Origin of the sequence: Bacillus sp. FSL R9-9834, assembly GCF_038006905.1 — a bacterium.
Classification (GTDB): Bacteria; Bacillota; Bacilli; order Bacillales; family Bacillaceae_G; genus Bacillus_A; species Bacillus_A pacificus.
Map to the genome: position 1 here is coordinate 1,266,545 of NZ_JBBOWD010000001.1, position 230,686 is coordinate 1,497,230.

The following is a 230,686-nucleotide window of genomic DNA, read 5'->3' on the forward strand; positions in this document are numbered from 1 at the left end:
ACGGCTAGAATGATAAGTAAAATATACGTTTTTTTCATACAAAACACCTCCAAAATAGCTTTTTTATAGCTTATTCAAAAATGAAAACGTTTAGAATGTGACAAAAGTGTGAAATTCGACAAAAGGGGTTGTCATCTGACGTCGAATCTTGTAATATAATAAGCGTGAACGAATTCACATACAAACATATACCCCTTTGTTTGAACGTGAAAATTTCTCCCATCCCCTTTAATATTTTTATAAGCCGTAAAGAAAAAGACCTGGTGTTTACACCAGGTCTTTTTCTTTTGCTATCCATTTCCAATAACGCTCACATTTTACGTCAATCATTTGTACTTTTCGTTTCAGTTGTAATTTTTTTAGTTCACGTTCAATTTCTTGCTTCGAGCAGTCATATATAAATGCTACTTCTTTTGAAGAGATAAATTGTGTCGCTTCCAGTAATACTTCTAAAGGTGGTAATGGCTCTGGCTCGATTTCACATTTTACAAGTTCTTTCAATAATTGTACGTAGACGTCGTAGGAATACGTTCCAGCGATTTTAATACCTTCTTCATCTGAATTTGCATGAAAGAATACGAGAGAAGGTATTTCTGTAATATGCATTTCATTTGTGAATTTTAAGTCACATTGGAAAGCCTTTTTTGCGCTAGCGGAATATAGGTCTTTTTTAAATTCTTCTACATCAATATTGCTATCTTTTGCGCATGCAAGTAATAATTCGCAGTCAGGATTTGATACATTTTCAAGGAAAATGTATTCTTGGAGTTTTCGCAAAAACTTCGAACCTGCTTTTCGGCCCTGCAACTCCGCTGCTTTAATTGCCATCGAAACTAAATATGGTGTTGACGATGCTTCTTGCATATGTACCTTTCCATCACATGAAAAACCTTGTAAACTTGTTGTCTTTTCCCACACAAATCGAATATTAGCAGGTTTATTCCATTTGTGTGAGGAAGCGTTCGTTCCGTCCACTTTTCCTGTTACGATATGACGAATAGAGAAGTATTTCCCGTACTCAAGCCATAGTTTAATAATAAAGGGCTCAATTTCCCAGCAATCTTTACAAAGTGGATCAATAAATAAATATGCTTCTACAGACTTATGCTCACATGCGGAAGGAGATGGCATATTGATATGCTTTGCTTCCTGTTTATCCATTATATTTCACCTGTTTCGTTTGGAGTATTAACCATATGCTGAGCAGTTAATGCTAAACGTTCAAAAACGAACTCTCTTATATGACCGTGCACTCCTGTGTCATCCATTGCTTGCTCCATGCACGATAGCCAAGCCTTTGCTCGTTTTGGAGTAATCTCAAACGGGAGATGGCGTGCTCTTAACATAGGATGACCATGTTCTTCAGTGTACAAATTAGGACCACCTAAATATTGTGTTAAAAATTGTTTCTGCTTCCTAGCTGTTTCTGTTAAATCATCCGGGAAGATGGGAGATAGGTCAGGGTGTTTACTGACATAGGAATAAAATGTGTCTACTAATATTGCAATGCATTGTTCACCGCCAATTGCTTCAAATGGTGTCATCGGTTGCTTGCTCATCCTTTTAAACTCCTTTTTCCATGAAATGTATATCTATTGTAGCAATGGAATGTTAGGGAGGGCAAATAAACAGCCTTCATAACGTTCTTTGCTTATTCTACAGATGTAAAAGAATCTTTTCTTTTTCAAAAAGTGAGATGTATCCACTAGTAGAACGTATTCACTAGTGGAATTTTCACTTTAGCGTGCTTTGTTTTGTTTGGCAAGGAAAAAGCGTTTTACTTTATTATTTGTATGACGGATTGGTATGTCGTGTTGCTTTAACAAATGAATAAATGAAGCTTTGCCTGCTTCTTCATCTTGCACTTCAAATTCAATTTCATAATCATCGTGATTGTAATAGAAACTATGATCAAAGACAAGCGTTCCGCCTTCAAATAGTGTTTCGGCTCTTTCAGTTGTTAAACTACCCATATAAGTTAAAGCAGAAACAGGGATTTGTAATTTGTGTAGTTGATCCGTTACAGCCCCTGGAATGATTACGTTTGTCGCCATCATCATTCTTGCTTCTTCTTCTGTTACGACTTGATGTGTTTCTAATAAACCAACCTCTGCAGGTTGTTTCAATGTTAATGTATAAGTTGCTCCTTTATGACGAATACGAAGTGCAGAGCCAGCTTCTTTTAATGAGAAGCTCGGTGTTTCAAAGTAGTGATTCACCTGTTTCGTAAATCCTTCAATAGAGAATGATTTACATAATGTATTGAATTCTTCTTCTGTAACAATATTTTTAAATTCAATTTCAATTTCTTGTGTCATTGTATGCGCGCTCCTTTTGAAAAATAATTCTTTACACATTATCGCTTTTTCACAAATTTGGTTCAATGTTTTATTTGTTTGCGTCCATGTTATGATACAATAATACTGTTAAGTAAGACAGGAAGTTGAGATGGAGGAGTTAGAGCATGCAAAATAAAATCCAAGTTAAGAGCGTAGAAAAGAGAGAGAATGCTCTTATTTTTTGTGCGGAAAATAGTGAAATAGAGGTAAAGGAGTTAAGTGCGCGTAATCACGTACTTGTAGACTCAGATAATTTATCATTTTTATATATCTTAGAAAACGAATCATCTTTCATTTATGTAAGCATTCCGCATACATGCTGGGAAGCAATGCATGAAGCGATGAATAACGACGTGGTTATGTTCGTTCGCGTGAATGACATTGAAATGGAATTAGAAGGTTTAAAAGAAGAAGTAGAATATTTAGTTGAAAATATTGAAGGTAATGCAAATTACGGAGAAGAACTAGTAACTGCTGTAGAAAAAGTATTTCTATAAGCAAATGGATTGATTTTGGTGGTGGTTGAAATGAATCGAAATTGGGAAGAATTTTTAGCACCTTACCACCAAGCGGTGGCAGAGCTGAAAGTGAAACTAAAAGGAATGCGTACTCAATTTGCAATGTTAACAGAGCATTCTCCAATTGAGTTTGTAACAGGAAGGGTAAAGTCGGTTGCAAGTATTATTGATAAAGCGGAGAAGAGAAATGTACCGTTAGACAGGCTAAGAGAAGATATGCAAGACATCGCGGGCCTTCGAATGATGTGTCAATTTGTTGATGAGATTAAGCCTGTTGTAGAATATCTTAGAAAACGAAATGACTTTGAAATCGTGGAAGAACGTGATTACGTCACGCAGAAGAAAGATAGCGGTTATCGTTCTTATCATGTTGTCATTAGTTACCCCGTTCAAACGATTCAAGGTGAACAAAAAGTATTGGTAGAAATCCAAATACGTACGCTAGCAATGAACTTTTGGGCAACAATTGAGCATTCTTTAAATTATAAATATAGTGGGCGTTTTCCTGAAGATATTAAAATACGCTTGCAACGTGCAGCGGAAGCAGCATTTTTATTAGATGAAGAAATGTCTTCTATCCGTCTTGAAATTCAAGAAGCGCAGAAAGCTTTTTCAAGAAAGCAAGAAACGAAAGATTCCGAATCATAAACTAAAGGGTGTTGGGCGATGAAATTTACAATTATGTCAAAGGGAGATCAATCATCAGATGCACTGGCAAGCACGATGAAAGAATACTTGCTAGATTTTGGATTTATAATGGATGAACAGGAACCCGATATTGTAATTTCTGTTGGGGGAGATGGAACGCTTTTATATGCGTTTCATCGTTATTATAATCGATTGGATGAAACAGCATTTGTTGGTGTACATACAGGGCATTTAGGTTTCTATGCAGATTGGTTACCGACAGAAGTAGAGAAATTAGTAATTGCAATTGCTAAAACACCATTCCAAGTGGTGGAATATCCGCTTTTAGAAGTGATTATTCGCTATGTGAATGGGAGTAAAGAGTCACAGTATTTAGCGATGAATGAAGCGACTGTGAAAAGTGCAGAAGGTACATTAGTAACAGAAGTGGAAATACGCGGAGAGTACTTTGAAACGTTCCGCGGGGATGGCCTTTGTATTTCTACTCCTTCGGGAAGTACTGCGTATAATAAGGCGCTTGGCGGAGCAATTATTCACCCTTCTATTGAAGCGATTCAAATTGCGGAAATGGCATCTATTAATAACCGTGTGTTTCGTACGGTAGGTTCGCCGCTCGTATTGCCGAAACATCATACATGCGTGCTGAAGCCGACTGCAGGAATGAACTTACAAATTACGGTGGACCATTTAACGATGGTTCATCAAGATGTGAAATCAATTCAGTATCGCGTGGCAAACGAGAAAGTACGATTTGTTCGTTTCCGACCATTTCCGTTCTGGAAACGAGTTCGTGACTCGTTTGTTGCAGATAAATAGAAAGGGTTTATATATTTGAACAGATTTACATTGAAATGGGATATAGACTCGGCTGAGGAAGGAACTTTGGTTAGAGAATTTTTAAAAACAAAAGGGATCTCCAAAGCCGCATTAACGGATATAAAGTTTCACGGCGGAGCTATTGAAGTAAATGGTCAACATGCGAGCGTTCGCCATCAGTTGCAAGCTGGTGAAGAATTACGTGTCTTTTTTCCAGTGGAGGAAAGAAGTGAAGGGATGATTGCAGAAGATATCCCTTTATGTATTGTATACGAAGATGATGCAGTTCTTGTCATAAACAAAGAGGCGAACATGTCAACGATTCCGTCTAGAGAACATCCGGCTGGAAGTGTTGCAAATGCACTTTTATCTCATTATGATAAGCAATATCTTGCAAGTACGGTGCACATCGTAACGAGGTTAGATCGTGATACTTCAGGGCTTATGCTTATTGCAAAAAATCGTTTCGTACATCATCTTTTATCGAAACAGCATCAACAAAAAGCTGTGAAAAGAACGTATGAAGCGATCGTTCACGGTGAGATGGTAGAAAGAGAAGGAACGATTGACGCACCGATTGGACGAAAATCGGATAGCATTATTGAGCGAACCGTTTGTGAGGATGGGCAAAGAGCCGTTACTCATTTTAGAGTGATCGATAGCGCCAATCATAAGACGCACGTATCACTTGAGCTCGATACAGGGAGAACGCATCAAATTCGTGTACATATGGCGCACATAGGACATCCGCTACTTGGCGATAATTTATATGGTGGAAAAAGAGATGAAATGAAGCGACAAGCGCTTCACAGTACATCCTTGACGTTTTATCATCCTATTTTAGAGAAAGAAATGTCTTTCGCTACACCGATTCCAAGCGATATGCAAGCGGTATTAAGACATACTTAAAAAGGGAACAAAATTCTTATGTAACGAAGAATTTTGTTCCCTTTTTTCTTAGCGGAATAATATTAAAATTTGGTTTTCACCCGTGCGCTTTATAACGAAAAAGCCACTTTCAGATTTTGTAGCAATGCCATCATTATTTGGACGACAATATCCATGCGTTTCGCAAGTGCCGTCATCACGTACTAACATTTGTCCAATTAATCCAACAGGAAGCCACTCGTTACGGTCTTTTCTTGCTATATATTTGCAAGCTGGATCCCATTCTGTATTTAAAAGAGGTTGTATGTCTTGCGATTCCGTACGTACATATTGACGTTTTCCGAAGCTATCTGTTTTATAGCGTTTTTGCCAACTTAAAGCACCGCTATTTCCTATAAGAGCGGGGGTGGCGCTAGATATTCCTAAGATGAATGAATCGTTTGAAGTAGCGATTCGAATTTTTTCTTCGTTACTAAATGTAACGAAATAACCTACATCAATAAAAGTATTGTCTACTGTTTCAAACATTTGTGCAAAATCTGTTCCGCTTGCATTGTAAGAAGCGCCATCAATGTACATTTCTCCATTATGAGCAAGCCACTTTGCACCGATATTATGATCGGTTTCATTTGTGCCGTTTGCAATAAACCAAGAATAAGATTCATCTGCTGTACCGAATCGTCCCATAATATGGCTACCTGCAAAATGAGCTGTTGATGTATGATTACCTTCCGCATGAGAAGAAAATCCGTTAGCGATAGTCGCGGTTCCTTCTGCATGAGCTGCTTCGCCTAAAGCGATTGTATGTTTACCTTCTGCATGAGAATAGGAGCCACATGCTGTCGTTTCACTTCCTTCACTATGGGAACTATGTCCAGTTGCTTTCGTTTTTGATCCTTCTGCATGTGAGAAAGAACCTTTTGCATGTGTCAGAAGTCCTTCTGCATGTGAAGCTGTACCCTCTGCATGAGAGTGAAGACCCTCTGCATATGCATACCGCCCATCTTTTTTTACTTTTGTATTTTCAGATGTAGGGGTCTGAATGATAATCGTTTTTTCTGTTTGTATATCACTTGATGGTACTAATGCTTCTTTAATTTTTTTCACTTGATTTATAATAGCAGCTGGAATTTCTGCTTCCGCTTTTTTATTTATTGCTACAGGGCTGTTTTCTTCTGTATTCTTCTCTACTTGCTCAGAAGGCACAATCTGTTCAATATGAGTAGAGAGAGGTTTATTTTTTTGCTGCATCTTTGCTTTTCTATTATCAATTATGCGGCTCATTACAGCATTCTGTAATGAGACATATTTTGGTCTATCTTTGTTTTTTGTGGAAGCCTCTTGTTCTTCCAGTTCTTCTACAGCTGCAGCTCGAATGCTGCACCAGTTGTTAATTCCGTACATGGGCAGATAAAAAGGCGGGCATTTTCTTTTTTGTTTAGAAGATTTTTTCTTCATTCTGTCACCTCCTGCGACAGTATATGCCGTGTCATTAAAAAAAGATGCACTTTATTGCATCTTTTTTTAATGACTTTACCCAGTTTTTATATGAGAGACGCCTAAATGATACGGTAATCCTTACATATGGGTTATGAAATTGGGCGGAATTTCTCAGGGACAAAAGGCAGGGAGGAAGGAACGGAAACAGTCTCCATTTCAGGATAACGTAGTCCAGTTAGTTTGCCACCAAATACAGCACCAGTGTCAATATTGACTGTATGATTTACAAAGCGAGGTTCTTTTACGGGTGTATGTCCATATACAACCCAAGCTGTTCCTTTATACTCCTTCGCCCAGTCGCGACGGACAGGAGAGCCGTCAGCATGTTTTTCTCCTGTAATATCGCCGTATAATACAAAGGTTTGTACTTTTTTATCTTGTCTTCCTATGTAATCTTGCCGAATGCCGGCGTGACACACAATTAACCTTTTTTCATCCAGTACATGATATAAAGGGGATTGCTCGTAAAGTGTGATGAATTTTTCTTTTATCATGTTTTGTTGATGAGAAGGCAGTGCTTCATATTCGGCAACAGTTGTTTCGAGTCCATGAGCGATTGTCACATTACGTCCAAGGAAAAATCGGTATAGCTTATTGCAGTGATTTCCCGGAGCGTAATACGCTACTTTTTTATTTATGACAAGTTCCCATACAATTTCAATCATACGTAATGAATGAGGACCGCGATCTGTGATATCGCCAACAAAAGCAAGCTTGCGTTGATCAGGGTGAATCGGCAAGTCACTATTCCAGTTATATCCGAGTTTTTTCGTTAAATCTTGAAACTCTTGGAAGCATCCATGAATATCCCCTATAATGTCATATTTCATATGTAAACCTCCATCATATTTTTCATTAGTATATCTAAAAAAGGATAGAGATAAAAATATACCGTTTTTGTGCTTCAGTTGAACATAAAGATTTTCGTTCTTGAGCGGACGTTCAAAACAAATCCAATCGCTATCATGTATGTGAGTAAGGAGCTTCCTCCGTAGCTCATAAGGGGTAGTGTGATGCCTGTAATAGGTAGTAATCCGATTGTCATCCCGATATTTTGAAATACTTGAAAAGTAAACATTCCGATTGTACCAGCGCAGATGTAACTACCGAAAGGGTCATTACTTTCTATAGCGATATGAATCATGCGGAAAATAAGTAGGAAAAAAAGTGCAATAATGACGCTTGCGCCTAAAAATCCGAATTGCTCAGCGACATTCGTGAAAATAAAATCTGTATGTGGTTCTGGAAAGTATACTTGTCCATTTTCCCAACCTTTTCCTTGCATTTCTCCTGATCCGGTAGCTAAGAAAGCTTGTCTTAATTGATAGCCTTGCGCATCATATTTGTATGGCGCTAACCAGCCGTAGAAGCGATTTAATTGATATTCTTGTAAAATGTGTGCTTTAAAGAATTTTGTATGAGTGAAAAAAATATACGTTAATGTAAAGCCAGCTACAAAGATACCGGAAACTAACCCGAAAATAAAACGCCAACGTATACCAGAAACTAATATCATTGCTGCGAGCATAGCTGAAATTACCATCGTGTTTCCTAAATCAGGTTCCTTTGCAATCAGTAGTAGTGGCGGCAAACTTGTTGCGCATATTTTTCCGAGTAATAGAAAATCGTCGTGTATTGTTCGGTAAAAATATTTCTCATTATGATTAGCTATAATTCGTCCGATGACAATAATTAAAAACAATTTCATAATTTCGGAAGGCTGGAAATTTCCGATGCCTGGGAGCCTGTACCAAGCAGTCGCACCTTTAATTGTAACGGCACCTGGTACTTGAAATTCTAGTCCAATAAGTAGTACCAATGCAAAGCTATATAAATACCAAGCAATTTTTTGATAACGATCGAAATCGATAATCATAATCATACCAATGGCTATGAATCCAATGAAGTACCACTGGATTTGCTTTAATACAAAATTTACATGTTGTAAAAATGGTGGTAAAGAGGCTTGTGCACTTGCAATTGCAAAACAACTAACAATCCCAATGGCAAATAAAATGAATAGCAATACGTAGTCTATTTGATATTGAGAATTTGAATCTTTCAATGTGTGTATTCCTTTCTATCGCCTAGTAAGTATATGGATCATGTCATGATAAAAATAATATACAAGCAGACTATGCATACATTTATTCCACTATTTGTGGGAAGTCATACATCACACGGAAGGAGTAGTGCCTACCGTGTGATGGACTATATGGCACGGAGTTCTTTTGTAATGATATTTAAACAATGGGAGAGACGGGCATGTGTATCGGAAGTTGGAATGAGATCTGGGAATAATCGGTAAAAATTCGTGGCATCATCGTGCCATTCGCAAGCTTTTAACAGACTCGATTTATAATGGGTGCTATCTTGTAAGAAACCATATTTTTTGGAGGTTAAAACGAGATGTGAAAAATCTTCACAGCCTTCAAGGAATTTGTGATGTACTTGCTGTCCCGTATGAAGGCGGAATGAACTTAAGGGCTCCGTTATATACATCGCATCACCTCTTGACAGTAAACTGATCCAAGAGGCCATATCAACGCTACAACCATATTTTCTACCATTTAAAGTGCCGAAAGGTTCTGCTAATAGATGTTTTCGAAAGAGTACAGTCGTAGGTTCACCAATAATGTTTTGTCCCAATATAAGCATATGGTTTCCAAAATCTTTCCCGTTTAGTAGAGTATCTTCATCATATAACCTTTTCATGGAGGGATGTTGTTCAATTATTTCTCCATCATCATTAATCCAAGTACGATAAGATGTAATAAGTGCGAGATTTTGATCTAAGTCTTTTTGGAAATAAAACATCATTTTTTCAATTTTACCACTATAAAATATATCATCATCCATTAAGAAATTTATGTACTCTCCATTTGACTGTTTTAAGAGCATAAGTGCGTTATGAAATTGCCCTAGAGTAGTGGTATTTCGAATGTATGTTATATTTTTATGCTTATGTAAATAATGTCGGTATATTAATTTTTCTGTTTCATTATTTGTACTATCGTCTCCTACAATGATTTCAATATTGGAATACGTTTGTGCTAATGCACTTTCTAGAGCAATTTTAAAATAATGTGGTCGATTATAGGTAGGAATAAGGATGGAAACGAGCGGCAGATTTTTTATATTATTCATATACAACTACCTTTCAGAATTTTTTTGTGTAAGAATAATATCTTGATAACTTGTATGCTCAGTTCTGCCACACCATGAGCCATAATGGGGAGGAGTCTGCATTTCTAGTCCATACTTATTTAATAGGGTAAGAATATCTTTCTCAAGATAGGCAACTGCGAAATTCGGAATTTCTTTATTTAGAACATAACAATTGTCAATTTGATGATAAAAACCTAACGTACTTAGACCTGCATTTAAATAATAGGAAGATTCAGGGTTAATTAAAAAGAAAGTGATGAAACATCTCCCATCCTTTTTCAAAACTCGAGAAATTTCACTTAAGTAATGTTCCAATTCTTTCGGAAGGAGGTGGGTAAATATAGACGTTAAAAAAATAAAATCAAATGATTCATCTTCATATGGAAACTTGTATTGGGAAGCATCTTCTTTTCCATCAGGATTATAGAATTGATTATATATATCGACATGTTCAAAATGGAAATTGTTACGGCGTGTTGAAATGTTATTTTTGCACCATGTAATTCCCTTAGTGAATAAGTCAAATCCATAATAAGTACCATCATCGTTTAAATAATCCATTAATGGAACCGCCATCCGGCCGATACCGCAACCTATATCTAACACTGTTTCATTTGGTTTTACATTGCCAATTTCAATAAAATACTGCATAAACTCTTTTCCAACTTCTTCAAAGTCACCACCTACATATTGAACGAGTTCTGGAGGTGGAATTAATGTGGATTTTTTCTCGTTTTCGTTCATACATTCACTCCGTCCTTATAGTAAAGTAGGGGATTTCTATTGTGTATAAGTTCATCAGTTATAGTGAGGGGAACTTTACACGAGTGGTTCTTATGAATAAGTAGTATAAAGTTCCTCTCAAAAAAATAAACTTGTATTCTATTCTTTCCGCCAATAAATACCGAAATCATCAATTTTAGTAATAGGAGCTTGTAAGTTTCTTTCATTTCTGAAATCTGTTACAGCTTCTGCGCATGTTACTAATCCGTAGTCATCAATAATAATAAAGCCACCTGTTGACACTTTATCGTATAAGTTTACAAGACTATCCATCGTTGATTCATACATATCACCATCAAGACGAGCAATTGCAATTTTTTCTACCGGTGCTGAAGGCAATGTATCTTTAAACCAACCCTTTAAAAATTTTACCTGATCATTTAATAAATCATATTTTCTAAAGTTCTCTTGCACTGTTTCTAAAGAAACCCGTAAGTAATCGAATGTGTGCAAGTAATCACCGTAATCTTTTGGGTATTGTTCTAAGTTAGGTGCTGGTAGACCTTCAAACGAATCGGCAACCCACACGGTACGATCCGTAATGTTATTTGCTTGTAAAAAACCATTCATAAAAATGCATGATCCTCCGCGCCATACACCAGTTTCAATAAAATCACCTTCTATATTTTCACGGACAACAGTTTCCATAGCCGCATGTAATTGATTCATACGTTTTCGGCCAATCATACTATGTGCTGCTCTTGGCCAATCTTTTCCGCCTTGCCGCTCACTTTTTGAAACGTTAGGGTCAACGATTTTTAAATTGTGATTTTCTACGTACTGTTTAAGAAATAAAGGAAGCGGAACAGTAACTGGTTCATATGATAGCTCTTTAGATATATGTAACGAAGCAGGTAAATATGGTTCGTATTCTAACCATATTTCAAATAAAATTGTTTTCTTTAATAATTCAAGATAAAGCTGAACAGCTGATTTATTTTCCATATAAGTGCCTCCTGCGGAATGTCATACAACATTATGACTATGTAGAAAAGAGAGATTTAATGATTGAATTTACAAATGAAAAAGCAGTAAGACTAATACCAGTCTTACTGCTAAGTACAAAATTAAGCGATTTTCTCAATAATAATTGATGCACTTGTACCAAGAGCTAGTGATAATCCAATTCCTGTAACAACTGCTTCAACGAGTGATGGTGTTGTCGTAATTTGTGTAATGGCTTGGATAACGATAGGAGCTCCAAGTGAAATTAAGCTTGTGCCTCCACCTGGTACAGTAACGCCATTAACTTGAATTGCAAGACTTCCTAATAAACTTACTGCCGCTGTATAAGCAATAACCGTAATTTTATAAAAACCAGTTTCACTAATTACGAAAGTATCAGGATCCATTTGAGAAATTGCTGTACCAAACTGAGATCCAACAGTATTAAATGGTACTGGATCATTAACGCCAAGAGCTAAAGAAACTGTGGCTGAGTTAAAGGCATACAATCCTGCTGGCAGTCCTAACCCAGAAGGTCCAGTCGGCCCAGTCGCACCAGTCGCACCAGTTGGTCCAGTAGCGCTAGTAGCGCCAGTCGCACCAGTCGGTCCAGTCGGCCCAGTTGGCCCAGTCGGTCCGGTCGCACCAGTCGCACCAGTCGCGCCGGTAGCACTAGTCGCACCAGTCGGCCCAGTCGCACCAGTCGGCCCAGTCGGCCCAGTCGGTCCAGTCGGCCCAGTTGGCCCAGTTGGTGCAGTCGGCCCAGTCGGTCCAGTTGGTCCAGTCGGTCCAGTTGGTGCAGTCGGCCCGGTTGGTGCAGTTGGTCCAGTTGGCCCAGTTGGTCCAGTCGGTCCAGTCGGAAGGGTAAACGGCGGTATCGGTGGTAATGTTGGTCCTACAAGATTAGGGTCAAATGCACTAGCTGATAAAGATTCATCGGGATTTAATCCATCTGAATAATTATTATTTGACATAAATTCACCTCCATAAAGCGTTCATTATATAGTAGATGCAAAACCGGAAGAAAATGACACGGACATTTGAATTATTGAAAAGAAATCTTAAACTGCTTGTGCAAGTTAAAAAAGTGGAAAGTTTATTGTATGTATAACATATGATTGATTTGGAAGAGGGTGATTATGTTGACCAAGCAAGGAATTACAATTAGTTTATGTATGATTGTTCGAGATGAGGAAGATACAATCGGTCGATGTTTAGACGCAGTAGAAAAAATTGTTGATGAAATTATTATAGTGGATACAGGTTCCATTGATCGAACGAAAGAAATTGTAGCTCAATATACCTCTAACATATATGACTTTCCGTGGATTAATGATTTTGCGGCAGCTAGAAATTTTTCTTTTTCGAAAGCAACGCAAGAATATATATTATGGCTAGATGCTGATGATGTGTTATTAGAAGATGCGCAAGAGGCATTGAACCTATTAAAAAGAGAATTAGATCCTAATGTGGATGCCGTTTCGATGCCGTATCATCTTGTAATGGATTCTAACGGGAAACCTTTATATTGTACAAAAAGATATCGACTTGTAAAGCGTGAAAAACAGTTTCAATGGTTTGGAAAGGTGCATGAGTATTTAGCTATTTTTGGTGAGATTTTTAATAGTAATGTTGCGATCACGCATAAAAAAGAGAAGAAAGTAACGAATCGTAATTTGAAAATTTTTCAAGATGCTGTAGCAGCTGGGGAAGAATTGAGTCCGAGAGATTTGTTTTATTATGCGAATGAATCTATGGATAATCAAAAATATGATGATGCAGTTTTACTATATGAAACATTTCTTAATCAAGAAGAGGGTTGGTATGAAGAGAAAATTTATGCATGTGGTAAATTAGGAGATTGCTATGCAAAGCTTGGATCATGGGAAAAGGCGATTGAATCTTGCGTGAAGTCGTTTCGATATGATGTTCCTAGAGGAGAGAATTGTACAAGAATAGGATATATATATATGGAACAACAAAAGTATAACGAAGCGATATTTTGGTTTAAACTTGCAACGGAAGTACCAATGGCGACGGAGAGTCCGTTTCATAGTCCAGCGAGCTACACATGGCTTCCTTATTTACAAATGTGTATTTGTTATAGCAAGTTAGGTGAGCAAGATAAAGCTTATTATTACAATGAATTAGCAGCTTCTTATGTTCCGAATAATGCTGCAATTGAATATAACCGCAAATATTTTCGGAGTGTTTTTGATAAACAATATAAATCGTTATAGGTTGCTTTTTTTAGAAATGGCTTATTGGTATTCTAACTCTAATAGATTGGCTATATAGTAAAGTATTGGTTACATCTATAGACGTTAGACGAGATTTATATTTCAAATTCAATTTGCATAAGGAGTGTGTAAAATGAATTCCCCAAAAAATTCTTTATATGAAGAAAAGTCTGGGCATTATTATAATGCAGTGAATCCGAATGTATTAAAACATATAAAAAAGGAATGGAAAGAAGTTCTTGATATCGGTTGTTCGAGTGGTGCACTTGGAGCTGCCATAAAAGAAAATGGCACACGTGTATCTGGAATTGAAGCATTCCCAGAGGCAGCAGAACAAGCAAAAGAAAAACTAGATCATGTTGTTTTAGGCGATATAGAAACAATGGATATGCCGTATGAGGAGGAGCAATTTGATTGCGTTATATTTGGTGACGTATTAGAGCATTTATTTGATCCGTGGGCGGTAATAGAAAAAGTAAAACCGTATATAAAGCAAAATGGTGTGATTTTGGCTAGTATACCGAATGTTTCACACATTTCAGTATTAGCTCCCTTACTTGCTGGAAATTGGACGTATACAGAATATGGTTTATTAGATAAAACACATATTCGTTTCTTTACATTTAATGAAATGCTACGAATGTTTTTAAAAGCAGGTTATTCAATTAGTAAAGTAGATCGTGTATATGTTGATCATAAAATGTATGAACCGCTTATTGAGGAATTATATGGTATTTGTAAAAAATATCGTCTTGGAAGTGGCTTCATGGCTGAGACGGTTGTATTTCAATACATTATTGAAGCAGAAAAATCACAATTATGAGTGCAGCAGATAAAACAATATTATTTGTTACGTGTATAAATGATCGGAAAATGTATGCACAATGTGCGCGACATATATTACAATTGCCAGTTCCTCCAGGATACACGATACAGTTTATGCCGATTCGGAATGCGAAAAGTATGACGAGCGGATATAATCAAGCAATTTCGCATCCGGCAAAATATAAAGTGTATATACATCAAGATGTTTTCATTGTAAATGTAGGGTTTTTATATGGATTACTTCAATTGTTTCAAGAACATGAACATCTTGGGATGATTGGTATGGTTGGAGCACAATATGTTCCTCCAAATGGAATATGGAATGTAGGCAGAGGAGTTGTTGGAAAAGTCATTGGTTATATGAATGATTTATTTTATATGGCAAGTCAAGAAAAGCCGTATCATGACTCAAAAACATTTATGCCTGTAGAATGTATTGACGGCTTATTAATGGCAACACAATACGATATTCCATGGCGGGAAGACTTGTTTGATGGGTTTGACTATTATGATGTGTCTCAATCGTTTGAATTTAGAAAAGCGGGCTATACAGTTGGGGTTCCTGTACAGCGTGATGCGTGGTGCATTCACTATCATATCGATGTGGATATGACCAACTATGAAAAGTATAGAAAGATATTTGTAGAGCACTATATGTCAGATGTAAATCAAGACGAATAGAGGGGCTACAAAATGAAAGATCATACAATATTAGTCGTTGTTTGTATAAATAATGAAGAGCTATTTGAACAATGCGAAAGACAAATAAGAAACCTTTTTGTTCCCCCGGGTTATGTCGTACAAATTTTTCCGATACGAGATGCGAAAAGTATGGCGAGTGCATATAACCGAGCACTTTCATATCCCGCGAAGTATAAGGTTTATATACATCAAGATACTTATCTTATTAATCGAGAGATGCTTTATACACTCATTTCTCTTTTTAAAGATAACGAAAAACTAGGTTTAATTGGAGTAGCTGGTGCTCAGTTTTTACCGAGCAACGGGATATGGTGGGAAGGAAAAAATTTAGTAGGGAAAGTGATTGAGTACAGGAGACAGAATTATCAATTATTAAATTTAGATCAAGTTTTTTATGGGAATCAACCATTTTTGTCAGTTCAGGCAATTGATGGTTTATTGATGGCCACGCAATATGATATTCCGTGGCGTGAAGACTTATTTCAAGGATTCCACTTTTATGATGTGTCGCAGTCTTTAGAGTTTCAAAAGGCAGGTTATTTAATTGGTATCCCTAATCAAGCAAATGTATGGTGTATTCACTACAACGGGGATGAGTTTGATGCGGATACATATGAGAAGGAGCGGAAAGTGTTTGTAGAACATTACAAAGATATATTATCTCCATCATAAGGGAGAGATGCAGGGTGAAAGGAATTATTTTAGCAGGTGGAACTGGGTCGAGATTATATCCAATAACGAAAGTAACGAATAAACATTTGCTTCCTGTTGGACGTTATCCAATGATTTATCATGCGGTATATAAGCTAAAACAGTGCGAGATTACAGATATTATGATTATTACAGGTAAAGAGCATATGGGAGATGTTGTTAGTTTTTTAGGAAGTGGTCAAGAGTTTGGCGTGTCTTTTACGTATCGTGTACAAGATAAGGCTGGCGGAATTGCGCAAGCATTAGGGCTTTGTGAAGATTTCGTCGGGAAAGATCGTATGGTAGTTATATTAGGAGATAATATCTTTTCTGATGATATTCGTCCGTATGTTGAAGAGTTTGCAAATCAAAAAGAGGGTGCGAAAGTACTGCTGCAATCTGTAGATGATCCGGAGAGATTTGGCGTAGCACATATTCAAAACGACAAAATAATTGAAATTGAAGAAAAGCCGAAAGAGCCGAAAAGTTCCTATGCAGTCACAGGAATTTATTTGTATGATTCGAAAGTCTTTTCTTATATAAAAGAATTAAAACCTTCCGCAAGGGGAGAACTTGAAATTACAGATATTAATAATTGGTATTTAAAACGAGGGGTACTTACTTATAATGAAATGAGCGGTTGGTGGACTGATGCAGGAACTCACATTTCTCTTCAAAGGGCGAATACGTTAGCGCGGGATATAAACTTTGGTAAACAGTTTAACGGAGAATAGGTGAGAATATGAAAGTTATAGAAACAAACTTTACTGACGCAAAATTGTTAGAACCGAGGTTATTTGGAGATGGGCGTGGCTTTTTTACTGAAAGTTATAATAAGAAGGTGCTAGAAACATTAGGGATTACGTATTCATTTGTACAGGATAATGTTTCATATTCGGCGGAAGCGGGAACGATTCGGGGATTACACTTTCAAAAAAATCCGAAAGCACAAACGAAACTTATTCAAGTTATGCAAGGAGCAATCTATGACGTTATCGTCGATTTGCGAAAAGATTCCCCAACATTTAGGCAGTGGAGAGGATATATTTTAAGTGCAGATAATCATCGGCAATTATTAGTACCAAAAGGATTTGTGCACGGTTTTTGTACACTTGTTCCGCATACGATTGTTATGTATAAAGTAGATGAGTATTATAGTGCTGATCATGATTCAGGGGTACTTTGGAGTGATAAAGAATTAGCAATTCCATGGCCGGTAACAAGTCCTATTTTGTCTGACAAAGATCGAATATTACCATCACTTCAGGAATGTGAAGATAGTTTTTGAGTAGGAGAGTTGTTTATGAATATATTAGTAACAGGTGGAGCAGGATTTATTGGAAGTAATTTTGTACATTATATGTTACAAAGCTATGAAACATATAAAATTATTAATTTCGATGCATTAACATATAGTGGAAACCTAAATAATGTAAAGTCTATTCAAGATCATCCGAATTACTATTTTGTAAAAGGGGAAATTCAAAATGGAGAGCTACTGGAGCATGTTATTCAGGAACGTGATGTGCAAGTCATTGTCAATTTCGCAGCTGAATCACATGTGGACCGTAGTATTGAAAATCCGATCCCTTTTTATGATACAAATGTAATTGGGACAGTCACTTTATTAGAATTAGTAAAAAAATATCCGCATATTAAACTCGTGCAAGTATCAACGGATGAGGTGTATGGCTCTTTAGGAAAAACAGGGCGATTTACCGAGGAAACCCCGTTAGCTCCAAATAGTCCATATTCTTCAAGCAAAGCGAGCGCCGATATGATAGCTTTATCTTATTATAAAACATATCAATTACCAGTTATCGTAACACGTTGTTCCAATAACTATGGGCCGTATCAATATCCTGAAAAATTAATTCCGTTAATGGTTACGAATGCGCTCGAAGGAAAAAAATTACCGTTATATGGCGATGGATTAAATGTAAGAGATTGGCTACATGTAACGGATCATTGTCGTGCGATTGACGTTGTTTTGCATAAGGGATGTATAGGAGAAGTATATAATATAGGTGGAAATAATGAAAAAACAAATATAGATGTTGTGGAACAAATTATTACTCTCTTAGGAAAAACGGAAAAGGATATTGAATATGTGACAGATCGTTTAGGACACGACCGCCGTTATGCGATTGATGCAGAGAAAATGAAGAATGAATTTGATTGGGAACCGAAGTATACGTTTGAGCAAGGGTTACAAGAAACGGTGCAATGGTATGAGAAGAATGAGGAATGGTGGAAACCATTAAAAAAGTAAGGGGCATATAAATGAGAGAACGGATTATCATAACAGGAGCAAATGGTCAATTGGGAAAGCAACTACAAGAAGAGTTAAATCCTGAAGAATATGACATATATCCATTTGATAAAAAGTTACTAGATATCACAAATATATCCAAAGTGCAGCAAGTAGTACAAGAAATAAGGCCACATATCATTATTCATTGTGCAGCGTATACGAAGGTTGATCAAGCTGAGAAAGAACGAGATCTTGCTTATAGAATAAATGCAATAGGGGCTCGAAATGTAGCAGTTGCCTCACAATTAGTGGGGGCGAAGTTAGTTTATATTAGTACAGATTATGTATTTCAAGGTGATAGACCGGAAGGGTACGATGAATTTCATAATCCGGCGCCGATAAATATATACGGGGCTTCTAAATATGCGGGAGAGCAGTTCGTCAAAGAGTTACATAATAAATACTTTATCGTTCGTACATCGTGGTTATATGGTAAGTATGGAAATAACTTTGTGAAAACGATGATGCGATTAGGGAAAGAAAGGGAAGAAGTATCTGTTGTAGCGGATCAAATCGGTTCTCCTACGTATGTGGCGGATTTAAATGTAATGATTAATAAGCTCATTCATACTTCTGTATACGGTACGTATCACGTATCGAATAGAGGATCATGTTCTTGGTTTGAATTTGCAAAGAAAATATTTTCGTATGCAAATATGAAAGTGGATGTATTACCGGTTTCAACTGAAGAATTTGGAGCGGCGGCAGCGAGACCAAAATATTCTATTTTCCAACATAACATGCTACGATTAAATGGTTTTTTACAAATGCCTTCTTGGGAAGAAGGATTAGAGCGTTTTTTTATAGAAACAAAAAGTCATTAACAATTTTAAGTTAATGACTTTTTTTGTTTGCCTTTAAGAGGTTTTATGTTACTATAATTATAGTATCAGGTACTAATAACAAGTATAAGTATTTCTGGGAGGATATATCATGGAACTATTACAAGGGAAAACATTTGTTGTTATGGGCGTTGCGAACCAAAGAAGTATTGCATGGGGAATTGCTCGCTCTTTGCATAATGCAGGTGCAAAATTAATCTTCACATATGCAGGAGAACGTTTAGAGAGAAACGTTCGTGAATTAGCGGATACATTAGAAGGACAAGAATCACTTGTATTACCTTGTGATGTAACAAATGATGAAGAGCTTACCGCTTGTTTTGAAACAATCAAGCAAGAAGTTGGTACAATTCACGGTGTTGCCCACTGTATTGCTTTTGCAAATCGTGACGACTTAAAAGGTGAATTTGTAGATACTTCTCGCGACGGATTTTTACTTGCACAAAATATTAGTGCATTCTCCTTAACAGCTGTAGCAAGAGAAGCGAAGAAAGTAATGACAGAAGGCGGAAATATTTTAACGTTAACATATCTTGGCGGCGAGCGCGTTGTGAAAAACTATAACGTTATGGGCGTTGCAAAAGCTTCATTAGAAGCGAGCGTGAAATATTTAGCGAACGATTTAGGTCAACATGGCATTCGCGTTAACGCTATTTCTGCAGGTCCAATTCGTACGTTATCTGCAAAAGGTGTAGGCGACTTTAACTCAATCTTAAGAGAAATTGAGGAGCGCGCACCACTTCGTCGTACAACAACTCCAGAAGAAGTTGGGGATACAGCAGTATTCTTATTCAGTGATTTAGCACGCGGCGTAACAGGAGAAAACATTCACGTTGATTCAGGGTATCATATCTTAGGATAATTATAATATGAACTGTTAAAGGACAATCTCTACATGTTGAGATTGTCCTTTTTATTTGTTCTTGGAAAGAACGATTTTTAACGAAAGTTCTTACCATGTGATGAATATAACTATAATAGTACACAATTTATTCAGCTACGTATGGAAGTGGGAGGGACGAGTGTGAAGAATAAAAATAAAAGTTCAACAGTTGGAAAACCGTTGTTATATATTGCGCAAGTAAGTTTGGAACTTGCTGCACCGAAAATAAAAAGAATTATTTTAACAAACTTTGAAAATGAGGATCAAAAAGAGGAAAGTAATAGAAACGAAAATGTTGTAAGTAGTGCGGTGGAAGAGGTAATAGAAGAACAAGAAGAGCAACAAGTAGAAGAGAAAATAGAAGAAGAGGAACAAGAACAGAAAGAACCAGTGAGAACTGTCCCGTATAATAAATCATTTAAGGATATGAATAATGAAGAGAAAATTCATTTTTTATTAAATCGCCCTCATTACATTCCGAAAGTAAGGTGCAGAATAAAAACAGCTACAGTCTCATATGTTGGATCAATCATATCGTATCGTAATGGAATTGTAGCGATTATGCCGCCAAATAGTGTGCGAGATATTAAGTTGTCTATAGATGATATCCAGTCGATTAGTATGGCCGGCTTTTAAATATGTAAAGGTGGTAGAAATCTTCTACCACCCCAATAGTTTTTTAGTTTACTTCACTTATTAGATAGAAACGTCGCGTAAGCATTGGATAGCACAGAAACAGCTTAAATCAACAGTAATGCAAGTAGATGTCGATACTAATCTTGCATTTGGTACAGCTAAAAACGTACAAATCGGATCATCACCAGGTGGTACAGGAGAACCGTCACCTAATACAACAGTTAATACACGTAGTACAGCACAGCTATCATCATCTACACTTTCCACACGGAAAATTGGAGATTGGCAGCTAGAAAGGCTTGCAGATGGTGCAAATGCTTCAAATGGTGTTCCAGCTTTTGTGTATAAAATAAAAGGGCGTGTATTTGCTACTGATGCAGTGTTGTGAGCACCTAAAAATGGGATTTCACAACCAGACCCACACGTTGTAGTAGAACAATCTTGTAAGTTCATTGATGAATTTTACAACGTCAACTACACAATGAGAAGAGCTATGGTGTTTATTTTCGTTACAACTCATTAATGTCACTCCTTATCTTCTTGTTTGTATTTACATTAATAAGATATTGGAGTCGAGGAGATTTGGTCACAATCTCAAGACCTTTTTTTTTAAATAGGCGAAAGAAGATAAGGGAAGGTGGAATCATGCTGTTTACAAGTTGGCTTTTATTTTTTATTTTCGCGTTAGCGGCATTTAGGCTCACCCGTTTAATTGTTTATGATAAAATTACAGCTTTTTTGCGAAGACCGTTTATTGACGAATTAGAGATTACGGAGCCGGATGGAAGTGTATCAACTTTTACAAAAGTAAAAGGTAAAGGATTAAGAAAGTGGATTGGCGAATTATTAAGCTGTTATTGGTGTACAGGTGTATGGGTTAGTGCTTTTTTATTAGTGTTATATAATTGGATCCCTATCGTTGCAGAACCGTTACTTGCGTTATTAGCTATTGCAGGAGCAGCAGCAATCATTGAAACGATTACAGGATACTTTATGGGAGAATAATATATTTTCATAATACGAGAAAAAGCGGAGTTTAAAAGAATGAGGGAACGGAAATAAAGAGTTGTTCATATAGTAAATAGACAGAATTGACAGTAGAGGAGATGTTTGCTGTGAGCAATAATCCAAGGCAAAATTCATATGACCTGCAGCAATGGTATAACATACAGCAACAGCACCATGCACAACAACAGGCATATCAAGAACAATTGCAACAACAAGGATTTGTGAAGAAAAAAGGATGCAATTGTGGGAAAAAGAAGAATACAATAAAACACTATGAAGAATGAAACACTCATGCTACTGTGAGTGTTTTTTATTATACATATAAAAAGCGGTATTTCAATGAAGAAATACCGCTTTTTACTAACCAATTTGTGAAACTGTTAATGCTGCAGCACGGATGTCTACAGTTCCAATTAACTCAACTGGTACAATTTGAATTAAGTCACCAGGGTTTAAGTTAATAAGAATAACACCACTGGATACGTCTACTTCACCAGTACCAATAACGTTAGAACGAACCGCTGTACCTGATCCAGGAATAATGTTAGCCGGTGTACCTAATGATAAGAAGAAACGACCAGCTTCTGGTGCGGTAGGAACGTTATCAAGACTAATTGTTAATGTATAACTGATTTGATAAATACCAGCTACTTGAATTCGAATGCCATCTCCGACACTTACTGTATTATTTATTACAGGGACAGGAATATTTGGGTTTGGACTGACGCTAGGTAAAAGTAATGGTGTGAATAATGAAGCAAACTGAGGTGCAGAAGCATTGAAAGCAAAACCGAATGCTGGTAGTGTACTAGCTGGTTTCGCCTCACAATCGATTTTCGTAAATTCGCAATCAGAAGAGAACATGTTTTTCACTCCTTTATCTGTTTCTACTTTCAGTTAATGAAAGGGACAGGTTCTATGTTCTAGACAAGTTCCCAATTTTATGAAAAATACATAATAATACCTTTTAAGCATGGATTGGGTGGCAGAAAACTCTGCCACCCAATCCATGCTTAACTCATTATTTAGTTTTAAATCGTAACATCACGTAAGCATTGAATAGCGCAGAAGCAACTTAAATCAACAGTAAGACAAGTGTTGGTCGATATTAATCTTGCATTTGGTACAGCCAAAAACGTACAGATTGGATCGTCACCAGGTGGCACAGGAGAAGTATCACCTAATACTACAGTTAATACACGCAATACAGCGCAATCATCATCATCTATACTCTCGACACGGAAAATTGGAGATTGGCAGCTAGAAAGGCTTGCAGATGGCGCGAATGCTTCAAATGGTGTTCCGGCTTTTGTGTATAAAATAAAAGGACGTGTATTTGCTACTGATGCGCTATTATGTGCTCCTAAAAAGGGTACTTCACAACCAGATCCGCATGTTGTCGTTGCACATTCTTGTAGTTCATGTATAAAACGAACGACATTAGATACACAGTTGAAATCAAAATCATGTTGATGATCTTCGTTACAATTGCAGCTCATTATGTTCACTCCTTCTCGTGAGTTCTGACATACACTATTACAATATGAGTGGGATATGGTTGATATTACGTTAATTCTTATGATAAAAAGAGGGAATTTATATAGGAGGGATGTACATATTGCAATATAAAAAAAGACATCCTTATTTCGTGGATGTCTTTTCAGGTAAATCTTTTCGCACAGTATACAAAAAGCGAGATATATCTAATTTTTTTCCTCTAAAAAATTGCGGAGAGGAAATGTACAATTCTTCTTTCGCACGTGTAATTGCGACATAAAGTAGTCGGCGTTCTTCTTCTAAAGCTTCAGAAGTCTCTGTAACACGATCATTTGCATCTTTTAAAGAAGAAGTATGGGGCAGAATACCATCGCTCGCTCCGAGTAAAAAGACACATGGAAATTCAAGGCCTTTTGCGTTATGAATAGACATAAGTGAAACAGCATCTTTTTGTGGCATTGTTTTTAATGCTTCCATTTCTTTTTGACCTTGAATGGCTTCATCAATAAATTGTAAATAAGCTGGAATATCAGTGAAGCGATTTGCCGACTCCATTAATTCTTCTAACATTTCTTCTTGTATATCTTTATGCATCGTAAAGGAAGAACGATCGTTACTTTGTAAGTACTCTAAATACTTTCCTTTACCATGAATAATTTCTTTTAATGCTTTTTTCGGTTCTAATTCTTTTATAAATTTAATAAAATCGATACGCTCATTTACCTTTTTCACTTGAAAAGGTTTTAAGTTCGGATTTAATAATAAGAAATGAAGAAGAGAAGGGAAACGACCTTCGCCATATTTCCATTGTTCACGTTCAATAAATGAAATACAATCATCACGCCCGATATACATCGTTGGCAATATGTTTGAAAGTGATTCTAATCGAAACGGTTCAATTACGAGTCGTAAATGATCCAATACAGGCTTAATTAACGAATGTTCATAAAATGACTGACTCGCACCGTGCTTAATAAACGGGATTTTATGAATGGTAAGCTGATCCAGTAACGAACGGCTTACAGAATGTGTGCGATACAGCAAACAAAAATCTTTATAATTTCGTTCACCACTATCTACTTTTTCTTGAATGAGCTGCAAAATTTGATTTGCTTCATCAAGAGTTGTAGCCGGTCTTGCATAAAAAGGTTGTACACCTTCTTCACGAACAGAATATAGCTCTTTATCAAACCGTTCTTGATTTAGTTTGATAACTTCATTTCCAAGTCCGACAATAAAAGGATTGGATCGATAATTCGTATTAAGGGCGATAATCGTAGTGTTATCAAATTCTTTTGGAAAAGATAAAATAATTTGGTGACTTGCCCCTCGCCAACCGTATATAGCTTGATCGTCATCACCTGCGATAAATAAATTATTTCTTGGAGAAGCTAACAATTTTACAATTTCATATTGAGCATACGATGTATCTTGGAACTCATCTACTTCAATATAGTGGAAACGTTGTTGTAATTGGGTAAGCAAAGGAGCGTTATTTTCTAACATATAATATGTTTCTAATAAGATGTCATCGAAATCGATATAATTATATCGTTGTTTCACTTCTTCAAAACGCTCGTATACTTCTTTAAATTCTTGTTCAACGGGTGTTTTTGCTTTTACATCTTTCGGACGATTTAATTTGTTTTTCTCAAGTGAAATCATCGCGAGCATCGTTTCAGCATCATAATCGTCTTTTAAACGCAATTCTTTTAAAATTTTCTTTATCATAATTTGTTTATGTTTTTCGTTTGCTAAAATTTGCTGATTATATCCTTGACTACGAAGTAATTTTAAAAAGACAGAGTGGAACGTACCAGCAACAACATAGCTACTTGCGGCATGATTCATGCCTGGTAAATTCGCTACACGATTTCGAATTTCTTCAGCCGCTTTTTGTGTAAATGTAAGCAATAAAATATTTCGCGGATGAACTTGTTTTACATTTACTAAATAGCCGACGCGAGTCGTTAAAACAGATGTTTTCCCGCTTCCGGCACCAGCCAGTGTAAGAACAGGGCCTTCTGTCGTTCGTACGGCTTCTAATTGTTTTTCGTTTAAAAATACATTTTGCTGTTCGAGAGCGCGAAAATACGCTGCATCTGCATCTTCTTCCATAATTAAATGGGTAGATGTTTTTGGAATATGATATGTTGCACGTGGAATATCAGCGTGCGTTAATGATTTTTGTGAAAATTTTTCTTGTGTCATATATTCACCTTCAAAACTATAGCATCAACATTTAACTTTAGCGGAAGAAAAAGAAAATAGCAATGTAAAAAACAGGAGGGGATACCTCCTGTTTTCAAATTACAATTCTTTTATCATAACGATGTGAGGAATATTTGCTTCCATAAATACATCAGAATTCGTTACATATCCAAGTTTCTTATAGAAATCTTCGGCATGTGTTTGAGCATGCAGCTTCAATTTTGGTAGCGAGTTTTCCTTCGCATATGCTTCAAGTGCATCCATAACAATTTTTCCAATGCCTTTTTTACGATGGGAAGCTAGTACGCAAATGCGTTCCATTTTTCCTATTCCATCAATGGTGCGAAAACGTCCAGCACCAACGGGAACATCATTATCATATATAACAACGTGTATGGAAGTTTCTTCAAACTCATCATACTCTTCTTCGGCAGAAACTTGCTGTTCCTTCACAAATACTTGCTTACGTACAGAGAATGCATCTCTTAGTTGTTCGTCCGTTTGTACGATCTGTGCATGCAAATTAGTTGTTCCCCTTTCCTAGGCGGAATGTTTCGTGTACAGTCCATGTTCCGTTTTCTAATTGATATAGAAGGTGGAAGCGGTCAATTGGTTGTTCGTAATAGAAATCTTTCATACGTAATCGACCTAGTACATCAGCATGCTCTGCATCTGATAAGCCTTGTCCAATTGTTAAATGAGGTACAAAAGCGTATTCGCGTTCTTGTGTAAAGAATCCGCTATGCATTTCCTCATTTAAGAAAGTAAGTTCAGGTGTTTTTTCTACTTTAAAATAAATAACATTATTAACAGGTGCGAATGAACCAACTTTTCCAACATGAAGGGTGAAAGGGTTCGTTTTACTTGCGATTGTATGTAACTCGTTTACAATCGATTCTAATTGTTCATCTTGCGTCTCAAAGGGTGTTTTCAATGTAATATGTGGCGGAACTAATGCGTAGTGCGGATCATAACGTTTACGCAATCCGTTCGCTTTATCTTGAATCATTTTAGATGGAAAAATTACAATGCCTAATTTCATGTTCCAATTCCTCCCTTTGTAAGTCTAGTTAGATTTTGAGAAAATACCTCTCTTACTCTATTATATCAAATTATTCTGAATACTGCTCTCTATTATTTCATTGATAGCATATGAGAGAAAGCTTTCGGTAAATCAGTTTGCCAATATTTCCACGTATGATTACCTTCAAATTCCTCGTAATGTGTAATGAAATTTCTATCTGTCAGAAGCGTATTAAGCTCACGGTTCGGCCCTACGAAATCAGATACTTGTCCATCCGTGCGCTTTACAGCTGTTTCTTCTGTTCCAATGACGTGATAAAGTTCTAGCGCCTCCGGATTTTTGAATTCTTTTGCTAAATTCATCACTGTTTCATCCACAAATGGTGATTGCATAACAACTTTACCGAATGTATGCGGATACATAAGTGCGGTCATAAAGGAAACTGTTCCGCCAAGAGAATCACCAATTAGCACACGACCTTTTCCCATTTGGTACGTTGGATAATTTTCATCGATATATGGTGCAAGTTCATGAGCAAGGAAACGAATATACGCAGCGTTTTTTACTTCGTTTGGGAAATATTTTTCTTTACGATCGTGTACATTTTTATATGGAATACCGACAATAATTGTACGGTCAATTTCTTCAGTTTCACGAAGGCGCTCAATTACACGGTGTGCTTTACCAAGCTGAAAATAATCTCTTCCATCTTGTGCAATGACCACTGTATGTTTGTGCAGCGGTGTGTAATTTACCGGTAAGTAAACGAGAAGTGTAACATCTTCTTGAAGTGATGCACTATAAAATGAAATCTCTTCAATTCTCCCAATTGTTTGATTCATGTAGATCCCCCTAAATAAAAATTTACTGTAATGATTGTAAGAGCGACGCTTGTAGTGAAAAAGAAAGAAATATTCACTAATAGGTGCTTTCGTTTCTATTTTACCATAATGGTACGAAGAATCTAAAAAATTAGTATTTAAGTTAGGGAAGAAAACGGATATAATGAAGTGGGATTTTTGACAGGGGAGAGGGGAGACAGAATTTGAAACAAGAAAGGTCAATCGCGCTACCATTAGCTATTTCCATTATAGCCATTTCATTCGCAGCAGTTTTTGTAAAGATGTCCTCGGCACCATCTTCCATATTAAGTATGTATCGATTATGGATTATCGTACTTCTTATGCTGCCTATTGTTTGGAAAAAACGGGAAGAGTTTAGTAAGATTCAAATAAAAGATTGGGGATTTTTAATCGGATCTGGTTTCTTTTTAGCACTTCATTTTCTTTTATGGTTTGAATCTTTAAAGCATACAACAGTTGCGAGTTCGACGATTATATTAGCACTTCAGCCGATCGTATCTTTAGTTGGAGGTTTTTTCTTATTTAAAGAAAGAACAACATACTCAGCCATTGCGACAATGGCAATTGCGATATTAGGTGTAGTGTGTATTGGTTGGGGAGATTTAGGACTAAGTGAACAAGCAATTTATGGCGATATATTATCTTTTTTAAGTGTAATAGCAGTTGTCGGTTATTTATTTATCGGCCAAACGACAGTAAAGAAAGTATCACACTGGATTTACAGCTTTACAGTCTTTGCATTCGCCGGTATTTTTATGGGGATTTATAATATAGCATTGCAAGTGCCTTTTACAGGTTATACAAAGTGGGATTGGACCATTTTTCTTTTACTTGCGGTCGTGCCGACAGTGTCACACGTCATTAATAACTGGTTATTAAACTACGTAAATGCAACAACAATTTCAATGAGTATTTTAGGTGAACCAGTTGGAGCATCAATACTAGCTTTCTTCTTACTTGGGGAAAGATTAAATGCTATGCAAATAATCGGTAGCATACTCGTATTGTTTGGTGTATCTGTTTTCTTATTGCAGCAACAAAAACGAACAGCAAAAAATGTCGTAAACGAGCCTGTTTATACACAGGAATTATAATGTTAAGAGAGAAAAGAGAAGTTGTGATACTTCTCTTTTTGTTTTATAGAAATACGGGCGTAGAAGGGGGAGGGAAATGGAAGAGATATTAAAGAAGTATATGCAGAGCCTTACAACACTAAGTGAAGAAGAGCAGCACATGATTCTCAGTGAATTACAAATTGAAGAATATAAAAAAGGAACAGTGCTTCTAAGGCAAGGAGATGTTTCGTTAAAATGTTATTTTGTATTAAAAGGATGCGTTAGACAACATAGTATAGATGAAGTAGGAAAAGAAGTTACATCAAATTTTTATACAGAAGAACAAACAATCGCAAATTTTAATCATCATAAACAAGATAAATCATCCCCGCATACGTTAACGTGTTTAGAAGACTGTCTAGTTGTAGTTGGCGACCTGCATAGTGAAAAGGACATGTATAAGAAATATTCACAATTAGAAGAAATGACACGCCAAATGATTGAATACAATTTCGGTGAGGTACAAGAAGAACTTTCATTATTTATTGCATCGACACCAGAAGAGCGCTACAAATCATTATTACAAAAACGACCGCATTTAATCAATCGTGTTCCTCAATATCAATTGGCAAGTTATCTAGGTATTACGCCAGAATCATTAAGCAGAATTAAGAAACGACTCAAACAGTAGCGTTTTTTCCACCTTTAATCAATAGCCATATACTAAATCCGAGTTCACCTGCGATCATCGGTAGTTGAAAGACAACATTAAGAATGGAGATCATCGCATCATATTGTGAAAACATTGTATTCATGACGTGAATTACGATATAACCGATAGAAGCCAAGAATAGTAGTATACTAATACATTTCGGTATATGTTTACATAGAAAAGTTACATAACCTAAAACAAAAAGATGTAAGCCGAAAATGATTAACCCTACAGACCAAGTGTACTCGAATGAACTGAGAAACAACATCGTATATGTTTCTGAATTTGCGATTGTGCTTTTTGAAAGTAGCAATACTAATATTAGATTGAATATAGCGATCCCAAGTATCGATGTATACATAAGACGAAGCAAGGATGCTAGTAATGAGAGGCTAGTATGAATCGGCTTTAGAAAGAAATAAAGAGCCCATGCGGTGATAATATCCGTAATGAAAATGATAATCCATCCGAAAATTTCTGCTTTGAAAAGTGAACTTGAAGTTTGAATATTATGGAGTGTCGTGCTCGCATTACTTGGTACAAAGAGATTTCCATGAACAAAACCGTAAGAAAAAAATGCAGTGAATGCCATGATAAGAAGAGAAGTGCCTGCAAATAAGGCAAATTTTCGCTCAGTCATAATCCGTCCTCCTATTCTAATGTTGTTTTCATTGTAACAGGGAAGAGGAGGGGATTCATTGACTTAAATCAAGAGAGGGGACGTTTAGTGGAATTTCTATCAAAAAAAGATGTATGGTTATATCCGATTTTTTTCGTTGTCATTGGAGCGTGTTTTGCTCCAATATTTGCAGGAAGAGAATATTTTCTTTTGTTTTTCACAATTCCATTAGCTATCTTATTGATGTGGAGTTGGTTTTCAACAAAATATATTGTTGGAGAAGAAACAATTACTATTAGATCCGGTTTCGTGAAAAAGCGCATATTGATACGAGATATAAAACAAATTTCAAATACGAAAAATCCAGTAGCAGCCTATGCATTGTCACTTGATCGACTTGAAATTGTTTACGATACACATCAAACAGAAATTATTTCTCCTAAAGATAAAGAGCAATTTATCAATCTTGTTACAAGTAAAAATCTACACATTGAAATAAAGTAAAAGAGTGGCTTCATAGCCACTCTTTTACTTTGGGTTTGTCATATAAGGTTGTACATGAATGATACATAGGTCCCTGAATTTTCCTTCAGCAGTTGTAACAATTACGACTGCTCTACCTGCACTTTTTCCAGTAATCGTTACTGTATCACCTTTTGGATACAGTGTGATAACATCAGCATTCATATTTGTCCAAATAAGTTCTTGATTCGTTGCTTGCACTGGCAAAACAGAAGCTGATAACTCAGTGCTTTGTCCCGTTCTTACTTTTAACTTATTTTTTTCCATATGAACACCAATGACTGAAATAACAGAAGGAGCAATTGAAATTTTGGGTGGATTAGGTTGTATGTTCAAACAAGACGCAGAAGTATTTGTGATAGGTGAAAATTTTCGTGTTTGTTGTTGCTGGAAAGCTGCTAACATGTTGGAGTCCCCTTTCTGTATAAGTGCTGATAGTACTACTATAAAGGAGTAGTGTTACGTTTAATTTAATGAAACATAAAGAAATTGTTAAATTCGAGCAGAAGATTGTCGAACTTTGAGAAAAAGAAAACTCTGCTGATACGATAACAGCAGAGCTTTTTCTTTATAGATTATGACTATGTTGCTTTTCAAAAGTCTCAAAGTGCTCTTCAACATCTTTTGAAGATTGTGTTAGTAAACTAACAATTACGATTACTAGTAAACTAATAGTAAAACCAGGAATCATTTCATATAAGAATTCTTTTAAGAATTTGAATTGCGTCCAAATAATAACAGTAGCGGCACCAGAAATCATACCAGCAAGTGCGCCCCACTTCGTCATACGTTTCCAATATAAGCTTAATAAAATAGCAGGTCCGAATGAAGAGCCAAATCCAGCCCAAGCGTATCCAACAAGAGCTAAAATCGTATCATTTTGTTTAAACGCTAATGCACACCCAACTAGTGCAATAACAAGAACAGCCATACGGCCGACAAATACAAGCTCTTTATCAGAAGCAGAACGTTTAAAGAAAGTACGATATAAATCTTCTGTTATAGCACTAGAAGTAACGAGTAATTGAGATGAAATTGTACTCATAATCGCTGCTAAAATAGCTGCTAATAAAAATCCAGTAATAAGTGGATGGAATAAAATTTTTCCGAGTTCAAGGAAAATTGTTTCTGGGTTAGATAATGTTAACTCTTGTTGTGAGTAGTAAGCAATACCGATAAGGCCAGTAAACATAGCTCCGACAACAGAGAAAATCATCCAGCTCATACCAATTCTTCGTGCGCTTTTAATTTCTTTTACAGAGGAAATCGCCATAAAGCGTACGATAATATGAGGTTGTCCAACATAACCAAGGCCCCATGCAAATAAAGAAATAATTCCTAAAGTAGAGGCACCTTTAAAAATATCTAAACGTGTTGGATCTACAGAACGAATTGTATCAAATGCAGGTCCCAGTCCGTTCGAATTCATAATTGTTACGATAGGAACAAGAATAAGAGCAACTACCATAATGATTCCTTGCACGAAGTCTGTCCAACTCACTGCTAAGAAACCACCAAATAATGTGTAAGCGACAACAACACCAGCTACAATGAATAATCCAACGTGGTAGTTCATACCAAATGAATTTTCAAATAATACAGCGCCTGAAACTAATCCTGAAGCTACATAAAAAGTAAAGAAAATCATAATAACAAGTCCGGATACTAAGCGTAGCGTGTGAGATTTGTCTTGGAAGCGGTGTTCCAAAAATTCTGGGATAGTAATAGAGTTGTTTGCAATTTCTGAGTAGGTACGTAAGCGAGGAGCGACATATAGCCAGTTTGCGTATGCGCCTAGTGTCAGGCCGATCGCAATCCAACTACTACTTAATCCAACGCTAAACATTGCACCGGGTAATCCCATTAAAAGCCAACCACTCATATCGGATGCTCCAGCGCTTAATGCTGTTACTGCGGGGCCTAGTGTACGCCCGCCAAGCATATAATCTGTTAAGTTGGACGTTCGTTTATAAGCGAAATAGCCAATTACTAACATCCCGAGCATGTAGATAGAGATTGAAGTTAAAGTTAACATCTGCGTACTCATGTAGTTCCCCTTCCTTTTGTCATGTCTTTTGATGCGTTATGCATATTTATAATCTATCATGATTATTCTGAAAAATCCATATAGAAATATGAATTTTCAGAAATGTAAGCGTTTTTTGATGTTATTTTACTTTTTTAATATATAATATTCATACAAAAAACCTTATTTTTAATAGAGTATTTATTATATTTACATAAAAAGCGGTTGTTTTGTCAATATAATATTGAAAGGAAAGAAAAATAAAATTTTTGAAAAAGTATTGACTTGTGAAAAAAGTCAGGTCTATAATGAGTGCAACTTAAAAAAATGCAAGCGTTGATGAAGAAGAGTACACATGATGAACATGTCAGAGAGCTGATGGTTGGTGCGAATCAGTATGGAATTGATGTGGAATGGGCTTCGGAGCTTCCAAACCGAAACGAAAGAAGTAGGCTTTGGCGACATGATCTCATCGATACAAGAGACACGTATTGTTTTTGATACGGTAAAGTGCGTTACATTCGTAACGAATTAAGGTGGCACCACGGGAGTACCCGTCCTTTCTATAGGATGAGTACTCCCTTTTTGTGTATAAAAAATTAAATAAATGAAATCGTTTAAGTAAGAAGAGTACGTATATTGGAGACGTTACAGAGAGCCGGGGATAGGTGGGAGCCCGGTGCGGTGTCATATACGGAATGGGCTTACGAGAGGTATGCTGAACAATTATTTTCAGTAGGCAACCCGGGTTCCGCCGTTACAAGGATAAGGTATAAATTTTGTACCTGAACAAAGCGGGATGCTTTTGCATCCAACACGAGGTGGTACCGCGGTATATTTATCGTCCTCTACATATTTTCGATATGTAGAGGGCTTTTTTATTTTTCAGGGCGAGGTGAAGGACATGATGACGAAAGAAGAATTTATAAAACAAAAAAGAGAGAGAAAGACATTTTTAGTAATCACTGAAGAAGAAGGAGATAGCATTACGCCAATTTCTTTATATAGACGTATGAAAGGGAAGAAGAAATTCTTATTAGAAAGTTCACAGCTTCATCAAGATAAAGGACGTTATTCTTACTTGGGATGTAATCCTTATGGAGAAGTGAAAAGCGTTGGTACGGAAGTGGAACGAACGATTTTCGGTCAAACAGAAAAGGTGCAAGGTAATGTACTACAAGTGTTAGAAGAAGTAATTGCACCATCACAAGTAGACAGTCCATTTCCATTTTGCGGAGGAGCAGTTGGTTATATTGGATATGATGTCATTCGGCAGTATGAAAACATTGGAGCGGATTTACACGACCCATTAAATATTCCAGAAGTACACCTTTTACTATATCGTGAGTTTATCGTTTACGATCATTTACGCCAAAAGTTGTCGTTTGTATATGTATGCAGGGAAGATGATTCAGCAGATTACGAAGAAGTATATGAAAGGTTGCAAATATACAAAGAGGAAGTGCTACAGGGAGAAGAAGCTGAAGTAACTGAAATAAGATCAACATTATCATTCACTTCTTCTATAACGGAAAAAGAATTTTGCGCGATGGTAGAAACGGCGAAAGAACACATTCGAGCAGGGGACATATTTCAAGTTGTATTATCTCAGCGTTTGCAAAGTGAATGTATTGGAGATCCATTTGCGTTATATCGAAAACTTCGAATTGCCAATCCATCACCATATATGTTCTATATCGATTTTCAAGATTATGTTGTACTCGGTTCTTCGCCAGAAAGTTTACTATCAGTAAGGGAGGATAAAGTGATGACGAATCCAATTGCTGGTACGAGACCAAGAGGGAAAACGAAGAGGGAAGATGAGGAAATCGCAAAAGAACTGTTAGGCAATGAGAAAGAGCGAGCAGAGCATATGATGCTTGTAGATCTTGGGCGAAACGATATTGGTAGAGTGAGCGAAATCGGCTCGGTTACGATAGATAAATATATGAAAGTAGAAAAATACTCTCACGTTATGCACATTGTATCTGAAGTTTACGGAACATTGCGAAAACAAATGGGCGGATTTGATGCGTTAGCGTATTGCTTACCAGCAGGTACGGTTTCTGGGGCTCCAAAAATAAGAGCGATGGAAATTATAAATGAGCTAGAGAACGAAAAAAGAAATGTATACGCCGGTGCAGTTGGATACGTTAGTTTTTCAGGAAATCTTGATATGGCGCTCGCCATTCGAACGATGGTCGTAAAGGATGAAAAAGCATACGTTCAGGCAGGAGCGGGTATCGTCTACGATTCAGACCCAGTTGCTGAATATGAAGAAACGTTAAATAAAGCGAGAGCGCTTTTGGAGGTAATGAAATGATTGTACTGATTGATAATTACGATTCATTCACATATAACTTGTATCAACTGTTAGGTGAATACGAAGAAGATATTGTTGTCGTAAGAAATGATCAAATAACGATAGAACAATTAGAAGAAATGAAGCCGAAAGGAATTGTACTTTCACCAGGACCAGGAAAACCAGAGGATGCTGGCATTTGTATTCAAGTGATTCGTCATTTTTATAAGAACGTTCCCATATTAGGGATTTGTCTTGGCCACCAAGCGATCATAGCTGCATTTGGAGGAGACATTGTTAGAGCAGAACGTATTAAACACGGAAAAACATCGCGTGTGAAGCATAACGGAACGTCAATCTTTTCATACGCTACACAGCCGCTAACGGCAATGCGCTATCATTCCCTTGTTGCAGAGCAAACGAGCTTGCCAGAGTGTTTTGACATATTAGCGACAGCGATGGACGACGGAGAAATAATGGCAGTCCGTCACAATTATTATCCGCTCTTCGGATTACAGTTTCATCCGGAGTCAGTCGCAACAGAAGAAGGTGGAAAGTTAATACGTGCCTTTTTAACAGAAGTAAAAGAGGAGGAAAGAGTATGAATAACTATCTTCGTAAATTAGTGGAGGGTCAACATTTAACAGAAGAGGAAATGTATAAAGCAGGACTACTTTTATTAAGTGAAAACATATTAGAAAGTGAAATTGCAGCTTTCTTAGTCTTACTGAAAGCGAAAGGTGAAACTGCAGAAGAAATATACGGTCTCGTTCGAGCTCTTCGCGAAAAGGCATTGCCGTTTTCGAACCATATACAAGGAGCAATGGACAATTGCGGGACGGGTGGTGACGGTGCTCAAACATTTAATATTAGCACAACGTCAGCATTTGTACTGGCAGGAGCTGGCGTAAAGGTTGCAAAACATGGTAATCGTGCTGTTTCTAGTAAAACAGGAAGTGCAGATTTATTAGAAGAACTCGGTGTAAATATTAGCAGTACGCCAAACGAAATTGATTATTTATTAGAGCATGTGGGCATTGCATTCTTATTTGCACCAGCGATGCATCCAGCACTAAGACGCATTATGAAAATAAGAAAAGAGTTAAACGTGCCGACAATCTTTAATTTAATTGGTCCTTTAACAAATCCAGTGAATTTAGAAACACAATTTGTCGGTATTTATAAACGAGATATGTTATTACCAGTTGCACAAGTATTACAAAAGTTAGGCCGGAAACAAGCGCTTGTCGTAAATGGAAGTGGTTTTTTAGATGAAGCGTCATTACAAGGGGAAAATCATGTAGTCCTTTTAAAAGATAATGAAATAGTAGAAATGAGTATTGATCCAGAAAAGTATGGTTTTTCAAGAGTGAAAAATGAAGAAATTAGAGGGGGGAATTCAAAAGAAAATGCAAAGATTACAGTCGGCGTATTGAGCGGAGAAAAGAGTGTTTATCGCGATACAGTTTTATTAAATGCAGGTCTAGCTCTTTTCGCAAATGGAAAAACGGAAACGATTGAAGAAGGAATTAAACTCGCGACACATAGCATTGACTCTGGAAAAGCATTAGCCAAATTAAACTTATTAATTGCAGCAAGCAACGAAAAATTAGAAAGGGTGAACTAAAGTGGGGACGATTTTAGATAAAATTGTAGAACAGAAGAAAAAGGAAGTTGCGGAGTTATATGAAATATATACACCAGTAAAAACAAAAAGAAAGACACATTCACTTGTAGAAGCGTTACAGCAGTTTACTGTCATTGCAGAAGTAAAGCGAGCATCACCATCAAAAGGAGATATCAATTTACACGTTGACGTACGAAAACAAGTGGGAACATATGAAGACTGCGGGGCAGGAGCAGTATCTGTTTTAACAGATGGTCAATTTTTTAAAGGATCGTTTCACGATTTACAAACAGCACGAGAAGAAAGTAACATTCCGCTTTTATGTAAAGACTTCATAATTGATAAGATTCAAATTGATAGAGCGTATGAAGCGGGAGCAGATATTATTTTACTAATTGTAGCAGCGTTAACGAAAGAGAAGTTAAAAGAGTTGTATAGCTATGTGTTAGCAAAAGGATTGGAAGCGATTGTTGAAGTTCATGATGAGCGGGAATTAGAAACTGCGATTCAATTAAATCCGCACGTTATCGGTATTAACAACCGTAATTTAAAAACGTTTGAAGTGGATTTAGGCCAAACGGAAAAGCTTGGAAAAAGATTGAATGAGGAGCAATTACTTTGGATTAGCGAAAGCGGGATTCATTCAAAAGAGGATATTATTCGTGTTAAAAAAGCAGGAGCAAAAGGTGTATTAGTTGGAGAGGCACTTATGACATCATCTTCTATTCGTACCTTTTTTGAAGATTGTAAGGTGAATATATGAAAGTGAAAATTTGCGGCATCACTGATATGGAAACAGCAAAACGTGCTTGCGAATACGGAGCAGATGCACTCGGATTTGTTTTTGCAGAAAGTAAGCGGAAAATCACTCCAAAGAGAGCGGAAGAAATCATTCAGGAGCTTCCAGCCAACGTATTAAAGGTCGGTGTTTTCGTAAATGAATCAGTAGAAGTGATCCAGAAAATTGCAGATGAGTGCGGGTTAACACATGTACAACTACATGGAGAGGAAGATAATTATCAAATAAGAAGATTGAACATTCCGTCTATAAAGTCGCTAGGAGTAACTTCAGAGAGTGATATGAAAAACGCTCAAGGGTATGAAACGGATTATATATTATTTGATAGCCCGAAAGAAAAGTTTCATGGAGGAAATGGAAAGACATTTTCATGGGAACTACTTGGGCATATGCCAAAAGAATTGCGAAAAAAAACGATATTAGCTGGTGGATTAAACGCTCTTAATATAGAAGAAGCAATTCGAACTGTTCGGCCATATATGGTCGATGTGAGCAGCGGAGTAGAGATAGAAGGGAAGAAAGATGTAGAGAAAATAAAACAATTTATTATAAAAGCGAAGGAGTGTTCCAAATGAACTACGCATATCCAGATGAAAAAGGACATTACGGTATATACGGAGGACGATACGTTCCAGAAACGTTAATGCAATCTGTACTAGAACTAGAAGAAGCATATAAAGAAGCGATGCAAGATGAAGCATTTCAAAAGGAATTAAATCATTATTTAAAAACGTATGTCGGAAGAGAGACACCGCTATATTATGCTGAAAATATGACGAAGTATTGCGGTGGTGCAAAGATTTATTTAAAACGTGAAGATTTGAACCATACAGGAGCTCATAAAATTAATAATACAATCGGTCAGGCACTACTTGCAGTGCGAATGGGCAAGAAAAAAGTTGTCGCTGAAACAGGAGCTGGACAACACGGAGTTGCAACAGCTACTGTATGTGCTCTACTCGGATTAGAATGCGTCATTTTTATGGGAGAAGAAGATGTAAGACGTCAAAAATTAAATGTGTTCCGAATGGAATTACTCGGAGCGAAAGTAGAAAGTGTAGCGGCAGGTAGCGGTACATTAAAAGATGCGGTAAACGAGGCGCTTCGTTACTGGGTTTCACACGTGCATGATACGCACTACATTATGGGATCTGTTCTCGGACCACATCCATTCCCGCAAATTGTCCGTGATTTCCAAAGTGTAATTGGAAATGAAACGAAAAAACAATATGAGGCGTTAGAAGGAAAGTTACCAGAAGCAGTCGTTGCGTGTATTGGCGGTGGTAGTAATGCGATGGGTATGTTTTATCCGTTCGTACACGATGAAGAAGTTGCTCTTTACGGCGTAGAAGCAGCTGGAAAAGGAGTTCATACAGAAAAGCATGCAGCTACTTTAACGAAAGGAAGCGTTGGCGTTCTCCACGGATCGATGATGTATCTTCTGCAAAATGAAGAAGGACAAATTCAAGAAGCTCACTCTATTTCGGCGGGACTTGATTACCCTGGTGTTGGGCCAGAACATAGCTTGCTAAAAGATATTGGTCGCGTTTCTTATCATTCCATTACTGATGATGAAGCGTTAGAAGCATTTCAATTATTAACGAAAAAAGAAGGGATTATCCCGGCGTTAGAAAGCTCGCATGCTGTCGCATACGCATTAAAAGTAGCGCCGCAAATGAAGAAAGACGAGGGGCTTGTCATTTGTTTATCTGGCCGCGGTGATAAAGATGTAGAGAGTATAAAACGTTATATGGAAGAGGTGTAAAAAATGGGAGTCGAAAAAATTAAAGCAGCATTTGAAAATGGCAAGAAAGCATTTATTCCGTACGTAATGGGCGGAGATGGTGGCCTTGAAAAATTAAAAGAAAGAATTCGTTTTCTTGATGAAGCAGGAGCAAGTATCGTTGAAATTGGCATCCCGTTTTCAGATCCAGTCGCAGATGGTCCAACGATTCAAAGAGCAGGGAAACGAGCGCTAGATGGCGGTGTAACATTAAAGGGCATTTTTCAAGCGTTAGCAGAAGTAAGAAAAGAAGTACAAATTCCGTTTGTACTCATGACATATTTAAATCCAGTACTCGCATTCGGAAAAGAACGATTCATTGAGAGATGCTTAGAGGTAGGTGTGGACGGTATTATCGTTCCAGATTTACCGTATGAAGAACAAAATATTATTGCTCCATTACTGCAAGAGGTGAACATTGCGCTAATCCCACTCGTTACCGTTACGAGCCCAATTGAGCGAATCGAGAAAATTACGAGTGAATCAGAAGGGTTCGTCTACGCTGTTACAGTAGCAGGCGTAACAGGAGTACGTCAAAACTTTAAAGATGAGATTCATAGTTACTTAGAAAAAGTAAAATCACATACGCATTTACCGGTAGTGGCAGGGTTCGGTATTTCAACAAAGGAACATGTAGAAGAAATGATTACAATATGTGACGGAGTTGTCGTTGGAAGTAAAATTATTGAACTGTTAGAAAATGAAAAACGAGAAGAAATATGTGAATTAATACAGGCAACAAAACAAAAAGAAGAGGCATAAGTCTCTTCTTTTTGTTTTACGTAATAAATGTTAAAATATACAGAAAATACATATAATTTAGAGGGTGAGAAAGCATGCTAAGACGTAAACTACTATATCTTCTTTTAACTGTACCATTATACGCTTGGCTCATTAGCATGACAAAAATAGAGTTGATGGCTTTATTTTTAGGATATGTATTCATCTTTTCCAACTTAAATCGTATTCAAGAGCAATCTATTTTAGAAATATGTATATTTTCGATTAGTATAGAACTATTTAGTATCGTTTCGATTGTATTATTAAACGAATTATTTCGCTGGATCCATTCATTTGAATTCATGAAATTTGGAAATGTTGTATTGCAAGTAATATGTGTTTATATTGTGTTTGTTGTGTTAGACAAAATAATGAGGCAGCAGAACGTTTTTCAGGATAAAAGAAAATGGGGGTGAATGAAAAAGGTGCCGTTTGGCTCCTTTTTTATATCTGTTGTAAAAACAATTGAAAAAAATAATATCTGTTATATAATAGTTTAAAATTGTATTTTAAACGAAATGAGATGATAACATGGCCATATTGTTGGCACTTATCCCAATTATGATGATTTTCATTTGTTTATTTTTATTTCAACAAACGTCATTACGGTCCTCTTTAATTGCTTACGTTGTATCTGTTGGAATCGTTTTACTTTCGCCAACATTTCAACTAGGGATAAGTGAAACTGTGCACGCAACGATTAAAGGTTGGTTAATTTGTTTTATTGTCGGATACGTTTTATTTTTCGGTATTTTTTTATTTCATCTCATGAACAAAATGGGGTACATCGACCAAGTAGCATGTTTTCTAGAAGAAGTTACGCATGATCGTTTATTACAAATGCTTCTTATGTGTTTTGGTATTTGTCCACTAATTGAATCAGTAAGTGGATTCGGAATCGGTTTTATGGTTGCAGCACCTATTTTTCTTTCATTAGGCTATAAACCGTTTCAAGCTGTACTGCTCTCGTTTATCGGCTTACTAGCTAGTTCATGGGGGGCAATGGCAACTGGTACGATTATCGGTTCGCAGCTTATTAATATGCCTCTTACAACACTCGGTACAAATACAGCGCTATTAAGCATCCCAATGTTTGCTTATTTCGTCATTCTTTCTTTACATGTTGTTGGCGGCTGGCAGGCCGTTATTGAAAAGTGGAAGGAAGGATTCGGTTTCTTTCTATTATTTTCTCTCGGAATCTATCTTTCTAACGCATACGTAAGCGTGGAACTAGCAGGTATATTAAGTTCTATCGTTACCATTACATTTGGATTTCTTATCATTAAATTAAAGGGCAAAAACGAACAAAATCTAATAATAGAACATGCTGCGGCAACGGAGAGAGAAGTATCTATTGTAAAAATTATTAGCCCTTATATATTCTTAACCGTTTGTATTTTACTTTCTCGCCTTGTACCAGCATTGCATGATGTATTTAGATCATATGCCGTCCTTGATTTAAAATCATACTCTTACAAATTAGAAATGCTGTATTCACCAGGATTTTGGCTCGGTATGACTTGTTTATTTACTATTATTTTCTTCCGGATACCATTTCATATTATTAAACAATCACTCTCGCAAACGATAAAACAATGGATTCCATTTGCGATTACGACGACAATGTTTATCGCCATTTCAGAACTAATGGGTGCATCTGGCATGCATGCATTACTGGCAAAAACAGCTGGTGACACATTTGGAACCTTTTTCGTTTTCGTTGCTCCGTTCATCGGTGGAATCGGTGGCTTTTTAACAGGTAGTAATGCAGGATCAAATGCGATGTTCATAAAACTACAAATGCAAACGGCGCAAAACGTAGCACTCCCGTGGCAATACGTCACAACATTGCAAAACACCGCATCATCAGTAGCGACGATAGCTTGCCCGTCACGGATTACACTAGGTGCGTATTTATGTAACATTCCGTATCGTGAAAATGAACTATTAAAGAAGACGACATTAATGATTTTTGGTGCGGTGTTACTTGTAGTGGTAGAGGTTATTGTTTGGTATATGTTGAGAAATTAAAAATCCTCCTAACATAGGAGGATTTTTTTTATGATTGGATAATGTTTTAAATATGAAAAGCTTCTACTAAATGAATAGGAGATGAAATGTATGCCCTTAAAAAATTATGGTGTGTTAAAAGGTACCGTTATACAATCTAAGATCGGAAAAGGGAAAACTCCTCATTATCAAGTTCATTTACAAGGTGAAGCAGAAGTAGATTATCGTATTGCAATTAACGTAAAGTCGCAAAGCTACCCGTCAGAAGTTTTATATTTTGCGAGCGACAATATTCGGTCAGAGGCAATTCATATTTTACCGACATTACCATTTGGTTTTACAGAAATAAAAAACAATGAACCGAAAGTAGCTTTAGACTACGTAAGAGGTAATTTATTCGATTCGAAACAAATGATTCCTTTACCTGCTGAAAAAGCAGGAGTGGATAATGATTTAAATGAAAAAATAGAACGTTATATAAAACGAGCAATAGAAGAAAAAGCAATTATTTACGCGTTTGGTGAAAGATGGGGACCAGAAGAAAATACACCCGATTCTTACTTTCATTTCGAACCAGGAAACGGGATACATGATATTCACATGAATCAAGGAAATGTAGAGAAATGGCAAGGTGATAATGGTATATGGCAAGACGGAGGAATACTCATTCATTTTGAAAAGGAAGAAAAATGGATTGGTATCTTTCTTGCCTTCCAATCGCAGTCATGGTGTACCGATGAAGAGGGACATGCTCGTGTTCCGGTTGAACATTGTGATTATAAAGGAAATAATTGATAAGAAGAGGGCGTTCACAACGAACGCCCTTCTCTTATTTTATAAAACCCAAAACTAACAAGTGTAGAAATACAAGAGAACAGCAATGCTACACTAGAAAATGCAATGAGATACATATTATACTTCATCATTTTTCCAATAAGCTGGTTACTGTCGTACTGAAACAATCCTGCTATTATATTGAATAAAAATAATAAGATAAACATGACGATAACACCGTCTATTGATCCTTTAATATCTGGTTTACTTAAAGCGATATGTGCAGAAATACAAATGGCAATAAATAAAAATAGCCAAAAGGAAGGATTCAATACATTACTTATTGTAAATAAGCTTTTCAATAATACAAACGTCGACAAGAGCATATTTTGAACCATTTCTACATTAATAGAAGTAGAAGCGATTGTTTTTTCGAGAGTTGTATTAAATAAGAAATATGAATTTGGTACGAAATAGCGCATTAAAAGGATGAGTGCAGTAATACCGGAAATAATAGGGCCAATTCCAATGAAAAAGTTCCCAATTCGTTGATATACACTTTTTTGATTGTATTGATGTTGTACGTAGCCTAAAGCGCCCTGACTTGTATCTGTTGGGAAAAACTGCGTTGCTACAATTTTATGACGAAATAGTACGCACATAATGGCATGTCCAAGTTCGTGAATAGGAACACCAATCCACGCCGTTAAAAGGAATCCTTTTCTTCCGAATGCTCTCGACCAATACATGCGTGTGAGAGATTCTAAATAGCCTAATAGAAATCCAATTACAATAATAACGCCAATTAAGGAAAATAATTGGATTACGCTTGTAAGGAGTATTTGAAAAATTGAGTTTACCAATTCCATTGTCAGTCATCCAATCTGTTAAAAATATTATTTATTCTGTTTCATAATAGCATTTTTTTTCAAGATTGCTAGCATATATATTTTCATTTGAAAGAAGGATTTCATAATCTTTTTCTTGTAGTCATGTTTTATGTACAAAGTCATATATTGAATTTGTAACACCCTATATGGTATCTGCTCAAGGGAGGGAATGAGAGAATGAAATGTCCGGCGTGTCAGATGGAAAATACAGCAGAGGCAAAATTTTGCGGGAATTGTGGACATTCGTTGACGGAGGAAGTAGTAGCAAGTGGTGCACAGGAAGAAGATGAGCACCAAGCACGCGTAGCACCAGCAAAGGAAACTCGACCAAATGAAACAGTAGAGCAAGCAAAGCGGTTTGCAAGTGGCTATTTTCAGTTTTTTAAGCACGCATTACAAGCACCGACAGCTATTATGAAAAGTGGCAAGGTTGAAGTACGAAATGGAATTGTAAGTCTTGTACTTATTTGTATTTTAGGAGCGTGTATTTTTTATAGAATAATGAGCGCAGCGGCGAATGTTACAAGGACATTTGCACCGGATGTATCTACGCCTTCTTTCTTTGGAGAGTCTATAAAGGTCTTTTTATTTTTACTCATTTTAACTTTATTTGTCGGGTTTATTATTTTTGTTAGTGGGAAGATGATGAAATCATCTTTTTCGTTTTTGGAAGTATTCGGTATATGGGGAACGATAGTGACTCCGGCTATTGCTATATTAGTACTTTCTTTTCTTTTTAGCTTCTTATTAATCTTCTTTTTACCAATATTATTAGGAGTGGCTACAACTTATATGGGGATTAGTGTAATTGTAGCTATAGTAAAACTAGATAACGGTGGATTAGATCTTATTTATACGCTTCTAATAGCAAATGTTTTAAACGGAATTGCAACATTTATTGTGTTTTGGTCTTATATTCAAACGATAATTCAAACCTTTACACAGGGATTAACTGGCCTCTAAAGAAAAGGTGGTTGAATGGATGAATGTATGTACAAAGTGTGGGACTCAGCTTGAAGACGGTGTGCAATTTTGTCAAAGTTGCGGTCAGAAGAGGGAGAGTCTTGCAGTAAAGAAGAAAATGAGCAGCGGTACAAAGGTTGGCATTACGCTCTTAACATTACTTGCTGTAGTGATTGTTGGACTGTATTTGTACGGATCATCGTATTATAAGCAGGCGGCACAAATAGACCGGATGATTACGATTTTACAGGAGAAGGACGGGGAGAAGTTAGCTGAAATCGTCACGGCAGATGATCCGTCAGTTGTTGTAACGCGAGAGAGTCTAATGCCACTCTTTTCGTATGTAAAAGAAAATCCATCTTACGTGAATGAATTGAAAGAACATTTGAGGATAGATAAAAAACAAGGGAACGGACTCGAAAGAACAGACTTTTCGTTAACGAAAGACGGAAAGTATTTCTTTTTATTTGATCGGTATAAATTGAAAGCAAAGACGTATTATACGACGTTGCTTTCAAATGAAAAAGGTACATCTTTAAAAATGAACGGAAAAGAAATAGATAAAACAGATGACAAAAAATTTGAGAAGCAATATGGACCGTTTCTTCCGGGAACTCAAGTGTTTCAAGCAGAATATAAAAATGACTATGTGAAACTATCACGTGAAGAAAAGGTTGTACTTATGAAACAAGGTCAAAATAACGTAACGATAGATTTAACGTTGCAAGGACAATATATTACGGTTCAAACGAACGCGCCTGGTGCAACGTTGTATGTGAATCAAAAACCAGTTACAGCGCTGGCTGGAGAAGAAATTATGTGGGGACCGGTAGCAACTGATGGAAGTGCGACGATTTATTTAGAACGAAATGGAGAAAATGGAAGGGAAACGACGAAGGTAGAAACCGTAACGGCACTTCCTTCTTATAATCTACCATTCCAAAAGAAAAGTACAGAAAAAACAGTTGTTTATAATGTTACTCCGCCAGCTACCACTCCGTATGTATATAATGGTTTCATTTTTCCAGATAGTGATATTCGAAAATTAAAGAGTACGGACTTAGCATATTTATCGAAAGAACAATTGAAAATAGCGAGAAACGAAATATATGCAAGACATGGACATATGTTTCAAACGAAAGATATGCAAGCATATTTTTCAAAACAGTCTTGGTATAGAGAAAATCCATATTTTACAGGAAAGCTAACGGATATTGAATCTTATAATGTTGAACTAATCAAATCAAGAGAATAGAATACGTGAAAAAAGGTACAGTGCATAGCTGTACCTTTTTATGGTTATTTAGCTGGACCAGGATCTCTTGAGAAAAAGATATGAAAGAGGAATGTGACTTTGCTTGCTCCTCCGGATGTACTTGCTTGCACATCAGATAACGCGCTAGATGTTAAAGCAGCTTCAGAGCGAGGAGGAACGATTATTTTTAGAGCACCATCTGATTCTGAGGATATAGTAACTGTTATTGTATCCTCAGAAAAATTTAAAATTTTAACAGTACCAACTGGGAAGATGGACTTATTAGCGTGTGATGCGGAAGAGAAGCGAGAGGATTTCCAAATAGTTTGTGAGAAAGTGTCATTGTCAGATAACCAAGCGCGAGCGCTGTATAAAGTTGTACTAATGGTAAACTCTTGTTCAAGTGGGAGGGCGGGTTTTGGTTCTCTTGGTTCTTCTGGGAGCTGGACGAGAAGGCCGGCGCACATGTACGTTTCACCTACTTTCAATAGTTACTGTTATAGCATATTAAACATGTTATTTATAAGACACGACGGCTACCTATTCAGGCATAGGTTTGTGCACAAAATTTGAAGATGAAATTCTCTTTCTTTACAATGGAAGTAGGTGTTATTTCTATAAAATATGGAAAACGTAAAGAGTATGTAAAAAAGAAGGAGTGGTAAAGTGAACTATGTCATTATTGGCGGAGATGCAGCTGGTATGAGTGCAGCTATGCAAATTGTTAGAAACGATGAAAATGCAAATGTTGTGACGTTAGAAAAAGGTGAAATTTATTCGTACGCGCAGTGTGGATTACCGTATGTCATTAGTGGTGCTATCGCTTCAACGGAAAAGTTAATCGCGCGTAATGTAAAGACGTTTCGTGATAAATACGGAATTGATGCGAAAGTACGACATGAAGTAACGAAAGTAGATACGGAAAAGAAAATAGTATACGCAGAGCATACGAAGACGAAAGATGTTTTTGAATTTTCGTATGACCGTTTATTAATTGCGACCGGAGTACGTCCTGTTATGCCAGAATGGGAAGGCCGAGATTTACAAGGTGTTCACCTTTTAAAAACAATTCCGGATGCTGAGTGCATATTAAAAACGCTAGAAACGAATAAAGTTGAAGATGTAACCATTATTGGTGGCGGTGCAATTGGGCTGGAAATGGCAGAAACATTCGTCGAACTAGGTAAGAAAGTAAGAATGATTGAGAGAAATGATCATATCGGTACAATTTACGATGCAGATATGGCAGAATATATACATAAAGAAGCAGATAAACATCATATTGAAATTTTAACGAATGAAAATGTAAAAGCGTTTAAAGGGAATGAACGAGTAGAAGCGATTGAAACGGATAAAGGAACGTATAAAGCAGATCTTGTTTTAGTATCTGTCGGAGTGAAACCAAATACTGATTTTCTTGAAGGAACAAATATACGTACAAATCATAAAGGGGCAATCGAGGTAAATGCATATATGCAAACGAATGTGCAAGACGTATATGCAGCTGGTGATTGCGCCACGCATTATCACGTTATAAAAGAAATTCATGACCATATTCCAATCGGAACAACTGCAAATAAACAAGGGCGACTTGCTGGACTAAATATGCTGGATAAACGAAGAGCCTTTAAAGGAACGTTAGGTACAGGTATTATTAAATTTATGGATTTGACGCTTGCAAGAACAGGCTTAAATGAAAAAGAAGCAAAAGGACTACATATCCCGTATAAAACAGTCAAAGTAGATTCGACCAATATGGCGGGCTATTATCCAAATGCGAAACCACTTTACTTAAAATTACTATATCGTTCTGACACGAAACAATTATTAGGTGGACAAGTAATTGGAGAAGAAGGTGTAGATAAACGTATTGATGTAATCGCGATGGCACTTTTCAATAAAATGAGCATTCACGATTTAGAAGATGTCGACTTAAGTTACGCACCACCATATAACAGCGTTTGGGATCCAATTCAGCAAGCGGCAAGACGAGCGGAATAGCACTTTTTTAGTGCTATTTTTTTCGTTAAAGGGTAATCATCATTTTTGTCGAATGAAGAGGGTTGGGAAATAGTTACATATGGGGAAGGGGATTATTAAAAATGTTTGTAACACTTCAAACCGTTCAAGAATCAGAAAAAGAAATATTACGTAATTTGTATGCACTATATCTTCATGACCTTTCTACATTCACTTCTAATATAACGATTGGGGCAAATGGATTTTTTGAATACGAAGATTTACATATGTTTTGGGTAAATGATGGAATCACTCCGTATTTTATTAAAAGTGATAATGAGATTGTAGGATTTTTATTACTACTGGAACGTCCATTTTTGAAGAAGGAAAACGATTTTGGTATAAATGACATTTTCATATTGAATCAGTACAAAGGAAAAGGAATCGGTAAACAAGTTATTGAGAGTTTGCTAAAAGAGAAACGAGGACAATATTTCGTTATCGAACTTGTGAAAAATGTACCAGCTGTTTCTTTTTGGAAGAAAGTATATAGGGAGCTAAACATTGAATTTGATGAGAAAATACAGTTAATCGATGATGAAGAATGTCTCGTTCAAACGTTTGAAATATAATGAAATGGATTCTTTTAGTATATTACTTTGAAATTTAACTTTATTTTGAATATATCTTTCACCCTTGAAAACATAGTATGTATCGCTTATATTGTCATATAGTATTTACTTTAAAACAAAGCAATGAACGAACCAGGGGGCACAGTATGGCAATTAATATGAAAACAATCGAAGAATGGATTGCTGAATCAAACACAAGACATGAAGAAGACTTTGGACACGTTATTGAAGAGATGAAAGAAGTATGCGTCGGACTTGATAATGCGACATTAATTTATACGAAAAATGTATTTTGTTTCGGTAAGAAAGTAGAAGTCTTTTTCTTCTTCCAAGACCATGTCGTGATCGGACAAGAAAAAGACGAATATGTTGAAATTGAAAAATTAAAGTATGATGCTATTACACATAGTAACTTAAAAACAAACGATAAAAATACAACGCTAGAATTAAAGTTTGCTAACGGACAATCTATCAATTTAGATAGTTTAAATGATAACTACGGTACGAAAAACTGGTTATTTGCGAGACAAATAAAGAGCATTTTCAAATTAATCTAGTAAAAAAAGCAGACCTCAAAGGGCCTGCTTTTTTTACGTGGTTCCTATTACACAAAGGCATCCTTTTTCTTCATAGCACTTCACACTTTTAAATCCTGTTTTATAAAATAAGTTTATTAATTCTTCAGTCGTTTTATATTTCTCCATATGATATTGAATTTTGAAAGTTTCAGCTACTAATAAAAAGGATCCGTTCGGCTGTAGGACGCGAAATACTTCTTTTATATCTTGTTCCACATCAGGCCAGAAGTAGTGTGTTTGAAAAGCGGTAATGAGGTTGAAGAAGTTTGTATTGTAAGGAATAGAGGAGACACTTGCTTGATGAATGATTACTTTCCCTGTTTTTACGTCCTGTATATTGGCTTTTTTTGAGTTTTCAACAGCTTGTTCCGAATAGTCAATTCCGTATATTTTCCCAAACGGAATTCGTTTTGAAAGAGTATGTATTGTTTTACCACCGCCACAACCAATATCTAAAGTAATTGCATCTTCACGTATATGTATTTTTTGTAAAGACCAATTTGTTAGTCTCGTATGTGCGGCATTCATAATACAAAGCATGGAAGAACCAATTGCCCCGCGCGGATTTTTTGCTTGCTGGATTAATCGTTGTAAAATGCTCAAGTTAAACTCTCCTTTTATATAAGAATATATACTTATTTCGCGTTTTATAAATTAAGTCCTTTAAAAAAGCACGCCGATAGCCGGCGTGCTTCTAATTACGCAAATCCCCTTTTAACCAATTCCGCGCCCGATAAGCTCCAACAGGAATTTGAATAAGTGACGTTTCATTCCCAGCCTCTATCCCGTACAACTGATCACATGAATTTGTATCAAAACTAAGTAAAGGATGCCCAGCCATCCCCATTGCGGTCGCGGCGAAAACGAGTTTATGAACGAGTATACCCGCTTCCATTTGGTGAATACGGTATCCTCTGTAGCCTAATGCATTTGTATAGTAATCTTTCTTTCCGACTACATGTAGGCAAAGCGGTACTTGAAAAAGGTTTACATTATCCATCGTCATACTAGATTGTAGGGGATAACGAAGGTCTCCATATTGAAGTGGCTGTATGGAATGCGTTTTACTATTATAAGAATAAGCGCCGTTTTCTATATCTTTTACGTTATAAAAACATCCATATAAGGAAACGCGCGCATTTTCATTTACATACTGACCATCAAGGTCGTTGTAGTAAGGGAAGGAGAGGCTCGCTTCTTGTAGTAAAGTAGCGAGCTCGGCTGTATCCCATTTCGTTAAAATAAAGTCAGCATCAGGGGAATACCGTTTTCTGCAAAGTTGTAAGAAATCATAAGATAAACGCTCTACTTTCGGCAGTTGTACAGCGTGCGCATGATGTTGAAAGTGCTCTTCATGAGCTAGTGTTTGGAACTGTGCTGTCGATTCGATCATAGAAGCTTCATTTATTTTTGTTATCATCGGATACTCATTTACATGCTTTGAGCGAACGAAATGTTCATGTGCTAAAGGTGGAATTTGTTGTAATAGCTCATGAGAAGTAACTGTTTTAATTTCACGGTAATCATTGTGAAACCAATTCGTTTGCGGTTCTGTACTGAAAGGAAGGACAGCATACACGCTTTCTTCGCCTTCTGACAGTCCGAGTAAATGGTTGATTGCCCGGTCTAGAAACTGAAAGTATACGCCATTTGTGTAACCGAATTGTTTGGCACATTCAAGTAATTGTCCGATGAGAACGCCACTATCTAATCCTTGAAGTCGATACGAAAAGTTATTGTATTTGAAATAGTTTTTCCAAAACATAGTGGATACGAATGCAGCACCAAAACAAGATTGTAAGTTACAACGATTGCCAAGTGCTTCTGTAAGATAAGAATCGAAATTTCCTTCGCGTAGTAAGATAAGTCGGTGGTGCGCGGCATCATAATGGTAAATGCCGTCTGGGTAATCGTCAATCTTTAAATATATATACAATTCATTTGGATATAAAGCGCCGCCGGAAGGGATAGATCTTCGGAATAAAATTTTCTCGCTATTTAGCTGACATAACTGGGTTAAACCAAATGAGCACCAAAGATAATGACTAATCTCATCTAAAGTAGGTGTAGTAGAAGAGTTAGGTAAAGATAATGGAATTTCTAAAGAGAGAGGGATAATAGGTAAGTTTCGATATAATTTATAAGGAAGCGGTGCATCTTCCCAGTCTATTTCATGATTTGGCATAATTTCATCGATAGAGAAATGGAGATGATGTAAAAAAGTATCTAGTTGCATGAAATCCCCTCCTTTACTATGGAAACGGGTGCGGATGTGGATTTAATTGTTCAGTCGTTAAAGGTTCGTCTGTATATCCAAGTGTCATCGGTACGGTATACACTCGATCTAGCCCTGTAAGTCGAGTGAGGTGGTGACCGAACGTCATCGGTAGCATGCCTGGGATAATGACTTTTACACAATGTAATCCGTTTTTTTCTATAAGAGGTACTGTTTGATTTACAACGATTACGTCAAGTCCAGATTGCTCTAGACGGTTTAAAAGTTGATGAAGATCGGATGTTAAATCTAGATCAACTGATTGTAATACATTCATTTCTTGGAACGATTGCACCGGAGCATCGTCACGTAAAAGGAAGTGAAGACGTTCTTCTGCTTTTTTTAATCCGTACAACATACTATGGTCTCCCATTTGGCTAACGAGATAAGGGTCTTGTAAGCAGTTTTCGTAGTGCTCTCTTTTTTGTTCGAGCTCATCGTCTGTTATGAGTAACATGCCTGCTATTTCGTGAATGGCACTCTTTAAAGCACGGACGGGATCCAAATGAGAGCCTCCAGCACAAACAACGTTCATTCCATGTTCACGCGTATTTTTCGCAATTACCCATAAGCTCGGGATACCGTGTTCCATCGTTGCGTTAAAAGCATGCAATTCATAACCGGTAATCGTGTACAGCCGCTGAATCATTAATTGTAATTCTGTATCATTTGCTGAACTAAGATCAAGGCGGGGAAGAGGTAATTCAGCATACCAAGTGAGCAAAAAGGCGTCACGCTCTACAACTTCTAAAATGCCGTGAAAAATTGCTTCTTCTAAGCTACCACCAATGGCACAGCCATTTGATGTTTCATATACGTAAGCATCTCGATGACCGAGGCTATAATAAGCGATTGATTCAGGAACTAAAATCGTCCGGTTTTGTGACAATGAATATCCCCATACCCAGTTTTGTTCATAGTCAGGATCAAACGGTTTAAATGGAAAACCATCACGATTATAATGTTCATTTGTATGTACACCGAGCGTAAGGGGATTTAGTGCATAATCCTCTAAATCATGAAAACTACCATGCACATTTGTCTTTTTTCCTCGAGGTGACATACCACAATATCGTTCTAAACCTTCTAAAATGGCAGTTGCTTCACTTATTGCAAATGAAAGAGTTCGGCCTGCAACCCCTTCATTTCCAAACATTAATGGCATGTTTATAATAACGTCAGCAAATGGTAGTAAAGAATGTTGCATTTTTCCGTTCAACATACCGACGCGGTAATCTAAATAATCTCTCGTTAAAAATGTGTTTAGTTCATGAATGGAACGACAGCGATATGTTGCATCATTTGTTTTTAAGCTCGGTTGTAATGAAATCGCTGCTGCATCTGCCGTGTCATCAGGTAAATTGCTACATACAGGGCAGAGCGGATCTGGAAGAAAAGAATGCCGCGTACATTGCAGTGTTTGTAAGTTTAGTAAAATGAGTTCATTTTCTAAAGAAGAATGAGTATGAGTTAATATTTTCTCTGTTTCTGCGCAAATAAGATGGCACATTTGCAGAATGCCATTTTGGGTGGCACGTACATCACGTCTTGTTACGTTTTCTTCTTTTACCGCATATTTTCGTTGTAGCTCCCACATTTCTTTTTGATCAAATCCAGCGATAAAGCGTCGTCCATCGGCACAATGAGTACACCCCGCTGCAAGAGGATGAATATAAGGACCGATAACCCCTTCACCAAATGAAGTAAAACCACGTAGCCATGGAATATGATTTGACCGGAAAGTTAGCTCAGCGTCATGATGAATCGTAGAAGGAGAGCCGTCGTGTAATACGAGAGCGAGGTCGATATTTTCAGGGATTTCGTCTGCAATTGTGTGTTGGCGAATGATGGAATATTGTTTGCATAATTGATCATGTACATAGTCTGCAAGAAGGCCATCTCCTATAAGCAATATATTTTGAGTCATAGACTATCCTCCTTTGCAATTAATACCCCGTACACACCATCTAAGTTTTCTTTCAAAAATGATTCAATCGCTAAATCAAACACGAATGGATAAAAATGATGTTCTTCTAAATGTTGCAAGGCAAGCTGTAATGATTGCACACCTGGAATTTCTTTTTCCGCTTGTATTTCCACTCTAAAAGAATCCGTGTCATATAAAATAATAGATGATTCAGGCAAAATATTAGTTCTGTAAGGAGTCTCTTCATTTTGAATATGAAGAAGCGATAGTTGTAGTGCGTTTCGTAACGCTAACGTCATATTAATATTAGATGCACCATACCATCGATCATGTATACCAACCCAAACGACTGGAAAACTGAGAATATCTTCACCCATTGCGATTTTAGGTGTTTCATGAATTGTAGCGAGGGCATCGTAATAAAATCTACAATGTTTATCATGAATTTCGGTTAAGTCGACCGTCGTAATTTCTTCTAGCATATGTGATTGTCGTTCATACAATTTGTGATTTAAATGTTGTTGTAATGCCCGGTATACACCCTCTGTCATCGTTTCTCCAGCGCCAATACCAATATCGTTATGTTCAGGGATAAGGCGGTGTATAATTTCTGCTACATAGGTTTCAATTCCTGTTAAACCAGCTTCTCGGCGCGCTTCGTTATGAGTCAAACCAGCGCAAGTCATAAGAGGCAGGAGGGAAGTTGGACCATCTGATAGCGGTGTAGCTACTTGAATATTGCATTGTGATAATGGTAATTGATATAAATCTTGTTCATCCCATACATGGAATATACCAGCTTCTTTAGAAGTTAATGAATCGAAAAAACGGAATAATTCAGTTGAAGTATGTTGGCTAGACCGATGCTCAAGTTGTTCAGAAAGGTCTTCTATCGTATCAATTGTAAAACTTTCATCAGTTGCGAGAGGGTGTTTTATAAAAGGATGCCATGCTCCTTCGAGTGTTTCATAATTTAATAAAAAGAATTGTGGATCCTTTTCTCGATGTGAATCATCAGCAACGTGCTTAAATAATTCAAAAACGATTATATTTGCTAGCATTGCAGATGTAATAGGGGAGAAGGCGGCTGATGAATTTTCATTTTGTAAAGTCGTTTCATGTAGCCGATGCCATGCGGATTCCCAGCATTCTTCACGATTAGCCATTACGACAGGGCCAGCTATACCAAGTGTTGATAAACAGACGGCTGGTATAAAGTTCTTTCCTACTTCCTTGCAAATCGTGTGAGCTGCTCTTAGGCCATCAATATCTCCATTTTGAGAAACGTACAAAATCCAGTCGAAAGGCTCGAACACTTCATGCAGAGGACGATCAATTGTCGTATCTATTTCTTGAACAAGTACAGTATCATCCACTTCATGTGCAATTTCTATTAGCTCATGAATGCGGTCGTAATTCGTTTCTTCATAATCTGTCACAAGGTAATGAAAGGTAGGTAATCCGGATTCTAATAAAGAAGAAACTAAGGAAGTAAGCATATCTCCAGAACCAATTATAAGGACATTCGCTTTGCGGTACGTTTCGAATTTTAATGCGCCTGAATGAGAATCTGCTTCTAGAAATTCAATTTGCGAAGCGTATCTATCAAGTAATGCGCTGTTTAATTCGTGAGGTGCGTCTTGACTTACATCACGGACAAAGCCATTTGTATATAAAATCTCTCCAATTTCAAGTACACGATTTTGATAGGGAAGAGGGAGACCATCCGTTATTTCTGCTAAAGAGTAATCACCGTTAAACATTGGCATTAATTTTTCAATCCAGTTGTAAATTCCATCACCGTCCATACGAAATGAACTGGCATTATTTCGAAAATAGACACCCCCGTTTGAGTCGGGGAGGAAGAAAGTATCCTTATTTGCTTTCAATTTTGCATGAATTGGAAGGTTACTCATTTTAATCCTCCTTACGTTTTAGGCATACATTATTAGCTTATGTTATGAAATTTGTCCCGTATGAACGTAATAAAAAAAGCTGTAGAATAATTCATTCTACAGCCTTTATATATTAGATTATTAATCTATCATGCCTTTCGAGAGGACTCCGTAAGTGAAGGTGGTGAGGTGAATCGAAAGAAATATTTTATTTTCAAGAAAAGGGAGTGAACGTACGTTCTGTTTTTGCTATAATATCCTTAACAAGGAGGTGAATAAAATGACAAAGGAAAATCCATCAAACTATAAAACTCTTCAAATCTGGATTAAAAAAGGGCATCGTATGTATTCTTATTTTCAAGAATGTTGTCATAACGCTAAGAATATGTACAACACTACAAACTTTTATATACGCCAGGTGTACACTGGATTAACACAAGAAAAAGAGTTGCAGCCTTTGCAAAAAGAAGTTCTGGATCATATTCATAAAAATATTGGTAAGATGAATGACACACAACTTCTTGCCTATCAGAAGAAATTGGAAAAAGAGAAAGTAAAGCCTAAAGAAGAACAGAAAGAGATTACATGTAATTTGTTTTCAGAACCTAATTTTGAAAAACCTTATGTAGATTACAACTTTCTAGATGCACTATTTAAGGCTATGATTCAAAAGGATTATCGAGCTTTGCCTACGCAATGTAGCCAGTCAATCATGAAAGGTTTGTTCCAAAATTGGAAATCTTTTTTTGCTAGTTTAAAAGACTATAAAAAGAATCCAAACAAATATGCTGGAATGCCTAGGATTCCAAAGTATATTCGTTCTTCTGAAAAAGAGATTCTGTATACAAACCAAGATTGCATCATTAAAAACGGTAGATTTTTAAAGTTTCCAAAGACGAAATTGCAATTAAATATTGGGAAACTAGGTTTCACTGAAGGTAAACTGAAACAAGTTCGTGTGATTCCAAAATACAATGAATATGTAGTGGAATTGGTAATGGATGTTCCTTCTGAACAACAAATTATGGAAGAGAATGCTCGTTATATGGGTATTGATTTAGGGATTGATAACCTTGCAACCATCGTAACAAACACAGGTATGAAACCTGTCCTTGTTAAGGGCAAACATGTCAAAAGCATAAATCAATATTACAACAAAATGAAGGGTCATTTTACAAGCATTCTTAGAAATGGAAAACAAACGAATGAAGGACCTTTTACTTCTAAAAGGATAGAAAAACTTCATCAAAAACGTTACTTGAAAATAAAAGACGTCTTCCATAAAGTGAGTCACCACATCGTAAAACTAGCTCAAGAAGAAGAAGTTTGTAAAATCGTTATTGGCCAAAACAAAAGTTGGAAACAAGAAACGAATATGGGAAAAAGAAATAACCAATCGTTTTGTCATATCCCGCATAATTTACTGATTCAAATAATTACATACAAAGCAAATGCTGTAGGCATTCAAGTTGTTGTAACTGAAGAATCATATACATCGAAAGCAAGTTTTCTGGATAACGACTTCATTCCAACGTATGGAGAAAATGACCAAAATACAACTTTTTCAGGAAAACGAATAAAGCGCGGCATATATCGTTCAGCAAATAAAACTTTAATTAATGCAGATGTAAATGCTGCGGCTAACATTTTACGAAAAGTAATCCCAAATGCATGGACAAATGGGATAGAGGGGTTAGGCGTGAAACAGCTCGCTAATGTGTTAACTCCCCTGACGTTAATCGTCCGTTAGGTCGAAACGTTAGAAAAACCCCCACTTCAAGCTTTGCTAAGTGGGGGAGTGTTCATCAACCTTCTAATAATAATGATTTTGGATCTTCAAGCATATCTTTAACAGCAACAAGGAAGCTAACTGCTTCTTTACCATCAACGATACGGTGATCGTAAGATAAAGCGATGTACATCATTGGACGGTTTTCCATACGTTCTGCATCAATAGCAACAGGACGTACTTGGATTTTGTGCATTCCTAAAATACCAACTTGTGGACTGTTTAGGATCGGTGTTGACATTAGAGAACCGAACACACCACCGTTTGTAATTGTGAATGTACCACCTTGTAGTTCTTTTAATGAAAGTTTGTTGTCACGTGCTTTTTTACCTAATTCACGAATTTCGCTTTCGATTTCAGCGAAGTTTAATTGGTTCGCATCGCGTACAACTGGAACAACTAATCCATCTGGAGCTGCTACTGCAATACCGATATCATAGAATTTTTTAATGATAAGCTCGTCACCTTGAATTTCAGCATTTAATAATGGGAATTGTTTTAATGCTGCAACAACTGCTTTTGTGAAGAATGACATGAAACCAAGACGTACATCATGTTTTTTCTCAAAAGCGTCTTTACGCTCTTTACGTAATTCCATGATTGCAGTCATATCAACTTCGTTAAATGTTGTTAACATTGCAGATGTTTGTTGAACTTCTACAAGGCGTTTTGCAATTGTTTGACGGCGGCGGGACATTTTCACGCGCTCAACTGGTTTTTCAAATTCAGTTTTTGCAACTGGAGCAGGAGCTGGACTTTTTGGAGCAGCTGGTGCTTCTTTTGGTGCTGCAGCATGAGCTTGTACATCGTGTGGTCTCACACGTCCAAGTGGATCTGTGCTACGTACGTCGTTTAAGTCGATTCCTAATTCACGAGCCATTTTTCTAGCAGCTGGTGATGCGATAGGACGGTTTGTATTTGGTAAACCTTGTAAAGCTGCAGTTTGTTCAGCACTTGGTGCCGCAGCTTTTGGTGCTTCAGTTGTTTCTTGTTTCGGTTGCTCAGCAGCCGGTGCAGGCGTACTTACTGCAACTGGTGCTCCGTTTGCATCTAAAATTGCGATAGTTGCGCCAACTTCAACTGTATCCCCAGGTTCGCCTAGTAACTTCGATACAATACCTGAATCTTCTGCAATGATTTCTACATTGACTTTATCAGTTTCAAGCTCAACAACGCTGCCACCTTTCTCAACTTTGTCGCCTACGTTGATAAGCCATTGTGAGATAGTTCCTTCAGTAATAGATTCTGCAAGCTCAGGTACTTTAATTTCGATCATTTTAAATGTCCTCCCCTTATTTGCCTAACGGTGTGTTTTTTCTTCTTTTGTCTTCGGTAATCTCCATTTGTTAGCTCGCCTTGGGCAGATATTCTGCCCAGGGCGGGCTAGAAACCTTCATTGTTACTTTTTAGTTGCTGTAAACTTCAATTTCTTGTTTATCTTGACGGAAGTTATACTTCACATCTAAAGCGTGTGCAACAATTAGTTCTTGCTCAGCTTTGTGAGCGAATGGATCGCCGCCAGATGGGCTAGAGCGATCTGGGCGTCCGATGTAACCTGTTTTCACTTTATCTCCAGCTAGTTCGAACAGAATTGGAGCCATGTAATGCCATGCGCCCATATTACGAGGTTCTTCTTGAACCCAAATAATTTCTTCTAAGTTTTTAAAGCGTTTAATAATAGATTGAACTTTCTCAGCAGGGAATGGGTACAGTTGCTCAATACGAACGATATGAACTTCATCTAAGTTGTACTCGTGTTTACCAGACTCAATTTCTGCAGCTAAGTCAATCGCCATTTTACCTGTACTTAAAACAAGACGTTTTACTTTGTTTGGTTTTGTACCAAGGTTTTCTTGTTCTAAAGCAGGTTGGAAACGTCCTTCGCTTAACTGATTAGCAGTTGAAAGCGTAAGTGGGTGACGTAATAAACTCTTCGGCGTCATCAATACTAATGGTCGAACAGCTTCTGTTCCTAAGATAGATGCTTGACGACGTAAAATATGGAAGTATTGTGCCGCACTCGTTAAGTTTGCAACTGTCCAGTTGTTCTCAGCAGCTAACTGTAAAAATCGCTCTGGACGTGCACTAGAGTGCTCTGGCCCTTGACCTTCATAACCGTGTGGTAATAGAAGAACTAAACCAGATTTTTGACCCCATTTTGCTCTTCCAGCTGAAACATATTGATCAAATAATGCTTGCGCAGTATTTGAGAAGTCACCATATTGCGCTTCCCACATAACAAGCGTTTCTGGAGCGAATACGTTATAACCATACTCGTAACCAACAACAGCAGCTTCTGATAACGGACTGTTATGAACAGAGAATGAAGCGTTGATGTTTGGTAAGCGATGTAATGGTGAATATGTTTCATTTGTATCCGTATCGTGTAATACGATGTGACGATGCGCGAATGTACCACGTTGTGAATCTTGACCAGTTAAACGAATTGGCGTACCTTCTTGTAAAATAGAAGCGAATGCTAATGACTCAGCAAGTGCCCATTCAATTTTACCGTTCTCTTCAAGAGCGTCTTTACGGCGCTCAAGAATTTTCTTCACTTTCGGATATACGTTAAAGCCTTCTGGCCAAGATAGTAGACCTTCATTAATTGCACGAAGTGAATCAAGCTCAACACCAGTATCAATTGACTGAATGCCCTTTGCAACAACATCAGGCACTTTAACGTGAATTGTTGCATCGCTCGTATCAGCTGGCGGTACTTGTGCATAGTCAGATTTTAATTGCTCTTGCGTAAACTGTGTAATTGTTTCAATTTCATCTGCATTTAGAACACCAGCAGCTTGTAATTGATCTGCATAAATTGCTCTTACAGTTGGGTGATTTTTAATCTTTTTGTACACTTGTGGTTGTGTAACTGCTGGGTCATCCATTTCGTTATGACCGTAGCGGCGGTAACCAATTAAATCGATTAAGAAATCTTTTTTGAACAACATGCGATATTGAATTGCAAGATTAGCAGCAGCAAGACAAGCTTCTGGATCATCAGCATTGACGTGAACAATCGGGATATCGAAACCTTTTGCAAGGTCACTTGAATATTTCGTAGAACGAGAATCATAGCTATCAGTCGTAAAACCAACTGCATTGTTTGCAATAACATGAATTGTTCCGCCTGTTTGATACGCGTTCAATCTGCTTAAGTTGAGTGTCTCAGATACAATACCTTGACCAGGGAATGCAGCATCACCGTGAACTAAAATTACGAATGATTTTGAAGTATCTTGTTCTGGAAGACCAGATTTTTTACGATTTTCTTGAGCCGCACGTGCGAAACCTTCTACAACAGGATTAACGAACTCAAGGTGACTTGGGTTATTTGCTAATGTAACGCGAGTGCTAACTTCCTCGTTACTAACGACTTGTTCTCTACCTAAATGGTATTTTACGTCGCCAGTCCAGCCAGAATTTGCTACTGCGCCTTCTATTTTTGCATGTTTGAACTCGGCAAACATGTGACTATATGGTTTTTCTAATACGTGTGCAAGTACGCTTAGACGACCGCGGTGAGCCATACCGATCATGACATCTTCTACGCCGTTTTTAGCACCTTCTAGCACAATTTCATCTAGAACAGGTACAAGCATATCAACGCCCTCGATAGAGAAACGCTTTTGCCCAACGAATGTTTTATGCAAGAATTGCTCGAAACCTTCAACAGCTGTTAAACGTTTTAAAAGAGCAGTTCGTTTTTTATTTGATAGTGGTTGACGCAATGAATTTGATTCCACCATTTGATGCAACCACGCGCGTTCTTCACTATCTTGTATATGAGAAAATTCATAAGCTAAAGTTTGTGTATACACTTCTTTTAATCTATGAATTACATCAAGTGCAGTGTGAATACCTTCTGGTGCATCTTGCCATACTGTTTTTGCTGGAATCGCTTTCAAATCAGCATCGCTCAGTTCGTTCATTGCTTTCTCAAGAAGAGATTGTCCATTTGCAGCATCTTCCATCGGATTGATGTGAGCCAACGTATGCCCGAAAGAACGAATCTGTTCAACAAGTTGAACGACTTTAAGAATTTTTTCAATGTTACCTGTGTTTTGAGGAGAAAAATGTGTTGCTGTGTTGTCCCCTGTTACGACATCATCTTGAAACGAAGGAGCTCCAAAAATTTCAAAAAGCTCTTGTAATTCCGGATCAACAGAACCTGCTCCAGTTACGTAAAGATCATACTGTTCAATAACATAACCAAGGTTCGGACCGTGGAACTTGGCCCAAGGGTTTGTCGTTGTATTCTTCCTCGTCATTTGTTTAAACCTCCCAATGCATATAATCCTTTTTCCATACAAAAAGGTGCATTTTGCTCTTTTCAATAATTGATGAACCAATAATCAATGTAAATGTTTTTCTTTACTCTTATGTTATTACAATAATTTACATAATACCAAACACTATTACTTATCTGTTTTGTAAAAAAACATTCACAATAACTTATCACCCAAGTTAATCTTTCATGTTATAAAGTAATTTTACAGAAAAATAGGGTGGATATATTTGGTATACCTATACAAATAACTAAAATTGTTGCATGTAAATATAAGTATAATAGTTAGAATGTTTCGATAAAAATAAGTTCGAATTATGTATATTGAAATAATAAGCGCTTTCATTGATATTATACAACAATATAACGGAATATAGTATAAAAAATAAAAAATTATGAATTTATCGTAAACTTTATTTAGATAGTGTTAAATATTGAAAGGAAAGTGAAGGATTTCTACAAAAAAAGTTGCTAAACATAAAAAATGCTTCATAAACAGTTAGTTTCTATAAATATGACGAAAAACAGCGTAAAACCAATAACGTATTTCGTGGAATAAAGGGATAAATGAAATATTTTAAAAGGATAAAACAAATATGGAGATATTAAATTTTTAAAAAAGAGAGGTGGAGATATAGTAACAGTTATTTACATTGTTCCATGTTTCATTACAAAATAGACGTGCTGAAATTGAAAAAGTTTCTTCTATATAAATAGCGTGAATAATAATTAAAATGAATGTAAAGGAAACTTGACGTAAAGTTTCCTTTACGTATATACTTGGTATAAGGGAGGAGGGAGAAATTTCCTTGGAAAATAAAATGGTCGAATACCGAAAAAAATTTGGACTATCTCAAGAAAAATTGGCTGAGAAACTTGGCGTTTCCAGACAAACCATCATTTCAATTGAAAAAGGAAAATACGATCCGTCACTTCCGTTAGCATTTGAAATCGCGAAAACATTTCAGACGACGATAGAACATGTATTTATTTATGAAGGAAAAGAAGGGGAGGAATAAAGATGAACTATTCACAAAAGTACTTCGTAATTATGGGGATTATCTTTCTATTTATGAGTGGATTTATGACCCTAACAGGAATAATGACGCATTCTGCACCACCAACTCCAACTTATACAGTGCTTGCGATGATGATCATGTGCTTTTGCTTAAGCTACTTACATCCGCAATTTAAAGAAAAAGACGAGCGGATGAAATTAATTCGTTATAAAGGCATGTTCTTCAGCTTTTTTGCATTAACAGCGTATTATCTTCTTTTCTCTATTGGCTTAAACTTAAATGTTATTACACTATCTGCAGTTGAACTACTGAACATACTTATGGCACTCACGATGAGTACCGTCTTTATCTCGTTTGTTGTTTTGGCAAAAAGATATTAAGATGGAAGAGAGAAAGGAAGATTAACATATGCAAATGATGTATGCTTTTGGCATTGGGCTTGTATTATTTTTAGCCGTATTCTTATTTATTCGGAAAGACGTGCAAGGTGGGACGTTAACGAAACGAGGCTTTTATAAAATGATCGGCTGTTTAGTTGTTATGTTTATAGCGATTATCGTCATGATCGTTTTAATAAATCGGTCACTATAGAATATAAAAATGGAACCTTACAGCAGTAAGGTTTTTCTCTTTTTTTGTAAAATCCGAAAATTCCTACTAAATCCATTTACTGTATATAATGGATATTATATAATTTAATAAAATGATAGATAGGGAGAAGAGTATATGAATAAAAAAACTATCTTCTTTTTATTAACATGCCTACTACTTATAGCTAGTATTACTTATATAATATGTAACAAACGAGAACAAGTGCCACCTATGTTAGTATGGGAGGGGCAAGAATACTACATAACAAATGAACCGGCTAAAGCAGAAGAAGTGGGGCAAAGGCTAGGAGAAATAACAAAGAAAATTGAAACAAGTGAAAAACCTATTAAAAATAGTGAATCCAACATATTAAGCGAAAAAACAGAAGTATTCACAATGATAGAAGAAGAGGGGAATCCTCACTCACCCTTAATCATAAAGGAGCTTTATAGTGACGAGTATAGAGTAGTAAGACCGATGTTAAAGGTACTATAAAATAAAAAGGAGATCTATATGCAAACAGTAACTTCATATCCATGGTCATTAAGAAAAATGTTTGTTTTTTTCCTTTGCTTCATCCTTCCACCAATCGGCGCTATTTATATTTTGAGGAATAGAGAAGCACTACAAAAGAGAGACTTCATTTTATATGTATTATTTGCTGCTATTAATATATCGCTTTGGTTATCGCTTATGATTTTTGATCGGAGTATGTGGATGGTAGCGGGGCATTATTTGTTTGGCGGAATTGTTATTATTGTTTCGAATATGAATAAGAGATAGGCCAGCAATCTTAAAGGTGTTGGTTTTTATTTTGGTATTTATATTGAATCTTTTTGAAATAGGGTTGCTAAATTCTATACCATAATTCATAAAGTGAGTGTATCGGTGAGAATAAGGGCTAATTAATTGAAGTGAATAAAATGAAAATTGGAGAAACATTCAGAAGCTGATGAGGTGTTTTATAATTCAAATATGTAGTAGCAAAAAATTAGCATTTAAATAAGGTGGAGTGTATGAGAAAATATTATAATTTAGATGAAATACATAAGTCTATAAATAACAAAAAATTCAAATGTGATGTGCTATTCATGTTTCAAAATGAAGGGTTAGACAATACAATTGATTACATAAAAGTATCGGGAATTTGTTTGAATAAGTACGGAAAAAATAAGTATAGGAAATATCTAGAAGAGATATTGGATGAATTGAAAGGACTATTAAGTGATTCTGAGATTGAAAAGATATTAAACTTAGAAAATGAAATCAAGTTATTTCAAGAGTTGATTGACAAAAATATTCAGTCAATGAATGATGTGATGAACTATTCTTTTTTTCAGAGTAAACATTTACTTGCCAATCTACTTGTTATGGGGCAAAGAATGGCCAATAGCGTAATATCCCAGAGTTCGGTCTTTACTTCAGGCGTATATGAAATAGGGATAGAGGCTTATTCGAAGGTATTATGGTATGTTCTTTTTAAAAAGAAATCGAGGATAACCAGTAATTTTGATTACTATGAAAGTATAGATAATCATATGGAGACAATACTTGCTAATGCTGCTATCGATTTTCAACTTGGTAATTTGATAGACGATTGGCAATTTGCTGGCACGAAGATTTTTAGAGATAAGAAAAAAATAAAAATTAGAATATCAGATGATAAAATGAAAGTTGATATTGCAAAAAACAGATACTTAACCACATTAGAAGCTAAGATGTCCAGGCAAGCCATAGAAAGTTACTCAAAAGGGTTTTCTACAACAAGAGCGCTTTTAAAAGATCTATACTTGAACTATGATAATGATCTTGAATTTATTAAACATTTTTTAAACATAGAAAATCCTACACAAATTGTGGATAATACTATCGGGATAAGTTTAGAAGATTTATGTCAGACTTATTTTAGTTTAAAAGAACTAGCATTCCAGCATAAAGTGTCTTTTGAGAGAAACATGGAATTAAGAAATGACTCATTTGAACGTAATATAAAAGTGTGTCATTATAATGAAATCTATAATCTTTTAGATTCAAAAGGAATATCTAGGGGGAAAATTAGTGAATTAATTAGATTAATTACGTTCTCTAAGGAATCTGAGAGCATTTTTGAAACTCCTCTTATTCAAATAGATGAAAATAGATATGCTATAATTCCTCAAATAACGTTTACATTAAATATAACTAGCTCAATAATGAGACTAATGTCTAAAAAGTCTATCTTAAGTGAAAAGGGTTATGGTTATGAAAAAAATTGAGGAATCTAGTAGAGAAAAATACTAATTTAAGATTTCTTACTAACATTAAGGATACTGATGATAAATACGAACTTGATGGAGTATTTCATATGGGAAAAACCTTGTATCTGTGTGAAATAAAAAATTTCTCCCATATAATTAATTCGTATGAATACTATAAACTGAGATTTAAAATTGATGAAGCACTCAATCAAATGGAACGTATTTCTGATTTTTATACACAAGCAGACAATCTCTTGGATTTGTGTAAATATTTAAACTTGAATGTAAGTGACATAGACCAAATTAAGAGAATCATTGTAATTTCGCCTTTTTTAGGTGAAACAATCAATAGAAACGAAATTAACGTTACTGAAGGTATTCTAATGAGGAACTTTTTTAAACAAGTTTACCCTAAAGTGTTCGAAACTTCTGGAAATCAGTTGAGATCATATTCGACTATAAAAGAGTTTGTGGTATACGAGGAGAATGGACTAACAGATAAGAATTTTAATTTACTCATGGAAGAAAACCCTTACATAAAAACTGAAAGGAAACGATTTAAAAAGGGGTTTAAAACATATAAACCATGGAATATGAGTATACAGTTTAATGAATTAAAACAGCCAAATATAAGTTTTAAAAAAAGAGGTAATTTATAGAGGGATGGTTCGAGTATTACAGTTGGAAATGCTTCAATCAAATTATATTGATAAGCTAGCTGATAAATTATCAATCAGAACAGATAAATTAAAAAGGTATTAGATTAATCGCACTTTTCATACTTATTTGAAGGTGGAACAGATTTAATTGAGCTTTATTAAGAATTATTTATCTTGAAACAAAGTAATGTATATAATAATTCATATTTATTGTTAAATTTTCGCTAAATCGTGCTTTTTTAATCTAGAAATAAAAACAACTTCTATTATATTGGCTTTATAAATAATAAATAGACTGTAATAGCTGCAAAGAAAAGTGTGCTTTTGTATACAGGTGAAGATGGATTTATTATAATTACAGTATTTGTATATCGATATTGCTCTGTTTTATCTATTCAATTTTTATTTATAATGAAGAAATGCCGAAAAGTAAGCGCAACAGAACCCCCCTTGACTATCAAGGGGGCATATGATCCCGACTGGCCTCGAACCAGCGACCTCCACCCTGTCAAGGTGGCGCTCTCCCTGCTGAGCTACGGGATCTTCAAAAATGCGTATGTAATAGAATCTTTACTCATTATGTTAAAGCAATTATATATAATTAACTGAAATTTTACAATATTTTTATGGTAATCTTTTTAACAGGAAGAATTTGGAGTCAATTTAGTAGTGTATTAAGGAATATGTAGGTAGAGAATGTAATGAAAAGTGGGTTCAAATAGAGCGGTTATATTATTTTTTTCGATACCAATCTAAAGGACCTTCATCACTCAAATCAACAAGAAAAGGGAATAAGAAGTGTAAAGGTAAGCTTAAAAGTTCTGGCATAGCGTTTATGGTTTTCTTTGATAAATATTGCCTTCCAAAACAATAGGGACAATCTTTTTCAAATGTCAAGAGTATCGACCATACATCTTTTACTTTCCACTTCGTTTTACAATACGTACAACGCGCCATGGAGTTCCTCCTCATTATAAGTTTTCTTCTAGTATATTCCATTCTATTGTACGAAAGTCATTTGTATTTGGTGTGATAAAATGTAAGTTGTTTTATTTTTATGTGAGTTTATTTAGTTATTTATGATCCTTTACATATCGTTTGCTATTTTTGCAGGATGATAGATTTTCAGTTTCAATATGCAAACTGGCCAATATATCCTTTTTACAATTTACTTAAAATCATGTATAACAGAGATACAAGATTATTTTATAATTATTCAGAAGTAGAGGGAGAATTATCGTAATGGTAAGGAAAACGTTCAAGATGCGCGTATCTAAAAATAGAACGATTTCAATTAATGGCTCAATTCTTGATGTGGATGTTACACATGATGAGTTTTTGCAAGAGTTTGTTGAGTGGGTCGATTCTAAAGGTTGGTCGTTTATGGGGATGACAGATGAGATTACACCTGAGGAAGCTAGTCAAAATTTAATAGATTCATTAATTGATGAGAAGGATAAGAAAGAATAATTCTTTCTTATTTTTTATTGTATATTTATGTTATTTATCGTAAAAGTATGATATAGTAAAAAACAGTGAATATTCTTCCAATTTAATACAAATTACATATAGATTGGTATATTCAGTTTTTAAGCTGTGAGAGTATAGTGAAAAGGGAGAGTCATATGGTAAATTTTAAGAAAATTTTGGCTTTTATTACCGTTATTTGTTTATTTTTTTTGACACCTATGACGTTACGTGCTGAGACGAATGTTGGAGTGAATCCAGAACAAGTGGCACCACCACCTAAGGAAGGGCCAAATGTTTTTAGTCAGTTTGCAACTACGATTGATGCGAAAACTGGAGATATTTTGTATGATAAAAACGCACATCATCGTGCATTTCCGGCTAGTATGACGAAAGTGTTAACGGCGATTTTACTTATGGAGCATACGAAGCCAGAGGATCAATTTACGTTTTCACAATTAGCATTAGATCAAGAGAAGAGTAATTATCAAATTGAGTTTCAACCTGGTGAGACGATTAATAGAAATACTGCACTTATGATTTTAATGGTGCTAAGTGCGAATGATGTGTCATATGCAATCGCAGAGCGTATTGGCGGAAGTGTTGAGAATTTCGCTAATATGATGAATGAGAGAGCGAAGCAATTAGGGGCTACCGATAGTCATTTTGTAACACCAAATGGATTGCATGATCCGAACCATTATACTACACCATATGATATGGCTATGATTACGAGAGGTGTGCAAAAGTACCCTGAGATTTTGCAAGCGATGAATACGAAAAGGACGACAGTTACGACATCTAGGCAGACGGTGTCTATTTTTAATAAATCTACTTATTTTGAAAATCCATTTAGTATTGGCGGTAAGACAGGTTTTACAAATGAAGCGCGCAATACGCTCGTTCTATTAAATGAGAAGGATGGAAATCGTATTATAAATGTAGTAATGGCTTCTCAAAGACCTGAAATTTATGAAGATTTAAAGCAGATGGCGGACTATTCTTTTGGTCAATTTGTGAAGCAAACTGTACTAGATAAACATAGTTGGCATCAAAAGACAACGTATTTAAATAAAGATATTGATAGCGAGCTTGAAAAAAGTGCAGAAGTGATGCTTAAGAAAGATGAAGGAAAAAATGTGAGGACGATTTTCCGTGCGGCTTCATTAGATAAAGATTCTTTGTATCATAAAGGAATTCATCGTGGTGAGGTAGTTGGGGCAGTTGATATTACGAAGAATAATCAAACAATTGCGACGGTTAATGTTCTTTCTAAAGAAGATGTTACTTTTGCAATGCCCAAAAAAGATACGATCGAGCCTGAAGTAAACGAATCAAACGTGAAAATAATAAGCATTGGGATAGGTGCTGCCATATTATTTGGAGCCATTTTATTTGTAGTGTTACGCCGAAATACAAAAGGAATGAAATCAGAAGAAAAATAAATTACTAGTTTAAAGGGCTGTGAAGAGAATTTGTCACAGTCCTTTTTATATTAGAAATAACTAATAATTGTAAATTTTCTTATTGCATTTCCATTTCGTTCGTTATATTATTTACTTGTGTTCTTGTTAAAGAACAAAGGTGAATATTGCATACTTCAAATAATATAAAACAACGGAGAGGGAGAGAAACAATGAAATTAATTTGGAAGGTGATTAGCAACGTTATCTCATTTGTTTTATTTGCATTAATGGTTTGCTTAGCTTTTGTAGTTATTTCTTCAAAAGCTAGCGGTGGGGATCCAACGGTGATGGGATATCAATTTAAATCAGTGTTATCAGGATCGATGGAACCAACATTTTTAACAGGGTCAATCATTGCGATAGAACCGACAAAAGATGGCTCTAAATATCAAAAAGGTGATGTTATTACTTTTAAAGAGAAAGATGAAAAAATTATCACTCACCGTATTATCGGTGTGAAAGATACAAATGGAAAAGTAATGTATGAAACAAAAGGGGATAACAACAATGGCCCTGATTTAGAACCAGTACTTGCGGATAATGTCATTGGGAAATATGCAGATATTACAGTTCCTTATGCAGGGTATGCATTAAATTATGCGAATTCAAAAGCTGGAGCTGCTTTACTTCTTATTATTCCAGGAATCTTTTTACTAGGCTATTCAGCGATTACTATTTTTAGTGCAATTCGTAGCATTGATGGAGAAAAGAAAGAGAAAAAAGTAGAACAATCCGTCTAGTTATTTTGGTTATAGTTTCCTATTAGGAAATTAACAAATATATATTAAGGGGATATGGACATGACTTTAAAGAAAAAATTAGGGATGGGTATCGCATCAGCAGTATTAGGGGCTGCATTAGTTGGCGGAGGAACGTTTGCATTTTTCAGTGATAAAGAAGTGTCAAACAATACATTTGCGGCGGGTACGCTGGATTTAGCATTAAATCCATCAACAGTTGTTAATGTATCCAATTTAAAACCTGGTGATACAGTTGAAAAAGAATTTAAATTAGAAAATAAAGGGACATTAGATATTAAAAAAGTACTACTAAAAACAGATTATACAGTAGAAGATGTGAAGAAAGATAATAAAGATGATTTTGGTAAGCATATTAAAGTAACATTCTTAAAAAATGTAGACAAGCATGAAACAATCGTAAAGGAAACAACGCTAGATAAATTGAAGGGTGACACACTTACTGCGGTAAATAACGATTTAGCTGCTTGGTTCTGGGATGAAAAAGGTATTTCTGCAGGTAAATCTGATAAATTCAAAGTGAAATTTGAGTTTGTTGATAATAAAAAAGATCAAAATGAATTCCAAGGTGATAAATTAAATCTAACTTGGACGTTTGAGGCACAGCAAACAGAAGGTGAAACAAAATAATAATAAAAAAGGGCTATCAAATAGATAGCCCTTTTTCTATTTTTCTAGTATATAGCTATCATTTTGTATCGTTCTTTATTATAATAAAGATATTGTTCTGTATAAAGAACGTAATGTTCGATGGGAGAGATTAAGATGCTGAAAAGACCGCGTAATTTAAAAAAGATGCTTATATTGCCGTGTATGTGCTCTATTACGTTTTATTTAGGATCTCAAATTATGACGCATACAGAAGCGGCATTCATTCATGAAACGAAAGTGGAAGCCGCTCTTTCTACAGCGATTATATTTCCAAAAACAGTTGATACGTTAAAAGAGGAAGCTGAGCAACATAAACAGTCTATTGAGCATGAGTATGGAGAAATGAAGGAGAAGTTGGTAGTAACTTCTATCGAAGAAATAGAACAGGCAATTGTTGTATGGCAACAAGGACGTGAGAAAATTGCTTCTGAGGAGGAAGCTTTACAGAATGTATATACTGCGATAGAAGCTCCTTATAATCAAATACAAGAAGAATTAAAAGTGAATAAAAGTGAATCGATTCAACAAGTAGCCCTATATGTGAATGAAGGTTTTCGCAGTATAAAAGAGAAAAGAGATTATATTGTGAAAGAAGTTAGTTTGCAAGCTATTGATGAACAAATTCAGGCTCTTGATAAACAATTAAAAGATGCAATAGATACAGAGAAAAAAGCGGAAGAGCAGAAAAAAGTAGAAGAACAGAAAAAAATAGAGGATCAGAAAAAGGAAGAAGAACAGAAAGAAGAAGAAGAACAGAAAAAAGTAGAAGAACAGAAAAAAGCAGAAGAACAGAAAGAAGTAGAAGAACAGAAACAAGTAGAAACAGCTAAAAAACCTGAACAAGGAGCTCATGAGAAGGATACGGCCATTGATCATAATGAGAAAAAATCAGAATAAACTGACGAATGTTATGAAAAAGAATGATGTATATGGGTGTGAGGGAGTACTTGCCCTCGCACTTATTGTGTTTCTTAAAATATAAACGTAATAATTCAGAAAAAACAAATAAATATTGAGAAATAAAAATAATTGAAAATACTAATAAATATTTGTTGTATTTATAGAGTTCTGTTCGTTATAATGAACTTAGGATTTCTAAAAGAGAACGAACATTAGCTAAGCTAATATAGTTTTCTTTATATCTCTTATTGAAAAATAAGAGACAAAAATATAAAAAAACAGCTAGGGGGAATTGATTGTGAGTCTGAAAAAGAAATTAGGTATGGGAGTTGCATCAGCAGCACTGGGGTTATCTTTAATTGGTGGAGGAACGTTTGCATTCTTTAGCGATAAAGAAGTATCAAATAATACATTTGCAGCTGGGACGTTAGATCTTACATTAAACCCTAAAACGCTTGTGGATATTAAAGATTTAAAACCAGGGGATTCTGTTAAGAAGGAGTTCTTATTAAAGAACGATGGTTCTTTAACAATTAAAGACGTTAAATTAGCGACAAAGTATACTGTGAATGATGTAAAAAAAGATAATGCTGGTGAAGATCTTGGTAAGCATATTAAAGTGAAATTCCTTTGGAACTGGGATAAACAAAGTGAGTCTGTATATGAAACAACTCTAGCAGATTTACAAAATACGGATCCAGATGTTATAGCTAAAGACGTCTTTGCTCCTGAATGGGCTGAGAATGGTGGTTTATTACCACAAACAGAAGACTATTTATGGGTACAATTTGAATTTGAAGATAACGGGAAAGATCAAAATATTTTCCAAGGTGATTCATTGAATTTAGAATGGACATTCAATGCTAGCCAAGAAGAAGGCACTGAAAAATAATAAAAAAAGCGGGGCCCCCCCGCTTTTTTTATTATACAATTCGTCATAAAGAAAAAAGAAGTGCCGGTTGTAAGCACTTCTTTCTATTTATTATTTTTGATCGTGCTTCCATTTTGTAAATTCAAGAAATTCACGAAATTGTTCTTTGGAGACACCGGAGCTCATCGCATCTTTAACGAGTTGTGTCCATTCGGAGTCTAAGTGATTTTCCCTTGTTGTTTCATCATGAAGTAAAGTATCAACTGGAATTTGTAGAACTGCTGCGATCTTTTCAAGAAACTGAATGGAAGGGTTTTTTTGTAAATTTCGTTCTATAGAACTAATGTAAGATTTAGCAACACCAGCTTTTTCGGCAAGTTCAGTTAATGAAATACCTTTTTGTAAGCGAAGGCGTTTTATACGTTCTCCAATCATATTTGCGCACCTTTCTATCAATATGTCGTCGTCTTATGATGTCATTATTATAACATAAACTTCGCTAAAAAGAACAAACCTATTGAGCCTGACTAGATGGTTTCATACGTTGGAAAAAATGTTCGATATCTTGTAGTGCAATGCCAGCGTCTAGAGCTTCAAGTATTAAATCAATCCATTCTTGATCCAATGCGTCAGTCTTATCTTTGTACAAATGTAATTCCTCCCTAATTATCGGTCATAACTGCTGCTACAGAATACGTGATAATGCAATCGGATTTTGTATTTATGTAGTGAATTATCAAATATTTTGTAGATAAAACAAAGATAAAATCCCCATTAAATTCCCTCTATGGCGATTATAAAGTTTCTGACAAATATTTTCAATATTTTCAGAAAACATTGTTGAATTGTGATATACTCGTATGCTAACTATGAAATTTTTACAAATATATTAAAAACATTACATAATATGACTAAATATTGAAAAAATATTGAATTTTTAATAAAATTCAATTTGTAATACATATTATTTATTAGGGGAGGAAATAAGGGATGAGCAAGAAACCGTTCAAAGTTTTATCATCAATCGCTTTGACAGCTGTATTAGGCCTTTCGTTCGGAGCTGGTACTCAATCTGTATACGCTGAAACGCCTGTGAATAAGACAGCAACGAGCCCAGTTGATGATCATTTAATTCCGGAAGAACGTTTAGCAAATGCACTAAAAAAACGTGGGGTAATTGATTCGAAGGCTTCAGAGACTGAAACAAAGAAAGCTGTCGAAAAATACGTAGAGAACAAAAAAGGTGAAAATCCTGGGAAAGAAGTAACAAATGGGGACCCACTTACGAAAGAAGCATCTGACTTTTTAAAGAAAGTGAAAGATGCGAAAGCAGATACGAAAGAAAAGTTAGATAAACCTGCAACAGGAACACCTACTGCGACAGGCCCAGTTAAAGGCGGCTTAAATGGTAAAGTACCAACATCTCCGGCAAAGCAAAAAGCGTATAACGGTGATGTGCGTAAAGATAAAGTACTCGTTTTACTTGTAGAGTACGCTGACTTTAAACATAACAATATCGATAAAGAACCTGGTTATATGTATTCTAACGATTTTAACAAAGAACATTATGAAAAAATGTTATTCGGTGATGAGCCATTCACATTAGATGATGGAAGTAAAATCGAAACATTTAAACAATATTATGAAGAGCAATCTGGCGGTAGTTACACAGTGGATGGAACGGTTACAAAATGGTTAACAGTTCCTGGTAAAGCTGCTGATTACGGTGCAGATGCTGCAAGCGGCGGTCATGATAATAAAGGACCAAAAGGACCACGTGATTTAGTAAAAGATGCATTAAAAGCAGCTGTAGATAGCGGTATTGATTTATCTGAGTTCGACCAATTCGATCAATACGATGTAAATGGTGATGGTAATCAAAATCAACCGGATGGTTTAATCGATCACTTAATGATTATCCATGCAGGTGTTGGACAAGAAGCTGGCGGCGGTAAATTAGGTGACGATGCAATTTGGTCACATCGCTGGACAGTTGGACCAAAACCATTCCCAATTGAAGGCACACAAGCGAAAGTTCCATATTGGGGCGGAAAAATGGCAGCATTCGACTATACAATTGAACCAGAAGATGGCGCAGTTGGTGTATTCGCACATGAATACGGTCATGATTTAGGTCTTCCAGATGAATATGATACACAGTATAGTGGTCAAGGTGAGCCAATTGAAGCTTGGTCTATTATGAGTGGTGGAAGCTGGGCTGGTAAGATTGCTGGAACAACGCCAACGAGTTTCTCGCCACAAAATAAAGAATTTTTCCAAAAAACAATCGGTGGTAACTGGGCAAATATCGTAGAAGTAGATTACGAGAAATTAAATAAAGGTATCGGTCTAGCGACGTATTTAGATCAAAGTGTAACGAAGTCAGATCGTCCAGGTATGATTCGTGTTAACCTACCGGATAAAGATGTTAAAACAATTGAACCAGCATTTGGTAAGAAGTATTATTACAGCACAAAAGGTGACGATCTTCATACAAAGATGGAAACACCGCTGTTTGATTTAACGAATGCAACGACTGCGAAATTTGATTTCAAATCGTTATATGAAATTGAAGCAGAGTATGACTTCCTTGAAGTACATGCTGTAACAGAAGATGGTAAACAAACGTTAATTGAAAGACTTGGGGAGAAAGCTAATAGTGGAAATGCAGATTCGACAAATGGAAAATGGATTGACAAATCATATGACTTAAGCCAATTCAAAGGTAAGAAAGTAAAATTAACATTTGATTACATTACTGATGGTGGTTTAGCATTAAATGGATTTGCTCTTGATAATGCTTCATTAACAGTAGATGGTAAAGTAGTATTCTCTGATGATGCAGAAGGTACACCACAATTTAAATTAGATGGCTTTGTTGTATCTAATGGAACTGAGAAGAAAAAACATAACTATTATGTAGAGTGGAGAAATTATGCTGGTGCAGATAATGCATTGAAATTTGCACGCGGTCCAGTATTTAACACTGGTATGGTCGTATGGTATGCGGACTCTGCTTACACAGATAACTGGGTTGGTGTACATCCAGGACACGGTTTCCTTGGCGTAGTTGACTCTCACCCAGAAGCAATTGTAGGAACTTTAAATGGTAAACCGACAGTTAAGAGTAGTACACGATTCCAAATCGCTGATGCAGCGTTCTCATTTGATAAAACGCCAGCTTGGAAAGTTGTATCTCCAACGCGTGGAACATTTACGTATGATGGCTTAGCAGGCGTACCGAAGTTTGATGATTCTAAAACGTATATTAATCAACAGATTCCAGATGCAGGACGTATTTTACCGAAGCTTGGTTTGAAATTTGAAGTAGTAGGACAAGCTGATGATAATTCTGCAGGTGCTGTTCGTTTATATCGTTAATACAGTAAAACTACCGAAAGATTTTTCTTTCGGTAGTTTTTTTGTGAGCAATGAATTTTATATACAAAAAGAAATTATATATAATGTAACTTTACGAATAGAAATTTATTGTATATGAAGTCTATATAAATAATGAAAGAATTGGATAAAAATAGTGGGAGAAGGTGAATGAATGAGTATTTCTTCTATTGTAAATAAACAAAAGGCATATTTTTATAATGGCTATACGAGAAGTGTAGAAGTGAGAAAGAATAATTTGAAGAAGCTTTATGAAGGCGTTCAGCGTTTTGAACAAGAAATATTTCAGGCGTTAAAATTAGATTTAAATAAGTCAGTTCATGAGTCATTTACAACGGAAGTGGGATATGTATTAAAAGAAATCTCTTTTCAATTGAAGCATATTTCATCGTGGAGTAAACCGAAGCGTGTTCGAACAGCGCTCACTCATTTTGGATCAAAGGGGAAAGTAGTGCCTGAACCGTATGGTGTGACACTTATTATTGCACCGTGGAACTATCCGTTTCAATTAGCAATTGCACCGCTTGTAGGAGCGCTAGCAGCCGGAAATACAATCGTTTTAAAACCGTCGGAGTTAACGCCAAACGTTTCCAAAGTGATTACGAGGATGTTAGAAGAATTATTCCAAGAAGAGCTTGTAGCGGTAGTAGAAGGCGGCGTTGAAGAGAGTACAGCTTTGCTGAAGGAACCATTTGATTATATTTTCTTCACAGGTAGTGTGGGCGTTGGGAAAGTTGTCATGGAAGCAGCAGCAAAACAGTTGACGCCGCTTACGTTAGAACTTGGCGGGAAAAGTCCATGTATTGTACATAAAGATGCAAAAATAGATGTAACAGCAAGAAGGATTGTGTGGGGAAAGTTTTTAAATGCAGGGCAAACGTGTGTAGCGCCTGATTATATGTATGTGCATGCTTCAGTGAAAGAACAGTTAATTGAAGCGTTGCGACATGAAATTGAGAAGCAGTACGGAAAAGAGCCGCTGCACAATGATAATTATGTACGAATTGTGAGTGAACGTCATTTTGAACGTTTATGTACGTTTTTGAAAGATGGTAAAACTGTAATTGGCGGGAACTATAAAAAAGAAACTTTACATATAGAACCAACAGTGTTAACTAATGTTACATGGGAAAGTGCTGTTATGGAAGACGAAATTTTTGGTCCGATTTTACCAATTATAGAATACGACAACATAGAAGATGTAATTGACACGATTCAGCAACACCCGAAGCCGTTAGCGTTATATGTATTCTCTGAAGATAAAGGAGTGCAAAAGAAAGTAACGAGTAATATTTCGTATGGCGGAGGCTGTATTAATGATGTCGTCTATCATCTTGCAACGCCATATTTACCTTTTGGGGGCGTCGGAAGTAGTGGATTAGGGAGTTATCATGGGGAAGAAAGTTTTCGGACTTTTTCACATTATAAAAGCATTTTAGCCCAATCTACGGCATTCGATATGAAAATTCGTTACTCTTCTACAAAAAGTGCTTTAAAATTCATACGAAAGTTGTTAAAATGATGATGGTGTTTATCAGTAGGCGTAGCCGTATGATAATAGCCCCTTCGGAATGGAAGGGGTTTTTCTGTTCGACATTATGTATCATGCGAAAATGAATCAAACATACTACATAAAGAATAGAAGTGAACGCTTGCTAAATAACCATTTTTGTTTGGATCGAAACAAAAAATAGTCTATAGAACATAAATATTTATTCATGAATATAAAAATTTAAATTTGAGGTAGATAGGACGGGAAAATGAAAAAGATTATTAAAGTTGAAGCAGTAGAAAAACATTTTGGAAATCAAGTGATTATCCCACCGCTTTCTTTAGATATTAAAGAAGGGGAATTTTTAACTATTTTAGGGCCGAGTGGTTGCGGGAAAACGACGTTACTTCGTATGATCGCAGGATTTGAAACGCCAACTAAAGGGAATCTTTTATTAGATGATGAAAAGATTAACGATTTGCCACCATATAAGCGTCATATGAACCTAGTGTTCCAACATTATGCGCTATTCCCACATATGAATGTGGAGAAAAATATTTGTTTCGGTATGAAAATGCAGAAAGTACCGGCAGCAGAGCAGAAAGAGCGTGCTGAAGAGGCAATGCGTTTAACGCAGTTACTTGAGTTCCGTAATCGTAAACCTGCAAAGCTTTCTGGTGGACAGCAGCAGCGTGTAGCAATTGCGAGAGCGATTGTAAATAACCCGCGTGTATTATTACTAGACGAGCCACTTGGGGCGTTAGACTTTAAGTTAAGAAAAGACTTGCAACGTGAATTAAAAAACTTACAACGTAATTTAGGAATTACGTTCATATACGTAACGCACGATCAAGAAGAAGCGATGAGCATGAGTGATCGTATCGTTGTTATGAATAAAGGCCATATTGAACAAATCGGAACGCCGAAAGAAATTTATAATAAGCCGAAAACGTTGTTCGTTGCGACATTTATCGGTGAAAATAATATTGTGAAAAACGGGGAAGGCTATGTAGCAATTCGCCCTGAAAATGTAAAAGTGCGTTCGGTTGAAGAGCCAATTTTAAAAGAATACCACCTTGGCCATATTGAAGACATTGAGTTTGTTGGAAATATGGAAAAGCTTTATGTACGTGATGAGAAAACATCAGAATTACTAATGGCATATCAAACTGCTGAAGAAGCAGCACAGTGGAGCATTGGAGATAATGTATACGTAGGCTGGGAGCAAGAGGACGAGGTGACCTTAAATTGAAAAAAGGGAAATTACTCGCACTACCTACAGTCGCATGGCTGTTAATCTTCTTCCTAATTCCCCTTCTGTTTGTATTGGCATTTGCCTTCATGCAGCGCGGAGCATATGGGACAGTGGAAATGCAATTTACATTAGAGAACATAGCACGTGTATTTGACCCATTATATATGGGGACGTTATGGGAAACAGTGAAAATTGCGGTTATTACCACAGTAATATGTTTACTGATCGGTTATCCATTTGCATATACAATTACAATTGTTGATCGCAAATATCGTTCGATTCTTTTATTATTGGCAACGATCCCGTTTTGGATTAACTTCCTTGTTCGTTCTTACGCATGGATTGTTATTTTACGTTCACAAGGTCTTGTAAACACATTGCTATTGAAGCTAGGTATTATTAGTGAACCTTTAAATTTACTATATAATACACCTTCTGTCATACTCGGAATGGTATATTCTTTATTACCATTTATGATTTTACCAGTGTATGCAGCGATTGAGCAGCTTGATAAGCGTAAGCTAGAAGCAGCTTATGATTTAGGGGCAACACCAGTAAAGGCATTTTGGAATGTTACAGTACCAATGACGATGTCAGGGATTGCTACCGGTTCTATTTTAGTGTTTGTTTCTTCTATCGGAATGTTTGTTGTATCAGACGTTATGGGTGGATCGAAAGTAGCATTAATCGGAAACGTAATTCAAAATCAATTCTTAGGAGCGCGTGATTGGCCGTTTGGATCTGCGTTATCTATGATTGTTGTTCTATTCTCTGTTCTGTTAATTTACTTATATTATCGTGCAACGAAAGTATATAAATATGATGGGAACGGAGGGGAATAGGCAAAGATGAAGAAGTTTTTAGTTTCTTATTCTTGGTTAATTTTATTGTTCTTGTATTTTCCAATGATGGTTTTAATGGTGTATTCCTTCAATGATTCTCGCATTAATGCGGAATGGGAAGGATTCACATTCCATTGGTATACAGATTTATTTCAAAAACAAGATGTTATTGATGCGTTTGTAAATAGTATGACGATTGCGGTCGTAACGACGATTGTAACGACAGTTCTTGGTGTGATTTTCGCAATTGCATTACATCGTTATAAATATCGTTATGAAGGTGCGATTAACGGTCTTGTATATTTACCAATTTTAATCCCTGATATTTTAATGGGATTATCTTTACTTATTTTATTTAGTCAATTAGGTATGGAGCTTGGTAAAACAACAATTATTATTGCACACATTACATTTAGTATTTCATTTGTTGTCGTTATTTTAGCAGCACGCCTTTCTGGTATGGGACGTGATTTAGAAGAGGCTGCGAATGATTTAGGAGCAACGCCGTGGCAAACGTTTCGTTATGTAACGTTTCCAGCAATTGCACCAGGAGTTATTTCTGCCGCATTATTAACATTCACATTATCAATTGATGATTTTGTAATTAGTTTCTTCGTATCAGGACCAGGATCAACAACATTGCCATTATACATTTACAGTATGGTTAAGCGCGGAGTATCACCAGAAATTAATGCACTTTCTACAATTCTAATTGTGGCTATCGTAGGATTAATGGTTCTATCTGAAATCTTCCGTAACAAAGGTGCAGATGGTGAAGAAAACTCTGGAGGACACCTTCCTTTATAATACGAACGATATAGAAAGTACGAGGAGGTAATAAAATCGATGAAATTAATGAAAAGATTAGCAGGCGCAGCAATTAGCTTTAGCCTTGTTGCTGGTGTACTTGCTGGTTGTGGTGAAAAAAAAGAAGAGTTAAACATTTATAGCTGGGCTGACAATTTTGATGAGCAAGTGTTAAGAGATTTTGAAAAGAAATATAACGTGAAAATTAACTATGATAAGTATGCAAGTAATGAAGAAATGCTTGCGAAATTACAAGCAGGTGGCGCGAAGTATGATTTAATTCAGCCGTCTGATTACATGGTTAAAACAATGGCGAAAATGGATTTATTAGCGCCGTTAGATAAAAAGAATATCCCAAATATCGAAAACATGATTTCTAATTTCAAAACACCTGCATTTGATCCAGAGAATAAATATTCTTTAGTATATACTTGGGGCGTAACAGGTATTGCATACAATAAAAAGTATGTGAAGGAAGCACCTACAAGCTGGGCTGACTTATGGAATGAGAAATATAAAGGGCATGTAACTTTATTAAATGATTCTCGTGAAGTGTTAGGAATGGGTCTTAAGAAGCATGGATTTTCAAACAGCACGAAAGACGATGCACAGTTAAAGACAGCAGCAACTGATTTACAGAAGCTACTTCCAAACTTATTAGCATTTGATACAGATAATATTAAACAAAAATTCATTACAGAAGATGCTTGGATCGGAACAGTTTGGTCTGGGGATGCAGCATTTATCGCAAAAGATAATAAAGATGTAGAGTACGTTGTGCCAAAAGAAGGCGGCACAATTTGGGCTGATACGTTAGCAATTCCAAAAGGTGCGAAAAACAAAGAGCTTGCAGAGAAGTTTATGAACTACTTATTAGATGAAAAAGTAAGTGTGAAAAACTACGAGTCAATTGGATACAGTAATCCAAATGAAAAAGCTCACCCTCTTCATAGTAAAGAATATCGTGAAAACCACATGATCTTCTTAACGAAAGAAGAATTAGATCGTACTGAATGGCTTGTTGATGTAGATGATAAGCTAAAAGACTACGATCGTTACTGGACAGAGTTAAAAACAAAAGGTAAATAAGTGAGAAAATGCGGTTTCTAAAGTAGAAATCGCATTTTTTCATAGTAGGAGGAAATCGTTTGAAGAAGAAGTTGCATCAATATGAGGTAATGTGTATCGGTTTATTATTTGCTGTATTTGGCATTGTTGCTTGGAGAGTACATGCTGGTGGTGTTACAGTGATGGATACATATGTCAGAGGGTTAGTAAAGGGATTACAAACTGAAAGTTCGCTTACATTTTTCTCACACTATACAAAATTAGGGTCTGCTATTGGGATCGTAACTACGCTCGTTATAAGTTTACTTGTTTTTTGGAGAAAACGTTACTATGCTACGATGATCGTATATCCAGTGGGCATCTTAATAACCCATCTTGTGAATAAAGGGATAAAAGAAATTATGAAAAGGGATCGTCCGTCGCTAAATGAAGCGTTGGATGCACTTGGATATAGCTTCCCTAGTGGACATGCGATGTTATCTATTATGACATTCGGATTTCTTGCTTATATCATTGCGGCAAATTTGAAGAGTGTAACAGGGAAATATATGATAACCATTTTGATGGGAATAATCATTGTATCGATTGGATTAAGTAGAGTCATTTTAAATGTACATTATCCAACTGATATTTTAGCAGGCTACTGCGTAGGTGGTATTTTATTAATTATGGCGATTTATTACCATCGTTTACTTACTGAGAGGTTTGGTCTTAATAAAGAAAGATAGAAAAACGTCTAGAAAAACTATTATTATAGTTTTTCTAGACGTTTTTTGTTTGTATGAAGATGTGATACAGTATAAGTGACAATTGAATGATGTAAAGTAGGTGGAAATGTGTGAAAACAAATGTACATAAAGTAGATAAGTGGGGAAAATTAGGAGCTTTTTTGTATCAGTTCCGTTATACAGTAATAGTAGCATTACTATTGGTTGCGATAGCACTCGGTATATTTGCACCAAAGCTACCAGGCGTATTAGGTGGTGATGGCTTCCAAACGGAAGGGGACTACCAGAAAACGAAAGAAATTTTAGATGAAGATTTTAAGAAGTCTCAAGATACACTTCTACTCGTTTTTGAAAAAAATAAGGGCGTTTCACATGAGGAATTTCAAAAGCAAGTAGAGGGGATTGTAAAAAACGTACAAGAGAAAGAGACATATGAATCTTTCCATCATCCAGTGCAAAATAAAGAAATGTTACAAGATGATATCGGCTATGCGACAATTTTATTTTCCGGGAAAACAAATAAAGAACGAATGGAAAAGACATTACAATTTGCTGATAAAATCGAAAAGAAAAGTAATGCAGCATTAAAAGTAACACCTACAGGGTTTCCGAAAATTAACAAAGAGATTAATGAAAGAACGCAAAATGATTTAAAAGTAGCAGAGATGATTGGGTTACCAATTGCATTTCTCGTATTACTATTTTCATTCGGTAGCCTTTTGGCATCTATTTTACCAATCGTAAATGGGGCACTTAGTGTTATTAGTACGATGGGCATACTATATTTTATAGGTAGCGATAAGGAACTATCTATCTTTGTGTTAAATGTTGCACCGATGATTGGACTTGCATTATCTATTGATTTTGCACTATTATTTGTAAATCGCTTTCGAGAGGAAGTTGCAAAGCGAACGGTAAAAGAAGCAATAGCAATTACATATCAGACAGCAGGGCGGGCAATCGTATTTTCAGGATTATGTGTATTCGTTGGCCTATCCGGCTTGTTTTTCTTTAAAATCGATTATATTCAGTCTGTCGCAATTAGTGGAATGATTGTTGTGATTATGAGTATTTTATTCTCGCTCACACTTCTTCCAGCGTTATTATCGTTAATCGGTAAACGAATATTAAAAAAGAATCAAGTAGCACATACACCGGCAAAGGCGTGGCGTACATTTGCACAATTTGTAATGAAACATCCAATTGTGATGATTATTGTTGTTACAACATTTATTGTGATTTGCTTATTACCATTACGTACAGCTAATTTGCAGTTCCCTGATGTGGAGGCTTTACCTAAACAAAGTGATACAAGAATTGCATATGAGAAGTACGAAGAGGCATTTAATGAAACTGCAAAAACACATGCCGATGTTACGTTAGTCGTAGAGACGAAAAAAGATATGAAAGAAAAGGAAAGTTTACAAAAGGTAGAAGAAGTCGTTCAAAAGTTAAAAGATGATAAGAAAGTATATGAAGTAAGAAGTTTATACGACAGTTTAAATGGAATGAAATCAGATCAAGTTGCTGGGATGTTACAGTCGCCAGAAGCTGCTAAAATAGCTCCGGTATTTGAAGTGTATACGAAAGGAAATAAGACAACAATCGAAGTCTTTTTAGATACAAAACCACGTACTGAAACTGCTAAACAGTGGGTTCGTGATTTTAAACAAAATTATAAAGAAACGAACGTTACATATTATCTAGGCGGAATGACGACGTTCCAACAAGAGTTAGAAGATGAAATTAAAGATAAAGTTGCAATTGGTATGTCTGTTATATTTGGATCGACTTTTGTTATATTATTATTTGCATTTCGATCTATACTCATTCCAATTAAGGCGATTATTATGAATATACTTAGTTTAAGCGCAACAATTGGAATTGTTGTTTGGTTATTCGAAGGTGGTCATTTTGGTTTAGAAGCAAGTCCAGTTCTATTTGTTTTACCAATCTTCATTTTCGGCCTCGTCTTTGGGCTTAGCATGGATTATGAAGTATTTCTTATTTCGCGTATCCATGAACTGTATGAAGAAACAGGGGATAACGATCAAGCGACGTTAGAAGGACTTATTTCAACAAGTAGAATTATTACATCAGCTGCATTAATTATGATTGTTGTAACTGGTGCTTTCGCCTTTACTGATATTTTACCAGTACGGCAAATGGGTCTTGGCGTTGCATTAGCGATATTTCTTGATGCAACAATTATTCGTCTTATGCTCGTACCAAGTTTAATGAAATTGTTTGGAGACTGGAACTGGTGGTTACCATTTCGAAAGAAAAGAGAAAAATCATTATAAAAAATACTCATCTATAAGATGAGTATTTTTTTATGAATAGCAAGACCTACATTTTGCAAATAGTATGTGATAAGAACATTACATATAAGTAGGTGAAGGCAATGTTTCGTTATTTTAAGTTTAAGCTAAATGATACAGTACAGTTTGCAGAAAATGATGGGCATTTGTATCGCATTGTCGGTTATCGGTTAGAAAAAGGGTTTTATCCAAAAGATGAATGGACTCATATCATTTATGAATTGCTTAGAGATTTTGATGGGTATACGATGGATGCGGAAGAAGAGGAACTTGTAAAGGTCATTCAAGTAGAGGATGAGTATTACAAAATACAAGAAGTATCGGGATATCGTTATCCAGTAAAAATGAAGCAAAAACAACAAGTGATGAAAACAGAAAAGATGGATGACTTATTAGATACGTATAACGATTATAAGAGATTGGCGGATTTCTTTAAAGATTTATCGTATGAACAAAAAGCGGAAGAAGTGTTGCAGGAAATGAGAAGGCGTAGAGCGTGAGGGGCAGTCTATTATAAGACTGTCCTCTATTTTTGACGGTGCATCAAAGTGTATTTTCCGTTACAATGAGAGAATCAATAGAAATAAGGTGATACAGTATGGAAACGAAGAAGAAGGGCGAATGGTGCGAAATTACTGTGCCAGCGAAATGGAATGGTATAAGCATTGAGTCGTTATTAAAAATAGAATGGGAAATACCGAAAAAGTTGTTACATCAGCTTCGTATGGAAAAAGGTGTTACTGTTAACGGAGAACAGAGAAGATGGAATGAGCTTTTAAAAGAGGACGAAAAGTTACAAGTTCATATGTTTATGGAGGAAGAATACGGTGTAGAGCCTGAATATGGTGAATTAGATGTAGTATATGAAGACGATCATGTACTCATTGTCAATAAGCCTGAGAAGATGGATACGCACCCTGCTGAAAAAGGCGGGATGGGAACACTTGCAAATCTTGTTGCCTTTCATTTTCAAATGCAAGGTTTAGAGACGAAGGTTCGTCATATTCATCGGTTAGATAAAGATACGACAGGTGGTGTCGTGTTTGCTAAACATAGAATTGCTGGTGCAATTATGGATCGTTTATTAATGGAACGAAAAATTAAAAGAACATATGCGGCTCTTGTAGAAGGGAAAGTGAAAAAGAAGCAAGGAACAATTGACGCGGCTATCGGAAGAGATCGCCATCATGCGACGAGACGACGTGTTTCTCCAAAGGGGGATCAAGCAATCACATATTATAAAGTAGAGAAGTATTTTAAAAAACAAAATGTTACGCTCGTAACGTTACAATTAGAAACTGGTAGAACCCATCAAATTCGTGTTCATATGAGCTATAATGGTAATCCGTTAGTTGGGGATATTTTATATGGTGGAGGAACGAAATATATGTCTAGGCAAGCGTTACATGCGATGAAGATAAACTTTTTACACCCAATTACGAAAGAAGAGATTGAAGTTGATGCACCATTTCCTACAAAATTAAATGACACAATGAAAGAATTTCAAAGAGTGAATGCGTAAAGTGTAAGTTTAAATTTGAGAAAAGTAGATTTTTGCAGGAATTTCTCTAAAAGAAGCGAAGCCGTTAAGAGAAAAGAGAGGTGAGAATCACTTGATCAAATATAAATATATACTAGGAATATTTTTGGCTTGTCTTTTAGTGACTCTATGTCTCTATCCATATTTACCAGAGCATTTGGCGGTACATTGGGATGTAAATGGTCGGCCAAACGAGTTTATGAGTAAACAAGTTGTTATAGCACTTATTCCTTGTCTTATTATTTTCTTACATGGATTGATGTATATTATTTCACATAATATATATAAGTTTAATGAAGACGAGCATGTCATTATAAGTGGATTTCTAAAGACGATTACTTTATTTATGTTGTTTATCCATATGCTCATTCTCTTTATTAATTTTGGAAGCGTGATATCCTTTCAAACAGGACTAACAATAGGGATTAGTATGTTTCTTTTTATGCTTAGTAAGGCGTTTAAAAAAGTTCAGAGTATGGAAAAAGACTCAATCAAATTAACAAAGATCCGTTTAGTGAGTAGACGGATTTTTCAAGTGATGGCATGTAGTATATTGTTTTCATTGTTTTTGAACTTGAAATGGGGATTTTATGTGTTACTTAGTGTAATAAGTGGTGGATCTATTTTGTTTATGTTCTATGCTTTATACTCATACATAATAGAAAGTTATGAAACGTAAAAAAGAGTCTTCTCATTATGAGAAGACTCTTTTAATCTATTTACTTCGTAATAAATTGTTGTGTCCAGTAGTTGCCGCTTTCTACATAGCCAACACCGATGTGAGTGAAGCCGTTATTTAAGATGTTTGCACGGTGTCCAGCACTGTTCATCCAAGCTTGTACTACTTCTTCAGGTGTACGTTGGCCTTGGGCGATGTTTTCACCTGCAGATGTATAAGAAATGCCAAACTTCTTCATCATGTCAAACGGAGACCCGTATGTAGGGCTGTTATGGTCAAAGTAGTTATTTTTTTGCATATCTTCAGATTTAATGCGTGCTACTTTGCTTAATTCAGTGTCGATTTTTAAAGCTGGTAAACCTTGTTTTGCACGCTCAGCGTTTGTTAATTCAACGACACGTTGTTCGAACTCACTTAAAGATTTTGCTTCTTCAGCAGGCTTTGGCTCAGCTGGTTTTTGTTCAGCCGGTTTTTGCGTATTGTTGTTTTCAGCAGGCTTTTGAGCTTCTGGTTTTTGAACTTCTTCAGCAGGCTTTTGCTCAACTGGTTTTTGTTCAGCTGGTTTTTGAGTTTCTGGCTTAGCTGTTGGTTGCTCAGTTACAACATTTTCAGTAGGTTGTTGACCAGGAATAATGCAATTTGGTTGGAAATTTCCTTGTTGCCATTGTGCTAATGACTCAACGCCCATAGATTGTAAGAATGCTTGTAATTCTTGTTGGCTCATTTGCTTCATCATTACTTTAGAATGCTGAATATTTTGAACCTTTATGTTAGATTGTTGTACTGTTGCAGCTTGTGCATCTAAAGAAGATACTCCTAAAGTAAGTGCTGTTGCAGCAGCTACAGATAATAGAACACGTTTTTTCATGATGTTTGCCCCCATATTGTGTATTTTTTATTTATTTTTTTGCCAGCCATCTAACTGACAAATTCATCGTAGCACACAATTTACGAGAAAAAAGATGGAAAAAAATTCATAGACTTAAAATTTACCTAATTTATCCTAAGAAGGGAAAGGGGGAAAAATAAGAGAAACATAGAGTATAAAAGGAATTTTCAACATTTTTATACGTGGTTATAAGAGGGGGTTTTTGGATAAATGTACCTATATTGAAAATGAAGAATCCTATTGTATCAATGGTTTGAGCGTTTTTTTGAGGAATATACTGGATTGATTTTTACAAAACTGTAATGTTTCTGTTGTTCTTTTTTATAATAAAGTAACATATTTTTAATGTTGTAGCGGACAAAAAAGCGGCTATCTCTTTACATAGACGAAGGAGATAGCCGTTTTCCTATTATTACGTATGTTACGAGTTATTACGAGTTGGTTTCAATTGCTTCTAATAATAAATCAACAATGTGAATTCCTCTCATTTTATGAGAAAGACCTTCTCGTTCAATGCCTAATTTCATTTGTAATAAACAACCTGGATTTGCAGTAACAATGGTTGCTGCTTCTGTTTCATGCACACGGTCCATTTTGTAATCTAGAAATTCCATAGATAGTTCTGAATGAACAATGTTATAAATACCAGCAGAACCACAGCAGCGATCCGCATCTTTCATTTCACGGTATATTGCGCCTTGAATTGCTTCTAGTAACATACGAGGTTCTGAAGATGTTCGCATAACATTGCGTAAGTGACAAGAGTCTTGATACGTAATAACTTGCGGCGTGACTCGTAAGTCATTACGTTTATGGAAATCTAGTTCTACTAGAATAGCAGTAATATCTTTAATTTTAGAAACGAACTGCTTTGCACGTTCAGCCCACTGTGGATCATCTTTTAACAGGTAATCGTAGTCTACGAGGTAAGCTCCGCAACCACCAGCATTCGTAATAATATAGTCGATGTTTAAATCTTCGAATGCTTTTATATTGCGTTTTGCTAATTCTTTTGCTCCATTTTTCTCACCAGCATGCCCATGTAATGCCCCACAGCAACTTTGTGTTTTCGGAATAACGATATCACAACCAGCTAACTGAAGCAGTTTCATCGTTGCGTTATTTGTTTCTAAAAACATTGTATCCATTAAACAACCTGTGAAGAATGCAACTTGTTTCTTCTTCGTACTTTCAGCATGTAAAAATTCAGGACGATCTTTCATTGCTTTCATTTTAGGGACCTTAGGCAAAACGAGATCCATTGTTGCAAGTGTTTCAGGGAATAACTTCATAATCCCTGTTTTATGTGTTAGCGTTTGTAAACCAGAACGCTGATAAAAACCAATTAGTCCGGTTAATGTTCTCATTCGATTTTGATGCGGGAATAGTCCTTCAAAAACGACTTTACGAATGGCTTTCACTGGCACTGAGAATTTTTTATTTTGATTTATAATATCACGGGCTTCTTCTAATAAATGGCCATAATTCACACCAGATGGACAAACAGGTTCACAAGCACGGCAGCCGAGGCAAACATTTAATGTGTTTTCAACATCTTCATCTGGCTCAATTAAACCATCAACGACCGCTTTCATTAATGCGATACGTCCTCTTGGTGAATGTGATTCTTTATATCCAGATTGGATGTAAGTAGGGCAAGTTGGTAAGCAGAAACCACATCGCATACAGTTTAGTAGTTCATCTTCACTTAATCGTTCTTTAAATTCTTTTTGAATGTTTTCTTTATTTAATGTTGTCATCGCTCAACCACCACTCTTTTGCGAGTGTCCTTCGCGAACATCTTTCCTGGATTCATAATGTTATTTGGATCGAAGGCGTGTTTAATTCCTTGCATAGCAGCAATACCTTCTTTACCTAATTTCATTTCTAAATACGGAGCTTTCATTGCACCAACACCATGTTCACCAGTGATCGTGCCACCAAGTTCGATTGCTTTCGCAAATATTTCAGCAAAAGCTTGTTCAGCTCGGTGCATTTCTTCTTCGTTACGAGCATCTGTCATACAAGTTGGGTGTAGGTTACCATCGCCAGCATGTCCCAACGTACAAATAGGAATATTATATTTTTTAGCAATGGCATTAATGGCCTCAACCATTGGAGCAATCTGTGATCGTGGTACCGTTGCATCTTCTAATATTGTAGTAGGCTTTAATCTTGCCAGTGCTGACAGTGCACTACGGCGAGCTGTACGAAGCGCATCGGCTTCCGCTTCATCTTTTGCAACGCGAACATCAACTGCATTCATAGAACGACAAACGTTAGCCATTTTTTCAATATCTCGATTCACAACTTCAGGCGGGCCGTCTTGTTCAATTAATAAAATTGCTTTTACATCAGTTGGTAAACCGATTTGTGCGAACTCTTCTACTACTTCAATGGTCGGCTGATCTAAAAATTCAAGTGTCGCTGGAATGATTTTATTTGCAATAATAGAAGAAACAGCACGTGCAGCTTCGTTAATATCTTCATATAGTGCTAGCATCGTTTTCTTCGTTTCAGGCATAGGAACAAGTTTTAATATCGCTTCAGTCACGACGCCAAGTGTTCCTTCAGAACCGATAAATAAACGAGTTAAATCGTAACCAGCTACATCTTTTGCCAATTTACCACCAGTACGAATCACATCACCATTTGGTAAGACAAGTTCAAGACCCATCACATAATCACGTGTTACGCCATATTTTAATCCACGTAATCCACCCGAGTTTTCATTAATGTTACCGCCAATTGTAGAAATTTTCATTGAGCTTGGATCTGGTGGATAAAATAAACCTTTTTCTTCCACCGCTTTAATAATATCAAGGGTAATGACACCAGCTTGTACAGTAATTGTTAAATTTTCTTCATCAATTTCTAAAATGTTATTCATATGGCGGAAGATAAGGACGATACCGCCTTCAAGTGGACATGTCCCTGCACAAAGGTTTGTTCCAGAACCACGAACATATACAGGAATATGATGAGTGTTACATACTTTTAACACTTCAGCTACTTCATTTGTATTACGAGGAGCAATGACTGCATCAGGCATTGCTTGGAAGTTTGGAGTGGCATCATAACTATACGTTAAACGCCCCATATTGGATGTATCCACATTATCTTCGCCAACAATGGATACGAATGAATCAATAATTTGTTTTTCTAACATTGGAAATCCCCCTCAAACTGTTAACGTAATTAGTCATCATAAAAAACGTTGTCACAGTGCTTTCGTTATAATGATAAAAAAGTTGGAGGATTCTTTCTATGTATAATCATCTAAAGATTAATCTATTTTATCATTCTTTTTTGTATGATTATCTAATAAGAGGAGCGAGAAGTATAAAATGTTTAAGTCTTTGAATTGTTTCGGATCAAGTCCTGTATACTCCTCAATTTTTTTTAGTCTGTAATGCAATGTGTTAATGTGGATATGTAATTGCTCCGCTGTTTGTTTATAGGATTGGTTATAATCAATAAATAAACGTAAAGTGTGCATAAGTTCAGGCGATGATAGTAAGTTTTCGATGGTGCGCTTTAGAAACTGTTCCCGCGTTTCAGCAGAAATATCTTGTAAGCACATTTCTAAACGTAAATCTTCATTAAATACAATGTTTTTCGTTTCGAGTGATACGGAAAGAGCTTGTAATGCTTGTTCGTATGATAAGTTCATATTGCTTGGCGTAACGGATTGTCCAATCCCGATATATAAAGGAACAGAAAACAAAGTTTCACAGTCTTGTTTTAATCGTTTTAAAAATTGATATGTTTGCTCTTTGGAGTTTGTGGCTGTAAATAAAATGAATCGATCATTTCCCCAGCGAATAAATAAATGCTCCTTTGTTAATAGATTGCGTACATGTTGCCAAACCTTACGCTGAAGCATCGTGTCATTTCGATCGATAGAGAACAAAATAAGTTGTTTTTTCTTATATAAATCAATACCAAGTGTTTTGGCACGATCGAGAAAGCTTGGAGACCAGTCTGTATTTTGAAGCCAATCAAAGACAAATGCCTCATAAGAACGGTGTTCAAGTTCTAGTTGTTCTAAAAAGTAGTTTTCATGGATGAGTAGTTCGGTCATTTTACGTAATATTTCTCCGTATTGTGAAATATTTTCAGGTTCGCCTGTAATTCCAATGACACCAATTACTTCGTCATGGAATAGTAAAGGGAGATTCATACCTGCCTTTACGCCTTGCAAACGTCGTTCATCCTCTTTTGTAATAATGACAGTTTTCTTTTGTTTTGCGCAGCGGAGTGCGCCCTCATGAAATTGGCCGATTCTTTCTATATCTGTACTTGCGATAATAACGCCTTGTATATTAATGATAATAATATTTTCTTTAATTAGCCTGCGTACTTCTCGTACAATTTTATTCGCTAAATCAGGAAAAAGCATAATTGGCACACCTCAAATTCTATTTGTTGTACATTATATATGTAAATGAAGTAGGAAAGGGAAATTTCACACTTTCCACACATTTATTTGTTATTTTACAATTATAACGAAATCATCCGAAGATGGAGGGGATCTTTTGAGAAAGTATGTTTTTCTTCTCTGTTTTTTATTTCTATTAGTAGGGTGTCAAGGAAGTTCCTATACATCGATTGCTAAAGATAAAAGTGTTATTATAACAACGAATATAAAAGAAGGTAGTATTAGTTTTGTCGATAAACATACTAAAAAGTTAATTACGACATGGGAACTTAACGAACCAATGGCAGGGATTGCACTACTTCCAAATGGTGAGGACATACTTGTATATGGTAAGCAGTTAGAGTACATGTATGTATATTCACTAGCAGAAGGAAGGCAAGTGGGAAAATATAAAACAGGAAAAGGCATTGTAAATGTAGTCGTATCAGAAGATAAAAAGCAATTATTTGCTGCCGATCAAAATGCCCAAAAGGTAAGGTTCTTTACGATTAATGGAAAAGAGACAGGGAATGTTTCGACAGGAAAAGGACCAATAACGATGGTAGAGTACCATAACCAGTTATCTGTATTAAACTTTTATGATACGAAGCTAACGACAATTGATACAAAGAAAAAAGAAGTAATACAATCCTTTATGATTCCACCAGCTTCAACGGGAGCAACAATTAGTCCAGATGGGAAAGAAATATGGATTGGCGGACATGGTGATGGAAATCAGGTAAATGAGAAAGTATTAGTGTATTCTTTGCAGAGCGGAGAAATGGTACGTTCTTTACACGCTCCGTTTATGCCTGTGAATATTACGAAGGATAATAAGTATGTATATGCATTAAGTCACGGTTCGAATACGCTTAGAAAGTTTGATGTTAGCACGTATAAAGAGGTGGCTTCTGTAGAAGTAGGATCAAACCCATTTGCATTTTTGAAGAGCGGAGCAGAAGGATACGTAGCAAGCTATGATAGTGATGAAGTGTGCGTCATGGATATGAAGAATTTGAAAATAAAACAAACAATTAAAGTCGGAAAAGGACCGTTTCAACTCATGGAGAGAGAAGGGAAGGACAATGAGTAAATATAGGGTGCTAGTTGTAGATGATGAAAGTGATATGAGGCAACTTGTTGGAATGTACTTAGATAATTTCGGATACGAGTGGGGAGAAGCTGAAAATGGAAAAGAAGCTCTAAAAAAATTAGAGACAAATCATTATGATTTCGTTGTACTAGATATTATGATGCCAGAGATGGATGGACTTTCAGTTTGTAAAGAAATTAGAAAAACGTCAGATGTACCAATAATATTTTTAACAGCAAAAGGTGAAGAGTGGAATAGGGTGAACGGCTTACGTATGGGAGCAGATGATTATATTGTAAAGCCATTTAGTCCTGGTGAATTAATTGCTCGTATGGAAGCTGTATTAAGGCGTTATACAAAGCAAGAGCAACAAGAGGAATTTCAGTTTGGACCGATCCTTATTAATGAAAAAAGTAGGAAAATTGAGGTGGATGGTGAGCCAATTTCTCTTACAGTAAAAGAGTTTGATTTACTCTATTTTCTTTGCCAACATACGGGACAAGTATTTAGCCGAGAACAATTGCTAGAAAAGGTATGGGGATATGATTATGCCGGAAGTACAAGAACCGTAGATACGCACGTGAAAACGATGCGTTTGAAGCTTGGAGAAAGTGGAAACTACATTCAAACTGTTTGGGGTGTAGGCTATAAATTTGAGGTGTAACGTATGTTTACGATGGTACAGAAGCTTTGGCTGACAGTAGTATGTGCAGTATTTGTAACAGTTTCTTTTCTTTATTTTGTATCTTTATACTCGTACGAAAAACTATACGTTGATAATTTAAAAGATTCATTAGTAATGGAAGGGAAGCGTCTTGCTGCGCAATATGATAAGCGCGAAGGAATATCAATTTTTGAAGAGAAAGTAAGAGCATTTGATCAAATATCTAGTTCAGATGTTCTTTTCGTATCGAACCCACGTGATTTAAGCGCATGTTTACCATTTGATGTGCACCATCATTCTCTTATAAGTGAAGGGGACAGGCAAGCATTATTAGATGGAAAAACTGTGACAAAGATAGGATACGAGGAACATTTTGACCGTAATATTATGGGGGTTGTCATCCCTGTTTTAGAAAATAAAAAATTAGTTGGTATTGTATATTCTTATATTCCTTTAAAAAGTATAAAAGACTTAATATATGATATGGGTCTTATTTTAGCACCGTTAGCACTTGCTATAACTTTACTGACAATATGGATTGGTAGAAAAATTATTATTGCTATTACGAAACCACTTTCGCAAATGGAGCGAGTTGCCAATCATTTGGCTACGGGAGATTTCTCAGAACGAATTACAATTTCTTCTGAAGATGAAATTGGGCGATTAGGAAAAGCATTTAATAAAATGGCAAATTCTTTGGAGACAGAAGATGTAAAGCGTAAGGAGTTTTTAGCTAACGTTTCGCATGAACTAAGAACACCGCTTAGTTATATAAAAGGGTATAGCGAGGCTATTTTAGATGGTGTAGCGAAGGGACCACAGCAGGAAAAAGTAACACAGCTTATTCATAAAGAAGCAGATCGTATGCAGCGTCTCGTTCATGATTTATTAGATTTAGCACAACTAGAAGGGGAACATTTTCCGTTAAAGAAACAACCTATCGTTTTTTCACAACTAATTGAAGATGTGTTAGATACGTATGAGATTAAGTTTATAGAAAAGAAAATTCGTATTTCAACAAATTTAAATCCAGAAATCATTGTAATGATTGATGAGGATCGTATGCAACAAGTGCTTCATAACGTGTTAGATAATGCGATACGGTATACGAATCAAAACGGGGATATTATGATAACGCTCAGGCAGATAGATGATTACTGTGAATTGAACATAAAAGATACGGGAATCGGTATTGATACAGAGCATTTAGAAAACCTTGGCGAGCGTTTTTACCGAGTTGATAAAGCGAGAAGTCGTCAACATGGTGGAACAGGTTTAGGCCTGGCAATTGTAAGACAAATTGTTCATATACATGATGGACAGTGGCGGATTGAAAGTGAAAAAGGGGACGGTACGACGGTTAGTATTAAATTGAAAGTACAGGATGAGGAGAGCATGTTCTAATTTTTAGGGCATGCTCTTTATATGGAAGACAATAATTATACGTAAGATATAAATTAATATGTAATAAATATCGGAATTTTGACGATTTTATGAACAAAACATTTGTACTTCTTACTAATTCGTTCTAAAATAGTTATGATGCAAAGTTCTTATAAATCGTTTCAATTGTTGTTTGGAAGATACTGAGGTGATTTAACTGGAGTACAAATCTATTAAACCGAAAAAGATTTACGAAGAAGTATCTGAAGCTATTTTAACAATGATTAAAAATGGTACGTTAAAACCTGGTGACAAACTACTTCCTGTACATCAATTAGCTGAGCAGTTTCAAGTTGGTAGATCTGCTGTTCGTGAAGCGCTAAGTGCGCTAAGAGCAATGGGCTTAATTGAGATGAAACAAGGAGAAGGTACATATGTGAAGAACTTCGATTCTTCTTCATTAACAAAATCATTAAACAATAGATTATTGATGAAGAAAGAAGATATTTTGAATTTATTAGAAGTACGAAAGGTGCTTGAAGTGGGGGCAGTTCGAGCAGCTGCGGCAAAACGTACGGAAGATAATTTGCAAAATATGAAGCATTGGTTAGATGAAATGGCAAAGAGCGTTGGAGATGAAAAAGCTGGTGAAAAAGCAGATTTTCAGTTCCATATGGGAATTGCAGAGTCTTCGCATAACAACATTTTGCTTGAACTTATGAATCATGTTTCAGAGATGATTGCTGAAACGATTGGTGAATCAAGACGCATTATTTTATATGGTGAACAAACAACATCAGAACGACTTATAGAAGAGCATCAAGTTATATATGATGCAGTGTTAAAGCAAGATGTAGAATTAGCGCAGCAAGCAATGCTAGATCATTTAACAAATGTAGAACATATTGTCACAGGTAGAAACGATATAAATTCTTAATTTAATCTTTTAAAAATCTAATTTTCTGATAAAATAGAGAGAGATTAAGTAAGCGTTTTCTTTAGAAGAGGGAGAGGATAGGCCATGGTTGAGCCTATTTCTTCTCTCCTTAGTCATCTGATGACCATATGTTTGTTGGTGGAGTTGTAAAAAGGGGGAGTAATAATTATGAAAGTTACTTTATTTGTTACTTGTTTAGTCGATATGTTTGAAACAAATGTCGGCAAAGCAACAGTTGAGGTGTTGGAGCGTTTAGGTTGTGAAATTGAATTTCCAGAAGCACAAGTTTGTTGCGGCCAGCCAGCTTATAATAGCGGCCATGTAGAAGCGGCAAAAGAAGCGATGAAACATATGATTGAAACTTTTGAAGATGCAGAATATATCGTTACGCCATCTGGTTCTTGTGCGACAATGTTTCATGAGTATCCGCATGTTTTTAAAGATGATCCGAAGTGGGCTAAACGTGCACAAAAAGTTGCTGATAAAACATATGAATTTACACAATTTATTGTAGACGTTTTAAAGGTTACTGATGTTGGTGCAAGTTTACCAGGGATTGCTACTATTCATAAATCATGTCATATGACACGTATGCTTGGAGTAACAGAGGCACCAGGAATTTTATTATCTAATGTAAAAGGGTTAACAGTGAGAGAGTTACCAAATGTGCAAAATTGTTGCGGGTTTGGGGGAACGTTTTCAGTGAAGATGACTCCAATTTCTGAGCAAATGGTAGATGAAAAGGTAGATAGTGCAATGGAAACAGGCGCTGATTATTTAATCGGTGCAGATTGTGGGTGTTTGTTAAACATTGGCGGACGTATTGAGCGTTTAGGAAAAGAAATAAAAGTCATGCATATTGCTGAGGTACTGAATAGTCGCTCATGAAGGGGGAACATAAGCTATGTCTATGAAAATCAGTGAGAAAAAATTTAATGATCGCGTTGGCGATGGAATTCAAGATTCGTTTATGCGCGGAGCAGTATCTTCTGCACAAACACGCTTATATACGAATCGTTTAAAAGCAGCAGATGAATTAGGAAACTGGGAAGAATGGCGTGAACTCGGTGAAGAAATTCGTCAACATACGTTAGAAAATCTTGATTATTACTTAATGCAGTTAAGTGAAAATGTATCAAAAAGAGGCGGACATGTGTACTTTGCGAAAACGAAAGAGGAAGCAGCAAAGTATATTCAAGACGTTGCAAAAAAGAAGCAGGCAAAAAAGGTAGTAAAATCAAAGTCAATGGTAACAGAAGAAATTAGTATGAACCATGCGCTTGAAGAAATCGGTTGTGAAGTGTTAGAAAGTGATCTAGGAGAGTATATTTTGCAAGTAGATAACGATCCACCTTCACATATTATTGCGCCTGCTCTTCATAAAAATAGAACGCAAATTCGTGATGTATTTAAAGAAAAGCTTGGCTATGAAAATTCTGATGATCCATACGAAATGACAAAGTTTGTTCGTAAACAACTTCGTGAAAAATTTATGGATGCAGAAATTGGTGTGACAGGTTGTAACTTCGCTGTTGCAAATACTGGCTCTCTTTGTTTAGTAACAAATGAAGGTAATGCTGACCTTGTTATGTCGATTCCAAAAACACAAATTGCGGTTATGGGTATGGAACGTATGGTTCCGACAATGGAAGAATTAGATGTTTTAGTTGGTTTACTATGTCGTAGTGCAGTAGGTCAAAAGTTAACAAGTTATGTAACGGTAGCGGGACCAATTCAAGAAGAGGAAGTAGATGGCCCAGAAGAATTCCACTTAGTTGTGGTTGATAATGGTCGTTCTCAAATTCTTGGATCTGAATTCCGTCAAGTGTTGCAATGTATTCGTTGTGCTGCTTGTGTGAACGTATGCCCTGTATATCGACATGTTGGTGGACATTCATATGGCTCTATATACTCAGGACCAATTGGGGCGGTATTAACACCACTTTTAGGTGGATATGATGATTACAAAGAGCTTCCTTATGCTTCTAGTTTATGCGGAGCGTGTACAGAAGCTTGTCCAGTAAAAATTCCATTGCATGATTTATTATTAAAACATCGTCAAGTTATCGTTGAGCAAGAAGGGCGTGCTCCACTTGCAGAAAAATTAGCAATGAAAATGTTTAGTATGGGTGCATCTTCAGCAGCTTTATATAAAATGGGATCAAAGATGGCGCCAGCAGCAATGAGTCCATTTACATCTGGTAACCGTGTATCAAAAGGTGTTGGGCCACTTAAAAACTGGACAGATATTCGTGAATTCCCGGCTCCAAGTAAAGAACGATTCCGTGATTGGTATAAAGATCATAAGAAAGGCGGGGACAAATAATGACAGGATTAATTCAAAACCGTGAGTCCTTTCTAGAGAATATTGCAAAAGAACTTGGACGCGCGCGTAAAACGGATGGTGTAAAACGTCCAGTATGGAAAAATAATGTGAATAAAGAAACGTTAAAAAATTATTCACAAGAAGAATTGTTAGAAGTATTTAAAAATCAATGTACAAACATTCATACAACTGTTGTGGAAACGACAAACGACCGTTTACGTGAAGATATTCAAAAAGTAATCGTTGAAAACGGCGGGGGACCTATTATGTTATCGGCAGATGAACGTTTTGATTCTTATGGATTGACTTCTTTATTTAAAGAAGAACTTCCAAAGCAAAATGTTGAAGTGAACGTATGGGATTCTGAGAAAAAAGAAGAGAATATGCGTATCGCGGAAAGAGCGAATATTGGAATTGTATTTAGTGATTATACTTTAGCTGAATCTGGTACGATCGTTGTACAAAGTCATAAAGGCCAAGGTCGTTCTTTACACTTTTTACCGACTGTATACTTTGCTATTATTCCACGTGAAACACTTGTACCTCGTATTACACAAGCAGTTGAGGATATGAACAAGCGTGTAGAAAATGGCGAGACAGTGGCATCTTGTATTAACTTTATTACAGGACCTAGTAACTCGGCAGATATAGAAATGAATCTTGTTGTCGGAGTACATGGACCATTAAAAGCAGTATATTTCATCGTATAAAATAGGGGAAAGCAGGCCAGAAAATGGCCTGCTTTTTTAATAGAATAGAGATAATATGAAGTAGAAGTTCTCTCCTTTTTTTGCTATGTTCTTCTGGAAAGGAGAGGAAGGGATGTTCACTTATGTATATGCATTGTTAGCGGGGATGGTGTTTGGTTCTTTTTTTATGGTAATTGCGATGAGAGTTCCGCTAGGGGAGTCTATCATAACCCCGCGTTCATATTGTCATTATTGTAAGTATGTGCTAAAGCCAAAAGAATTGATTCCAATCATTTCTTTTTGTATGCAAAGAGGGCGTTGTACGAATTGTAAGAGGAAAATTTCAATTTTGTACGTAGTATTTGAACTTATAACTGGAATGATATGTCTTCTAACTGTATATATGATTGGGGTGGAACGAGAGCTTATTATCGTTTTATCACTTTTTTCGTTACTTCTTATTATTTCAGTTACAGATTACATATATATGTTAATTCCAAATCGTATTTTAGCTTGGTTTGCTTGTTTACTCATTTTAGAATGTGTTTTTATACCGTTAGTTACTTGGATAGATAGTATAGTTGGTAGTTGCGTTATATTCATTTTGTTATACTGCATGCAAAAGATATATCCAGAAGGGCTTGGGGGAGGGGATATAAAATTACTTTCGTTACTTGGATTTATAGTGGGACTGAAAGGGATTTTTATCGTTTTATTTTTAGCATCTTGTTTTAGTCTTTGTTTCTTTGGAGCTGGTCTCGTATTAAAACGTATGAAAATGAGGACTCAAATACCGTTTGGTCCTTTTATTAGTCTTGGGGCAATATGTTACATGTTGGTCACGTATGCAAAATAGAGAGGGGATAGAAAATGAATGTATATATGGATGATCAAAGAAGTTGTCCGTACGGTTACGTGCTCGCAACTACAGTAGAATGTGCTTTGCAAATGGTACGAGATTATGAGGTGAATGTTCTTTCCCTTGATTTCAATATGGGATGGGGAGAAAAAAGTGGATTAGATTTTGTAGAGACTTTTTGTAAAGAGGGTCTATATGTAAATGAAATACACTTTCATACGAATGATGTTATCGGTATGCATAAGATGAAACAGAGAATGAATAAGGGAAAGGAAGAGGGAGAGATTAACCCTAATCTTGTTGTTAAATATGTGGGGAGCTAAAAACTCCAAAGTAAAACTTTGGAGTTTTTAATGTTTCATATGTGCTTGCAACGGAATGATTTCTTCTTGTTGAGCTGCTCCTAATTCAGTTTCTTCTTGTTTCACGTCAGGTACTTTCTTTGTTAAGTAATGGTATACCATACCGACAAATATAGACCCGCCAATAATGTTACCAATTGTAACTGGAATTAAGTTATGAATAGCACCTGCAAAAGAAATTGTCTCCGGATGCGGTGAAACTAAAGATAAAGCAAACAGCGATAAGTTTGCGATGCTATGCTCGTAACCAGATAAGAAGAATGTGAAAACGAGCATCATCATCATCATAATTTTTGCTGGATCACCTTTAACTTGAGAAGGTAAGAAACAAGCAAGACATACAAGCCAGTTACATAAAATTGCTTTAAAGAATAGTTGCATTGTAGGTGTATTCATTTTTCCCTCAACGACTTTATTCATGAAATGACCGTGATCAATTGTTTCGAAAATTCCAGTGGCATAAAATAGTAAGGCAAAGAATAAAGCGCCAGCTAAATTGCCTGCATAACAAGTAACCCAGTTACGAAGTGTATCAGATATTGTTGTTTCTTTTCTTAATGTTGCTACAGTGAAGTACATTGTGTTTCCAGTAAACAATTCAGCACCACCATATATAATAAGTACGAGGGCAATTCCGAAAAACATAGAAGCAGCTAAATAAGTTGCTGGTGAATCTGCAATGTGAAAAAAGTTACCTAATTTAAAACATAGTACAATAATAAAACCGATATAAATACCCGCAAGTGCGGCACGAATGAAATATTGCATCGGGTTTGTATCTAACATTTGTTTTTTGCTCTTAGCCAGTTTGACAACATAATCTAATCCTTGTTCTAGCATGAGTAATACGCTCCTTTAGTACATCATCTATAAAGTGAAACTTTAATCAGTGGGGGTTTTCTTCATCTCCCACTGATTATCAGCCCTCACCAATCGGGCTTTTATGGGCAGTTGATCCCCACCTAACTTCTTTGTTTTCGCTGAATTTTGAGGTGGGGGTCTTACTGCCCATTAAAGCGGGATAAATACTCCTTATATGAATAAAGTACATCGATTCTGTCTTAGTTTCAATAAGTTTGTGCAATGTTTCACAAAAAGGACATACATATATTAAGAAAACGTTTACAAAAAATAGTATAATAGAATTTTTTCTGGACATTGAGTGGGGGAAGGGTAAAAAGAAAAAGCGCTGTAATTACAGCGCTTTTTCGTCTAAATTCTTTTCTACTTTTGTTTCTACTTCTTTTGAGAAGAACCAACCACCAGCTGCGATTCCAACTAATACAATCCAGAATGTAAGCTTCCATGGTGTAGATTCTGGGAATGAATGCGGAATTACATTTAATGCAGGATGTGCTAACGTATAAACTGCTAGTTTCACACCAACCCAACCTACAATTAAGAATGCCGCAGTTTCAAGTCCTGGTTTACGTTTTAAAATTTGTACGAAAGCAGTTGCTGCAAATCGCATAATGATTAATCCGATAAGTCCACCTACAAAGATAACAACGAATTGCCCAGTATCAAGACTACCAATTGTACCTAATCCTGTTTTTGGTAAAGTCATTGCTAATGCAACAGCAGCTAAAATAGAATCAACTGCGAAGGCGATATCTGCAACTTCAACTTTAAATACAGTCCACCAAAAGTTCTCTTGTTTTTTCTTTGCTTCTTTTTCTTCTGTTTCTTCATCTGTATTCTTTTTAACATACGTTTTAAATAAGTGATTACCAGCGATAAACATAAGGTAAATGGCACCGATTGCTTGCACTTGCCATACGTCCACTAGGAACGAAATCATAAATAACGATCCGAAACGGAAAACAAATGCCCCTGCTAATCCATAAAATAGTGCTTTCTTTCTTTTTTCTTCTGGTAAATGTTTTACCATAATTGCAAGAACAAGAGCGTTGTCAGCCGCTAAAATCCCCTCTAGTGCAATTAGGATGAGTAATACCCAACCATACTCCAATAATAATGATACATCCATGTACATTCTCCTCTCATTTCTATAAGTACTAAATAAGTGAAGAATTCCCCACTATTTAGTTTCCCCATACTCCTGCCTATTAACTTTAGAAGAATTTGGAAATGGATGCAAAAAAGACCTCTGCCGTTAATAGGCAAAGGTCTTGCTAGACATATGTAATGAAAATGCCAACAAAGCCGGAAGAACTAAGTTCTACGTAATGACGACTTTGTTTCCAAGAAATATTCTTGGACGCTACTCCCCTTTGGAGATATGCTATTGTACTCTCATTATATGGATAATTTATACGGTTGTCAACCTGTTAAAATGTCTTCATTCGGATATTTTATTTTCCGGTTCTTTTTACGTGCAAATGAAAAAGCTAATGTTAAAGGCCCCATCTTCCCAAAAAACATCATAAAGATAATAATAGCTTTTCCAATCATCGTTAAGTGTGGTGTGAAATTCATACTGAGACCGACAGTCCCAAATGCTGAAAATACTTCGAAAGCACTCATCAATAGAGGAACTCGCTCAGTAATGCTTAAAATTAAAATAGCAAAAAAAATAAATGAAATAGAAATAATAGCGATGGTCAATGATTTGACAATGAGAGTATCTTTAATGGATTTTTTAAACACGACAATATCGTCTTGTTCTTGTAAAAATTTAAATACCCCAAAAAACATGATTAAAAAGGTTGTTAATTTAATCCCACCGCCAGTTGAAGCACTACCGGCTCCGATAAACATTAGAAGCATCATTAATAAAAGGGAAGGCTTTGATAATGCGGAAATATCAACTGTATTAAACCCGGCAGTACGCGTTGAAATAGCTTGGAAATAAGCAGCCATGCCTTCTTCAAATGGGGTAAAGCCTCTCATAGAAAGAGAATTGTGAAACTCGAATATAAAAATAAAAACAGTCGCAATAATATTGATGATTAGAGTAGAAGAGAGCATAAGTTTTGAGTGTAATGTAAGGTTTTTAAAATTTTTCTTTCTTTTTATATCTACGATTACTGTAAAACCAATCCCACCTAAAATAATGAGGGAGGAAATGACGAGATTGACAAGAATGCTGTGAGAGTGGGACATTAAATTATCGCTCCAAACAGAAAAACCTGCATTGTTAAAAGCAGAGATGGAATGAAAAAAGCTATAATAGATCCCTTTAGCAATCCCATATTTCGGTACCCATTCAAAAGAAAGAATGAAAGCAGCGATACATTCGACTGTAAAAGAGAATAAAAATAATGCTTTGGCAAGACGAATGACACCGCCTATATTCGTTTGATTTAATGCTTGTTGTAGTAAAATTCGGTTTTGAAGGCCAATTTTTCTGCCAAGCATAATCGCAATTAAAACAGCAAAGCTCATAATGCCAAGTCCGCCCACTTGTATAAGTGTTAAAATGACACATTGGCCAAATAAGGTAAATACTTTCCCAGTGTCCACAACACCAAGCCCTGTAACCGTACAAGCAGAAACGGTTGTAAATAAAGCATCGAGCCATGAAATAGACGTCGTTGTAGCAATTGGCAATTTTAATAAGCATGTACCGATAATTGATAACATAATAAAAGACAAAGTAAGAACACGGGGAGGACTCATGTGAATGTTAATCCGTTTCATGTTACATATCGTTCCTTTCAGTTTGCTTTTACTAGTATGTGAAAAAGCACCATTATGTATGTTAAAAATAGAAAGAGGCAGAGAATATCTGCCTCTAAGCCATATGTTATATTGTTATCCACGTAATTGTTGTTGAGCTAAAGAAACAAGACGTTTTGTTACTTCACCGCCAACTGATCCGTTAGAACGTGATGCAGTATTAGACCCTAAGCTTACGCCGAATTCTTGTGCAATTTCATATTTAAATTGATCAAGTGCTTGTTCAGCACCTGGAACTAGTAATTTGTTTGTTTTTGCCATGATGATACACATCCTTATGAGTAATCCAGTTCAGCTAAGTATGTATCTGAACTGGTACCGTTATTTTATGTGGAACCGGCGTGCTCATACGCGGAAGTAATCGGTGTGATTAGAAGTTATTGGATAGAAAAAAGAGTAGCAATTTTTGCTACTCTTTTTTTAGTATTGTCGCTGTACCTTCCACGACAATATCATCCGATTGATTATATATATTTGTTTGTAACGTAATGATTTTTTTATCGTCACGTTTTTTGATGACCTCTGCCACAACGCGAAGTGTATCGCCGATTTTGACAGGAGCGCGGAATGAAACGTTTTGAGATAAATAAATCGTATTTTTACCCGGGAGTTTCGTTCCAAGGATGGTAGAAATAAAACTTGAAACGAGCATACCATGAGCAATACGTTCTTTAAACATTGTCGTTTTTGCAAAAGAATCTAAAATATGAATAGGATTCACATCTCCAGTCAATTTTGCAAAATTGATAACGTCCTCATCCGTAATCGTTTTTGTAAGTGATGCTTGATCACCGACTTGAATCTCATCATAACGAAGCTCCGGGACGGTTTGTGCTTCTTGAAATGGATTCATTTTGTCCTCCTTCTTTTCCATATCGAAAAATGCTAGCCATCTTGATGTAGTAGGAGGAAGAAAGAGTTTTGTTTGTGCTGCAGTTAGCTCCCACATTTTTCTTACTTGATGGAAGTAAATAGATTTTTTGAGTTTTCCTCGAACTTTTTTGCGAGTTCCAACTGTTTTGTCTTGAAATCTTCCAAAAAACCTTCTAACTGTTTTTGAGCCTCTTCACGTTGTAATTGTTGTTGTTCAATAAATTGCTTCGTTGTTTCTTCAAATTGACCGCTTGTTTGAGTAAGGATAGACAAAGATGTTTTTGTAGGAGAAACAGTTAGCTGTTGCATATGAGCAGAAAGTTCTTTCCACTTGTCTTGCCACTCATTAATTTGATCATTTAAGGAGTTTCCTGTTAATTGCTTCACGTAATCTGTATATTGATTATTGAATTGAGTAGTGAATTGTTGCAGTTCTTTTTCCAGTTCATCTACTCCTGATGTTAATTTATGCAAAGCGTCTTGTTGTTGTTTTAATGTTTCTAAAGTAAGTTGCTCTAATTGTTTCCCAGCTGAAGAGAAAAGGGAAAGAGATTGAGACCAGTTTTTCCAAAATGCATCGACCAATTCGTATGGTTTAGTTTCCATTGTTTGACCCCCAAATGTTTTTTTGCATATTGTGAACGCAGATTACTCTGCTGTACCACCAGGTGAAGATGAAGAATCCTTTTCATCCTTTTCTGGAGAAGTGGCAAATGGAAAGAATGCGTTCGTATATAACGTGAAAAACGTTCGCAGCATATTTTGGTAATGCTCAAAAGAAGTTGCACATGTTGCTAAATATTTCTCTCCATATTCAGTTAAAGAATAAATTCTTTTTGCTGGCCCTCCTTCGCTTGTATCCCAAGTAGAAGAAATAAGGTTTTCTTTTTCTAATTTGCGTAGTGTTCTATAGACATTACCTTGGTCAACAGAAGAAAAGCCGATATCCATTAGCATTTGAATAAGTTTGTAACCATGAAGACTCCAGTCTTTTAGACATAGAAGTAAGAAGGGAACTAAGAAGTTTTTTGGCATGGAGTTTGGTTGTTTTGTTTGGTTGTTCTCCAAACTTTCGCGTTGTTCTGGTTCATTATGTAGCATGATTGTGCATCACCTCATGAATCAGTTAGATGGAATTTTTTGCTTATAAGTGCAATTTACACCTATCTGTTTTTAAAGTCAATACATTTGTTAGAAAATAGAAAAAAATAAAATATAGACTTGAAGTTTTATTCAGAATATTAGAAAATAATGAATAGGTTGAATTGTTTCAAAAACGAAAAAGGGAGTGTAGGTAAAGTGATTGATCAAAAATTCGATCCACTACAAGCATGGAAAAATGCTTATGAACAAACCGAAACATTTTGGGGAAAAGCGCTCAATGAAACAATTAAAACAGAAGAATATTCTGCTTGGATGGGCAGCGTTCTAGATTTGAATTTGTTTTATCAAAAAGCATTAAATGATACGACAAAAAATTATTTAGAGCAGGTGAATGTGCCTACGAAAGAGGATATCGCTAGAGTGGCTACGCTTGTTATTAACTTAGAAAATAAAGTGGATAACATTGAGGAGTTTCTAGAAGATAAGGTAGAGTCAGTAGGACAAGCTCCTACATTAAAGCGCGATGTTACGAAAGTAAAACAAGATATTCGCACATTAGAAACGAAAGTTGATCAAATTTTAGAATTGCTAGAAAAGCAAAATGCAGTACTAGCAAAACTACAAGAACCTGTAAAAGAAGAAGTAAAACCTACGAATAAGCCAGAAAATAAAAAGTGATAATAGCGCTTGTTTATAACATATGAAAGAGAAAGGGAGAATCTCTTTTCTATGTATAAACAGCGAAACATAATTATATAGGGACTCCATAGTATGAGTACCAAAATGATTCATAATAGTCGTTCACAAATTCATTTAAGGGGGAAAAGAAATGGTTCAATTAAATGGCAAAGTAGCAATCGTAACAGGTGGGGCAAAAGGGATTGGAAAAGCGATCACAGTAGCGTTAGCACAAGAGGGCGCAAAAGTTGTTATTAACTATAACAGCAGTAAAGAAGCAGCTGAAAACTTAGTAAATGAACTAGGAAAAGAAGGACATGACGTTTATGCAGTTCAAGCAGATGTTTCTAAAGTAGAAGACGCAAACCGACTTGTGGAAGAAGCAGTGAATCATTTTGGTAAAGTTGATATTCTTGTTAATAATGCTGGTATTACAAGAGATCGTACATTCAAAAAGTTAAATCGTGAAGATTGGGAACGCGTAATTGACGTGAACTTAAGCAGTGTGTTTAATACGACAAGCGCGGTACTTCCATACATAACGGAAGCGGAAGAAGGTAGAATTATTAGCATTTCTTCTATTATTGGTCAAGCGGGTGGATTTGGACAAACAAACTACTCAGCAGCGAAAGCAGGTATGCTAGGATTTACAAAATCATTAGCATTAGAGCTTGCAAAAACAAATGTAACTGTAAACGCTATTTGCCCAGGATTTATTGATACTGAAATGGTAGCAGAAGTGCCAGAAGAAGTACGTCAAAAAATCGTCGCTAAAATCCCGAAAAAACGTTTTGGTCAAGCTGATGAAATTGCAAAAGGTGTAGTATACCTATGCCGTGACGGTGCTTATATCACAGGTCAGCAATTAAACATTAACGGCGGATTATATATGTAATGAAGTAAGAAAAAAGTGCATATCCATAGCAGGAATGCACTTCTTTTTTTAGAAGGAAATTGACCAAAAAGGAGATAGAAAAATGACTACATTCGCAACAGAATGGGAAAAGCAATTAGAGCTATACCCAGAAGAGTACCGAAAAGCATATCGCCGAGTGAAAAGGGCGAGTGAAATTTTATTACGTGAACCAGAGCCACAAGTAGGATTAACGCCGAAAGAGGTTATTTGGACGAAGAATAAGACGAAGCTTTATCGCTACATTCCAAAACAAGAAAAAACACAAAGAGTTCCAATTCTATTAATATATGCTCTTATTAATAAACCATATATTATGGATTTAACTCCTGGAAATAGTTTAGTGGAATATCTAGTGGACCGTGGTTTTGATGTGTATATGCTTGATTGGGGCACATTTGGTTTAGAAGATAGTCATTTGAAATTTGATGATTTTGTGTTTGATTATATTGCAAAAGCAGTGAAAAAAGTAATGCGAACTGCAAAATCGGACGAGATTTCTTTACTTGGTTATTGCATGGGGGGAACGCTAACTTCTATTTATGCGGCACTTCATCCGCACATGCCAATTCGTAACCTAATCTTTATGACAAGTCCTTTTGATTTCTCTGAAACAGGATTATATGGTCCTTTATTAGATGAGAAATACTTCAATCTAGATAAAGCGGTTGATACATTTGGAAATATTCCGCCAGAAATGATTGATTTCGGAAACAAAATGTTAAAACCAATTACGAACTTTGTTGGTCCATATGTTGCTTTAGTAGATCGTTCAGAGAATGAGCGCTTCGTTGAAAGCTGGAGGTTAGTTCAAAAGTGGGTTGGCGATGGCATTCCGTTCCCAGGTGAATCATACAGACAGTGGATTCGTGATTTTTATCAAAACAATAAATTGGTTAAAGGTGAACTCGTTATTCGCGGACAAAAGGTAGACCTTGCAAATATTAAGGCGAATGTCTTAAATATTTCAGGGAAACGTGATCATATCGCCCTGCCGTGCCAAGTAGAAGCGTTGCTAGATCATATTTCTAGCACAGATAAACAATATGTATGTTTACCAACGGGACATATGTCGATTGTTTACGGTGGAACAGCGGTAAAACAAACGTATCCGACGATTGGAGATTGGCTTGACGAGCGCTCTAAGTAAAAATAAAAAGATCCAACTAGCATATGTTAGTTGGATTTTTTTATGTAAAATAACAAAACATAGGAAGGAGAAATTTATATTTTAGGAGTATAATTATGAAGCTTATGATTGGTAAGTTGTTTTGGGATACAGGAGCTTCTATGCCTTGTTATCCATCGTTAGAAAATGATATGATATGTGATGTGCTTGTAGTTGGAAGTGGCGAAGCAGGTGCTCAAATAGCGTATTCGTTAGCGAAAATGGGAATGCGTGTTACACTTATTGAAAAAAATATGATTTCATGTGGCAGCACAGCTGCTAATACAGGGTTATTACAATTTCTTCATGATAAATCGTTAACCTCACTTATCCATACATTTGGCGAAGAAAAAGGGGTGCGAGCATATAAGCTTTGTTACGAAGCGTTACGAACAATGGAGAAAGTTGTACCGACTCTCGATATTGATCCCCAGTTTATTCCGCGAAGTAGTTTATATTATGCAAGTAAAAGTGAAGATGTCTCATTTTTACAAGAAGAATACAAAATGTTACAGAATTATGAGTTTCCAGTTGAGTATTTTACAGCATCTGATATTAAGGAACGGTATCCTTTTACAAGACAAGCGGCATTATATACACATGGTGATGCTGAGGTAAATCCGTATTTATTAGCGCATAGCCTTTTGCATAAAGCAAATCAAATGGGTGCTACTATATATGAACATACAGAGGCCATACATATAAAAAAACGTCAAAATGATTTAATTTGTTATACGAAAACAGGAAATCAAATTGTAGCAAAGAATATTATTATGGCGACGGGTTATGAAGCACTTTTCGGAAAGAAAGAAAAAAATACAACAGTGGAAACATCATATGCAGTTGTGACAAATAAGGTAGATTCATTTGAAGGCTGGCATGAGCAATCATTAATTTGGGAAACAGCAAGGCCTTACTTATATTTTAGGACGTATGAAAATCGTATTATTGTAGGTGGATTGGATGAAGCAATGAAAATTCAAACAATCGGTGATACGAAATTATTGCATAAGCGTGATGTCCTTATTAACATTATAAAAGAGATGTTCCCGCAGTATAAAGATATACAGGCGGAGTACTATTGGGCGGCAGCATTTGGCGGTAGTCATGATGGTCTCCCTATTTTAAAAGAAGATAATAAGATACATAATTTATTTTATGCATTGCCATATGGAGGTAATGGAACTGTGTATGGAATGGTATTTGCTAAAATATTTGAGCAGTTATTTACAAATAAAGAAAGTGAAGATTTTTCTTTATTTAATCGATAGAAAAAAGGTAGCGAAGTGATGGAATGAGAGATATAAAAAAGTTTTTACAAAAATTGCGTCCTGTACAACTCATTGTTTTGTTTTATTTATTAGCAGTAGTTGTATCGGTAATATTACTTAGTTTACCGTTTGTTACAAAGGCTGATGTGAAATGGACATTTATCGATGCCCTCTTTACATCTGTTAGTGCGGTAAGTGTTACGGGACTGTCTGTTGTTACGATTTCAGATACATTTACTACGGCAGGAATTATTATTTTAGCCCTTATTTTACAATTGGGCGGCTTAGGAATTATGGCGCTAGGTACATTCGTTTGGATTATAACAGGAAAAAAGATTGGTTTGCAGAGAAGAAGACTGATTATGGCAGACCATAACCAAGGGAATTTATCAGGTCTTGTAGAATTGATGCGTTCTATTTTAATTGTAATTATTTCAATAGAGCTTATTGGAGCAATATTATTAGGTACAAGATTCTTACTTTACTTTCCAACTTGGCAAGAAGCTTATTTTCACGGTTTTTTTGCAGCTGTTAGTGCAACTACGAACGGCGGATTTGATTTAACAGGACAATCGCTAATTCCGTATAAAAAAGATTACATTGTTCAAATGATTCATATGTTACTTATTATTTTAGGAGCAATCGGCTTCCCTGTATTAATGGAAGTGAAACAATTCCTTAGTAAAAGGAGACAGCAACTATTTCGTTTTTCGTTATTTACAAAATTGACGACAACAACATTTTTTGCGCTCGTGGTCGTTGGAACGATTATGATTTTTTTACTAGAACGAAATCATTTTTTAGCAGGAAAGTCATGGCATGAAACAGTTTTCTATACACTATTCCAATCTGTGACGACGCGAAGCGGTGGACTTGCTACAATGGATATACTTGAATTGTCACAACCGACGCTTTTATTTATGAGTATATTAATGTTTATAGGAGCATCTCCAAGTTCGGTTGGGGGCGGGATACGTACAACAACATTTGCTGTTAGTATATTGTCACTATACACTTTTGCAAGAGGCGGGAGAACGGTTAGAGTCTTCAAACGTCAGCTACATGAAGAGGATGTGCTGAAAGCATCTGTCGTTATGACAATGGGGATTTTATTATGTGCCACAGCACTATTTATTTTATCTATTACGGAAAATGTACCGCTTATGAGTTTAATTGTTGAAGTCTGTTCTGCTTTCGGGACGACAGGCCTATCGACAGGTATTACGCCAGATTTAACAACTGTTGGTAAACTTGTACTCATTGTACTTATGTTTATCGGGCGTGTCGGTATTTTAACATTTATACTAGCTAGTGGTGGAAGAGAACAGCCACCTCGCTATAAATACCCGAAAGAGAGAATTATTATTGGATAGTATGAAACCATTCTACCTATGTTAGGTAGAATGGTTTTTTAGTCGTTAATGCCAAATTGCGGATGCATAAAAGTATCCTTCTTATTATCTCCTTCTTTTTTTAGTAACTCTTGATTTTCTTCTGAAATCCACCCAATATCATTTGTAGGATGGATCCATTCTTCTCCAGCCATAATGGCAGGGTCTACATCATCACTCCAATTGTGAAGTGGACTGTTCTCGGAATCATATTTACTATCCCCGATTACGACGTCATATTGATTTATGAAAGGTTGTTGCATCTTCTTTCCTGTTCCTTTAAAAGATGGGAAATTCATTTGATGCGGGAGCGTTTCATCTAAAATGGGTGACTGGATTTTATCTTTCTTCTTCAAAATAAGAGCTCCTTTTTATTATGATTTCTTCATATGTAGTATTTCCATCTAGCAGTTCTTATGTACTTGTTAACACTTGCCAGTAATAATTATTTTAGCTTGCTTCAAACTAGAGTAGAAAGTGAATTTTTGAGAGCAGGTGAATGTATTGGTAAAAAGAAAAGTGAAACAAAATGCGGCAATCAACAATAATAAAACTCCGAAAGAAAGCTTACCAGATGCAGAATTTGCATTAGAGTATGAAGGAGAAAATAGCGCGAAGTATGCAAATCGTAATTCAAAAAAAGGTAAACAAAAGTGAGGCGTTTTTTACAAACGCCTCACTTTTTTGTGGGATTATAAAGGTTTTTTTAATTATTTGTAAATTTAGTGTTCATTATTAGCAGAAAAATGCGAAAAAACATAGAAGTAGCAACGTATTACACAAAAACAAACAACAAACAAAAGATTAATGTTGGTTTAATACTGCTTTTACACTAGTTGTTTATATTTGAGTTGTACATAAGATTTGTAAAAGGAGAGAGAGACAGTGAAAAAAACAATCTTTAAAGCTGTAGCAACTGGAATGGTATTTTCGTTATTAATGGGGTGTGGTGCAAAGAAAGAAGAAAGTGCTGGGGCAAAAGTAAAAGATGATAAATTATCTGGATCATTAACTGTTTACACAGCAATTGAAGAAGAACTTGTACCAATTTATCTTGATTCTTTTAAAAAGAAATATCCAGATGTGAAGCTGAATATTGTTCGTGATTCAACTGGAGTTATTACAGCGAAATTGCTAGCTGAAGGAAAAAATACACAAGCAGATGTTGTATGGGGAACTGCAGCTTCAAGTCTATTAGCTTTAGATAAAAAAGATATGTTAAAAGGATACTCTCCAAAAGGAGCGGATCGCGTTTTACCGCAATTTAAAGATGATAAACAACCAGAAAAATGGGTAGGAAACACTGCATTTATGACGGGGATTGCTATAAATAAAGAAGAATTAAAGAAGAAAAATTTACCGATGCCAGAATCATACGAAGACTTAACGAAACCAGAGTATAAAGGAACGCTTGTTATGCCACATCCAGCATCTTCTGGAACAGGATTTTTAACAGTTTCTGCATGGTTACAAATTATGGGTGAAGATAAAGGCTGGGATTACATGAAGAAACTTCATGATAATATGGCAACTTATACTCATTCAGGTTCAAAACCAGCGAAATTAGCGGGTGCGGGTGAATATCCAGTTGGTGTATCGATGGTTTATAGTGCTTTGAAAGAGAAACAAAAAGGTGCACCAGTTGAAGTTGTATTGCCAAAAGAAGGATTAGGTTGGGAAGTAGAAGCGAACGCACTTATTAAAAAAGATAATGCAAAAAATGAAAAATTAGCGCAAGCATTTTTAGATTGGGCAATTACTGATGATGTAATGAAGTTATACTTCGAGAAAAATGGATTTGCGACAATTAAAAATGATTATAAACTTCCAGACGGATTCCCTAAAGATGTGACGGAAAAGTTATACAAAAAGAACGACTTTAAGTGGGCAGCAGAAAATCGTGACAAAATTTTAGAAAAATGGGAAAAAGAGTTTGGCCAAAAAGCAGAACCGAAAAAGTAAGTGAGTGGGAGAGAGAAAAAATGAGCGAATATTTATCAATTCAACACATTCAAAAACAGTTTGATGCATTTACAGCGTTAAAAGATATTTCTTTTACTGTGAAAAAAAATGAGTTTGTATGTTTATTAGGCCCAAGTGGTTGTGGGAAAACAACATTGCTTCGAATTTTAGCAGGGCTAGAAGAGGCGACAACAGGTAGTATAGCTGTGAATGGAAAAGATATTACAGCATTACCTCCTGGAAAGAGGAATTTCGGAATGGTGTTTCAATCCTATGCGTTATTTCCGAATTTAACAGCACTTGAAAACATTGAATACGGCTTAAAGACAAAAAAGTATGGAAAAGCAGAAGTAAAAGAGAAGGCGCTATCGGCGTTAGAACTAGTTGATTTACTGAATGTAAAAGATAAATATCCTGCTCAAATGTCTGGTGGACAACAGCAGCGAGTAGCACTTGCACGTGCACTCGCTCTGTCTCCGGATATTTTGTTACTCGATGAGCCGTTATCTGCTTTAGATGCAAAAGTACGTGAAAAGTTACGTAGAGAAATGCGTGATTTGCAAGAAAAAGTAGGAGTGACAACTATTATGGTCACGCATGATCAAGAAGAGGCATTAACGATGGCTGATAAAATTGTTGTAATGAATCATGCGGAAATTATGCAGATTGGCACACCAGAGGAGATTTACCAAAGGCCAGCCAATCCATTTGTGGCAGATTTTATTGGTTCTATTAATTTCTTTTCGAAAAATAACGAAGAACATGCAATTCGTCCGGAACATGTAACAGTCGTACAAAATAATGGTATGAAAACAATTGTAGAAAGCATGGAGTTTCGCGGATCTGTATACCGGACAGAAGTGCGCGTTATAGATGAGGAAACGCATCTATATAATGAGAAAATCGTTGTAGATATATTGGCATCAGAAGTAGAAAAAACAGCTATTAGGAAAGGAAAGCCGATTCAAATCTCTTTCTCAGAAAATCATATGTTGTCATATGGAAAGAAGGTTGTTGTATAGATGGAGATGTTAGAAAATTTAAAGGTAGAAAGTACGAAAAAAAAGATTAAGAGACGTATCGGTAAAGAAGAATGGATACAAAGACTATTAATTATTGGTATGATTCTTGCCTTTTTGATTATGCTTGTATTGCCACTATTACAATTGTTTACACAAGCGTTTTATGATAAAGATGGAGCTTTCATTGGTGTTGCGAATTTCAGTAAATATTTCACAACCCCAACATTAGTTCAATCATTACAAAATACGATATGGATTTCGGGCGTGACAACAATTATTGCAGTGGCACTTGCTTTCGCTTACGCCTATGCAATCGCTCGTACGAATGTATTTGGAAAGCGTGTATTTCAATATGTCGCGTTGTTACCATTATTCGCACCAACGATGATGCATGGTATCGCACTTACATATTTATTTGGTAATCAAGGATTAGTAACGAAAGGGATGTTTGGTTTATTTGAAGGCATACAAATCCCTTTATATGGACCAGTAGGAATTGTAATGGCTGAAGTCATGTATACATTTCCGCAAGCATTTCTTATATTATTAATTGCTTTCCAAGGTTCTGATTATCGTTTATACGAAGCTTCTAATATGTTGGGAGCGAGTAAAACAAAGCAATTTCTCACTGTTACTTTACCTAGTGTAAAGTATGGATTAATTAGTGCGATGTTTGTTGTGTTTACACTTAGTTTTACTGATTTTGGTGCACCAAAAATTGTTGGTGGGCAATATAATGTACTTGCTACTGATGTATACAAACAAGTAATTGGACAACAAAATATGCCGATGGGTGCAACTGTCGGAATGATTTTATTAATCCCAGCTATATTTGCGTTTGCAGTTGATCGTATTACGCAAAGAAAGCAGGCAAATTTCTTATCTTCAAAAGCAGTGCCATATAGAATAACGGCTAATAAGAAAAGAGATGTAGCCTCGTTCATATATTGTAGTGTGATTACATTTATGATTATTCTTTTATTTGTGGCAGTTGGTATTGCGGCAAGTGTGAAAGTATGGCCATATAATATGAGTTTTACATTTGAACATTTTAATTTTTCGAGTTTAACAGGAGATGGACTTGAAGCATTTAAAAATAGTGTAATTGTATCAGCGGTAACAGCAGTTATTGGGGCAATTTTAACATTTATGTTCGCATATGCGATTGAAAAAATAAATCAGCTAAAGTTTTTCCGAAAAACAGGCTATTTTTTCTCAATTGTACCTTTAGCAATCCCAGGTCTAGTACTTGGATTGGGATACGTCTTTTTCTTTAGTCAACCAACGATTCAAATACTTGGATTATCAGTAACGAATCCGTTTCATTCTTTATATGGAACAATCGCTGTGTTAGTACTAGTCAATATCATTCATTTTTATTCTGTAACATTCGTTACGGCAACGACTGCTTTAAAGAAATTAGACCGAGAGTTTGAGCTTGTTTCGCAGTCGATGGGCATTCCGTTTTATAAAACATTCTTTAGAGTAACGGTACCAATGTGCTTACCAGCAATTTTAGAAATGGTCATGTACTATTTTGTAAATTCGATGGTAACTGTGTCAGCGGTTGTATTCTTATACGCAGCTGATTTTAAACTAGCGGCCGTATCAATCGTAAATATGGATGATGCAGGAAATGTAGCGCCAGCAGCTGCAATGAGTGTACTTATTGTTGTTACAAATATTGTAGTAAGAGTTGTATATGAATGGGGAACGAAAGCACTTCGTAACCGAACTTCACAATGGCAAAAAAGATAAAGTGAAACTTTAATCAGTGGGGGGGTTCCTCCCCCACTGATTATTAGTTGAACCAATCGGGCGTTTACGGGCAGTTGATCTCCCACTTAACTTTTTTGCTCCAGCCGAATTTTGAGGGGGAAATCTTACTGCCCGTTAACGCGGGATAAATAAGAAGGGTGATGGATTGTATGAAAATAGAAGCAGTTATTTTTGATTGGGCAGGTACGACAGTTGATTACGGATGTTTTGCACCACTGGAAGTATTTATGGAGATTTTCCATAAACGCGGTGTGGTAATTACAGCAGAAGAAGCTCGTAAACCAATGGGATTATTAAAAATTGATCATGTAAGGGCGCTAACAGAAATGCCTCGTATTGCGAGTGAGTGGAATCGCGTTTTTGGACAATTACCAACAGAAACAGACATTCAGGAGATGTATGAAGAATTTGAAGAGATTCTCTTCACTATTTTACCGCGCTATGCGTCGCCAATTCATGGAGTAAAGGAAGTGATTGCTTCTTTGCGTGAAAGAGGAATTAAAATTGGTTCAACGACTGGTTATACGAGAGAGATGATGGACATTGTAGCAAAAGAAGCAGCGCTACAAGGATATAAACCTGATTTTCTTGTAACACCAGATGATGTTCCTGCTGGGCGTCCATATCCGTGGATGTGCTATAAAAATGCGATGGAACTTGGTGTATACCCGATGAATCATATGATAAAAATTGGAGACACGGTATCAGATATGAAAGAGGGAAGAAATGCTGGTATGTGGACAGTTGGTGTAATTCTTGGTAGTAGCGAACTCGGCTTAAGTGAAGAGGAAGTGGAGAATATGGATCCAGTAGAGCTTCGTGAAAAAATAGAAGTAGTTCGTAATCGCTTTGTTGAAAATGGAGCGCACTTTACGATTGAAACGATGCAAGAACTTGAAACCGTAATGGAACATATTGAGAAACAACAACTTATTATTTCATAAAAGGGGAAGAGGATCATGACTGAAAATCACTACTTATTATTAACGCCAGGACCATTAACGACAACAAAAACAGTAAAAGAAGTTATGCTATACGATTGGTGTACGTGGGATGTTGAATATAACACGATGGTGCAAGATGTAAGAGCTAAACTTGTATCGTTAGCAACGAAGGAAGAAGAGAAATATACGACTGTTCTTATGCAAGGAAGCGGTACGTTTTCAGTTGAAGCAGTAATTGGTTCTGTTATTCCTAAAAATGGAAAGTTGCTTGTTTGTACAAATGGTGCGTACGGTAAGCGAATTGTACAAATGGCAGAGATGTTACATATAGATGTGGTGGTAAGTCAAACAGAAGAGTGGGAGCCTACTAATGTTGTAGAAGTAGAAAAGATATTACAACAAGATAAAGAGATTACACATATTGCAATTGTCCATTGTGAAACAACGACAGGTATTATTAATCCAATTGTAGACGTATGTAATTTAGGGAAGCAATACGGAAAAGTAACACTAGTTGATGCAATGAGTAGTTTTGGTGGTATTGAAATAGATATCGCTGAGTTGCAAATTGACTTTCTAATTAGTAGTGCGAATAAATGTATTCAAGGGGTTCCAGGGTTCGGATTTGTTATTGCAAAGCGCGATGAATTGTTGAAATGTAAAGGGCAGGCACGTTCATTATCTTTAGATTTATACGATCAATGGGAAATGATGGAAAATCAAAATGGAAAATGGCGTTTTACATCACCTACACATGTTGTACACGCTTTTTATCAAGCACTACTTGAATTAGAAAAAGAGGGCGGAGTAAAAGCACGTTACAATCGATATGATAACAATCAAAAACTATTAGTGAATCGAATGAGAGAAATCGGATTTAAGCCACTAGTAGATGAAAAATATCAATCGCCTATTATTACATCTTTCATTTATCCAGAAGAATGGTTTGATTTTGAGCAATTATACAATGAATTAAAGCGTGATGGATTTGTTATATATCCAGGTAAAATTTCAAAAGTAGATACATTCCGCATTGGAAATATCGGTGATGTACATGAGGCAGATATTAATCGCTTAGTTGATAGTATCGCTAAAGGAGTTGTTATAGGTTGAAAGTATTTTGCTTAGGTGGAGCAGGTAAAATTTGTCGTGAAGCAATTTTAGATTTAGTGCAATTTTCATCTTTTGAGACGATTACAGTAGCAGATTTTAACGAAGAAGAGGGGCTTAAAGTAGTAGAATGGCTCAACGATCCTCGCGTTGATTTTGTGAAAGTAGATGTAACGAATCATGAGGATACGGTTGCAAAAATGAAGGGCTATGACATTGTAATGGATGGTACAACAATTAAGTTAAATGGATTATCTACTCGATGTATTGCAGAAGCAGGTTGTCACGGTGTGAATTTAAATGGATTTGGTGAAGAAAATGATTCGCATTCTATATTTGTTCAAAACGGAAAAACATGTTTACCTGGGTTTGGTATGACGCCAGGTGTAACGCAAATGATGGCGATGTATGCGGCAAATCAGTTACATACTGTAGAGTCAGTTCGTGTAAGTCATGGTTCGTATCGTCCCATTGCTTTTTCTGCATCCATTACAGAAACAACGACATATGAATATGATCCACATTTGCCATCGCGTACAGTGTATGAAGATGGTGAGTTTAAGCAAGTGCCTCCGTTTGCGCGTCCAAGAGAAATTGAATTACCGGCGCCTTATGGTAAGACAACGCAGTATATCATACCGCATTCTGAAACGATTACATTAGCAAAAGCATTAGAAAATAAAGGCGTTAAACTAATAGAGACGAGAGGAACTTGGCCAAAGCAAAATATGCAGCTCGTACGTGCATTGTATGATTACGGTATATTGCGTAATGATCAAGTTGAAATAAATGGAAAAGAAATCGGCATAATGGATTGTATTGCGAAGTATTTATTGCAATCGAAAGAAGGACAAGAAACAGAGATTTACGGTTATGCACTTCATGTAGAAGTAATAGGTATGAAAAATAATGAGAAACAAAGACGTGTATTATATCATACACACCCGTTATCTGATGGATCTGTTGTAGGATGGGAAAAATTAAGAGCTTATACGAGAAACGTCGGTATTCCATTTGGGATTGCTACAGAGCTAATCGCAAAAGGGAATGTAAATAAAGTTGGTGTTGTGACACCCGAGGAAGCTTTTGTCAAACCACAAATTATTTTTGATGAACTAAAAAAGCGTGGTATTCATATTCACGAGGAAGTTTTCGTTGAAAAGGAAAGTTATAACTTTGTATAAGTAAGGCAGTGTATGAGGTAGAAATCAATGGGGTGAGGTTATGTCTGTAGTAGGTGAAGAAAGAAAGCGAACCATTCTTGAGAAGGTAGAGTTTAAAGGGAAGGTAAAAGTTTCAGAATTAGCGAGAGAGTTTGCTGTATCAACAGAGACGATTCGTCGTTATTTAGAAGAATTGGATCGTGAAAAGAAGTTGAAGAAAGTGTATGGTGGAGCCGTCCAACTTCCGGGAGCTGGAATAGAGGCACCAATGTTAGAACGAGAGATGCTACATATAGAAGAGAAGAAGCGAATTGGGTATAAAGCAGCAACATTTGTAGAAGATGGAGATGTTATTGCGATTGATGACGGAAGTACACCACTTCAAATGGTACCATATCTTGTACATCGCAAAAATTTAACGATTGTAACAAGTTCATTTCCAGTAGCGACACAATTAATTTCTTCTATTAATAAAAAGATGTTTCACGGTGAAGTTTTATTTATTGGTGGAAAAGTTTCTCCAAAACATTCACGCGTATCAGGATCTATTTCGCAGCAAGTTATCCAGCAATTTCATTTTCATAAAGCATTTGTTTCGATTGATGGATTATTACCTGGTTTTGGAGTTTCTAGTTTTGAATTAGAAAAGGCGAAACTGTCAGAAGCGATGATGAAATTAGCAGAGAAAACATATATTTTATGTGATCATACAAAGGTAGGCGTAAAAGGAAATTACCGAATAGCAGCGTTTTCGCGCATTCAACATGTAATTTGTGATAAGAAAATGCCCTATAGTTTTGAAGAGGAAGTTAAAAGGCATAATATTCAATGGACAATTTGTTAAATACGTAGAACTCCCACCTGATTGTGAGGTGGGAGTTCTACTGCCTGCAAATAGCGGGATAAAAGTTTTGTATTTATGCAAAAAAAGTGGACACATTTTCTCATCTCTTTCATATAATTTACCAATACAAAAAAAGTTGGTCGAAGGAAAGAAGGGGAAGTATGTCAGAACGGATATATAATAAACTTGTCTTGTATGCAAATATTTTGCAAAAAATTGGTGTCATCAATGAGAAGGAAAAAAATGAAATTCTTCATACGATAGGTAAAAAAGCTCTTTGAATAAAGGGCTTTTATATTTTTTACCTTTAAAAATATAAATTTAATGTAATATTCTCGTTGACATCGATAATGATATTCATTATCATTTATTTATGAGTAATTGATAATGTTTATCAATTATAAAGATTATATATGATAGGGGATATTATTTTGAAAAAAAATTATATGAAGGCGCTAGTAGTAGCGACAACATTAGCAATTCCATTTGCTGCATACTCTACTCCAGCGTTAGCAGCAATAAAAATTGAAGCAAACCAATCGGTAGCGGCAGCTAGTGAACGTACATACGATACTGAGATTAAAATATATAAGGATCAAAAAGATGAGCCATCTATGGTTTCTCAATATATAAAAGATCCTAAAGTAACGATTGCGGACGGGAAAAAAATTGTAACTGTAACAATGCAAGATAGCGATTATTTTCAATACCTTAGAATAGAGGATAAAAACCAACCTGGCGTATTTCATGATGTAAAAGTTTTGTCAGAAGATAAGAGGAAGAATGGAACGAAAGTGGTTCAATTTGAAATTGGCGAGTTTGAGAAGAAGCACAATATGCAAATGCATATACTTATTCCGGCTATTGGATATGATCACAAATATCAAGTTCAATTTGAAATTAAAGATCCAACTGTAGGTGACAAAGAAACAGAGAAACCAGATGATAACTCTAATTCCGGCAATACGGAGACGGATCATCCAGTTGATAATCAAAATATGATAACAGATAATAAATTAAGAGAGCTTGTTAATAAAAAGGTATTTAATAGAAAAGATTTAAATACACCAATCACGAAAGAAGAGTTATTACAAGTAAAGGACTTGTTTTTAAATACGAATGAGATACTGGATTATAGTGCATTAAAATATATGCCAAATTTAAAATCTTTAACAGTTGCGAATGCGAAGATAAAAGATCCATCATTCTTTACGAGCTTAAAACAATTGAAACATTTAGCTTTACGTGGTAATGAATTTTCAGATGTAACACCAATTGTTAAGATGGATAATTTAGATTCTCTTGATTTAAGTAATAATAAAATTACGAACGTTGCACCACTAATTGAAATGAAAAATGTAAAAAGTTTATATTTATCAGGCAACCAAATAGAAGATGTAACAGCATTAGCGAAAATGGAACAACTAGATTACTTGAATTTAGCAAATAATAAAATTACGAATGTTGCGCCATTAAGCGCGTTGAAAAATGTAACATACTTAACTTTAGCAGGTAATCAAATTGAAGATATTAAACCGTTATATTCATTACCTTTAAAAGACTTAGTATTAACACGTAATAAAGTAAAAGACTTATCCGGTATTGAGCAAATGAAGCAATTAGAAGAATTGTGGATCGGGAAAAATGAAATAAAAGATGTTACTCCTCTAAGTAAGATGACACAGTTAAAACAATTACACTTACCTAACAATGAGTTAAAGGATATTACTCCATTATCAAGTCTAGTAAACTTACAAAAGCTTGATTTAGAAGCGAATTATATTTCAGACTTAACACCAGCTAGCAATTTGAAAAAGTTAGTATTCTTAAGTTTTGTTGCAAATGAAATTCGTGATGTTCGACCAGTTATAGAACTAAGTAAAACAGCCTATATCAATGTTCAAAATCAAAAAGTATTTTTAGAGGAAACAGAAGTAAATAAAGAAGTAAAAGTACCTATATACGAGAAAGATGGTAAAATCTCTACAAAAATTCGTTTAAAGAGCGAAGGTGGTACGTATAGTAATGATGCAGTTAAGTGGAGTACACCAGGTGAGAAAGTATATGAATTTGGTGTAAAAGATCCATTTGCGGATACAGGAATCTTCTTCACAGGATCTGTGATTCAAAATGTGGTAGAAAGTAAAGAAGATAACACTTCTAAAGAAGACAATAATTCTAAAGAAGATGAAAAAGTAGGAGTAGTAGAATTTAAAGATGTACCAAAAGGACATTGGTCAGAGGAAGCAATTCATTATTTAGCGAAAGAAAATATTTTCAAGGGATATGGAAATGGACAATTTGGATTTGGGGATCGTATTACTCGTGGACAAGTTGCGTCTTTAGTACAAAGGTATTTGAAATTAGAAAATAAAATAGAGCAGAAAGAGAGATTTACAGATACGAAAGGACATATGTTTGAGCAAGATATTGCTACAGTTGCGCAAGCTGGAATTATGCAAGGAGATGGTACTGGGGAGTTTCGTCCAGATGGAGTATTAACTCGATACGAAATGTCTGTAGTATTATATAAAGTATTTCAGCTAAAAGAAGATGAAAATAATAAAGTGAACTTTAATGATGTACCAACTGGTCATTGGGCAGAAGAATATGTGAAAGCGTTAGCGGACAATAACATATCAAAAGGTGATGGAAAAGGAAACTTTTTAGGTGATGATTTTGTAACACGTGAACAATATGCACAGTTCTTATATAACGCAATAATGAAATAAAAGATGAGAAAATACGTTATTCTTTGATTGAAAAAGAATAACGTATTTTTTATGTATAAAATGAAATAGTCAATATACAGGAGTATAGACATATGAATAGCCCTTTTTAAAGAAGAGACGTGAAACTATATTGACAAAAAGGCGTTCTCATGTGATAATTCAATTAAATTTTTAGAATAATCAAAAAATACTCCTTTTACATAGAAAGGATTCGAACATTATATGAATATTACGCCGGGGGTGACGAAATGTTATTTTTTCTAAAGAAATGGAATGAATTAAAAGATGTGAAATCTGAACTAGCACTTCGTGATTGGTTTTATGGTACAAAAATTAGCTTATCACTTTGTACGTCAAAAGAGCCGTTAACTTTTTTAGTAAACGTTGAAGGAAGAGATAAAGGGTTATTTTCAGAAGAAGATTTTATTGTTGTAAACTGTATGTGTGAACCAGTATTTGAAAATGAAGAAAAACCAGCTGCGGAATCATTTATGCATGCAGATATTTATAAAAAAAGTAGTGCAGAATGTATTTTACAAGTACAGACTGTAGATAGTCATTTAATATCAGAGTTGTATGGAGAAAAAGGGGAAGTAACATTCGATAAACGTAGCGTGGAACGTGTTTTTGGAAAAGAAGGTATAACAGAAATGACAATTCCCATTGTAGAAGATGAGAAAAAATTCGCTGATTTATTAGAAAATAATGTTCCGAATTTTAGTGAAGGTGGAGGAGTAGTTCTCGTTCATAATTATGGCATGATTGTGTGGGGAAAAACTCCAGAATACGCGAAAAAATGGTTGGAGGGTATAGAATATTTAATGAACTACCATGTAAAATTGTTAATGATAAAAGGCGCAAAGAGTTCTGTTATATGAAATGTTTGTGATTTCGTTACAAATCCACAAACGAATGAAAGCGTTTTAAAAATAATTTTACTCATAAAATATAGGTCTCCTTATTATATATAGATTACATGTTGACATGTAAGGAGGAACATATTTTGCGAGTTAAATATCATTTTCTGCCAAAACAGCAAGTAACATTTTGCAAAATGAACGATTCAGGTAAGAAGGCTCTGCAAATTATGAATGAAACGGGATTTCGAGCAATCCCTGTATTAGCAGAAGATGAAAAGAAATTCATGGGGATTATTTATAAAGTGGATCTTTTAGAAAAGAAGTGTAATGGTGGATTAGAGGAATTAAGTACGGAACATATGCTAGAAGATTCCGCTGCATTTATTTTTGAAAAGGACTCTTTTTTCAGAGCATTTTATGTTATTCGTCGTTTGCCGTTTTTAGCGGTACTAAATGATTATAATGAATTTGTTGGCATCTTAACTCATTCCAATATATTTGATGTTATTGAGGATTCATTTGGTATGCGGACGGGTGGTTATATATTAACGATTGCAACACAAGATTGTAAGGGAACGATTAAAGAACTTGGGACATTGTTGAAAGCATTTCATATCGGTGGACTATTTACGCTAGATAACGGCGATCAATATATTCGCCGCGTTATTGTCAATATAACAGATGAGTTAAATGAAAAAAGATTAAAGCAATTAATCGAAAAAATAGAGAAAAAAGGATTCAGGGTGAGTCATGTAGATTATATTTAAGATGAAAAGGAAAGGGAGCAATTTGCTATATGCAGATTGCTCTCTTTTTTAGTTTGAGTCATGAATCTTATTTTGAAACAGGAGGCGGAGATAATGCTAAATCGGATAAAAAAATAAAATCTGCATGTTCACGAATTTTAGGAATAGAGGTTTCTATAACACGTGATGTAATTTCACCTGGAGGCCCAACATGTCCGATAGCTACCATAATCGGTTTTTCTTGAAGTTTTTTAATGAGTAATTGGGCTTGTTTTGAAATATGTGCCGCTGTGTACACGTCATCAAAAAATAATTGATTTTCAATAATTGGCACTCCTAATTCTTTCCCGATTTTTGGGACGACACTCTTAGGATTTGTTTTGCTATCTAAATAAAATAAACCGTGTTTTTTACAAGCTGCAAGTATAAGTCGTACAATTCTTTCGTCTGCAGTCACTTTTGATCCCATATGATTATTCATCCCAATTGCATGTGGCACTTCTTGAATCGCTTGTTCGAGTCGATTATTTATTTCTTCGTCGCTTAAATCAGTTGTAATTGCTTTTGGTCCAAGCCATTCTTTTTTACCTTTAATTGGTTCCATTGGCATATGTATAATAACTTCGTGTCCTTTCTTATGAGCCGCTATCGCATCTTCCTTTGTGGAAGGAAGAAAAGGCATAACAGCAACAGTTAGTGGAATAGGAAGTGATAACATTTTATCAGTTCCTTTCATATTATTGCCGAAGTCATCAATGACAATAGCTACTTTATTTGTATGAGCCTTGGTCTCAACAGGAAACAAGAAAGATGGTAAAAACATAGTCAAAATAAGCAATGCAATCGTATATTTGCGCATATAACTATTTCCTTTCTATATTATCAATCACCATTATGGTTTGCGTTTTTATATAAATTAAACAAAAAATGTCGAAGAAAAGTATATGGAAAATAGGGAATCCGCTATTTAATTGGTGTTTGTAAAAAAAGAAGATGAAAAAATTGTCTATTATTGCGAATGTATTTACAAAGATAGAATAATTTGTAATAATTCTCAAAGTGAGGGTAAAGATTTGTAAATTACAGGGAGAAAATGTTAAATTTTCTGATTCTTCAAATTCAAATATGATAAGCAGTTAAAAGTTCAATGGAGAAGTGAAGTAGAGAGCATGGAAGTATAATAAGGGGGATATGAATGTTTACTGTAAAAAGGAAGTACACATTAGAAAAGCTTTCACGTGATATTCATATGAAACGTGAAGAGATGATTCAATTAGGTTTAACGAGTGGGTTAAATAGTACGGAGACGATTTAAGTGAGTCAAGAATTGGACAAGCTTATTTTACAGTACCAGTGTTATAAAGAAAAACAAACACCAAAATGGTTATCAATTATAAAGGTACCTATTTTTCAAATTGGGTATGAAGGGAAATCAAGTAATTTTTGGCGAATGCTTGTGGCTGGTTTTATGAAATAAGTATAATTACCCTTTAGGGATAAGGATAATTATACTATGTGTAACGGAATTTCGATATGAACTGTCGTTCCTTCGTTTTCTATACTGTTAATAAAAATATGCCCGTTGTACATCTCTATAATTCGTTTACATATGACAAGTCCAAGACCTGTTCCAGTATCTTTATTAGTAAAGAACGGATGAAAGAGGTGTTTTTGAATATGTTTTGGAATCCCTTTTCCAGTATCTATAATTTGCAATTGTGCGTGTGTTTCATTGTTTGTTACGAAAATAGTTAGTGTATCGCCAGAAGTCATAGCTTCAATTGCATTTTTTGTAATGTTTAAAACCACTTGTTTCATATGGTCTTTTGAGCACCGGATATGAACAGGACGGTCTGGCAAATGTAAATGGAATACAATATTATGTAGATTCGCCTCAGATTGAATAATTAATGCTACCTCATTTAGAATGGTTCTCACATCATATGTTTGTTCGATGATTGCAGTTGGCTTTCCAAGAATAAGAAATTCACTTACAATTTCATTAATTCGTTCTATTTCTTGTTCGATGATGGAAAAATAGAACTGATCTTGTTCATCTTTATATTTCTCTTTTAATAGAGCGACGAGCCCTTTAATTCCGGTAAGTGGATTACGGATTTCGTGGGCTGTACTAGCTGCAAAAGTTCCAACTAATTCAATTTTTTGTAGTTCATTTTGTTGTCTTTCCAGTTTTGTTTGTCGTTTTAACAACATATATTGAGCGAGTAAAAATAAAATTGACATTAAAAATAAAGTAGCTATACATTCTATGGCAACCCACTGGTTTAAAGTTTTTTGATGAATAGGTAACGGAGAAACAGAGACCTTCCAATCTAATCTTTGGAGTGGAGTAGTAAGCATATTAGAATGAGCATCACTTGTTTCGTTATTATCATCGTTTAGAAAAACTACATTATACTTATCAGTTACTTCAAAATGGTATTGTGGCTTAATGGCATTTAAAGATGATGAAATGTAGTCAAAGCGTAAACTTGCTAACAATAAGCCTGAGAGCTCCTTCTGTTTATTGAAAATGGGGGAAGCAATCATAATAGCTTGATGGCCAAGAACACGATCTGTAATGACGGATGATACAGTTGTTTTCTTAGTTTGTAATGCGTTTTGAATATATTTACGATCTGAGACATCAACAGGTGGTCGGTCACCTTCCGATGCGATTGTAATGATACCTTCTGGTGTAGCGTAATATAGACCAGAAAAATGTGCATCGTTTCCATCCGTATCATGTACAATTTCTTTCATTCCATTAATATTTCCAGTCTCGGTTCCTACGACCTTTGCGAGCATTTCTAGGGCAGAAATTGCTTCGCCAAGGTGGTGATCTAAATAGTCTCTATATAAAAAGAGAACCGTATGGGCAACTTGTTTATTTTCTTGTTTCATTTTATACGAATGATATGAATAAAATGTAGCACCAATCCCTATTGTTGGTAGGATAACAAGCAATATATATATAACTATGCTGTGGAATTTGAATTTCAAATTTGGTACTCCTTCTTTTTTATTATCATTATATATAAACTATGTTAAAATTGTCATGTTTTTATTCAAGAATCATTCATAATATATTTGGGGAGAGGTAATGAATGAGTGAATACTCATTCGGAATTTATATGAAGTACTATTTTGTTCTTTTTATTACTGAGAATTTAAGTGAAGGGTTGAAAGTTGTATGACATCAAATAATGAACGAGAAGATATTTCTCAATCTTTAAAAGTATTTATTGCATTATCTCGTGTACATCGTTCTGTTATGGATACTACAAATAAGTCTATACAAAGTAACGGTTTAAATCCAACTGAGTTTGCTGTATTAGAACTGCTATATCATAAAGGCGGTCAACCACTTCAGCAAATTGGTGAGCGTATTTTAATAGCTAGTGGCAGCATTACATATGTTGTAGATAAGTTAGAGAAAAAGGGACTAGTAAAAAGAATTCCGTGTCCGAATGACAGACGTGTTATTTATGCACAATTAACTGAATCTGGAGAGAACTTTATTGCTTCTATTTTTCCAGGGCATGAGCAAGTTATTCATCAGTCTTTTGAAATGTTAACGAAAGAGGAAAAGGACGAATTACTTGATCTATTAAAAAAGATTGGAAAGTATGAAAAGTAATAATATGTTCCAAAGGAGCTTTGGATAAAGAAATCCAAAGCTTTTTTGTTTACATGTAATGATGGCAGTATATGCCATATTTTGTTGAAGAATAAGAGGAGATTTGGAAGTAAGCATTGAATTATAGTAAGGATGCATATAATGGAGAGGAGGCTCGTTCATGTCATTTAAAGACTATGAATATAAAAGGCCAAATATTGAAGAATTAAAAGAGAAGTTTACAGCTGCTTTAGAGAAGTTTGATAACGCAAAAACTGTAGAGGAACAAAAACAAGTCATTCATGCAATTAACGAAATTCGTAACGATTTTGGTACAATGGGGAATCTTTGTTACATTCGTCATTCTGTTGATACAACAGATGCTTTTTATAAGGAAGAGCAAGATTTCTTTGATGAATTCTCTCCAGTTGTACAAGGATATGGTACAAAGTATTATAATGCGTTAATTCATTCTCCATTCCGTGAAGAATTAGAAGCGTATTATGGGAAGCAATTATTTGCTCTTGCGGAGTGTGATTTAAAAACATATTCTGATGAAGTCGTGAAGGATTTACAATTAGAGAATAAATTGTCTTCACAATATACACAGTTATTAGCATCTGCAAAAATTGATTTTGCAGGAGAAGAAAGAACGTTATCACAGCTTATTCCATTTATGCAAGGGAAAGAGAGAAGTGAACGTAAAGCAGCAAGTGAGGCGTATTACGGATTTTTAGCTGAGAATGAAGAAGAGTTAGATCGTATTTATGACGAGCTTGTTAAAGTGAGAACGAAAATCGCCAAATCTTTAGGTTTCAAAAACTTTGTTGAACTTGGATATGCAAGAATGTACCGTACAGATTATAATGCGGAAATGGTAGCGAATTATCGTCAGCAAGTGCTAGATTATATCGTTCCCGTTACAACGGAATTAAGAAAACGTCAACAAGCGCGTATCGGTGTAGAGAAGTTAGCGTACTACGACGAAAACTTTGAATTTCCAACAGGTAACCCAACTCCAAAAGGAGATGCGGATTGGATTGTTAATCATGGAAAAACGATGTATAAAGAGTTATCGGCTGAAACAGATGAATTTTTCAATTTCATGTTAGATAATGATTTATTAGATTTAGTTGCGAAAAAAGGAAAAGCTGGCGGTGGATATTGTACATATATTGAGAATTATAAAGCGCCGTTTATCTTCTCGAATTTTAACGGAACGTCTGGTGATATTGACGTATTAACACATGAAGCAGGCCATGCTTTTCAAGTATATGAAAGTCGTAAATTTGAAATTCCAGAATATAATTGGCCAACATATGAAGCGTGTGAAATTCACTCTATGAGTATGGAATTCTTCACATGGCCATGGATGAAGTTATTCTTTGAAGAAGATGCAGATAAATATTATTTCTCTCACTTAAGTTCAGCACTTCTGTTTTTACCGTATGGTGTATCTGTTGATGAATATCAACATTATGTATATGAAAATCCTGAAGCATCACCAGAAGAGCGCAAGACAGCATGGCGTAATATAGAGAAAAAGTATTTACCGCATCGTGATTATGAAGATAATGATTATTTAGAGCGCGGTGGATTCTGGCAACGTCAAGGGCATATTTATAGCTCCCCGTTCTACTACATTGACTACACGTTAGCACAAATTTGCGCACTGCAATTTTGGAAACGTGCAAGAGATAATAGACAAGAGGCGTGGGAAGATTATGTGAATCTGTGCCAACAAGGTGGAAGTAAATCATTCTTGGAACTAGTAGAAGTTGCAAATTTAACATCACCATTTGCTGAAGGCTGTGTGAAAAGTGTTATTACAGAAATTGAAGCATGGCTACAAGCAATTGACGACACAAAATTGTAAAAAACATGCGCTTTTTTTCACATGTTTAACATCGACATAACGAGAAAATGATGAGATAATAAAAGAAAATTCAGAATACTAAAGAGGTGTTTCTAATAAGGAGCACCTCTTTTCACCAACAAAAGGGGGGAAAGAAGTATGCTTCAATCTAATATGGATGTGAGTTTAGAAAGTTTGGTGAACTCATTACAGTCTACCCGAAGCACGCTATTATCAGAAATTGAAATGTTAAATGATACAGAAGTGAATGTAAAGCCACGTCGTGATAAATGGAGTATTATTCAAATTTTGCATCACTTGCATTTAGTTGAACAATCTGTCACGTCTGCCCTTGCATATGCTTTACAAAAAAATGAAAGAAACACGACTCCATTTAAAGACCTCCAACTTACGCTGGATCGCACACATAAACGAGAAGCTCCTCAGCAAATGAAACCAACAGAAACGCTAATGAAAAAACAGCAAGGAATTCAATTACTAGAACATTCACGACAAGAACTATTACACACGCTTCATAGTGTTTTAGATGAAAAAGATCTATTTGAAAATGGATTAAAGCATCCTGTTTTTAATGATTTGAATTTGTATCAGTGGGTTCAATTTCTTGATTTGCATGAACAAAGACATCTTACGCAGTTAAAAGAGGCGAAACACGCAATTTTACAGCGATAATTAGAAGGAAGTGGGAGACCACTTCTTTTTCGTATGTGCATAGTTTTTCTTCTTATTTTGGAATACTACAGAGAGAAAGATAAGAAGGAGTTGAAAAGTATGTCCAAGAAAAAGAAAGAAGAAGAGCGCGCATGGAAAGCACGTAAAGAAAATCAAAAACCACATGGCAAAGTGAAAGCTTTTGCTGAATTAGTTGAAGGAACAGAAAAAACGTGATGAGTATTTCATCACGTTTTTTGTATGAGTGGAAAAGTTAATAAGAAAGTTGTACCTGTACCTTTTTCACTTATAATATCAATTTTTCCGTTCATAGCTTGCACAACACTGAATACGACCATCATTCCAAGACCAGTGCCTTTTTCTTTTGTTGAGTAGAAAGGGGATCCAAGGCGTTTTACTTGTTCTTGATCCATACCAATTCCTGTATCTTTTATATACAATTGTATATGTTTATGTTCTGGAACTAAAGTAAGTACGAGATCACCGCCTGTAGGCATAGCCTCAATACAGTTTTTGAAAATATTTAATAAACATTGGTTCAGTTTTTGTTTTTCACCAGCAATAAAGAAAGATGTACTTTGTTTGATGTAGTGGATACGAACATTTGTTAAATTAGCAAGAGGTGTGATTAAAGATAAGGCATGCAATAATTCTTCCTCTACTTGTAATTGTTGTTCTTTTTCAATACTTGGTTTCGCAAAAGTTAAGCAGTCTGTAAGAACATGATTTGCTTGTTCGATTCCGTTGATGGCTATGTCGATATATAATTTTCGCTCTTGCTCAGTGCATGTATCTGACTGCAAAAGTTGTAAAAATCCTTTTGTTGAAGTTAATGGATTGCGAATCTCATGAGAGATAGACGCTGCCATTTCGCCGATTAAATGGAATTTTTCAGCATTCATAAGTTCGTTTTGAAGACGAACTTGCATTTGTAGTATATGTAGCAAATATAAGATAAGAATTGTTCCAATTATTGTACATATTTCGTACACGATAATATGTGGTATGTAATCTGCGCTATTTGTAACCTCTGAAAGGAAAGATGGTATCCAGCCCAAGCCAAATATGAGACTGTAAAAGATAGCGAGTGCTATTTTTATACGATTAGAACTGCGGTTAAATAGTTTGTATGTTAACAGTAGAACGATAAACAGTAGAACCGAGGCGATAAGGGATGGAAAGACACCAATTCCGCCTAATAAAAAGCGATATATGTTTAATACAGCTAAGATGGAAGCACCGGCAATAGGACCTCCTGTTAATGTACCGACAATTAATACGATATGACGCATATCAAATTGAAATCCATAATTTGTTTTTGCTCCGAAAGTAATACATAGTATGGTAGCGAGGCAACATAATGTAATAAATATAGTTGAATTTAATTTAGGAGAACGTTTCCCTTTTTGATTCCAAAATAAATGGTATACGAGCATTGTAACAAGGATGAATAATATATTTAAAAAGAGATAAATAATAAAGGGTTTCAGTGGGATGCCTCCTCTCTTCTCACATTAGATTAATCATACTATAAAATGCAAGAAATGAAATGCGAAATAGCGGAAAAATCAGAAATTTTTTCTGGTAGTATACAATATGTTACAATAAGCTTTGTCAATGAAAGAAGGAATTCCGTGTAATGCACGGGAGAGGTTCGCGAACTCCCTCTATAAAAAACTATGGAAACAACAATATCATTAGGTATTGTTTTGTTTTTTTATTGTGACAGTTCAAGAACGTTCTTTCTTCTTATTCGTAGTAGAGAAGGAGAATGAGTGAAATGAAAAAAGAAAAGGCAGTTGTTGTTTTTAGTGGAGGACAAGATAGTACGACATGTTTATTTTGGGCAATAGAGCAGTTTGCAGAAGTAGAGGCTGTAACGTTTAATTACAATCAACGTCATAAGCTAGAAATCGATTGTGCAGCGGAAATTGCAAAAGAGCTAGGAATTAAACATACGGTACTAGATATGAGTCTATTAAATCAACTTGCTCCAAACGCGTTAACGAGAACGGATATGGAGATTACACATGAAGAAGGGGAATTACCATCGACGTTTGTAGATGGACGAAATTTACTATTCTTATCATTTGCTGCTGTATTAGCAAAACAAGTTGGAGCACGTCATATTGTAACGGGTGTATGTGAAACTGATTTTAGTGGTTATCCAGATTGCCGTGACGTGTTTGTGAAATCGTTAAACGTTACTTTAAATTTATCCATGGATTATCCGTTTGTGATTCATACACCACTTATGTGGATTGATAAAGCGGAAACATGGAAATTATCAGATGAACTTGGAGCATTCGAGTTTGTTCGAGAAAAAACATTAACATGTTATAACGGAATCATTGGTGATGGTTGCGGTGAATGTCCAGCATGTCAACTTCGTAAAGCAGGATTAGATACGTACCTACAAGAACGCGAAGGGGCGAGTAACTAATGGATAATTTCTTTGGATTTCGCATCGTAGAAAATTTGCAAAAAATGGACAAGGATATTCAGCGTAAACAACTTAAATATCATAATAAAAGAGTAATGGTCAGCAAGGAATTTACATTTGATGCAGCACACCATTTACACTGTTATGAAGGGAAATGTAAAAACTTACATGGTCACACATATAAAGTTGTATTTGGGATTAGTGGATATGTAAATGAAATCGGTCTTGCAATTGACTTTGGAGATATAAAAGAAATTTGGAAGAATGAAATAGAAATTTATTTAGACCATCGTTATTTAAACGAAACGTTACCAGCGATGAATACAACTGCTGAAAATATGGTCGTTTGGATTTATGAAAAGATGGCAGAAGTGTTAACAAAAGATAATCGTGTGAATGAATATAAAGGAGCTCGTGTTGAATTTGTTCGTCTATTTGAGACTCCGACTAGTTATGCAGAAGTAAGACGGGAGTGGATGCTCGATGAGTAAAATCCCTGTCTTAGAAATATTTGGTCCGACTATTCAAGGTGAAGGAATGGTTGTAGGACAAAAGACGATGTTTATCCGTACAGCTGGCTGTGATTATAGCTGCGCTTGGTGTGATTCTGCTTTTACGTGGGATGGATCGGCTAAAGATCAAATTAGACAGATGACAGCGGAAGACGTTTGGAATGAGCTTGTAGAAATTGGCGGCGAAAATTTTTCTCATGTTACGATTTCAGGTGGAAATCCGGCATTGCTGAAAAATATTGAGTTTCTTCTTTCTATATTAAAAGAGAATGGAATGCGAACAGCAATCGAAACGCAAGGGAGTAAATGGCAAGATTGGTTACTTGAAATTGATGAGATAACGATTTCTCCAAAACCACCAAGTTCGACAATGAAAACTGATTTTCAGAAGTTAGATGCTATGATTCAGAAACTAGCAGGAAAAGATATTAGTTTAAAGGTAGTAGTATTTGACGATTATGATTTCGAGTATGCAGTTAAGATGCACGAACGTTATCCACATGTACCATTTTTCTTACAAGTAGGAAATGATGATACAAAAACTGTGGATGATGCGATGTTGATTAAAAAGCTATTAGATAAGTATGAGTGGTTAATTGAAAAAGCAGTTAATCGTAAAGAAATGAATAATGCAAAAGTATTGCCGCAGCTTCATGCGTTAGTATGGGGAAATAAACGCGGAGTATAATGAGAAGGGATGTTTAAAATGGCAGGAAGATTAGATGAAGATTTAAAAGATGTAACATTGTTAGGAAATCAAAATACAAAATATTTATTTGAATATAGCCCAGAAATTTTAGAGGTATTTGATAATAATCATCCAAACCGTGATTACTTTGTTAAATTCAATTGCCCTGAATTTACAAGCTTATGTCCGAAAACAGGCCAACCGGATTTTGCAACAATTTATATTAGCTACATTCCAGAACAAAGAATGGTAGAGAGTAAATCTTTAAAACTATATTTATTTAGTTTCCGCAATCATGGTGACTTCCACGAAGATTGTATGAACGTTATTATGAATGACTTAATTAAATTAATGGATCCACGTTACATCGAGGTATGGGGTAAATTCACACCACGTGGAGGGATTTCCATTGATCCTTACTGCAACTACGGTCGCCCAGGAACGAAGTATGAACAAATGGCTGACTACCGCATGATGAACCATGATTTATATCCAGAAACAATTGATAATCGTTAATATATAATAGAAAGAAAGGATCTGTATAACATACAGATCCTTTCTTTCTATTATATTATGCATTTTGATTAATGACAGTATAGTTTTTATGACTAACAACTGTAAGAGGTTCCATATCTAGTTCTCTAAAATTCTCCATAATTGTTATATCTACAATAACGGAGTTTTGATTTACTTTTTGAACACGGCCTTGCATTCCACCTTTAAATTCAATGATATCTCCAGTTTCTGCGATCTGCATAAGCAACTCTCCTTGTTACAGTTTTCCCAAAAAAGAATAATTTTGGTTTTTTTATTTCTTCCTATTTTGAACCATATTGTCCATTTTGTAAATGTTTCCAAAGTAAAAATTCGAAAAACATTCACTTTTTGTAAGAAAATATGCAAGAATGTCATGTTATTAGAAAAAAAGAAGGGTTTAAATGCAGACATCTTTATATAGGGGTATAATAAAAATATACAATAACCTACTAAAGTGGGAGAAATTAGAGGCGGTAAAATGATGTTTGAATTTGTGGGGAGTGTTATAGCATTAATTTTATTTGTATTTTCTTATATACATTTAAAAAAGATCCGTCATCATGAAACGACTACATATTTTGATGGGATGGATGGGATACATGCTGGGGTCACAAATGAGAGTGGCGTGGATATGTAAAGGTGTATAACTTTCTTTTTTTGCGTGGTATGATATGTAAAAATAGTACATAATAGAGTTCGTAAGTGATGAATGGAGAGTGGAAAGAATGAAGATTTCTTTTATTCGTCATGGTCGCTTAGACCGTACTATAGAACCAATGACGGTTACATTCTTTCGTGAATGGATGAAAGGATATGACTTACATACTATAACAGAAAAAGCACCTATACCAACGGAAACAAGGGAAGCGGTTGAAGCGGCAAAATTGATTGTAACGAGTGATCAAAGGTGTGCTGTACAGTCAGCAGCTGAATTAACGGATTCTTTATCTTTTATCCAAAATTCTCTTTTTAGGGAAGCTGAAATTCCGACGAGTTTTTATGCTCCAAAATGGTTGAAGTGTAAACCTAACGTATGGATGTTTATCGGACGAACAGTATGGATACTTGGTTACCATAAAGATGTGGAATCTTATAAGGAAGTAAGAGAGAGGGCAAGACAAGCGGCTTACTTATTACATCGTTATGCTCTCGTACATGGAAGTATTGCTCTTGTAGGTCATAATTATATGAATGTAATGATTGGTGCCGAACTGAGAGCGATGGGATGGTCTGGTTCTCCTATTTTGCACAGAGAGCCATGGGGATGTACAACATATACGTTTCATGAGGCGATGAATGGAAATGTATTGAATACGAATTTAACATAAAAGCACACGATTTATATAAATCGTGTGCTTTTTTTAAGATATAGAAATTTTGATGTTTAATGGCTTTATGAGATGTGCATAAGGTTCGCCTACAAGCATGACGATTTGATCTTTTTTATAACCTAGTTTTTCGTATAATGAATAGGCGCGTTTGTTTTCTAAATTAACAAGTAATGCGATTTTTTCATACTCCTTTTCAGTTGCATGTATTTCAGCAGCTTCAATTAATTTAGAACCAATTCCTTTTCCGCCATATGCACTTGAAACGGATAAAGTATCAATGTAATATTCATCAAGCTCGGCTTCTTTTTCTAACGTAATCGATTCATCTTTATGTAATTCTCTTAAGTGACGTACAATTGGTGCATCAAGCTTTGTTGCTTCACTACCGTGATAAGCGACAATAACTCCAACTGCACCCCCGTCTTGCTCATATACAAAACAGTTTTCATAGCTCAGTCGATTTCTCTCTTTTGAGAACCATGTTTCAAGTCCTAGTAATACTTCTGTCTCAACTGTGCTACCTGTGATTTTTTCAGCAATTTCGTGCAGAGCGTTATACAATAAAGGTGCTACCAGTTTCGCATCTGTCTTTTTTGCTTTCCGAATCATAGTATCCCTCCTAGTTCTATTTATATATTGTAGCATAGTGGTATGGAACTTTGCATAATGGAATGATGAAATGATTGATATAGAGAAGTAGCTATGTTAGTATATGATATTTAGTGGACATCTACTAACGATATCTTTTTTGAAAAATAATGAAAATGAAATGAAGGTATAGCATCTGGATAATTTTACAGTTGTTGACCTATAGAATATAAGATAAAATAAAATATTGCATAGAGGTGAAATACATGGATAAAGAATTAGCAAATACAATTTTGGATCAGCTGAAAAATGGTGAAATAAAGGAGTATGTTGTTACGAAAGATGTATTTTATACGTTCAGAGAAGTTTTAGTAAATCGAGAAGACTTTAAACATTTCATTGGTAACGCACAGCGCGGCGGACAGGTCATTTATACATATTCAGAAACGCCACGTTCGTAACTAAAAGAATATAGGGAGGAGACTTATGGGCGATTTTAAACAAGGCATATTACCGCATTGGGATTATATGTGGAAAGATAGAGCCGGAAATCGATTTATGGGGATGGTCATATATCCAGAGAAACGAAAGTGTTCGGCAAAAATGCTTCAGAAAATAAAAAGAGCATATGAAGAGGCTGTAGAAATTAAAGTAACTGTACAAGTTCAACATACATATCAGTACGTTGAAGGAATGATTGTGTACTTTGATGAAGAAGCTCCTGTATGTACAATGATTGATAAAGATGAAAATCCACATCATATATTTGTAAAAGATATTTTGCGTATTGAGCACTCTGAATAATCTTTTCATAAATAAGTTGAATTTCCATAATGATAATCTTTTTCTATAATAGTTATCTTTTAGTATGTAACGCGAACTGAAAGTATATGTATAATATTGAATAAAGCAAAGTTGATAAATGTAATCGTTTTTTAGAACAGATTATCGTTTCATGTCTGTTCTTTTTTGCGTGATGCTGGAGAAATATATTCCTCCAGCATTTGCCGTTTTATGACAAAATATATTGTTAACTTTTTTAAAAATAAGGTTAAATTCGTTGACAACTTTTTTGAAAAGCACTTTATTGACATGAGTTTTAGAATGTTGTTTCATAGTCATTGTATTGAAAAAAATCGACGGTCTTGTCGAAAAGTAAAAGTTAAAAAAAGAAAGAATTTATACATATATCTTGTGTCTTATTTTGAAACGTAATACAATATATAGAGAAATCAAGAAACAACATACAGAGAGTATAGATTGAAAAGGGAGGGTCGGAAATGTTAGTTGCATATGATTCTATGACAGGAAACGTGAAGCGTTTCATCCACAAATTAAATATGCCGGCCGTTCAAATTGGTGAAGATCTAGTAATAGATGAAGACTTTATTTTAATTACGTATACAACAGGTTTTGGCAATGTACCAGAACGTGTTTTAGAATTTTTAGAGCGCAATAATGAAAAATTAAAAGGCGTATCTGCAAGCGGCAATCGTAACTGGGGAGACATGTTCGGTGCAAGTGCTGACAAAATTTCTGCTAAATATGAAGTGCCTATTGTATCAAAATTTGAGTTATCAGGAACAAATAACGATGTAGAATATTTTAAGGAAAGGGTGCGGGAGATTGCGACACATTGAACTGAATAATGAAATCACGCAAATGCAGGACGGTTTTTATCAGCTTCATAAAGATAAAGAGGCATTAGAAGTCTTTATGGAAGAAGCTAGAGAGAATACCGTTCATTTTAATAGCGTGGCAGAGCGAATGGAGTATATGAAAGAACATGATTACTATTACAACGTTCTGGACGAGTATAACTTGGAGGAAGTAGAAGAGGTATATAACATCGCTTATGGTGAAAACTTCGAGTTCCAATCTTATATGGCAGCATCTAAGTTTTATAAAGATTATGCGTTAAAAACAAATGATCAAAAACAATACTTAGAAAGCTATGAAGATCGTGTAGCAATTGTGTCATTATACTTAGGACGCGGTGATGTTGCGAAGGCAAAACAATTCGCAAGCATGATTGTCAAACAAAACTACCAACCAGCGACACCAACCTTTTTAAATGCGGGAAGAAGCAGAAGAGGAGAAATGGTGTCTTGTTTCTTGTTAGAGATGGATGATAGCTTAAATTCAATCGGCTTTAACATTAATACTGCAATGCAATTATCAAAAATCGGCGGTGGAGTAGCTTTAAACTTATCTAAGCTACGCGCACGCGGTGAGCAAATTAAAGGTATCGACAACGCTGCAAGTGGTGTAGTACCTGTTATGAAGTTACTTGAAGATTCGTTTTCATATGCGAATCAGCTTGGCCAACGAAAAGGTGCCGGAGCTGTATATTTAAACATTTTCCATTGGGATATTATTGAATTCTTGGATTAATTGGTAGTCCCTCTATACAGTAATGTGTATGAGAAAACCTTGTGAACCTAACCAATAGGGTGTCGCATTAGCGGCTAACGGTATCAGTTGAATAAGGGGTAAAAGAAAAAGAACCCGCGAAGAAGCTGACTAAGAGAGCCTACGGTCCATGTACGTGGATAGCAGGTAATACCGTGCCAAGCTTGGAAGAAATGCTATTTGGGTGAAGTGGAATCTTATATTCACCGGAGGCGAGATTCCATGAATTGTGGAATTTATTTGATAATTAATAAGGAAAATAGGAAGTTTTATATTGGTAGTTCTAATAACTTTCCTAATTATCAATACTTTCAAGAAGGTGTAGAGACTATCGAACGCACGTCATTAGACGAAAGCTAGTAGAGTAGGCTGGAAATAGGTACCAGTCGAAGTGCAAGGCAACCAGTTGCAGGTTGATGATATAGTCCAACCTTCATAGAAATATGAAGACGAGTTGACCAAAAAAATAAATGCCGATGAGAAGAGCCGTATTCAGTCTCTATCAATCGGAATTATCGTTCCAAGCAAGTTCTTTGAGCTTGCTGAGAAAAACGAACCTTTCCATGTTTTCGCGCCTTATACAGTGTATAAAGAATACGGAAAGCATTTAGATGATATTGATATCGATGAAATGTACGATGAATTAATGAGCAATCCGAAAGTGAAGAAGAAGCCGCTAGATATTAGTGCACGTGATATGCTTATTAAAATTGCTATGATTCAGCTTGAGTCTGGTTATCCGTACTTAATGTTTAAATCAAATGCAAATAACCAACATCCATTGAAGGATATTGGAACTGTGAAGATGTCCAACTTGTGTTAAATATGTAGCACCTTCTAGTAGAAATGCTAGTCGAAAACTCCGTTAAACGGGGAAAGCCTCAAATTTGAGGTAACCTACCGTGCTAAATCTTATCTTAGAATGAAAATATAAAAGTTCAGAATGTATCTTATTATTTTGTATAGCAGAGTTATGGGACAACATAAAGTAATAAGAGACTTTCTGAAAGATATTAAGATAAGTAAAAGCCTAACGACTATCCCTTATGGGAGTAGAGCGCAAGCGATTGGCGTTCGAAAAGCGGAGCACCTAATCAGGTAATGCTGTAGGTGATGATATAGTCTGTCCTGTATGGTGACATACAGCAGTTGCATGAGCAACGGACTGAGGAATAGCGAACTCGGTTGAACATTCGAGACAGAAATCTTCCAGCTTCAAGAAACTTCTGAAATAAATGATTATGGTACAGATGACATTATCCGTCGTGATATTAACTGTAACTTAGGATCGTTAAATATCGTAAATGTAATGGAAAATAAAGAAATTCGTGAAGCAGTTCATGCGGGAATGGAAGCTTTAACAGCTGTTTCTGATATGACAATCATTCCGAATGCACCAACTGTGAAAAAAGCAAATGATGAGCTTCATTCAGTAGGGCTTGGCGCAATGAACTTGCACGGATATTTAGCAAAAAATAAAATCGCTTATGAAAGTGCAGAAGCGAAAGAGTTCGCTCGTACATTCTTTATGATGTTAAATTACTACTCTATTGAGAAAAGTATGGAAATCGCTAAAGAAAAAGGCGAAACATTTAAAGACTTTGATAAGTCTGATTATGCAAGCGGCACATACTTTGAAAAGTATGAAACGACAGATTATAGCCCAGTAACTGAAAAAGTTCAGCAATTATTTGAAGGAATTCATATTCCGACAAAAGAAGATTGGACAAGTTTAAAAGAGCAAGTGCAGAAGAATGGTTTATACAACTCATATCGTCTTGCCATCGCTCCTACGCAATCGATCAGTTACGTTCAAAATGCAACTTCAAGCGTAATGCCGATTGTAAGTCAAATCGAATCAAGAACGTATGCGAATGCGACAACATATTATCCAATGCCGTATTTATCAAAAGATACGTTCTGGTACTATAAATCTTCTTACGATATGAATCAGTTTAAGTTAATTGATTTAATCGCAGAAATTCAAGAACATATTGACCAAGGAATTAGTACAATTCTTTACGTTAATAGTGATATTTCAACACGTGAATTAGCGCGTTACTACATCTATGCACATAAAAAAGGCTTAAAGAGTCTGTATTATACGAGAACACGTAAATTAAGCGTGGAAGAGTGCGTGGCTTGTACCGTTTAATGGCATATTGCCATACTAAATGAATAACCCAACAGTATGAGCAGGGTTATGAACCCTGCTCATACTTGGTTTGTTCTACTAAACGGTTAGCTTTTCATTATTAGATGGAAATTTAACCGTTCAGTAGAACAATAATAGATATAGGGGTGATTCAATGCGCGCTGTTAACTGGAATAAAAAAGAAGACGATTTCAGTTTAATGTTTTGGAAGCAAAACATCGCTCAGTTTTGGACAGAAGAAGAAATTGCGGTTTCGTCTGACAAAAATACTTGGGTGCAATTATCGAAAGAAGAGCAAATTGCTTATAAGCGTGTATTAGGTGGTTTAACACTTTTAGATACGAAACAAGGTGGCGAAGGTATGCCTCTTGTACTTGTTCATCTTGAAAATTTACAAGCAAAAAGTGTATTAGCTTTCATGGGTGCTATGGAAGAAGTACATGCGAAGAGTTACAGTCATATTTTCACAACGTTAGCTACTGAAGAAGAAATCGATGATATTTTCGAATGGGTAGACAACCATCCGTTACTTGAGAAAAAGGCTGGTATTATTACAAGTTACTATCGTCGTTTATTAAAGCCTGAAGTAACGAAAAAAGAGTTATATATGGCAATGGTAGCAAGTGTATTCTTAGAAAGTTACCTATTCTATAGTGGATTCTTCTATCCACTTTACTTAGCTGGTCAAGGAAAACTAACAGCAAGTGGTGAGATTATTAACCTTATTATCCGTTAACTAATAGCGGCTTTTGGTAGAGATACCAATTGAAAAACCCTTTTAATTGCTGGGAACCCCTATTGTAAATTTATCTGTTTTATTATTGATGAATATATACATTCAGGTTATTCTCTAACTATCAATAGATGGAAAGGAGAATAGCTGATAGGGCAATCAGCAGCGAAGCCTTTATCTAGCGATAACATGTACGGAAGTATTAGACACCGAAAACTGTATAAACAGTGGTGGGTGCGATACGTAGATAAAGGAACGTTCAACGACTATCCCAATGGCGGTGAAATTCCGCAATAGGAGTAGGGCCAAGCGGTGGGTGAGAATCCCTTAAATCGAAATGGAGGGCTACCTGAGAAGGTAGATGATATAGTCTCTTCTTGCAGGAAACTGTAAGCTGTGTAAACGGCATAGGAGTAGCGAATCTATGTGAAGGTAAAGGATGAGTCAATTCACGGCGTATTCGTCGGTATTTTAGCACAACAAATCTTCGCGGAACTTTCTGCAGAAGATCAACAAGAAGTGCAAAAAGAAACACAAGAGTTATTAATGGAACTATATGAAATTGAAATGGCATACACAGAAGAAATTTACACTTCTATCGGTCTTGTAGAGGATGTAAATCGTTTCGTTCGTTACAATGCGAATAAAGGACTTATGAACTTAGGACTTGAGCCGAAGTTTGAGGAAGAAGAAATTAACCCAATCGTTTTAAATGGTTTACGTACAGATACGAAAAACCATGATTTCTTCTCTGTAAAAGGAAATGGTTACGTAAAAGCAACGAACGTCGAAAAGTTATCTGACGATGACTTCGTGTTTAATTTTTAATATATGATCATAAAGAAAAGCTGTCTTATTCATTGATAAGACAGCTTTTCTTTATGGTTTTGTTTACATAACACTATTATTTTCGTATAACGATTTCTGTTGAAAAATTCTATCCGTTAGCTGGATAGAATTTTTTGTAAGTAAATGGGTATTTACAATCCTTTTGTATCAGTGTATTATTTAACTAGTACACCGATACAAAAGGAGGGAAGAAATGAAAATAGAGTTTTCTCCAAATATACCAATTTACATTCAGGTAATGGAATACATAAAAAAAGAAATCGTAACAGGACATTTGTTGCCTGGTGATAAAATTCCCTCTGTGCGTGAATTAGCGAGTGAATTACAAGTAAATCCAAATACGATCCAGCGTACATTTCAAGAGCTCGAACGAGATGGGGTTGTTGTAACACGTAGAGGAATGGGAAGATATGTAACGAATGAAGGGGAGAAAATTATGGAGCTGCGAAAAGAGATGGCGAAAGAATTACTTCATTCTTTTATAGATGGAATGGACAATTTAGGGTTTTCAGAAGAAGAAATTCTTACAATCCTTCGTTCTTCATTACATGAGAAAAGGGAGGAGAGCGAATGACAGAGCTATTAAAAATAGAAAACTTATGGAAGAGGTACGGATTGAAAGCTGTGATTCGTGAATTGAACATAGAGATTACCGAAGGAAAAATCGTAGGGCTTGTTGGAGATAACGGGAGCGGGAAAACAACATTATTAAAAATGATTGCAGGTCTGCAGCACACTTCTGAAGGTAGCATTACAATCGCTGGTAAAAAGGTGGGATTAGAAACGAAAGAGATCGTTTCGTTTATGTCTGATAAGCCAGTATTTGATGATTGGATGACAGTAAAAGATTCTATATTTTTCTATCGTGATTTTTATAAGGACTTTGATATGCAAAAAGCGGTAGATACGATTGCGGAGTTTAAAATACCGTTAGAAGAAAAAGTTACAGCTTTATCAAAAGGGATGGTTGAAAAGCTACAAATTATTTTAACGTTTTCTCGGAAAGCGAAGTTATACGTACTAGATGAACCACTGGGCGGAATTGATCTCGTTTCTAGGGAACACGTACTGGAACTTATTTTACAGTTTTATCGCGAAGATTGTACGATACTAATTTCGACGCACTTAATAAATGAAGTTGAAAATATTTTTGATGAAGTAATCTTTTTAAAAGATGGGGAAATTGTATTGTATGAAAATGTAGAAGAATTACGTTTTCAAAGAGGGAAAGCGGTCACAGATGTGTTTAAGGAGGTGTTTAGTAGATGAAGCCGAGCTTAATATATATGTACAATATAAATAAAAAACAAATAATTATTTCTTTGTTATCATTTATATTCGTTGTCGCTGTAGCTTTCGTAAGTTTGGGAAATTATATTAAACAAGAATCAGGAGAAGTAAGACAAACAATTATAGTTGCTTTCGTTATTCTAGTATATATAACTTTTTTAGCAATGATAGTTATTCAGGCGGTGTCTGCATTTGGAAAAATGACTGAAAGCACATTATTTCGGTTAACATCGATATCCGGTAAAAAGATTGTTTTAGCAATATTGTTATACGCTGTAATTTATTTACTTATTTTTGAATTAATAGGCTCTATTTTTTTATATGGTATTTCTATGAAAATAATAAAAGGTACAGAGCTCTATGAAGTATTATTTACTCAAAGTGTATTCAATCCACTAAAGCACCTCTTTAGTACTATGTTATATGTATTTAATTTATCTAGCATATTGCTAGTATTACTTTTTTCAGTAGCAAGCGTTAAAGTGTTTTCTTTGAAAAAGAAGAAGTTAAAATATCCAATGGTATTTTTCTTATTTTTACTAGTAACAAAATTATTAGGTACTATATATGGAATGTTGGGCGGTCTTGCACCTGCTGCACCTCTAATAAAAAAATTAGTATATATAGATGAATCATCAGGAGCGGATGTGTTTCTCTATCCGGAAAAACTTATGAATTTATATAGCCTTAGTTTTTCTATAGGAATATTTATTCTACTTGTTTATATAACAGGTCGCATAATCGATAAAAAACTAGAAGTCTAAAGGAGGAATCAGCATTGGGAAACGTAGTAGTAAAGTTAGAGAATGTTCGAAAAAGGATTGGTGGAACGGAAATTATTCGTGGTTTATCATTTGAAGTTTTTGAAGGGGAAGTATACGGGTTCCTTGGACCAAACGGTAGCGGTAAGACAACAACGATTCGTATGATGACAGGTCTTATTTCAATGACAGAGGGCGATATTACAATTTGTGGTCATAGTATTCGCACGGAGCGTGAAAAGGCGCTAGAGCAAATTGGAGCGATTGTAGAAAATCCTGAACTATATGATTATATGACAGGAATGCAAAACTTGAAGCATTTTGCGAACATGGCAATTACACCAATTAGTAAAGAGCGCATTGCTGAAATTGTAAAACTGGTTGAATTAGAGCATGCAATTCATAAAAAGGTGAAAACATATTCACTTGGTATGAAACAACGTTTAGGAATTGCACAGGCATTACTGCATCAGCCGAAAATTTTAATTTTAGATGAGCCGACAAATGGATTAGATCCAGCTGGTATTCGCCAAATTCGTGATTATTTACAACGTTTAGCGAAAGAAGAGAATATTGCTGTAATCGTATCAAGTCACTTATTAAGTGAAATTGAACTTATGTGTGATCGCGTCGTTATTATTAAGCAAGGTGCGTTTGTACAAGAATACAACTTACATGAACAAGCAAAACATGATGAGACAGTAGTTGTAGCGTTTGAAGTAGATGAAGTTCAGAAAGCAAATGAAATCATTACAGGTAAGGCGCAAGGAAATGTCATTGTCGTATCTGTAAAGAAAGAAGAAATTCCACAACTTGTAAAGAAACTTGTGAATGAAGATGTGCTTGTATACGGAGTTACCGTTCAAAATAAAACGTTAGAGGATGAGTTCTTAGCGATTACAGGGGGAGTGAAAGCGTAATGTTTAAATTAATTCAAAATGAATTTTTAAAGTTGCATGCGAAAAAAGGTATGTATATTTTAATTGGTGTTATTGCAGTATTGGAAATTTTGGGAGTTTTAGCGATGCTGAAATGGGGAGATGGAACTGAATTTAAAGGATCATATTTAGATTTTGCAAGTTCAGAGATTGGTTTAATTACTTTGTTTGCAACGATTTTTGGCATTACGATTGCTTCTCGTATTATTACGGATGAATTCCAAAAAGGTACAATTAAGCAGTTATTAATTCGTCCAAGAAAACGAATGACAGTTTTATTCTCTAAATATATTACAGTGTTACTTACTATAGTATTTATCATATTTGCTAACACAATTATTTCAATGATTATTGGCGGAATTGCAATGGATGGTAGTAAAACAGAATTAACGATAGGAATCGTAATGAAATCTACTTTATATCAAGTACTTTCACCGTTCTTCTTTGCGACGCTTGCATTTTTCTTAGCAAACGTATTTAGAAAGTCTGTCTTACCGTTAATTATTACGATGTTCCTCTTCTTTTTACAAGGACCAATTAATATGGTACTGATGATGTTTGCAAAAGGTGTAGCGAAGTTTGTAGTATTCTCCCATTTGGATTTAAGAGCTTACGACAGTAATAAATTAATTAGTGGCGGAGCAGAACCTACATTTACAGAATTTACGTTTACAACTTCATTATTACTTGTAGCTGCATACTTTGTTGTATTACTTGTAGCATCAAGTGCATTATTCCAAAAGCGTGACGTATTATAATAAAAGAAATCCCCGCTTGTAAAAACGGGGATTTTTATTACATAACTTGCTCAGGTAGTGCAACTTGAAGAGCAGTAATATAGTATTTTAAGAGATATGTTGTTTGAAAGTAATTGAGAAAAATAGGAAGAGTTTCAACTATATTCATATTATAATGTAGTTATCCGACCATTTACTTTTACTATCTTTGGAGGTGTTCTATATGCATTATGCATTTTCACGTATAAGGCTACGTAGCTTTTTTGGATGGATGATTATAGGGTTGTTCCTTACGATGATCCCATTAGGTCTATCAAATGTTTCTGAGAATACGATGGAGGTTATTTCACAAATAACTGTGTTTTTTTTATTTCCATTATTTTGGTTATACGTAAAAACCAATAAAAATAATGTTGTATTTAATAGTTTTTTTGATAAGCCAGGACGTTTACCGTGGGGATTAATTGTGTTAGCAACGATAATGGGAATGATTTTTTCCGTTGGTATATCTCATATTCAATTTTATATATTAGCACATACGTTACCGAATTTCTTAGTTACTATGTTAGAAGACGGAACTGTTATTAATACGAGTAACATATATATGACGATATTTACTTTCATTTCAGCATGTGTATTAGCACCTCTTATGGAAGAGGTTATTTTTAGGGGCTTCTTTTTACAGCGAATGGCTTATAAATGGGGGATTAAAAAAGCTGTCATTATATCTTCCATTATTTTTGGCTTAGGACATTTTGATGTTATTGGTGCGTTCATGTTTGGTGTTGTTATGTGTCTTTTATACATAAAGACACAAAATATATGGACGAATATCGCTGTACACGCTCTAAATAATTTCATTGCAACAAGTATGCAATTTGTTGGCGGAGAAGAGAGTAGCGCAATTTCAATTCCTGAATTACAAGCGCAAAGTAATTTATGGATCGGTATCGGTCTTACAGTTGTTGGATTACTTTGGTTAATTCCTTACGTTTGGAAACAGTGGCGTACAGTAAAAGAAGTGGGTGTGCCACCAGTGCGCTTCATAAATGAGGAAAAAGTAGTGAGTGCATCACAAGAAAACGAAGTGTATAGTCAAGTGATTGTAACAGATAGATTGATGGCTGTAGAGCTACCAGATGAGGCTGTAAATAAGCTCGGGTTAGAAGAAAATGATAATGTAACAGTATCTGTAGAAGACGATAAAATCGTTATAAAGAAAGCGCATGATAGATAATTAAAAAGTAGCTCCTTGTGAGCTACTTTTTAATTTGTAATAATTTCCACACGGAAATTATTACCGTTCTTTACATATTTAATATCTGTAACAGTGCGGACTGTTTTTAAAATCTCAACTTTTTCACCAATTCGAGGGATAGTCGGAACATTATCCCAAATGCCAAGCAAGTCATCTAATTGTGCCGTTTTTTCATAAAACCAGATTTTCAATGTAAAGCCCCTTTCTCGAACTTTATGTATTTTAATACATAATATATTATTTTTATTCTTAATGTAAGGGGTTTTTATATATTTTATGAATAAAAATTAATTAATCTTCTGGGAAGATATGTTCAATATCAGGAGTAAGAGATACTTCTGATAATACGATATGAGAAACAGTCGTTGCATATGAAGAAACATCATTGATAAATTCTTCAAGTTCAACGAGTGAAGGAACAGAAATTTTTACAATGTAGCATAAGCTTCCTGTTACGCGGTAACAAAAACTTGCAGATGGATAGGACTGAATAAACTGTTGCATACGTGTTGTATCACCGTTTTTTAAAGTGATTTCTAAAATACAGTCTAAAACAAGTCCTGCTTTTTTATAATCGATATCGATTGTGTATTTTTGGATAACGCCTTCACTTTCGAGTTTACGAACACGTTCTGCAGTAGACGGAGCAGATAAGTTTACTCGTTTCGCCAATTCACGCATGGAAAGGCGACTATCATTATATAATTCATTTAAAATTTTTCGATCAACACGGTCTAGTTGCATTTGTAAATATACCTCCAGTGAAATGATAATTTTTGTAAAGGAAAAATATAAATTAAGATTCATATGAAATGTAAAGAGAACTTTATTTATTTTACAATAAAACTGAAGGGAATAGGAGGGAAAATAATGGAGAGAATTTTATTATCAAATGTAGGAGATACAAAGTTTCAAAAGCTATTAGGGCATAATCCAGAAATATTACATTCGTGGAGTACATTAGAAAATACACTGTACAATAAAGGAACTCTTTCAGCAGAGTTAAAGGAGCAAGTGAGAAGAACATTAGCGTACGGGAATGAATGCCCGTACTGTATGGCAAAGGGAAGACCTGATGATATGCAAAAGGTAGAAGAAATTGGTGTAGCAGTTACTTTTGCGCATACATTTATTCATGACAAAAAGGCAATAGATGATACTATGTTTCATGTATTGAAACAATATTGGACGGAAAAAGAAATTGTAGAGCTTTGCGCTTATATTTGTTTTATTACTGCGTCACAACAACTTGGTTTTCTGTTTCAATTACAGCCGAAAGAAGGAGAAAATGATGATGAATCAAATAGCACTTATCATAATTGATATAAAATTATTTTAAGAAAATAATTGCGAATTATGTAGAAAAAAATAAGAATATTTCGTATAATCTAAGTACAATCATTTTGAAAATAGGGGTGGCATCATATGGAGCAAATTCCGGTAAAGAGAATAGAAAAAGTACTTGTTGTAGCAGGGGATGATAAACAAAAGCAAAAGGAATTTTATGAATTGCTCTTATCTACTGAGTTTTATGTTGCTGGCTCACTAGAAGCAGAGGAAGGGGCAACAGAAGGAATTCTTCGCTTGCGTCATTTCCAAGGAGAGGGTAGATGGATCGTTCCGTTCTTTACACAAATGGAATTTGTAAAAGACGTGTTGCCAGAAGGAACACCCCTTATTACGATACGTGGGAAAGAATTATTTAGTAGCATTGAGAAAGATGCCACAGCAGTATTAAATGTCGGTACGGATATAAGTAAAACATTTATTCCAGAAGAAATTGCAGATATCGCATCTGGACGAATTTTTAACTATTATAAATAAAAGGAAAAGCATAATCGCTTTTCCTTTTTAATTTGAACACGGGGTCGCTACGCCAGAAGAAATAGAGAGTGTTTTATTATGTGTACTTATTGTCGCTGTAGCTCCAAGAGGAATCCCAATGTTTGGGCTTATATGTCCAATCGGTAAACCGAATAGGACAGGTATAGCATATGGAGTAAAATATTCATATAGTATTGTTTGCAATGATTGAGATGGTTTAGAAGGAGTGCAGTCATGACAACTTGTAAAAATAACGCCACTACATTTATTAAACTTTCCAGATAAAAGTAGCTGATTTAACATACGGTCAATGCGATATGGTTCTTCCCCAATGTCTTCAAGCAATAAAAGTTTATTGGCTGTATTTATCTCGTAGGAGGAGCCAATGATACTCGTTAACACCGCTAAATTGCCTCCAACTAACTGACCTGTAATTGTACGGGAAGGGCTAGGTACGATACATTCTGATGCAGATAAAATGGTTGAATACGGATGAAAGAGTTGATTGAAAGAAGATAAAGAAAGAGAATCTACACCTTTCCCTAATTCTTCAATCATTGGGCCATGAAATGTCACAAGCTTTGCATAACGTGAAAAAGCAGTATGTAAAGCTGTAATATCGCTATATCCCCAAAAGATTTTAGGGTTTTGCCGAATGATTTCATATTGAATGTGGGGGAGGAGACGAGCACTTCCGTAACCACCTCGTGCACAGAAAACGGCTTTTACTTCATGGTTTGAAAATGCTTCATGTATATCATCGAGCCGAACTTGATCACTTCCAGCTAAATATCCATATTTCTCATAAACACTTTTCCCGATTACTACAGACAACCCCATTTCTTGTAGTACAGTTACACCTTTTAATACATTTTCAATTGTTGGTGGGCCGGATGGTGCAATAATCATTACTGTATCACCTTGTTGTAATGCATTTGGATATATCATTTTTTTCACCCTCCTTCACTTTCAATATATTCGCTTCATAGGAAGTTCAACCCTTGTAAAAGAAGGGGAAAGTTTGTCAAATAAAGAAGATATAAAGGGAATAGGAGGAGAGATGATGTTTACAAGCCGAGTTATAGATACATTACAAATTAAGTATCCCATCATTCAAGCAGGTATGGCGGGTGCGATTACGACGCCAGAACTCGTTGCAGCTGTGAGTAATAGCGGAGGATTAGGAACGCTTGGAGCAGGCTATATGAGCCCAGAACAAATTCGTGAAGCGATTTATAAAATACGGGAACGAACAGATAAGCCTTTCGGTGTTAATTTACTATTAACGAAAGAGATACAAATAGAAGAAGAGAAGATAAACTTGGCCAAGGGATTACTTAGCGGAGTGAATAGAGGATTGGGTATAGAGGAAGAAGAACAGTTAAAGCTTCCAAAAAGTTATAAAGAACAATTACAAGTGTTAGTAGAAGAAAATGTGCCAGTCGTTAGCTTTGCATTTCAAATGTTAGAAAAAGAAGAAATAAATGACTTGAAAAGAAGAGGAATAAAAGTCATCGGAACAGCTACCCATGTGGCAGAGGCGAAAGTACTTGCTGAATTAGGAGTAGACATTATTGTCGGTCAAGGTAGTGAGGCAGGGGGCCATAGAGGAACGTTTATCGGGAAAGAACAGGACGCTATGATTGGGACGTTCGCATTAATTCCGCAGTTAGTAGCAGCAGTTCCGCATATCCCGATTGTTGCAGCAGGTGGTGTAATGAACGGGCAAGGGCTTGTTGCAGCATTTACACTGGGAGCAGAAGCTGTTCAAATGGGATCAGCCTTTTTAACGAGTGAAGAGAGTATTACGCATGACGTGTATAAAAAAGCGGTTTTACGTAGTACAGATACGAGTACAACTGTGACTCGTGCGTTTTCCGGGAAATATGCACGAGGTATTCGTAATGAATTTATAGAGAAGCATGAAGGGAAAGAAGAAGACCTTCCGATGTATCCGGTGCAAAATGTATTAACCTCTAAAATACGCCAACAAGCAGCAAAGCAAAATAATGGAGAATATATGTCACTTTGGGCAGGACAAGCGTCATCATTAGCACGAATAGAATCAGCTCAGCATGTAGTGGAGAGAGTGATGAAAGAAGCAGATAACGTAATTGAACAATTGCAAAATATATATAGAAAAAGACCACTTGAATAATTCAAGCGGTCTTTTCTTTAGTTTGCTTTATAAAATTGTTGGATGGCTTCATCAATATAAACCCAGCCTTTCCAACCTAAGTGCATGTGATCTTTTAAGAAGTATTTATCATACTCATGATTTGAGAAGTCGGCAATTGGATAGCCAGCTTTCTCAATTTGCTCATGAACTTTCTTATAGTACAATTCTCGGCGTTCTTTCGGGAAGCCAGCGTAATCGTACCAAGGACCTTTTACAGGAACAGAAATGAAGAGTGGTTTTGCACCAGATTGTTTTAATAAATCAAGTGCAATTTGTAAATCTTCATATTCTGGCGATTGATCATAAGCATCATTTTTTAAGTAGCCTTCACGTTGCTTTAATTTCTTCTTGATTTTGCTGTTGAAGTAACCATCTTCAATACCGTAATTGTTAGATCCAGATTCTGCTGCACCTGTTTGATCTGCATGTTTACGAGCCTCTTCCCAGCTCATTTGTTTTAATGACGGGTCAAGTTTTTCTTTATGCGGTTTAATATTAAACATAGCTGTAAATAAATCTTTACGATCTAAAATGTTACGATAAATATAAGCGAAAGGTTTAGCAGCAAGTGCTTTTATTTTATGCTTTGTATCATCGTAAACGATACCTTCAAGCGAAATTTTAAGTAAAGTTTCTTTCTTAACGATCTCAAAGTTTAATAAACGCTTTGCAATTTGCTTTTTCATTTCAGGTTTTACATCATCGTTGAAAATGAAGTGGTAACCTTGTTGCTTTGAAAAGTTAGGTGCAAAGTGTGTTTCATCAATACCTTGTGGCACAAACCATTGCGGAGAAAGAACGAATACCATTTTCTTATCCTTCAATTGATCCATCGTAGATGCAAAGTTTAATACATGTACAAGGTCTTGTGTTCCGCCACGTCCAAGTAGGAATGGTGTGAATCCTTCAGGCTTTACTTTGAAATAATTTGATGGATGGTAAGCATCCATACGTGCGAATTCCGATGAACCATACATCGGAAGGTATTTCGAGTCTGCTAACATCTTTTGCTGTAAAATCATACTTTGAATCTTTTCTTCTTTTAAAGAAGTGGCAGCTTGTTCTACTTTTTCATCACTTAAAAGTGGAAGTAGGAAGCGCGTTGGAATAAGTAAGAATACAGCAAAAAGGGCCAATGCTAAAAGCATCGGACCAAATTTTGCTTTGTTCATCGGATTTCTTCCAACTTCTTAATAACCATGTTTGGAGTAGCCCACTCGTCACGGTCAAAATCAGAAATAGAAACTTCAATATCTAAACGCTCTTGGAATTCAACTAATAAAGATACTACAGCGAAAGAATCAAGAATACCTTCTTCAAATAATTGAACATCTAAGTTTTCTTTCACAATATCGTTTTCACATACTTCTTCTAAAATATCTAATACTTGCTCTTTGAATTCTGCCATTTTTAAAATCTCCTTTATATCCGAAATATATTATATGTGCAACTTCTTATTAGTATAAGAAGGGTGCATTAAAAGTATCTGTTAAGGTGTCCAGAGAAAATGAGGAAACCGAAACATACAACGTGGAACGTAATTACAATCGCAAGGACGTGTGTAAATTTATTGTTTGGCCAAAACTTATGCTTCTTGTTTTTTCGTTCGAAAATATCGAATAAAATAAACAGTGCGGCATGATAGAGACCATAAATAATGTATTGATACACATGCTCACCAGTAATATGCCAAATTCCCATAATGAAGAAGTTTAAAAATGCCCCGATATACGAAATAGTGTAACGGTTCTTAATTAACTTTTTCTTCGTTGCAAAAAAGACGAAACGCATGTAAATAAAATCACGGAACCAGAATGATAAACTCATGTGCCAGCGGTTCCAGAAGTCTTTAATATTACGACTAATGAACGGTTTATTAAAGTTTTCTGGCGTTTTAATACCCATCATATAACTCACACCAATTACAAATGAGCTATAACCAGCAAAGTCGAAGAATAAATATAAGCTATAGCTATACATGTAAATCATATTGGATAGGATTGTATCTTGCTGTGCAAATGCCGGATCCATAAAATATTGCTTTATTAAGTAAGCGATAATAAATTTATACAAGAAACCTTGGAAAATACGGTTTAATCCAGTATATAGTAAATTTTGATATTCTTCTGCACTAGGTGGCTTTTGAATATCTTTTTGGAATCTACGGTAACGATCGATAGGTCCCGTTGAAATAGCTGGGAAGAATAAAACGAATTCCCAAAAATTAAAGAAGGATAGTTCTTTAATTAAACCATCACGAACTTCAAATACCATTTGTACTGCCCTAAATGTTACATAAGACATACCTAAAAATACAATAAACTTTAGGTCAGGTGCAAATGGTGCGATTTTTGCCAAAATAAGTGGCAAAATTGATAAAATAACAGCTATACAAAACGTGAATGTACTATTATTTTGTTTTCTTAAAAGTAAATAGCCTTTAATTAGGGCATATTGCCAAATAATAAATGCGGCTAACATAATCGCTTGCTTCGGTTTATCCGAGAAGATAATAGCAAGCATGACTAATGTTAAAACGGCATTATATTTACGCAACATTTTACCTTTTAATCCAGCTATGATAGTAGGTATTAATAAAATGCCCACTATAGCGAAAAAATAAAATGATCCATATGCGGTCATGCTGTAACCTCACTCAATAATTTTTTGCGATCTACCTTTCCATTTGGTGTCATTGGAATAGAAGATTGATACATGAATTTACGTGGAATCATGTAGTTTGGTAATCGCTCATTGAGTTCTTTTTTGATTGCAGATGTTAATTTGAATTCTTTTTCAAATGAATGTTCTCCAGGAACAACAACCGCTAATAAATAATCGTATTTCTCACCTTTTTTAATTGGAACGATAACTGCTCCTTCTACGTAAGAACACGCACGAAGGTGATGCTCAATTTCTTCTAATTCCATTCGATAACCATGCAGCTTAATTTGGAAATCAAGACGACCATTATAGAATAGAAGACCATTTTCAACATAGCCAGCATCGCCTGTTTTATAGGCGCGCTCACCGTCAATCATAGTAAATGCTTTTTCTGTTAATTCAGGGCTTCCTAAATATCCAACGCTTACGCTTGGACCGACAATTACGATTTCACCTTTTTCACCATCAGGTGCAATCGTTCCATCTTCTTTCATAATAAGAAGGCGGCAGTCTGATTTACAGTAGCCAACTGGAAGTGATTTGTATTGATCAAGCACTTCTTCTGTAACGTGAATACCTGTTACAGCGACAGTAGCTTCTGTTGGACCGTACGTATTCATAATTGTTGCTTTTGGGAAACGCTCAATTAATTTTCTAGCTACTTCATTTGGTAACACTTCACCGCAGAATAAGAATGTTTTCATGTTCGGTAGCATACTCTCAGAGAAAGATGCTTCCATTAAACACATTTCTGCGAAAGATGGTGTGGAAGTCCATACTTGTATATCCGATTGCTCTAAAGAAGCAAACAAGTCTTTTGGACGTGCAATCATATCTTTATCGATTGCCCAAAGTGTACCACCTGTTACTAATGATGGGTAAATATCCATGACAGATAAATCGAATGAGAAAGGTGCTTGGTTTAAGAATACTTGCCCCGTTTGTAAGTTGAAATCTTCTACAGCCCATTTTGTAAAACTTACAAGGCAGTTATAAGTAATCTGAACCCCTTTCGGATTACCTGTGCTTCCTGATGTGTAAATAATGTAGAAGTTCTCATCACCTTTTACCGCATGTTCAGGATTTGGAGTGTTCCCTTTATGAGTAAAGAAAATATCTTTTAAGTTGTCCTCACTTACAATGCGAACTGGTAAATCAGTTACAGTTACTTCAGTTCCTGATAAAAGTAGTTTCGCACCAGAATTTTCAGCGATACGTTGTACACGATCAGCTGGGATAGATAAATCTACAGGAATATAAGCATGTCCAGCTTTTACACATCCTAAAAAGTTAATAATCATTTCAGGTTGCATATGGCCATACACCATAATTGGTGAACGATCATCTGGATACTCAGAAGAAATCCAATGTGCTAACGCATCAGAATCTTCCTTTAATTGTTTGTACGTAATTTTCGCATCTCGCCAAACAAAAGCAGTTTGATCAGGCGTTTCAATAGCCCACTTTTCAATTTGTTCTAATAACTTCATAACGTTCCCACCCTAGAATTCATTGTAAATAAATGTACTTGTGTTTGTATCATGGAATCCATACAACCAAAGTAATGCAAATAAAATTGCAAGGTAATAAACCGTCTTTGCAACCCATTGTGTGAGTGGTCGAGACCATATCTCTTTTAATCTTTCCATGTCTTTCCCTCTCTTAATGAAATAATATCTCTTTGTAGGTATCATGTCCTACATTATTGTGAAAAAAACAAAATTCCACATTTTAGGTAAAAATAAGTCAAAAGGCTCTTTTCTGATATTAGCACTAAATACTAAAAAAGAAAATCCCTAACTTAGCAATTATATTACATTCAGCATCAATTTGTAATGGATTTGATATGTAAATAGGAAGTGGATTGTGTGAATACATAAAAGTGGACTAGAAGAATACGTAAAATATAGTATTTGTGCTTATGAGTCATTCGAGACGAAGTAAACTTTTACATTTTTAGCCCTTTTAAAAAGGAGGAAATTATCATGGATAGAGTGTGGAAGAATCTAATTTCGGAAGAAAATATCGTGAAATGGAGAAGGTATTTCCATAAGTATCCAGAATTATCGTTTCATGAAAAAGAAACTTCGCAATTTATATATGATACAGTATGCTCATTTTCTTCTTTTGAAGTAACGAGACCGACGAAGTATAGTGTACTAGCAATTAAAAGAGGAACCGAACAAGGGAAAGTGATTGCGATTCGAGCTGATATAGATGCGTTGCCAATTCAAGAGGAGACAAGTAAATCTTATACGTCTGTGAATAAAGGTGTAATGCATGCATGTGGGCATGATGCTCACGCGGCTATTTTGTTGGGTACAGCAGAAGTGCTATCAAATATAAAGGGAAATTTTGCAGGTGAGATTCGTCTATTCTTTCAGCATGCAGAAGAGGTGTATCCTGGCGGGGGACAAGAAATGGTTGAAGCAGGCGTAATGAATGGTGTTGATTATGTAATAGGTTTACATGTTATGTCAGGACTTGAGAGCGGGAAGATAGGCATTGCGTATGGGCCGATGATGGCTGCACCAGACGTATTTACAGTTGAAATTCAAGGGAAAGGAGGGCACGCGGCGAGGCCAGAAGAAACGATAGATCCTATTGCTATCGGAGCACAGATTATTACAAATTTACAACATATTGTATCAAGAAATACAAGTGCTTTTATGCAAAGAGTCGTTTCGGTTACGCAGTTTCATGGGGGGATGGCTGATAATATTATTCCTAGTGCAGCAACTTTAATGGGAACTGTTCGTTCATTTAATCAAGCATTAAGGATAGAAGCCGAAGAGAAAATTGAGAAAATCGTGAAAGGAATTACAGAAGCACATGGAGGGGCGTATACATATTCGTATCGATATGGATATGATCCGGTTATTAATGATGAATATATTACGAAAGTAGTAGAAGAAAGTGCACTACATTTGTTTGGAAATGAGCGTGTTGTAAAGCTTGAACCTTCTATGGGAGGAGAAGATTTTTCGGCATATTTAAGAAAAGCACCTGGTTGTTTTATTAAATTAGGGACTGGTAATAAAAAGATAGATACTTGCTACCCGCATCATCATCCAAAATTTGATGTAGATGAATCAGCTCTCATTTATGGAGTGGAATTATTTTTAGAGACAACAATGAGATTATTGAAATCATAGAAAAGTATAAAGTGAAACTTTAATCAGTGGGGGTTTTACTGCCCATTAAAGTGGGATAAAAAAAAGGCAACTGCGCTCTATCGCAGTTGCTTTTATTTCTTTCCGTCAGAGAGGGCTGAGAAAGAACTATGCTCATTTATAGTATATGAATAGCTAACGGACAAGCTTGTACATTTTAATCATTTTTTTTAAAAAAGTTGTTGACAGTGATAATCAATGTCAATTAATCTAAAAGTAGTTGAAATTGATAATTATTATCAATAGGATGGATGCGACATGTTAATGAGAAAAAAATTTCACCTTCTACGGAGGGGATTAAAAGATAAAAATAAAGAAGTTGATCAGCATATGGAATGGCAACGAAATGTAATTCGTTCTGAATATGTAGATGAGAAGAAGAGCATTCAAACAGAACAAGAGATACAAAGTAAAGGGAGAGGTTCAGTTGAGTAAGTTAGTAATGATTTTTGCAAGTATGAGTGGAAATACAGAGGAAATGGCTGATCATATTGCCGGCGTGATTCGTGAAACTGAAAATGCAATTGAAGTGATTGATATTATGGATTCACCAGAAGCTTCTATGTTAGAACAGTATGATGGAATTATTTTAGGTGCATACACTTGGGGAGATGGTGACCTTCCTGATGATTTCTTAGATTTTTATGACGCAATGGATTCTATTGATTTAACTGGGAAAAAAGCGGCAGTATTCGGATCATGTGATTCGGCTTATCCAAAATATGGCGTGGCAGTTGACATTTTAATAGAAAAGCTAAAAGAACGCGGGGCAGAAGTTGTGTTAGAAGGATTAAAAGTAGAATTAACGCCAGAAGATGAAGATGTAGAGAAATGTTTACAGTTTGGAGCTGAATTTGTAAAACACCTTTCTTAATGGCAGAAGGGAGATGAAGAGCAAGTGCATGAGAAAATCGCAATTAAAACGATGACAGATTATCATTTGTATGATTTTATGCGTTGTCCGCATAAATTTTATTTTCGTCATATAAAAAGAAGAGAACCTTCTTCGTTTGAATGGCAACAAATCGCACAAATGATTGTGAATCGAATTATTAACGAATATTACACACTACCGGCAGGCCAACAAACGAAAATTGTACTTTTAATATTAATAGAAAAGTATTGGAAAAAAGTAAGGATTAATATGTTTGCTTCGAAGATGGAGTATTACATTGTGTTAGCGAAGCTAACGGATCACTTATTACAGTTTGTTGAAAGAGATGATAGTCAGACACCGCCGTTATTTTTATATGAAAAATTTCAAACATATATGGAAGAGTTAGGTGTCCACATGTCATTGACATTAGAAGTTGGTGAGTGGAGTACTGAGTCGTTTGTAATTAAAAAGTATGTTGTCGATGCGGATGAGGAAATGCTTGCTCTTTGTCAAAAGTTAATGACAGTATTCAGTTATAAAGCTTTCGGCATTCTTCCAGGAAAAATTGAAGTTATTAATTTAATAGAAGGAACTAAGTATGATTACATTCCGAAACAGGAAGATATTATAACTGGAATGGTTCATTTATCTAGAATGAAAGAAATGTTACAGCAACCTGAGCATTATACAGAGCGTCATTTTCGTTCTGAGTGTATAAGTTGTGCATTTCGTAGTGAATGCCAAGGGGAAGAAGTAAAGAAAGAAGCGAAACAGAAGAAAAATATCGTACATTAAAGGATGCAATGTTGCATTCTTTTTTGTTATTGACATGAAAAGCTTTTCATCATGTACCGTATATTTGTAGCAGATTTTAATAAAGGGAGGAATAATCAATGAAAGATGAAACGCAAGTATTTCAATGGTTAAAAGAACAGAATGCCCCTTTTGGAATTCAACTGCAAATTTTACAGGCATTTCAACTGTATAAAGTCATTGTTGAAATGGATAAAAAGTTAATGTTATATGAGGAGAGAGAATATAGGGAGAGAATGTAATCTCATCCCTGTAGTATTGCTTTCAGTTGTTCTATACTAGCTAAAAACTCAAGTTCATTCTTTGTTTCAAAGTTATAAATCATATTATGTAGTAAAGGACTGTATTGATAAAAATTTGTGATGCGGTGAATGAGTAATGGATCATGGTGTGAAGTAAGTGTACTGTATTGTTCATATACTGATGTAGTAAATTCATGTCCGAAATCATAATATAGCCCAGCAAAATCAAAGGCAGGATCTCCAATTTGAGCATCACCAAAATCGATAATTCCTGAAATGGTTTTATTTTGGTTATCAAATAAAATGTGATGATGTGTAAAGTCGCCGTGAATGATTGTATTTTGAAATTTGGATGTAGCTAGGCAGGAAAAGAAATTCTCGAATAAACGATTTAAGGCTGATTTCTGGAACGAAGTAAGATTGTTAGTAACATACTTATTTAATTTTGTTTGTAGCTCTTTCCAGTAGGTAAGTGTTTTTTTAATAGGGAATCCTAACGCTGTAACATTTTTTAAAGGAATACTATGTAGAGCAGCAAGGAAAGTTGCTAATTGTGTAATAAGTGCTTTTCGTTCTTGTTTTTCTAGTGTAGCAACTATTTCTGTTTTTAAAGGTTCACCATGAATGAGAGTATAGTAGCTACAAAGCGGAATAGCATCAGTATTCTTTTCATAGAATAGGTGATACTTTGGAACTTCAATTTCATGTAGTGAACAAGAGAGAAGTGTGCATAGTTCTTTTTCTAATGGAATTCGCATTGCATATTCCTGTTTTCGCGGGAAACGAAACAGTAGCTCATCATTTACTATAATCGCTACATTATCCCATCCTTCCTCATTTTGTTTATAGGAATGTATAGAAAGATTAGGTAGAGCTTCTTTAATATATTGTTTGTAAGAGTCCATAATTGTTCCTCGTTTCTAAGTTAAGTTATTCCACTTCATGATATCAGAATTTTCTTTCTATATGTTAAAATATAACTATCATTATGAAGAAGGGCGGGAGAATTACGAAGAAAAGAATAGTAATCATTTCTCTATGTATCGTTTTTGGACTGTTTTGGTCATATAAAGAAGAAGTTTTTGCTAGCTATAAACCGATTGATCAGTACGGATTAAATAAGGAATTAAAGAACAAAAGCATAGAAGTTTTAACTCATAATGAAATGAAAAAGGTAGGAGAACATTTTGCGGCAGAACAACTATCGGTTTTTGAATTTCATAATAAAGAAGATGTGAAACGAAAAGGTGAAGAAATATTTGTAAATAGAGGGTATGAGCAATTAATAAAAAATTATTATCCAAATCGTTTTCAGGATTTAGAGTATAAATTTACAAACGAGGAGATACGTGAAGTGACGGATGAAAGTTTTCTCTATCAAACTGTAGCGTACGTGGCGGGTACTGAAAATGGTAAGAGAAGCGAAATGAAATTGAATTATGAAATGAAAATTGTAAAGGTTAATCATATATTTAAAGTGTTAGAACAAAAACAGTACGTACAATAAAGAGAAATATGAACCAGTACCATAAATAGCGGTATAAAAAAATCCCCCAGTTCTTCGAGGGATTCTAAAGGTTTTCATTTTGTTGACCAATTTCTTTTTGAGCAATATATAAATTTCCTTGCTCGACTTGTTTCTGAGTAAGAACCGAATCACCTGCATACCCTTTTTCTGTTTTCACAATTCTTTTTGAACGATTGGAATTTTGTTTCTTCATATAATAAACCACCTTTCATCAAAAATAAACGAAAATGATAAGCACGAGTAATACAGCAGCAAAAATGGTAATACCCATTAAAAACGAAGTGTTTTTATATTTAGGTGGCTTATGTACATCTTGCCGATATCCAGGTGAAATTTCAGGGGCGAATTCTTCGTCGAATGATTGCTTTTTTTCTTTTTCGTCCATATGTATCCACCTTTCTTTTTCATTATGTTATACGTTTAAAGAAAAAATATGCATAAAGAAAACCGCCCTCTATCGTGAGCGGCGGTTTTCTATTGTATATTTTCTTTGAACTTGAAAGAGACGGATAAGAAGGAAGGTGGCGCCAAATGCTAAACCGATAATAAGACCAATCCAATATCCTTTTGCTGCCCAGTCCGTATACGTTGCTAATATGTAACCGAGAGGGAGACCGATTACCCAATAAGCGATTAATGTCATAATTAAGGAAACGTTTACGTCTTTATAACCACGTAGTGCCCCTTGTACAGGAGTTGCAATTGCATCTGAAATTTGAAATAAAATCGCAAATATAAGAAATTCTTTTGCTAAATGATGAACTTGTATATCTGTCGTATAAATAGAAGCAATTTCATCATCAAAGAAGTAAAGAAGAATGGAATATAATAGGGCGAATGCAAGTGCTAAGCCAATCCCAATAAACCCATATTGTTTTGCGTTATTATATCGTTTCGCTCCAACTTCGAATCCAACAGCGATAGTCATTGCCATTGCTAAACTTAAAGGCGTCATATATAGCAAGGAAGCGAAGTTCATAGCTGCTTGATGAGCTGCGATTGTTGTCGTACTAAAATTACTCATCATAAGTGTTACCGCAGCGAAAATACTCGTTTCAAAAAAGATAGCAAATCCGATAGGGACGCCAAGTTTTAAGAATTCTTTCCAACTCGAAAGAGAAGGGCGATATAATTGTTTAAAGATATTGAAAGATGCAAAAGGCTCTTTCGTACGAATAATCATAACGGTAATAATTAAAATGCACCAATAGGTTGCTGCAGAAGCAATTGCTGCTCCGACACCACCGAGTTTTGGAAAACCGAAGTTACCGAAAATTAATACATAATTTAATACTACATTAATTGGTAATGATAGTAATGTAATGATCATCGTTGTACGAGTTTTTCCTAATGCATCAATAAATCCGCGTAAAACTGTGTAAGTAAATAAAGGGATAATTCCAATTGCGATAATACTTAAAAATTGTGCTGCAATACGTTCTACAGGTTCTTCTAATCGCATGCCATTTAAAATAGGTGTAACAGTAAAGAAACCGATAAGGATAACAATGAGGCTAGCGAAAATGGCTAAATATACTGCCTGTATGACAACGTGAGGAACATCCTCTTTTTTCTTAGATCCAACGAGTTGTGCAACAATTGGAGTCGTAGCCATCAAAATTCCTGTTAATCCCGTACTAACTGGAATCCATATACTTGTTCCGATAGCAACACCTGCTAAATCAATAGGGCTTGCATGTCCTGACATTGTCGTATCGAAAAAACTCATTGCAAATAATGACATTTGCGTAACGAAAATCGGGAAAAATAGTAATACAAATTGCTTTAATTTTTGTGATAATGAATTAGTTTCTTTCATAAAATCCCCTTTCCGCTAAAAAACAAACTCTAACTATCATACAATTTAATCAAAAAATAGAAAAGAAATACGTGTCTACAACATACGATATCAATAAAAAAAGGATGCACTTTAAAAAGGGATAAGGTATTATGGTAAGGTGTGAAAAAATTACATATTATTTGTTATTAAGGAGGCACTACTTGTGGCTGATTGGTTAATTGGTTTAATCATGGGTGCTGTTGAAGGTTTAACAGAGTTTTTACCAGTATCATCAACAGGACATATGATTTTAACAGGACACTTAATTGGATTTGAAGACGAGAGAGCGAAAGTTTTTGAAGTTGTAATCCAATTGGGATCGATTTTAGCGGTTGTAGTTGTATTTTGGAAACGGTTATGGTCGTTAGTTGGAATTGGAAAAGTAAAAGAAGGGCCATCGTTAAATTTATTACATATTATTATTGGGATGATTCCTGCCGGGGTACTAGGTGTATTATTCCATAGTGCAATTAAAAAGGTTTTATTTGGTCCAGGACCAGTTGTCATTAGTTTAGTGGCTGGTGGTATTTTAATGATTGTTGCTGAGAAGTTTTCAAAACCAAGTACAGCAAGAACGTTAGATGAAATCACATATAAGCAAGCATTTACAATTGGAATGTTCCAATGTTTAGCACTTTGGCCAGGATTTTCTCGTTCTGGTTCTACAATAAGTGGTGGTTTATTAGCTCGCGTGTCGCATACAGCGGCAGCTGAATATACGTTCATTTTAGCAGTACCGATGATGGTGGCTGCAACAGGATTAGATTTAATTAAAAGCTGGGATGTATTAAGCTCGGCAGATGTAACGTTATTTGCAACAGGATTTGTGACTGCATTCGTTGTTGCGATGCTTGCAATTGTTTCATTCTTAAAATTATTAGCTCGTGTAAAACTAACACCGTTCGCTTATTACCGTTTCATTTTAGCTGCGGTATTCTACTTCTTCATTATGTAAGAAATAGATTCTTGGTAACACCCTATAGAATAGACATTTGAAAAAAGTCTATTCTATAGGGTGTTTTTTTATCGTGAGGGAAAATTTTTACCCTCATATACTTGTATTTCACCATATGAAATATGACATAATGATGTCTATATAATAATTTTAAGGAAATCGATAGTGTATTTGAGAGGGGCAGTTTAGTGAGTTTTGCAATAGAAATAGTAATTCCAGCACCAATTGATGTTGTATTTGATTATGTAAATAATGACGAGAAAATAATGGAATGGAGTACCTTTATGGTGGAAAATAGGTATCCTCCACATGTAGATGTAAATAATCCTCGTGAAGGTGATAAATATATATCCGTGCAAAAGATGGGAAAGAAAATATATGAGTTTGAGGCAGAAATTTTAGAGTGTGAAGCACCTTATATCGTATCAATTGGATGTGAAATGAAGCAAGGCTATACAGCCGCAACTTATATGTTAGAAGAGGATGAGGAAGGTACATCACTTACTTTAATTATAGAATTTGAACCGAAGAATTTTTTATATAAGATTATGTATAAGTTGACTGGATGGATGACCCGTGCAGTATATATGGGTGAAATGGAACGGTTAGCAGAGTGCGTAGATGCTGCATATTCTCAGAAAAAAGGATTGTAATTTTGTTTAATAAAAAACCTGCCGAAATCGGCAGGTTTTATTTTATTACTTTCTCAATCATACTTTCCATTACATGTTCCCAAAGAGAAGTGTCATCAGCTAATGTGGCACGGAAATTAGCGTACATTTCTTTTTGTTTCTCTTCGAATGTTGGGTCTTCTTTTTCAGGCAATGTAGCGCGCATTGAAGTTACTAACTCTTGTACTTTTGGAGCACGTGGTCCCCAAACGGCTTGTTCGTTTCCATCTTTATCAATGAAAATAAAGATTGGAATCGCACGTGCTGTTCCATTTGTTAAATATTGATCCATTAATTCTAAGTTTTCATCGCGAATTAATAATGACATATCAATATTTGCAACTTCAGAAATTCGTTTCATAACAGGCACGCATAAAAGAGCATCGCCACACCAATCAGCTGTTAATACGATAACACGCCAGCCATCATTTTGACGTTCTTCTAATACAGGAAGTAATTCATTTGGAATTAAAAAGTTATTGTAAATGTGCAGTAGCTCGTATTGATTTACTTTCATTTCATTCACATATGTATCAAAGGACATACCTTTATCAGCCCATTGTTGTAAGTTCATAAGTAACACCTCTTTAGTATGATTTGTTTTCATTGTACCAATTTTTATATAGAAAAGCTTGTATTCTTACTCTTTCTTGTCACTTAATAATTTACTTAATAGGAAAAAGAATAGTACGACACATAATTCAGCTATGTTGGATAGTTGCACGCTCTCTATCCAATCGTCAGCGGTATGAATGACGAACCAATCTAGCGTAATTTCAATGATTGCGAAAAGAGTAATAGAAAGCCAATTTGGCATGTTTTGTGTCATTGCATATAGCAGTGCCTTGAAGAAACTGAAGATGAAAAATATAATACCGTCTAAGAAAGTAATTAATAAAAAAATAGAAGTAAGGCAGTGCGCGACCTATACTCTACACCAGTAATATGAAAGATTCCTACATATACAAAAAATATAAATGCAAAAATTACAATGAGGAACAGAATAACAAAACCAATAATCAAAGTTTTATCTTTTAGATTGAGATTCGAAAATTTGTCTTCTTCACCCACTATCCCAACTCCTTTTTTTGGAAATTCAACTTCATTTTATCATGAAATATCTATTAAAAAACTACGAATTATGGGAAAATAAGGTGACAAAAAGTAAGATTTCATGTAAAATTATTAATAAGGTTTTTATTTAACCAAATGAAATAAAAGGGGCTGTCAAAGTTGTCTCAAAATCGAGAGCAATTAATGGAAGAACTATCGACAAATGTTTTTGCTATGTTCCGCACGTTGCGTAATGATATTGGAAAAATATTTGGTGGTTACATACCGTGGAATGAGTTCATCGTCCTTAGAATATTGAATCGTACGAATAAAGAAATGGTATCACGTGTGGCGAATGAGTTAAATGTGTCGAATAGTCATATTACAGCTGTTACAGAAAAATTAATTAATAAAGGTTTTGTAACTCGTTCACGTTCTACGTCAGATCGCCGAGTTGTATATTTGGAGATTACTGAACAAGGAAAAGATTTAGTTGCAAAAATGGAAGATGCAAAAAAACAATATTTGCAAGAAAGATTTTCTGCGCTTTCAGAAGAAGAAATGAATATAATGATATCTATTTCTAAAAAACTTATTTAAGTCATTATAAGTAAGAAAACGCTTACGTTTTGAAAAGAAGACTTTCCTTATATGAGGAAGGTCTTCTTTCGTATGTAAAAGATTATAAAAAAGAAAATATGTAACATACTACTAATAAAGGAAGGGGGCAGAAATATGACAAATCGAAATGGTAGTAAAGGGAGCGGAAATCAAGGCTCACCGAAATCAGGGCAATTTCAGCAAGAGTTTAGTGCAGAATTTGAAACTGGTAACGATAATAAAGGAAAAGAATATCGTTCGAAAAAGGGAAGTAAATCAAAAAAGGAGTGAATCATTTCACTCCTTTTTGATTTAAGACGCGGCAGATTGATCTGTAGTATATTTTTCTTCTGATTTTGCGACAATCATTGCGCAAATTGCATCACCAGAAATATTTACAGCTGTTCTTGACATATCTAGAATGCGGTCAATACCGATAATTAAGGCAATACCTTCTACTGGTAGATTTACTTGATTTAAAACCATCGTCAGCATTACAAGCCCAACACCTGGTACACCAGCAGTACCGATACTTGCTAGTACAGCAGTTAATACGACTACAGCTAACTGGGAGATAGTAAGTTCAACGCCGTATACTTGAGCGATAAATACAGTTGCTACACCTTGCATAATGGCAGTACCATCCATATTAATTGTTGCACCTAGTGGTTGTACAAAAGAGCTGATTGCTTTTGGAACACCAAGCTTCTCTTGTGCGGTTTTCATTGCAAATGGAAGAGATGCATTAGAGCTAGATGTACTAAATCCAATCGCCATTACTGGTCCGAAATGTTTAAAGAAACGGACAATGCTTTCTTTTGCTAATACTTTTAATAAGCCACCATATACGAAGACACCGTGAATAATAAGTACTAGCATAACGACAATCATATACTTGAACATCGCAGCGACGCCTGCAAGACCCATTTTACCAACGGATGAAGCAAGCAACCCAAATGTTCCGATTGGAGCTAATTTCATAACCAGATTAACGAGATACATCATTAATTCGTTGCCCTGTTCAAGTAATGAATGAATACCTTGGACACGTTTTCCTAAAATAGCTATACCAAGTCCAATTAATACGGCAAAGGCAATAATTTGTAACATGTTTCCATCAGCCATCGCTTTTGCTGGATTATCTGGTACGATATTTAACAATGTATCAACGAAAGATGTTTCGGTTTTTGCCCCCTCATATTTAAGCCCTTCGGTTTTAAAGTTACCGCCAGATCCTGGTTTTATAATAAGTGCAAATGTAACAGCGATAGAGATGGCAACAGCTGTTGTGACGAGGAAGAATGAAATTGATTTTAAACCAATTCTTCCAAGTTGCTTCGGATCTCCAAGACCAGCAGCTCCAAGCACGATAGAAATAAACACAACAGGAACAACTAGCATTTTAATGAGTCGAATAAATAATTGACCAAGTGGATTGAATACATATTGATTTAATGGATCAAAAATGGATGGAGCAGCTAAATTTAAAGTAAGTCCGACAACTAAACCGAGAAATAATGCAATTAAGATTGCTTTTGTTTGTTTCAATAAAATCCCCCCTTATTTTTTGTAAAATAGCTTTCTACATTAATTGTACCGAAAAAATACCTATTTTTACAATATTTTCTGAATATTTAGTATGAGATTTTTGTTTTAATGTAGAGAGGATTACATTTTGTATTTGAAAAACAAAATAGACCATCACATAGGATGGTCTAGGGAAGGGGACAATTTATGTCAATTTAATTAGGGATGGAAGTTGTTCAAGACACTGGGGAATGTCTTATAAATTAGGGAGGAACAACTTCGATAAATATACTATAAAATGTGGATGTGACGCCCGTGTGAACATAGAGTGAAAGAGAGAGGGAGTTTTAAATAGAAGATAGAAAGACAAAAAAATAAGACCATCACATAGGATGGTCTAGGGAAGGGGACAATTTATGTCAATTTAATTAGGGATGGAAGTTGTTCAAGACACTGGGGAATGTCTTATAAATTAGGGAGGAACAACTTCGATAAATATACTATAAAATGTGGATGTGACGCCCGTGTGAACATAGAGTGAAAGAGAGAGGGAGTTTTAAATAGAAGATAGAAAGACAAAAAAATAAGACCATCACATAGGATGGTCTAGGGAAGGGGACAATTTATGTCAATTTAATTAGGGATGGAAGTTGTTCAAGACACTGGGGAATGTCTTATAAATTAGGGAGGAACAACTTCGATAAATATACTATAAAATGTGGATGTGACGCCCGTGTGAACATAGAGTGAAAGAGAGAGGGAGTTTTAAATAGAAGATAGAAAGACAAAAAAATAAGACCATCACATAGGATGGTCTAGGGAAGGGGACAATTTATGTCAATTTAATTAGGGATGGAAAGCTGTTCAAGACACTGGGGAATGTCTTATAAATTAGGGAGGAACAGCTCCGATACATATACTATAAAAGATAGATGTGACCCCTATGTGAACATAGAGTGAAAGGTATGAGAATTTAAGAAATGATACATATAAAATGATTGTTGTGAGAGTTATAGAGTAAGGATACTTATAATAGAAAGAGTCTTTTCATAAATGAAGTGACGTTCGAGTATAAATAACAGTTGAAAACTATGAAAAAAAGGATTATGCTCAACTATATTATAAGAATATAAGGTTTATCCTGCTATTTAAGGTTTTTTATCCCGCTTTAATGGGCAGTAAGACTGCTCATTAAAGCCCGATTGGTTCAACTAATAATCAGTGGGGGATGAAGAAAACCCCCACTGATTAAAGTTTCACTTTATAAGCCTTTAGTTATGAGGGGAAAAAAGGGAGCTAGTGAATATGGAAGTAACAAAAAGACAAAGGCTGTATAATCGTTTTATACGATTAAATCCACCACAAATATTAGCATTAGGTTTTTTCTGCTTAATTGTGGTGGGCGGTTTGTTATTAAAGTTACCATTCGCAACGAAAGTACATATTAGTTGGGTAGATGCTTTCTTTACGGCAACATCAGCAGCAACTGTAACGGGGTTGGGAGTAGTAGATACTGCAAGTACGTTTACGATGTTTGGCGAAATTGTAATTATGTTTTTAATTCAAACGGGCGGTTTAGGTCTTATGACAATTGCCATTTTAATTGTTTGGGTATTAGGTAAAAAAATCGGATTACGTCATCGCTTATTAATTGGAGAGGCATTTAATCAGACAAATATAGGTGGTCTCGTAAAATTAGTAAAACGTGTCTTTATATTTTCAATTTGTATTGAGTTTATTGGGGTCATCTTTTTATCATTTCGTTTTATTCCAGAGTTTGGCTTTGGAAAAGGTGTATACTATAGTATTTTTCACGTGATCGCATCTTATAATAATGCTGGATTTGCTCTATGGCCGGATAATTTAACAAGGTATGTAGGCGATCCGATTATTAATATTGGGATTTGCTCTTTAATCGTAATAGGTGGTCTCGGATTTACCGTACTAATTGATATATGGTATAGCCGGAGTTTTCGAAAACTATCGCTTCATTCCAAAATCATGATTATTGGAACGGTAGCGCTAAATGTGATAGCGATGATTGTGATTTTTGTATTGGAATATAATAATGTGAAGACGTTAGGGAATTTACCGTTAAATGAAAAGTTATGGGCTTCTTTTTTCCAAGGGATTACTCCTCGTACGGCTGGATTTAATACAGTTGACTACGGGGGAATGGAAGAATCATCTATATTATTTACGATGGTTTTAATGTTTATTGGTGCAGGAAGTGTATCAACAGGTGGAGGGATTAAATTAACAACGTTTGTTATTTTAGTTACATCTGTTCTTTCTTTCTTTAGAAAGAAAGAGGAAATCGTATTATTTCAGCGCACAATTAAAATGTCGACAGTAACGAGAGCATTAGCAATTGCCGTTGCTAGTCAAATCCTTATTTTTGCAGCAGTATTTATGTTAATGCTTACAGAAGACTTCAGTTTTATTCAGTTACTATTTGAAACAATTTCAGCGTTTGGAACGGTAGGATTAACGATGGGAATTACTGCAAAGTTATCAGCGTTTGGAAAATGTATGATTATGTTTGTTATGTTTTGTGGATTAATCGGACCGTTAACACTTGTATTTTCTTTAGCGCGACCAGCAAAACAAAAAATTAAATATCCGTCAGAAGATGTATTTACAGGATAAGGTATCCCGCATAAGCGAGATACCTTTTTCTTTTTAAAAGAGGGAGAACAATAAGCCGATAAGCGCTACTCGGAATAAAATTGCAATGAGTGCTGCAATTCCGCCGACAATCGCAGCGATACCACCAGTTACAGTAGCTCCGCGATTATAAGCGTAAATACCTAGTAGTACAGAAACAAGACCGAATAATGTTGGGAAGGTGAAAAGTGATAAGATAGATAAGGCAAGAGCGATAAAGCCAGCCGTTGATCCAGCAGCGGACGATCTTACATCATCTTTATGTTCCTTCTCATCGTAATCATAATCAATGCGCTGTGGTGCAACCTCAGCTGCATATTCTTCTTTATAGTCACTATAATCACTATCTATTCTATCTCTTTTTTTATACTCATCAAATTTCTCAGTCAAAGTCATGACTCCTTTCATAACAAGGTTCAATAGTAGTATGTATCTCTTTTTCCTTTTTATCCGAGTATGTACAGGGAGTAATATCCATTTAAAAGGTGAAGATTGTTTTTTTGAAATAGGAAAAGTTAGTATGACTTCCTCTATTTTGGAAAGTATAAAAAAGAATAATGAGGAAAGGGTGCAATACATAATGGAACATCCAATTGAAAATTTAATGAAAACAGCAATGACAAATTTAAAAGAGATGGTAGATGTAAATACGATTGTTGGAAGTCCAGTTTCAACAGCTGACGGAAATGTAGTATTAACAGTATCTCAAGTGGCCTTTGGTTTTGGAGCTGGAGGAAGTGACTTTAAAGGTGAATTTATTTCCGAAAAACATAATAATGGACAAGGGCAGCATAAAGAGAATAAGCAAAGTCATCCATTTGGAGGCGGAAGCGGGGCTGGGGTTTCTATTAGCCCAGTTGCTTTTTTAGTAGTTGGTTCTAACGGTGTGCAAGTATTGCATCTCAATAGTAGTACACATTTAATTGAAAAAGCTTTAAATACCGTACCAAGCACTGTAGATAAATTTGTAAATGGTCGCTAAAAGTGAACTTGCATTTTTTAGGAATTATGATATATTAGAAAAAGTGCGCTTTAGGATGATCGGAATAATTGAACTGTAAATATATATGATGTGTGGAATAAGGGAGAGGAATTTATGATTAATATCAAAAACTTAGTAGTTGGCTTATGTATGTTAGTAAGCGGTTTTGTTGTATATGTAATAAAAGAAAAAGCTCCATTCTAAAACAGACAAACCGTTATTGTCTGTTTTAAATTTGTGAAAAATATTGACAAGTTGTTATATTGATGTTAAAATTTTAATTCGTGTCTCGGTTACAGCTAGTGTAAAGTAAATAAATCTTATAAATATAATACGAAAAGTTTGCGAAAGATCGGGTAGTTTTACCAACAACTTTTGTGAACAAACCCTATAAATTATAATTATGGGCTTTATAGGTATACTAGTGAATCAAGGAGCGGTCAGTGGAACCGTAATGATGAGAGAGAGGTAGGGCTTTCATCCAGTATATGTTACTTTCCCGTTAGGTGAATATAAAAAAGAGGACTCCTTTTCAGAAGGAGTCCTCTTTCTTTTTTGTATGGAATTTAAATGCGGCTCTCAACTTGCTGGCAAATTTCATCTGTTGTTAAACCGTGGGCGTTAATTACCGATCCTTTTATTGATGTATCTGCAATACCCATCATATTAGAATCTTGCCCAGTTACAACGCAACAGTCGCATCCTTGTGCGTCATGTTCCGAGTTAATTGTAACGACTTCATGCCCCTGTTGCTGAAGAGCTTGTTGGACATCTGTTAACGAATTTTCAACACCAATTTTAGCCATAATTCTCACCTCCTACCATCTAGTTGTTAGTATGCTCAAGTTCATCGTATATATTTATACAAAGACGGTAGGAAGCATATATTTATCTGTTATTTACGGGTAGTCTGATTAAAGTACGACTTTATTTAGTCGTTATATACACCAGTAAGCATTTGGCTTACGAATTGATCGTTTAAAGTATCTTGGGCGGAAGAAGTATTTGAATGGATGTCGATGGAAGCAATAAAATTGTTATGTTCTTTATTATTTGGTTCTACCTCTACATAATTATCGAATTTACAAAAACCTTTCGTATCCATTAGATCGAATAGTTGAAGCATTTCTACTACCTCTTGTCTCGTTCCTTTAATTTGTACACACGCCATATTGATTTCCTCCTTCATTTTGACAAATTGTTTTTTAAAAATAGGATTATGATTCCGAAATGAAAAATATGAATGTTATTTTTAGACAGCGTTATTTTTATTATTTCCCCCCTTTTTCAGCAAAAGTCGTTGTATATTCCCGAATTTATAAAAACGGACGTCCGTTTATTGAATACAATAGATTCGTATCAATTGACGAAAATCCTTCTTTTAAACAAATATTTTTTTAATGGAAATTGACGAAAAAAATTTTTCGACTTTTTGTAAACGTTAACAATGTTGTTAAATCAATATAATTAAAGATGTACGTACGAATAAAAATTATAAATTTTCTAAAAATTCACTTGATTTATTTAGAAAGGAGAGTAAACTAGGAAACAATAAAAAATTCATAGAACATAGGAGGCGCTTTCCAGTGAACGAGCAATGGATTTTCTTAAATGGAGAATTTGTTCCAAAAGACGAGGCAAAAGTATCAGTATATGATCATGGTTATTTATATGGAGATGGAGTATTTGAAGGAATTAGAGTCTATAGCGGTAATGTTTTCCGTTTGAGAGAGCATCTTGTCCGGTTATATGAATCAGCAAAATCCATCATGTTAGAAATTCCATATTCTTTAGATGAAGTAACGAATATTGTTGTTGAGACGATTCGACAAAATAAATTATCTAATGGATACATTCGCCTAGTTGTATCGAGAGGAGCAGGAAATCTTGGGTTAGATCCTGATTCTTGTAAAAAACCGAATGTAGTAGTAATTGCAGAGCAACTATCTTTATTCCCGCAAGAATATTATGAAAAAGGGATTCCAGTTGTAACAGTTGCAACGCGCCGAAACCGTCCAGATGTATTGTCGCCTCAAGTAAAATCTTTAAATTACTTAAACAATATTTTAGTTCGCATCGAAGCGAAATTGGCTGGAGTACAAGAAGCGCTTATGTTAAATGATCAAGGATACGTAGCTGAAGGCTCAGGGGATAACGTATTTATTGTAAAAGGAAATAAATTAATTACACCACCAAGTTCTGCTGGAGCGTTAGAAGGCATTACACGAAACGCTATTTTAGAAATTGGTGAAAAACTTGGATATGACGTTAGAGAAGAGTTATTTACAAGACATGACGTATATGTAGCTGATGAAGTATTTTTAACAGGAACAGCAGCTGAAGTAATTGCTGTTACGACAGTAGATGGTAGAACGATTGGTTTAGGGCAAACGGGTCCACATACGAATCGTTTACTAGAAGAATTCCGAAAGTTAGTTATAGAAGATGGAGAGAAAATTTACGAAGAAAATAAAGTTGGATAACAACTTTTTATAACATAAGAAAGCGTTGATAGGGAGGAGTAGTTGATTGTGAAGCCTCACAGAGAGTCGGTGGTTGCTGGAAACCGATGGTTCACGTCGACGAACATCGCCCTTGAGTGCTAAGCTGAAGCATTTGTCTAGGCTTAGACGTTAGCTCCGTTACTAGCTAGACTCATTTTATGGGTCACTGAGGCAAGAGTATTCTTGCAAAGAAGGGTGGTACCGCGAAATCTTTCGTCCCTTCAGCACATAGCTGGAGTGTGGACGTAGGATTTTTTTTATTGATAAAAGTTTTTAAAAGGGGGCTTATAAGAACAATGTCTTCAAAAACGGAAGAGAAACTGGCAACTGGTGCACAGCTATTGTTAGAAGCGCTAGAAAAGGAAGGAGTAGAAGTGATTTTTGGTTATCCTGGTGGTGCTGTTTTACCTCTTTATGATGCACTCTATGACTGTGAAATTCCGCATATTTTAACAAGGCATGAACAAGGTGCTATTCACGCTGCTGAAGGATATGCCAGAATTACTGGCAATCCAGGGGTTGTCATTGCAACGAGTGGACCGGGTGCTACAAATGTGATTACTGGTCTAGCAGATGCGATGATTGATTCGTTACCACTTGTTGTATTTACAGGGCAAGTAGCGACAACATTAATTGGAAGTGATGCTTTTCAAGAAGCCGATATTATGGGGCTTACGATGCCGGTGACAAAACATAATTATCAAGTGCGAAAGGCTTCAGATTTACCTCGAATTATTAAAGAAGCATTTCATATTGCGAGAACAGGAAGACCAGGGCCAGTCGTTATTGACCTTCCGAAAGATATGGTAGTAGAGCAAGGCGAACGATGTAGTGATGCGCAAATGGATTTACCAGGATACAACCCGAATTATGAACCGAATCTACTTCAAATAAACAAATTATTACAAGCAATTAGAGTTGCAAACAAGCCATTAATTTTAGCTGGAGCAGGTGTATTGCATGCGAAAGCTTCGAAAGAATTAACAAGTTTTGCTCGTAAATACGAAATTCCTGTTGTGCATACATTACTTGGTCTTGGTGGCTTTCCGCCAGATGAAGAGCTTTTTCTAGGGATGGGAGGAATGCATGGTTCTTACACAGCGAATATGGCGTTATATGAATGCGACTTACTCATTAATATAGGTGCGAGATTCGATGATCGTCTTACTGGAAATTTAGCTTATTTTGCTAAGGAGGCGACTGTCGCGCATATTGATATTGATCCAGCAGAAATCGGAAAAAATGTGCCGACTGAAATTCCTATTGTTGCAAGTGCTAAGCAAGCGCTCCAAGTATTACTTCAATCAGAAGGAAGGAAAGAAAATCATCATGAGTGGATCTCTTTATTAAAGAATAGAAAAGAAAAGTATCCATTCTCTTATAAACGAAATTCTGAAAGTATTAAGCCTCAATATGCAATTGATATGTTATATGAAATTACGAAAGGAGAAGCGATTGTAACAACAGATGTGGGGCAACATCAAATGTGGGCAGCCCAATATTATCCGCTAAAAAATCCAGATAAATGGGTAACTTCAGGAGGATTAGGAACGATGGGATTCGGATTTCCTGCAGCAATTGGTGCACAAATTGCGAAGCCTGAAGAACTAGTTATTGCAATTGTTGGTGACGCTGGATTTCAAATGACACTGCAAGAATTAAGTGTGTTAAAAGAACACTCTTTACCTGTTAAAGTATTTATTTTAAATAATGAAGCTTTAGGAATGGTAAGACAATGGCAAGATGAATTTTATAACAAAAGATATTCGCACTCTTTACTACCTTGCCAACCAGATTTCGTTGCTCTTGCGAATGCGTATGGCATAAAAGGAGTTCGCATAGATGATCCACTTCTTGCGAAGAAACAATTGCAGCATGCAATTGAATTACAAGAACCGGTCGTAATTGATTGCCGTGTACTTCAATCAGAAAAGGTAATGCCGATGGTTGCGCCAGGGAAAGGTGTTCACCAAATGGAGGGAGTGGAAAAAAGGTGAAGAGAATTGTTACAGCAACAGTGCGAAATCAAAGTGGTGTGTTAAACCGAATTACAGGTGTTATGACACGAAGACATTTTAATATTGAAAGTATTTCAGTAGGTCATACGGAATCATCGGACATATCACGGATGACGATTGTTGTACACGTTGAAAATGAACAGCAAGTTGAGCAGCTAATTAAACAACTGCATAAGCAAATTGATGTTTTGAAAGTATCAGATATTACAGAAGAAGCGATGATTGCAAGAGAACTTGCACTTATTAAAGTAGCCACTTCGGTAGCGAGGGCGGAATTATACAGTTTAATTGAACCGTTTCGAGCCGCTGTAATAGATGTTGGAAAGGATTCCATAGTTGTGCAAGTAACAGGTACACAGGAGAAAGTAGAAGCATTAATTGAATTACTTCGTCCATACGGTTTGAAAGAAATTGCAAGAACAGGGGTAACAGCCTTTACGCGTAGTATGAAAAAACAAGATAAGCAAGTTATGTTAATTCAATAATCATTTAAATATAGGGGGAAATGAAAATGGCAAAAGTTTATTATGAAAAAGATGTAACGGTAAATGTATTAAAGGAAAAAAAAGTAGCAATCATTGGATACGGCTCGCAAGGTCATGCGCATGCGCAAAACTTACGTGATAACGGATTTGATGTAGTAGTAGGTTTAAGAAAAGGGAAGTCTTGGGATAAAGCGAAAGAAGATGGATTTTCAGTATATACAGTAGCGGAAGCAGCAAAGCAGGCCGATGTAGTAATGATTTTACTGCCAGATGAACTGCAACCAGAAGTATATGAAGCGGAAATTGCGCCAAATTTACAAGCAGGAAATTCTCTCGTTTTTGCACACGGATTTAATGTTCACTTTGATCAAGTGAAACCACCAGCGAATGTAGATGTATTTCTAGTAGCGCCAAAAGGTCCAGGACATCTTGTACGCCGTACATTTAGTGAGGGTGGCGCTGTTCCAGCATTATTTGCAGTATACCAAGATGCAACAGGAGTTGCGACTGAAAAGGCACTTTCTTATGCCGATGGAATTGGAGCGACGAGAGCTGGTGTATTAGAAACGACATTTAAAGAAGAAACAGAAACAGACTTATTTGGAGAGCAAGCTGTACTTTGCGGCGGAGTAACTGCGCTAGTAAAAGCTGGATTTGAAACGTTAGTTGATGCGGGATACCAGCCGGAACTTGCATATTTTGAATGTTTACATGAACTGAAACTTATTGTTGACCTTATGTATGAAGGTGGACTTGAAAATATGAGATATTCAGTTTCAGATACAGCGCAGTGGGGCGACTTCGTATCAGGGCCACGCGTTGTAACGGAAGATACGAAGAAAGCGATGGGTACAGTGCTAGCAGAAATTCAAGATGGTACATTTGCAAGAGGTTGGATTGCAGAGCATAAAGCAGGAAGACCGAATTTCCATGCGACAAATGAGAAAGAGAATGAACATGAAATCGAAGTAGTTGGACGTAAATTACGTGAAATGATGCCTTTCGTACAGCCGCGAGTAAAGGTAGGGATGAAATAATATGAAGCAGATTTTGTTCATGGATACGACGCTACGTGATGGCGAACAATCACCAGGAGTGAATTTAAATGAACAAGAGAAATTGCAAATTGCAAGGCAATTAGAGAGACTTGGTATTAACGTAATGGAAGCTGGCTTTGCAGCAGCTTCCGAAGGGGATTTTCAATCGGTAAAACGCATCGCGAATACAATTCAAAATGCTACAGTTATGAGTTTAGCTAGAGCAAAAGAAAGCGATATTCGACGAGCATATGAAGCTGTGAAAGGTGCGGTATCTCCTCGTTTACACGTATTTTTAGCTACGAGTGATATTCATATGAAATATAAACTTTGTATGTCAAAAGAGGATGTGTTAGATAGTATTCATCGTTCTGTTACACTTGGAAAATCATTATTTCCAACAGTACAATTTTCTGCAGAAGATGCGACAAGAACAGCAAGAGATTTTTTAGCTGAGGCAGTAGAAGTTGCGATTCGTGCAGGAGCGAATGTAATTAATATTCCAGATACAGTTGGATATACGAATCCAGAAGAATATTATTCTCTTTTTAAGTACTTACAAGAATCCGTTCCTTCATATGAAAAAGCAATTTTCTCTTGTCATTGTCACGATGACCTTGGGATGGCTGTAGCAAATTCGCTAGCTGCAGTTGAAGGGGGAGCATTGCAAGTAGAGGGAACAATTAATGGAATTGGAGAGAGAGCAGGGAATGCGGCATTAGAAGAAGTCGCAGTTGCTCTTCATATTAGAAAAGATTTCTATCAAGCAGAGCCTTCTATGACGCTAAAAGAAATTAAAGCGACAAGTACATTAGTAAGCAGATTAACAGGTATGGTTGTACCGAAAAATAAAGCGATCGTGGGAGCGAATGCATTTGCTCATGAATCCGGAATTCATCAAGACGGCGTTCTAAAAGAAGTGACAACGTATGAAATTATTGAACCAGAGTTAGTAGGCGAATCTCAAAACCTATTTGTACTTGGAAAACATTCTGGACGTCACGCGTTTACAGAAAAAATGAAAGAGCTTGGCTATGAATTTACAACGGAAGAACGAGATGCAGTGTTTGAAGCGTTTAAAAAATTAGCTGATCGTAAGAAGGAAATTACTGAGGAAGATTTACGAGCACTTATGCTTGGTGAAGCAGCATTTGCGGCTCAGCAATATAATATTACGCAATTGCAAGTACATTTCGTATCAAATAGTACACAATGCGCGACAGTTGTACTAAAAGATGAGGAGGGAAATGTATTCGAAGATGCAGCTACTGGCTCTGGTAGTATTGAAGCGATTTATAATGCAATCCAAAGAATTTTAGGGTTAGAATGTGAATTGGCGGATTATCGCATACAATCTATTACACAAGGTCAAGATGCACTGGCTCATGTTCATGTTGAATTAAAAGAAGGAACACATCAAGTATCAGGTTTTGGTGTTGCGCAAGACGTATTGGAAGCGTCGGCGAGAGCATATGTCCACGCAGCGGGGAAATTAAAATCTTTTATCCAGCTTGTGAAATAAGTGTTTGATAGGTGAGAGGGGCTATTCTCACCTGTCAAATTAAAGTTCTGAAAATTCGGTTAAAAAGGAGTGTTGAAATTGGAAAAACGTATCGTTTGTTTAGCTGGTGATGGTGTTGGACCGGAAGTTATGGAAAGTGCGAAGGAAGTATTGCATATGGTAGAAAGGTTATATGGTCATCATTTTCATTTGCAAGATGAGTACTTCGGCGGGAGTGCTATCGATTTAAATGGGCAACCATTACCACAACGAACACTTGCCGCTTGTTTAGCAAGTGATGCGGTTTTACTAGGAGCAGTTGGTGGACCAAGGTGGGATAGCGCGAAAGAAAGACCAGAGAAAGGATTATTAGCTTTAAGAAAAGGGCTCGGTGTATTTGCGAACGTTCGCCCTGTAACGGTAGAAAGTGCAACGGCACATTTATCTCCATTAAAAAAGGCTGATGAAATTGATTTCGTTGTCGTTCGTGAATTAACAGGTGGGATTTATTTTTCTTATCCGAAAGAACGAACAGACGAAGTAGCAACGGATACACTTACGTATCATCGCCATGAAATTGAACGTATCGTTTCTTATGCCTTTCAATTAGCGAATAAACGGAAGAAAAAAGTAACATCTATTGATAAGGCGAATGTTTTAGAATCTAGTAAACTATGGAGAACTGTAACAGAAGAAGTAGCACTTCGTTATCCAGATGTTGAATTAGAACATATTTTAGTAGATGCAGCTGCTATGGAGTTAATTCGGAATCCAGGACGGTTTGATGTAATTGTAACAGAAAATTTATTTGGGGATATTTTAAGTGACGAAGCTTCCGTATTAGCTGGATCATTAGGAATGCTTCCATCAGCAAGTCACGCGGAAAAGGGCCCTTCGCTATACGAGCCTATTCACGGATCAGCACCGGATATTGCCGGGAAAAATAAGGCAAATCCAATTGCGATGATGCGCTCTGTTGCCATGATGCTTGGGCAATCGTTCGGATTAACGAGAGAAGGGTGTGCAATTGAAGAAGCGATTTCAGCAGTCCTTAAATTAGGAAAATGTACAGCAGATATCGGCGGGACTGAAACGACAACTTCATTTACAAAGGCAGTAATGCAAGAAATGGAAGAACAAGCATTGGTAGGGAGAGGAAGATAATGGGGAAAAGGTTGCTAGATAAACTTTGGGAAAGACACGTAGTTGCGACAAATGAAAATGGATTGGATTTATTATATATCGATCTGCACCTTGTTCATGAAGTAACGTCACCGCAAGCCTTTGAAGGCTTGCGGCTTACAAATCGAACGGTACGCAGACCAGATTTAACATTCGCAACGATGGATCATAATATTCCAACGAAAGATGTTTGGAATATTACCGATCGCATTGCGAAGCAGCAACTAGATACACTACGGGAAAATTGTAAACAATTTCAGGTGCCGTTAGCAGATATCGGAGATGAAGAGCAAGGGATCGTTCATGTTATCGGACCAGAACTTGGGCTCACGCAGCCAGGCAAAACAATTGTTTGTGGTGATAGCCATACGGCAACGCACGGTGCGTTTGGCGCGCTAGCGTTTGGTATTGGTACGAGTGAAGTGGAACATGTATTGGCAACGCAAACGCTGTGGCAAAGAAAACCGAAAGCGATGGGCATTGAGTTAAAAGGAAAATTACAGAAAGGCGTTTACGCAAAAGATATTATTTTGCATCTCCTTTCAAAGTATGGTGTAGCAGTTGGAACGGGATACGTAATGGAATTTTACGGAGAGACGATTCAGGCTATGGAGATGGAAGAGAGAATGACGCTTTGTAATATGGCGATTGAAGGAGGAGCAAAAGCGGGTATTATCGCGCCAGATGAAAAAACAGTTGCTTATGTAAAAGGACGTAAATATGCACCGAAAGACTATGAAACTTTCGAGAAGAAATGGTCTGAACTTTATACAGATGCAGATGCAATGTATGATTTACATATTTCGATAGATGTTACGGATTTAGCGCCATACGTTACGTGGGGAACAAATCCGAGTATGGGAGTTCGTATTGATGAGAAATTGCCAGAAAAACATGATGTAAATGACGAAAGAGCATTTTCTTATATGGGATTAAGCCCTGGACAAAGTACGTATGATATTCCAGTTCAGCATGTCTTCATTGGATCTTGTACAAATTCCAGGCTCTCTGATTTAGAAATTGCTGCAGCTGTTGTGAAAGGGAGAAAGGTAAAAGAAGGTGTGCGAGCACTCGTTGTGCCTGGATCGAAAAGAGTAAGGGACGCGGCGATGCAAAAAGGACTACATCACATATTTGAAGAAGCGGGATTTGAATGGAGAGAACCTGGATGTTCCATGTGTCTTGGAATGAATCCAGATCAAGTACCTGAGGGAGAGCATTGCGCTTCCACTTCAAATCGTAATTTTGAAGGAAGACAAGGAAAAGGAGCAAGAACACATTTAGTTAGCCCAGCAATGGCGGCAGCAGCTGCGTTATATGGTCATTTTGTTGATATTAGAAAGGAGAGTTATGATGGAGCCATTTCGTATTCATAAAGGTACTGCCGCAGTACTTATGAATGATAACATTGATACAGATCAAATTATTCCGAAGCAATATTTAAAGAGAATTGAAAGGACGGGATTTGGAAAATATTTATTTGATGAGTGGCGGTATGATAATGAACGACACGAAAACCCTAATTTCCCACTTAATGCATCAGATAGAAAAGGAGCAAGTATATTAATTACAGGTGATAATTTTGGATGTGGTTCTTCAAGAGAACACGCACCTTGGGCACTTGCTGATTATGGTTTCCGCGTAATTATCGCGGGAGGGTTTGCAGATATTTTTTATATGAATTGTATGAAGAATGGTATGTTACCAATTGTAATGGATAAAGAAATGCGAGAAAAGCTTGCCAAAACGAATGCAAGAGAACAAATAGAAGTAGATTTAGAGAATGAAGTAATTACAACAAGTACGCACAGGTTTCATTTTAAAATCGAGAAAATGTGGAAAGAGAAATTATTAAATGGTTTAGATGAAATTAGTATTACAATGCAATATGAACAAGAAATAAAAGAGTATGAAAGAAGGGTAGCTGTACATTGAAAGATAACGGAATATTTAAAATGTATTTACATTCAGAATTAAGTATTATATACTATGTAAAAATTAGAGGAGAAAGGGAGTAAGTATTATGAAAACAATGCAATCTATTAAAATGCTTACACAACTACATCATCATACATAAAGCCCTTGAACCTAGCGTGAAAACGTGTAGGTGCAAGGGTTATTCCCGTTGTACCTACACGCTACTAAAGAGCCTTGTAGGTATATTTTATCTACAAGGCTCTTTTTATTTTCGGTTTAGGTGCATGAAATAAGCATACATTAGAAAGGGAAAGGTGTGAGAATTTCGATGACAAAATGGAAACGGGCAAATCCAAATGGAACGAGAGATTATTTATTCGAAGAATGTATGTTAATTGAAGAAGTGGAGCAAAAATTAAGGCGTACTTTTTTAGAGAGAGGTTATGAAGAAATAAGGACACCAACAATTGAATTTTATGATGTGTTCGCCTTTCAAAGCAGGCCGATAGATGAAGAAAAGATGTATAAATTTTTCGATGAAAAGGGAAGGATTATCGTATTGCGTCCAGATATGACAATTCCTTTAGCGAGAGTGATCGGAACGCAGAGGTGTGATACACCACTTAAAGTGACGTATAGCGGAAATGTATTTCGAGCGAATGAGTCCCTTACTGGAAAATATAATGAGATCGTGCAAAGTGGTATTGAAATTATTGGTATTGATAATGTAAGAGCTGAAATTGAATGTGTTATAAGTGTCATTCAATCACTTCAAAAGTTGAAAGTGCAATCTTTTACAATAGAGATTGGGCAAGTGCAGTTATATAAATGTATTGTCAAAAAGCTCTCCATTCATGAGGAAGAAGAGAAAGTTCTTAGAACATATATTGAAAGTAAAAATTATGCCGCTCTATCAAATTTTATTAGAGAAAAGAAATTAGAGCGATGTGATGAAACAGTAAGGTTACTGGAGAAATTACCAAGGTTATTTGGGAATTTAGAAGTGATTGAGGAAGCAGAAAAACTCGCATCAAGTAATGAAATGAAAATGGCCATCGCAAGAGTGAAAGAAATATATGAAGCAATTGACAAGCTAGGCTATGGATCGTACATATCAATTGATTTAGGTATGATTCAACATTTGGACTATTATACAGGTGTTATTTTCAAAGGGTATATATATGAAATTGGAGAAGAAATTGTTAGTGGCGGAAGATATGATGAGTTAATTGGAAATTTTGGAGAAATGTTGCCGGCTGTTGGACTCGCGGTGCAAGTTAATCAAATTGTGAAGGCGCTGCAGGAGCAGCAAGAACCATATGAACGAAAGAGAATAGATATTATGATTCATTACGAGTTAAATAGATTAGCAGAAGCGGAACGGTTACGAAATTTACTTCAAAAGGACGGGAAAAAAGTAGAGATATCTTTATGTTCTAATTTAAATGACACCTTTCAATTTGCAAGAAAAAATCAAATAGTGACGGTTGTTGAGGCAAAGAACGAATCGTTAGTGGAATATGTATGGAACGAGAAATGGGTAGTCCAGAAAGAAGGAGAAACTTCATGCGTAACATTCAAATTGCGTTAACGAAAGGAAGATTAGAAAAACATGTGATTCCACTCTTTGAGCAGATTGGAATCGATTGTTCAGAGCTTAAAAATAAAGGACGAAAGCTTGTCTTTCAAAGTAAAAATACAGATATCTCATTTATTTTGGTGAAAGCAGTAGATGTTGCTACTTATGTAGAACATGGAGTAGCGGATATCGGGGTCGTTGGAAAAGACGTTTTAATGGAAAACGAAAAAGATATTTATGAAATGTTGGATTTAGGAGTAGGTGTGTGTAAGTTTTGTGTTGCTTCTATTCCTACTTATAATCCGAAGAGCTACCGGAAGAAACGTATTGCGACGAAATATCCACATATTACTTCTAACTATTTTCATGATAAAGGAGAGGATGTAGAAATCATAAAAATAGAAGGGTCTGTAGAAATCGCTCCTATTCTTGGATTGGTAGATGCGATTGTTGATATTGTTGAAACAGGAAAAACATTACAAGAAAATGGACTCATTGTATTTGAGGAAATGTATTCTATATCTGCTCGAATGATTGTAAATAAGGCTGCATTAAAAACTAAAAAAGACGAAATATTCAGTATTATAAATATGATGGAGCAAGAAATTTTGTCAGGAAAATAGGGGGACTTGTAATGGAGATCGTTTTTGAAGATTTTCAAAAGGCGTTATCGAAAATAAAATTGCTACGAGAAAACGCTAATATAATAGAAGAAACTGTTCAAAGAAATGTAAGCGAAATCGTTCGAAATGTAAGGGAGAGTGGGGATGAGGCCTTATCTTTTTATACAAAAAAGTTTGATGGTGTAAAGATAAAAGAGTTTCGTGTAAGTGAAGAAGAAGAAAAACGAGCGAGTATGTTTGTAGAGAATTCATTTTTAGAAGCGTTACAAGAGGCGAAGAAAAACATTATTTCGTACCATGAAAAGCAAAAAAGACAATCGATGTTCGATTGTGCGAGTGAAGGCATCATTAGAGGGCAAATCATTCGGCCGTTAGAGAATGTAGGCGTATATGTGCCAGGCGGAACCGCTTCGTATCCTTCGTCAGTATTAATGAATGTATTGCCAGCAAAACTCGCTGGTGTGAAAAAGATTGTAATGGTAACACCGCCAAGAGAAGGAGGAATTGATCCACATATTTTAGTTGCTGCAAGCCTTGCGGGAGTAGATGAAATTTATACGATAGGTGGTGCGCAAGCAATTGCTGCTTTAGCATACGGTACGGAATCGATTCCGAAAGTGGATAAAATAGTTGGACCAGGAAATTTGTACGTCGCTCTAGCGAAACGAGAAGTATATGGAATAGTAAATATCGATATGATTGCTGGACCGTCAGAAATTGTAGTTATTGCGGATGAAACCGGCAATGCAAAATATATTGCGGCTGATTTATTATCACAAGCAGAACATGACGAGAGAGCGACAGCAATTTGTATTACAACAAATATAGAGTTAGCAAAAGAAGTAGAAAAAGAGATAGAAAGGCAGTTAGAAACATTACCAAGAGGCGAAATTGCACGTGAATCAATAAATAGAAATGGAGCCATTTTTATCGTTCCTTCTATAGATGAGGCACTACAGTTATCGAATGAAATTGCCCCGGAACATTTAGAGTTACATATAAAAGAACCGATGAATGCTTTAGCTTATGTGAAACATGCAGGATCTATCTTTCTTGGACCATATGCACCAGAACCGCTCGGGGATTATTTAGCAGGACCGAATCACGTGTTACCGACAAGTGGAACGGCAAGGTTTTTCTCACCGTTATCAGTCGATGATTTTGTGAAAAAATCAAGCTTTCTGTCTTATACGGAGGAAGCATTAAGAGATGTCCAACATCATATTGTAGAGCTTGCCAATAAAGAAGGATTACATGCGCATGCGAGAGCAATTCAAATAAGATTTGAGGAGGAAGAATAGTGCGTGAGTCTAGTCAAATACGTGAGACGACAGAGACAAAAATAAAATTAAGTTTACAGCTTGATGATGGGAAGAACGTTTCTGTACGAACGGGAGTTGGTTTTTTTGATCATATGCTAACTTTATTTGCAAGGCATGGAAGATTCGGTTTGCAAGTGGAGGCAGAAGGCGATGTATTCGTTGATGCGCATCATACAGTTGAGGATGTTGGAATTGTACTCGGAAATTGTTTGAAAGAAGCATTGCACAGTAAAGAGGGGATTAACAGGTACGGCTCAGCATATGTACCGATGGATGAGTCTTTAGGCTTTGTTGCAATTGATATAAGTGGACGCTCATATATTGTATTTCAAGGAGAATTAACGAATCCGAAGCTTGGGGATTTTGATACAGAACTAACGGAAGAATTTTTTAGAGCAGTTGCTCATGCTGCCAATATTACATTACATGCTCGTATTTTATACGGAAGTAATACACATCACAAAATTGAAGCCTTATTTAAAGCGTTTGGTAGAGCGCTTAGAGAAGCAGTCGAAAGAAATGCCAACATTACTGGTGTAAATTCAACGAAAGGGATGTTGTAATTGATTGCCATTATAGATTATGGAATGGGAAATATTCGTAGTGTAGAACAAGCATTAAAGCATATTGGAGCAGCGTACATTGTAACGAGTGATAAAGAAGAGATTTTTAGAAGTGATGGAGTGATTTTACCAGGAGTAGGTGCATTTCCAAAAGCGATGGATGTATTGGAAGAAAAAGATTTAGTGCGTGTGTTACAAGAAATCGGGCGTTCAAGAAAACCACTTCTAGGTATTTGCCTAGGAATGCAGCTTTTATTTGAAAAAAGTGAGGAACTACAAGACTGTAACGGGCTAAGTTTATTGCCAGGCGTTATTCGAAAGCTAAAGGTTCCTTATAAAATTCCTCATATGGGATGGAATGAGTTAAAGAAAGAAGGAGAAATAGCGCTTTGGAATGGAGTAGAGGACGGTTCTTTCGTATATTATGTCCACTCTTATTACGCAGATTGTCCAAATGAAATTGTGTATGGAATAAGTGATTATGGAGTGAAAGTACCTGGTTTTGTAGCAAAAGAAAATATATATGGCGCACAGTTTCATCCTGAAAAAAGTGGTGATATAGGCATGCAAATGTTGAAAAATTTTAAAGGAGTGGTAGAATCATGGAAATCTTCCCAGCTATCGATTTAAAAAAGGGACGATGCGTTAGACTGTATCAAGGGGAATTTAGTAAAGAAACAGTAATGAATGAAGATCCGGTTGCGCAAGCGATTATATTTGAAACATTTGGAGCGAAACAGTTGCACATTGTTGATTTAGATGGTGCAGTTGCTGGTGAATCGTTAAACTTGTCCGTCATTGAAAGAATTTGCAAGGCAGTACGTATTCCAGTGCAAGTTGGCGGAGGAATTCGATCACTTGTAGCCGTAGAGAAGTTATTTTCAGTAGGGGTAGGTAAAGTGATTTTAGGAACAGCTGCTCTTTATGATAAGCCATTTTTAGAAGAAGCAGTTTTTCTATATAAAGAAAAAATCATCGTCGGAATTGATGCGAAAAATGGTTTCGTAGCAACGAGAGGCTGGCTTGATGTATCTGAAATTTCTTACATTGATTTAGCAAAACAAATGGAGAATGTAGGTGTTCAAACGATTGTGTTTACAGATATTTCGAAAGATGGGACGCTTGCAGGACCGAATATAGAACAATTGGAGTTACTACAAAAAAGCGTTTCTACTCGACTTATTGCTTCTGGAGGAATTGCATCTATTCAAGATGTGAAAAAGTTAAATGATATGAACATATACGGTGTCATAATTGGTAAGGCTCTTTACGAGAAAACGATTGATTTAGAAGAAGTGCTAGAGGTAACAAAGTTATGTTAGCAAAACGCGTTATTCCATGTCTAGATGTGAAAGAAGGGCGAGTCGTAAAGGGTGTAAATTTTATAGGACTACAAGATGTCGGGGATCCTGTTGAAATAGCAGCTTTATATAATGATGCGGGAGCAGATGAAATAGTATTTTTAGATATTACGGCAACTCATGAAGGACGAAAAACGATTGTAGATGTTGTAGAAAAAACGGCTTCAAAAGTATTTATTCCTCTTACAGTTGGCGGAGGAATTTCAAATGTGAAAGATATGTACAATTTACTAAGAGCTGGAGCAGATAAAGTTTCAATTAACTCAGCAGCAGTGCGAAATCCAAAATTAATCGGAGAAGGGGCAGAGCATTTTGGCTCACAATGTATTGTCGTCGCAATTGATGCTAGAAAAGTAGCAGAAGATAAGTGGAATGTATATGTGAACGGCGGAAGAGTTGATACGGGAATGGATGCAATCAGGTGGGCAAAGCGCGTTACAGAGCTAGGCGCAGGCGAAATTTTATTAACGAGTATGGATGCAGACGGAACGAAAAACGGATATGACCTTCGTTTAACAGAAGAAATTTCAAAAAGTGTTTCCGTACCTGTCATCGCGTCAGGCGGGTGCGGTCATGCTGATCACATTATAGAAGTGTTTCAAAAGACAGCAGTTGATGCAGCATTAGCGGCATCAATCTTTCATTACGGTGAGGCGACAATAGGGGACGTAAAGAGAAAGTTAAGAAATGCAAATGTTGAGGTGCGGCTATGAAACCTAACTTTTCAAAAGGACTATTACCAGCAGTTGTAATTGAAGAAGATACAAAAGAAGTTTTAATGCTAGCTTATATGAATGAAGAGGCATATGAAAAAACAATAGAAACGAAAAGAACATGGTTTTATTCTCGTTCAAGAAGGTCGTTATGGAATAAAGGAGAAACATCAGGTAATGTCCAACATGTGCAATCTCTTTATTTAGATTGTGATCAAGATTCAATTGTTGTTGTCGTAAAGCAAGTAGGACCTGCATGTCATACGGGAGAAAAAACATGTTTTCATTACAAAATTATATAGGGGGATACATATGAAAAACGCCTTTACATTACTATTTGAAACAATTGAAGAACGAAAGAGAAATCCACTTCCTGAATCATATACAAATTACTTGTTTTCAAAAGGAGAAGATAAAATTTTAAAGAAAATTGGTGAGGAATGTACGGAAGTAATTATTGCATCCAAAAATAATGATAACGAAGAGCTAGTGAAAGAAATGGTTGATGTATTGTATCACTGCTTCGTGTTATTAGTCGAAAAAAATATATCATTAGAAGATATTATGGAGGAAGTGACAGAAAGAAATGGGAAGCTTTCGAGAGTAGGGGACAGAAGAGAAATAGATACATTATAGGGGGAATACGTATGAAGGTGGATTATCACATTCATTTAGAAGAAGGGCCATATTCAATAGGATGGCTAGCTAAAATAAATGAATCATTACAACATTATGAACCGCTAAAAGAAGAAAAACATTCTATGGAATGGCTTGTGAAAACACAAGAACGCCTGCAAAGACGTGTGAATGAAGGACCATTTACAACGAAATGGATTGATTTATATTTAGAAGAAGCTTTGCGAAAAGGGATAAAAGAAGTTGGTATTGTCGATCATTTATACCGTTTTTATGAAGCGAAAGAATACTATGAAAAATATGTTGATATTAGTGATTCGGGGCTTGGACGTTTACAAAAGGAATGGTTAGACCAAGTAAGGGTAGCTTCACTACATGATTTTACAAAGGCAATTGAAGAGGCGAAAGAACGGTGGAGTAAAAGAGGTGTTACGCTTAAACTTGGAATTGAAGCAGATTATTTTATTGGTGGTGAACAACAATTACAATCTTTACTCGCATTAGGAGATTTTGATTATGTAATTGGTTCTGTTCATTTTTTAAATGGCTGGGGATTTGATAATCCAGATACGAAAGAATACTTTAAGGAACATGACGTATATGCTTTATATGATACGTTTTTCAAAACGGTTGAGTGCGCAGTTCGTTCTGAGTTATTTGATATTATTGCTCATCTTGACAACATAAAAGTATTTAATTATCGGTTAGATGAGAATGAACAAATTTCTTATTATAAGAAAATTGCGCGTGCATTAGTAGAAACAAATACAGCAACGGAAATAAATGCGGGATTGTACTATCGCTATCCTGTGCGCGAAATGTGTCCGAGTCCGCTATATTTACAAGTATTAGCTAAACACGAAGTTCCGATTACACTTTCTTCAGATGCTCATTATCCGAATGATTTAGGGAAATATGTGGAAGAGAATATAAAGACGTTACGTAATCATGATATTGCTCACTTAGCTACATTTACGAAACGAGTCCGAACGATGAGATTACTAGAAGAAGAAGTAACAATTTCAAAATGATCACGATTTTTTCATGAAAACCCATCTTTTTGTTCAAAATAAGAAAGAATAAAAAGGAGGGTAAAGAAATGGTGAAACAACAAAATAAACAAAATGTACAAGATGCACAGCAACAAGCGTATACTTCTGATACGAATGCTACATCTCAATCAGTGATTGAGGAGCAAATTAGTGATACAGTTGCAGAAGGAACAATTGATGTGAAGCTTGGAAAACAATCGCAAGAAAAAGCGTAAAAAGAGGGGAGACTTGCATCTCCTCTTTTTTTATGGAAAAGTGTCGATTTTCAAAACTATAATCAAATTCCTTGGTTTTTATATGTGGATTTCTTACAATGAAAGATAAGAGCTATCCTATTTTGTATAGAAGAGGTGTTAGTATAGTGGCAAAAATATTAGTAGCAGGAAAAATTCCAGCAATCGGATTAGAACTATTAAAAGATCATGATGTAGAAATGTATGATAAAGAGGAGTTAATTTCTTTAGATGAATTAACAGAACGTGTAAAAGATAAAGATGCATTGTTAAGCTTACTTTCTACAAAGGTGACAAAAGAAGTGATTGATGCGGCACCTAATTTAAAGATTGTTGCAAACTACGGTGCTGGTTACGATAATATTGATTACTCATATGCCGGAGAAAAAGGGATTGCGGTAACGAATACACCGAAAGTATCAACGGAAGCGACAGCGGAATTAACATTTGCACTTCTTTTAGCAGCTGCACGTAGAATTCCTGAAGGTGATACGCTATGCCGTACAACTGGATTTAACGGATGGGCTCCATTATTTTTCTTAGGCCGCGAAGTACATGGTAAGACAATTGGAATTATCGGCCTTGGAGAAATTGGAAAGGCAGTTGCAAAGCGTGCAAAAGCGTTTGGAATGAATGTTTTATATACAGGACCAAATCGAAAGCCCGAAGCTGAAAGTGAACTGGAAGCAACATATGTAACATTGGAAGAATTATTACAAACAGCAGACTTTATTACAATTAACTGTGCGTATAATCCGAAATTGCATCATATGATTGATGAGGAACAGTTCAAAATGATGAAGAAAACAGCGTATATTATAAATGCTTCACGTGGACCAATTATGCATGAAGCGGCACTTGCTCATGCTTTAAAAACGAATGAAATTGAAGGGGCAGCTCTTGACGTGTTTGAATTTGAACCGAAAATTACTGAAGAGCTAAAAGGATTAAAGAATGTGGTACTTGCTCCTCACGTAGGAAATGCAACATTCGAAACGCGTGATGCGATGGCCGAAACGGCGGTAAGAAATATTTTAGCTGTATTAAATGGCGAAGAACCTGTAACGCCTGTCAATCAAAAAGTATTCGTTACAAAATAAAAAGAAACCTTCCGATTCCGGAAGGTTTCTTTTTATTTTTCTTTATTTGCTCTTTTTGATGGTCGTTGTCTAAGGAATTGAGATAGCATGTACAAAATATATAGTGGAATAGCAATGAATAAGAAAACAGAAAAATTACCGAATCCTGTTTGGTACATTGTGATAATGATGCCCACTAAAAATAGTGTAATAATGATGCTATATCGTGGAATTGGTACATCTTTTAAACTTGGGATACGAATGCGGCTCACCATTAAAAATGCGAACGTTACAAATACTGTAATAAGAACGATTTTTGGAATGGTATGTGAAAATAATGTTAAGAAAGCAACAAGCCCTCCCGCTGCTGTAATCGGTACCCCAGTGAAGTATTTCATTGAAGTAGAAGATGGTGTTACATTAAATCGTGCTAAACGATATGCTCCGAAAAGAGGGAATAGCCCCGCTATGTATAGTCCGATGATTCCATAATTAGAGAAAGATGTGTAATACATGAGAACAGCAGGTGCTGCACCAAATGTTACGACATCCGCAAGCGAGTCAAGCTCTTTTCCCATTTGTGAATCAACACGTAATAAACGAGCAACACGCCCATCAAGACTATCTAACATCATCCCGATAAGTACTAAAATAGCAGCTGATTTATAATATCCTAAAGATGCATAGCCGATTGACAAGAATCCACTATATAAATTTCCGAGCGTAAATAAGTTTGGAATAGCTGCTCTATACAAAATCTGATCCCTTGCTTTCTGTAATAAATTCTTAATTAGTGTATGAAAGTTTACTTATTTTATCATACCATAAATTTCTTCCTCATACGAAAGAAATTCCCAATTTGTGAAAGATTTCATAGAAGAATGATTTGAAAAATAAGTGAAAAAAGAAGCAACTTTTATAAAGTTGCTTCTTGTATTATTCAAAGTTCGTTGTCATAGTTCCAGTTTTATACCGATTGTTAGGATCGAAACGTAACAAATCTCCATAAATGAGTTTGTCGGAAAGTTTCAATTCTGTTTTTGCTTTTTCAATATTCGGTTGACATAATGAGATGTCTGCTTCTTCACCTGTGTTTCGTTTATAGCACATGTTTTTTGTATACACATAATCTTCCGAAACGAAGCTACCATCACGCATTACCATAAGAGGGTCTTTTTCTTTAATAAATAGGTCAGTTCCAAATTCAACTGATTGATTTGTTTTAATACCAAGTAAATGAAGTAGCGTTGGTTTAATATCAATTTGACCAGACACTTTAGAAATGACTTTACCTTCTTGACCAGGCACGTGAATGATGAGAGGGACACGTTGTAATTGCATAGAATCAAACGGTGTAATAGCGTCTTTCCCAAGGAACTGAGCCATAGCTGCGTTATGGTTTTCAGAAATACCGTAATGATCTCCATAAATGACAATAACGGAATTATCATACAGTCCTTCTTCTTTTAATTGTTTAATAAATTGTTTAAGAGCTTCATCCGTGTAACGAACAGTTGGAAAGTAACGGTTTACAACACCACTTTCTGAATTAAACTCATCAACATATTGATCTTCTGGATTTAGAAGAAATGGAAAATGGTTTGTTAAAGTAATGAATTTTGTATAGAACGGCTGTGGTAAAGATTTTAGCTTTGGAATAGATTGTTCAAAGAACTCTTTATCTTTTAATCCCCAACCGACAGACATTTGTTCTGTGCCTACGTAATCATTTAAATTAAAGTAACGATCATATCCAAGTGCAGGATACATTACATCACGATTCCAAAACGTTTTATCGTTTGAATGGAAGACAGCAGAAGAATATCCGTATTTCTTTAATTGTTCTGGTGTAGCTGTATATTCATTTGTTGCATGAGTAAAGAATACAGAACCGCGGTCTAACGGATAAAGTGAATTTTCAACGATAAATTCAGCATCAGAAGTTTTACCTTGTCCTGTTTGATGATAGAAGTTATCGAAATAAAAACTATCTTTAATAAATTCATTTAAAAATGGAGTAATTTCTTTTCCATTTATTTTTTTATTAATAACAAAACTTTGTGTAGATTCCATTGAAATTAAAATAACATTTTTGCCTTTTGCAGCTCCAAATAAATTTTTGTCAACTTGCTTATCTTTTGAATCTGTATAGTTTTTAATTTCAGAAAACCCGTCCCCACTTGCAAATACACGTTCAGCTGAAGATTTAGATTGAAGTGTAATATCAAATAGATGATATGTGTATAACCCTAAATTTTTCACGACAGTTTGACGGTCAAACGAGCGTGAGAACATTTGTGGTTTATAAATAACGGAAACAACAATTTGTAGTGCTAATAGAGCAGTTACACCGCTAAAGAAAATTCTCTTCTCAGAGCGGGAAAGCGGCGTTTTGTCGCAAAATGATGGGAATTTACGCGAAAGAAACATTAAGATGATCGCATCTGCGAATAACAGTAATGTTTTATACGTAAAGAGTTCTTTTATACTCGTCCCTAAATCAGCCATATTATTTGTTTGAAATAATACTGGAAACGTAACGAAATCGTTATAAAACCCATAAAACATTGCATTTCCAAATAAAATGAATGACAGTATAAAACTAATTCCAACTATAATGCGATTTCGGTGTTTAGATGCAAATAAAGCAAAACCGAAAAATAAAAGTAACGCAGCTAGTGGATTAATAAAAAGCATAAATTCTTCAAAGAAATTATCAATTTTAATATCAAACGCTAGCTTGTACACAATATATGTTTTTATCCATAATAAAACGACTGCAACGAGTGCGAATCGCAGTTTTGGAAACAGACGTTGTAGCATAATATACTCCTCTCCTAAAAAGCATGACGGTTCTTGTGGGCCGATTTGATTAGCGCCTCATTTTATATATACGAACAGTCCTTTATTATTATGTTTATTATACTATGAGTATCATTATACGAAAATAAAAGAGAGTTGTGGACTTTTTTATAACAATTGAGTAGAAAAAGGGCAGTAGGAGACAATAAAATGGAGTTTCTATGTATGATTATTATCGTGCGCGGAAAGAATCGTGTAACAATACGGAGGTTATAATGCGAAATTTATTATATTTTATAGTATGCAGTAGTGTTATACTTTTTGCTTCACCAAGTGTGTCGGTAGCTCAATATGATGCACCTCTTATGGAAGATGCCCTTTATTCTGTCTTATTTCCGAAAATAAATAAAGCAATTGAAAAACAATATGGGAGCTTGAAGCCTTATCAATGCCCGAAAATTATTAGTTTAAAAAAAGTGTATAGCGGTACATATTTATTTCAAGCAGTTATTGAAGTAACGAAGTATGAACGTGTTGCAGGGAAAATTGCGCCACCATTTGAGAAGGTAACGATTACATTTAATAACGAAGAAGGCGAATGGGAAGTGACAAAGGTTTCAGTAAAGCGCTTATCAAACGATACGAAACTAAACTGTAAAAAAGCAATATAAAAAATTGTTTGACAAATAAAATGGTCCTTTGGTATTGTTAATAGCAACAATTAGATGTTTGAAAATTAAATAGACTTACCTCATCTACTCTCAAAGGTAGAGGCCGCGATAGGAAAGAGTAAGCTATGGGAGATTTAATGGGATCTGTGATCATAGGTTGAAAGGGACTATTGCCGAAATATAAGAATAACCATCTTATTCATATATTGGGACTGCATTGAATAAATGTAGTACTGTCATAAGATTTATTTTATGGAGAGCTATTTGGAGATGTTGATGCGGTTTCTTATTTTGAGGAGATAACAACTCGTTTATTTTTTCAATATATATTTTTCCTAATAAGAAACGCGTGTGAACATTGTTCCGCGCGTTTTTTGTCTATCTAAAAGCGTGCTGCAATGAATAGAAGATTGGGGTTATGAGTTTTAGAGGAAATAAGGGAGGAATTCAAATGTATTTACACGGCACAAGCCGAATCAATGGGCAAGGACACTTAGAAATTGGAGGGTGCGATACGACGCAGCTAGCAAAACAATACGGAACACCACTTTATGTATACGATGAAGATTCAATTCGAGGAAAGTGCCGCGCGTTTCATCGTGCTTTTAAAGAAAGTGGGTTCTCTTATCAAGTAGCATATGCAAGCAAGGCGTTCTTGTGCATGGAGATGTGCCGAGTAGCTCGTGAAGAGAATATGTCATTAGATGTTGTTTCTGGAGGAGAATTATATACTGCACTACAAGCAGGATTTCCGGCATCGCGCATTCATTTTCATGGCAATAACAAAACAGATGAAGAAATTGTGATGGCTCTTCAGGCGAATATTGGTTGTTTTGTCGTAGATAACTTCTTAGAATTAGAAATTTTGCATGATTTAGCAGTGCAACATGGGAAATTTGTGAACATATTAATTCGTGTAACGCCCGGAGTAGAGGCGCACACACATGAATATATTACAACAGGTCAAGATGATTCAAAATTTGGATTTGGCGTGTCAAATGGTCAAGCGATGCAGGCGATTGAGCTTGCTTTACAAAAATCCAATTATAACGTGTTAGGAATTCATTCACATATCGGATCACAAATATTTGAAACGGCTGGCTTTGTGCGAGCGATTGAAGTTCTTCGTCAATTTTTAGAAGCAGTGAGAGAGCGAACAAACTATGTAGTAAAAGTGCTAAATGTAGGGGGAGGATTCGGAATACGCTACACAGAGTCCGATGCACCATTAACTCTTGAGACGTATGTGCGAGCTGTAACAAGTGCGGTGAGAGAACAATTTACGTTATGTAATTATCCATTGCCAGAAATATGGGTTGAACCAGGTCGTAGCATTGTAGGGGATGCTGGAACGACACTTTATACAGTCGGATCTGTGAAAGACATTCCTGGTATTCGGAAATATGTATCAGTGGATGGTGGGATGACTGATAACTTAAGACCTGCTTTATATAACGCTCGTTATGAAGCGATGTTAGCGAATCGAGGGAATGATGAGAACGAGGAAGTTGTTTCGATTGCAGGGAAATGCTGCGAGAGTGGAGATATGTTAATTTGGGATATTAATCTACCGAAAGTTGCTTCTGCGGATTTACTAGCAATTTCTTGTACTGGGGCATACGGGTACTCGATGGCGAATAATTATAATCGGATTCGTAGACCAGCTGTCGTCTTCGCGAAAGGTGGTACATCACAAATTGTTGTAGAGCGCGAAACATATGAAAATATTATTGGGAACGATCGCATACGTATTAAAGAACTTGTTTAAATGAGGAAAAAGGAGTTGTTCGGATGGGCAATTCCTTTTTTATAAAATAAAATAATTAAAATATATCGGAAAACTAGGATTGAAAAAAATCAGAATTGTGATAAAATACAAATACAAAGCTTATCAAGAGAAGCGGAGGGAACTGGCCCGGCGAAGCTCGGCAACCTGCTTATAGAAAGCAAGGTGCTAAATCCAGCAAAATGGAATCCATTTTGAAAGATAAGGTAAAATATATTACCGAACAGTCTTTTCGAAATGGGAAAGATTTTTTTTATGAATAAAAAGGGGGGCTGTTCGCGTGAGCGTACGGGAACATTTTGAGGAAGTATCTGAGAAAATTGAAGCGATGCTTGCTGATATGAAATATGGTTCAATTACAATTGTTGTGCAAGATGGAAAAGTCATTCAATTAGAGAAAAGTGAAAAAGTACGTTTAAAGTAAAAAGCGCTGACTAGAAAAACTAGAGGCGGTTTTAACCTATTTCATTAGGTTAAAACCGTCTTTTTGCTTTTACAGGGGGAAAAAACATGTTGACGTATGAAACGTGGGAAGAAAATGATGTTTCATTTTCAGAAGAAGATGAAACGAAAGGCGCGTTATCTGTATTAAGTTGGGCTTATAAAGAATATAAAAGTGAAATTGTATACGCATGTAGCTTCGGAGTGGAAGGGATGGTACTGCTGCATCTTATTAACCAAGTAAATCCATCTGCTAAAGTTGTATTTTTAGATACTAACGTACATTTTCAAGAAACATATGAATTAATTCAAAAAGTGCGGGAACGATTTCCTTCATTAAATATTATAGAAAAACAGCCAAAACTTACACTTGATGAACAAGCCGGATTGCATGGTGACAAGCTATGGGAGAGCAATCCTAATCTCTGTTGTAAGATTAGAAAAATTTTGCCTTTAGAAGAATCATTAGCGAATGAAAAAGCGTGGATATCGGGACTGAGGAGGGAACAATCAGAAACCCGTAAGCATACAAAGTTTATAAATCAAGATCATCGCTTTCGATCTATTAAAGTTTGTCCGCTCATTCATTGGACGTGGAAAGAGGTATGGCGATATGTATACAAACATAGTTTGCCGTATAACCCATTACATGACATTGGATATCCAAGTATTGGGTGTGAGAAGTGTACGTTACCTGTAGGAGAGGGTGGCGATTCAAGAGATGGTAGATGGGCCGGGAAAGTAAAAACTGAATGTGGCCTTCATTATCAATAAGGTGAATTTGAAAATAAAGCTAAGAGAGGGTATAGAAAATGAGTACAAGAAACGGATTAATAAATCGAATAGACGAGACATACGACGTATCACAAATTGAAAAAGAAATTGGGCTAGACAACATTGCATTAAGTGATTTAGAACTATTAGCGACAGGGGGATATAGCCCGCTTACTGGTTTTTTAGGAAGGAAAGATTATGATTCGGTTGTAGAAACGCTTCGTTTAAATAATGGAAGTGTTTGGAGTATACCTATTACATTACCAGTAACAGAAGAGGTAGCAGAGACGCTAAAAGTTGGAGAGGAAGTAAAACTTGTTAACGGTGGAAATGTATATGGTGTCATTCAAATAGAAGATATTTTTGTGCCTGATAAGGAAAAAGAAGCGTTACTAGTGTATAAAACGACGGATGAGGCTCATCCAGGAGTGAAAAAATTATACGAACGACCGAACGTTTACGTCGGAGGAGCTATTGTTCTGACGAAACGTTTTGAAAATAATCCGTTTCCTTCTTATCATTTAGATCCAATTGAAACGAGAGAAGAATTTAAAAAACGTGGTTGGAAAACAGTAGTTGGATTCCAGACGAGAAATCCGGTACATCGTGCTCATGAATATATTCAAAAATCTGCTCTTGAAATTGTAGATGGCCTCTTTTTAAATCCGCTCGTTGGGGAAACGAAGTCGGACGATATTCCTGCTGATGTAAGAATGGAAAGTTATGAAGTATTACTTCAAAACTACTATCCGAAAGATCGTGTCTTTTTAAGTGTATTTCCTGCAGCAATGCGTTACGCAGGACCGAGGGAAGCGATATTCCATGCATTAGTCAGAAAGAATTTTGGATGTACCCACTTTATTGTAGGACGCGATCATGCAGGAGTAGGAGATTATTACGGTACTTATGAAGCACAAGAAATTTTTACAAACTTTACAGTAGAAGAGTTAGGGATTACACCGTTATTTTTTGAGCATAGTTTTTACTGCACGAAATGTGAAGCGATGGCTTCAACGAAAACATGCCCGCATGGAAAAGAGGATCATGTCATCTTATCTGGTACGAAAGTAAGAGAACTATTAAGAAACGGTGAGGTTCCGCCAAGTACATTTAGTCGTAGAGAGGTAGTAGAGGTACTAATTAAAGGTTTGAAAAAAGAAGTAGTAACAGAATAGGGAGAGAATGAGATGGATACGAATATTACTTGGCATACAGCTTCTGTTTCAAAAGATGAGAGAAGAGTGAAGAATGGGCATCATAGTTTTGTCATTTGGTTTACTGGTTTATCAGCTTCGGGTAAATCTACAGTAGCGAACGCGGTTGCTCGTAAACTATTTGAAAAGAATATTGGAAACTATGTACTTGATGGAGATAATATACGTCACGGTTTAAATAAAGACTTAGGTTTCTCTGAAAGTGATCGTATGGAAAATATAAGACGAATTGGCGAAGTAGCGAAGCTATTTGTAGATCAAGGGACTGTTGTTCTTACAGCGTTTATTTCACCGTTTCGAGTAGACCGAAAACAAGTTAGAGATCTATTAGCTGCAGATGAATTTATAGAAGTGTTTGTAAAATGTCCAATGGAAGAGTGTGAGAAACGTGATCCGAAAGGACTTTATAAAAAAGCAAGAAAAGGTGATATTAAAGATTTTACAGGTATCGATTCACCGTATGAGGAACCAGAGCAAGCGGAATTAACTGTAGAAACGCACAAGTATTCTATTGAAGAATGTGCAGAACAAATCGTGAAGTACTTACAAGAGCGTAGTTTTATATAGGGGGATAAAAAATGAGTTATGAAAAAGTATGGGCTAACAATGAAAAATTAAATCAAACTGAGAAAAATAAATTAAAAAAAGATGGATTGGAAATCTTTAATGATATTCCTTACTATGCAGAGAATGGCTTCGAATCTATTCCGAAAGAAGAGTGGGACGCATTCAAATGGGCAGGGTTGTACTTACAAAGACCGAAGGAAGCTGGTTATTTTATGATGCGTGTAAATATCCCTTCTGGCATTATTACGAATGCACAGGCAGAAGTGCTTGCTTCTATCGCTGAGGATTATGGACGTGACGTAATAGATATTACGACAAGACAGGCAATTCAGTTTCATTGGTTAGAAATTCATCAAATTCCAGATATTTTTAAAAGATTAGCAAGGGTTGGGTTATCTTCAGCTGGGGCGTGTGGTGATATAACGCGTAATATTACGGGGAATCCACTTGCTGGTATTGATGCAAATGAACTATTTGATACAACTGGCATTGTAAAAGAGGTATATGATTATTTCCAGCATAATGAAGAATTTTCTAACTTACCACGTAAATTTAAAATGTCTATTAGTTCTAACATTTATAATTCAGCAAACGCAGAGATTAACTGTGTTGCATTTACACCTGCAACGAAAGAAATAGATGGTGAGAAAAAAGTTGGTTTTCATATAAAAGTAGGCGGTGGGTTATCAGCCCGTCCATATTTAGCTGATGAATTAGATGTATTCGTTTTACCAGAAGAAGTGAAGGCGGTAGCAATTGCGATTGCTACGATATTCCGTGATTTTGGATATCGTGAAAAACGTCATTTAGCCCGTTTGAAATTTCTTGTTGCAGACTGGGGAGCAGAGAAGTTTAAAGAGAAACTAATAGAATATACAGGACCATTACAAAGTAAAGGAGAAAGTGCTCTTAAAGGCTGGAATGCGGGATACTTTTATGGTGTCCAAGACCAAAAACAAGATGGACTAAAATATGTAGGTTTTAATGTGCCAGTAGGACGCCTACATGCAGAAGAAATGTTTGAGATTGCAAGAATTGCTAAACAATATGGAAATGGACAAATTCGTACATGTAATTCACAAAACTTCATTATTCCGAATGTTCCGCCAGAAAATGTAACTGGCTTGCTAAATGAGCCGTTGTTTGAAGCGATATCAGCAAATCCGAAATCGTTTATTGGTCACGCGGTTTCTTGTACTGGTATTGAATATTGCAATCTTGCATTAGTAGAAACGAAAGAAAGATTACGAAAAATTGCCGAATACTTAGATACACAAATGGCACTCGATGTTCCGGTTCGTATTCATATGGTAGGATGCCCGAATTCATGTGGTCAACGTCAAATTGCTGACATTGGATTGCAAGGTGTGAAAATGAAAACGAAGGAAAAAGGAATTGTTGAAGCATTTGAAATATATGTAGGTGGAACGCTGTTAGATGGTGGTGCTTATAATCAAAAGTTAAAAGGAAAAATAGATGGCGAGGATCTACCTGATGTACTCGCATCATTTATAAGTTATTTCAAAGAAAATAAATTACCAGCTGAAACGTTTTATGATTTTGTAGGCCGTGTTGGTGTAGAGACATTACAAACAGCGTTAAATAACGTGTTAGAAGAAGTAATAGCGTCTTAGGAGGGGCAATATGGATTTATATCGATTTGAAGCGGTATTAGTGAATAGCATTGTTCCGATTGTTGTTGTTGCTGAAAGTGAAGAACAGGCATTTAAGATGGCGGAGATTGAGCTTGAAAAACATTTTTTACCGTTACCAGAAGTAAAGGAGATTGCTTTATTTGAAAAAAAGAAGATTCGAAAAAGCGCAGCCTTTGTTATTCATGAGTAAGGAACATTGAAATATTAAGAAATGAAAACTTCCATTCCTATATAAGGATGGAAGTTTCACTTTAATAGTAGAAATGAGGAGAGATGATGGGAAAAGTATATATCGTTGGAGCGGGCCCTGGTGATCCAGATTTAATTACTGTAAAAGGATTGAAATGCATTGAGAAAGCAGATGTTATTTTATACGACCGTCTCGTGAATAAAGAATTGCTTTCTTATGCAAAGCCTGAAGCGGATTTAATTTATTGCGGAAAACTACCAAATTATCACACGATGAAGCAAGAGACAATTAACACGTTTCTTATTAAATATGCGAAAAAAGGAAAAGTTGTAACGAGGCTAAAAGGTGGCGATCCATTTGTATTTGGTAGAGGAGGAGAAGAAGCTGAAGCGTTAGCAAAGCAAGGTGTACCGTTTGAAATCGTTCCTGGTATTTCAGCTGGAATAGCTGCTCCTGCTTATGCTGGTATTCCAGTGACACATCGTGATGCAAGTGCAAGTTTTGCTATTGTGACAGGGCATAGAAAAGAAGATGCTGAAGAGGATGTGAAGTGGGAAAATTTAGCGAAAGGTGTAGAGACTTTAGCTGTATATATGGGGGTTAGCAATTTACCCTACATATGTGAGCAACTGATAAAGCATGGAAAAGATAAAAGTACGCCTGCTGCTATTATTGAGCGGGGAACGACATCTATGCAGCGTACAGTTGTTGGGACGTTAGGAACAATTGTAGATGTTGCGAAAAAAGAACAAATTCAAAATCCAAGCATGATTGTAATTGGAGAAGTCGTCCGTTTTAGAGAAAAAATCCATTGGTTTGAGAAACAGACAGAAAGTACGTATCAAGTAAGTGGAGTGTTATAAAATGAAAGCCATCTTATATATATGTCATGGAAGTCGCTTGAAAGCAGCGAAAGAAGAAGCGGTTGAATTTATTACGTCATGTATGAACCGTGTAGAGGCAAGTATTCAAGAAATTTGTTTTTTAGAGTTAGCGAGTCCAACTATTGATGAAGGGTTCCGTACATGTGTGAAGCGTGGTGCTACAGAGATTATTATTATTCCAGTTTTTTTATTAGCGGCAGGTCATGTGAAAAAAGATATCCCGTTTGAATTGGAAAAGTTAAATAATCAATATCCAAGTATAAAAGTGACCTATGGTAATCCATTTGGTGTATCAGAAGCACTTATAAAATCAGTGTATAGAGGAAGTGGCATTGAACAGGAAGATAAGAATGAAGTGACGTTACTTCTCGTTGCAAGAGGGAGCAGTGATCCTGAAGTATTAAAAGATATAAACTGGATTGCTTCTTTATTTCAAACGGAAGAGAAGATTAAGAAAGTAGAAGTTTGTTACTTAGCGGCTGCCGAGCCGAAATTTGAGGAGAAGTTAAAGGAAGTTGTAGAACGAAAAGAAAAAAATATCGTTGTGCTACCTTACTTGTTATTTACAGGTTTACTTATGAAACATATTGAAAAAGAAGTGCGCCAATATGAGCGAGATGAGATAAAAATAAGTCCGTATTTAGGAAAGAATGAAGCGTTTCAGTATATGTTAATTCAGAAAACGAAGAAATTATTGAAGGGAGATCAATATGTATCCACTTACAGTGCGAGTTGAGAAGAAACGTGTTGTTGTCATTGGTGGAGGGAAAGTCGCGGGATTTAAAATTATTCCTTTACTAAAACAAGGTGCAGATATAGTTGTGGTAAGTCCTGAATTGGATGCGAATTTAGTGAAACTTGTAGAAGAAAAGAAAATTCGTTGGTATCAAAGGGAGTATGAAAAAAGTGATATTAATGGTGCTTTTTTAGTTGTAGCAGCGAGTAGTGATGCCGTATTGAATGAAAAGGTTGCTGAAGATACGGCAGAAAATCAGCTGGTAAATGTTATTACGAATCCGGAAAGTGGAAATGTTCATTTTCCGGCGGCGTTTCATCGTGGGCTACTTAATATAGCTGTTTCTACTGGAGGAGCGAGTCCGAAACTTGCAAAAAAAATTCGAGATGATATCGCAAATAAATATGATGAGACGTATGAATCGTATCTTGATTTTTTATACGAAGTTAGAATAAAAGTGAAAGAATTACAAATAGAGAAAAGAGAGAGAAATATATTGTTGCAAGAGGTATTGAAGTCGATATATGTTCAAAATGAACAAAAAAGAGAATTGTTTTTACAAGAATTAGAGAGAAGAGTTCATATAGGATAATAAATAAATTGTACTTTACAACTATAAGAATATAATTTATAATCACAAGTAACTTCAATAGATGAAATCGATGAGCAAGAAGAGTATGTATATTTGATACGTTCAGAGAGCTGGGGTAAGGTGTGAGCCCGGTACGATAAAATATACAGAATGGGCTTGCGAGAGGTATGTTGAACATTGTAGTAGGCAACCCGGGTTCCGCCGTTAAAAGGATAGAGTATCGGAGTTTTTCCTGTACTTGAACAAGTGGGATTTATCAATCCAATTGAGGTGGTACCACGGTATTAACATTACATATATCGTCCTCTACATGCATATTTGCGTGTAGGGGACTTTTTTATTTTCTAAAGGAGGTGTGCGAGTATGAAATGAAAGTGTATAATTAATAAAAGTTTAAATATTCAGAAAAGGAGAATTTATGATGAAAGAAACACAGCAATGGACGTCGAAAATAGGCTTTGTACTCGCAGCAGCCGGAGCCGCAGTAGGTCTTGGTGCAATATGGAAATTTCCATATGTTGCAGGTAATGGCGGGGGAGGCGCATTCTTCCTTGTATTTTTACTATTAACTTTATTTATAGGTATGCCACTCCTTTTAGCTGAATTTGTTATTGGGCGTAGTACGCAAAAAGAGGCAGTTACAGCGTATAAAGTATTAGTGCCAAATAGCAAGGTATATCCTTGGATTGGTCGCATGGGAGTTGTTACTTGTTTTAGTGTACTATCTTTTTATAGTGTTGTAGGTGGATGGATTTTACTTTACTTATACTATAGTGTGACAGGAAGCTTCTGGAATGGAGTGACTGATTATGGGCAATTATTCGGTGAGACGATTTCAAATCCAGTAAGCGCGATTGGAGCGCAATTTGTCTTTATGCTTTGTACGATTTTTGTTGTAAGTAAAGGTGTAGAGAAAGGGATAGAAAAAGCAAGTAAGTATATGATGCCGCTATTATTTATTTTGTTTATTGCAATTATTGTTCGTGCGTTAACACTGGATGGTGCTTTTGCTGGGGTAGAGTTCTTCTTAAAACCAGATTTTTCAAAGCTGACAGCAGATACGATTTTATACGCGATGGGACAATCATTCTTCTCGCTAACAGTTGGGGCCTCAGTAATGGTCACGTATAGTTCCTATTTGAAGAAAGAAGAACATTTAGCAAAATCAGCAACATCTATTGTAAGTTTAACTGTTTTTATTACAGTACTTGCAGGATTAGCGATTTTTCCGGCGATTTTCGCATTAGGTGTTAAGCCGACTGAAGGACCGGGGTTACTATTTATCGTCCTTCCAGCGGTATTTGCGAAAATACCATTTGGACAATTTTTCTTCATTATGTTTTTGGTGTTATTCTTCTTTGCAACGTTAACATCTGCGATTTCCATGCTTGAAATTGTAGTAGCATCTGTTGCGAAAGATAACGAGAAAAAGCGTCCGTCAGCATCGTTATTAATTGGTATTCTAATTTTTGCGGTTGGAATTCCGTCAGCATTATCGTTTGGTATTATGAGTGATGTGAAAATATTTGGGAAAACATTCTTTGATTTAGTCGACTTCTCAGTAAGTAACGTATTGCTGCCGTTAGGGGTACTAGCTATTTCGCTATTCGTACCAAATAAAATGAGTAAAGAAATGTTAATGAAAGAATTAGAAGTTACGGAAACGAAAGGGAAAACATTATTTAATATTTGGTTCTTCTTACTTCGTTATGTTATTCCAGTAACCGTAATTATTGTATTTTTAAATGTGATAGGCGTATTTAAAATGTTTGCATAATAAAGTGAAACTTTAATCAGTGGGGGTTTTCTTCATCCCGCACTGATTATCATCCCTCACCAATCGGACTTTAATGGGCAGCCGCCCCCCACCTAACTTCTTTGCTTTCGCTGCATTTTGAGGTGGGGGTCTTACTGCCCATTAAAGTGGGATAAAAAGACGGAGAAATCTCCGTCTTTTTATTATGTTGTAGGTGTATTTAATAAACGATTATATGCTTTATAGGCTGTGACGACTGCGAGGAATGATCCGATTAAAAATAAAACTGAGCCGCCAAATGTAAATATCCGGCCAATAAAAGTCTCTCTAGCTTCTTGTATTTCTTGTTGTAATTGTGTATTCATATAATTCACCCCGTAAACTATAGGCATTTAGTTGTAGTCTATGTGGAATGCCTATAGTGTGTGAAGGGGAAATAAAAAAACTCGGTATGCACCGAGTTTTTTTATAATCCGATATAAGGAGATGGATCAACTGCGTTTGTCTTACCGACATTCCATTCTCCAAGATGAAGTTCAAAGTGTAAATGTTGTCCGTATGATTGGCCGGTATTCCCCATAAATCCAAGTTGAGTTCCTTGTTTTACAGTTTGTCCATTCGATACAGAACGGCTACTCATATGAGCATATACTGTTGTATATGTTTTTCCGTTAATACGGTGAGATAAGTACACAACATTTCCGTAACTAGATGATAATTCTGAGCGAATAACAACGCCATCTGCAGCGGCAATAATTGGAACAGTTCCTGAAGCAGCGATATCGATTCCTTTATGGTTATCAATAGAGCGCACGCCAAAACCAGAAGTTTTTGATCCAGCTGCTGGTTTAATAAATCCACCGATGTTTGTATCGTGTGGTGTTGGGGCCGCTTGAGCTGTTTGAGCAGATGTAGCAGCTTGTTTACGAGCTTCTTCCGCCTTGCGAGCTTCCTCGGCTTTACGAGCTTCTTCTGCGCGTTTTTCTTCTTCAATTGCCTTTTGAACAGCTTGACGCTGATTTTCTAAAATGCCTTTAGATTCTTCTAATCCTTCAATCTCTGAATCTACTTTTGCTACTTTCGTATGTAGATCGCTAATAAGAGTTTGTTGCTGTTGTTGGTTGTTTTGTAATTCTTGTTGTTTTTGTTCTAATTTTTGCTCGGATTCTTTCAGTTGTTGCTCTTTTTTTTCAACAGCCTCTTTTTCTTTCGTCACAGCATCTTGGTCATTTGTTTGTTTTTTCACAATATCAGTATCGTTGTTTAAAATTAAACTGACAGAGTACATATTATCAACAAGATCAGCAATGTTTGCAGAATTTGTTAATACTTCCGTAATGATATTTGTGCGAGGTTTTTCTTGCATAGATTGCAGTCGTTGCTTAATAACTTCCTGACGTGTATCTATGTTTGTTTGTAATTGCTCTATATGTTTCTTTTTTTCAGTAATTACTTGTTGTGTTTTACTAATTTCTTTTTTTGTATCGTTTAATTCAGCTTCGTTTTTATTAATAGAAGTAGTTAAATCGTCGATTTTCTTTTGTAATTCTTGAATTTCTTTTTCTATTTGTTCTTTCTCGGCTGATTTATTTTGTAAGTCATTTTGTTTTCCTTCTAATTCAGATTGAATATTAGATAATTTATCTTGATTCGTTTCAGCGTATGCGGGTGAAAGTAACGGGGAAGCGAAAATCGTTCCTGCTGCTAAAACGCTGAACGCTACAAATTTCTTTTTCATGGTTGTCTGGCTCCTTTCCCTATGAATGTTATATATCATAAGAAGAAGAGTGTCTATCGTTGTAACCATAATGTAAAGAAAATTTTATAAAATTACTAAGTTTTGTCGGAATTTATCATTTTTCAGCGATAAATTTCACTGCAGATGCATTTTTTATATTTGTGTAACAAGGGTGTATTTTTAGAGTTTCTTGTAAAATAAAGGGAAAAGTGAAATTGTTTTATGTAGTGAAATATTAGTTATACATTTAATAAAACACTGGTAAGGAATCGTTCTCATGTTAGGTTTTCTGACATGGGTTTTATTTTTGTCAAGAAAATTATTTGCGTTCGGGCAAACTTATTTTGTTGTCAGATTTTAAATTTTGATTTATGATTTTTAACAGGGACAAAATGTAGTGAATTGTCGAATAATATGTAATACTCTTAATTTCAAGTTTTATAGAGATAGATAGAATGAGAGATAGAGTGAAACATCGAAGAGGGGGTTACAACAAATATGAAAAGAATAGGACTTGCATGGCAAATTTTAATTGGTCTTGCGCTAGGTATTGCAGTTGGGGCGATTTTCTTTGGCAATCCGGCAGTGGTGAGCTATTTACAACCAATTGGTGATATTTTTATCCGATTAATTAAAATGATCGTTGTACCGATTGTTGTAGCGAGTATTGTTGTTGGGGTTGCTGGTGTTGGCGATGTTAAAAAATTAGGTCGACTAGGCGGAAAAACAATTATTTACTTTGAAATTATTACAACAATTGCAATTATTGTCGGTCTATTAATTGCGAATATTTTCCAACCGGGAAAAGGCGTGAATATGGAGCAGTTAACAAAGACAGATATTTCGAAATATACACATACGACAGAGCAAGTACAAAGTCATTCGTTTGCAGATACATTTGTAAATATTGTTCCAACAAACATTGTAAAGTCATTAGCTGACGGAGATATGCTTGCTATTATATTCTTCTCTGTATTATTTGGTTTAGGTGTAGCGGCAATTGGTGAAAGAGGAAGACCGGTTCTTCAATTTTTCCAAGGTGTAGCTGATGCAATGTTTTACGTAACAAACCAAGTTATGAAATTTGCACCATTTGGTGTATTTGCGTTAATTGGAGTTACAGTTTCTACATTTGGTCTTTCTTCATTAATTCCATTAGGGAAATTATTAATTGTAGTATACGGAGCAATGATTTTCTTCGTTGTAGTCGTATTAGGAATTACAGCGAAAATATTTGGAATTAACATTTTCCAATTCTTTAAGATTTTAAAAGATGAACTGATCTTAGCGTACTCTACAGCAAGTTCAGAAACAGTTTTACCAAAAATCATGGAGAAAATGGAGAAGTTTGGTTGTCCAAAGGCAATTACATCTTTTGTTATTCCGACAGGTTATTCATTTAACTTAGATGGATCAACTTTATATCAAGCAATTGCGGCTATTTTCTTAGCACAAATGTATGGTATTGATTTATCTATTACACAACAAATTACATTATTACTTGTATTAATGCTTACATCAAAAGGTATTGCGGGTGTACCTGGCGTATCATTCGTTGTATTATTAGCGACACTTGGTACAGTAGGTATTCCAGCTGAAGGTTTAGCCTTTATTGCTGGTATTGACCGTATTTTAGATATGGCCCGTACAGCAGTTAACGTTGTAGGTAACTCTTTAGCAGCTGTAGTTATGTCTAAGTGGGAAGGTCAGTATGACGCTGAAAAAGGACAAGCCTACTTGAAAGAAATTTCTAATAAGCAAGCAGCTTAATTATAATTTGAACAAGCTCTCACATAATATGTGGGGGCTTTTCTATATAGAAAGGGAGCAGACGAAATGAAACGTAAATATGGTGACGGTTCTTCGTGGAAGCGACTAATAGAGAGGGATTATACTGTTAAGCAAATAGAAGAAGGAATGCTAGGAATACTGGAAATAAAAAAGGTGAGAGAACCTAGTTTTAAAGCATATGATGGTAAGGAACTTTGTATTGCTGGTAATCAGTATACGTGGATTCAATATTTCATAGATGGGAAAAACTTTGCGATTACAGCTATGTTAGATGATCAGAAAAAATTAGTGCAATATTATATCGATGTGGCGAAAGAATATGAAATAGATGACTGTGGCTTACCATATTTTGATGATTTATATTTAGATGTAGTGTTATTACCGAATGGTAAAATGTATGTACTCGATGAAGATGAGCTAGAGGATGCTTATAAAAGTGGCGATGTTACAAAAGAAGAGTATGAGTTAGCTTGGTACACTACGAAATGGATCATAGCTGCAATAAAAAATAGTGAATTTTATTGGATTTCAATATTGGAAGAAGAAATCAAAAAGTTAAAATGATTATTGTATTCAAATTTTTGTATAATTACCAAAAAAATCTATACAAAAAATAATTGACTTTTGTTTTGTAAGCGAGTAAAGTTAGGGAAGAAATTATTATTAAAAAATAAATATGAAACCTTCTTATAAAGAGAGGCGGAGGGACTGGCCCTACGATGCCTCGGCAGCGGACTCGATTTCAGAGTGCTGTGCCAAATCCAGCAAGCATATGCTTGAAAGATGAGAAGAGCGTTTCTTATAGATGTATAAGACCTCTTCTCGTTGGAAGAGGTCTTTTGTTATTCATTAGAAAAAGGTTGAAACTAGGGAGAGATGGTACTTTGAAAGAAACGAGAGGAAATGGTTTGGCATTATTACCACTTGGGATATTTTTGGCGCTATTTATTGGTTCTGGAATTATTACAGGTGATTTCTATAAATTGCCGATACTTGTAGCAATTTCAATTGCTGTAGGAGTCGCTTTAGCAATGAATCGTAAAGAAAGTTTTCATGTAAAAGTGGAACGATTTGCTAAAGGTGCAGGGAACCCAGACATTATGATTATGGTTCTGATTTTTGTACTGGCAGGAGCATTTTCTGAAACAGCAAAAGGGATGGGTGGCGTTGATTCTACAGTTAACTTAGCGTTATCGATTTTACCACAAGGATTTATCGTAGCTGGCATTTTCGTTATAGGAGCATTTATTTCATTAGCGATGGGAACTTCAATGGGAACAATTGCTGCATTAGCACCAATTGCTGTAGGTATTAGTGGGCAAACTGATATCTCAATTGCACTTACGATGGCTACTGTTGTTGGCGGAGCGATGTTTGGTGATAATTTATCATTTATTTCAGATACAACAATCGCAGCTGTACGTTCACAAGGAACAGAAATGAAAGATAAGTTTAAAACGAACTTTTTAATTGTATTACCAGCAGCTATTATTACAATTGTACTATTAGTAATCATTACTTTAGGAAGCGATACGCAGATTAAAACGCATAGCTTTGACTGGATAAAGATTTTACCGTATGCAGGAGTACTTATTACAGCGCTACTTGGTTGGAATGTACTTATCGTGTTAACTGGTGGAACTGTACTATCTGGGGTTATCGGTCTTTTAGATGGAAGTTATACGTTAGAGAGTTTCTTTAAAAGTGTAACGACTGGAATGGGCGGTATGATGGAGTTAGTATTACTTGCTATTTTAATTGGCGGTATGGTCGAATTGATTCAATATAATGGTGGCATTCAATATTTAATGAATATTTTAACGCGTAACATTCGTTCAAAAAAAGGAGCAGAGTTCGGTATAGCTGGTTTAGTAGGTATGACGAATATGTGTACAGCGAATAATACCATTTCTATTATCTTTACAGGTCCGCTTGCGAAAAACATTGCAGATCAATATGAAATTGATCCTCGTAAATCAGCGAGTGTATTAGATCTTTTCTCGTGCTGTGTGCAAGGGTTAATTCCGTATGGTGCGCAAATGTTAACAGCAGCAGGATTTGCGGCGTTATCTCCAATTGAACTGTTACCATATGCGTTTTATCCAATCTTAGTTGGCGTATGTGGAATCATTTCTATATTAATTGGTTTCCCAAGGTTTTCTAAAGTAGCGGAAAAGAAAGAGTATCATAAAACAGCATAATGAAAAATAACGAAAGCCGTACAGAGAATGTTCTCTGTACGGCTTTTTATGTGCGGGAAAAGAGTGAACGATCCCATGCTACCGTATGTTTTTACAAAAGGCTGAATGCAACTCGGTCTTAAGTCTGAGTTAAAAACGGTTCTTAAGCTCGTTATGGAAAAAAGAAAAAATAGTTAAGATAAGAGTATCAAATCGAAGGGAGGCAAGCACAAGATGAAACAATTTCTAGCGTTTATCGCGGCTGGTATTTTAGCTTTAATTGCTCTTGGTAGTCTTGCTGGTATTGTAGGATTCGCAATCGGAGCAGGAGTTGTGTACTGGAGCTATAAATCATTTGTGCGAGCACAATCATTTTTTGGAAAGTTAGCTTGGGGTATTGTTGGTTTGATCGGCTTGTCCATCGCCCTTTCTCATTCCCCAGCATTAATCGGTATAGCAGCATTAGTAGTTTTATACTACGGATACCGTGAGTGGAAAAAAGAAAAAGATGTAGTTGTTGATTCTGCTCCAGAAAGTTCTAAACCATATAGCAACTTTGAAGATGAGTGGAACAAGTTAATGAAAAACTAATATAAAATCAATCAAATCAAATTTATAAAGTAGAAGAGAGGAAGATTATAATGAAACAATCTTTATTCGGACGTGTACGCGATGCAATTTTAGCAGATTTTCATAATGTGTTAGATGAGAAAGAAAGAAAAAACCCAATTGCTATGTTAAACCAATATTTACGTGATAGTGAGCGTGAAATAACAAAAATTGAGAAGTTAATTCAGCGTCATAAAACATTAAAATCTAACTTTGCTCGTGAGCTTGAGCAAGCACGTTATTTCGTGAATAAAAGATCTAAGCAAGCGATCATCGCTCAAGAAGCAGGCGAACTACAACTACATGAGCGTGCATTAGAAGAAGTAGCTTATTATGAAGGGCAAGTAACTCGATTAGAAGAAATGTATGCAGGTGTTGTAGAACAAATTGATGAGCTAGAGCGTCGTCTTTCTGAAATGAAAAATAAATTAAAAGAAATGCACGCAAAACGTATGGAATTAATGGCACGTGAAAATATGGCACATGCAAATCGTCGTATGAATACTGCGATGCATAAAATGGATGAAAATAATCCATTCTTACGCTTTGAAGAAATTGAAGATCATATTCGCGACTTAGAAACTCGTATGAACGAGGAGCATGAACGTGACACATTTGATATGAAAATTGCAAAGCTTGAGCGTGAAATGAAAGAAAAGAATGATGTATCGTTAACGAAAGAGTTAACAAAATAATAGTAGTATATTATAAAACAGGCTTATGATATAGTGATAGGAGAAAAGGTGTTGGAAAGCAATGCCTTTTCTTCTATGTATATGTGACAAGAAGGGGGGAGCTGAAATGAAGAAACATTTTTCAAAGACACAATTAATGGGGATGCTCCTCATCATATTTGGATTCGGTCTTTTTCTTGATATGATACTTGGACATTTTGAACCAGGTGGTCTCATTTTTGCATTTATTATGCTTATGTTTGGAAGGCATTATCGTAAAAAGAATCGTTATGTACGGGGAAATGTATTTTTATTTGTCGGTGGTATCGTATTTTTATTCTTCTTATTTTCATCAGCAGCATTTGTTCTTGTCGTATTTGCTTGTTTAGCTTTAATTGGTTATCAATTGATTCAACAAGGGCATCAGCAAAAAGCAATGAAGGTTGAAATTAAAGAAGAAGGGATTATAGACGAAGAGAAGCAAATATATCGTACAGAACCATATTTAAAAAATATGTTTGTAGGCAATGTACGAATGATGGATCATATTTATGAACTTGAGGATATTAATGTTCAATATGGTGCTTGTGATGTGGAAATAGATTTAACAACTGCTATGATTCCAGAAGGAGAAACGGTAATTGTTATTCGAGGTGTCGTTGGTAATATTCGTTTATATGTGCCATATGATATTGAACTGTCTTTAAATCATTCTGTTATTGTCGGACGTGTGCTCTTGCCAGGTCATGAGGAGACAGGGTTTAACCGCAATGTTACATTTAGAACAGAGCAGTATAAAGAGGCTCCTCGTCGTATTAAAATTATTTCTTCGCTTGTCGTAGGCGATACGGAAGTGAGGAAAGTATAATGAAGAAACAAAAAAATATTTCGTGGATGTATATTCGTTATTCTATGTTGTCCTCAGTTAGTATCGCACTCATTTGTACAATTGTATATGTATGGAAAAGCGAGCAACAAGTATATGATTTATTATGGAAGGAATCCATCGCTTCTGTTCCAATTGGCTTGTTTATTATGACTACAAGTTTACTTATCGGGGGGATTGTAGGATATGCAATCGGTTACTATATAGAGCAGCGTATACAAGGATTAAATACGTTTCTATTTGAAGTAGAGCGAGGGAATTTTCCGAGTGATGTTTCGTTTACTGCAGATGATGAATTTCATGAAGTGGAACGAAAAGTAATCGGTCTGGCTCGTCGATTAGAGGAGCAAGCTGGACTCTTTCAAAAGGTAACGAATGAACGAGCTCATTGGAATGAAGAGATGAGACAAGAAGCGATTTCCCAAGAAAGGCATCGATTGGCGAGGGAGCTGCATGATTCTGTAAGTCAGCAGCTTTTTGCAATGTCGATGATGATGTCGGCTATTAATGAACAAGTAGCTGAATTTCCAGAAACGACGAAAAAGCAGTTACAGCTCGTTGAAAATATGGTTGTAAATGCACAGTCAGAAATGAGAGCATTGCTTCTTCATTTACGCCCAGTACAGTTAGAAGGTAAGAAACTAACAGAAGGTATAGAAGAATTATTAACAGAACTATCTAGAAAGCAACATATGAAAATTGAATGGTTAATTGAACCGATTCAATTAAAAAAAGGTGTAGAAGATCACTTATTCCGCATTGTACAAGAGGCGCTATCTAACACTTTACGTCATGCGAAGGCAAAGAAAACGGAAGTGCGTCTTCGAAAAATTGATCAATATGCAATATTGAAAATTATTGATGATGGTGTAGGTTTTAAAGTAGGAGTGAATAAGGCTGGTTCTTACGGATTAAGGTCAATACAAGAGCGTGTTCATGAAATTGGTGGGACATTAAAGGTACTTAGTTTTCCAAATAAAGGTACACAAATAGAAGTAAAAGTACCGATTATGATTGAGAGAGGGGGAGAATCATGATTAAAGTATTACTAGTGGATGATCATGAGATGGTTCGAATGGGTGTATCAGCATATTTATCAACGCAGCCAGATATTGAAGTAGTTGGAGAAGCTGAAAATGGAAGAAAAGGTTCAGAGTTAGCTTTGCAATTAAGGCCGGATATTATTTTGATGGATCTTGTCATGGATGAGATGGATGGTGTTGAAGCAACACGTGCTATTATTCAAGAATGGCCAGAAGCAAAAATTGTAGTTGTAACGAGCTTTTTAGATGATGAGAAATTGTATCCTGTTATTGAGGCCGGAGCGACAAGTTATTTATTAAAAACATCAAGAGCGAGTGATATAGCAGACGCTGTACGAGCTACTTATGATGGAGAAACGGTATTAGAGCCGAAAGTTACTGGTAAAATGATGTCTCGTATGCGTCAGAAGAAAGAACAACCTTTGCATGAGGAGTTAACAGAAAGAGAGTCTGAAATTTTGTTATTAATTGCAGAGGGGAAAAGTAATCAAGAGATTGCAGACGAGTTGTTTATTGCCCTCAAAACAGTAAAGACACATGTGAGCAATATATTAAATAAGCTAAATGTAAGTGACCGGACACAGGCGGTTATTTATGCGTTTCGACATCAATTGACGAAATGATAAAGTGAAATTTTAACCAGTGGGGTGGTCCCCACTGGTTATTAGTTTGTACAAAATCTTTTTATTGACGCTAATAAATGTAAGCGTTATCATTAAGTTGTTAACAGTACATACAAAGGGGAGAATGTATATGCTAGTTCAAACTATATTCGGTATGGATAAGTCTAAAAAACTAGGGGATTATGTGAACGCATTACAAGCGCTTTGTGAACAATATAATGTTGAAACAGATAAAATTGCAATTGTTGGGGCGACAGAAGAGTACTATTTATTTTTAATAAAGCAAGAAGAGTGCTACGATGTTGTCAAAGTAGAAACAGTGGATACAAATATCGATTATTATACGAAAGCGTATAAAATAAGCAGTTTTAATCATACTGCTTATCAAATGTAAAAAAACTCCCTTTCGGGAGTTTTTTAGGATGCTTTTATTTCACGAGATTCGGTGAGTAAGGGAACTTTTTTCGCGCCGCTTAGCTTAGCGATTGTAAGGCCGATAAGAGCTCCGATTAATGCAGGTACTAGCCAACCTATTCCTTCATTATATAAAGGGATAAATTCAAAATATGATGTGATAAATGAAACTGAAATACCACCTTGTTTTAATCCATCAAATACGCTTACGATTGCTGCGCCAATTAAAGCACCTACATAAACAGAGCGATATCCACCGAAATATTTATGCAGTAACGATAGTAGAACAAGTACAATCGCAACTGGATATACAACAAGTAAAATTGGAACAGAGATGGAAATGATTTTTGTTAATCCTAAGTTGGCAACTAATAATCCCAATACACAAATGATACTTGCGAATGTTTTGTATGAAAATTTAGTCAATAATGTTGAGAAATATTGACTACATGCAGATACAAGTCCAACACATGTTGTTAAGCAAGCGAGTGTAACGATAAGAGATAATAAAAGCAGACCATATGGACCGAATAATTGTTGTACGATTACAGTAAGTAATTGTCCACCATTCTTTGCATATCCGAGCGAGACGCTAGTTGCACCGAGCCAGCCAAGCGCACCATATACAAGTACGAGGCCAATAGCAGCAATAAGTCCAGCTTTGGCTGTTGCGATGGCAATGGATTTACGATCCTTCACACCTTTAGAGCGAATGGTATTTACAACGATAATTCCAAATGCAAGTGCTGAAATGGTATCCATCGTTAAGTAACCTTCCATAAAGCCTTTGAAAATCGGAGAAGTTTGATACTCTTGCATTGCAGGTCCTGATTGTCCAAGTGGTGTAAATACACTTTTAACAAACAATAAGAAAATAGAGAGTAATAAAATAGGTGTTAATATATTTCCGATACGATCTACAAGTTTAGATGGATTCAAACTCAGCCAATATACGATAGCAAAGAAGATGATTGTATATGCAAAAAGTGCTAGGCTGCTAGAGCGAATCGTTTCTGGTAAGAAAGAACTAACGCCCATTTCATAAGCGACATTTGCAACGCGTGGAATACCCATAGAAGGACCAATGGCGATGTATACAACTACCGTAAAGAATATTCCGAATAATGGGTGAACATGACTTGCAAGTTGCTGCATACCATTTCCTGATAAAGAAATTGCGATAACTGTTAGTAGTGGTAAACCCACTCCTGTTAGTAAAAATCCAATCATTGCCGGCCAAAAGTTTTCGCCTGCATTTTGTCCAAGCATGGGAGGGAAAATTAAATTACCTGCCCCAAAAAATAAAGAAAATAGCATAAGACCCGTGAAAAAAATATGTTTTTTTGATACAGTGTTCATTGTTTTTCCTCCTTTTTTAAAATTCATTTGTAAGAACACAAAAAACTCGTCCCTAAAGAAAGGGACGAGTTATATTTACCCGCGATACCACCCTAATTTATACATGTAGAAATAATTCTATATGTATACGGCTCTGCAACGTACAACATGATACGTGTTCCTTGTAACGGGGGACAGCCGGTAAGAACTTACTATAACATTCGGTTCTACTTCTCGGAGATGATTTTCGGCTACGCACTGAACGTTGGCTTTCAGCAAATCGCCAACTCTCTGGGGGACAGTCCTATAACGTACTCGTTCTCGTCAATGAATTTTTATTCAAGTATTCTGAAAGTATTGTTACATTTTTTTTTTAGAAAGTCAATATATTTTTTAATAAAATATATATATGCGGAAATGTTATTTGTTTTGGAATGAATAGTTGATGTAAATTGAATTGTAAAACAGAAGTAAAAATTTGCGGAGAATTGTAAAATTTATAGAGAAAGTTGATATTTATAGGAGTAAAGAAGGGATTGTTTGAATTTAGAGAGAATAATACAACAATCCACTTGCTGGAAAGAACAAACCAAAAGAGGTGACTGAAATGCTTGTGATGGGAGTATTATTTGGCATTATTGCTATAATTGGTTTTATGTGGTTATATTATTCGCGTTCGTTTAAACAAGCAGAAGTTTTACTCTTTCAAAAAGGTAGTTTGTTGACAAATCAGTCTAGATATTTAGTATGTCCGAAGTGTGGAAGTGCACAGGCCAGAAGTGGAGGATATCAAGAGTGTTGCAAAATTAGATTATGAAAGAAGGAAGCCTCACATTATTTTGTGAGGCTTCCTTCCTTACAACTTCATGGCGCTCCAAATGGTCCAACGATCTCTTTCGATAATAGGAGAGACGTTTTGTAAGGCGGTCTTTACTTGTTGTAGAAGTTGAGAAAGTTCATAATCTGTTAGTTCATATAGAATGGATCGGCCTGTTCGAGGTGATAAATCTTGCAATAATGCCTGTACAGAACCATGTATTTTTCGTATCTCCCATTGTGTTTGAGTCGGGAAAACGTGAAGAAAATATTTTTGTAATTCTTGCTGTATCGTGGTGGTTTTTGGACGTCTTTTTGATTCTATTTCAATGAGTTTTGGGAAGATAGAGAAAAAATATCCACGGATGTGTTCGGGACTTCCAGGGATCGTACAATCTTCAATAGTTCGGTCTTGTACAATAAGTACACCGTTTTTCTTTAATATACGAGAAGCTTCACGTAGAAATGTAGAAACGTCTTGTAAATGATGAATAACTGCGCGCGAAATAACAATGTCGAATGTATCATTAGGATATGGGACGCTATGTGCATCACCTTGAATGAAAGAAATGTTTGAAAATCCGCTACAATTTTCTTTTGCAGCCTGTAATATTTCTTTTGAAAAATCAAGCCCAACAACACTTTCTGCTCCCATAAGAGCAAGTTCTTTCGTATAAATCCCGCCACCACAGCCGATATCAATTATTCGTTTCTTTTGTACGTCTGTAATATTTTTTATCATTTCTCTCCAAGAAATATGGGCGTTTCGCTGTGCGTATGTGTATTTATTATTTGCATCGTGAAAATTAATGGACATGAAAAAGACCTCCTTTCAATGCTTAGTATAGCGTATATTATAGTGTGTCACGTTTTTGTTTTTTGTATGAAGATTATAAGAGTTTCTTATTGTAAAAGGAGGATTAAGTTGAAAATGAAATATGTATTGCTGCTATTTGTTATGTTACTAGCATCTTGTAGTCAAGTTGAGCAAAAAAAAGAAACAAAAAAAGTGGAAGAGACGGTGAATGAAGTGAAAGAAACAATAGAGGTAACCGTTATACAAAAAAAACATAAAGAGAAAAAGTTACAGGAATCAGAAGCTAAGGTAGTAATAGACATTATAGATAAAGCTGAGAAACAAGAAATAACAGGTAGCTTTGGTGAACCTGAATATGAAATACAAATTAGTAGAGATGGGAAGAAAGAAACGTATTATGCATGGCTAAGAGGAGAAGACAGACGAGGATGGGTACAACATAAGAAAGCTATGTATATGCTGAATAAAAAAGATACAGAAAAGCTTTTGGCTATATTTCCAAATGTATCAGAACAAAAAGAAGATGAAACACAGGCAGGTCCTTTAACGGAAGTAACAAAAAAAGATTTGCAGATTACCGCGTTCCATATTAAAGCGGGCGATCAAAAAGTGAATTATACAGTACGGTATACGATTTCACAATCACTATACAACAAGTTAGAGAAGGAACAAGAATACTATTTGCAGGTCATTTTTCCAGAAAAAGTTCAAAAATTAATTGGAGCAAAAGAGAGTGGAAAAATCTTAGGAGAAAAGGTAAAGGAAGGATATAAACAGTATGAATTGCATGCTACTGTTCCGGTACAAGGTGCTTCAGAATCACAATTAAAGTCATTAGAAACATATTATGAAAATTATGATTTGAAAATATTAAATAGTAAACAAGAAAAAATAGGTGTTTTTCAAAATATTATTCAAATTGTTAAAGATTATGGTGAAAAAATGAATTTACAAAGATAAGGTGAAACGTTATTCGAGATAAACTCCTCAATTCTATATGAACTTTCCTAGGAAATGATAATAGAGAGGGGAACCCCCCCTCTCTATTACTTTGCTTTTGCAGATGGCTCATTCATTGATTTTCGTGTAATAAGAAAAGAAATCATAAGAGCGGAAAGGATGATAAGAGCAATAAATACGTGATTGGGCAACAAATCTAATAGTAACACGTAACTAACGGTATAAAAAATAAGAGTTGAGGCTAAAAAAGATAGAGCTCCTATTATGAGAGATTGTAAATTCAATTGTGCGCACCTCCTTTTATTTATATTTTTGGCTAAAAATGGATTATATAAACATTATTTCTAACAATAGAAAAAAATATGTCATAATAGAAAAAAGAACAAGCTTTGATGAATGTATATCATTCATTAATGAAAGATAAAGGAGAGGAATATGAAAAATAATAAAAAAGGATTATGGGGAATTATTGTTGCAATAGGGTTATTTTTACTTTCTAAGTTAAAGTGGGTATTTGCAATTTTTAAATTAGCAAAGTTTTCAACGGTATTTAGTATGTTTCTATCACTTGGTGCGTACGCAGTTATATATGGTTGGCAATTTGGGGTAGCGCTCATTTATTTGTTATTTATTCATGAAATGGGTCATTTATGGGCTGCGAAAAGAAAAGGTATACCAACATCGCCAGCAATATTTATTCCATTTATGGGCGCTCTTATTGGGATGAAAGAGATGCCTAAAAATGCAAAAGATGAAGCATATATTGCCTATATGGGACCTCTTTTCGGATTACTTTCATTTTTACCGGCTATTCCACTTTATATGATAACGAAAGAGCCGTTTTGGGCGCTCATTATTTTACTCGGAAGTATGATTAATTTCTTTAATTTAATTCCGGTTTCTCCGTTAGACGGGGGACGGATTATTTCAGTTGTAAGTACGAAAATTTGGGGAGCGGGGCTTGTTTTACTACTTGGGTATTCAATTTATTTTAAAAGTATTTTGGGCGGATTTATTTTTATTATCGGCTGTATGGAATTGTATAGAGTAATAAAGAGAGATGAGCCAATTAAGGAATTAGGATATAAAATTGATGGAATGAAAGAATATGTTGCAAGGCTTGAAGAAGAGTTAAAAGAAACTGGTGCAGTGCATCGGAATATATATATGATGCAACATGAAATAAATGTATTAAGGCAAAAAGAAAGAGAGAAAGAATTAAAAACAGGAGAACTTCAAAAGATTGAAGTGTTAGAATATCTTTTACCAAAGTTTGAGCCACTTGATTACGTCCCATATGAAGATGAAAAAGAAACACATACAATTCATATACGAGAAGCATTTGAAATGTCAGAAAGAAAATTACAGGAATGGGATGCAGACAAGAGACAACAGGAAAACTATTACAAAGTGGATACGAAAACGAAATGGACAGCATTTGCTTGTTATATCGGATTAATGGCTATACTCGGTTACGCAGCTTATGAAGGGTATATGGTTTTACAAGAACATTTGCCAACGAGGAATGTATAGAAAAATATTGTTGAAATGATAAGCTAGCTAGCATTCTAGTTAGCTTATTTTCTTTTGTAAGTGCAATGTTCATATATTTTTCACAAAAACACCGTGTTAATAGTGATTAAAATCACAATCTGTATTATACAATTCGGTTAAACTAAAAACAGTTAAGGAAATAGAGGAGTGGGATACAATGTTAAGTGAAAAAACAATTGAAATCGTAAAGTCAACAGTACCATTATTACAGGAAAAAGGCGTTGAAATTACAACGAGATTTTATGAAATTTTATTTTCGGAACATCCGGAGCTATTGAATATCTTCAATCATACAAATCAGAAAAAGGGAAGACAACAACAAGCGTTAGCGAATGCTGTTTATGCAGCTGCAACGTACATTGATAATTTAGAAGTTATTATTCCAGTTGTAAAACAAATTGGTCATAAGCATAGAAGTTTAGGTATTAAAGCAGAGCATTACCCGATTGTAGGTACATGTTTACTACGCGCAATTAAAGAGGTCGCAGGTGCACCTGATGAAGTTTTAAACGCATGGGGAGAAGCTTATGGTGTCATTGCTGATGCATTCATTAGTATTGAAGCAGAGATGTATGAAGAAGCGGCACATAAAGAAGGTGGATGGAAAGATTTCCGTAACTTTGTAGTTGTAAAAAAAGTGAAGGAAAGCGATGTTATTACGTCATTTTATTTGAAACCTGAAGATGGAGGGAAAGTTTCTTCATTCATCCCAGGACAATATGTAACGGTTCAAATCAATATTGAAGGTGAAACATATACACATAATCGTCAATATAGCTTATCAGATGCTCCTGGAAAAGAATATTATCGTATTAGTGTCAAGAAAGAAAAAGGTGTAGATACACCGGACGGTAAAGTATCTAATTACTTACATGATCATGTAAAAGAAGGCGATATGTTACCAGTAAGTGCACCAGCGGGAGATTTCGTATTAAATATGGATTCAACATTACCAGTTGTCCTAATTAGTGGTGGAGTAGGTATTACACCAATGATGAGTATGCTAAATACGTTAATTGAACAAGATTCAAAACGTAATGTATGTTTTGTTCATGCAGCACTAAATAGTAATACACATGCAATGAAAGAACACGTTGAGGCAGTAGATAATGAATACGAACAAGTGAAAGCATACACTTGCTATTCGGCGCCGACTGAAAAAGATCTGGAAATGAAAAACTTTGATAAAGAAGGTTTGATTGAAGCTGAATGGCTGCAAACGATTATTCCGACAACGGAAGCAGAATTTTATTTCTGTGGTCCAGTAGCATTTATGAAGCATATAAATGCTACATTAACTGATTTAGGTGTGAAACAAGAGCATATTCATTATGAATTTTTCGGTCCAGCAGCAAGCTTACAATAGATGGAGTTTGAAGAAGCAAAAAAACGAGGTATTATTTCACCTCGTTTTTTATTTGTTCTCGCAATAATCGATTTACCGTTTCGCGGCGTATACCGATGAGCTGACCAATTTCAGTTTGTGTTAATATTTCATATATAGGAATGTCACCTAAATATAGTGTGAACCATTCTTGTAAGCGATGAAGACGTTCTTTTGGAGAGACGGTCGTCAATTGGTCGATACGTTGCTGCATCATTCTTAATTTTGACTGTAATTGCATAGCGATATTTGCATATGATGCAGGATCCGCTTGAAGTTGATTGTACCACTCATTGCTAATTATAGGTTCAACTTCCGTTTTCATTAAAGCGATTGCTGTACCGTGATATTCCTTCGGTGAAATTAAGGAATGGTGAGGTATCGTTTCTCCTGGAACGATAATGTTAAATAGAAATGGTGTTCCATCTTCTTCTATCCTTACTACTTTTAATAAACCTGTTTTTATAAAATATAAAGGACCGTCCTCACCTTGACGGAATAGTACATCTCCTTTGTGTAGAATCAATGTTAGCCCCCCGTTTATTAAACATTTCTATTTTTTAGTGTATATGTATAAAGACAATATGCTATTTAAACAGCAATTTCATTGACGAAATATATGCTATTACAGTAGTATACTATTTAGTGTGTAATAGTACTAGCAATGAATACGCTGTAGGGGGTTTAGTATATTGTTAGATGCGATAAAAATGACGGATATGAGAATTCCGGCAAATGCCATCATTCATGTAGAAGAGATGAAAGGTGGAGTCGTGTTATCCGTTGAAGTGGATGGCCAAATTATTTATACGATGGCTTATGATGAAGAAACAGATAGTTATGCTGAATTGTATGATCGAAATGATAAGAGGGCGTGCCAAGTACATGAAGACTTTATGGGATGGTCACTTCTTCACTAAAAAGATGTCAATATTGGTATTATCCCCTTTAGGTAGACAGTAAAAAAAGAGTCCATCTGGTATGATGGACTCAATACTGTTTTATCTGGAGGGGATTTTTTTATGGCAAGAAAGGGACAATCATTTCAAAAATATACAGAAGAACTAAAGCGAGAAGCAGTTCGTCTTCGAATAGAAGAAGGAAAATCATTACGGGAAATTCGTGAACACCTTGGTATAAAGAGCGATGCACAAATTATAGAATGGGTAAAACGCTCTCAACAAGGGCAGTCATTTGATGATCAACGTGGTGCTTGGAATCGTAAGAATTTTAATAGTCTTGAAGAAGAAAATGCATATTTGAAGGCGCAGGTTGAATATTTAAAAAAGCGCAATCCAAATCTACACGGGAAGGAATGGTCTTAAAGAAAGAACGATTTTCTCTTATCGATTCACTACGCCAAACATACCCACTCAAATGGTTATTTCAAATTGCAGAAGTGTCTAAGGCTGGATACTATAAATGGCGAAAATATCATAACGTGCATCGTTTACATCAAAAAAGGGATATGTGGCATAAAGAACATATTTTATCTATTCATCGTCAGCACCCTTACTATGGATATAAACGTATGACCCGTGCTTTAGCTCGAGAAGGAATGGTAATGAATCATAAACGTGTTCGTCGTCTCATGAGGGAGTTAGGCATTCAATCTATTATCCGGAAAAAACGTCCATTTTACGGAAGAAAAACATCGGTGATATTTAAAAATCATTTGAATCGAGAATTTCAAGCGGACAAACAAAATCAAAAGTATGTGACGGATATTACTTATGTACGAATTGGAGATCAGTTCGCGTATTTGTCAGCTGTGTTAGATCTATATAACAATGAAATCGTTGCTTGGAAGTTGTCTCGAAGAAATGATTTAGATTTGGTTTTAACTACATTACAACAACTAGAGGGGAAATCTTTATCTACTAAGCCACTTTTACATTCAGATCAAGGGTTTCAATATACATCAAAGTCTTACGCAAAGCAGTTAGAAAGATTAGGATTTATCGGTAGTCATTCTAGACGTGGAAACTGTTTTGATAATGCATGTATTGAATCATTCTTCTCACATTTAAAAACAGAGAAGTTGTATTTAGTGCGTCCAAAAACGTATGAAATGGCTTATCAAACAATTCAAGAATACATTCAATTCTATAATACAGAAAGGTTCCAAGAAAAACTTCACGGCCTTTCCCCGATAGAATATCGGGAAAAGGCCGTGGCATAATACTCTTTTTATGACTGTCTACTTGACAGGGAGATGACCATATGACATCTTTTTTTATTAAAACGATAGAATATACAAAGAAATGAAATATAAGGATAAAATTTGTAATAAATGATTTTGCATTGTTAGCACTTTGTAACTGCAAGTAAATTATTTTTTCGCTATCATAAAGGTAACAGTCGCAGTTATAGGAGTGGTCAACGTGAAGAAAGTACATATTTCCAATTACATGTTATTATGTGTTTGTTTAATTTTATTTGTTCTCTTAGGAGGATTTTTATATTCATGTGTATAAGAAAAAACGCATTCTAAAAAGAACACGTTATAAAAAAGAAGTAATGATTAATCTAGTCCCAAGAATAATTAATGTGATACGTAATAAATTAATTACGGCGTTACCGCTTAATTTTGTATTAATATATGCCCCGATTTTTCCACCAATCCATGCACCAGGAATAAGAATTAATGCGTAAATCCAGCTGACATTTCCAAGGGAGATGTGAGTTGCAGAACTTACAATTGCTGATAGAAATACGATAAACATCGAAGTTGCTACAGCAATATGTGCTGGGAATGCAAAAAGTAGCATCATTGCTGGAACAAGTAAAGCACCGCCCCCAATTCCAAATAACCCAGATATAAAACCAACTATAAAGGCGATAAAGATAGCGAGAAGCGGTGGGAATTGATAGTGTACAGTGTTTCCTTCGTTATCTGTAAAAGAGCGCTTGATTACAGTCATATTTGATAAAGAAAGGGGTTTTAATTTGTCTCGTAACATAAGAAGAATGGAGACAAAAATAAGAAAAATCCCAAAATATAAAGAAAATGTATCTTGGTTTAAAAATTTATTCGCCCACGAGCCGATGATACCACCAGGGCCACTCCCGATAAATAAAATAAGTCCACTTTTGTAATCTACTCGTTTATGCTTCATATAAGTAAGGGTGGAAGATAGTCCTGTAAAAACGACTGTTACCATTGAGGTTCCTACTGCAAGTTGTGGTGATAGGCTGTGTAATCCGATTAATAACGGAACAATAATAATTCCGCCGCCAAGTCCGACTAGACTCCCGACTGTCCCGGCGATTAGCCCGATGAAAAGTAACATGATGTATTCCAAAATTGCCAACTCCTCTATATAACTTATCCACCAATTATTATACACGCTTTTTCATGGGAAAAAGCTTTGTTCACAAAAAAGTCGTCTTCCTAGAAAAATAAGGAAGACGACTTTTAATTAAAAGATTAAGTGTAATAAAGAGTAAAATAAAGCAGCTAAAGAAGCTGAAATAGGAAGTGTAATAACCCAAGTAATTAACATGCGTTTTGCAGTTCCCCATTTTACACCTTTCACACGATGAGAAGCACCAACCCCTAAAATAGAAGAAGAGATAACGTGCGTCGTACTAACTGGTAAGTGAATGAATGTTGCCCCGAAAATAACAAGAGATGATGATAAATCAGCAGCTACACCATTTACAGGACGAATTTTCATAATTTGTCCACCGACAGTTTTAATGATTTTCCATCCGCCGACAGAAGTACCAAGACCCATTGCAATGGCACAAGATAATTGTACCCAGAACGGGATATCGCTAGAAGTATGATAACTATTCGCCATAAGAGCCATTGTAATGATTCCCATTGCTTTTTGCGCATCATTCGTACCATGTGTATAAGCTTGTAATGCAGCAGTGAAAATCTGGAATATACGGAAGTTTTTGTTCGTCTTCGTTAAATTAAAGTTTTTAAAGACGACTTTAAAAATACTGTATACGATATAACCAATAACAAATGCGATAATTGGTGAAATGATTAAAGCTTCAATAATTTTTATGAATCCTTTAAAGTTTAATGAACTAAAACCAGCAGCAGCGATAGCTGCACCTGCGATGGAGCCAATGATTGCATGCGAAGAACTACTTGGAATACCGTAGTACCAAGTAATCAAATTCCATGCTATTGCCGCAAGTAAAGCAGCTAAAATTACAAGAGAACCATTTTGTAAAGCGAACGGATCAACAATATCTTTCGTAATCGTTTTTGCTACACCTGTAAATGTCATCGCACCTAAAAAGTTCATAATAGCTGCCATAATAATTGCATGTCTAGGCTTTAGAGCTTTCGTTGAAACAGCCGTTGCAATAGCGTTTGCTGTATCGTGAAATCCATTAATAAAGTCAAAAGCTAAAGCGCAAATGACTACTAAAACGGTCAGTATCAAGAGTGTATCCATGATCAAACTCCTTACGCGTTCTTCATAATAATTGTTTCTAATACGTTTGCAACGCTTTGGCAGCTATCCGCTACTTCTTCAAGCTCTTCGTAAATCTCTTTGTATTGAATGATCTTAATTGGATCTTTTTCACGAGAGAATAAGTGCTTAATCGCGTGACGGCGAATATCATCACATTGTGATTCATAATCTTTAATCTTAATCGCATTTGTACGAATGTCGACTAATTTTTTGTTAGACATTAATTCAACAGAGTTTGCAATTTCAATCGCACATTGATTAATTGCTTCTACGAATTTAATCATGTATTCATCAGCTTCTGTAATAGAATACATTTCGAATAGACCAGCACTATGATCTAATCCGTCTAATACATCATCCATACTCATTGCAAGCTGTAGGATGTCCTCACGTTCAATAGGAGTAATAAACGCTTTGTTTAGCTCCATAATGATTTCGTGAATAAATGAGTCACCTTTTGACTCATACTCTTTCATGCGCATAGAAAACTCTTTTAAATCGCTAGCATTTTTAATTTTATACTCCACGAAAAACTGCGCGCCTTCTTTTAAATTTTCGGAAACATTCATTAACATTTCAGAAAATTTATCTTTTTTTGATTTAAAGACCATTATTAGTTACCCCCACAAAAGTAATATATGTAAAATATATTGGCTAGTCAATTCTAACAAAAAACTGTCGTTTTTTAAAACATTTTATCGAAAAGTTTACAAAAACTTAACATAACTCTTATTGTTGTATTAATAATATTAATAATCAATATTGAATATCTTACTTGTAGAATGTCCTTTTCTTGCAAAAAGTATGAATGTGAAAGAAAAGCTTTACACTACAGGAAAGACTACGTTATTATAATAAATTTAAAAGGAGGTATATTCTTCCTTTTGAAAAGAAGAGTGTAAACAAACGAAGGAAGTGAACGAATGAAATTGAAGAACACTCACTTAAAAAAAATGCAGGAGTGGTTCAACAAGAGGAAGAAGCTTCGTAATTCATTAATTGTATTAGGAAGTTTGCTCGCTACTCTATTTATTGCTATAAATATAATAATTTCTATTCAAGACATATCTGAATTAAAGCAGGCTGTTCCGCAGCCGACCTTAATTTATGATGCAAATAATGAAGTTGCGACTAAATTAGCTTCTTCTAAAACAGAAGGCGTAAAAAAGAAAGATATTCCTGATATTATGGTTCAGGCCATTGTTGCAGTAGAAGATAAGGAATTTTTTAACCATCACGGGATTTACTATAGTGGAATTATAAGTGCAGTTTTTAAAAATATTACAGCAGGAGAAGTTGTAGCAGGGGGAAGTACAATTACACAACAACTTGCGAAAAATGTATTTCTGACACAGGATCGCACATACTCTCGAAAAATTAAGGAATATTTTTTAACAAAAAAAATAGAGCGTACGTATACGAAAGATGAAATTATTGAAATGTATATGAACCAAATTTATTTTGGTGAAGGTGCTTGGGGTATAAAAAGGGCAGCTAAATCTTATTTTGATAAAGATGTAAAAGATTTAACAATTTCAGAAGCAGCAACGATTGCGGGCTTGATTAAAGCACCATCTGCGTATTCACCTTATAAAAACTTTAACAAGTCAATTGAAAGACGTAATGTCGTATTAAGTTTAATGAAAGAGCAAGGGTATATTTCGGACGAACAGTATAATAAAGAAAAAGAGAGTGGACTTGTGTTAAAACGTGGCGTTGATGATAAATACAAGGGAAAATACTCTCAATATGTAGACTATATTGTTAGAGAGGCGATGGACAAGTACGAATTAACACAAAATGAAATTTTAGCAGGTGGTTATCGTATTTATACAGAGCTTGACCCGAAAAAACAACAGGCCGTAGAAGACGTTGTGAATAATGATAGTTATTTCAAAGATAGTGGCTCAGACCAACTCATGCAAACGGGTGTAGTTCTTATGAATCCCAAAACAGGTGGTGTACCAGCTTTAGTTGGAGGCAGAGGGCCGTATCAGTTTTTACAGTTTAACCATGCAACCCAATTAAAAAGACAACCTGGCTCAACGTTAAAGCCTTTGGCTGTATATGTACCAGCGTTAGAACAAGGATATGAAGTATACGATATATTAAAAGATGAACCATTTAACATTAAAGAATATAAACCACAAAATAGCGATCATACTTTTCACGGTGATGTGACAATGTATGAAGCCGTAGCAAAGTCGTATAATGTTTCAGCTGTGTGGCTATTAGAACAAATTGGATTAGATAAAGGATTGAAATCTTTAGAGCGATTTGGTATTCCATTAGTGCCAGAAGATCGTACGTATCCAATTGCTTTAGGCGGTATGCATGTGGGAACATCTCCATTTGTAATGGCTCAAGCATACAGTACATTTGCAAATGACGGAGTCCAAGTGGAAGCTCATGCAATTAGGGAGATACAAAATGCTGAAGGTGAAACGCTTGGAAAGTGGTATAAGAAAGAGACACGAGTGACGAGCGAGAAAGTTTCTCAAAAAATGACATATTTATTAAAAGGTGTTGTCGAAAAGGGAACGGGCGAAAAGGCGAAAGTTAATAATGTTGATACGGCAGGTAAGACAGGAACTACTCAAATTGTAAATGGCCCGAGCACCGGTGCAAAGGATTCATGGTTTGTTGGATACACACCAGATTTGGTAGGTGCGATTTGGGTAGGATATGATAAAACCGATAGCGATCATTATGTTCCGGGTGGTAGTCAAATTACGACGACAATGTTCCGGGATATTATGAAAAAAGCGAACGCAAATCCAGCTCAAAAAGCATTTCAGTTATCGCTCATATCTGAGGCTGATTATAAAAAACAATTGACTACAATAGAAGAGGAAAAACGAAGAAAAGAAGAAGAGAAGAGAAGGAAAGAAGAGGAACAACAACGAAAACAAGAGCAACAAGAGTGGCTTGATAAAGTGAAAGAATGGATTCCTTCATTTTGGTAAAAGAAAGAGGCGAATAACGAAATTCGCCTCTTTTTTTGTATAAAAACAACATAAAATTTTAATCGATAGAGAGTTTTGTCTATCTTCATTAGCTATTAATCCATATCTATTGAGATACATGATATTACTCGTTAAGTATAATATTCGTACTGCCAAAGGATTTGGAATCGTATGTGACGATTATTTGGCCTTTACTAATAGGTTCGTAAGGTAATTCTTCTTCGTAATTACCGCTATTTTCATTGTGGATAGAAAGTGTAATTTCATCGACTTTTTTATTTGTATACTGATCTTTAATCGTTTCAGCAATTTGGAGTAACGCCTCGGAACTAGAAGCTTTCGTAATAAGCATCCCTTTTATAACTTTTTTTTCATTCTTTGTGGCATTGGAATAAGGGATGTTACTTTGTTTCGTATATAGAAGTTTGTATGGAGCAGTTTTTCTCTCTGCTTTTGATATAGTGGAATATTTTAGAGTTAAAAAAAATCCTACACATAAAATAATGCATACCATAAGTGCAAGCCAAATGCGTATTAGTGACATAACTCTCATTTTCATCCCTCTTTCATATCTTTGACTTCACTATTTATCATACAAAATGAGGATTAAGATAGAGTAAATTTGAAGTAAAGAAACGTAAAGAAGGAGCACCTATCCTCCCAAATAAGTGCTCCTTTCTATATAAAGAGAGATTTAATGCACGGTTAAACAATACATACTATTATAAATATACTTATTGAGTGAAAATTAGTAAATTCGGAATACAGATAGTGTTGCAGTTGTATCGCCTGTGTTTGGAATAGAAATAGTGTTTGCTGTAGGTTGTACAGCAATCGTTGTACCAGCTTGTAAAGTAACGATTGTAGAGAAAGAAACAGCACTACCGATAACGTTAGTTGAGAAATTACGAGTAGGTGGTTGGCCATTGAACGAAATACCAAACCCAAACGGTGAAGATCCTGGGAAAGTTGTAGACGCTGAGAAACTAATATCATATACGCCTGTTTCTAAAATTGTTAAAGTATCTGAAGTATCGTTGAAAGCGATATTAGTTAATTCAAACACTTGGTTGAATTGGATGTTTGTTCCAGGGGATATAGTTTGTGGATTTGAGTTTCCGATTGCCGCGATCGTTACAGGAATTGGCGTACCCGCTGGTCCTGTTGCACCAGTAGCACCTTGAGCACCAGTAGCACCTGTTGCGCCCGCTGGTCCTTGAGCACCAGTAGCACCTTGAGCGCCTGCCGGTCCTTGAGGTCCAGTAGCACCTTGAGCGCCTGCTGGTCCTTGAGCACCAGTAGCACCTTGAGCGCCTGCCGGTCCTTGAGGTCCAGTAGCACCTTGAGCGCCTGCTGGTCCTTGAGCACCAGTAGCACCTGTTGCGCCCGCTGGTCCTTGAGCACCAGTAGCACCTTGAGCGCCTGCTGGTCCTTGAGCACCAGTAGCACCTTGAGCGCCTGCTGGTCCTTGAGGTCCAGTAGCACCTGTTGCGCCTGCTGGTCCTTGAGCACCAGTAGCACCTTGAGCGCCTGCCGGTCCTTGAGCACCAGTAGCACCTTGAGCGCCTGCCGGTCCTTGAGGTCCAGTAGTACCTTGAGCGCCTGCTGGTCCTTGAGGTCCAGTAGCACCTGTTGCGCCCGCTGGTCCTTGAGCACCAGTAGCACCTTGAGCGCCTGCTGGTCCAGTAGCGCCAGTAGCACCAGTAGCACCTTGAGCGCCTGCCGGTCCTTGAGCACCAGTAGCACCTTGAGCGCCTGCTGGTCCAGTAGCGCCAGTAGCACCAGTAGCACCTTGAGCGCCTGCCGGTCCTTGAGCACCAGTAGCACCTGTTGCGCCCGCTGGTCCTTGAGCACCAGTAGCACCTTGAGCGCCTGCTGGTCCTTGAGCACCAGTAGCACCTTGAGCGCCTGCTGGTCCTTGAGGTCCAGTAGCACCTGTTGCGCCTGCTGGTCCTTGAGCACCAGTAGCACCTTGAGCGCCTGCCGGTCCTTGAGCACCAGTAGCACCTTGAGCGCCCGCTGGTCCTTGAGCACCAGTAGCACCTTGAGCGCCTGCCGGTCCTTGAGGTCCAGTAGCACCTTGAGCGCCCGCTGGTCCTTGAGCACCAGTAGCACCTTGAGCGCCTGCCGGTCCTTGAGGTCCAGTAGCACCTTGAGCGCCTGCCGGTCCTTGAGGTCCAGTAGCACCTTGAGCGCCTGCCGGTCCT

The 230,686-nt window shown here is 35.8% G+C and carries 247 protein-coding genes, 1 tRNA gene, 8 pseudogenes, 5 riboswitches and 5 other annotated features (2 of these 266 cut by a window edge); of the genes and pseudogenes, 175 read left to right on the top strand and 81 right to left on the bottom strand.

Going from position 1 to position 230,686, the window contains the following annotated elements:
- The 4 genes from MKY00_RS06590 to MKY00_RS06605 all read right to left on the bottom strand — a co-directional run.
- Positions 1 to 38 carry the 5' end (the start) of a hypothetical protein gene (locus tag MKY00_RS06590; protein WP_000754593.1) on the bottom strand. It extends 136 nt beyond the left edge of the window, so only the first 38 of its 174 coding nucleotides appear in the window; the start codon lies at positions 36 to 38; the stop codon falls past the left edge of the window.
- A 229-nt stretch (positions 39 to 267) separates the two neighbouring features.
- Positions 268 to 1,161, bottom strand: a complete 894-nt coding sequence (locus MKY00_RS06595) for a ClpXP adapter SpxH family protein (RefSeq protein WP_000360652.1) — start codon at positions 1,159 to 1,161, stop codon at positions 268 to 270.
- Positions 1,161 to 1,559 (bottom strand): globin domain-containing protein, encoded by a 399-nt coding sequence (locus MKY00_RS06600; protein WP_000043383.1) that lies wholly within the window; start codon positions 1,557 to 1,559, stop codon positions 1,161 to 1,163. The genes MKY00_RS06595 and MKY00_RS06600 overlap by 1 nt, the downstream gene beginning before the upstream one ends.
- Positions 1,560 to 1,739: 180 nt before the next feature.
- Complete coding sequence (locus MKY00_RS06605; protein ID WP_016716870.1) at positions 1,740 to 2,318, bottom strand: CYTH domain-containing protein; 579 nt, start codon at positions 2,316 to 2,318, stop codon at positions 1,740 to 1,742.
- 146 nt (positions 2,319 to 2,464) lie between these two features.
- Here MKY00_RS06605 and MKY00_RS06610 point away from each other — a divergent pair, with 146 nt between their 5' ends.
- Genes MKY00_RS06610 through MKY00_RS06625 form a run of 4 tightly spaced genes read left to right on the top strand, consistent with a single transcriptional unit; the run spans position 2,465 to position 5,230 of the window.
- Positions 2,465 to 2,836 (top strand): UPF0738 family protein, encoded by a 372-nt coding sequence (locus tag MKY00_RS06610; RefSeq protein WP_001180003.1) that lies wholly within the window; start codon positions 2,465 to 2,467, stop codon positions 2,834 to 2,836.
- Between the two features lie 30 nt (positions 2,837 to 2,866).
- A complete protein-coding gene (locus MKY00_RS06615) occupies positions 2,867 to 3,505 on the top strand; it encodes a GTP pyrophosphokinase (RefSeq protein WP_001081482.1) in 639 nt (212 codons plus the stop codon).
- 18 nt (positions 3,506 to 3,523) lie between these two features.
- On the top strand, positions 3,524 to 4,321 hold the full coding sequence (locus MKY00_RS06620) for an NAD kinase (RefSeq protein WP_000673185.1): 798 nt from the start codon (positions 3,524 to 3,526) through the stop codon (positions 4,319 to 4,321).
- 15 nt (positions 4,322 to 4,336) lie between these two features.
- A complete protein-coding gene (locus tag MKY00_RS06625) occupies positions 4,337 to 5,230 on the top strand; it encodes an RluA family pseudouridine synthase (RefSeq protein WP_016716871.1) in 894 nt (297 codons plus the stop codon).
- A gap of 48 nt (positions 5,231 to 5,278) precedes the next feature.
- Here the strand turns inward: MKY00_RS06625 and MKY00_RS06630 are convergent, their stop codons facing one another.
- The 7 genes from MKY00_RS06630 to MKY00_RS06660 all read right to left on the bottom strand — a co-directional run bounded on the left by MKY00_RS06630 (position 5,279) and on the right by MKY00_RS06660 (position 12,579).
- The gene (locus MKY00_RS06630; RefSeq protein ID WP_016716872.1) at positions 5,279 to 6,667 is read right to left on the bottom strand and encodes a peptidase G2 autoproteolytic cleavage domain-containing protein; all 1,389 of its coding nucleotides are present in this window, start codon (positions 6,665 to 6,667) and stop codon (positions 5,279 to 5,281) included.
- A gap of 131 nt (positions 6,668 to 6,798) precedes the next feature.
- Positions 6,799 to 7,539 carry a bis(5'-nucleosyl)-tetraphosphatase PrpE gene (gene prpE, locus MKY00_RS06635; protein WP_000872682.1) on the bottom strand — a complete coding sequence of 247 codons (741 nt, stop codon included), beginning with the start codon at positions 7,537 to 7,539 and terminating at the stop codon, positions 6,799 to 6,801.
- 74 nt (positions 7,540 to 7,613) lie between these two features.
- On the bottom strand, positions 7,614 to 8,774 hold the full coding sequence (locus MKY00_RS06640) for an FtsW/RodA/SpoVE family cell cycle protein (protein ID WP_000655328.1): 1,161 nt from the start codon (positions 8,772 to 8,774) through the stop codon (positions 7,614 to 7,616).
- A 146-nt stretch (positions 8,775 to 8,920) separates the two neighbouring features.
- Positions 8,921 to 9,856, bottom strand: a complete 936-nt coding sequence (locus tag MKY00_RS06645; RefSeq protein WP_016716873.1) for a glycosyltransferase family 2 protein — start codon at positions 9,854 to 9,856, stop codon at positions 8,921 to 8,923.
- Between the two features lie 6 nt (positions 9,857 to 9,862).
- Entirely contained in the window at positions 9,863 to 10,621 is a 759-nt protein-coding gene (locus MKY00_RS06650) for a class I SAM-dependent methyltransferase (protein WP_016716874.1), read from the bottom strand.
- Between the two features lie 138 nt (positions 10,622 to 10,759).
- Complete coding sequence (locus tag MKY00_RS06655; protein ID WP_016716875.1) at positions 10,760 to 11,605, bottom strand: TylF/MycF family methyltransferase; 846 nt, start codon at positions 11,603 to 11,605, stop codon at positions 10,760 to 10,762.
- Positions 11,606 to 11,727: 122 nt separating this feature from the next.
- On the bottom strand, positions 11,728 to 12,579 hold the full coding sequence (locus MKY00_RS06660; protein WP_073530300.1) for a BclA C-terminal domain-containing protein: 852 nt from the start codon (positions 12,577 to 12,579) through the stop codon (positions 11,728 to 11,730).
- A 165-nt stretch (positions 12,580 to 12,744) separates the two neighbouring features.
- Here MKY00_RS06660 and MKY00_RS06665 point away from each other — a divergent pair, with 165 nt between their 5' ends.
- From MKY00_RS06665 to MKY00_RS06710, 10 genes are all read left to right on the top strand, one after another.
- The gene (locus tag MKY00_RS06665) at positions 12,745 to 13,845 is read left to right on the top strand and encodes a glycosyltransferase (protein WP_016716877.1); all 1,101 of its coding nucleotides are present in this window, start codon (positions 12,745 to 12,747) and stop codon (positions 13,843 to 13,845) included.
- Positions 13,846 to 13,978: 133 nt separating this feature from the next.
- A complete protein-coding gene (locus tag MKY00_RS06670) occupies positions 13,979 to 14,668 on the top strand; it encodes a class I SAM-dependent methyltransferase (protein ID WP_016716878.1) in 690 nt (229 codons plus the stop codon).
- Positions 14,665 to 15,351 carry a glycosyltransferase family protein gene (locus MKY00_RS06675; protein WP_001271197.1) on the top strand — a complete coding sequence of 229 codons (687 nt, stop codon included), beginning with the start codon at positions 14,665 to 14,667 and terminating at the stop codon, positions 15,349 to 15,351. The genes MKY00_RS06670 and MKY00_RS06675 overlap by 4 nt, the downstream gene beginning before the upstream one ends.
- A gap of 12 nt (positions 15,352 to 15,363) precedes the next feature.
- On the top strand, positions 15,364 to 16,044 hold the full coding sequence (locus tag MKY00_RS06680) for a glycosyltransferase family protein (protein ID WP_016716879.1): 681 nt from the start codon (positions 15,364 to 15,366) through the stop codon (positions 16,042 to 16,044).
- 14 nt (positions 16,045 to 16,058) lie between these two features.
- Positions 16,059 to 16,796: a sugar phosphate nucleotidyltransferase gene (locus MKY00_RS06685; protein ID WP_016716880.1), complete on the top strand. Its 738-nt coding sequence runs from the start codon at positions 16,059 to 16,061 to the stop codon at positions 16,794 to 16,796.
- Between the two features lie 8 nt (positions 16,797 to 16,804).
- A complete protein-coding gene (gene rfbC / locus MKY00_RS06690; protein ID WP_016716881.1) occupies positions 16,805 to 17,350 on the top strand; it encodes a dTDP-4-dehydrorhamnose 3,5-epimerase in 546 nt (181 codons plus the stop codon).
- A 15-nt stretch (positions 17,351 to 17,365) separates the two neighbouring features.
- Positions 17,366 to 18,334 carry a dTDP-glucose 4,6-dehydratase gene (gene rfbB / locus MKY00_RS06695; protein ID WP_016716882.1) on the top strand — a complete coding sequence of 323 codons (969 nt, stop codon included), beginning with the start codon at positions 17,366 to 17,368 and terminating at the stop codon, positions 18,332 to 18,334.
- Positions 18,335 to 18,345: 11 nt separating this feature from the next.
- Positions 18,346 to 19,200, top strand: a complete 855-nt coding sequence (gene rfbD / locus MKY00_RS06700) for a dTDP-4-dehydrorhamnose reductase (protein WP_016716883.1) — start codon at positions 18,346 to 18,348, stop codon at positions 19,198 to 19,200.
- Between the two features lie 109 nt (positions 19,201 to 19,309).
- Positions 19,310 to 20,080 carry an enoyl-ACP reductase FabI gene (fabI, locus tag MKY00_RS06705; RefSeq protein ID WP_000421885.1) on the top strand — a complete coding sequence of 257 codons (771 nt, stop codon included), beginning with the start codon at positions 19,310 to 19,312 and terminating at the stop codon, positions 20,078 to 20,080.
- A 141-nt stretch (positions 20,081 to 20,221) separates the two neighbouring features.
- On the top strand, positions 20,222 to 20,737 hold the full coding sequence (locus tag MKY00_RS06710) for a spore coat CotO family protein (RefSeq protein WP_074585543.1): 516 nt from the start codon (positions 20,222 to 20,224) through the stop codon (positions 20,735 to 20,737).
- A gap of 60 nt (positions 20,738 to 20,797) precedes the next feature.
- Here the strand turns inward: MKY00_RS06710 and exsY are convergent.
- Positions 20,798 to 21,257 (bottom strand): annotated as a pseudogene (gene exsY, locus MKY00_RS06715) (exosporium assembly protein ExsY).
- Between the two features lie 125 nt (positions 21,258 to 21,382).
- Between exsY and MKY00_RS06720 the strand changes: the two are divergent.
- Positions 21,383 to 21,742: a DUF1360 domain-containing protein gene (locus tag MKY00_RS06720; RefSeq protein ID WP_000899662.1), complete on the top strand. Its 360-nt coding sequence runs from the start codon at positions 21,383 to 21,385 to the stop codon at positions 21,740 to 21,742.
- 101 nt (positions 21,743 to 21,843) lie between these two features.
- Positions 21,844 to 22,029, top strand: a complete 186-nt coding sequence (locus tag MKY00_RS06725; protein ID WP_003266501.1) for a hypothetical protein — start codon at positions 21,844 to 21,846, stop codon at positions 22,027 to 22,029.
- A 76-nt stretch (positions 22,030 to 22,105) separates the two neighbouring features.
- Here MKY00_RS06725 and exsF read toward each other — a convergent pair whose 3' ends face one another.
- The 6 genes from exsF to MKY00_RS06755 all read right to left on the bottom strand — a co-directional run bounded on the left by exsF (position 22,106) and on the right by MKY00_RS06755 (position 27,319).
- On the bottom strand, positions 22,106 to 22,609 hold the full coding sequence (gene exsF, locus MKY00_RS06730) for an exosporium protein ExsF (RefSeq protein WP_016716886.1): 504 nt from the start codon (positions 22,607 to 22,609) through the stop codon (positions 22,106 to 22,108).
- 167 nt (positions 22,610 to 22,776) lie between these two features.
- On the bottom strand, positions 22,777 to 23,244 hold the full coding sequence (gene cotY, locus MKY00_RS06735) for a spore coat protein CotY (protein ID WP_001277715.1): 468 nt from the start codon (positions 23,242 to 23,244) through the stop codon (positions 22,777 to 22,779).
- A 142-nt stretch (positions 23,245 to 23,386) separates the two neighbouring features.
- Positions 23,387 to 25,453 carry an ATP-dependent helicase gene (locus MKY00_RS06740; RefSeq protein WP_000191172.1) on the bottom strand — a complete coding sequence of 689 codons (2,067 nt, stop codon included), beginning with the start codon at positions 25,451 to 25,453 and terminating at the stop codon, positions 23,387 to 23,389.
- Between the two features lie 99 nt (positions 25,454 to 25,552).
- A complete protein-coding gene (locus tag MKY00_RS06745) occupies positions 25,553 to 25,975 on the bottom strand; it encodes a GNAT family N-acetyltransferase (protein ID WP_000543274.1) in 423 nt (140 codons plus the stop codon).
- A gap of 1 nt (position 25,976) precedes the next feature.
- A complete protein-coding gene (locus MKY00_RS06750; RefSeq protein ID WP_000765876.1) occupies positions 25,977 to 26,495 on the bottom strand; it encodes a YjcG family protein in 519 nt (172 codons plus the stop codon).
- 92 nt (positions 26,496 to 26,587) lie between these two features.
- A complete protein-coding gene (locus tag MKY00_RS06755) occupies positions 26,588 to 27,319 on the bottom strand; it encodes an alpha/beta hydrolase (protein ID WP_016716887.1) in 732 nt (243 codons plus the stop codon).
- Between the two features lie 203 nt (positions 27,320 to 27,522).
- On the opposite strand from MKY00_RS06755, the gene MKY00_RS06760 reads away from it, so the two are divergent.
- Positions 27,523 to 28,434: a DMT family transporter gene (locus MKY00_RS06760; RefSeq protein WP_016716888.1), complete on the top strand. Its 912-nt coding sequence runs from the start codon at positions 27,523 to 27,525 to the stop codon at positions 28,432 to 28,434.
- 76 nt (positions 28,435 to 28,510) lie between these two features.
- Positions 28,511 to 29,086, top strand: coding sequence for a Crp/Fnr family transcriptional regulator (locus tag MKY00_RS06765; protein WP_016716889.1), 576 nt, complete (start codon positions 28,511 to 28,513; stop codon positions 29,084 to 29,086).
- Here the strand turns inward: MKY00_RS06765 and MKY00_RS06770 are convergent.
- A complete protein-coding gene (locus MKY00_RS06770; RefSeq protein WP_016716891.1) occupies positions 29,076 to 29,747 on the bottom strand; it encodes a DUF4386 domain-containing protein in 672 nt (223 codons plus the stop codon). The genes MKY00_RS06765 and MKY00_RS06770 overlap by 11 nt on opposite strands.
- An 87-nt stretch (positions 29,748 to 29,834) precedes the next feature.
- Here MKY00_RS06770 and MKY00_RS06775 point away from each other — a divergent pair, with 87 nt between their 5' ends.
- A complete protein-coding gene (locus MKY00_RS06775) occupies positions 29,835 to 30,230 on the top strand; it encodes a PH domain-containing protein (RefSeq protein WP_016716892.1) in 396 nt (131 codons plus the stop codon).
- A 24-nt stretch (positions 30,231 to 30,254) separates the two neighbouring features.
- Here MKY00_RS06775 and MKY00_RS06780 read toward each other — a convergent pair whose 3' ends face one another.
- Positions 30,255 to 30,653 carry an Ig-like domain-containing protein gene (locus tag MKY00_RS06780; RefSeq protein WP_016716893.1) on the bottom strand — a complete coding sequence of 133 codons (399 nt, stop codon included), beginning with the start codon at positions 30,651 to 30,653 and terminating at the stop codon, positions 30,255 to 30,257.
- A 163-nt stretch (positions 30,654 to 30,816) separates the two neighbouring features.
- On the bottom strand, positions 30,817 to 32,295 hold the full coding sequence (putP, locus tag MKY00_RS06785) for a sodium/proline symporter PutP (protein ID WP_016716894.1): 1,479 nt from the start codon (positions 32,293 to 32,295) through the stop codon (positions 30,817 to 30,819).
- A 306-nt stretch (positions 32,296 to 32,601) separates the two neighbouring features.
- Positions 32,602 to 32,839: a binding site (T-box leader), on the top strand.
- Positions 32,840 to 32,881: 42 nt separating this feature from the next.
- Positions 32,882 to 33,126: a binding site (T-box leader), on the top strand.
- Between the two features lie 52 nt (positions 33,127 to 33,178).
- On the opposite strand from putP, the gene trpE reads away from it, so the two are divergent.
- From trpE to MKY00_RS06835, 10 genes are all read left to right on the top strand, one after another.
- The gene (gene trpE, locus MKY00_RS06790) at positions 33,179 to 34,597 is read left to right on the top strand and encodes an anthranilate synthase component I (protein ID WP_016716895.1); all 1,419 of its coding nucleotides are present in this window, start codon (positions 33,179 to 33,181) and stop codon (positions 34,595 to 34,597) included.
- Entirely contained in the window at positions 34,594 to 35,181 is a 588-nt protein-coding gene (locus MKY00_RS06795) for an aminodeoxychorismate/anthranilate synthase component II (RefSeq protein ID WP_016716896.1), read from the top strand. Before trpE ends, MKY00_RS06795 begins: the two co-directional genes overlap by 4 nt.
- Positions 35,178 to 36,203 (top strand): anthranilate phosphoribosyltransferase, encoded by a 1,026-nt coding sequence (gene trpD, locus MKY00_RS06800; protein ID WP_016716897.1) that lies wholly within the window; start codon positions 35,178 to 35,180, stop codon positions 36,201 to 36,203. Before MKY00_RS06795 ends, trpD begins: the two co-directional genes overlap by 4 nt.
- Before the next feature lies 1 nt (position 36,204).
- Entirely contained in the window at positions 36,205 to 36,966 is a 762-nt protein-coding gene (trpC, locus tag MKY00_RS06805) for an indole-3-glycerol phosphate synthase TrpC (protein ID WP_016716898.1), read from the top strand.
- Complete coding sequence (locus MKY00_RS06810) at positions 36,963 to 37,577, top strand: phosphoribosylanthranilate isomerase (protein ID WP_016716899.1); 615 nt, start codon at positions 36,963 to 36,965, stop codon at positions 37,575 to 37,577. Before trpC ends, MKY00_RS06810 begins: the two co-directional genes overlap by 4 nt.
- A complete protein-coding gene (gene trpB, locus MKY00_RS06815; protein WP_016716900.1) occupies positions 37,574 to 38,767 on the top strand; it encodes a tryptophan synthase subunit beta in 1,194 nt (397 codons plus the stop codon). The genes MKY00_RS06810 and trpB overlap by 4 nt, the downstream gene beginning before the upstream one ends.
- Before the next feature lie 3 nt (positions 38,768 to 38,770).
- Positions 38,771 to 39,547, top strand: coding sequence for a tryptophan synthase subunit alpha (gene trpA / locus MKY00_RS06820; RefSeq protein WP_016716901.1), 777 nt, complete (start codon positions 38,771 to 38,773; stop codon positions 39,545 to 39,547).
- A 74-nt stretch (positions 39,548 to 39,621) separates the two neighbouring features.
- Positions 39,622 to 39,981 carry a DUF4029 domain-containing protein gene (locus tag MKY00_RS06825; protein ID WP_016716902.1) on the top strand — a complete coding sequence of 120 codons (360 nt, stop codon included), beginning with the start codon at positions 39,622 to 39,624 and terminating at the stop codon, positions 39,979 to 39,981.
- 115 nt (positions 39,982 to 40,096) lie between these two features.
- Positions 40,097 to 41,596: an L-lactate permease gene (locus MKY00_RS06830; RefSeq protein ID WP_016716903.1), complete on the top strand. Its 1,500-nt coding sequence runs from the start codon at positions 40,097 to 40,099 to the stop codon at positions 41,594 to 41,596.
- A 90-nt stretch (positions 41,597 to 41,686) separates the two neighbouring features.
- Positions 41,687 to 42,370, top strand: coding sequence for a DUF2278 family protein (locus MKY00_RS06835; RefSeq protein WP_016716904.1), 684 nt, complete (start codon positions 41,687 to 41,689; stop codon positions 42,368 to 42,370).
- A gap of 14 nt (positions 42,371 to 42,384) precedes the next feature.
- On the opposite strand, the gene MKY00_RS06840 is transcribed toward MKY00_RS06835, so the two are convergent.
- Positions 42,385 to 43,218, bottom strand: coding sequence for a hypothetical protein (locus tag MKY00_RS06840; RefSeq protein WP_016716905.1), 834 nt, complete (start codon positions 43,216 to 43,218; stop codon positions 42,385 to 42,387).
- Between the two features lie 198 nt (positions 43,219 to 43,416).
- Between MKY00_RS06840 and MKY00_RS06845 the strand changes: the two genes are divergently transcribed.
- Together MKY00_RS06845 and MKY00_RS06850 are read left to right on the top strand one after the other, a co-directional pair.
- Positions 43,417 to 44,202, top strand: coding sequence for a zinc ribbon domain-containing protein (locus tag MKY00_RS06845; RefSeq protein ID WP_016716906.1), 786 nt, complete (start codon positions 43,417 to 43,419; stop codon positions 44,200 to 44,202).
- A 19-nt stretch (positions 44,203 to 44,221) separates the two neighbouring features.
- Entirely contained in the window at positions 44,222 to 45,457 is a 1,236-nt protein-coding gene (locus MKY00_RS06850; protein WP_016716907.1) for a TcaA 3rd/4th domain-containing protein, read from the top strand.
- A 44-nt stretch (positions 45,458 to 45,501) separates the two neighbouring features.
- Here the strand turns inward: MKY00_RS06850 and MKY00_RS06855 are convergent, their stop codons facing one another.
- Positions 45,502 to 45,924 carry a hypothetical protein gene (locus tag MKY00_RS06855; protein WP_016716908.1) on the bottom strand — a complete coding sequence of 141 codons (423 nt, stop codon included), beginning with the start codon at positions 45,922 to 45,924 and terminating at the stop codon, positions 45,502 to 45,504.
- Between the two features lie 199 nt (positions 45,925 to 46,123).
- On the opposite strand from MKY00_RS06855, the gene MKY00_RS06860 reads away from it, so the two are divergent.
- The 3 genes from MKY00_RS06860 (at position 46,124) to MKY00_RS06870 (ending at position 48,605) form a co-directional block, all read left to right on the top strand.
- Entirely contained in the window at positions 46,124 to 47,458 is a 1,335-nt protein-coding gene (locus MKY00_RS06860; protein ID WP_016716909.1) for an FAD-dependent oxidoreductase, read from the top strand.
- Positions 47,459 to 47,559: 101 nt separating this feature from the next.
- On the top strand, positions 47,560 to 48,048 hold the full coding sequence (locus MKY00_RS06865) for a GNAT family N-acetyltransferase (RefSeq protein ID WP_000498241.1): 489 nt from the start codon (positions 47,560 to 47,562) through the stop codon (positions 48,046 to 48,048).
- Positions 48,049 to 48,194: 146 nt separating this feature from the next.
- Positions 48,195 to 48,605, top strand: coding sequence for a DUF3908 family protein (locus MKY00_RS06870; RefSeq protein WP_016716910.1), 411 nt, complete (start codon positions 48,195 to 48,197; stop codon positions 48,603 to 48,605).
- A 33-nt stretch (positions 48,606 to 48,638) separates the two neighbouring features.
- Here MKY00_RS06870 and MKY00_RS06875 read toward each other — a convergent pair whose 3' ends face one another.
- From MKY00_RS06875 to MKY00_RS06890, 4 genes are all read right to left on the bottom strand, one after another.
- Positions 48,639 to 49,229, bottom strand: a complete 591-nt coding sequence (locus tag MKY00_RS06875) for a class I SAM-dependent methyltransferase (protein WP_016716911.1) — start codon at positions 49,227 to 49,229, stop codon at positions 48,639 to 48,641.
- 91 nt (positions 49,230 to 49,320) lie between these two features.
- On the bottom strand, positions 49,321 to 50,862 hold the full coding sequence (locus MKY00_RS06880) for a SagB family peptide dehydrogenase (protein ID WP_016716912.1): 1,542 nt from the start codon (positions 50,860 to 50,862) through the stop codon (positions 49,321 to 49,323).
- A 16-nt stretch (positions 50,863 to 50,878) separates the two neighbouring features.
- Complete coding sequence (locus MKY00_RS06885) at positions 50,879 to 52,828, bottom strand: TOMM precursor leader peptide-binding protein (protein ID WP_016716913.1); 1,950 nt, start codon at positions 52,826 to 52,828, stop codon at positions 50,879 to 50,881.
- Positions 52,825 to 54,744, bottom strand: coding sequence for a putative thiazole-containing bacteriocin maturation protein (locus tag MKY00_RS06890; protein WP_016716914.1), 1,920 nt, complete (start codon positions 54,742 to 54,744; stop codon positions 52,825 to 52,827). The genes MKY00_RS06885 and MKY00_RS06890 overlap by 4 nt, the downstream gene beginning before the upstream one ends.
- A 259-nt stretch (positions 54,745 to 55,003) precedes the next feature.
- Between MKY00_RS06890 and MKY00_RS06895 the strand changes: the two genes are divergently transcribed.
- Positions 55,004 to 56,473: an RNA-guided endonuclease InsQ/TnpB family protein gene (locus MKY00_RS06895; RefSeq protein WP_016716915.1), complete on the top strand. Its 1,470-nt coding sequence runs from the start codon at positions 55,004 to 55,006 to the stop codon at positions 56,471 to 56,473.
- A gap of 55 nt (positions 56,474 to 56,528) precedes the next feature.
- On the opposite strand, the gene odhB is transcribed toward MKY00_RS06895, so the two are convergent.
- Complete coding sequence (odhB, locus tag MKY00_RS06900) at positions 56,529 to 57,788, bottom strand: 2-oxoglutarate dehydrogenase complex dihydrolipoyllysine-residue succinyltransferase (protein ID WP_016716916.1); 1,260 nt, start codon at positions 57,786 to 57,788, stop codon at positions 56,529 to 56,531.
- Positions 57,789 to 57,918: 130 nt separating this feature from the next.
- The gene (odhA, locus tag MKY00_RS06905; RefSeq protein ID WP_000197152.1) at positions 57,919 to 60,786 is read right to left on the bottom strand and encodes a 2-oxoglutarate dehydrogenase E1 component; all 2,868 of its coding nucleotides are present in this window, start codon (positions 60,784 to 60,786) and stop codon (positions 57,919 to 57,921) included.
- Positions 60,787 to 61,612: 826 nt separating this feature from the next.
- Here odhA and MKY00_RS06910 point away from each other — a divergent pair.
- From MKY00_RS06910 to MKY00_RS06940, 7 genes are all read left to right on the top strand, one after another.
- Positions 61,613 to 61,822 carry a helix-turn-helix transcriptional regulator gene (locus MKY00_RS06910; RefSeq protein ID WP_000428510.1) on the top strand — a complete coding sequence of 70 codons (210 nt, stop codon included), beginning with the start codon at positions 61,613 to 61,615 and terminating at the stop codon, positions 61,820 to 61,822.
- Between the two features lie 2 nt (positions 61,823 to 61,824).
- Positions 61,825 to 62,202, top strand: a complete 378-nt coding sequence (locus MKY00_RS06915; protein WP_016716917.1) for a hypothetical protein — start codon at positions 61,825 to 61,827, stop codon at positions 62,200 to 62,202.
- 28 nt (positions 62,203 to 62,230) lie between these two features.
- Entirely contained in the window at positions 62,231 to 62,413 is a 183-nt protein-coding gene (locus tag MKY00_RS06920; protein WP_001178301.1) for a DUF3976 domain-containing protein, read from the top strand.
- A gap of 135 nt (positions 62,414 to 62,548) precedes the next feature.
- Positions 62,549 to 62,908: a hypothetical protein gene (locus MKY00_RS06925; protein WP_001036555.1), complete on the top strand. Its 360-nt coding sequence runs from the start codon at positions 62,549 to 62,551 to the stop codon at positions 62,906 to 62,908.
- An 18-nt stretch (positions 62,909 to 62,926) separates the two neighbouring features.
- On the top strand, positions 62,927 to 63,196 hold the full coding sequence (locus MKY00_RS06930; protein ID WP_001195380.1) for a hypothetical protein: 270 nt from the start codon (positions 62,927 to 62,929) through the stop codon (positions 63,194 to 63,196).
- Positions 63,197 to 63,429: 233 nt separating this feature from the next.
- Positions 63,430 to 64,668: a hypothetical protein gene (locus tag MKY00_RS06935; protein ID WP_016716918.1), complete on the top strand. Its 1,239-nt coding sequence runs from the start codon at positions 63,430 to 63,432 to the stop codon at positions 64,666 to 64,668.
- An 89-nt stretch (positions 64,669 to 64,757) separates the two neighbouring features.
- Positions 64,758 to 65,309 (top strand): hypothetical protein, encoded by a 552-nt coding sequence (locus MKY00_RS06940; protein ID WP_141114865.1) that lies wholly within the window; start codon positions 64,758 to 64,760, stop codon positions 65,307 to 65,309.
- Between the two features lie 470 nt (positions 65,310 to 65,779).
- Here MKY00_RS06940 and MKY00_RS06945 read toward each other — a convergent pair.
- A tRNA-Val gene (locus tag MKY00_RS06945) sits at positions 65,780 to 65,852 on the bottom strand.
- A 189-nt stretch (positions 65,853 to 66,041) separates the two neighbouring features.
- Positions 66,042 to 66,266 (bottom strand): hypothetical protein, encoded by a 225-nt coding sequence (locus tag MKY00_RS06950; protein ID WP_016716920.1) that lies wholly within the window; start codon positions 66,264 to 66,266, stop codon positions 66,042 to 66,044.
- A gap of 285 nt (positions 66,267 to 66,551) precedes the next feature.
- Here MKY00_RS06950 and MKY00_RS06955 point away from each other — a divergent pair, with 285 nt between their 5' ends.
- From MKY00_RS06955 to calY, 6 genes are all read left to right on the top strand, one after another.
- Positions 66,552 to 66,779 carry a hypothetical protein gene (locus MKY00_RS06955; RefSeq protein ID WP_000251858.1) on the top strand — a complete coding sequence of 76 codons (228 nt, stop codon included), beginning with the start codon at positions 66,552 to 66,554 and terminating at the stop codon, positions 66,777 to 66,779.
- A 155-nt stretch (positions 66,780 to 66,934) separates the two neighbouring features.
- Positions 66,935 to 68,221 (top strand): D-alanyl-D-alanine carboxypeptidase family protein, encoded by a 1,287-nt coding sequence (locus MKY00_RS06960; RefSeq protein ID WP_000247008.1) that lies wholly within the window; start codon positions 66,935 to 66,937, stop codon positions 68,219 to 68,221.
- 191 nt (positions 68,222 to 68,412) lie between these two features.
- A complete protein-coding gene (gene sipW / locus MKY00_RS06965; RefSeq protein WP_000767811.1) occupies positions 68,413 to 68,982 on the top strand; it encodes a signal peptidase I SipW in 570 nt (189 codons plus the stop codon).
- A gap of 60 nt (positions 68,983 to 69,042) precedes the next feature.
- Entirely contained in the window at positions 69,043 to 69,630 is a 588-nt protein-coding gene (locus MKY00_RS06970) for a CalY family protein (protein ID WP_016716921.1), read from the top strand.
- 135 nt (positions 69,631 to 69,765) lie between these two features.
- Entirely contained in the window at positions 69,766 to 70,548 is a 783-nt protein-coding gene (locus tag MKY00_RS06975; RefSeq protein WP_016716922.1) for a DUF4047 domain-containing protein, read from the top strand.
- 301 nt (positions 70,549 to 70,849) lie between these two features.
- Positions 70,850 to 71,443, top strand: coding sequence for a biofilm matrix protein CalY (gene calY / locus MKY00_RS06980; RefSeq protein ID WP_016716924.1), 594 nt, complete (start codon positions 70,850 to 70,852; stop codon positions 71,441 to 71,443).
- A gap of 90 nt (positions 71,444 to 71,533) precedes the next feature.
- On the opposite strand, the gene MKY00_RS06985 is transcribed toward calY, so the two are convergent.
- Both MKY00_RS06985 and MKY00_RS06990 read right to left on the bottom strand, forming a co-directional pair.
- Positions 71,534 to 71,857: a helix-turn-helix domain-containing protein gene (locus MKY00_RS06985; protein WP_033678331.1), complete on the bottom strand. Its 324-nt coding sequence runs from the start codon at positions 71,855 to 71,857 to the stop codon at positions 71,534 to 71,536.
- Between the two features lie 79 nt (positions 71,858 to 71,936).
- On the bottom strand, positions 71,937 to 72,071 hold the full coding sequence (locus MKY00_RS06990) for an anti-repressor SinI family protein (protein ID WP_000276217.1): 135 nt from the start codon (positions 72,069 to 72,071) through the stop codon (positions 71,937 to 71,939).
- A 341-nt stretch (positions 72,072 to 72,412) separates the two neighbouring features.
- Between MKY00_RS06990 and inhA1 the strand changes: the two genes are divergently transcribed.
- The 11 genes from inhA1 (at position 72,413) to MKY00_RS07045 (ending at position 85,553) form a co-directional block, all read left to right on the top strand.
- Positions 72,413 to 74,803: a M6 family metalloprotease immune inhibitor InhA1 gene (gene inhA1 / locus MKY00_RS06995; protein ID WP_000038914.1), complete on the top strand. Its 2,391-nt coding sequence runs from the start codon at positions 72,413 to 72,415 to the stop codon at positions 74,801 to 74,803.
- Positions 74,804 to 74,975: 172 nt separating this feature from the next.
- Positions 74,976 to 76,343, top strand: coding sequence for an aldehyde dehydrogenase (locus MKY00_RS07000; protein WP_016716926.1), 1,368 nt, complete (start codon positions 74,976 to 74,978; stop codon positions 76,341 to 76,343).
- 238 nt (positions 76,344 to 76,581) lie between these two features.
- The gene (gene potA / locus MKY00_RS07005; RefSeq protein ID WP_000720319.1) at positions 76,582 to 77,565 is read left to right on the top strand and encodes a spermidine/putrescine ABC transporter ATP-binding protein PotA; all 984 of its coding nucleotides are present in this window, start codon (positions 76,582 to 76,584) and stop codon (positions 77,563 to 77,565) included.
- A complete protein-coding gene (gene potB / locus MKY00_RS07010) occupies positions 77,562 to 78,410 on the top strand; it encodes a spermidine/putrescine ABC transporter permease PotB (protein WP_000715494.1) in 849 nt (282 codons plus the stop codon). The genes potA and potB overlap by 4 nt, the downstream gene beginning before the upstream one ends.
- 6 nt (positions 78,411 to 78,416) lie before the next feature.
- Positions 78,417 to 79,217 (top strand): spermidine/putrescine ABC transporter permease PotC, encoded by an 801-nt coding sequence (potC, locus tag MKY00_RS07015; protein WP_000714205.1) that lies wholly within the window; start codon positions 78,417 to 78,419, stop codon positions 79,215 to 79,217.
- 39 nt (positions 79,218 to 79,256) lie between these two features.
- On the top strand, positions 79,257 to 80,306 hold the full coding sequence (gene potD, locus MKY00_RS07020; RefSeq protein ID WP_000772497.1) for a spermidine/putrescine ABC transporter substrate-binding protein PotD: 1,050 nt from the start codon (positions 79,257 to 79,259) through the stop codon (positions 80,304 to 80,306).
- A gap of 59 nt (positions 80,307 to 80,365) precedes the next feature.
- Positions 80,366 to 81,013, top strand: coding sequence for a phosphatase PAP2 family protein (locus MKY00_RS07025; RefSeq protein WP_016716927.1), 648 nt, complete (start codon positions 80,366 to 80,368; stop codon positions 81,011 to 81,013).
- 110 nt (positions 81,014 to 81,123) lie between these two features.
- A complete protein-coding gene (locus tag MKY00_RS07030; protein WP_074585545.1) occupies positions 81,124 to 83,316 on the top strand; it encodes an MMPL family transporter in 2,193 nt (730 codons plus the stop codon).
- Positions 83,317 to 83,417: 101 nt separating this feature from the next.
- Positions 83,418 to 83,834 carry a hypothetical protein gene (locus MKY00_RS07035; RefSeq protein ID WP_000490288.1) on the top strand — a complete coding sequence of 139 codons (417 nt, stop codon included), beginning with the start codon at positions 83,418 to 83,420 and terminating at the stop codon, positions 83,832 to 83,834.
- 98 nt (positions 83,835 to 83,932) lie between these two features.
- Positions 83,933 to 84,856 (top strand): RluA family pseudouridine synthase, encoded by a 924-nt coding sequence (locus MKY00_RS07040; RefSeq protein ID WP_016716930.1) that lies wholly within the window; start codon positions 83,933 to 83,935, stop codon positions 84,854 to 84,856.
- A gap of 91 nt (positions 84,857 to 84,947) precedes the next feature.
- Positions 84,948 to 85,553, top strand: a complete 606-nt coding sequence (locus MKY00_RS07045; RefSeq protein WP_016716931.1) for a DUF1648 domain-containing protein — start codon at positions 84,948 to 84,950, stop codon at positions 85,551 to 85,553.
- A gap of 40 nt (positions 85,554 to 85,593) precedes the next feature.
- Here the strand turns inward: MKY00_RS07045 and MKY00_RS07050 are convergent, their stop codons facing one another.
- From MKY00_RS07050 to MKY00_RS07065, 4 genes are all read right to left on the bottom strand, one after another.
- Positions 85,594 to 86,421 (bottom strand): CAP domain-containing protein, encoded by an 828-nt coding sequence (locus MKY00_RS07050; RefSeq protein ID WP_016716932.1) that lies wholly within the window; start codon positions 86,419 to 86,421, stop codon positions 85,594 to 85,596.
- A 452-nt stretch (positions 86,422 to 86,873) separates the two neighbouring features.
- Complete coding sequence (locus MKY00_RS07055; RefSeq protein WP_016716933.1) at positions 86,874 to 88,202, bottom strand: (Fe-S)-binding protein; 1,329 nt, start codon at positions 88,200 to 88,202, stop codon at positions 86,874 to 86,876.
- A complete protein-coding gene (glcD, locus tag MKY00_RS07060; RefSeq protein ID WP_016716934.1) occupies positions 88,199 to 89,611 on the bottom strand; it encodes a glycolate oxidase subunit GlcD in 1,413 nt (470 codons plus the stop codon). The genes MKY00_RS07055 and glcD overlap by 4 nt, the downstream gene beginning before the upstream one ends.
- A 117-nt stretch (positions 89,612 to 89,728) precedes the next feature.
- Positions 89,729 to 90,844 (bottom strand): CdaR family transcriptional regulator, encoded by a 1,116-nt coding sequence (locus MKY00_RS07065; protein ID WP_016716935.1) that lies wholly within the window; start codon positions 90,842 to 90,844, stop codon positions 89,729 to 89,731.
- 136 nt (positions 90,845 to 90,980) lie between these two features.
- On the opposite strand from MKY00_RS07065, the gene MKY00_RS07070 reads away from it, so the two are divergent.
- The 9 genes from MKY00_RS07070 (at position 90,981) to MKY00_RS07110 (ending at position 99,136) form a co-directional block, all read left to right on the top strand.
- Entirely contained in the window at positions 90,981 to 91,955 is a 975-nt protein-coding gene (locus MKY00_RS07070; RefSeq protein WP_016716936.1) for a YncE family protein, read from the top strand.
- Positions 91,948 to 92,619 carry a response regulator transcription factor gene (locus tag MKY00_RS07075; protein WP_000049881.1) on the top strand — a complete coding sequence of 224 codons (672 nt, stop codon included), beginning with the start codon at positions 91,948 to 91,950 and terminating at the stop codon, positions 92,617 to 92,619. The genes MKY00_RS07070 and MKY00_RS07075 overlap by 8 nt, the downstream gene beginning before the upstream one ends.
- A gap of 3 nt (positions 92,620 to 92,622) precedes the next feature.
- Positions 92,623 to 94,023, top strand: a complete 1,401-nt coding sequence (locus tag MKY00_RS07080; RefSeq protein ID WP_016716937.1) for a sensor histidine kinase — start codon at positions 92,623 to 92,625, stop codon at positions 94,021 to 94,023.
- A 226-nt stretch (positions 94,024 to 94,249) separates the two neighbouring features.
- On the top strand, positions 94,250 to 94,939 hold the full coding sequence (locus MKY00_RS07085; RefSeq protein ID WP_254912616.1) for a FadR/GntR family transcriptional regulator: 690 nt from the start codon (positions 94,250 to 94,252) through the stop codon (positions 94,937 to 94,939).
- Positions 94,940 to 95,107: 168 nt separating this feature from the next.
- Complete coding sequence (locus tag MKY00_RS07090) at positions 95,108 to 95,827, top strand: (Fe-S)-binding protein (RefSeq protein WP_000869149.1); 720 nt, start codon at positions 95,108 to 95,110, stop codon at positions 95,825 to 95,827.
- 16 nt (positions 95,828 to 95,843) lie between these two features.
- Positions 95,844 to 97,265, top strand: a complete 1,422-nt coding sequence (locus MKY00_RS07095; RefSeq protein ID WP_000061914.1) for a LutB/LldF family L-lactate oxidation iron-sulfur protein — start codon at positions 95,844 to 95,846, stop codon at positions 97,263 to 97,265.
- Positions 97,265 to 97,975 (top strand): LutC/YkgG family protein, encoded by a 711-nt coding sequence (locus MKY00_RS07100; RefSeq protein WP_016716938.1) that lies wholly within the window; start codon positions 97,265 to 97,267, stop codon positions 97,973 to 97,975. Before MKY00_RS07095 ends, MKY00_RS07100 begins: the two co-directional genes overlap by 1 nt.
- Positions 97,976 to 98,087: 112 nt before the next feature.
- Positions 98,088 to 98,810, top strand: a complete 723-nt coding sequence (locus MKY00_RS07105; RefSeq protein ID WP_020465262.1) for a prepilin peptidase — start codon at positions 98,088 to 98,090, stop codon at positions 98,808 to 98,810.
- A gap of 14 nt (positions 98,811 to 98,824) precedes the next feature.
- Positions 98,825 to 99,136, top strand: coding sequence for a cyclic-phosphate processing receiver domain-containing protein (locus MKY00_RS07110; RefSeq protein ID WP_016716940.1), 312 nt, complete (start codon positions 98,825 to 98,827; stop codon positions 99,134 to 99,136).
- Between the two features lie 27 nt (positions 99,137 to 99,163).
- Here MKY00_RS07110 and MKY00_RS07115 read toward each other — a convergent pair whose 3' ends face one another.
- From MKY00_RS07115 to phaQ, 7 genes are all read right to left on the bottom strand, one after another.
- Positions 99,164 to 100,015: a formate/nitrite transporter family protein gene (locus tag MKY00_RS07115; protein ID WP_016716941.1), complete on the bottom strand. Its 852-nt coding sequence runs from the start codon at positions 100,013 to 100,015 to the stop codon at positions 99,164 to 99,166.
- 355 nt (positions 100,016 to 100,370) lie between these two features.
- Positions 100,371 to 101,165 carry a TerC family protein gene (locus MKY00_RS07120; protein WP_000383322.1) on the bottom strand — a complete coding sequence of 265 codons (795 nt, stop codon included), beginning with the start codon at positions 101,163 to 101,165 and terminating at the stop codon, positions 100,371 to 100,373.
- 89 nt (positions 101,166 to 101,254) lie between these two features.
- A riboswitch (yybP-ykoY riboswitch) is annotated at positions 101,255 to 101,420 on the bottom strand.
- Between the two features lie 38 nt (positions 101,421 to 101,458).
- Positions 101,459 to 102,778, bottom strand: coding sequence for a TrkH family potassium uptake protein (locus MKY00_RS07125; RefSeq protein ID WP_000822320.1), 1,320 nt, complete (start codon positions 102,776 to 102,778; stop codon positions 101,459 to 101,461).
- A gap of 114 nt (positions 102,779 to 102,892) precedes the next feature.
- Entirely contained in the window at positions 102,893 to 103,078 is a 186-nt protein-coding gene (locus tag MKY00_RS07130) for an alpha/beta-type small acid-soluble spore protein (RefSeq protein WP_001140707.1), read from the bottom strand.
- Positions 103,079 to 103,226: 148 nt separating this feature from the next.
- Positions 103,227 to 103,670 carry a MaoC family dehydratase gene (locus tag MKY00_RS07135; RefSeq protein WP_001067916.1) on the bottom strand — a complete coding sequence of 148 codons (444 nt, stop codon included), beginning with the start codon at positions 103,668 to 103,670 and terminating at the stop codon, positions 103,227 to 103,229.
- A 101-nt stretch (positions 103,671 to 103,771) separates the two neighbouring features.
- Positions 103,772 to 104,296, bottom strand: a complete 525-nt coding sequence (gene phaP / locus MKY00_RS07140) for a polyhydroxyalkanoic acid inclusion protein PhaP (protein WP_000448589.1) — start codon at positions 104,294 to 104,296, stop codon at positions 103,772 to 103,774.
- A gap of 42 nt (positions 104,297 to 104,338) precedes the next feature.
- A complete protein-coding gene (gene phaQ / locus MKY00_RS07145) occupies positions 104,339 to 104,791 on the bottom strand; it encodes a poly-beta-hydroxybutyrate-responsive repressor (protein ID WP_016716942.1) in 453 nt (150 codons plus the stop codon).
- Positions 104,792 to 104,989: 198 nt separating this feature from the next.
- Here phaQ and phaR point away from each other — a divergent pair, with 198 nt between their 5' ends.
- The 5 genes from phaR (at position 104,990) to MKY00_RS07170 (ending at position 110,197) form a co-directional block, all read left to right on the top strand.
- Positions 104,990 to 105,472 carry a polyhydroxyalkanoic acid synthase subunit PhaR gene (gene phaR / locus MKY00_RS07150; protein ID WP_000566940.1) on the top strand — a complete coding sequence of 161 codons (483 nt, stop codon included), beginning with the start codon at positions 104,990 to 104,992 and terminating at the stop codon, positions 105,470 to 105,472.
- A 151-nt stretch (positions 105,473 to 105,623) separates the two neighbouring features.
- Complete coding sequence (locus tag MKY00_RS07155) at positions 105,624 to 106,367, top strand: acetoacetyl-CoA reductase (protein WP_000250412.1); 744 nt, start codon at positions 105,624 to 105,626, stop codon at positions 106,365 to 106,367.
- An 82-nt stretch (positions 106,368 to 106,449) separates the two neighbouring features.
- Positions 106,450 to 107,535 (top strand): class III poly(R)-hydroxyalkanoic acid synthase subunit PhaC, encoded by a 1,086-nt coding sequence (gene phaC / locus MKY00_RS07160; RefSeq protein ID WP_000206335.1) that lies wholly within the window; start codon positions 106,450 to 106,452, stop codon positions 107,533 to 107,535.
- Positions 107,536 to 107,630: 95 nt separating this feature from the next.
- Complete coding sequence (locus tag MKY00_RS07165) at positions 107,631 to 108,824, top strand: NAD(P)/FAD-dependent oxidoreductase (protein WP_074585546.1); 1,194 nt, start codon at positions 107,631 to 107,633, stop codon at positions 108,822 to 108,824.
- 23 nt (positions 108,825 to 108,847) lie between these two features.
- A complete protein-coding gene (locus MKY00_RS07170) occupies positions 108,848 to 110,197 on the top strand; it encodes a TrkH family potassium uptake protein (RefSeq protein ID WP_001204696.1) in 1,350 nt (449 codons plus the stop codon).
- A 38-nt stretch (positions 110,198 to 110,235) separates the two neighbouring features.
- Here MKY00_RS07170 and MKY00_RS07175 read toward each other — a convergent pair whose 3' ends face one another.
- Positions 110,236 to 110,571 (bottom strand): DUF3905 domain-containing protein, encoded by a 336-nt coding sequence (locus MKY00_RS07175; RefSeq protein WP_000725962.1) that lies wholly within the window; start codon positions 110,569 to 110,571, stop codon positions 110,236 to 110,238.
- Positions 110,572 to 110,719: 148 nt separating this feature from the next.
- Between MKY00_RS07175 and MKY00_RS07180 the strand changes: the two genes are divergently transcribed.
- The 11 genes from MKY00_RS07180 to cbpA all read left to right on the top strand — a co-directional run bounded on the left by MKY00_RS07180 (position 110,720) and on the right by cbpA (position 123,398).
- Entirely contained in the window at positions 110,720 to 110,872 is a 153-nt protein-coding gene (locus tag MKY00_RS07180; RefSeq protein WP_000240799.1) for a hypothetical protein, read from the top strand.
- Positions 110,873 to 111,100: 228 nt separating this feature from the next.
- Entirely contained in the window at positions 111,101 to 112,177 is a 1,077-nt protein-coding gene (locus MKY00_RS07185; RefSeq protein WP_000750887.1) for a putative 2-aminoethylphosphonate ABC transporter substrate-binding protein, read from the top strand.
- A gap of 20 nt (positions 112,178 to 112,197) precedes the next feature.
- The gene (locus tag MKY00_RS07190) at positions 112,198 to 113,199 is read left to right on the top strand and encodes a putative 2-aminoethylphosphonate ABC transporter ATP-binding protein (protein ID WP_000006185.1); all 1,002 of its coding nucleotides are present in this window, start codon (positions 112,198 to 112,200) and stop codon (positions 113,197 to 113,199) included.
- Positions 113,200 to 114,957, top strand: coding sequence for a putative 2-aminoethylphosphonate ABC transporter permease subunit (locus MKY00_RS07195; protein WP_000425511.1), 1,758 nt, complete (start codon positions 113,200 to 113,202; stop codon positions 114,955 to 114,957).
- A 170-nt stretch (positions 114,958 to 115,127) separates the two neighbouring features.
- Positions 115,128 to 115,922: a phosphonoacetaldehyde hydrolase gene (gene phnX / locus MKY00_RS07200; RefSeq protein WP_000687378.1), complete on the top strand. Its 795-nt coding sequence runs from the start codon at positions 115,128 to 115,130 to the stop codon at positions 115,920 to 115,922.
- Between the two features lie 15 nt (positions 115,923 to 115,937).
- Positions 115,938 to 117,035, top strand: a complete 1,098-nt coding sequence (phnW, locus tag MKY00_RS07205; protein WP_016716943.1) for a 2-aminoethylphosphonate--pyruvate transaminase — start codon at positions 115,938 to 115,940, stop codon at positions 117,033 to 117,035.
- A complete protein-coding gene (locus tag MKY00_RS07210) occupies positions 117,032 to 118,216 on the top strand; it encodes a saccharopine dehydrogenase family protein (protein WP_000862150.1) in 1,185 nt (394 codons plus the stop codon). Before phnW ends, MKY00_RS07210 begins: the two co-directional genes overlap by 4 nt.
- A gap of 40 nt (positions 118,217 to 118,256) precedes the next feature.
- The gene (locus MKY00_RS07215) at positions 118,257 to 119,039 is read left to right on the top strand and encodes a DeoR/GlpR family DNA-binding transcription regulator (RefSeq protein ID WP_000117662.1); all 783 of its coding nucleotides are present in this window, start codon (positions 118,257 to 118,259) and stop codon (positions 119,037 to 119,039) included.
- Positions 119,040 to 119,452: 413 nt separating this feature from the next.
- Entirely contained in the window at positions 119,453 to 121,771 is a 2,319-nt protein-coding gene (locus MKY00_RS07220) for an NEAT domain-containing leucine-rich repeat protein (protein WP_074585547.1), read from the top strand.
- A 248-nt stretch (positions 121,772 to 122,019) separates the two neighbouring features.
- Positions 122,020 to 122,649, top strand: coding sequence for a class II aldolase/adducin family protein (locus MKY00_RS07225; protein ID WP_000895997.1), 630 nt, complete (start codon positions 122,020 to 122,022; stop codon positions 122,647 to 122,649).
- A gap of 125 nt (positions 122,650 to 122,774) precedes the next feature.
- Complete coding sequence (cbpA, locus tag MKY00_RS07230; RefSeq protein WP_001264217.1) at positions 122,775 to 123,398, top strand: cyclic di-AMP binding protein CbpA; 624 nt, start codon at positions 122,775 to 122,777, stop codon at positions 123,396 to 123,398.
- Between the two features lie 67 nt (positions 123,399 to 123,465).
- Here cbpA and MKY00_RS07235 read toward each other — a convergent pair whose 3' ends face one another.
- Complete coding sequence (locus MKY00_RS07235) at positions 123,466 to 124,236, bottom strand: divergent polysaccharide deacetylase family protein (protein ID WP_016716945.1); 771 nt, start codon at positions 124,234 to 124,236, stop codon at positions 123,466 to 123,468.
- Between the two features lie 336 nt (positions 124,237 to 124,572).
- On the opposite strand from MKY00_RS07235, the pseudogene MKY00_RS07240 reads away from it, so the two are divergent.
- Positions 124,573 to 124,854, top strand: a pseudogene (locus MKY00_RS07240) (Spo0E family sporulation regulatory protein-aspartic acid phosphatase).
- A 29-nt stretch (positions 124,855 to 124,883) separates the two neighbouring features.
- Here MKY00_RS07240 and MKY00_RS07245 read toward each other — a convergent pair.
- Positions 124,884 to 126,380, bottom strand: coding sequence for a DUF3149 domain-containing protein (locus tag MKY00_RS07245; protein WP_016716946.1), 1,497 nt, complete (start codon positions 126,378 to 126,380; stop codon positions 124,884 to 124,886).
- A 190-nt stretch (positions 126,381 to 126,570) separates the two neighbouring features.
- On the opposite strand from MKY00_RS07245, the gene MKY00_RS07250 reads away from it, so the two are divergent.
- From MKY00_RS07250 to MKY00_RS07265, 4 genes are all read left to right on the top strand, one after another.
- Positions 126,571 to 127,017, top strand: a complete 447-nt coding sequence (locus MKY00_RS07250; protein WP_000203340.1) for a MarR family winged helix-turn-helix transcriptional regulator — start codon at positions 126,571 to 126,573, stop codon at positions 127,015 to 127,017.
- A gap of 160 nt (positions 127,018 to 127,177) precedes the next feature.
- The gene (locus tag MKY00_RS07255) at positions 127,178 to 128,872 is read left to right on the top strand and encodes a M3 family oligoendopeptidase (protein WP_016716947.1); all 1,695 of its coding nucleotides are present in this window, start codon (positions 127,178 to 127,180) and stop codon (positions 128,870 to 128,872) included.
- A 138-nt stretch (positions 128,873 to 129,010) separates the two neighbouring features.
- The gene (locus MKY00_RS07260) at positions 129,011 to 129,544 is read left to right on the top strand and encodes a DinB family protein (protein WP_000941965.1); all 534 of its coding nucleotides are present in this window, start codon (positions 129,011 to 129,013) and stop codon (positions 129,542 to 129,544) included.
- A 99-nt stretch (positions 129,545 to 129,643) separates the two neighbouring features.
- Positions 129,644 to 129,760 (top strand): DUF6254 family protein, encoded by a 117-nt coding sequence (locus MKY00_RS07265; RefSeq protein ID WP_000038254.1) that lies wholly within the window; start codon positions 129,644 to 129,646, stop codon positions 129,758 to 129,760.
- Positions 129,761 to 129,771: 11 nt separating this feature from the next.
- Here MKY00_RS07265 and MKY00_RS07270 read toward each other — a convergent pair whose 3' ends face one another.
- A complete protein-coding gene (locus MKY00_RS07270; RefSeq protein WP_016716948.1) occupies positions 129,772 to 130,980 on the bottom strand; it encodes an ATP-binding protein in 1,209 nt (402 codons plus the stop codon).
- A 207-nt stretch (positions 130,981 to 131,187) separates the two neighbouring features.
- Positions 131,188 to 131,231: riboswitch (PreQ1 riboswitch) on the top strand.
- A 93-nt stretch (positions 131,232 to 131,324) separates the two neighbouring features.
- On the opposite strand from MKY00_RS07270, the gene queC reads away from it, so the two are divergent.
- Genes queC through queF form a run of 4 tightly spaced genes read left to right on the top strand, consistent with a single transcriptional unit; the run spans position 131,325 to position 133,703 of the window.
- The gene (gene queC / locus MKY00_RS07275; RefSeq protein WP_000711596.1) at positions 131,325 to 131,987 is read left to right on the top strand and encodes a 7-cyano-7-deazaguanine synthase QueC; all 663 of its coding nucleotides are present in this window, start codon (positions 131,325 to 131,327) and stop codon (positions 131,985 to 131,987) included.
- Positions 131,987 to 132,478 (top strand): 6-carboxytetrahydropterin synthase QueD, encoded by a 492-nt coding sequence (gene queD / locus MKY00_RS07280; protein WP_016716949.1) that lies wholly within the window; start codon positions 131,987 to 131,989, stop codon positions 132,476 to 132,478. Before queC ends, queD begins: the two co-directional genes overlap by 1 nt.
- Positions 132,471 to 133,187 (top strand): 7-carboxy-7-deazaguanine synthase QueE, encoded by a 717-nt coding sequence (gene queE, locus MKY00_RS07285; RefSeq protein ID WP_016716950.1) that lies wholly within the window; start codon positions 132,471 to 132,473, stop codon positions 133,185 to 133,187. The genes queD and queE overlap by 8 nt, the downstream gene beginning before the upstream one ends.
- Positions 133,188 to 133,205: 18 nt before the next feature.
- Entirely contained in the window at positions 133,206 to 133,703 is a 498-nt protein-coding gene (queF, locus tag MKY00_RS07290; RefSeq protein WP_000918895.1) for a preQ(1) synthase, read from the top strand.
- A 55-nt stretch (positions 133,704 to 133,758) separates the two neighbouring features.
- On the opposite strand, the gene MKY00_RS07295 is transcribed toward queF, so the two are convergent.
- Positions 133,759 to 133,944 carry a YkvS family protein gene (locus tag MKY00_RS07295; RefSeq protein ID WP_001165081.1) on the bottom strand — a complete coding sequence of 62 codons (186 nt, stop codon included), beginning with the start codon at positions 133,942 to 133,944 and terminating at the stop codon, positions 133,759 to 133,761.
- Between the two features lie 234 nt (positions 133,945 to 134,178).
- Between MKY00_RS07295 and MKY00_RS07300 the strand changes: the two genes are divergently transcribed.
- Together MKY00_RS07300 and MKY00_RS07305 are read left to right on the top strand one after the other, a co-directional pair.
- Complete coding sequence (locus tag MKY00_RS07300) at positions 134,179 to 134,361, top strand: hypothetical protein (protein ID WP_016716951.1); 183 nt, start codon at positions 134,179 to 134,181, stop codon at positions 134,359 to 134,361.
- Positions 134,362 to 134,449: 88 nt separating this feature from the next.
- Positions 134,450 to 135,052, top strand: a complete 603-nt coding sequence (locus MKY00_RS07305; RefSeq protein ID WP_016716952.1) for a hypothetical protein — start codon at positions 134,450 to 134,452, stop codon at positions 135,050 to 135,052.
- 33 nt (positions 135,053 to 135,085) lie between these two features.
- Here MKY00_RS07305 and MKY00_RS07310 read toward each other — a convergent pair whose 3' ends face one another.
- The gene (locus MKY00_RS07310) at positions 135,086 to 135,664 is read right to left on the bottom strand and encodes a GNAT family N-acetyltransferase (RefSeq protein WP_016716953.1); all 579 of its coding nucleotides are present in this window, start codon (positions 135,662 to 135,664) and stop codon (positions 135,086 to 135,088) included.
- A 245-nt stretch (positions 135,665 to 135,909) separates the two neighbouring features.
- On the opposite strand from MKY00_RS07310, the gene MKY00_RS07315 reads away from it, so the two are divergent.
- From MKY00_RS07315 to MKY00_RS07390, 16 genes and pseudogenes are all read left to right on the top strand, one after another.
- The gene (locus MKY00_RS07315; RefSeq protein WP_000356683.1) at positions 135,910 to 136,104 is read left to right on the top strand and encodes a hypothetical protein; all 195 of its coding nucleotides are present in this window, start codon (positions 135,910 to 135,912) and stop codon (positions 136,102 to 136,104) included.
- A 25-nt stretch (positions 136,105 to 136,129) separates the two neighbouring features.
- Positions 136,130 to 136,447, top strand: a complete 318-nt coding sequence (locus MKY00_RS07320) for a hypothetical protein (RefSeq protein ID WP_016716954.1) — start codon at positions 136,130 to 136,132, stop codon at positions 136,445 to 136,447.
- A gap of 476 nt (positions 136,448 to 136,923) precedes the next feature.
- Positions 136,924 to 137,283, top strand: coding sequence for a class Ib ribonucleoside-diphosphate reductase assembly flavoprotein NrdI (nrdI, locus tag MKY00_RS07325; protein WP_000959450.1), 360 nt, complete (start codon positions 136,924 to 136,926; stop codon positions 137,281 to 137,283).
- A pseudogene (locus MKY00_RS07330) lies at positions 137,270 to 138,034 on the top strand (ribonucleoside-diphosphate reductase subunit alpha); the annotation flags it as partial. The gene nrdI and the pseudogene MKY00_RS07330, both read left to right, overlap by 14 nt.
- A gap of 210 nt (positions 138,035 to 138,244) precedes the next feature.
- On the top strand, positions 138,245 to 138,415 hold the full coding sequence (locus tag MKY00_RS07335) for a GIY-YIG nuclease family protein (RefSeq protein WP_100655561.1): 171 nt from the start codon (positions 138,245 to 138,247) through the stop codon (positions 138,413 to 138,415).
- 97 nt (positions 138,416 to 138,512) lie between these two features.
- Positions 138,513 to 138,875, top strand: a pseudogene (locus MKY00_RS07340) (ribonucleotide-diphosphate reductase subunit alpha); the annotation flags it as partial.
- 384 nt (positions 138,876 to 139,259) lie between these two features.
- On the top strand, positions 139,260 to 140,210 hold the full coding sequence (locus MKY00_RS07345; RefSeq protein WP_073536430.1) for a ribonucleotide reductase: 951 nt from the start codon (positions 139,260 to 139,262) through the stop codon (positions 140,208 to 140,210).
- 154 nt (positions 140,211 to 140,364) lie between these two features.
- Positions 140,365 to 140,943 (top strand): annotated as a pseudogene (locus MKY00_RS07350) (ribonucleotide-diphosphate reductase subunit beta); the annotation flags it as partial.
- A gap of 201 nt (positions 140,944 to 141,144) precedes the next feature.
- A pseudogene (locus MKY00_RS07355) lies at positions 141,145 to 141,240 on the top strand (nuclease); the annotation flags it as partial.
- Positions 141,241 to 141,375: 135 nt separating this feature from the next.
- Positions 141,376 to 141,771: pseudogene (locus tag MKY00_RS07360) on the top strand (ribonucleotide-diphosphate reductase subunit beta); the annotation flags it as partial.
- A gap of 214 nt (positions 141,772 to 141,985) precedes the next feature.
- Positions 141,986 to 142,366: a GntR family transcriptional regulator gene (locus tag MKY00_RS07365; RefSeq protein WP_000687504.1), complete on the top strand. Its 381-nt coding sequence runs from the start codon at positions 141,986 to 141,988 to the stop codon at positions 142,364 to 142,366.
- A complete protein-coding gene (locus MKY00_RS07370) occupies positions 142,363 to 143,061 on the top strand; it encodes an ABC transporter ATP-binding protein (protein WP_000137749.1) in 699 nt (232 codons plus the stop codon). Before MKY00_RS07365 ends, MKY00_RS07370 begins: the two co-directional genes overlap by 4 nt.
- Complete coding sequence (locus MKY00_RS07375) at positions 143,058 to 143,846, top strand: ABC transporter permease (RefSeq protein ID WP_000804802.1); 789 nt, start codon at positions 143,058 to 143,060, stop codon at positions 143,844 to 143,846. Before MKY00_RS07370 ends, MKY00_RS07375 begins: the two co-directional genes overlap by 4 nt.
- Positions 143,847 to 143,860: 14 nt before the next feature.
- The gene (locus tag MKY00_RS07380; RefSeq protein WP_016716957.1) at positions 143,861 to 144,763 is read left to right on the top strand and encodes an ABC transporter ATP-binding protein; all 903 of its coding nucleotides are present in this window, start codon (positions 143,861 to 143,863) and stop codon (positions 144,761 to 144,763) included.
- Positions 144,763 to 145,539, top strand: coding sequence for an ABC transporter permease (locus tag MKY00_RS07385; RefSeq protein WP_016716958.1), 777 nt, complete (start codon positions 144,763 to 144,765; stop codon positions 145,537 to 145,539). Before MKY00_RS07380 ends, MKY00_RS07385 begins: the two co-directional genes overlap by 1 nt.
- Before the next feature lie 202 nt (positions 145,540 to 145,741).
- Positions 145,742 to 146,755: a CPBP family intramembrane glutamic endopeptidase gene (locus tag MKY00_RS07390; RefSeq protein ID WP_016716959.1), complete on the top strand. Its 1,014-nt coding sequence runs from the start codon at positions 145,742 to 145,744 to the stop codon at positions 146,753 to 146,755.
- A gap of 29 nt (positions 146,756 to 146,784) precedes the next feature.
- Here the strand turns inward: MKY00_RS07390 and MKY00_RS07395 are convergent, their stop codons facing one another.
- Complete coding sequence (locus MKY00_RS07395; protein WP_000707107.1) at positions 146,785 to 146,967, bottom strand: DUF3913 family protein; 183 nt, start codon at positions 146,965 to 146,967, stop codon at positions 146,785 to 146,787.
- 100 nt (positions 146,968 to 147,067) lie between these two features.
- Complete coding sequence (locus MKY00_RS07400; RefSeq protein WP_001175498.1) at positions 147,068 to 147,520, bottom strand: Lrp/AsnC family transcriptional regulator; 453 nt, start codon at positions 147,518 to 147,520, stop codon at positions 147,068 to 147,070.
- Between the two features lie 63 nt (positions 147,521 to 147,583).
- Here MKY00_RS07400 and MKY00_RS07405 point away from each other — a divergent pair, with 63 nt between their 5' ends.
- Positions 147,584 to 148,099, top strand: a complete 516-nt coding sequence (locus tag MKY00_RS07405; protein ID WP_016716960.1) for a carboxymuconolactone decarboxylase family protein — start codon at positions 147,584 to 147,586, stop codon at positions 148,097 to 148,099.
- Between the two features lie 102 nt (positions 148,100 to 148,201).
- Positions 148,202 to 148,600 carry an SseB family protein gene (locus MKY00_RS07410; protein ID WP_016716961.1) on the top strand — a complete coding sequence of 133 codons (399 nt, stop codon included), beginning with the start codon at positions 148,202 to 148,204 and terminating at the stop codon, positions 148,598 to 148,600.
- A gap of 27 nt (positions 148,601 to 148,627) precedes the next feature.
- Here MKY00_RS07410 and MKY00_RS07415 read toward each other — a convergent pair whose 3' ends face one another.
- On the bottom strand, positions 148,628 to 149,548 hold the full coding sequence (locus tag MKY00_RS07415; RefSeq protein ID WP_016716962.1) for a S66 peptidase family protein: 921 nt from the start codon (positions 149,546 to 149,548) through the stop codon (positions 148,628 to 148,630).
- A gap of 115 nt (positions 149,549 to 149,663) precedes the next feature.
- Here MKY00_RS07415 and MKY00_RS07420 point away from each other — a divergent pair, with 115 nt between their 5' ends.
- Positions 149,664 to 150,758: an NAD(P)H-dependent flavin oxidoreductase gene (locus tag MKY00_RS07420; protein WP_029141086.1), complete on the top strand. Its 1,095-nt coding sequence runs from the start codon at positions 149,664 to 149,666 to the stop codon at positions 150,756 to 150,758.
- Between the two features lie 17 nt (positions 150,759 to 150,775).
- Here MKY00_RS07420 and dltD read toward each other — a convergent pair whose 3' ends face one another.
- The 5 genes from dltD to MKY00_RS07445 all read right to left on the bottom strand — a co-directional run bounded on the left by dltD (position 150,776) and on the right by MKY00_RS07445 (position 155,092).
- Positions 150,776 to 151,951: a D-alanyl-lipoteichoic acid biosynthesis protein DltD gene (dltD, locus tag MKY00_RS07425; protein WP_001030280.1), complete on the bottom strand. Its 1,176-nt coding sequence runs from the start codon at positions 151,949 to 151,951 to the stop codon at positions 150,776 to 150,778.
- Entirely contained in the window at positions 151,948 to 152,187 is a 240-nt protein-coding gene (dltC, locus tag MKY00_RS07430) for a D-alanine--poly(phosphoribitol) ligase subunit DltC (RefSeq protein ID WP_000807310.1), read from the bottom strand. Before dltC ends, dltD begins: the two co-directional genes overlap by 4 nt.
- Before the next feature lie 68 nt (positions 152,188 to 152,255).
- Positions 152,256 to 153,422, bottom strand: coding sequence for a D-alanyl-lipoteichoic acid biosynthesis protein DltB (gene dltB, locus MKY00_RS07435; RefSeq protein ID WP_000127947.1), 1,167 nt, complete (start codon positions 153,420 to 153,422; stop codon positions 152,256 to 152,258).
- Positions 153,419 to 154,933: a D-alanine--poly(phosphoribitol) ligase subunit DltA gene (gene dltA / locus MKY00_RS07440; RefSeq protein WP_000770525.1), complete on the bottom strand. Its 1,515-nt coding sequence runs from the start codon at positions 154,931 to 154,933 to the stop codon at positions 153,419 to 153,421. Before dltA ends, dltB begins: the two co-directional genes overlap by 4 nt.
- 12 nt (positions 154,934 to 154,945) lie before the next feature.
- Positions 154,946 to 155,092, bottom strand: coding sequence for a teichoic acid D-Ala incorporation-associated protein DltX (locus tag MKY00_RS07445; protein WP_000440293.1), 147 nt, complete (start codon positions 155,090 to 155,092; stop codon positions 154,946 to 154,948).
- Positions 155,093 to 155,428: 336 nt separating this feature from the next.
- Here MKY00_RS07445 and MKY00_RS07450 point away from each other — a divergent pair, with 336 nt between their 5' ends.
- From MKY00_RS07450 to MKY00_RS07470, 5 genes are all read left to right on the top strand, one after another.
- Positions 155,429 to 156,598 carry an amidohydrolase gene (locus MKY00_RS07450; protein ID WP_016716964.1) on the top strand — a complete coding sequence of 390 codons (1,170 nt, stop codon included), beginning with the start codon at positions 155,429 to 155,431 and terminating at the stop codon, positions 156,596 to 156,598.
- Between the two features lie 276 nt (positions 156,599 to 156,874).
- Positions 156,875 to 157,051, top strand: coding sequence for a hypothetical protein (locus MKY00_RS07455; protein WP_000929013.1), 177 nt, complete (start codon positions 156,875 to 156,877; stop codon positions 157,049 to 157,051).
- Entirely contained in the window at positions 157,044 to 157,490 is a 447-nt protein-coding gene (locus MKY00_RS07460) for a flavodoxin (RefSeq protein WP_016716965.1), read from the top strand. The genes MKY00_RS07455 and MKY00_RS07460 overlap by 8 nt, the downstream gene beginning before the upstream one ends.
- Positions 157,491 to 157,514: 24 nt before the next feature.
- Entirely contained in the window at positions 157,515 to 158,288 is a 774-nt protein-coding gene (locus tag MKY00_RS07465) for a hypothetical protein (RefSeq protein ID WP_016716966.1), read from the top strand.
- A 98-nt stretch (positions 158,289 to 158,386) separates the two neighbouring features.
- The gene (locus MKY00_RS07470; protein WP_016716967.1) at positions 158,387 to 158,548 is read left to right on the top strand and encodes a hypothetical protein; all 162 of its coding nucleotides are present in this window, start codon (positions 158,387 to 158,389) and stop codon (positions 158,546 to 158,548) included.
- Between the two features lie 2 nt (positions 158,549 to 158,550).
- Here MKY00_RS07470 and MKY00_RS07475 read toward each other — a convergent pair whose 3' ends face one another.
- Positions 158,551 to 159,453 carry an aminoglycoside phosphotransferase family protein gene (locus tag MKY00_RS07475; protein WP_016716968.1) on the bottom strand — a complete coding sequence of 301 codons (903 nt, stop codon included), beginning with the start codon at positions 159,451 to 159,453 and terminating at the stop codon, positions 158,551 to 158,553.
- An 83-nt stretch (positions 159,454 to 159,536) separates the two neighbouring features.
- On the opposite strand from MKY00_RS07475, the gene MKY00_RS07480 reads away from it, so the two are divergent.
- A complete protein-coding gene (locus MKY00_RS07480) occupies positions 159,537 to 160,055 on the top strand; it encodes a hypothetical protein (RefSeq protein ID WP_000715247.1) in 519 nt (172 codons plus the stop codon).
- Positions 160,056 to 160,119: 64 nt separating this feature from the next.
- Here MKY00_RS07480 and MKY00_RS07485 read toward each other — a convergent pair whose 3' ends face one another.
- The 3 genes from MKY00_RS07485 to MKY00_RS07495 form a co-directional block, all read right to left on the bottom strand.
- The gene (locus MKY00_RS07485) at positions 160,120 to 160,269 is read right to left on the bottom strand and encodes a hypothetical protein (protein WP_000744619.1); all 150 of its coding nucleotides are present in this window, start codon (positions 160,267 to 160,269) and stop codon (positions 160,120 to 160,122) included.
- An 18-nt stretch (positions 160,270 to 160,287) separates the two neighbouring features.
- Positions 160,288 to 160,461, bottom strand: coding sequence for a hypothetical protein (locus MKY00_RS07490; RefSeq protein WP_000343559.1), 174 nt, complete (start codon positions 160,459 to 160,461; stop codon positions 160,288 to 160,290).
- A 69-nt stretch (positions 160,462 to 160,530) separates the two neighbouring features.
- A complete protein-coding gene (locus MKY00_RS07495; RefSeq protein ID WP_016716969.1) occupies positions 160,531 to 161,895 on the bottom strand; it encodes an MATE family efflux transporter in 1,365 nt (454 codons plus the stop codon).
- 184 nt (positions 161,896 to 162,079) lie between these two features.
- On the opposite strand from MKY00_RS07495, the gene uppP reads away from it, so the two are divergent.
- Together uppP and MKY00_RS07505 are read left to right on the top strand one after the other, a co-directional pair.
- On the top strand, positions 162,080 to 162,871 hold the full coding sequence (gene uppP / locus MKY00_RS07500) for a bacitracin resistance undecaprenyl-diphosphatase (RefSeq protein WP_000796264.1): 792 nt from the start codon (positions 162,080 to 162,082) through the stop codon (positions 162,869 to 162,871).
- 188 nt (positions 162,872 to 163,059) lie between these two features.
- Entirely contained in the window at positions 163,060 to 163,524 is a 465-nt protein-coding gene (locus MKY00_RS07505) for an SRPBCC family protein (protein ID WP_016716970.1), read from the top strand.
- A 37-nt stretch (positions 163,525 to 163,561) separates the two neighbouring features.
- Here MKY00_RS07505 and MKY00_RS07510 read toward each other — a convergent pair whose 3' ends face one another.
- Both MKY00_RS07510 and MKY00_RS07515 read right to left on the bottom strand, forming a co-directional pair.
- Complete coding sequence (locus MKY00_RS07510) at positions 163,562 to 164,149, bottom strand: thioredoxin family protein (protein ID WP_140421174.1); 588 nt, start codon at positions 164,147 to 164,149, stop codon at positions 163,562 to 163,564.
- A gap of 33 nt (positions 164,150 to 164,182) precedes the next feature.
- A pseudogene (locus MKY00_RS07515) lies at positions 164,183 to 164,613 on the bottom strand (regulatory YrvL family protein).
- 162 nt (positions 164,614 to 164,775) lie between these two features.
- Between MKY00_RS07515 and MKY00_RS07520 the strand changes: the two are divergent.
- Positions 164,776 to 165,195, top strand: a complete 420-nt coding sequence (locus tag MKY00_RS07520; protein WP_016716972.1) for a MarR family winged helix-turn-helix transcriptional regulator — start codon at positions 164,776 to 164,778, stop codon at positions 165,193 to 165,195.
- A 135-nt stretch (positions 165,196 to 165,330) separates the two neighbouring features.
- The gene (locus MKY00_RS07525) at positions 165,331 to 165,486 is read left to right on the top strand and encodes a hypothetical protein (protein ID WP_000184931.1); all 156 of its coding nucleotides are present in this window, start codon (positions 165,331 to 165,333) and stop codon (positions 165,484 to 165,486) included.
- A 21-nt stretch (positions 165,487 to 165,507) separates the two neighbouring features.
- Here MKY00_RS07525 and MKY00_RS07530 read toward each other — a convergent pair whose 3' ends face one another.
- Complete coding sequence (locus tag MKY00_RS07530; protein ID WP_016716973.1) at positions 165,508 to 166,743, bottom strand: dicarboxylate/amino acid:cation symporter; 1,236 nt, start codon at positions 166,741 to 166,743, stop codon at positions 165,508 to 165,510.
- 1,284 nt (positions 166,744 to 168,027) lie between these two features.
- On the opposite strand from MKY00_RS07530, the gene MKY00_RS07535 reads away from it, so the two are divergent.
- Positions 168,028 to 169,371, top strand: a complete 1,344-nt coding sequence (locus tag MKY00_RS07535) for a TrkH family potassium uptake protein (RefSeq protein ID WP_000454130.1) — start codon at positions 168,028 to 168,030, stop codon at positions 169,369 to 169,371.
- Between the two features lie 33 nt (positions 169,372 to 169,404).
- On the opposite strand, the gene MKY00_RS07540 is transcribed toward MKY00_RS07535, so the two are convergent.
- Positions 169,405 to 169,797, bottom strand: coding sequence for an imidazole glycerol phosphate synthase (locus MKY00_RS07540; RefSeq protein WP_001997037.1), 393 nt, complete (start codon positions 169,795 to 169,797; stop codon positions 169,405 to 169,407).
- A gap of 112 nt (positions 169,798 to 169,909) precedes the next feature.
- On the opposite strand from MKY00_RS07540, the gene ytfJ reads away from it, so the two are divergent.
- Both ytfJ and MKY00_RS07550 read left to right on the top strand, forming a co-directional pair.
- Positions 169,910 to 170,371 (top strand): GerW family sporulation protein, encoded by a 462-nt coding sequence (gene ytfJ, locus MKY00_RS07545; RefSeq protein ID WP_001997038.1) that lies wholly within the window; start codon positions 169,910 to 169,912, stop codon positions 170,369 to 170,371.
- A 114-nt stretch (positions 170,372 to 170,485) separates the two neighbouring features.
- Complete coding sequence (locus MKY00_RS07550) at positions 170,486 to 170,575, top strand: hypothetical protein (protein ID WP_000608225.1); 90 nt, start codon at positions 170,486 to 170,488, stop codon at positions 170,573 to 170,575.
- Between the two features lie 362 nt (positions 170,576 to 170,937).
- Here the strand turns inward: MKY00_RS07550 and MKY00_RS07555 are convergent, their stop codons facing one another.
- Positions 170,938 to 171,177, bottom strand: a complete 240-nt coding sequence (locus MKY00_RS07555; protein ID WP_001062581.1) for a YkuS family protein — start codon at positions 171,175 to 171,177, stop codon at positions 170,938 to 170,940.
- Between the two features lie 125 nt (positions 171,178 to 171,302).
- Positions 171,303 to 171,542: a DUF3911 family protein gene (locus MKY00_RS07560; protein WP_000752504.1), complete on the bottom strand. Its 240-nt coding sequence runs from the start codon at positions 171,540 to 171,542 to the stop codon at positions 171,303 to 171,305.
- 415 nt (positions 171,543 to 171,957) lie between these two features.
- Here MKY00_RS07560 and ilvE point away from each other — a divergent pair, with 415 nt between their 5' ends.
- The 20 genes from ilvE (at position 171,958) to MKY00_RS07660 (ending at position 190,197) form a co-directional block, all read left to right on the top strand.
- The gene (gene ilvE, locus MKY00_RS07565; RefSeq protein ID WP_001005497.1) at positions 171,958 to 172,854 is read left to right on the top strand and encodes a branched-chain-amino-acid transaminase; all 897 of its coding nucleotides are present in this window, start codon (positions 171,958 to 171,960) and stop codon (positions 172,852 to 172,854) included.
- 16 nt (positions 172,855 to 172,870) lie between these two features.
- Positions 172,871 to 173,099: a binding site (T-box leader), on the top strand.
- 72 nt (positions 173,100 to 173,171) lie between these two features.
- Positions 173,172 to 174,872: an acetolactate synthase large subunit gene (gene ilvB / locus MKY00_RS07570; RefSeq protein ID WP_016716974.1), complete on the top strand. Its 1,701-nt coding sequence runs from the start codon at positions 173,172 to 173,174 to the stop codon at positions 174,870 to 174,872.
- Positions 174,869 to 175,378, top strand: coding sequence for an acetolactate synthase small subunit (gene ilvN / locus MKY00_RS07575; protein ID WP_000822948.1), 510 nt, complete (start codon positions 174,869 to 174,871; stop codon positions 175,376 to 175,378). The genes ilvB and ilvN overlap by 4 nt, the downstream gene beginning before the upstream one ends.
- A gap of 26 nt (positions 175,379 to 175,404) precedes the next feature.
- Complete coding sequence (ilvC, locus tag MKY00_RS07580) at positions 175,405 to 176,415, top strand: ketol-acid reductoisomerase (protein WP_001151735.1); 1,011 nt, start codon at positions 175,405 to 175,407, stop codon at positions 176,413 to 176,415.
- 1 nt (position 176,416) lies between these two features.
- On the top strand, positions 176,417 to 177,937 hold the full coding sequence (gene leuA / locus MKY00_RS07585) for a 2-isopropylmalate synthase (RefSeq protein WP_016716975.1): 1,521 nt from the start codon (positions 176,417 to 176,419) through the stop codon (positions 177,935 to 177,937).
- Positions 177,938 to 178,015: 78 nt separating this feature from the next.
- On the top strand, positions 178,016 to 179,080 hold the full coding sequence (gene leuB / locus MKY00_RS07590) for a 3-isopropylmalate dehydrogenase (protein ID WP_016716976.1): 1,065 nt from the start codon (positions 178,016 to 178,018) through the stop codon (positions 179,078 to 179,080).
- Positions 179,080 to 180,474 carry a 3-isopropylmalate dehydratase large subunit gene (gene leuC / locus MKY00_RS07595; protein ID WP_016716977.1) on the top strand — a complete coding sequence of 465 codons (1,395 nt, stop codon included), beginning with the start codon at positions 179,080 to 179,082 and terminating at the stop codon, positions 180,472 to 180,474. Before leuB ends, leuC begins: the two co-directional genes overlap by 1 nt.
- The gene (leuD, locus tag MKY00_RS07600; RefSeq protein ID WP_016716978.1) at positions 180,452 to 181,033 is read left to right on the top strand and encodes a 3-isopropylmalate dehydratase small subunit; all 582 of its coding nucleotides are present in this window, start codon (positions 180,452 to 180,454) and stop codon (positions 181,031 to 181,033) included. The genes leuC and leuD overlap by 23 nt, the downstream gene beginning before the upstream one ends.
- Before the next feature lie 310 nt (positions 181,034 to 181,343).
- Positions 181,344 to 182,606, top strand: coding sequence for an ATP phosphoribosyltransferase regulatory subunit (gene hisZ, locus MKY00_RS07605; RefSeq protein ID WP_016716979.1), 1,263 nt, complete (start codon positions 181,344 to 181,346; stop codon positions 182,604 to 182,606).
- Positions 182,582 to 183,217, top strand: a complete 636-nt coding sequence (gene hisG, locus MKY00_RS07610; protein WP_016716980.1) for an ATP phosphoribosyltransferase — start codon at positions 182,582 to 182,584, stop codon at positions 183,215 to 183,217. Before hisZ ends, hisG begins: the two co-directional genes overlap by 25 nt.
- Before the next feature lie 11 nt (positions 183,218 to 183,228).
- Complete coding sequence (hisD, locus tag MKY00_RS07615; protein ID WP_016716981.1) at positions 183,229 to 184,518, top strand: histidinol dehydrogenase; 1,290 nt, start codon at positions 183,229 to 183,231, stop codon at positions 184,516 to 184,518.
- Entirely contained in the window at positions 184,518 to 185,102 is a 585-nt protein-coding gene (hisB, locus tag MKY00_RS07620) for an imidazoleglycerol-phosphate dehydratase HisB (RefSeq protein WP_001209290.1), read from the top strand. Before hisD ends, hisB begins: the two co-directional genes overlap by 1 nt.
- Positions 185,103 to 185,732 carry an imidazole glycerol phosphate synthase subunit HisH gene (hisH, locus tag MKY00_RS07625; protein WP_000560331.1) on the top strand — a complete coding sequence of 210 codons (630 nt, stop codon included), beginning with the start codon at positions 185,103 to 185,105 and terminating at the stop codon, positions 185,730 to 185,732.
- Positions 185,705 to 186,424 carry a 1-(5-phosphoribosyl)-5-[(5-phosphoribosylamino)methylideneamino]imidazole-4-carboxamide isomerase gene (gene hisA, locus MKY00_RS07630; RefSeq protein ID WP_016716982.1) on the top strand — a complete coding sequence of 240 codons (720 nt, stop codon included), beginning with the start codon at positions 185,705 to 185,707 and terminating at the stop codon, positions 186,422 to 186,424. The genes hisH and hisA overlap by 28 nt, the downstream gene beginning before the upstream one ends.
- Positions 186,418 to 187,176: an imidazoleglycerol phosphate synthase cyclase subunit gene (hisF, locus tag MKY00_RS07635; RefSeq protein ID WP_000880229.1), complete on the top strand. Its 759-nt coding sequence runs from the start codon at positions 186,418 to 186,420 to the stop codon at positions 187,174 to 187,176. The genes hisA and hisF overlap by 7 nt, the downstream gene beginning before the upstream one ends.
- A complete protein-coding gene (gene hisI / locus MKY00_RS07640) occupies positions 187,173 to 187,478 on the top strand; it encodes a phosphoribosyl-AMP cyclohydrolase (protein ID WP_000803969.1) in 306 nt (101 codons plus the stop codon). Before hisF ends, hisI (MKY00_RS07640) begins: the two co-directional genes overlap by 4 nt.
- A 10-nt stretch (positions 187,479 to 187,488) precedes the next feature.
- Entirely contained in the window at positions 187,489 to 187,812 is a 324-nt protein-coding gene (hisI, locus tag MKY00_RS07645; RefSeq protein ID WP_016716983.1) for a phosphoribosyl-ATP pyrophosphatase, read from the top strand.
- Positions 187,813 to 187,823: 11 nt separating this feature from the next.
- Positions 187,824 to 188,843 (top strand): histidinol phosphate phosphatase domain-containing protein, encoded by a 1,020-nt coding sequence (locus tag MKY00_RS07650; RefSeq protein ID WP_016716984.1) that lies wholly within the window; start codon positions 187,824 to 187,826, stop codon positions 188,841 to 188,843.
- A gap of 68 nt (positions 188,844 to 188,911) precedes the next feature.
- Positions 188,912 to 189,079, top strand: a complete 168-nt coding sequence (locus MKY00_RS07655) for a DUF4025 domain-containing protein (RefSeq protein WP_000240694.1) — start codon at positions 188,912 to 188,914, stop codon at positions 189,077 to 189,079.
- Positions 189,080 to 189,225: 146 nt separating this feature from the next.
- Positions 189,226 to 190,197: a 2-hydroxyacid dehydrogenase family protein gene (locus tag MKY00_RS07660; RefSeq protein WP_001062826.1), complete on the top strand. Its 972-nt coding sequence runs from the start codon at positions 189,226 to 189,228 to the stop codon at positions 190,195 to 190,197.
- A 32-nt stretch (positions 190,198 to 190,229) separates the two neighbouring features.
- Here MKY00_RS07660 and pssA read toward each other — a convergent pair whose 3' ends face one another.
- Together pssA and MKY00_RS07670 are read right to left on the bottom strand one after the other, a co-directional pair.
- Positions 190,230 to 190,931: a CDP-diacylglycerol--serine O-phosphatidyltransferase gene (pssA, locus tag MKY00_RS07665; protein ID WP_000285422.1), complete on the bottom strand. Its 702-nt coding sequence runs from the start codon at positions 190,929 to 190,931 to the stop codon at positions 190,230 to 190,232.
- A gap of 181 nt (positions 190,932 to 191,112) precedes the next feature.
- Positions 191,113 to 192,999: an LTA synthase family protein gene (locus tag MKY00_RS07670; RefSeq protein WP_016716985.1), complete on the bottom strand. Its 1,887-nt coding sequence runs from the start codon at positions 192,997 to 192,999 to the stop codon at positions 191,113 to 191,115.
- 200 nt (positions 193,000 to 193,199) lie between these two features.
- Here MKY00_RS07670 and MKY00_RS07675 point away from each other — a divergent pair, with 200 nt between their 5' ends.
- The 12 genes from MKY00_RS07675 to MKY00_RS07730 all read left to right on the top strand — a co-directional run bounded on the left by MKY00_RS07675 (position 193,200) and on the right by MKY00_RS07730 (position 204,265).
- Positions 193,200 to 193,649 (top strand): DUF3888 domain-containing protein, encoded by a 450-nt coding sequence (locus tag MKY00_RS07675; protein ID WP_016716986.1) that lies wholly within the window; start codon positions 193,200 to 193,202, stop codon positions 193,647 to 193,649.
- Positions 193,650 to 193,738: 89 nt separating this feature from the next.
- Positions 193,739 to 193,920: riboswitch (Lysine riboswitch) on the top strand.
- A 180-nt stretch (positions 193,921 to 194,100) separates the two neighbouring features.
- On the top strand, positions 194,101 to 195,417 hold the full coding sequence (gene lysA, locus MKY00_RS07680) for a diaminopimelate decarboxylase (RefSeq protein WP_016716987.1): 1,317 nt from the start codon (positions 194,101 to 194,103) through the stop codon (positions 195,415 to 195,417).
- Positions 195,418 to 195,534: 117 nt separating this feature from the next.
- A riboswitch (SAM riboswitch) is annotated at positions 195,535 to 195,643 on the top strand.
- 72 nt (positions 195,644 to 195,715) lie between these two features.
- Positions 195,716 to 195,859 (top strand): YezD family protein, encoded by a 144-nt coding sequence (locus MKY00_RS07685; protein ID WP_000116161.1) that lies wholly within the window; start codon positions 195,716 to 195,718, stop codon positions 195,857 to 195,859.
- Between the two features lie 86 nt (positions 195,860 to 195,945).
- Complete coding sequence (gene cysH, locus MKY00_RS07690) at positions 195,946 to 196,650, top strand: phosphoadenylyl-sulfate reductase (protein ID WP_016716988.1); 705 nt, start codon at positions 195,946 to 195,948, stop codon at positions 196,648 to 196,650.
- 38 nt (positions 196,651 to 196,688) lie between these two features.
- Complete coding sequence (gene sat, locus MKY00_RS07695; RefSeq protein WP_016716989.1) at positions 196,689 to 197,825, top strand: sulfate adenylyltransferase; 1,137 nt, start codon at positions 196,689 to 196,691, stop codon at positions 197,823 to 197,825.
- 12 nt (positions 197,826 to 197,837) lie between these two features.
- The gene (gene cysC / locus MKY00_RS07700; protein ID WP_000380511.1) at positions 197,838 to 198,431 is read left to right on the top strand and encodes an adenylyl-sulfate kinase; all 594 of its coding nucleotides are present in this window, start codon (positions 197,838 to 197,840) and stop codon (positions 198,429 to 198,431) included.
- 11 nt (positions 198,432 to 198,442) lie between these two features.
- Positions 198,443 to 200,065: a nitrite/sulfite reductase gene (locus MKY00_RS07705; protein WP_000119632.1), complete on the top strand. Its 1,623-nt coding sequence runs from the start codon at positions 198,443 to 198,445 to the stop codon at positions 200,063 to 200,065.
- Positions 200,066 to 200,075: 10 nt separating this feature from the next.
- A complete protein-coding gene (locus MKY00_RS07710) occupies positions 200,076 to 200,276 on the top strand; it encodes a DUF3906 family protein (protein ID WP_000366912.1) in 201 nt (66 codons plus the stop codon).
- 86 nt (positions 200,277 to 200,362) lie between these two features.
- Positions 200,363 to 201,139, top strand: a complete 777-nt coding sequence (cobA, locus tag MKY00_RS07715; RefSeq protein WP_000521271.1) for a uroporphyrinogen-III C-methyltransferase — start codon at positions 200,363 to 200,365, stop codon at positions 201,137 to 201,139.
- 1 nt (position 201,140) lies between these two features.
- A complete protein-coding gene (locus MKY00_RS07720; RefSeq protein WP_016716990.1) occupies positions 201,141 to 201,896 on the top strand; it encodes a sirohydrochlorin chelatase in 756 nt (251 codons plus the stop codon).
- Positions 201,871 to 202,488, top strand: coding sequence for an NAD(P)-binding protein (locus MKY00_RS07725; RefSeq protein WP_000283349.1), 618 nt, complete (start codon positions 201,871 to 201,873; stop codon positions 202,486 to 202,488). Before MKY00_RS07720 ends, MKY00_RS07725 begins: the two co-directional genes overlap by 26 nt.
- Positions 202,489 to 202,549: 61 nt before the next feature.
- Positions 202,550 to 202,798 (top strand) — a binding site (T-box leader).
- 111 nt (positions 202,799 to 202,909) lie between these two features.
- The gene (locus tag MKY00_RS07730; RefSeq protein WP_016716991.1) at positions 202,910 to 204,265 is read left to right on the top strand and encodes a sodium-dependent transporter; all 1,356 of its coding nucleotides are present in this window, start codon (positions 202,910 to 202,912) and stop codon (positions 204,263 to 204,265) included.
- A 182-nt stretch (positions 204,266 to 204,447) separates the two neighbouring features.
- On the opposite strand, the gene MKY00_RS07735 is transcribed toward MKY00_RS07730, so the two are convergent.
- Positions 204,448 to 204,609, bottom strand: a complete 162-nt coding sequence (locus MKY00_RS07735; RefSeq protein ID WP_001095994.1) for a hypothetical protein — start codon at positions 204,607 to 204,609, stop codon at positions 204,448 to 204,450.
- 101 nt (positions 204,610 to 204,710) lie between these two features.
- Positions 204,711 to 205,982 carry a murein hydrolase activator EnvC family protein gene (locus tag MKY00_RS07740; RefSeq protein WP_000726431.1) on the bottom strand — a complete coding sequence of 424 codons (1,272 nt, stop codon included), beginning with the start codon at positions 205,980 to 205,982 and terminating at the stop codon, positions 204,711 to 204,713.
- A 498-nt stretch (positions 205,983 to 206,480) separates the two neighbouring features.
- Between MKY00_RS07740 and gltP the strand changes: the two genes are divergently transcribed.
- The 9 genes from gltP to MKY00_RS07785 all read left to right on the top strand — a co-directional run bounded on the left by gltP (position 206,481) and on the right by MKY00_RS07785 (position 214,182).
- Positions 206,481 to 207,752, top strand: a complete 1,272-nt coding sequence (gltP, locus tag MKY00_RS07745) for a glutamate/aspartate:proton symporter GltP (protein ID WP_000821138.1) — start codon at positions 206,481 to 206,483, stop codon at positions 207,750 to 207,752.
- Between the two features lie 66 nt (positions 207,753 to 207,818).
- Entirely contained in the window at positions 207,819 to 208,337 is a 519-nt protein-coding gene (locus tag MKY00_RS07750) for a DUF402 domain-containing protein (RefSeq protein WP_000824671.1), read from the top strand.
- A 120-nt stretch (positions 208,338 to 208,457) separates the two neighbouring features.
- Positions 208,458 to 208,563, top strand: a riboswitch (SAM riboswitch).
- A gap of 94 nt (positions 208,564 to 208,657) precedes the next feature.
- Entirely contained in the window at positions 208,658 to 209,974 is a 1,317-nt protein-coding gene (locus tag MKY00_RS07755; RefSeq protein WP_000665478.1) for a Na+/H+ antiporter NhaC family protein, read from the top strand.
- 213 nt (positions 209,975 to 210,187) lie between these two features.
- Positions 210,188 to 210,544: a lmo0954 family membrane protein gene (locus tag MKY00_RS07760; protein ID WP_000808648.1), complete on the top strand. Its 357-nt coding sequence runs from the start codon at positions 210,188 to 210,190 to the stop codon at positions 210,542 to 210,544.
- 50 nt (positions 210,545 to 210,594) lie between these two features.
- A complete protein-coding gene (locus MKY00_RS07765; RefSeq protein WP_000814138.1) occupies positions 210,595 to 211,257 on the top strand; it encodes a PspA/IM30 family protein in 663 nt (220 codons plus the stop codon).
- Positions 211,258 to 211,363: 106 nt separating this feature from the next.
- Positions 211,364 to 212,104, top strand: a complete 741-nt coding sequence (gene liaF, locus MKY00_RS07770; RefSeq protein WP_000716091.1) for a cell wall-active antibiotics response protein LiaF — start codon at positions 211,364 to 211,366, stop codon at positions 212,102 to 212,104.
- Positions 212,104 to 213,159: a sensor histidine kinase gene (locus MKY00_RS07775; RefSeq protein WP_000744320.1), complete on the top strand. Its 1,056-nt coding sequence runs from the start codon at positions 212,104 to 212,106 to the stop codon at positions 213,157 to 213,159. The genes liaF and MKY00_RS07775 overlap by 1 nt, the downstream gene beginning before the upstream one ends.
- On the top strand, positions 213,156 to 213,788 hold the full coding sequence (locus tag MKY00_RS07780) for a response regulator (RefSeq protein ID WP_000598709.1): 633 nt from the start codon (positions 213,156 to 213,158) through the stop codon (positions 213,786 to 213,788). Before MKY00_RS07775 ends, MKY00_RS07780 begins: the two co-directional genes overlap by 4 nt.
- A 55-nt stretch (positions 213,789 to 213,843) precedes the next feature.
- Positions 213,844 to 214,182 (top strand): DUF3922 domain-containing protein, encoded by a 339-nt coding sequence (locus MKY00_RS07785; protein WP_392387554.1) that lies wholly within the window; start codon positions 213,844 to 213,846, stop codon positions 214,180 to 214,182.
- Positions 214,183 to 214,205: 23 nt separating this feature from the next.
- Here the strand turns inward: MKY00_RS07785 and brnQ3 are convergent, their stop codons facing one another.
- Entirely contained in the window at positions 214,206 to 215,561 is a 1,356-nt protein-coding gene (brnQ3, locus tag MKY00_RS07790; RefSeq protein WP_016716994.1) for a branched-chain amino acid transport system II carrier protein BrnQ3, read from the bottom strand.
- Between the two features lie 57 nt (positions 215,562 to 215,618).
- Positions 215,619 to 215,877, bottom strand: a binding site (T-box leader).
- Between the two features lie 270 nt (positions 215,878 to 216,147).
- Between brnQ3 and MKY00_RS07795 the strand changes: the two genes are divergently transcribed.
- Positions 216,148 to 216,357, top strand: a complete 210-nt coding sequence (locus MKY00_RS07795) for a hypothetical protein (RefSeq protein ID WP_016716995.1) — start codon at positions 216,148 to 216,150, stop codon at positions 216,355 to 216,357.
- 39 nt (positions 216,358 to 216,396) lie between these two features.
- Here MKY00_RS07795 and MKY00_RS07800 read toward each other — a convergent pair whose 3' ends face one another.
- Entirely contained in the window at positions 216,397 to 217,173 is a 777-nt protein-coding gene (locus MKY00_RS07800; RefSeq protein WP_016716996.1) for a class I SAM-dependent methyltransferase, read from the bottom strand.
- 108 nt (positions 217,174 to 217,281) lie between these two features.
- Between MKY00_RS07800 and MKY00_RS07805 the strand changes: the two genes are divergently transcribed.
- Complete coding sequence (locus MKY00_RS07805) at positions 217,282 to 218,133, top strand: hypothetical protein (protein WP_000782993.1); 852 nt, start codon at positions 217,282 to 217,284, stop codon at positions 218,131 to 218,133.
- Positions 218,134 to 218,219: 86 nt separating this feature from the next.
- On the opposite strand, the gene MKY00_RS07810 is transcribed toward MKY00_RS07805, so the two are convergent.
- Positions 218,220 to 218,417 (bottom strand): hypothetical protein, encoded by a 198-nt coding sequence (locus tag MKY00_RS07810; RefSeq protein WP_001053353.1) that lies wholly within the window; start codon positions 218,415 to 218,417, stop codon positions 218,220 to 218,222.
- Between the two features lie 151 nt (positions 218,418 to 218,568).
- Here MKY00_RS07810 and MKY00_RS07815 point away from each other — a divergent pair, with 151 nt between their 5' ends.
- The gene (locus MKY00_RS07815) at positions 218,569 to 219,666 is read left to right on the top strand and encodes a site-2 protease family protein (RefSeq protein ID WP_000794485.1); all 1,098 of its coding nucleotides are present in this window, start codon (positions 218,569 to 218,571) and stop codon (positions 219,664 to 219,666) included.
- A gap of 178 nt (positions 219,667 to 219,844) precedes the next feature.
- Positions 219,845 to 221,053, top strand: coding sequence for an NO-inducible flavohemoprotein (gene hmpA, locus MKY00_RS07820; RefSeq protein ID WP_000947720.1), 1,209 nt, complete (start codon positions 219,845 to 219,847; stop codon positions 221,051 to 221,053).
- Positions 221,054 to 221,084: 31 nt separating this feature from the next.
- On the opposite strand, the gene MKY00_RS07825 is transcribed toward hmpA, so the two are convergent.
- A complete protein-coding gene (locus tag MKY00_RS07825; protein ID WP_000600575.1) occupies positions 221,085 to 221,597 on the bottom strand; it encodes a Crp/Fnr family transcriptional regulator in 513 nt (170 codons plus the stop codon).
- Positions 221,598 to 221,763: 166 nt separating this feature from the next.
- Between MKY00_RS07825 and MKY00_RS07830 the strand changes: the two genes are divergently transcribed.
- Both MKY00_RS07830 and MKY00_RS07835 read left to right on the top strand, forming a co-directional pair.
- The gene (locus tag MKY00_RS07830; RefSeq protein ID WP_000882907.1) at positions 221,764 to 221,991 is read left to right on the top strand and encodes a hypothetical protein; all 228 of its coding nucleotides are present in this window, start codon (positions 221,764 to 221,766) and stop codon (positions 221,989 to 221,991) included.
- Positions 221,992 to 222,093: 102 nt separating this feature from the next.
- Positions 222,094 to 223,253 (top strand): IS3 family transposase gene (locus tag MKY00_RS07835; protein ID WP_341034746.1). Its coding sequence is split into 2 segments (ribosomal slippage): positions 222,094 to 222,352 and positions 222,352 to 223,253, totalling 1,161 coding nucleotides; the frame shifts between segments, so codons are not numbered across the junction.
- A gap of 322 nt (positions 223,254 to 223,575) precedes the next feature.
- Here MKY00_RS07835 and MKY00_RS07840 read toward each other — a convergent pair.
- The 3 genes from MKY00_RS07840 to MKY00_RS07850 all read right to left on the bottom strand — a co-directional run bounded on the left by MKY00_RS07840 (position 223,576) and on the right by MKY00_RS07850 (position 226,124).
- Positions 223,576 to 224,376 (bottom strand): sulfite exporter TauE/SafE family protein, encoded by an 801-nt coding sequence (locus tag MKY00_RS07840; RefSeq protein WP_000455758.1) that lies wholly within the window; start codon positions 224,374 to 224,376, stop codon positions 223,576 to 223,578.
- Between the two features lie 117 nt (positions 224,377 to 224,493).
- On the bottom strand, positions 224,494 to 225,492 hold the full coding sequence (locus tag MKY00_RS07845) for an inorganic phosphate transporter (RefSeq protein WP_000380271.1): 999 nt from the start codon (positions 225,490 to 225,492) through the stop codon (positions 224,494 to 224,496).
- A gap of 11 nt (positions 225,493 to 225,503) precedes the next feature.
- Positions 225,504 to 226,124, bottom strand: a complete 621-nt coding sequence (locus MKY00_RS07850; RefSeq protein WP_000231448.1) for a DUF47 domain-containing protein — start codon at positions 226,122 to 226,124, stop codon at positions 225,504 to 225,506.
- Between the two features lie 312 nt (positions 226,125 to 226,436).
- On the opposite strand from MKY00_RS07850, the gene MKY00_RS07855 reads away from it, so the two are divergent.
- Positions 226,437 to 228,479: a transglycosylase domain-containing protein gene (locus tag MKY00_RS07855; protein WP_000769283.1), complete on the top strand. Its 2,043-nt coding sequence runs from the start codon at positions 226,437 to 226,439 to the stop codon at positions 228,477 to 228,479.
- Positions 228,480 to 228,603: 124 nt separating this feature from the next.
- On the opposite strand, the gene MKY00_RS07860 is transcribed toward MKY00_RS07855, so the two are convergent.
- A complete protein-coding gene (locus MKY00_RS07860) occupies positions 228,604 to 229,032 on the bottom strand; it encodes a hypothetical protein (RefSeq protein WP_016716998.1) in 429 nt (142 codons plus the stop codon).
- 195 nt (positions 229,033 to 229,227) lie between these two features.
- Positions 229,228 to 230,686: the 3' portion of a Gly-Xaa-Xaa repeat protein gene (locus tag MKY00_RS07865; RefSeq protein WP_341034748.1), read on the bottom strand. Its footprint extends 686 nt past the window's final position; the window shows 1,459 of its 2,145 coding nt (coding positions 687-2,145); its start codon lies off the right edge, out of view — the gene reads right to left on this strand; its stop codon occupies positions 229,228 to 229,230.

Bases quoted from the DNA above. Each gene is read 5' to 3' on its own strand.
- MKY00_RS06595 (WP_000360652.1), bottom strand. From the start codon at position 1,161: ATGGATAAACAGGAAGCAAAGCATATCAATATGCCATCTCCTTCCGCA.
- MKY00_RS06600 (WP_000043383.1), bottom strand. From the start codon at position 1,559: ATGAGCAAGCAACCGATGACACCATTTGAAGCAATTGGCGGTGAACAA.
- MKY00_RS06605 (WP_016716870.1), bottom strand. From the start codon at position 2,318: ATGACACAAGAAATTGAAATTGAATTTAAAAATATTGTTACAGAAGAA.
- MKY00_RS06610 (WP_001180003.1), top strand. From the start codon at position 2,465: ATGCAAAATAAAATCCAAGTTAAGAGCGTAGAAAAGAGAGAGAATGCT.
- MKY00_RS06615 (WP_001081482.1), top strand. From the start codon at position 2,867: ATGAATCGAAATTGGGAAGAATTTTTAGCACCTTACCACCAAGCGGTG.
- MKY00_RS06620 (WP_000673185.1), top strand. From the start codon at position 3,524: ATGAAATTTACAATTATGTCAAAGGGAGATCAATCATCAGATGCACTG.
- MKY00_RS06630 (WP_016716872.1), bottom strand. From the start codon at position 6,667: ATGAAGAAAAAATCTTCTAAACAAAAAAGAAAATGCCCGCCTTTTTAT.
- prpE (WP_000872682.1), bottom strand. From the start codon at position 7,539: ATGAAATATGACATTATAGGGGATATTCATGGATGCTTCCAAGAGTTT.
- MKY00_RS06645 (WP_016716873.1), bottom strand. From the start codon at position 9,856: ATGAATAATATAAAAAATCTGCCGCTCGTTTCCATCCTTATTCCTACC.
- MKY00_RS06650 (WP_016716874.1), bottom strand. From the start codon at position 10,621: ATGAACGAAAACGAGAAAAAATCCACATTAATTCCACCTCCAGAACTC.
- MKY00_RS06655 (WP_016716875.1), bottom strand. From the start codon at position 11,605: ATGGAAAATAAATCAGCTGTTCAGCTTTATCTTGAATTATTAAAGAAA.
- MKY00_RS06660 (WP_073530300.1), bottom strand. From the start codon at position 12,579: ATGTCAAATAATAATTATTCAGATGGATTAAATCCCGATGAATCTTTA.
- MKY00_RS06665 (WP_016716877.1), top strand. From the start codon at position 12,745: ATGTTGACCAAGCAAGGAATTACAATTAGTTTATGTATGATTGTTCGA.
- MKY00_RS06670 (WP_016716878.1), top strand. From the start codon at position 13,979: ATGAATTCCCCAAAAAATTCTTTATATGAAGAAAAGTCTGGGCATTAT.
- MKY00_RS06675 (WP_001271197.1), top strand. From the start codon at position 14,665: ATGAGTGCAGCAGATAAAACAATATTATTTGTTACGTGTATAAATGAT.
- MKY00_RS06680 (WP_016716879.1), top strand. From the start codon at position 15,364: ATGAAAGATCATACAATATTAGTCGTTGTTTGTATAAATAATGAAGAG.
- rfbC (WP_016716881.1), top strand. From the start codon at position 16,805: ATGAAAGTTATAGAAACAAACTTTACTGACGCAAAATTGTTAGAACCG.
- rfbB (WP_016716882.1), top strand. From the start codon at position 17,366: ATGAATATATTAGTAACAGGTGGAGCAGGATTTATTGGAAGTAATTTT.
- rfbD (WP_016716883.1), top strand. From the start codon at position 18,346: ATGAGAGAACGGATTATCATAACAGGAGCAAATGGTCAATTGGGAAAG.
- fabI (WP_000421885.1), top strand. From the start codon at position 19,310: ATGGAACTATTACAAGGGAAAACATTTGTTGTTATGGGCGTTGCGAAC.
- MKY00_RS06710 (WP_074585543.1), top strand. From the start codon at position 20,222: ATGGAAGTGGGAGGGACGAGTGTGAAGAATAAAAATAAAAGTTCAACA.
- MKY00_RS06720 (WP_000899662.1), top strand. From the start codon at position 21,383: ATGCTGTTTACAAGTTGGCTTTTATTTTTTATTTTCGCGTTAGCGGCA.
- MKY00_RS06725 (WP_003266501.1), top strand. From the start codon at position 21,844: ATGTTTGCTGTGAGCAATAATCCAAGGCAAAATTCATATGACCTGCAG.
- exsF (WP_016716886.1), bottom strand. From the start codon at position 22,609: ATGTTCTCTTCTGATTGCGAATTTACGAAAATCGATTGTGAGGCGAAA.
- cotY (WP_001277715.1), bottom strand. From the start codon at position 23,244: ATGAGCTGCAATTGTAACGAAGATCATCAACATGATTTTGATTTCAAC.
- MKY00_RS06740 (WP_000191172.1), bottom strand. From the start codon at position 25,453: ATGACACAAGAAAAATTTTCACAAAAATCATTAACGCACGCTGATATT.
- MKY00_RS06750 (WP_000765876.1), bottom strand. From the start codon at position 26,495: ATGAAATTAGGCATTGTAATTTTTCCATCTAAAATGATTCAAGATAAA.
- MKY00_RS06755 (WP_016716887.1), bottom strand. From the start codon at position 27,319: ATGAATCAAACAATTGGGAGAATTGAAGAGATTTCATTTTATAGTGCA.
- MKY00_RS06765 (WP_016716889.1), top strand. From the start codon at position 28,511: ATGGAAGAGATATTAAAGAAGTATATGCAGAGCCTTACAACACTAAGT.
- MKY00_RS06770 (WP_016716891.1), bottom strand. From the start codon at position 29,747: ATGACTGAGCGAAAATTTGCCTTATTTGCAGGCACTTCTCTTCTTATC.
- MKY00_RS06780 (WP_016716893.1), bottom strand. From the start codon at position 30,653: ATGTTAGCAGCTTTCCAGCAACAACAAACACGAAAATTTTCACCTATC.
- putP (WP_016716894.1), bottom strand. From the start codon at position 32,295: ATGAGTACGCAGATGTTAACTTTAACTTCAATCTCTATCTACATGCTC.
- trpE (WP_016716895.1), top strand. From the start codon at position 33,179: ATGATGACGAAAGAAGAATTTATAAAACAAAAAAGAGAGAGAAAGACA.
- MKY00_RS06795 (WP_016716896.1), top strand. From the start codon at position 34,594: ATGATTGTACTGATTGATAATTACGATTCATTCACATATAACTTGTAT.
- trpD (WP_016716897.1), top strand. From the start codon at position 35,178: ATGAATAACTATCTTCGTAAATTAGTGGAGGGTCAACATTTAACAGAA.
- MKY00_RS06810 (WP_016716899.1), top strand. From the start codon at position 36,963: ATGAAAGTGAAAATTTGCGGCATCACTGATATGGAAACAGCAAAACGT.
- trpB (WP_016716900.1), top strand. From the start codon at position 37,574: ATGAACTACGCATATCCAGATGAAAAAGGACATTACGGTATATACGGA.
- trpA (WP_016716901.1), top strand. From the start codon at position 38,771: ATGGGAGTCGAAAAAATTAAAGCAGCATTTGAAAATGGCAAGAAAGCA.
- MKY00_RS06825 (WP_016716902.1), top strand. From the start codon at position 39,622: ATGCTAAGACGTAAACTACTATATCTTCTTTTAACTGTACCATTATAC.
- MKY00_RS06830 (WP_016716903.1), top strand. From the start codon at position 40,097: ATGGCCATATTGTTGGCACTTATCCCAATTATGATGATTTTCATTTGT.
- MKY00_RS06835 (WP_016716904.1), top strand. From the start codon at position 41,687: ATGCCCTTAAAAAATTATGGTGTGTTAAAAGGTACCGTTATACAATCT.
- MKY00_RS06840 (WP_016716905.1), bottom strand. From the start codon at position 43,218: ATGGAATTGGTAAACTCAATTTTTCAAATACTCCTTACAAGCGTAATC.
- MKY00_RS06845 (WP_016716906.1), top strand. From the start codon at position 43,417: ATGAAATGTCCGGCGTGTCAGATGGAAAATACAGCAGAGGCAAAATTT.
- MKY00_RS06850 (WP_016716907.1), top strand. From the start codon at position 44,222: ATGAATGTATGTACAAAGTGTGGGACTCAGCTTGAAGACGGTGTGCAA.
- MKY00_RS06855 (WP_016716908.1), bottom strand. From the start codon at position 45,924: ATGTGCGCCGGCCTTCTCGTCCAGCTCCCAGAAGAACCAAGAGAACCA.
- MKY00_RS06865 (WP_000498241.1), top strand. From the start codon at position 47,560: ATGTTTGTAACACTTCAAACCGTTCAAGAATCAGAAAAAGAAATATTA.
- MKY00_RS06870 (WP_016716910.1), top strand. From the start codon at position 48,195: ATGGCAATTAATATGAAAACAATCGAAGAATGGATTGCTGAATCAAAC.
- MKY00_RS06880 (WP_016716912.1), bottom strand. From the start codon at position 50,862: ATGCAACTAGATACTTTTTTACATCATCTCCATTTCTCTATCGATGAA.
- MKY00_RS06885 (WP_016716913.1), bottom strand. From the start codon at position 52,828: ATGACTCAAAATATATTGCTTATAGGAGATGGCCTTCTTGCAGACTAT.
- MKY00_RS06890 (WP_016716914.1), bottom strand. From the start codon at position 54,744: ATGAGTAACCTTCCAATTCATGCAAAATTGAAAGCAAATAAGGATACT.
- MKY00_RS06895 (WP_016716915.1), top strand. From the start codon at position 55,004: ATGACAAAGGAAAATCCATCAAACTATAAAACTCTTCAAATCTGGATT.
- odhB (WP_016716916.1), bottom strand. From the start codon at position 57,788: ATGATCGAAATTAAAGTACCTGAGCTTGCAGAATCTATTACTGAAGGA.
- odhA (WP_000197152.1), bottom strand. From the start codon at position 60,786: ATGACGAGGAAGAATACAACGACAAACCCTTGGGCCAAGTTCCACGGT.
- MKY00_RS06915 (WP_016716917.1), top strand. From the start codon at position 61,825: ATGAACTATTCACAAAAGTACTTCGTAATTATGGGGATTATCTTTCTA.
- MKY00_RS06920 (WP_001178301.1), top strand. From the start codon at position 62,231: ATGCAAATGATGTATGCTTTTGGCATTGGGCTTGTATTATTTTTAGCC.
- MKY00_RS06925 (WP_001036555.1), top strand. From the start codon at position 62,549: ATGAATAAAAAAACTATCTTCTTTTTATTAACATGCCTACTACTTATA.
- MKY00_RS06930 (WP_001195380.1), top strand. From the start codon at position 62,927: ATGCAAACAGTAACTTCATATCCATGGTCATTAAGAAAAATGTTTGTT.
- MKY00_RS06935 (WP_016716918.1), top strand. From the start codon at position 63,430: ATGAGAAAATATTATAATTTAGATGAAATACATAAGTCTATAAATAAC.
- MKY00_RS06940 (WP_141114865.1), top strand. From the start codon at position 64,758: ATGGGAAAAACCTTGTATCTGTGTGAAATAAAAAATTTCTCCCATATA.
- MKY00_RS06950 (WP_016716920.1), bottom strand. From the start codon at position 66,266: ATGGCGCGTTGTACGTATTGTAAAACGAAGTGGAAAGTAAAAGATGTA.
- MKY00_RS06955 (WP_000251858.1), top strand. From the start codon at position 66,552: ATGGTAAGGAAAACGTTCAAGATGCGCGTATCTAAAAATAGAACGATT.
- MKY00_RS06960 (WP_000247008.1), top strand. From the start codon at position 66,935: ATGGTAAATTTTAAGAAAATTTTGGCTTTTATTACCGTTATTTGTTTA.
- sipW (WP_000767811.1), top strand. From the start codon at position 68,413: ATGAAATTAATTTGGAAGGTGATTAGCAACGTTATCTCATTTGTTTTA.
- MKY00_RS06970 (WP_016716921.1), top strand. From the start codon at position 69,043: ATGACTTTAAAGAAAAAATTAGGGATGGGTATCGCATCAGCAGTATTA.
- MKY00_RS06975 (WP_016716922.1), top strand. From the start codon at position 69,766: ATGCTGAAAAGACCGCGTAATTTAAAAAAGATGCTTATATTGCCGTGT.
- MKY00_RS06985 (WP_033678331.1), bottom strand. From the start codon at position 71,857: ATGATTGGAGAACGTATAAAACGCCTTCGCTTACAAAAAGGTATTTCA.
- inhA1 (WP_000038914.1), top strand. From the start codon at position 72,413: ATGAGCAAGAAACCGTTCAAAGTTTTATCATCAATCGCTTTGACAGCT.
- MKY00_RS07000 (WP_016716926.1), top strand. From the start codon at position 74,976: ATGAGTATTTCTTCTATTGTAAATAAACAAAAGGCATATTTTTATAAT.
- potA (WP_000720319.1), top strand. From the start codon at position 76,582: ATGAAAAAGATTATTAAAGTTGAAGCAGTAGAAAAACATTTTGGAAAT.
- potC (WP_000714205.1), top strand. From the start codon at position 78,417: ATGAAGAAGTTTTTAGTTTCTTATTCTTGGTTAATTTTATTGTTCTTG.
- potD (WP_000772497.1), top strand. From the start codon at position 79,257: ATGAAATTAATGAAAAGATTAGCAGGCGCAGCAATTAGCTTTAGCCTT.
- MKY00_RS07035 (WP_000490288.1), top strand. From the start codon at position 83,418: ATGTTTCGTTATTTTAAGTTTAAGCTAAATGATACAGTACAGTTTGCA.
- MKY00_RS07040 (WP_016716930.1), top strand. From the start codon at position 83,933: ATGGAAACGAAGAAGAAGGGCGAATGGTGCGAAATTACTGTGCCAGCG.
- MKY00_RS07050 (WP_016716932.1), bottom strand. From the start codon at position 86,421: ATGAAAAAACGTGTTCTATTATCTGTAGCTGCTGCAACAGCACTTACT.
- MKY00_RS07055 (WP_016716933.1), bottom strand. From the start codon at position 88,202: ATGACAACATTAAATAAAGAAAACATTCAAAAAGAATTTAAAGAACGA.
- glcD (WP_016716934.1), bottom strand. From the start codon at position 89,611: ATGTTAGAAAAACAAATTATTGATTCATTCGTATCCATTGTTGGCGAA.
- MKY00_RS07065 (WP_016716935.1), bottom strand. From the start codon at position 90,844: ATGCTTTTTCCTGATTTAGCGAATAAAATTGTACGAGAAGTACGCAGG.
- MKY00_RS07075 (WP_000049881.1), top strand. From the start codon at position 91,948: ATGAGTAAATATAGGGTGCTAGTTGTAGATGATGAAAGTGATATGAGG.
- MKY00_RS07080 (WP_016716937.1), top strand. From the start codon at position 92,623: ATGTTTACGATGGTACAGAAGCTTTGGCTGACAGTAGTATGTGCAGTA.
- MKY00_RS07090 (WP_000869149.1), top strand. From the start codon at position 95,108: ATGAAAGTTACTTTATTTGTTACTTGTTTAGTCGATATGTTTGAAACA.
- MKY00_RS07095 (WP_000061914.1), top strand. From the start codon at position 95,844: ATGTCTATGAAAATCAGTGAGAAAAAATTTAATGATCGCGTTGGCGAT.
- MKY00_RS07100 (WP_016716938.1), top strand. From the start codon at position 97,265: ATGACAGGATTAATTCAAAACCGTGAGTCCTTTCTAGAGAATATTGCA.
- MKY00_RS07105 (WP_020465262.1), top strand. From the start codon at position 98,088: ATGTTCACTTATGTATATGCATTGTTAGCGGGGATGGTGTTTGGTTCT.
- MKY00_RS07110 (WP_016716940.1), top strand. From the start codon at position 98,825: ATGAATGTATATATGGATGATCAAAGAAGTTGTCCGTACGGTTACGTG.
- MKY00_RS07115 (WP_016716941.1), bottom strand. From the start codon at position 100,015: ATGCTAGAACAAGGATTAGATTATGTTGTCAAACTGGCTAAGAGCAAA.
- MKY00_RS07120 (WP_000383322.1), bottom strand. From the start codon at position 101,165: ATGGATGTATCATTATTATTGGAGTATGGTTGGGTATTACTCATCCTA.
- MKY00_RS07125 (WP_000822320.1), bottom strand. From the start codon at position 102,778: ATGAAACGGATTAACATTCACATGAGTCCTCCCCGTGTTCTTACTTTG.
- MKY00_RS07130 (WP_001140707.1), bottom strand. From the start codon at position 103,078: ATGGCAAAAACAAACAAATTACTAGTTCCAGGTGCTGAACAAGCACTT.
- MKY00_RS07135 (WP_001067916.1), bottom strand. From the start codon at position 103,670: ATGAATCCATTTCAAGAAGCACAAACCGTCCCGGAGCTTCGTTATGAT.
- phaP (WP_000448589.1), bottom strand. From the start codon at position 104,296: ATGGAAACTAAACCATACGAATTGGTCGATGCATTTTGGAAAAACTGG.
- phaQ (WP_016716942.1), bottom strand. From the start codon at position 104,791: ATGCTACATAATGAACCAGAACAACGCGAAAGTTTGGAGAACAACCAA.
- MKY00_RS07155 (WP_000250412.1), top strand. From the start codon at position 105,624: ATGGTTCAATTAAATGGCAAAGTAGCAATCGTAACAGGTGGGGCAAAA.
- phaC (WP_000206335.1), top strand. From the start codon at position 106,450: ATGACTACATTCGCAACAGAATGGGAAAAGCAATTAGAGCTATACCCA.
- MKY00_RS07165 (WP_074585546.1), top strand. From the start codon at position 107,631: ATGAAGCTTATGATTGGTAAGTTGTTTTGGGATACAGGAGCTTCTATG.
- MKY00_RS07170 (WP_001204696.1), top strand. From the start codon at position 108,848: ATGAGAGATATAAAAAAGTTTTTACAAAAATTGCGTCCTGTACAACTC.
- MKY00_RS07190 (WP_000006185.1), top strand. From the start codon at position 112,198: ATGAGCGAATATTTATCAATTCAACACATTCAAAAACAGTTTGATGCA.
- MKY00_RS07195 (WP_000425511.1), top strand. From the start codon at position 113,200: ATGGAGATGTTAGAAAATTTAAAGGTAGAAAGTACGAAAAAAAAGATT.
- phnX (WP_000687378.1), top strand. From the start codon at position 115,128: ATGAAAATAGAAGCAGTTATTTTTGATTGGGCAGGTACGACAGTTGAT.
- phnW (WP_016716943.1), top strand. From the start codon at position 115,938: ATGACTGAAAATCACTACTTATTATTAACGCCAGGACCATTAACGACA.
- MKY00_RS07215 (WP_000117662.1), top strand. From the start codon at position 118,257: ATGTCTGTAGTAGGTGAAGAAAGAAAGCGAACCATTCTTGAGAAGGTA.
- MKY00_RS07220 (WP_074585547.1), top strand. From the start codon at position 119,453: ATGATAGGGGATATTATTTTGAAAAAAAATTATATGAAGGCGCTAGTA.
- MKY00_RS07225 (WP_000895997.1), top strand. From the start codon at position 122,020: ATGTTATTTTTTCTAAAGAAATGGAATGAATTAAAAGATGTGAAATCT.
- MKY00_RS07235 (WP_016716945.1), bottom strand. From the start codon at position 124,236: ATGCGCAAATATACGATTGCATTGCTTATTTTGACTATGTTTTTACCA.
- MKY00_RS07250 (WP_000203340.1), top strand. From the start codon at position 126,571: ATGACATCAAATAATGAACGAGAAGATATTTCTCAATCTTTAAAAGTA.
- MKY00_RS07255 (WP_016716947.1), top strand. From the start codon at position 127,178: ATGTCATTTAAAGACTATGAATATAAAAGGCCAAATATTGAAGAATTA.
- MKY00_RS07260 (WP_000941965.1), top strand. From the start codon at position 129,011: ATGCTTCAATCTAATATGGATGTGAGTTTAGAAAGTTTGGTGAACTCA.
- MKY00_RS07265 (WP_000038254.1), top strand. From the start codon at position 129,644: ATGTCCAAGAAAAAGAAAGAAGAAGAGCGCGCATGGAAAGCACGTAAA.
- MKY00_RS07270 (WP_016716948.1), bottom strand. From the start codon at position 130,980: ATGCTCGTATACCATTTATTTTGGAATCAAAAAGGGAAACGTTCTCCT.
- queC (WP_000711596.1), top strand. From the start codon at position 131,325: ATGAAAAAAGAAAAGGCAGTTGTTGTTTTTAGTGGAGGACAAGATAGT.
- queD (WP_016716949.1), top strand. From the start codon at position 131,987: ATGGATAATTTCTTTGGATTTCGCATCGTAGAAAATTTGCAAAAAATG.
- queE (WP_016716950.1), top strand. From the start codon at position 132,471: ATGAGTAAAATCCCTGTCTTAGAAATATTTGGTCCGACTATTCAAGGT.
- queF (WP_000918895.1), top strand. From the start codon at position 133,206: ATGGCAGGAAGATTAGATGAAGATTTAAAAGATGTAACATTGTTAGGA.
- MKY00_RS07295 (WP_001165081.1), bottom strand. From the start codon at position 133,944: ATGCAGATCGCAGAAACTGGAGATATCATTGAATTTAAAGGTGGAATG.
- MKY00_RS07305 (WP_016716952.1), top strand. From the start codon at position 134,450: ATGAAGATTTCTTTTATTCGTCATGGTCGCTTAGACCGTACTATAGAA.
- MKY00_RS07310 (WP_016716953.1), bottom strand. From the start codon at position 135,664: ATGATTCGGAAAGCAAAAAAGACAGATGCGAAACTGGTAGCACCTTTA.
- MKY00_RS07315 (WP_000356683.1), top strand. From the start codon at position 135,910: ATGGATAAAGAATTAGCAAATACAATTTTGGATCAGCTGAAAAATGGT.
- MKY00_RS07320 (WP_016716954.1), top strand. From the start codon at position 136,130: ATGGGCGATTTTAAACAAGGCATATTACCGCATTGGGATTATATGTGG.
- nrdI (WP_000959450.1), top strand. From the start codon at position 136,924: ATGTTAGTTGCATATGATTCTATGACAGGAAACGTGAAGCGTTTCATC.
- MKY00_RS07365 (WP_000687504.1), top strand. From the start codon at position 141,986: ATGAAAATAGAGTTTTCTCCAAATATACCAATTTACATTCAGGTAATG.
- MKY00_RS07370 (WP_000137749.1), top strand. From the start codon at position 142,363: ATGACAGAGCTATTAAAAATAGAAAACTTATGGAAGAGGTACGGATTG.
- MKY00_RS07375 (WP_000804802.1), top strand. From the start codon at position 143,058: ATGAAGCCGAGCTTAATATATATGTACAATATAAATAAAAAACAAATA.
- MKY00_RS07385 (WP_016716958.1), top strand. From the start codon at position 144,763: ATGTTTAAATTAATTCAAAATGAATTTTTAAAGTTGCATGCGAAAAAA.
- MKY00_RS07390 (WP_016716959.1), top strand. From the start codon at position 145,742: ATGCATTATGCATTTTCACGTATAAGGCTACGTAGCTTTTTTGGATGG.
- MKY00_RS07400 (WP_001175498.1), bottom strand. From the start codon at position 147,520: ATGCAACTAGACCGTGTTGATCGAAAAATTTTAAATGAATTATATAAT.
- MKY00_RS07405 (WP_016716960.1), top strand. From the start codon at position 147,584: ATGAAATGTAAAGAGAACTTTATTTATTTTACAATAAAACTGAAGGGA.
- MKY00_RS07410 (WP_016716961.1), top strand. From the start codon at position 148,202: ATGGAGCAAATTCCGGTAAAGAGAATAGAAAAAGTACTTGTTGTAGCA.
- MKY00_RS07415 (WP_016716962.1), bottom strand. From the start codon at position 149,548: ATGATATATCCAAATGCATTACAACAAGGTGATACAGTAATGATTATT.
- MKY00_RS07420 (WP_029141086.1), top strand. From the start codon at position 149,664: ATGTTTACAAGCCGAGTTATAGATACATTACAAATTAAGTATCCCATC.
- dltD (WP_001030280.1), bottom strand. From the start codon at position 151,951: ATGAACAAAGCAAAATTTGGTCCGATGCTTTTAGCATTGGCCCTTTTT.
- dltC (WP_000807310.1), bottom strand. From the start codon at position 152,187: ATGGCAGAATTCAAAGAGCAAGTATTAGATATTTTAGAAGAAGTATGT.
- dltB (WP_000127947.1), bottom strand. From the start codon at position 153,422: ATGACCGCATATGGATCATTTTATTTTTTCGCTATAGTGGGCATTTTA.
- dltA (WP_000770525.1), bottom strand. From the start codon at position 154,933: ATGAAGTTATTAGAACAAATTGAAAAGTGGGCTATTGAAACGCCTGAT.
- MKY00_RS07445 (WP_000440293.1), bottom strand. From the start codon at position 155,092: ATGGAAAGATTAAAAGAGATATGGTCTCGACCACTCACACAATGGGTT.
- MKY00_RS07450 (WP_016716964.1), top strand. From the start codon at position 155,429: ATGGATAGAGTGTGGAAGAATCTAATTTCGGAAGAAAATATCGTGAAA.
- MKY00_RS07455 (WP_000929013.1), top strand. From the start codon at position 156,875: ATGTTAATGAGAAAAAAATTTCACCTTCTACGGAGGGGATTAAAAGAT.
- MKY00_RS07470 (WP_016716967.1), top strand. From the start codon at position 158,387: ATGAAAGATGAAACGCAAGTATTTCAATGGTTAAAAGAACAGAATGCC.
- MKY00_RS07475 (WP_016716968.1), bottom strand. From the start codon at position 159,453: ATGGACTCTTACAAACAATATATTAAAGAAGCTCTACCTAATCTTTCT.
- MKY00_RS07480 (WP_000715247.1), top strand. From the start codon at position 159,537: ATGAAGAAGGGCGGGAGAATTACGAAGAAAAGAATAGTAATCATTTCT.
- MKY00_RS07485 (WP_000744619.1), bottom strand. From the start codon at position 160,269: ATGAAGAAACAAAATTCCAATCGTTCAAAAAGAATTGTGAAAACAGAA.
- MKY00_RS07490 (WP_000343559.1), bottom strand. From the start codon at position 160,461: ATGGACGAAAAAGAAAAAAAGCAATCATTCGACGAAGAATTCGCCCCT.
- MKY00_RS07495 (WP_016716969.1), bottom strand. From the start codon at position 161,895: ATGAAAGAAACTAATTCATTATCACAAAAATTAAAGCAATTTGTATTA.
- MKY00_RS07510 (WP_140421174.1), bottom strand. From the start codon at position 164,149: ATGAAAACAAATCATACTAAAGAGGTGTTACTTATGAACTTACAACAA.
- MKY00_RS07525 (WP_000184931.1), top strand. From the start codon at position 165,331: ATGACAAATCGAAATGGTAGTAAAGGGAGCGGAAATCAAGGCTCACCG.
- MKY00_RS07535 (WP_000454130.1), top strand. From the start codon at position 168,028: ATGGAAGTAACAAAAAGACAAAGGCTGTATAATCGTTTTATACGATTA.
- MKY00_RS07540 (WP_001997037.1), bottom strand. From the start codon at position 169,797: ATGAAAGGAGTCATGACTTTGACTGAGAAATTTGATGAGTATAAAAAA.
- ytfJ (WP_001997038.1), top strand. From the start codon at position 169,910: ATGACTTCCTCTATTTTGGAAAGTATAAAAAAGAATAATGAGGAAAGG.
- MKY00_RS07550 (WP_000608225.1), top strand. From the start codon at position 170,486: ATGATTAATATCAAAAACTTAGTAGTTGGCTTATGTATGTTAGTAAGC.
- MKY00_RS07555 (WP_001062581.1), bottom strand. From the start codon at position 171,177: ATGGCTAAAATTGGTGTTGAAAATTCGTTAACAGATGTCCAACAAGCT.
- MKY00_RS07560 (WP_000752504.1), bottom strand. From the start codon at position 171,542: ATGGCGTGTGTACAAATTAAAGGAACGAGACAAGAGGTAGTAGAAATG.
- ilvB (WP_016716974.1), top strand. From the start codon at position 173,172: ATGTCTTCAAAAACGGAAGAGAAACTGGCAACTGGTGCACAGCTATTG.
- ilvC (WP_001151735.1), top strand. From the start codon at position 175,405: ATGGCAAAAGTTTATTATGAAAAAGATGTAACGGTAAATGTATTAAAG.
- leuA (WP_016716975.1), top strand. From the start codon at position 176,417: ATGAAGCAGATTTTGTTCATGGATACGACGCTACGTGATGGCGAACAA.
- leuC (WP_016716977.1), top strand. From the start codon at position 179,080: ATGGGGAAAAGGTTGCTAGATAAACTTTGGGAAAGACACGTAGTTGCG.
- leuD (WP_016716978.1), top strand. From the start codon at position 180,452: ATGGAGCCATTTCGTATTCATAAAGGTACTGCCGCAGTACTTATGAAT.
- hisZ (WP_016716979.1), top strand. From the start codon at position 181,344: ATGACAAAATGGAAACGGGCAAATCCAAATGGAACGAGAGATTATTTA.
- hisG (WP_016716980.1), top strand. From the start codon at position 182,582: ATGCGTAACATTCAAATTGCGTTAACGAAAGGAAGATTAGAAAAACAT.
- hisD (WP_016716981.1), top strand. From the start codon at position 183,229: ATGGAGATCGTTTTTGAAGATTTTCAAAAGGCGTTATCGAAAATAAAA.
- hisA (WP_016716982.1), top strand. From the start codon at position 185,705: ATGGAAATCTTCCCAGCTATCGATTTAAAAAAGGGACGATGCGTTAGA.
- hisF (WP_000880229.1), top strand. From the start codon at position 186,418: ATGTTAGCAAAACGCGTTATTCCATGTCTAGATGTGAAAGAAGGGCGA.
- hisI (WP_000803969.1), top strand. From the start codon at position 187,173: ATGAAACCTAACTTTTCAAAAGGACTATTACCAGCAGTTGTAATTGAA.
- hisI (WP_016716983.1), top strand. From the start codon at position 187,489: ATGAAAAACGCCTTTACATTACTATTTGAAACAATTGAAGAACGAAAG.
- MKY00_RS07650 (WP_016716984.1), top strand. From the start codon at position 187,824: ATGAAGGTGGATTATCACATTCATTTAGAAGAAGGGCCATATTCAATA.
- MKY00_RS07655 (WP_000240694.1), top strand. From the start codon at position 188,912: ATGGTGAAACAACAAAATAAACAAAATGTACAAGATGCACAGCAACAA.
- MKY00_RS07670 (WP_016716985.1), bottom strand. From the start codon at position 192,999: ATGCTACAACGTCTGTTTCCAAAACTGCGATTCGCACTCGTTGCAGTC.
- MKY00_RS07675 (WP_016716986.1), top strand. From the start codon at position 193,200: ATGTATGATTATTATCGTGCGCGGAAAGAATCGTGTAACAATACGGAG.
- lysA (WP_016716987.1), top strand. From the start codon at position 194,101: ATGTATTTACACGGCACAAGCCGAATCAATGGGCAAGGACACTTAGAA.
- cysH (WP_016716988.1), top strand. From the start codon at position 195,946: ATGTTGACGTATGAAACGTGGGAAGAAAATGATGTTTCATTTTCAGAA.
- sat (WP_016716989.1), top strand. From the start codon at position 196,689: ATGAGTACAAGAAACGGATTAATAAATCGAATAGACGAGACATACGAC.
- cysC (WP_000380511.1), top strand. From the start codon at position 197,838: ATGGATACGAATATTACTTGGCATACAGCTTCTGTTTCAAAAGATGAG.
- MKY00_RS07705 (WP_000119632.1), top strand. From the start codon at position 198,443: ATGAGTTATGAAAAAGTATGGGCTAACAATGAAAAATTAAATCAAACT.
- MKY00_RS07710 (WP_000366912.1), top strand. From the start codon at position 200,076: ATGGATTTATATCGATTTGAAGCGGTATTAGTGAATAGCATTGTTCCG.
- cobA (WP_000521271.1), top strand. From the start codon at position 200,363: ATGGGAAAAGTATATATCGTTGGAGCGGGCCCTGGTGATCCAGATTTA.
- MKY00_RS07720 (WP_016716990.1), top strand. From the start codon at position 201,141: ATGAAAGCCATCTTATATATATGTCATGGAAGTCGCTTGAAAGCAGCG.
- MKY00_RS07725 (WP_000283349.1), top strand. From the start codon at position 201,871: ATGTATCCACTTACAGTGCGAGTTGAGAAGAAACGTGTTGTTGTCATT.
- MKY00_RS07730 (WP_016716991.1), top strand. From the start codon at position 202,910: ATGAAAGAAACACAGCAATGGACGTCGAAAATAGGCTTTGTACTCGCA.
- MKY00_RS07735 (WP_001095994.1), bottom strand. From the start codon at position 204,609: ATGAATACACAATTACAACAAGAAATACAAGAAGCTAGAGAGACTTTT.
- MKY00_RS07740 (WP_000726431.1), bottom strand. From the start codon at position 205,982: ATGAAAAAGAAATTTGTAGCGTTCAGCGTTTTAGCAGCAGGAACGATT.
- gltP (WP_000821138.1), top strand. From the start codon at position 206,481: ATGAAAAGAATAGGACTTGCATGGCAAATTTTAATTGGTCTTGCGCTA.
- MKY00_RS07750 (WP_000824671.1), top strand. From the start codon at position 207,819: ATGAAACGTAAATATGGTGACGGTTCTTCGTGGAAGCGACTAATAGAG.
- MKY00_RS07760 (WP_000808648.1), top strand. From the start codon at position 210,188: ATGAAACAATTTCTAGCGTTTATCGCGGCTGGTATTTTAGCTTTAATT.
- MKY00_RS07765 (WP_000814138.1), top strand. From the start codon at position 210,595: ATGAAACAATCTTTATTCGGACGTGTACGCGATGCAATTTTAGCAGAT.
- liaF (WP_000716091.1), top strand. From the start codon at position 211,364: ATGAAGAAACATTTTTCAAAGACACAATTAATGGGGATGCTCCTCATC.
- MKY00_RS07775 (WP_000744320.1), top strand. From the start codon at position 212,104: ATGAAGAAACAAAAAAATATTTCGTGGATGTATATTCGTTATTCTATG.
- MKY00_RS07780 (WP_000598709.1), top strand. From the start codon at position 213,156: ATGATTAAAGTATTACTAGTGGATGATCATGAGATGGTTCGAATGGGT.
- brnQ3 (WP_016716994.1), bottom strand. From the start codon at position 215,561: ATGAACACTGTATCAAAAAAACATATTTTTTTCACGGGTCTTATGCTA.
- MKY00_RS07795 (WP_016716995.1), top strand. From the start codon at position 216,148: ATGCTTGTGATGGGAGTATTATTTGGCATTATTGCTATAATTGGTTTT.
- MKY00_RS07800 (WP_016716996.1), bottom strand. From the start codon at position 217,173: ATGTCCATTAATTTTCACGATGCAAATAATAAATACACATACGCACAG.
- MKY00_RS07815 (WP_000794485.1), top strand. From the start codon at position 218,569: ATGAAAAATAATAAAAAAGGATTATGGGGAATTATTGTTGCAATAGGG.
- hmpA (WP_000947720.1), top strand. From the start codon at position 219,845: ATGTTAAGTGAAAAAACAATTGAAATCGTAAAGTCAACAGTACCATTA.
- MKY00_RS07845 (WP_000380271.1), bottom strand. From the start codon at position 225,492: ATGGATACACTCTTGATACTGACCGTTTTAGTAGTCATTTGCGCTTTA.
- MKY00_RS07850 (WP_000231448.1), bottom strand. From the start codon at position 226,124: ATGGTCTTTAAATCAAAAAAAGATAAATTTTCTGAAATGTTAATGAAT.
- MKY00_RS07855 (WP_000769283.1), top strand. From the start codon at position 226,437: ATGAAATTGAAGAACACTCACTTAAAAAAAATGCAGGAGTGGTTCAAC.
- MKY00_RS07860 (WP_016716998.1), bottom strand. From the start codon at position 229,032: ATGAGAGTTATGTCACTAATACGCATTTGGCTTGCACTTATGGTATGC.